This is a genomic window from Micromonospora sp. NPDC047187, assembly GCF_040643355.1.
Taxonomy (GTDB): domain Bacteria; phylum Actinomycetota; class Actinomycetes; order Mycobacteriales; family Micromonosporaceae; genus Micromonospora; species Micromonospora salmantinae.
The window spans coordinates 225,252-400,832 of the sequence record NZ_JBEYUF010000003.1; the positions used below are offsets into that span (position 1 = coordinate 225,252).

Sequence of the window (175,581 nt, forward strand, 5' to 3'; positions counted from 1 at the left end):
CTGGTCGAGCCGGACGGGCACCGGATGCTGCCGGAGAAGCTGGCCGCGTACGGCATCGTCGGGCCGGCCGTCGGCGAGCTGATCCGAGTCGGGCACCTCGACCTCGACGGACGCCGCGTCACCCGGGCCGAGGTGAGCGTTCCCCGGGCGGGGCAGCGGTTCGCGTTCGTGATGGACACCGGCCTCTGCGACGGGGTGTACGCCCTCGCCGAGCACGCCGACCTGCTGGTCATCGAGTCGACGTTCCTGGAGTCGGAGGCCGCGCTCGCCGCCGAGGTCGGCCACCTGACCGCGGCGCAGGCCGCCCGGGTGGCGACCGAGTCCGGGGTACGCCGACTCGTGCTCACCCACTTCTCCCAGCGCTACCCCGACCCGCGCCGGTTCCACGACGAGGCGCGCGCGCACTTCGACGGCGAACTGGTCATCGCCGAGGATCTGACCACGGTGCAGCTTCCGCCGCGCCGGGTAGCCTCGGCCGGGTGACCGTCACGCTCCGCCCCGCGACCGAAGGCGACCTGATGGCGGTGGGTGCCCTGCACCAGCGCTCCCGGGTCGCCGCGTACTCCGCCTTCCTGCCGGCCGTGGCGCTGGCCGACCCGACACCGGAGGCGATGGGGCGATACTGGGTCGAGCGGTGGATCTGGGAGCGGGACACCCACCGGATGACAGTGGCCGAGCGGGCCGGGGCGATGGTCGGGTTCAGCCACCTGGGCCCGGACGACGAGGACGACCCCGCCACCGGGCTGCTCAACGCGATCCACCTCGACCCTGCCGAGCAGGGCCGGGGCGTCGGCCGCACCCTGATGGTAGACGCCCTGGACGCCATGCGGGCGCAGGGTTGGCGGCGTGCCGTGCTCTGGGTGCTGCGGGACAACGCCCACGCCCGCTCGTTCTACGAGCGCGGCGGCTGGACCCCCACCGGCGACGAACGGGACGAGGCAATCGGGTCGTCCCCGGCCCGACAGCTCCGCTACACCCGCCCCCTCTGAGCGCCCCCACCCCCCCGCCCCCGCGCCTCCCACCTCGCCGATCTTGCACTTTCTGTCGGGACAAAACGCCGCAATAGCGACGTTCAGGCGACAGCAAGTGCAAGATCGGCGGGGGCGGGGGGCGGGGCGGGGACTAGTGGGCGCCTAGGTGGGACAGGAGGTCCTGGCGGGTTAGGACGCCCTTGGGCTTGCCGTCGACCAGCACCAGGGCGGCGTCGGACTTCTCCAGCATGCCCACCGCCTCGCTCACCGGCTGACCACCACCGATCATCGGCAGCGGGTCGCCCATGTGCCGCTCGATCGTGTCGTGCAGGTGGGCCTGGCCGGTGAACAGCGCGTCGAGCAGGTCCCGCTCGGCGATCGAGCCGGCAACCTCACCGGTCACCACTGGCGGCTCGGCCTTGAGCACCGGTAGCTGCGAGACGCCGTACTCGCGCATGTAGTCGATCGCGTCGCGGACGGTCTCGGTGGGGTGCACGTGCACCAGCTCGGGCAGCCCACCCGGCTTGCTGGCCAACGCGTCTGCCACCGTCGGCTCCGCGCCGGAGTTGTCGAGGAAGCCGTACCGGGCCATCCACGAGTCGTTGAAGATCTTGGAGAGGTAGCCCCGACCGCCGTCGGGCAGCAGCACCACCACCACGTCGTCCGGGCCGGCCCGGCGGGCGACCTCCAGGGCGGCGACCACCGCCATTCCGCAGGAACCGCCGACCAGCAGCCCTTCCTCGCGGGCCAGTCGCCGGGTCATCTCGAAGGACGCCTTGTCGGAGACCTCCACGATCTCGTCGGCGACACCCCTGTCGTACGTCTCCGGCCAGAAGTCCTCGCCGACGCCCTCCACCAGGTACGGGCGGCCGGTACCGCCGGAGTAGACCGAGCCCTCCGGGTCGGCCCCGACGATCCGCACCCGACCCTCCGACGCCTCCTTGAGGTACCGGCCGATGCCGGAGATGGTGCCGCCGGTGCCGACGCCGGTCACGAAGTGGGTGAGCTCGCCGTCGGTCTGCTTCCACAGCTCCGGGCCGGTCGTCTCGTAGTGCGAGCGCGGGTTGGCCGGGTTGCTGTACTGGTTGGGCTTCCAGGCGCCGGGGATCTCCCGGGTCAGCCGGTCCGAGACGTTGTAGTACGAGCGCGGGTCCTCCGGCGCGACGGCGGTCGGGCAGACCACCACCTCGGCGCCGTACGCCCGGAGCACGTCCTGCTTGTCCTGGCTGACCTTGTCGGGGCAGACGAACACGCACTTGTAGCCCTTGAGCTGGGCCACCAGGGCCAGCCCGACGCCGGTGTTGCCGCTGGTCGGCTCGACGATGGTGCCGCCGGGCTTGAGCAGACCGGCGGCCTCGGCGTCCTCCACCATCCGCAGCGCGATCCGGTCCTTCACCGAGCCGCCCGGATTGACGTACTCCACCTTGGCGAGCACTGTGGCCTGGATGCCCTCGGTGACGTTACGCAGACGCACCAGCGGGGTGTTTCCGATCATGTCGACGACGTTGTCGTAGTACTGCACGGTGTGCCCTTCGTTGCGGCGCCGGCGGTGGGCGGCCGGGAAGACGTTTGCTCACCGCCAGCGTACGTGTCGTCAGGGCACCAACCCCCCGGGGATGACCGAGCTGCGGCGGGCCTCCCACTCCAGGAACCGGTCGGTCTCGGCGAGCACGCTGCCGGCCAACCAGGTGACCATGACCGCGTCGTCGGCCAGCCCGAAGATCGCCAGTGGGATCTCCGGGAGCAGGTCGATCGGCGAGACGATGTACGCCGTCGCCGCTGTCATCAGGGCCAGCCGAAGGCCGCCGTCGTACTCCCCCTTGGTGGTGGCCCTGATCATCCGGGGCAGCGCGGCCAACCGCGTGCCGATCGACGGCCCGTTGCGCGCCCCGGCCGCCAGGGCCCGCGCCAGGGCCGTGAACGCCGCGCTGCGCTTCAGTGTCTTACCCATCGTCGCGCTCCTCTCCGCCGGATCAGCGTGGCGGGTCGGCGCAAGTCGGCCGGCCTCTGGAACCCAGGTACCCCGTCGCGTCGGTTTCCAGGCACCCGGGTGCCGTCACGACGACAGCGATGTGTCGGGCCAGCGCGATAATGTCGCGGTATGGGGGTGGCACATTCCGTCGTACCCGGTGGTGAGCGCTGGCGGCAGGCCCGGCGGTTCGTCCGGCTGGCCGCCATCGGCACAGGCGCCACCGCGGCGGCCGCGGTGGCGACCGGCGGGGTGCTGGTCGGCCAGGCCCGCCAGGCTCGACGGACCATCCCGATGGCCGAGGCGCCGCCGCCCCGCTGCGATGGGATGTACGGCGCGAAGTTCCCCGGTCCGGCGCTCACCATGGTCGTGCTCGGTGACTCGTCGGCGGCCGGCTACGGGGTGCACCGCCGTCGGGAGACACCCGGGGCGCTGCTCGCCACCGGCCTGTCCCGTCGGCTGCACCGGCCGGTGCAGTTGCACCGCTTCGCGGTGGTCGGCGCCATCTCGGCGGCGCTGCGCCACCAGGTGGAGGCGGCGCTGGAGTGCCGACCCGACATCGCGGTGATCCTCATCGGCGGCAACGACATCACCAACCGCACCCCGCGCGGCCTGGCGGTGCGCTACCTGGTCGAGGCGGTGCACACCCTGCGCGACGCGGGGTGCGAGGTGGTCGTCGGCACCTGCCCCGACCTGGGCGCGATCCGCCCGATCCAGCCGCCTCTGCGCTGGCTGGCGCACCGCTGGAGCCGCCAGCTCGCGACCGCCCAGACGGTGGCCGTGGTCGAGGCGGGCGGGTGGACGGTCTCCCTCGGTGACCTGCTCGGCCCCCGGTTCGCGGCCGAGCCGACCCGGATGTTCGCCTGGGACCGGTTCCATCCCTCCGCCGAGGGGTACGCGATGGCCGCCGCCGCGCTCCTACCGACGATGCTCTCCGCCCTCGGCGCGACCCCGGAGCGACGGGCCACACCGACGCGCGGCGACGGCGTACGGTCGCTGCCGAAGGCCGCGCAGGAGGCGGCTCGACACGCCGGCACGGAGGTCAGCGGCGTCCAGGTCCGGGGCCGCGACCGTGGGCCGGCCGGCCGGTGGGCGCAGCTGCGCCGACGGGCGTTCTTCGGTGTCGGCGCGGTGCCGCAGCACGGGCCCGCCTCGGACACCTCGACAGTGGAGGGACTGGCATGAACGAGCGCAGCGCGCGGAGCGCGACCTCCGGGCTCGCCGGCCGACTGGGTCGGGCGGCGGCGATCTCGCTGTTCGCCGGCACCGTCGGGGGCGCCGCCGTCCTCGCAGGTGAGGCGTTCATCGCCCGGCACCGACGCTACGCCGAACCGGAGCTCGGCCTTGCCCTGCGCGCCACGATCGGCCGGGCGGGCGCTTCGCCGCTGCGACTGGTGTTGCTGGGCGACTCGTCGGCACTGGGCGTCGGTGTCGACCGTCTGGAGGACACCATCGGCGGGCAGTTGGCCAACCTGCTCGCCGAGGGCCCGACCGGCCGCCGGGTGCACCTGTCCAGCGTCGGCGTCTCCGGGTCCCGCTCGACGGACCTCGCCACCCAGGTGGCCCGGGCCCTGCTGGGTGAGCGGCCCGACGTGGCGTTGATCCTGATCGGCGCGAACGACGCCACCGGGCTGCGCCGGCCCTCCGACGCGGCGGCCTATCTCGGCGCCGCGGTGCACCGCCTGCGCGAGGCGCGTGTCGAGGTGGTGGTGGGCACCTGCCCCGACCTGGGGGCGGTGCGCGCCATCGCGCCTCCGCTGCGCCAGGTGGTCGGCTGGTCCGGGCGTCGGGTGGCCCGCGCGCAGACCACTGCCGTGCTGGAGGCGGGCGGCTCGGTGGTCGACCTGGCCACCGAGACCGGGCCGGTGTTCCGGGCCGACGCCGGGACGCTCTGCCAGGACGGCTTCCACCCCTCCGCCGACGGCTACCGGGTGTGGGCGCACGCGCTGCTGCCCGCCATCGTCGCCGCGGCGGCGGCCACGACCCGGCGCTAGATCGTCCCCGGCCAGGGTGACATTTCCCGCCGCACCGGCTTCTTCCGCGCCATGTTACCGGCGGGTTAACGTTGGTCCATGCCGATTGAGTCGTCCCGCGACGCCGTCATCGTCGCCACCGCCCGCTCCCCCATCGGCCGGGCGCACAAGGGGTCCCTGCGCGACGTCCGCTCCGACGACCTCGCCGCGACCATCGTCCAGGCCGCGCTGGACAAGGTCCCCGCGCTCGATCCGACCACTATCGACGACCTCTACCTCGGGTGCGGCCTGCCCGGCGGCGAGCAGGGATTCAACATGGCCCGGGTGGTGTCCACCCTCCTCGGTCTGGACACTGTCCCCGGCGCCACGCTGACCCGCTACTGCGCCTCCTCGTTGCAGACCACCCGGATGGCGATGCACGCGATCCGGGCCGGCGAGGGCGACGTGTTCGTCTCCGCCGGGGTGGAGATGGTCTCCCGCTACGCCCGGGGCAGCTCCGACGGGCTGCCGCCCGAGGCGCAGGCCCTGGTCGGCGGCGGCTGGGAGAACCCCCGCTTCGGGCCGGCCGGTGAGCGCTCGAAGCGCCGCGCGCAGGGCGACGCCGAGGTGTGGACCGACCCGCGTGAGGCCGGCGAGCTGCCCGACATCTACCTGACCATGGGGCAGACCGCGGAGAACCTGGCCCAGGTGTACGACGTCACCCGCGCCGACATGGACGAGTTCGGTGTACGCAGTCAGAACCTCGCCGAGAAGGCCATCACCGACGGTTTCTGGGCCCGGGAGATCACCCCGGTCACCACGCCGGACGGCACCGTGGTGAGCACCGACGACGGGCCCCGGGCCGGCGTCACCCTCGACGCGGTCTCCGGCCTGAAGCCGGTGTTCCGCCCGGACGGTCGAATCACCGCCGGCAACTGCTGCCCGCTCAACGACGGCGCCGCCGCCGTGGTGGTGATGAGCGCCCAGCGGGCCGAGGAACTGGGGCTCACCCCGCTGGCCCGGATCGTCTCGACCGGTGTGACCGCCCTGTCGCCGGAGATCATGGGTCTCGGGCCGGTCGAGGCGTCCCGGCAGGCGCTGCGCCGAGCCGGCATGACCATCGACGACGTCGACCTCGTCGAGATCAACGAGGCGTTCGCCGCGCAGGTCATCCCCTCCTACCGCGAGCTGGGCATCCCGGAGGAGAAGCTGAACGTGATGGGCGGCGCCATCGCGGTCGGCCACCCGTTCGGCATGACCGGCGCCCGGATCACCGGCACCCTGCTCAACGCGCTGGAGTGGCACGACAAGACCATCGGTCTGGAGACCATGTGCGTGGGTGGTGGCCAGGGCATGGCCATGGTGCTGGAACGGCTCAGCTGAGCTGAGCGGCCTCAGAGCGCGCTGCGGGTCGCCGTCACCTCGGCGGCGGCCCGGGCCAGTGCCTCGGCCCCCGGGTCGGCGGCCAGCAGGTCCGCCGTGACCACCCGCAACTGATCGGGTAGGGCCAGGTCGTTGTCGAGCCGGGGCACCACCCGGCGGGGCTCCCCCTCGGCGTCGGCCGCCAGGTTGGCGACCTCCTGCGCCAGGCGGTGCACCAGGTCGGCGCGGGACACGTTGCCGGCCGTCGCGACCGCCGCCCACCTGGGCTGCTGCCAGTGCGCGATCTGACGGACCAGCAACTGCACGGCCTTGTTCAACTCCGCTGCGCTCATCGCCGCCGAGTCTACGGCCGACACCGACCGCGCCGGGTCGGGCCGGTCAGCGGCGCAGGTAACTGAGCAGCCGCAGCAACTGCCAGTAGAGGAAGACCAACCCGGTGAGAAGGCCGAACGCGCTCAGCCACGCGTACCGACGGGCTCGACCGTCCCGCACCGAGCGTTCGACGAGATCGAAGTCGAGGATGAAGCTGAACGCACCGGCGATGATGGCCACCACCGAGAAGGCGTACGGCAGCCAGCCGACCTCACCGCTGACGCTGTAGACCGCCAGGCCCGGCCGCCCGCTGATCAGGTACGACACCAGGTTGACCACGCTGAGCACGGCGATGCCGAGCAGGGTGCCGATCACCAGGCGGGCGAGGCGGGGCGTCGCCCGGATCACCCGGGCCCGGTAGAGCGCGGCCATGCCGAGGAAGACGCCGAAGGTGCCGGCCACCGCCTGCACCACGATGCCCGGATAGACCTGCTCGAAGGTGCGGCTCGCCACTCCCAGCAGCAGCCCCTGGAGGATGGCGTAGCCGACGATCGGCACCGGGTTGGTGATCGCTCGCAACGAGATGACCAGGACCAGCGCGATCGAGGCGAGCGCGCTGCCCGCCAGCGCGGCGCCCAGCCACACCGCGTCGGGGATCACCGCCCAGGACACCGCCGCGGCCGCGCCGGTCACCAGCAGCAACCCGACGGTACGGACCACCACGTCGTCGACGGTCATCGGCTCGACGTCACGGGCGCCGAGCACCCGGGCCTCCACCCGGCCGGTTTCGTCCAGCCGGTTGAGCACCGGGTTGTTGCTGCGCACCGCCGCCTCCTTCGCCCGCGTTTCCCCCGAAATCACTCTGCCCCGGGCGGACCGGCGGCGGCGGGCAAACGGCGCGGACGACGGCGCCCGCCTCCACCGGAGTGGGGACGGGCGCCGGTCGGCAGTGCGGACGAGGTCAGTCGTCGCCCTGGAAGTAGCTCAGCAGGCGCAGGATCTCGATGTAGAGCCAGACCAGGCTGACCAGGATGCCGAACGCGGCCACCCAGGAGTAGCGCTGCGGCAGGCCCATCCGGACGCCGTCCTCGATCTCCTTGAAGCTGAGCACGAAGCTCAGCGAGGCCACCGCGATGCAGACCAGGCTGAACCCGATGGCGAGCGGGCTGCCGTCGCGCAGGCCGGTGTTGACGCCGAACAGCGCCAGCACCAGGTTGATCATCATGACCGCGAAGAGGCCGACCATCACCGCGATCATGCCCTTGACGAAGGCCGGGGTGGCCCGGATGACCTTCGCCCGGTAGAGCATCGCCATCAGGAAGAAGATGCCGAAGCTGGCTGCGGCGGCCTGGAGCACGATGCCGTCGAAGCGCGTCTCGAACGCCTTGCTGACCATGCCGACGAAGACACCCTCGACGACCGCGTACGCGATCACGAGCGCCGGGTTGGCCATCCGGGAGAACGAAATGATCAAGCCGAGGACCAGGCCGACCACCGCCGCGCCGATCCACGCGGTACCGACCAGGGCGTCGGGGACGAGCACCCAGGCGGCCGCGGCGGTGATGCCGAGGATGCCGAGCAGAGTGACGGTCTTGACGACGACGTCGTCGATCGTCATGGGCGCCACGGTCGGCGGCGCGGCCGGGTAATCGGCCTGGGACGGGTACTGCTGGGGAATGCCGGGCTGTCCGTACGGCCCGGCCGGGGCGTACCCGGCGGACCGCTCCCGCTCGGCCGCTTGGCCGAGCCGGGCGAGCACCGGGTTCGAGGTCTTCACTGTCTGGCCTCCCTCAGGGGGTCGTGTGCACGTGAACGTGCCCTCCAAGAGTAAACGGCAGAGCCAAGTCCTGGAGATCACGAATGAGAATGGGTGAGCCGACCGGTGCCCGGGGCGGGGGTCGAACCCGCACGCCTTTCGGCAGCCGCTTTTAAGGCGGCCGTGTCTGCCTTTCCACCACCCGGGCGAGTGGCACCGGCGCGCCGACACGCCTGGTGCAGTGTCACCGTAGCCGGTCTGCGGCGACCCGGCGTACCCCGCCGGCCCGGCCACATTAGGGTCGATGCCGTGAGCAGCGCAGCCCCCACGGCCCCCGACGCCGCCCCTGAACAGGCGTTCCGCCTCGCCGATCAGGTCAACCGCCGACCCCGGGCCACCGGGCTGCTGGCCGCCGTCCGCCGCCACCAGGCGGACCTGCTGGCCGCGTTGATCTTCGCGGTGCTGGCCGGCTGGCTCACCCACGGGCTGTGGCCCGACCCGGGCGGCCGCATCCTGGCGCTCAACCCGGAGGACCAGGCCCTCTACGAGTGGTTCCTGGCGGTGGACGCCCGCGCGTTGCTCGGCGACTTCGACCTGCTCAGCAACCGGCTCAACGCTCCCGACGGCGTGAACCTGATGACCAACACCACGGTGATCGCCCTCGGCGTCCTCTTCGCGCCGGTCACCCTGCTGCTGGGCGCACCGGTCACCTTCGCGCTGCTCGCCGCCGGCAACCTCGCCGGCACCGCACTCGCCTGGTACCTGCTGTTCCACCGCACGTTGCGCGTCCGCCGGGTGGCCGCCGCACTCGGCGGCGGGCTGTGCGGATTCGGACCCGGCATGGTGTCGCAGACCAACAGCCACCTGCACATGACCGCCCAGTGGCTGGTGCCGGTGATCGTCTGGCTGGTGGTCCGGCTGCTGCGGGCGGCCGACCCGGGGCCCGGTACCCCCGACGAGACCGGCCGTAGCCGAGCCTCCGGACCGGACCGTCGTCGGCTGTTCACCTCCGCTGCGGGGCTGGCCGGCGCGATCAGCGCGCAGGTCTTCATCGGCGAGGAGGTGCTCTTCCTCGCCGCGATCACGCTGCTGGTGATGGCGATCAGCTACGCCGTGGCGGACCGGGACCTGGCCCGTCGGGCGCTCCCCGGGTTCGCCGGCGGGTTGGCGATCGCCGCCGGGCTCGCCTTGCTGGTGCTCGGCTATCCGCTGTGGTTCCAGTTCGCCGGGCCGCAGGGAGTCGCCGACGGGATGTTCACCCCTGCCTACTTCTCCGCCGACCTGAGCAGTTGGTGGACGCTCTCCCCGCTGTCGGTGGCCGGCAGCGACGAATCCGCCCGGCTGACCACCGGCCCCGCCGAGTACAACACCTTCCTCGGCTGGCCACTGCTGCTGGTCACCGCGGTCTGCGCGATCTGGGCCGGGCGACGCCGGCTGGTCTTCGCCTGCGTCGTGGCGGGCCTGGTGATGGGGGCGCTCTCGCTCGGCCCGGAGGTGGTGCTCGGCGGCACCAGGACGGCGGTCCCCGGTCCGTACGCCCTGATCGGAGGGCTGCCGGTGGTGGACGGGGCGTTGCCGATGCGGTTCGCGCTGGCGTTGCTGCCGATCGTCGCGACGCTGCTGGTGCTCGCGGTCGACCGGGCCCTGCGCAGCTCCGGTCGGGCGCGGCGGCTGGTGCCGCTGGCCGTCGGCGTGGCGCTGCTGCCGATCTTCCCGGCCCCCCTGCCGACCGCCGGACGACCCGCCGTGCCGGAATTCATCACCGGCGGCCACTGGCGGCAGTGCGTACCGCCGGGCGGGGTGCTGGTCCCGGTGCCGCTGCCCACCCCGAAGGAACCCTGGCCGATGCGCTGGGCGACCGCCGCCGACGCCGGCTTCGGGCTGCCGGAAGGCTTCTTCATCGGCCCGTACGGGAGGGGCGGCACCGCGGCGATGGGCACGTTCAAGCAGCCCACGTCCGCGCTACTGGCGGATGTCGCCCGCCGCGGCGACCAACCGGCCATCGGCGACGAGCAGCGCCGCCAGGCCGTCCGCGACGCCGACTTCTGGGGCGCCTCCTGCGTGGCGCTCACCGACGACGCCCCTCACGCGGAAAGCCTGCGCGCCACCCTGGAGCAGCTCTACGGCCCACCCACCCGCATCGCCGATGCCTGGACGTGGCGGGTCTAGACCACCAAGAACCCCGTCGATCTTGCACTTTTTGCCCGGACAAGATGCACCAAAAGGCGCACTACGGCATCCGGAAGTGCAAGATCGACGGGGTCGGCGTCGCTCTCTGATCAGACGCGGGGCGCGCCGATCGGCTGGGATGCCTCGACGAACTCCTCGCGCGGGTCGTGCAGCTGACCCAGGGCGACCACCTCACGCTTGAGGAAGAACGCCAACGACCAGTCCACCACCACGCGGACCTTCCGGTTGAACGACGGGATCCGGCTCATGTGGTACGTCCGGTGCATCACCCACGCCGGCCAACCGGTCATCTTGATCCCGTACACCTGGGCCACACCCTTGTGCAGGCCGAGGCTCGCCACACTGCCGACGTGCTTGTGCTTGTAGTTCACCGGCTCGCGACCCCGGATCACGGCCGTGATGTTGTCGGCCATCCGGGCGGCCTGGCGCACCGCGTGCTGAGCGCTCGGCGAGCAGAAGTTGCCCGGTTCCTTGGTCAGGTCCGGCACGGCGGCGCAGTCCCCGGCGCTCCAGGCGCCCTCGAGCACCTGGTCACCGTCGACCACCTGGAGGGTGGGCAGGCAGGTGATCCGACGACGGTCGTCGCGCGGGAAGTCGGTCGAGTCCAGCATCGGCGACGGCTTCACGCCGGCCGTCCAGACGATCGTGTCGGAGCGGAAGCTGTCACCGTCGGAGAGCTTGACCACCCCGTCGACGCAGGACTCGAGCCGGGTGTCCAGCCGGATGTCCATGTTGCGCTTCATCAGCTGCTGCACCGTGTAGGCGCCCATGTCCCGGTCGACCTCGGGCAGCACCCGCTGGGTGGCCTCGACCAGCACCCAGCGGACCTCGTCCTGCTTGAGCTCCGGGTAGTAGCGCAGGGCGTCGCGAGCCATGTCCTCCATCTCGGCGAGCGCCTCGATGCCGGCGTACCCACCGCCGACGAAGGTGAAGGTCAGCGCCGAACGGCGGACGTCCGGATCCGGCGTGGCGGCCGCCACGTCGAGCCGATCCAGCACGTGGTTGCGCAGGTAGATCGCCTCACCGATGGTCTTGAACCCGATGCCCTGCTCGTGCAGACCCGGGATCGGCAGGGTGCGGGAGACCGAACCCGGAGCCACGATCACGTGGTCGTAGGTGATCTCGCGGGCCGGGCCGCTGATCGGCTGCACGGTGGCCACCTTGCGGTCGTGCTCGATCCGCGTGACCGTGCCGGCCACCATCTTGCACCGGCGCAACTCCCGCCGCAGCGGCACCACGGAGTGCCGCGGGGAGATGTTGCCCGCCGCCGCCTCCGGCAGGAACGGCTGATAGGTCATGTGGGGTTGGGGGTCAACCACCATGACCTCAGCCTCACGGGAGCTGAGCTTCTTCGACAGGCGCAGGGCCGCGTACAGACCGACGTGCCCGGCACCAACCACAAGGATCCGCTTCGGATTCACGTTGTCTATCTTTCCCCGGCCGGCTCAGGTAATCCCGCTCGCGCCCCCCATCTGTGACGGAGCACAACCCATGTGACCTGCGTAACCCTCAGGCCGCAATGGTCACCGACGCCGCAGCAGCCAGCCCAGCAACACTGCCATCCCCACCGCCACCAGCAGCCCCAGCACTGTCACCCACTGGTATCCGGCGCCCCCACCCGTCCCCGTCGCCCGCAGCAACAGCACACCGAGCACGGCGGAACCCAACAGCACGGCGGCCGACCGCACCAACCACCGGGTGATCAACTCGGGGTCCACCATCGCGTCATAGGGCAACAGCGCGGCCAGCGCGCAGAGGGTGTGCCCCAGGTAGAGCAGCGCCGCGACGGCGAGCAGCCGCCAGAGGGCGACCGGACGGCCGTACCCGTCGGTGGCGAGCAGCCAGCCGCCGACAGTGACCAACGCCGTGAAGGTCGTCCAGACCTTGCGCGGCCCGAACGCGGGCAACATGGCGGCCACCGCAAGGAAGAAGATCGGCCGGCCGGAAAGCACCTCCGCGGGAAACGCCAGGGCGAACCCGGCAAACACGATGACGAAGATCCCGGCCCGGACCAGCAGCGGGGCCACGCTGACGCGAGCGACGGCGTACTGCGCCGCCCGAACCCGCTCCACCAGAACGTTCACCGCACTCGCCTTCCGTTCGCGACTGCGGGGCTCGCAAGCGCACTCCTCGCGCTCACCGGCCACCCACCCTTGGTGCCGTCGCCAAGCGGGCCACGTCCCGCAACACCTGGTCCAGGCTGCCGGCGCCGGCCCAGCGCACCACCGGTACGCCGTGCTCCCGGAGTTGCCCGATCATGATCTCCCGATCCAGGCGCCACAGGCGGTACGCCACCTCGGCCCACCCCCGGTCCTTCGGCGATGTCAGGTCGGTCGGCAACGTGTCGACCGCCACCACGAACCGCCCACCGCGGGCCAACCGGGCGAGCATCTGCGCCGACCGTTCGTCCAGCAGTGGGGTGAGCACCACCACCAACGCGTCCGAGGAGAGCAACTGCGGGCCGAAGACCTGGTCGTACGGTTCGTGTGCGGACGCGTGGACCCGGACGTCGAGCAGCCACTCCAGGACGGTCAGGTACTGCCGCCGTCCGGCGGCCGGCCGGAGCCGGCGGGCGGCCGGTCCGTACTCCAGCAGCGAGACCCGGTCACCGCGGTGCAGGTAGTGCTCGGCGATCGCGGCGGTGGCCCGGACGGTGGTGTCGAGCACCGAGGCGGCGCCGTCCACCCCACCGGAGCGGCCCGCCTCGGCGAGCACGTCGAGCAGCACCACCACCTCCGCGTCCCGGTCGGAGAGGGTGGCGGCCACATGCAGTTGCCGGGCCCGCAACGAGACCCGCCAGTCGATCCGGCGCAGCCGGTCCCCGGGGGCGAAGACGCGTACGCCGGCAAGCTCGCCGCCCTCTCCGGGTCGGCGAGAGTGGTGCGCCCCGACCAGGCCGGCGGCGCGGGGCATCGCCTCGACCGCCTCGAACGGCTCGGTACGGGGGTACACCCGCACCCGTACCGGCTCGGTGATCACCGCCCGGGAGACCAGCAGACCCCCGGCCGTGGCGACCCGGGCACCGGCGGGGCCGACCGGGTGCCGGCCCCAGCGCAGTGCCTTGCCGGCCAGCTCCAAATCCACCGCGGCGCCGATCGGCACCGACGTCACGAACGGCCGGTCCGCGACGGAACGGCGCCCGCCGCTGCCCGGCGCCGTCGCACCGGTTTCCGGGGTGGCGCTCGGCTCCCCGTCGTCGACGGCCTCGGCACGGGCGAAGCCGGCCCGGACGATCCGCAGCCACGGCGACACGCGGGTACGCATCACGACCAGGTCGTAGTCGATCGTGTCCGGGTTGCCGACGCTCACCGCCGCCGCCACGTCACCGCCCTCGACCAGCGGCCCACCGTCACCCTGGGTGATCCACACCTGTGGCAGCGCCGTGGGGCGTCGACGCAGCGCGTACGCGGTGCCCAACGCGAACGGGGCGGCGAGCACGATGAGGTCCACCCGGCCCAGCAGCACCCCGGCCACCAGCAGCAGGCCGGCGAGCAGCACCGCGCGGCCGAGCGCCGGGGTGGGCGCCCAGCCGGCAGCCGGTTCCGCTTCGGTGGCCGTCGGCACTGTCGGTCCGGTCATCAGTGCCGGGGCCCGCCGGCGGCGTAGCTCGGCAGCGCGCCACTGGCCGGGGCGGGAGTCGCCTCCAGCACCTCGCCCACCACGAACGCCGGGTCGACCCGGCGCAACCACATCTCCGGGCGCAGGGTGATCCGGTGGGCCAGGGCGGGCGCCGCCACCGACTTGACGTCCTCCGGCACCACGTAGTCCCGTCCGCCGAACACCGCGCGGACCCGGGCCAGCAGCAGCAGCGCCAGCGAACCGCGAGGTGAGGCGCCGACCAGCACCGACGGGTGCTCCCGGGTGGCCGCGGTGAGCGACACGATGTAGCGGCCGATGGAGTCCTCCACCACCACGTCCTCCAGGGCGGCCTGCATGGCCCGCAGCGTCGCCGCGTCGACCACCGCCTTGATGTCCGCCTCCTCCCGGCGGCGGCTCATCCGACGGCGCAGCACCTCCCACTCCTCTTCGTGCTGCGGGTAACCGAACGAGACCCGCAGCAGGAACCGGTCCAGCTGCGCCTCCGGCAGCGGGTAGGTGCCCTCGTACTCGATGGGGTTGGCGGTGGCCAGCACGTGGAACGGCTCGTCGAGCTTGTAGGTCACGCCCTCGACCGACACCTGCTTCTCCTGCATGGCCTCCAGCAGCGCGGACTGGGTCTTCGGCGGCGTCCGGTTGATCTCGTCGGCGAGGAGCAGGTTGGTGAAGACCGGGCCGGCCCGGAAGGTGAAGTCACCGTTGCGCTGGTCGTACAGGAAGGAGCCGGTGACGTCGGCGGGGAGCAGGTCGGGAGTGAACTGCAACCGACGGAAGTCCAACCCGAGGGCCTGGGCGAACGAGCGGGCGGTGAGTGTCTTACCGAGCCCTGGCAGGTCCTCCAGGAGCACGTGCCCGCCCGCGAGGATGCCGGCGAGGACCAGCTCCAACGCGTCCCGTTTGCCGACCACGACGGTGCCGACCGCGTCCAGGACCGCCCGAGCCAGGTGCCCGACCTCGGCGGGGGCAATGCTCCGGTCCACGTCGTTCATCAAATACTCTCCAGTTCGGCGACGATCACCGCGAGGTCGCGTGGCGACGGGGTGCGGCGAGGCGGGGTCTCCAGGAACGTCCACAGGCGGTCACCCAGCAGGACGCGAGCGCGGGCGGGATCCGACTCACGGGTGACGCCGTGTTTCAGCCGCATCCGCTCGTCGGCCAGTTCACCGATCCGGGGCAGGACCACCTCGGTGAAACGTTCGGTTCGGTTCGAGGACCAGTCCAGGGGCCGTTCCCACTGGTTGATCGCGCCACCCAACGCGTCCCGGGCGCCCCAGTTGTAGCTGCCGTCCTCTTCGCCCGCGCCGGCCTGGCGAGCCGGCGGCTGCGCGGGTGGCGGCGCCAGCAGGGCGGTGACCCGGCGGACCGCCAGCACGGCGAGCACCCCGGCGATCAGTACGGGCAGCGAGACCTGGAGGCCCACCGCGCGGAGGCCGACCAGCAGGACCGCTACCAACGCGGCGGCCCACGCGAGCGAGCGCAGCACCGGACGCCATCGGGACGGGCGCGCCTGCGGACCGGCCGGCGCGGCCTCCTCCTCGAACGCGAGCAGATCGTCGATGCTGGTGCTGCTCATGAGGTCACCGCCGCGGTGAGCTCGCCGCGCAGCCGGCCGAGCGCGGCGCGGGCCTGGTCCCGGGTGCGTTCGCCGACCGGGTGGGTGGCGTACCGGGCCTCCCGGTAGACGTGCGCGAACTCGGCCAGCACGTCGGTGCTGGCGATGGCCGGCACGCCCGCGGCCGGATCACCCTGCAACAGTCGGCTGACCAGGTCGGTGGGGGTGTCTCCGGCAAGCCTCGGCACGCCGGCCGCTGCGGCGGTCTCCTCCAGGCGCACCCAGCAGGCGATCACCGCCACCCGGGGGTCGGTGTCCCGGTCGTCGAGTTCCACCAGGCCGGCGTCGAGGGCGGCGACCACCTCGCGGGCGGTGCCCTCGGCGGTACGGCGGGCCCGCTGCGCTGGTAGTGCCCGGGTGGTACGGCGCAGCGCGCCCCGGATGAACACCCAGCTGAGGTAGCCGAGCGCGGCGAGGATGGCCAGCCCGAGCAGGACCACCGCCACGGTGCCGACCCACTGCGGGATGTGCGCCTGGGTGGCCTGGCCGGCGTCGCGGGGCTCGATCGGGATGGACGGCGACGGCTCGAAGGTGGGGTACTCGGGAACCCAGGGAACGTTGTCCGCGGCCGGCGGGATGCGACTGGCCCCGATCGACGAGTGAGCGGACGCCAGCGCGGCACCGGCGAGCAGGGCGGCGACCGCGCCGACCGGCCACCACCGGCGGAGCAGGCCGAGAACCGGCCGCAGCACACCCGGCTCGGCGGACGGTACCGGTGTGGGCGGGCGTGTTCCGTCTGTCATCGCCACCACCCCACGCGTCGTCTCAGTCCACTCCGGCCAGCTGTTTAGCCTGGCCGAAGACGTCGTCCAACATCCCTGGTGTCAACCGCCCGGTGAAGGTGTTCTGCTGACTGACGTGGTAGCAGCCGAGCAAGTCCGGAGCGTTCGTGCCGGACCAGTGTGCCCCATGACCGAACGCCGGTCGCGGGCTGGGCGGGCGCTGCCCGTACACCGCACGGAGCACCGGCCACCACGCGGCCCAGGCGAACGCGCCCAGCGCGACCACGACCCGCAGCGTGGGCCGGATCAGCGTGACCTCGCGGTGCAGCCAGGGTGCGCAGGTGTCCCGTTCCACTGGGGTCGGCTTGTTGTCCGGAGGCGCACACCGGACGGCCGAGAAGATCCGCAGGTCACGCACTGTGAGCCCGTCGTCGGCGGCGACGCTGGTGGGCTGGTTGGCCAGCCCGGCCCGGTGCAGCGCCGCGAACAGCACGTCACCCGACCGGTCACCGGTGAAGATCCGGCCGGTGCGGTTGCCACCGTGCGCGGCGGGCGCCAGCCCGAGGATGGCGATCCGGGCGTCACCGGTGCCGAGGCCCGGCACCGGCCGACCCCAGTACTCCTCGTCGCGGAAGGCGGCCCGGCGGGTGCGGGCGACCTCCTCCCGCCACTGGACCAGCCGGGGGCAGGCGAAACAGTCGCTCACCGCCGCGTCGAGGTCGGCCAGGTCGGTCGCCCGCGCTGCGCGGGCAACCACCTGTGCGGGGGTACGCGCCTCAGCCAAGCTTGGCCCGGAAGAGTTCCAGGGTGCGGGCCCAGGCGCTGGCGGCGGCGCGCTGGTCGAACGCCTCCGGCCGGTCGTCGTTGAAGAAGGCGTGCGAGGTGCCCGGGTAGTCGTAGAGGTGGCAGTCGCCGCCGGCCTCCTCGATGGCCCGCCGGGCGGTCTGTACGCCGTCGTCGGCCGAGGTGCCGTCCTCTTCGGAGCAGTGGATGACCGCTGCCTTGCCGGCGTAGTCGGCCCAGTCGGGGCGCATCGACTCCCAGGGCAGCACGGGATAGAAGCCGGCGGTCGCGACGATCCGCTCGGAGATGGTGGCCGACCAGAGGGCCAGGCTGCCACCGGCGCAGAAGCCCACGGCACCGACCTTACCGGTGACCTCGGGCCGCCCGGCGAGATAGTCGGCCGCTCCGGCGATGTCCTTCGCCGCCTCGTCCATCCGCATCGCCAGCAGGAGCCGCTGCGCCTCGTCCGGCTCGCTGGTCGTCTCACCGTGGTAGAAGTCCGGGGCGAGGGCGACGAAACCGGCCTCGGCGAACCGGTCCGCCACCGACCGGATGTGCGGGACCAGGCCCCACCATTCCTGAATGACGATGACGGCGGGGCTGGCCGTGCCGCTGGCGGGTATCGCGAGATACCCCTCGCTCGTGCCCCCGTTGCTGCGGTAGCTCACCATTTCGCCCATGGGCCGTCCTCCTAGCGGTCAGTCATCGTTGGCTGGTCGCCCAGTGGTCCTACGTGCCGGTAGCCTGCCACGCCGCGCGGCCGTCGGGAAGACGCCGGAACAGTGGCATTCACCTCCTGTTCGCCCCCCGGTGACTCCGGGTACGCCGACGGCGGCGGGGTCTGCTCCCGCCGCCGTCTTTGCCGAGCTACCGCTGTGGTCAGACCTTCTTGGTCAGGCAGAGCACGTAGCCCGTCTTGCCCGGCTCGATGCTGGAGAAGATGTACCCCTCCTCGCCTTCCTTGAAGAACTGGGTGCAGGTCGTGTCGGCCTTGGCCTGCGCCTCGCTCTGGCCGTCCACCCGACCGACCACGCTGTACGCCGCGTCGGTGGAGGTGCACTCGACGACCTTGGCGCCGTCGACCTCCTCCTGCTCGGTGCCGGTGACCTCGGGCAGCTCGGCGATGCAGTCACCGGTCTTGGCGGCTGCGGTCTCGTCCTTGTTGAAGTAGTTGCCGATCGCCGAGGCGACGCCGAACTTCAGGCCGGCGATGACGACGACGACGAGGATCGCACCGACGATGCCGATGGCCTTCTTCGCACCGGACTTCTCCGCCTTCGGTTCGGCCGCCGGCTGCGTCTCAGTGGCCGACTGCTGCTCGGTGGCCGGCTGCGGCTCGGTGGCCGGCTGCGGCTGCTGCGCGGCAGGCTGCGGCGCGGCCGCTTGCGGCGTCTCGACGGCCGGCTCAGGGGTTGCGGCGTCGGGCGCGGGGGGCGGTGCGACCTGCTCTGGCACGGGGGTTCCTTCCGAGGGGTTGATGAGCAGACGACACCGTAACGATCATTGATTTCCGGTGCCGTCCCGCTCGCCTCGTCCGTTCAGCTATTTCCCAGCTTCATCAGCATGATCCAGTTCACACGACGGTTCAGCCCGTCGGGGTGGGGGTTGGGGTGTCGCTCGGCGTCACGGTCGGGCCCGCCGAGGGCTCGCCGGGCGTTCCACTCGGCGTCGGTGTGCCGGTCGGCCCCGACGTCGGTGCGGCGGTCGACTCCGGCGTCGGCGTGCTGATCGCGGCCGGCGCCGACGGCGGGGACACGCCCGGGCCCCGGGGCCCGAAGGGCGCCCGGCCCACGCAGTACGGGTAGGGCCGCAGCAGCGGGTTGCCGTACTCGTCGACGCGGCCTTCACAGTCCGGGTAGCCGAGCCGGATCGGATTGCCGTTCTGGTCGAAGAGCCGGGCGTTCTCCACCAGCCGGCCCTCGCTGTCGTAGACAAAGACGTCCCGGACCTGGTCATACGGGCCGTTGACCGACGTCGGATCGATGCCGTAGTCGCCGTACCGCATCCGGTCCTCCGCCTGGATCAGCGCGGCGAACGCGAAGACCACCAGCACCACGCTGCCGACCTGCACCGCCGAACGCGGCCAGCGGGTCAACCGCCCGGAGCTGCGGCCGATCCAGATGGAGGCGAGCACGAAGCCGACGAGCATGATCATGCCGGCGAGCAACTCGCCGCCGAACCTCGGCAGCAGCCCGAAGCTGCCGCCGGTGCTGATCACCGTGATCAGCATCGCCGCCAGGTAGCCCCGGAGCACCCACCAGCCGGGGCGCAGCAGTTGGAGGAAGTCGCTGGCCGTCTCGTACCCCAGGGGTGGGCCGAGACGGGTGTCCATGGTGCGCAGCCGGCCACGGACCCGGGCCACCGCGCTCGCCACCCGCTGGTCGAGGTTGCGCCCGCTGCCCGGCGCGGCGCCGGCCGCGGCGCGCAGCTCGGCCGCGTACGTCTCGGGCTCGCCCAACCGCTCGACCAGGGTGCCCTCGGCCTCGGCGGCGACCTCGGTGAGGTGGTCGGCGAGATCCTCGGTCAGCTCGTCGCGTTGCCCGGGCGGTAGGTCGGCCAGAGCGGCCCGGACCCGCGCCACATAGTCGGTGATCTCCTGCTCCGCGACGGTCATGCCGCCATCCCCCGATCGTCGAGCAGACTGTCCATTGTGGTGGCGAACGAGCGCCAGAGCTTGCCGGAGCGGGTCAGCTGGTCACGCCCCGCGGCGTTGAGTGAGTAGTACTTGCGGTGCGGCCCGGATTCGCTCGGCACGACGTAGGTGGTGAGCAGGCCGGCGGCGAAGAGGCGGCGCAGCGTCCCGTAGACCGAGGCGTCACCGACCTCCTCCAGGCCGGCCTCGCGCAGCCGGCGCAGGATGTCGTAACCGTAACCGTCCTCCTCTCGGAGCACGGCCAGGACGGCCAGATCAAGCACGCCCTTCAACAACTGTGTGGTGTCCACGCATTGCACACTAGTGCGTAATGCGAAGTAGCGTCAACGAATCGGCCGCAACACGCCGAGCCGCGCATGGCGTGCGGGTGGTGATCGACGGCGCGCGGTGGCTTACTGGATGCTCCAGGCGATGCCGTCGAGGATGTCGTGCTCCGAGGCGACCACCGACGGCATTCCGGCCCGCTCCATGATCACGCGAAGCACCAGCGCGCCGGCGCCGATCACGTCGGCGCGGCCCGGATGCATCACCGGGTTCGCCAACCGCTGCGCACGGGTCTGACCCAGCAGCTCCGCTGTCACCCGGGCGACCTCCTCGTACGACACCCGGGCGTGATGGATGCGCTCCGGGTCGTACTCCCGCAGGCCCCGCGCGAGCGCGACCACTGTGGTGACCGACCCGGCGAGGCCGACCAGGGTGGCCGCCTCGCGACCGGGCACCACGGCGAGCGCCCGGTCCACCACCGCAGCGATGTCGGCCTGCGCAGCCGCGACCTGCTCGGGCGTCGGCGGGTCACCGGGCAGGTGCCGCTCGGTCATCCGGACGCAGCCGATGTCCACCGAGATCGCCGACCGCACCCCGGCGGCCCGGTCACCGACCACGAACTCGGTGGAACCACCACCGATGTCGACGACCAGGAACGGCTCCTTCGCGTCGGCAGGCAGCCCGCGCACCGCGCCGGTGAACGACAGCCGGGCCTCCTCGTCGCCGCTGACCACCTCGGGCGCGACACCGAGGGTGGCCCGCACCATCTCGGTGAAGTCGGCGGCGTTGGCGGCATCGCGGGAGGCCGAGGTGGCACACATCCGCACCCGCTGCGCGCCCAGCTTCTCGATGTCGGCGGCGTACGACGCCAACGCCACCCTGGTCCGCTCGATCGCCTCCGGCGCCAGTCGGCCGGTGCGGTCCACGCCCTGCCCCAACCGGACGATCTCCATCCGCCGGGTCAGGTCGACCAGCGGCGCCTGCGGCCCGGCCGAGGCGTCGGGCAGGTCGGCGACCAGCAGTCGGATCGAGTTGGTCCCGCAGTCGATGGCCGCCACACGCGTCGTCACGGCAGCAACCTTACGGCAGGACGGGCGGCCACCCGGCGGCTTGGTTGGCCGTGGGCCACGACTCGCCCAGGTCGCCCGACGGGCCCCGCAACAACGCCACCCCGAGCGAGGTCAGGTGGTGTCGCACGGCCCCGCCCTCCCGCTCGCTGGTCACCAGACCGGCGGTCCGCAGCGCGCGGGCATGTTCCGAGGCCGAGGAGAGACTGATCCCGACCGCCCGGGACAACACGGTGGTGGTCAACCCCCCGTCGGTCGCCAGTCGGCGCAGCACCAGCGCCCGGGTGACGCCGAGCAGCCGACCGAGGGCACCGTCGTCGGCGGGAGCCCCGCGCACGGGCGTGACCACCGGGTAGACGAGCAGGATCGGGTAACCCTGCTCGACAAGCACCCGGGGCCGCGGCCCGGCCAACGGGGAGGGCAGCAGAATGATCCCGTGGCCGGTGCCGGGAAGGTCGCCGTCCCACCACGTCCGTACCTCCAGCACCGGCTCCCGCCACCGGATGCCCGGGTGCAGACCGGCGAAGAGGCTGGCCAGGCCGTGCTGCGCCAGCCGCTGGCTGGCAGACGCCACCTGCTGACGGTACGCGGACACCAGCTCGACCCAGTGCGGTTCGAGCACCGCGTCGAACCAGGTCCGCACGGCCCCGCCGAACAGGTCGAGCACCTCCGGGTCGGCCGCCGCGAACCGCCGCCGCAGCGGGCTGGCCGACGTGTCCGAGTACGCCAGGGTGACCTCGGAGCGGACCCGCCGCGCCGGGGTGGCCCGGATCGCCTCAAGCCCGGCCTCCACCGACTCCAGGCCGTCGAAGGGAGTGACGAAGTCCGGCAGACGTCCCCGGTCGGGCAGCAGATGCCGCAGGACCGCGGTGGCAGCCTGGGCGGCAGCCGTGCCCTCGGCCGCCGCCACCCGCTCGGCCAGGGTCGGCGCCATCGCCGCGACAGTGGGATCGCGCAGCCACTGACCGGCCAGCAGCGCGATCCCGACCGGATGCAGCCGATCGGCGAACCGCACCCGGCACAGGTCGGCCGACCCGAGCTGGAGGCGAAGCATGGCAACAGCCTGCCTGCCTTCGCCCAGGACCGAAAGGGTTGCTCCGCGGCTGGATGATCTCCAGTGTGGACCGCGGGGTCGACGAGGGGTGGCCGGCGTGCGGCGAACGGTGGCGGTGTTGACGGGGCTCTGCCTCATGGTCGTTGCGGCAGCTTGTGGTGAGCGGGGGCAACCCTCGTCGGCCCCACCAGCCTCACCGTCCGCGTCGAGCGAACGACCGGCGGCAGGTGACCACCAGCTCACCCTGCACCACAACGGACTCGACCGCACCTACCTGCTGCACGCGCCACCGGGGTACGACCCGGGCAAACCCTCCGCGCTGGTCATCGCGCTGCACTTCTATCCCGGCCTCGGGTCCTCGATGCGGGAGTTGGCGGGCCTGGACGCCAAGGCCGACAAGGACAACGTGCTGGTCGCCTACCCCAACGGGCAGGGGGGCGGCTTCAACGCGCTGATCTGCTGCGGCAGCGAGGACGACGTCGGCTTCCTCAACGCGCTCACCGACCATCTGGTGCAGACCTGGCACGCGGACCCGAACCGGGTGTTCCTCACCGGCATCTCGAACGGCGGCGACATGAGCTTCCGGGCGGCGGTGGAGAGCACTGGCACGTTCGCCGCGATCGGGGTGGTCAGCGGTGGTTACAGCGGAAACTTGACCACCGCCGACAGTTACGTGCCGAAGAGCCCGGTCTCCGTGATCACCTTCATCGGCGGCCAGGACCGCTACGCCTCGACCTTCCAGGCCGGCATGCGGACCTGGCAGCAGCGGCTCAGCTGCCGGCCGAGCCCGAAGGCGTCCGGGGTGCCGGGTGTGACGCACACGGTGGCGGGTTGCGCGGACGGCAGCGAGGTCAGCGTCTACACGATCGCCGACATGGGCCACAGTTGGCCGGGAGCGACAGCGGGCCAACTCGCCGCATCCGACGCGGGGCTGTCCGCCACCGACCTGATGTGGGAGTTCTTCGCCGCCCACCCCCGCACTGCCTGACCTACAGGCGCAGCAGCATCCGGGTGTTGCCCAGCGTGTTCGGCTTGACCCGCTCCAGGTCCAGGAACTCCGCGACACCCTCGTCGTAGGAGCGCAGCAGCTGCTCGTAGACCGGCTGTGGCACCGGAGCGCCGTCGATCTCGCGGAAACCGAACGAGCCGAAGAACCGGGTCTCGAAGGTGAGCACGAAGATCCGCGCCACGCCCAACTCCCGGGCCGCGTCGATCAGCTCACCGACCAGCCGGTGACCGATGCGCCGGCCCCGGCAGGACGGGTCCACCGCCACCGTGCGGATCTCGGCCAGGTCCTCCCACATGACGTGCAGCGCGCCGCAGCCCACCACGACGTCGTCCTCGGCCCGGACCGCGACCCGGAACTCCTGCACGTCCTCGAAGAGGGTGACCGTCGCCTTGCTCAGCAGCCGCCGGTCGTCGGTGTAGGTGTCGACGAGCCGTCGGATGCCCCGCACGTCCCCGGTGCGGGCCCGCCGTACGAGGATCTGACTCTCGGGTGCCTCGGACCCGGCCTGCCTGCTCATTCGGCCGCCGGCACGTCCACGCACGGCCCCGCCGACCACCAGGGCTCGACCAGGCCCAACGTCTCGTCGCCGAACGGGTTCACCCCGGGGCCGGCGCCCAGCGCGTGGCCCAGGTGCACGTGCAGGCACTTCACCCGGCCCGGCATCCCACCCGCCGAGATGCCGGCGATCTCCGGCACCTCGCCGATCGCCTCCCGGCGGGCGAGGTAGTCCTCGTGCGCGGCACGGTAGTGGGCGGCCAACTCCGGGTCCGTCGTCAGCCGGTCCGCCATCTCCTTCATCAGCCCCGCCGACTCCAGTCGGCTGCACGCAGCGGTGGCCCGGGGGCAGGTCAGGTAGTAGAGCGTCGGGAACGGGGTGCCGTCGGCGAGGCGGGGGGTCGTCTCCACCACGTCGGGAAGGCCGCACGGGCACCGGTGGGCCACCGCCCGGGTGCCCCGGGGCGCCCGGCCGAGCTGCGCGGCCACCGCGGCCAGGTCGGCCTCGGCGGCCGGCTCGCGCTGCGGCAGGGGAACGGAATCCGCCGCCGGCTCCGACGGTGGTACGACAGTCACGGTGCCCATCTCTCCTGGTGTGCTGGTCGGTGGATCACTGGCCCGGCTGCTGGCTGTCCGCCGCCCGCACGCTCGACCAGAGCGTGTCGTACCAGGTCACCGGCCCGGCTGGCGGGGCCGAACCGGCCGACTTCCCGGCGTCCCGGGCGGCGCCCTCCGGGTCGTGCAGCACCACCATTATCTTCTCGCCGGGCTCGCCCATGAAGAACCGCTCCCGAGCCTGCGTCTTGATGTACTCGTCGTCTTTCCAGTTGGCGGCCTCGGCGGCGAGCTTGGCGATCTCCCGCTCCTGCACCGCCTGGGCCGCCTCCATCCGCTCGATGTCGGCCTGCTGGTCCAGGTAGACCCGAACCGGATAGGTGTAGGCCAGCGCGAGCGCGATCAGGACCGCGAACAGCACTGTGGCCCGGCCGGTGAAGCGACGGGGGTTGGGCGCGGCGAGCCGCTTCACGGCGCCAGCGGCAGCGGTACGCCGAGCGGCGGCGGGACGATTCGCGGAGCGAACGCCTTCGGCGCCCCGGGCAGCACCCGGAGCGCGACCGGCGGCGCGCGGCTCGGCGCGTACGCCGGCCTCCCGGACCGATCCCCGCGTGGCGCGCCCACCGCCCGGCCGACCGGACTGACCCGGCCGGCGGGCGGGACGCTGACCACCCGGTGTGCGGCGCTGCTGCATCGTCACACCCCTCCCCCGAGGCTTCGTGCGTCTCAGGCCGAACGGTAGCGCGGGAACGCGCCAGCACCGGCGTAGCGCGCCGCGTCGGCCAGCTCCTCCTCGATCCGGAGAAGCTGGTTGTACTTGGCGACACGGTCCGAACGGGCCGGGGCGCCGGTCTTGATCTGGCCGCAGCCGGTGGCCACCGCCAGGTCGGCGATGGTGGTGTCCTCGGTCTCGCCCGAGCGGTGGCTCATCATGCACTTGAAGCCCGCCCGGTGGGCCAGGTCCACCGCGTCCAGGGTCTCGGTCAGCGAGCCGATCTGGTTGACCTTGACGAGAACCGCGTTCGCCGCCTTCTCCGCTATGCCGCGGGCGATGCGCTGCGGGTTGGTCACGAACAGGTCGTCACCGACGATCTGCACCCGGTCGCCGATCGAGGCGGTCAACGTCTGCCAGCCGCTCCAGTCGTCCTCGGCCAGCGGGTCCTCGATCGACACGATCGGGTACTCGTCGGCCAGCTTCGTGTAGTAGGTGCTCATCTCCTCGGCGGACTTCGCGGCACCCTCGAACGTGTAGGTGCCGTTGTCGAAGAACTCCGTGGCCGCCACGTCGAGCGCGAACACGATGTCGGTGCCGAGCCGGTAACCGGCCTTCTCGACCGCCTCGGCGATCAGGTCCAGGGCCGCCGCGTTCGTCGGCAGGTTCGGCGCGAAGCCACCCTCGTCGCCAAGCCCGGTGGAGAGCCCCTTCTTCTTCAACACCGACTTCAGCGCGTGGTAGACCTCCGCGCCCGAGCGCAGCGCCTCACGGAAGGTGGGCGCGCCGATCGGCGCGATCATGAACTCCTGGATGTCGACGTTCGAGTCGGCGTGCGCGCCACCGTTGAGGATGTTCATCATCGGCACGGGCAGGAGGTGCGCGTTCGGGCCGCCCAGGTAGCGGAAGAGGCTCAGCTCGGCGCTGCCGGCAGCGGCCTTCGCCACCGCCAGGGAAACCCCGAGGATGGCGTTCGCGCCCAGCTCCGACTTGGTTTCCGTGCCGTCGATGTCGAGCATCTTCTGGTCGATCAGCCGCTGCTCGCTGGCCTCGTACCCGATGATCTGGTCGACGATCTTGTCTTCGACGTTGGAGACCGCCTTCTCCACGCCCTTGCCCTGGTAGCGGTCGGCGTCACCGTCGCGCAGTTCGATCGCCTCGAAGGCGCCGGTGGAGGCGCCGGACGGCACGGCGGCGCGGGCTACCGTGCCGTCGTCCAGACCGACCTCGACCTCGACCGTCGGGTTGCCCCGCGAGTCGAGAATCTCCCGGGCGACGATTCCCTCGATGGTTGCCACTAAGTCGCTCCTCGTTGTTGTGATCCGGTCCGTGGGTGGGCCGCGACGGTGCGGCTGAGGCAGGTGTTGAACGCAGCGTATCGGGCGGCGCGAACGGGCACGGCGTCGCCCGCGCACCCGGGTCACCCCGCGTTGACGGACATTCCCGGATTTCCGGGCGTCAACCGGCAACGGGTTTGCGCTGCGCGGACCAGATCCACCAGGCTGGTCGCCATGCCCGCCGCCTCGACCACCCTCCGCATGCTCGCCGTGTCGGTCATCGCGTCGCTCACGGTCACCGGCTGTCAGACATTCGAGGACGCCGGAGTCGCCATGGGCCGCTCGGAACTCGTCAACGACCTCGCCGCCCGGCTCGATCGCGCACTGGAATTGACCTACTCGGCCGACTACCAGTTGCCCGGCGGTCAACGCGCCGCGATCGTGCAGGCACAGAAGCCGGCGCGATCCACGTACACCTATCCGGGCGGGCAGCTCACCGTCACCCCGGAGGCCATCACCCGGTGCACGACGACAGGCGCGCGCCCGCAGTGCACGCTGATCACCCCGCCCACCCCGGGCAGCAAGCCCACGGTGACGCTGTTCGGCGAGGCCAACCAGCAGGGCCTCGTCACGCCGCCGGTGGTGGTCGGGCTGCTCACCGCCGCCGCGCTCGACCCACAGGCGGTCATCAAGCAGAGCGACACCACAGTCGCCGGGCACCACGCCGCCTGCGTCGCGGTGCAGAGCTCGTCGTCCGGCGACTTCACCGCCTGCGTGACCACCGAGGGCGTGCTCGGCAGCTTCACCGGGCCGGTCGACGGCAAGCCGATGGAGCTGGCACTGAGCAACTACTCCGCGACCGTCGACGAGGGCGCGTTCGAACCGCCCGCCGACGCCGCTGTCGTCGACCGCCGCCCCGGCGGCTCGTGACCGACCCGCCCGGCGGGTTCCTCCCCGGGGCCGACCGGAGCCCGCCTCCCGGCCCCGGCGACCTGGCCCTGCCGGTGACCGGCGCGAAGCTGCTGACCGGCGTCGACGGCCACCCCCTCCGGGTCGCCGACCTGCCCGCCGACACCGACTGGGTGCCGCTGGGCACGCTCGACGGAGTGCCCGCCTGGGGCGCCGACCTGACCACCACCGCCGACGACCTTCCCGGCCAGGCGCGCGGCTGGGCGTCACTCGCCGCCGAGGTGCCGGAGCCGCACGCCACGCTCGCCGGCCGAGCGCTGGCGGTGCTGACCTGGCGGCGTACGCACCGGTGGTGCGGCGCCTGCCGAGCGGAGCTGACCGACCGACCCGGCGAGACCGCCCGACAGTGCCCCGACTGCGGCCTGTACGTGCCGATGCAGCTCTCCGCCGCCGTACTGGTCGCGATCACCCGGCCCGGCCTGCCCGGGCACGTTGACGACCTGCTGCTGGTCCAGCACGCCACCGGTCCGACCGGGCTGTGGGCGCTGGTGGCCGGCTTCGTCGAGGCCGGCGAGACGCTTGAGGCGGCGGTACACCGGGAGGTCGGTGAGGAGGTCGGGCTGCCCGTCGACCGGCTGACCTACTTCGGCAGCCAACCGTGGGCGATCTCCGGCCCGGGCGTGCTGCTCGCCGGCTTCACCGCCCGTGCCGCCGACCCGCGGGCCGAACCGGTGGTCGACGGGCGGGAGCTGACCAGGGCTCAGTGGTTCGGCCTGGATGCGCTGCCGGCGCAACTGCCGCCCGCGTACTCCATCTCGCGCTGGCTGATCGACGCGACGGTGACCGCCGGGCGGCGCTGAAACCCGCGCGGCCCGGCGGTCCTCCTCAGAGACCGAGCAGGGTGCGCAGGTGGCGCGGGGGCGGGCAGTCGTGGGCGAGCATCGCGTCGTGCCAGTCGCGGACCGACACCCCGGCCGGGCGGGCGGCGGCGATCTCGGCCATCTCGCTGTACCCGACGAAGTAGGTGGAGAGCTGGGTGGAGGTCAGTTGCGCGCGCCGCCACTTGCCGGCCGCCTCGCCCTCCTCCTGGAAGCCGCGCCCGGTCATCAACGCCATCGCCTCGGCCTCGGGCAGGTCCTCGGCGTGCACCAACTGGTCGAGCAGCGCGTTGATCGTCATCCGTAGTTGCATCTTGAGCCGCTGCAACCGCACCGGCAGACCACCGAAGCCGAGCCCAGTCATCACCTCTTCCGCGTAGACCGCCCAGCCCTCGATGAACGGGCCGGACTCGGCCAACGCGCGGACCCGTGTGCCACCGACGTAGCGGCGGGCGTGGGCGAGCTGGAGGAAGTGCCCCGGCATCGCCTCGTGCACGGTCAGGTTGCGGATCATGTGGTCGTTGTACTCGCGGTAGAACGACTCGACCCGCTGCGCCGGCCAGTCCGACGGGGTGGGCGCGATGCAGTAGAAGGTCGGTAGGACGGCGGTCTCCAACGGGCCGGGCGCGTCGCAGTACGCCACCGCGACCCCCCGGGCGAACTCCGGCATCTCCTGGATCACGCACCGGTCGTCGACCACTGTGACCAGGTCGTGTGCGCGGACGAAGTCGGTCGCCTCGTCCAGTGTCACCCCGGCCAGCTCGACGATCGTCGCGTCGTTCGGGTGCTCGGCGGCGAGCAGGTCCAACGCCCGACGTACTGTCGCGTCGTCGGCCGGACCACCGACCAGCTCGACGGCGGCCTCGCGGATCTCCGCGGTGACCCGGTCCAGGTTGGCCCAGGCGCGACGCTGGATCTCGGCGGCGCCCAGCTCGGTGTCGAGGGTGTGCCACAGCCGGGCCTCCCAGCGGCGTCGGCCCAGTCGCGGGTCACGGCCGGGGCCGGCATCGGCGGCCAGGCCGGTGCGCAGCCAGGCCACGAACTCGTCCAGCGCGGCGATCGCGGCGGTGGCCGCCGGCTCGACCCGGTCGAGGTGGCCCGGTGCCTGGGCGAGCAACGCCGGAAGCTCGTCGCGGATCAGCGCGGCCGTGCCGGTGAACTGCCCGACCGCCGTCTCCGCGTGGATTCGCGGCATGTCCCGCAGCGTCGCGCGGGCGGTGGCGAGGGCGTCCGGTACGGCGGCGAGCCGGCCGGTCAGTTGGGTCAGCCGCACGTCCGCGGGGGCGTACGGGCGGGCCAGCAGCGGGTGCAGCAACGGGCCGGGGTTGTGCCGCAGCGGATCCCACTCGTGCGAGCGGATCTCGGTCAGCTCGAACAGCTCCCGGTCCACGAATGAGCTGAGCAGCGCGTGGTCGACCTGCTCGTCGACGTCGAGCGAGTCCGGGTCCAGTTCGGACAGTGCGTTGGCCGCGTCGGAGAGCATCGCCCGATCGGCGGTCACCCCGTCGGCGGAGAGGTCCGGCAGCCTGTCGTCGAACCGGTGGTCCCCGGCTGCGGTGGCAACCCCCGGCCGCGACTCCAGTAAAGCCTCGACAACCCGCTCAGCCAGCACCCCAAACGCTTCCACCGCACCACCCTACCGACCGCTGTGCGCTCCGCCGCCGGTTTCACCCACCCCGTCGATCATGAAGTTATTGCCATCCACCTCGGCGTGTCGGAGCAATAACTTCATGATCACCGCGGGCTGCCGGGTGGGGGTGGGGGTTCGGCTTGGCGGATGGCTTCGGCGTGGGCGAGGGTGGTGCGGCGGAGGGCTGCTTCGGGGTCTATGCCCGCCTCGCGGGCTGCGGCCACCCTTGCCAGCAGGTCGGCGCCCAGTCTTGCCTCGGCATCCGCCTGGGTGTCGGCCGCCGGTGGGAGCGGGACGTCGATGCCTCGGCGGGCGGCGCGGTCCAGGATCTGCGTTGCCAGGGCCAGCGCGGGCTGGCTCAGGGCCACACCGTCCAACGCCGAGTGCCGCGCCTTCTCGGCGCGCTTGATCCGCTCCCAGTTCTCGGTGATCTCCTCCAGGGTGCCCGCCTCGGCGCCGGCGAAGACGTGCGGATTACGTCGGATCATCTTGTCGACCAGGCCACCGGCCACGTCGTCGATGGTCCACCGCTCGTCCTCGGGCAACTCCTCGGCGAGCCGCGCGTGCAGCACCACCTGCAACAACACGTCGCCCAACTCCTCGCGCAGCGCGTCGGTGTCGTCGGCGCTGATGGCGTCGTACGCCTCGTAGCTCTCCTCCAGCAGGTAACCGGCGAGGCTGCGGTGCGTCTGCGCCCGCTTCCACGGGTCGCCGCCCGGCGAGGCCAGTCGATCCAGCACGGCCACCGCGTCGAGCAGCCGGGCACCCGGCGGATCCCACGAGCCGTACATCAGCTCCATCTCGGCCAACCCCGGCTGCCGGGCCAGCCGCAGACCCAACTCCCGGGCCAACGCCTCGTCACCCGCCGGACCGGCCAGCCACACCACAGTGCCGTGCGTCGCCACCGCGTCCAGCAGCGGCTGCGTCGCCGGGCCGTCCACCACTGTGACCTCGGCGCCCGCCTGGCGCACGGCCGTGGTCAACTCGCTGTCCGCGGCCGTCAACACCGGGTGCTGGCGTACGACGTCCCAGGCCGCGGCCGTCAACAGGCCGGCGGGCAACCGGGGTGAGGTGACCAGGAGAACGATCCGTGCGGTCATGCTCAGCTGGCCGTGCCCTCGGCCTCCGGCGCCGCGGTCGGCCCCTCCGGGGTGGAAATGTCGGTGACCGCGTCGGAGCCCGGCTCACCCAACGGCACGCTCACCGCGGGTGCGTCATCGGTGAAGCTGAGCAGCGGGAACTCGAGCGGGCGGTACCGAGGGCTGATGGTGACGTCGTAACGACCGACCGCCTCGGCCAGGATCCGCTTGGTCGCCAGCGCGCCGCGTAGCTGCTCGCCGTCGAGCTGCTGGGCGGCGGCCTCATCGGTCACGTCGGCCGGGATCTTGCCGGCCGCACGCCCGGCGGCGATCACGTCGGCGAACTCCTCCTTGGTCGGCTCGACCGGCTCGGCCGGCAACCCGGACAGGCAGGTGAAGAACTTCGCCACTTCCCGCACGTGCTCGGTCTCCGGGTCGAGGCTGAGCTGCTGGGCAGCCTGCTCGGCCGTCACCTGGCCGCGCGGCTGGTAGTTCTTCTCGGCGGAGAGCTTCTCGCACACCTTGGTCAGCACCAGGGCCCGGACCACGTCGGCCACCTTGGGCAGGGTCGGTTGCTGCGCCGCGGGTTGCCCGCTGGCGGCGGAGGACTCCGGCGCCGGGTTCTTCGTCCGCAGGTCCTTCATCGCGGTGGTGACCTGAACGTCGGTGATGCGCTGGTCACCGACGTAAGCGGCGATACCAGGCTCAGCACGGCAACCGGAGAGGGCGACGAGGCCGAGCGCCACAGTGGCGACGGCGGCAAGACGGCGAGCACGCATAGCCGTCACTCTCTCACGCCGTCACCCGGGGTTGTGACACCCCCCACCTTCGCTCATCCCCCGACCAGGGGCGGCGTCGACGCACGAGCGCCCCTGGTCCAGAGCACACCGCCGGCTCAGTCGCTCGCGGCGACGGCTCAGGCGCTCGCGGCGACGGCGAGTGGGGCGGGGGCACCGAGCACATCGGAGAGCAGTTGCGCGCACCACTGGAGCAGCGCCTGGTCACGCAGCGGCTCGCCACCGATCCGACGAGTGGTCGGTCGGGGCACGCTGACCTGGTCGGTGGCCTGCTTGTAGACGGCATCCGGGTGATAGCGCTTGAGCCGCATCTGCTTCGAATCCGGCAACGGCAGCGGGCCGAACCGTACGTGCTTGCCCTGCACGGACACGTCGGACAGGCCGTAGCGGCGGGCCAGCAGACGGAACCGGGCCACCTCCACCAGGTTCTGCACCGGGGCCGGTGGCTCGCCGTACCGGTCGGTCATCTCGGCGATCACCTCGCCCAGCCGCTCCTCGTCGCGCGCCTCGGCGAGCTTGCGGTACATCTCCAGGCGCAGCCGCTCCACGCTCACGTAGTCGTGCGGCAGGTGCGCGTCGACCGGCAGATCGATCTTGACATCGGTCTCCTCCTCCGGCCGCTCACCCTTGAACGCGGAGACCGCCTCGCCGACCATCCGCACGTACAGGTCGAAGCCGACGCCCTCGATGTGCCCGGACTGCTCGCCACCGAGCAGGTTGCCGGCGCCCCGGATCTCCAGGTCCTTCATCGCCACGTACATGCCGGCGCCCAACTCGGTGTGCTGGGCGATGGTCGCCAACCGCTCGTGGGCGTGCTCGGTGAGCGGCTTCTCCGGCGGGTAGAGGAAGTAGGCGTACGCCCGCTCCCGGCCCCGGCCGACCCGGCCCCGGATCTGGTGCAGCTGGGCCAGGCCCAGCAGGTCGGCCCGCTCCACGATCAGCGTGTTGGCGTTCGGGATGTCGATGCCCGACTCGACGATCGTGGTGCAGACCAGGACGTCGAACTCCTTCTCCCAGAAGCCGACCATGACCTTCTCCAGGGCGTCCTCGCCCATCTGGCCGTGCGCCACCGCGACCCGCGCCTCGGGCACCAGCTCCCGCAGCCGCCGTGCCGCCCGGTCGATCGACTCGACCCGGTTGTGCAGGTAGAAGACCTGCCCGTCGCGGAGCAGCTCACGGTGGATGGACGCAGCCACCTGCCGGTCGTCCTGCGCGCCGACGAAGGTGAGCACCGGGTGCCGCTCCTCCGGTGGGGTGGCGATGGTGGACATCTCCCGGATGCCGGTGATCGCCATCTCCAGGGTGCGCGGGATCGGGGTGGCCGACATGCTGAGCACGTCGACCGACGCGCGCAGCGTCTTCAGGTGCTCCTTGTGCTCGACACCGAAGCGCTGCTCCTCGTCGACGATCACCAGACCCAGCTGCTTGAAGCGGGTGGCCGTCTGCAACAGCCGGTGCGTACCGATGACGATGTCGACGGTGCCGTCGGCGACCATCTCCATCGTCCGCTCGGTCTCCTTCGCCGTCTGGAACCGGGACAGCTGCCGGATCTGGACCGGGAACTGGCTCATCCGCTCGGCGAACGTGTTGTAGTGCTGCTGAACCAGCAGGGTGGTCGGCACCAGCACCGCCACCTGCTTACCGTCCTGCACCGCCTTGAACGCCGCCCGGACCGCGATCTCGGTCTTGCCGTAGCCGACGTCACCGCAGATCAGCCGGTCCATCGGGACGCTTTGCTCCATGTCCCGCTTGACCTCGTCGATCGCGGCGAGCTGGTCCGGCGTCTCCTGCCAGGGGAAGGCATCCTCCAGCTCCCGCTGCCACGGGGTGTCCGGGCCGAACGAGTGCCCCTTGGACGCCTTGCGGGCGGCGTAGAGCTGGATGAGCTGCGCGGCGATCTCCCGGACCGCCTTGCGGGCCCGGGCCTTGGACTTCTGCCAGTCCGAGCCGCCCATCTTATGCAGGGTCGGCTGCTCGCCGCCCACGTAGCGGGAGAGCTGGTCGAGCTGGTCGGTCGGGACGAACAACCGGTCGCCGGGCTGGCCCCGCTTGCTGGCCGCGTACTCGATGACGAGGTATTCCCGGCTGGCGCCGTTGACGGTGCGCTGCACCAGCTCGACGTAGCGGCCGATGCCGTGCTGCTCGTGCACCACGTGGTCGCCGGTCTTCAACTCCAGCGGGTCGATGGTGTTGCGCCGCCGACTCGGCATCTTGCGCATGTCTCGCGTCGAGGTGCCCCGACCGCCTGTCACGTCATTGCCGGTGAGCAGCACGAAGCGGGACGCCTCGTCGACGAACCCGCTGCTCAGCGCGCCACAGGTGACCACCAGCTCGCCGGGGACGGGCGCGGTCGGCACCTCCTCGGTGAACCGGGCACCCAGGCCGGCGTCGCGCAGCACCTCCACCGCCCGCTGGGCGGGGCCGTGCCCCTCGAAGACCAGCGCGATCGACCAGCCCTCGCCGGCCCAGCGCTTGAGGTCCTCGACCACCCGAGAGGTCTCGCCGTGATAGAGCGGCGCCGGTTGGGCGGACAGGGTCACCGCGATGGCGTCGTCCGGAGTGACGGCGGCCTGCTCGGGCGCGTCCTCCCAGGGCTGCCGAGTGTCGGCGGTCTCCCCCTCACCCAATCCGAACGGGGACAGCGTCCACCACGGCTGGCCGAGCTTGCCGGCGGCGGCGCGTACCTCGCCGAGGGTGCGGAAGGCGGCGGCGCCGACGTCCACCGGGGCCTGGCCGCCGACCGCGGCGGCGGCCCAGCTGGCCTGCAGGAACTCCTCCGACGTACGCACCAGGTCGTGCGCCCGCGTGCGGATCCGCTCGGGGTCGCAGAGCAGGACGTGGGTGCCGGCCGGCATGGCGTCCAGCAGCAGCTCCAGTGAGTCGGGGCCGACCAGCACCGGGGCCAGCGACTCCATCCCCTCCACCGGGATGCCCTCGGCCAGCTTGTCGAGGATCTCGGCCAGCTCGGGGTGCTGCTCGGCGAGCGCGGCGGCCCGGTCGCGGACCGCCGGGGTGAGCAGCAGCTCGCGGCAGGGTGGTGCCCAGAGCAGCGGAACCTGCTCGATGGTCCGCTGGTCGGCGACGGCGAAGGTGCGGATCTCCTCCACCTCGTCGCCCCAGAACTCGACCCGCGACGGGTGCTCGTCGGTGGGCGGGAAGACGTCCAGGATCCCGCCGCGCACCGCGAACTCGCCGCGCTTGGTGACCAGGTCGACCCGGGCGTACGCCATGTCGATCAGTCGGCGGGCGACCTCTTCCAGGTCCGCCTCCTCGCCGGCGGCGAGCTGCACCGGCTCCAGATCACCGAGCCCCTTGAGTTGTGGCTGGAGCAGCGAACGGACCGGGGCCACTACCACTCGCAGTGGCCCGGTGCCGCCGTGCGCGTCGGTCGCCTCCGGGTGCGCCAGCCGGCGCAGCACGGCCAGTCGTCGGCCGACCGTGTCGGAGCGGGGGGACAGCCGCTCGTGCGGCAGCGTCTCCCAGGAGGGGAAGACAACTACCTGCTCGGCCGGCAGCAACCCGCCCAGCGCGGCGGCCAGGTCGTCGGCCTCCCGGGTGGTGGCGGTCACCGCCAGCACCGGTCGCCCGGCGCCGTCGTTGTCGGCGGCGACCGCCGCGACGGCGAACGGGCGCAGCGCCGCCGGGGCGGTGATGTCGAGGCCGTCGACCTGGGCGGCACCGGAGCGCGCCAGGTCACGCGCCCGGGTCAGCCCGGGGTCGGACAGGGCGGCGGTGAACAGACCGGTGAGCAAGGGAATCCTTCCCGGGGAGTCGACGCACACGACGGCGGCCCCTCGTCCAGCCGGACGGGGGGGCACGGCAACAAGCCTAGCCCCGTCGACCGACAGCCACCCCCTTCCGCCCAGGTCCGCGCCGCGCGCGTCACCCGCGCCCCACGCCCGGCCAGAGGATCTTGACCGTCGCCGGCTGGCGTGGTCGGGTTTCGGGATGGGTGAGCAGTGGCGGGCACAGTTCGACGCGGAGGTGAGCTTCGCCAACGGTGGCGGGCTGCGTACCGAGGGGTTCCGGCTGGACATTCCCGGTCGGGAGATCACCGACGACGACCTGGCGGCGTTGTTCGTCCGGCACCTCGGGCTGCTGATGGTCGCCCACGTCCGGATCAGCGCCAAGACGATCATCGAGGAGCCGCACAAGGGCGGCCGAGGCGTCACGGTCGACGGATCCGGCGCCGATCGTCGGCTGGTCGAGCTGAGCCACGTGATCAGCGACGGGATGACCACCCTGCCGGGTTGGCCGGGCCCCCGGATCACCGACTGGCTGACCTTCGCGGCATCCCGCGAGCGATACGCCCCGGGCACCGAGTTCCACGTGGCCCGCATCGACATGATCGCCAACACCGGCACGTACCTGGACACGCCCGCCCACCGCTGGGCCGGCCGGGACGACCTGACCGGGGTGTCGCTGGACCGTCTCGCCGACCTACCGGGGGTGGTGGTGCGGGTGCCGGCCGGCATCCGCGCGGTGGACCGGCTGATGCTGGCCCCGTACGAGGTGACCGGCCGGGCGGTGCTGCTGCACACCGGGTGGGACGCGCACTTCGGCACCGAACGGTACGGCGCGCCGGACGCGCCGTACCTGACCGGGGAGGCCGCCCGGGCGCTGGTCGACGCGGGGGCGGCCCTGGTCGGCATCGACTCGATCAACATCGACGACATGAGCCCGGCGGCCGCCGGCGTACGCCCCGCGCACAGCGCGCTGCTCGCCGCCGGCATCCCGATCGTCGAGCACCTGACCGGCCTGGACGCGTTGCCGCCGAGCGGGTTCCGGTTCACCGCTGCCCCGCCGATGGTGGCCGGCATGGGCACCTTTCCGGTCCGCGCCTTCGCCGTCGTCAACCCCTGACGCCACCGGCGACGCCTGCCGCACGGCCAGCGGCTGGTCTCTGCCGGGCCGTGGGGGCGGCGAGCTGGTTCCACAGTGCGGTCCACAAAACGGACCATGGGCTAGCAACGTGGGCGCTGGCGGTAGGCCGGCTGGCCGGCATCCGCCCTCGGGATCTGGACGGTCCTCGGAGGGCTCGGGTTGGTCAGCGCAAGCCTGGTCCGGGGTCGCCGGGTCGCCCCCTCCGGCCCCGGAACGACCCAGTCCGGCCCCTCGCCGGACCGTGACGGTGGTTGAGATCACCCCGGAAAACACCCTTCGGCGGGCAGTGGATCACCAGGGGGCCCTCCAGACACCCCCTGCGCGCGGATACCATCCAGTAAGTCGGACAGCGCTGTCCTTCGTATCCACGTAAGGGAGCGCATCGTGACCGACCAGCACGACCACGACGGCCCGGACGCCGCACTGCGCGCCGACATTCGCCGACTCGGCACCCTGCTCGGCCAGACACTGGCCCGCCAGGAGGGTCGCCCACTGCTCGACCTCGTCGAGGAGATCCGCGCCCAGGTCCGCTCCGACGCCCCGGCGGCCGCCCAGCGCCTCGGCGGGCTCGACGTGACCACCGGCACCAAGCTGGCCCGCGCGTTCTCCACCTACTTCCACCTGGCCAACATCACCGAGCAGGTGCACCGTGCGCGGGACCTGCGCCGCCGCCGCGCGGTGCAGGGCGGCTGGCTGGACCAGGCCGCCAAGATGATCGCCGAGCGCGGGGTGCCGGCCGAGGAGATCGCCAACGCGGCTCGCCGGCTGGCGGTGCGACCGGTCTTCACCGCGCACCCGACCGAGGCGGCCCGTCGCTCGATCCTGTCCAAGCTGCGGGCGATCGCCGACGAGTTGGACGCCGAGACCGCCAACGCGATCCTGTACGGCGCCAGCGACGAGGGCCCGGCCAACCGCCGGCTGGCCGAGTTGTTGGACCTGATGTGGCAGACCGACGAGCTGCGGCTCGACCGGCCGGACCCGACCGACGAGGCCCGCAACGCCATCTACTACCTGCGCGACCTGTACGCCGAGGCCGCCCCGCAGGTGCTCGACGACCTGGCCGACACGTTGCGCACGCTCGGTGTGGAGACCTCACCGACGGCCCGGCCGCTGAGCTTCGGCACCTGGATCGGCGGCGATCGCGACGGCAACCCGTTCGTCACCCCGGCGGTCACCCGCGAGGTGCTGACCATCCAGCACGAGCACGGCATCGCGGCCACCGAGAAGGCGATGGACCACCTGATCAACGAGGTTTCGGTGTCCCGCCGACTGCGCGGGGTGTCCCTGGACCTGTCCGCCAGCCTCGCCGCCGACCTGGACGCGCTGCCCGAGGTGGCACAGCGCTTCCGCCGGGTCAACGCGGAGGAGCCGTACCGGCTCAAGGCACGCTGCGTGAAGGCGAAGCTCGCCAACACCCGGCTGAGGTTGCGCCAGGGCACCGCACACGTACCGGGTCGGGACTACCGGGGCTCGGCCGAGCTGATCGCCGACCTGGACCTGCTGCGCGCCTCGTTGGCCCGCAACTCCGGGCAGCTCACCGCGGTCGGCCGGCTGGCCTCCACCATCCGTACGGTCTCCGCGTTCGGCCTGCATCTGGCGACGATGGACGTCCGGGAACACGCCGAGGCGCACCACGCCGTGCTCGCGCAGCTCTACGAGGCGGTCGGCGAGGTCTCCGACTACCCGGCGCTGACCCGGCTGGAACGCACCAAGCTGCTCGCCGACGAGCTGACCGGTCGCCGTCCGCTGTCGACGGTGGACACGTCGCTGTCCGAGCCGGCCCGCAAGACGTTCGACGTGTTCAGCACCATCCGGGAGGCACAGGACCGGTTCGGCGCCGAGGTGATCGAGTCGTACATCATCTCGATGACCCTGGGTGTCGACGACGTGCTGGCCGCCGTGGTGCTGGCCCGCGAGGCCGGCCTGGTGGACGTGCACAGCGGGCGGGCCCGGGTCGGGTTCGTGCCGCTCCTGGAGACCCCCGCCGAGCTGAACTCCGGCGGCGAACTCCTCGACGAGTTGCTGTCGCTGCCCGCGTACCGGGCGCTGGTGACGGCCCGGGGTGACGTGCAGGAGGTCATGCTCGGCTACTCCGACTCGAACAAGGAAGCCGGGATCACCACCAGCCAGTGGTCGATCCACCGGGCGCAGCGCGCGCTGCGCGACGTGGCCGCCCGGCACGGTGTGCACCTGCGGCTCTTCCACGGCCGGGGCGGCACTGTCGGGCGCGGCGGCGGGCCGACGCACGAGGCGATCCTGGCGCAGCCGTACGGCACCATGGACGGCGCGATCAAGGTGACCGAGCAGGGCGAGGTGATCTCCGACAAGTACACCCTGCCCTCGCTGGCCCGGGAGAACCTGGAGCTGACCCTCGCCGCGGTGCTCCAGGCGACCCTGCTGCACACCGCGCCCCGGCAGCCGGCCGAGATGTTGGAGCGCTGGGACGCGACGATGGACGTGGTCTCCGAGTCGGCGTTCCGGTCCTACCGGTCGCTCGTCGAGGACCCGGACCTGCCCGCGTACTTCTGGGCGTCCACCCCCACCGAGCTGCTCGGCGCGCTGAACATCGGCTCCCGGCCGGCGAAGCGCCCGAACACCGGTGCCGGGCTGTCCGGGCTGCGGGCCATCCCGTGGGTGTTCGGCTGGACGCAGACCCGGCAGATCGTGCCGGGCTGGTTCGGCGTCGGCTCCGGGCTGGCCGCCGCCCGTGAGGCCGGTCTGGCGGACGTGCTGGCCGAGATGCACCGCAACTGGCACTTCTTCCGCACGTTCCTGTCGAACGTCGAGATGATGTTGACCAAGACCGACCTGAGCATCGCCCGCCGGTACGTCGAGACGTTGGTGCCGAAGAAGCTGCACCCGATCTTCGAGCAGATCGAGCAGGAGTACGAGCTGACCAAGCGGGAAGTGCTGGCGGTGACCGCCTCACCGGCCCTGCTGGAGAACTCGCCGGTGCTTCAGCGCACCCTGGCCGTCCGCGACACCTACCTGGAGCCGCTGCACCATCTCCAGGTGGCGCTGCTGCGGCAGTACCGGGAGTCGGGCGCGGCCGGGCGGGCGATCGCCACCGCACCGGGCGGCCGACGCGCACCGAGCGACGGCACCGCCCTGGAACGCGCGCTGCTCACCACCGTGAACGGCATCGCGGCCGGGATGCGCAACACCGGCTGATCGACAGGTACGGAAACGGGCCCCGGTCGCTGCGACCGGGGCCCGTTTCCGTAGGTCTGAACGACTGTCAGAAGTCGCCGCCGCCGAAATCCCCGCCCCCGAAGTCACCGCCGCCGAAGCCGCCACCGCCGAAGTCCCCACCGGCGTAGTCGCCGCCGCCGACGTCCCCACCCTGGTCGCTGCCGCCGAAGTCGCCGCCCTGGTCGCCGCCGTCGCCGCCCTGGTCGACACCGTCACCGAAGCCCTCCTGGTAGCCGGCGTCGTAGCCGTACCCGGGGTCGGCGAAGGCCGGCGAGAAGAGCGCGTCGGCGATCAGGATGCCGCCGAGCACACCGGCGCCGGCACCCAGCGCCGTCTTCCACCAGGGCGTCGAATACCAGCCGGCGGGCACCGGGCGGCCCTGATAACGCCCACCGGGGTAGTAGTAGGGCGTTTCCCGGCCGGGTTGCGGCCCGGCCCGGAAGGTCTGCCCCTGCACATCGACCTCGCGCTCCTTGGTGAGCTGCCCCACGCCACGGGCGGCGGCCACTGGCGGCACCTCGGGGCCCGGATCGATGCCCAGCGCCGTACGCGCCGCCCGGATGTACGCCAAACCCTCCAGCGCGGTCTCCCGGGCCAGCCCGAACTGGTGCGGCGTGGACGCCTGCTCCAGCTGGGAGCCCGCCGCGTTGTACCGCTCACCGGCGTCGGCCAGCGCCTGTCGTACCGCTGGGTCGTCGCCGTGCAGGTTCATCAACTGGCCGCCGAGGCGCTCGTACCACCGCTGCGCCTCCGCGCGGGCGTCGCCGAGCTCGGTGCGCCGACGGGCACCGGCCTGAGCGCGGACGAGCGCGGCGGCGCCCAGCGCGCCGACCAGCACAACGGCGAGGCAGAGCACAAGTTCCATGTCATCGAACGTACCCCCGGGTCGCACGTCGTATCCGTCTGGCAAGCTCCGGTGATGGACGTCTCGACGCTGCTCCTGGTGATCGTGTGCCTCGGCGCCGGCGGGGCGGTGGGCTGGCTCGCGGCCCGGTCCCGCTCGGCGGCCGACATCGCCCGCCTGGATGCCACCCTGGCCGCCACCCGGGAGGGCGAGGGTCGGCTGGAACAGTCCATGCGGGCGTTGAGCTACGAGGCCACCGCACAGTCCCAGGAGGCGGTGGCCCGGGCGGTCGCGCCGCTGCACGACACCCTGCGCCGCTACGAGCAACGGGTGGCCGAGCTGGAGCACGACCGCGTCGACGCGTACGCCGAACTGCGTGAGCAGGTCCGCTCGATGAACGCGGTCTCCGGTGAGCTGCGCACCGAGACCAAGCAGTTGGTGGCGGCGCTGCGCGCACCGCAGGTGCGGGGCCGCTGGGGCGAGCACCAGTTGCGCCGGATCGTCGAGGCTGCCGGCATGCTGGAGCACTGCGACTTCTCCGAGCAGGTCACCGCCGCCACCGACCAGCAGGTCGTCCGACCGGATCTGGTGGTCCGCCTGCACGGTGGTCGCTCGGTGGTGGTGGACGCCAAGGCCCCGTTCGACGCGTACCTGACAGCCATGGAGGCCCGCGACGAGCGCGGCCGGGACACCCACCTCGACGCGCACGCGCGGCACCTGCGGGGGCACGTCGACGCCCTGGCCGCCAAGTCGTACTGGTCGGCGTTCGACAACTCACCCGAGTTCGTGGTGCTGTTCGTCCCGGCCGACCCGTTCCTCGACGTCGCGCTCCAGCGAGACCCGACGCTGCTGGAGCACGCCTTCACCCGCAACGTGGTGCTCGCCACGCCGGCCACGCTGGTCGCCCTGCTCCGCACGGTGGCCTACTCCTGGCGGCAGGAGGCACTGGCCCGCAACGCGCTCGCCGTGCACACCCTCGCCCGGGAGCTGTACGGCCGGCTATCCACCCTGGGCGACCACGTGGGCAAGCTCGGGTCCTCGCTGGCCGGTGCGGTGACCGCCTACAACCGGGCGGTCGGCTCGCTGGAGGCCCGGGTGTTGGTCAGCGCTCGCAAGCTCGCCGAGTTGGGCGTCTCGGACGACGAGTTGGCCACGCCGGCCCAGGTCGAGTTGACGCCCCGGCAGCCGCAGGCTCCCGAGCTGGCCGATCCGGCCGACGAGGTCTCGGCCCGCCAGCCATCTATGTGACAGTGCGTACGCCTGCATATCACGAAGTGGTCACAAGGAACTGGCCACTAGTGACAGTGCTCGCCGATACCCCGAAAGATTCTGCTCACCCGAGCGCCCTTGTCTGAGGGCCCTGTTCTCTGGAGGAAAAGAGAACGTGAGCAGACTCCCAAACCTGAGCCGGCGCACCTCAGCCGCGCTCTTCGCATCGGTCCTGGCGGCGAGCGCCGTGACCGCCATGGGTGGTGCCGCCACCGCGGCCGCCGCTCCAACGACCACAGCGGACACCTCCCCGGCCACCGCCGCCGAGACGCTGGGCGCGCACGACGCCAAACTGCTCAGCGAGGCCCGCGCCAAGAAGGCTCCGACCGTCACGTTGATCGTCGCCACCGAGAAGGGTGAGGCGGGGGACGTCGCCGACAGCCTCACCAAGCTCGGCGGCACTGTCAGCCAGCGGCAGGACCGGGTCGGCTTCGTGCTGGCCAAGGTCCCGACCGACCGGGTTCTCAAGGCGGCCCGGCTGCCCGGCGTGTCGGCGGTCGACCTGGACGAGGTCATCCAACTGCCGGACCCGGCCCCGGAACAGACCCCCACCGGCACCGCTGGTGCGCGACAGGCCGCCGTGGAGGCGCCGGGCGCGGCCACCCCGGCGGACAACCCGTACATGCCGACGAACGAGACCGGCGCGGTGGCGTTCACCGCGGCCCACCCGGAGTGGGACGGCCGGGGCGTCACGATCGGCATCATGGACTCCGGTGTGGACCTGGCCCACCCGGCGTTGCAGCAGACCACCACCGGTGAGCGAAAGATCGTCGACTGGGTCACCGCGACCGACCCGCTGGAGGACAGCTCGTGGCGGCGGATGCAGGCCGAGGTCGCCGGCCCGTCGTTCACCATCGACGGCCTCGGCACCTGGACGGCGCCGGCCGGCACGTACCGGTTCAACCTGTTCAGCGAGTCGGTCACCAACGCGAGCGACGCCCGGGGTGACGTCAACCGCGACGGCGACACGACCGACACCTGGGGTGTGCTCTTCGACCCGGCCACCAACAACATCCGGGTGGACGCCAACCAGAACCTCAACTTCACCGACGACCCGGTCATGCGGCCGTACAAGGAGAAGTACGACATCGGCTACTTCGGCACCGACAACCCGGCCACGCCGGTCGCCGAGCGGCAGCCCTTCGTCGTCGAGTTCCGCAAGAACGTGAACACCACGCCGATCGGGCTGCCGGGCACCTACGACTACGTCAACATCGGCATTGTCGAGAGCACCCACGGCACCCACGTCGCCGGCATCACCGCCGCCAACGACATGCTCGGCAACGGGGCCTTCGACGGTGCCGCGCCCGGCGCCAAGCTGGTCTCCGCCCGCGCCTGCTCCTGGGGCGGCGGCTGCACCGCGGCGGCGCTCACCACCGGCATGATCGACCTGGTGGCCAATCGTGGCGTCGACATCGTCAACATGTCGATCGGTGGCCTACCGGGCCTGAACGACGGCAACAACGCGCGGGCGAACCTCTACAACGAACTGATCGAGACGTACGGCGTGCAGTTGATCATCTCGGCCGGCAACTCCGGCCCGGGTCTCAACACCGTCGGCGACCCGTCGGTGGCCAGCAACGTGATCAGCGTTGCCGCCAACATCAGCAAGGACACCTGGCTGGCCAACTACGGCTCGGTCGTCAAGAAGAAGAACGCCCTGTTCAACTTCTCCTCCCGTGGCCCGCGCGAGGACGGCGGCTTCAAGCCGAACATCGCCGCCCCCGGCTCGGCCATCTCCACCGCACCGACCTGGCAGCTCGGCGCCCCGGTCCCCGAGGCCGGATACGCGCTGCCCCCGGGCTACGCGATGCTGAACGGCACCTCGATGGCGTCTCCGCAGACCGCTGGCGCCGGCGCGTTGCTGCTGTCGGCCGCCAAGGCCACCGACCGGGGCGTCAGCCCGGCGGCGTTGCGGCGGGCGCTGTTCACCTCCGCCAAGCCGATCGCTGACGTGCCGACGTACGCGCAGGGCTACGGCATGGTCAACGTTCCGGGCGCCTGGCAGCTGCTGCGCCAGGGCGTCGAAACCCGGTCGTACGTCTCCGACGCGCCGGTCTGCAGCCCCCTGGCGGAGCAGCTGACCATCTGGAACGGTGTGAAGTTCGTGCCGAACCCCGGTCGGGGCACCGGCGTCTACAACCGCTGCACCTCGTCCGAGGGCGGCCACAAGGTCGGCCAGAGCAAGACGTACCCGGTCAAGCTGACCCGCACCAGCGGCCCGGCCGGCACCATCAAGCACAACGTCACGCTCCAGGGCAACGACGGCACCTTCAAGGCACCGAAGACCGTCGCGTTGCCGCTCAACAAGGCCGTCACCATCAGCGTCACCGCCAAGCCGGCCACCGAGGGCGCGCACGGCGCGATCGTGCGGATCGACGACCCGGCCACCAACGTGGTCGACTTCGAGGTGTCCACGGTGGTGGTGGCCTCGAACGACGTGAAGAAGCCCAACTTCTCGTACGCCAACGAGGGCTCGGTCGACCGCAACGGGTTCACGTCGTACTTCGTCACGGTGCCGGAGGGTGCCAAGGCCCTCCAGGTGAACCTCTCCGGGATCGCCACCGGTTCGCAGACCCGATTCATCGCGATCAACCCGTTGGGTGTGCCGGTGGAGTCCACCACCAGCACCGTCTGCTACACCAACTTCTCCGACGTCAACGTCTGCAAGCCGCAGGAGCGTGACTACCAGAACCCGCTTCCCGGGGTCTGGGAGATCGAGGTGGAGTCGCGGCGGACGTCCCCGGCGCTGAACAACCCGTTCAAGCTCCAGGCGCGGGTGCAGGGCCTGACTGTCGAGCCGGCGCTGGTCGAGCTGCCCAGTGTCGAGGCCGGCGAGCCGACCCCGGTGAGCTGGAAGGTCACCAACGCCTTCGGCCCGGTCTCGGTCAGCGGCCGCAGTGGCGCGCTGACCGGTGTGCGGACCGAGCGTCCGACCATCACCGAGGGCGGTCCCAACCAGGAGTGGACCGTCGAGATCCCGGCGGGCACGTCGACGTTCACCGCCCGGATCGGCAACCCCGCCAACGCGGGCGCCGACCTGGACCTGTTCGTCTACCGGGACACCACCGAGGTCGGCCGGGCCGCGGACGGCGACTCGGAGGAGGCGGTCACGCTGACCAACCCGGCCGCCGGCACCTACCGCGTCGTGGTGGAGCCGTACGGGGTTGACGGGCCGGGCACCAGCACCGCCTACGACTACTACGACGCGTTCGCGTCCGCGTCGCTGGGCACGATCACCGCTCCGGCCGTCGCGGTGCCGCTGATGCACGGCGAGTCGGCCACCATCACCGGCACGGTGACCGCGGTGGCCGTTCCGGCCGACGGGCGTCAGCTCTCCGGTGAACTGGCGATCGTCACCAGCGAGGGTGCGATCGTGGGTCGCGGGAACGTGTCCATCGGTGCCGTGAACTGATCCGCTCGTAACACCGGCAGGAGCCCGTCCCCACGTTGGGGGCGGGCTCCCGCATGTCAGGGGTCAGTGGTCAGGACCGGTGGGCGGCCGTCACGACGAACGGGGTGCCCTGCTGGCAGGTGGTCATCATGCCGGGCTCCACCCGACCGGTGACCTCGACCCGGGCGCCCGGCGTCAGCACCTCACGCGGGCCGCCGAGCAGTAGGTAACCGTCGAGCAGTACGCAGCCAGGCTCCACACCGCCCTGCACGGTGCCGCTCAGTGTGGTGGCCCCGACGCCCGGCGGCGTGCTCGGGCCGCCCGGTTTCGGAGTCTTCAGCCCGGGCGGCACGGACCGGGTGCCGGTCTCTGGCGAGGGCGTCGGGTCGGGCGTGGGCTGGCTGGTCACCGGCTGCGCTCCCGTCGGGGTCGGGGTGGGTGTGCCGCCCCCGACACCCTGGCCGCCGCAGGCGCTCAGCGCCACGCAGACGGCCAGCGCGGGGACGGCGAGCCGAAGAGTCCTCATGCCGAATCTGACGTACGCCGACCCGAGTTCGTTCCCACGCTTCAGCCGCGCGCCGCAGCGGCCTTCATGTCCCGCCTCAGCTCCTGCGGAAGCGAGAACGTGAGCCGCTCGTTGGCGGTGGTGATCTCCTCGACGTCGGCGAAGCCACGGGCGGCGAGGTGGACCAGCACCTCCTGGACCAGGTCGTCCGGGACGCTCGCGCCCGAGGTCAAACCGACCGTGGTGGCCCCCTCCAGCCAGGCGTCGTCGATCTCGTGCGCGAAGTCGACCAGGTGACCGGCGCGGGCACCGGCGTCGAGGGCGACCTCGACCAGGCGGACCGAGTTGGAGGAGTTCGTCGAGCCGACCACGATCACCACGTCACAGTCGGCGGCGATCTCCTTGACCACGTGCTGCCGGTTGGAGGTGGCGTAGCAGATGTCGTCGCTGGGCGGGGACTGCAACAGCGGCAGCCGCTGCTTGAGGCGGGCCACAGTCTCCAGCGTCTCGTCGACCGAGAGCGTGGTCTGGGAGAGCCAGACCACCTTCTCCGGATCACGTACGGTGATCTTGTCGGCGCCGTCCGGGCCGTCCACCAGCTGGATGTGCGCGGGGGCCTCACCGGCGGTGCCGATGACCTCTTCGTGCCCCTCGTGGCCGATGAGCAGGATGTCGTAGTCCTCGGCCGCGAAGCGCCGCGCCTCGTGGTGCACCTTGGTGACCAGCGGACAGGTCGCGTCGATCGCCTTCAACGAACGCGCCTTGGCCTGCTCGTGGATCTCGGGCGCCACACCGTGCGCGGAGAAGACGACTGTGGCGCCCTCCGGCACCTCCTCGTTCTCCTCCACGAAGATGGCGCCCTGGGCCTCCAGGGTCTGCACCACGTGCTTGTTGTGCACGATCTGCTTGCGCACGTAGATCGGGGCGCCGTAGAGCTTCAGCGCCTCCTCCACGGTCTGCACCGCGCGGTCGACACCCGCGCAGTAGCCGCGGGGCTTGGCCAGGAGCACGCGCTTGCCGGTCCGGAGATCAGTCACCGCCCCATCGTACGTGCCACCCCGCAGCGCGGCAGCGGCCCGCAACCACCCTCGGCAACACCGTTGCACTAGAGATCGGTTAGTGGGCGCATGGGCACGGTGAACCCAGGTCCGTCACTCCAGAACGGCCCCGCCCGCGCCGATCTTGCAGTTTTGGTCGCTGATATGCGCGGAATACCCTCTTATGTCGCGACAGTAAACGCAAGATCGCGGACGAGGGGCAGCCCGCCCTCGTCGATCATGGAGTTACGGTGCCTGGTTTGGCTCGATGCGGGCACTTTGCCACCCACCACAACTCCATGATCGACGGACAGCGCGGGGTTGACGAACAGCCACTCCGTCTGACGCAACGGTGTTGCCACCCTCGGCCCCGGGTGATCAAGAGGTTTACGTCAGAAACGCGCCCAGCGCCGACGCAAACCTCTTGATCACCCGGGAGGTCCGTAGGGTGGGCGGGTGAGCGAGGGTGGGCGGGTGGGAAGTGGCGGGGGCGGCGGGGGCGGCGGCGGCGGCAGCAGCGCTGAGGAGCCTTGGCCGGTACGGGTGGTCAGCCAGAAGGTGGGGGCCTGGATCGCCAAGCTGGGCTGGGTGTGGGTGGACGGGCAGGTGGCGCAGATCAGCCGCCGCCCGGGGGCCAGCACGGTCTTCCTCACCCTGCGTGACCCATCGGCCGACCTGAGCCTGACCGTCACCACCAACCGGGACGTCCTGGACTCCGGAGCGCCGGAGCTACGCGAGGGCGCGCGCGTGGTGCTGCACGCCAAGCCGGAGTTCTACGCCGCCCGGGGCACGCTGAGCCTGCGGGCCGACGAGATTCGTCAGGTGGGGCTCGGGGAGCTGCTGGCCCGACTGGAGAAGCTCAAGAAGCTGCTCGCCGCCGAAGGGCTCTTCGACCGCGCCCGCAAGCGTCGACTGCCGTTCCTGCCCGGCCGGATCGGGCTCATCACCGGTCGCGCGTCGGCGGCGGAGCGGGACGTGCTGACAAATGCTCGACGGCGCTGGCCGGCGGTGGAGTTCCGGACGATCAACGTGGCCGTGCAGGGCCCGTCCGCGGTGCCACAGATCGTCGACGCGCTCAAGGTGCTGGACGCCGACCCGAGCATCGACGTGATCATCATCGCGCGGGGCGGCGGCGGTATCGAGGACCTGCTGCCGTTCTCCGACGAGGCGCTGTGCCGCGCGGTGTTCGGCTGTCGTACGCCGGTGGTCAGCGCGATCGGCCACGAGACGGACGCGCCCCTGATCGACTACGTCGCCGACGTCCGTGCCTCCACCCCGACCGACGCGGCGAAGCGGGTCGTTCCCGACCTCACCGAGGAGGTACGCCTCATCGGTCAGGCCCGGCACCGCCTCGAACGGGCGGTACGCAACCTGGTCGACCGGGAGACGCACCGGCTCGACGGGCTGCGTTCACGGCCGGTGCTGGCCCGGCCCCAGGTGATGGTGGAGCATCGGGCGACCGAGCTGACCGCGTTGCGTCGGCGGGCCGGCCGCTGCCTGGAGCACCGGCTCGCGGCCGCCGAGGATGACCTGCGGCACACCCTCGCGCGGCTGCGCGCCCTCTCCCCCGCCGCCACCCTCGACCGGGGGTACGCGATAGTGCAGCGCGCGGACGGCCACGTGGTCCGCGCGGCGGCGGAGGTCGGCAAGGGCGACCCGCTGCGGGTACGACTGGCCGACGGCGAGCTGGCCGCCACCGTCGATGGCTGAGTGGCGACGCGGCGAGGTGGGGAGTGGTGTGCTGAGATGAACGCGATGACTGACGACACGAAGGCCGGGCCGGACGAGCGGCTCAGTTACGAGCAGGCCCGCGCCGAGCTGGCCTCGGTGGTGGAGCGGCTGGAAGCCGGCGGCACGTCCCTGGAGGAGTCGCTGGCGCTCTGGGAGCGCGGCGAGGCGCTGGCGGTGATCTGTCAACGCTGGCTGGACGGTGCGCGGGCGCGGATCGACGCCGCCCGGCAGGAGCCCGCTTCCTGACCGACCGCCGGTGGGGCGGCCGGAGCCGCCCCACCTCGGCACGTCAGTTGAACAGGCTGTACAGCTCGGCCGGCGCCTCGACGACCTGATCCGCCGGCGGCTTCTGCGCGGCCGTGGCGGCTCCGTAGTCGGAGTAGGTCATCTTGATCTCCTGGGCGGCGGTCTGCCCGGCGGCCGGCAACTGGAGCACGAGCTCGCTGAGCCGGCCCTGCGGGTCCACCTTCGCGGTGAACGGGACGGTCTTCGCCTGGGTGCCCAGCGCGGCGATCGTGGCGGCGTTCAACGAGCCCGCCTCGGCGGCCTTCGTGACGTCGATGCTGCCGGCGTACGCGCCGGTGCCGGTGCTGCGGACCTCGGTGATGCCCTGGGTGAGCACCGCGCTACCGGCCGGGTCGACCTTCTCGAAGTCGAAGCCGAGGTTGCGGTTGCCCTTGATCCGGTTCTGGTCCAGGTGCTGGTACTTGCCGAGGTTGAGCTGCTTGATGGCGGGCAGGCTGTCGGCGGTGGGGCCGGTCAGCTCCAGCTTGACCCAGCTGTCCGGCTTGAAGTGGACCACGTCGAGCTTCATCGCCAGGTCGGACGAGGGGCCACCGATCGCGATCTTCATCGCCGCGCTCTGGCTGGGCTGGTGCACCAGCCCCTCCGCCGTCGAGCCGGCGCCGGCCAGGGTGAACCGGAAGTTCCCGTTGCTGATCTCCTTGGTGGAGTCGAGCAGGGCCTGCTTGGCGTCACCCGCCACCGGGGCGCCGGACGCGCTCGCCGTGCCGGACGCGCTCACCGTCGGGGACGGCGTCGATCCGGCGGTGCCGGTTCCGCTGGCGCAGGCGGCCAGTGCGGGCGTGATCAGAGCGGCGGCTACCAGGCCGGCGCCGAGTCGTCGAACAGTCATACGTGTCTCCCAAGGGGGTCACCCGACGACCTGGACGGCGCCGGAAACCGGGCGACGCAGCAGCACCGTCGGCTACGTCGCGCGACCCGGGCCGAGCAGCGCGCCCGGGTCACCCCCTCCTTGTTCCCTGTCGACGGGTCGGACAATCACCCTTCGGGCCTGTTGCCCAGATTCGGCGCCAGTGGGCCACCCCACCGGGTCCGGTCAGCGCAGTGAGCCGGCCAGTTCGCGGAGTTCGTTGTCCCGGGCGTCGCCGACGACGATCACCGTGCGGGTCGGCTCCAGCAGGACCAGCGCCTGCTGGTTCCCCCGGGCCGTGTAGAGCTGCCAGGAGCGCCCGGCCAGCTCGGTGGGGCCCTGCGGCTGACCCTGACTGGTCAGCTCGGCCGGGAGCAGACGGTCCGCCGGGACGCTGCTCTGCAGCAGTTGGACGCCCCGCCCCTCCGGCGTGAGGTAGCCGAGTCGCAGGTTCGCACCGCCCTCGACGGTCTGGTAGCGGGCGCTGACCGTCTTCCAGTCGGCGCCGAGCCCCTGCGGCTGACTCACCGGAAAGACGTTCGCCGAACGTGCCTGCTCGATGGCGGGCGCCGGATCGACCGTGGTGGCCTGGTCGCCGCCGAGGAATCCCCGGTAGAACGCCAGCAGCAGCGCGATCGGGACGAGCAGCACCAGCAGCGAGATCGCCATGTCCTTCGGCGACCGCTCGGACTTGCCGGACACCGCCGGCGGCGGTGGGGTCGGGTCGGTCGCGGCGGGCTCACCGCCACGGCCGGCGGGGACGTCGGCCGGCGGCTGGCCGTCGGGCGGCGTGCGGTCGGCGGGTACGCGGTCGGCTGGCTGTGCGGGTTCCACCCCGTTATCTTCGCAGCCGCCCGACCGGCGGTATCCGGGCCATCACCGCCCCGCGCCGACGCCCGGTCGGCCATCGTGTGAGGATCAGCGACAAAGCCGGCAGTGAGGGCCTCCCCGCCGCCGGTCGTCCCCGCACCGTCGCGAGGAGGAGTAGCCGTCATGACGAACACCAGGACGCGGATCCCACAGGATCTCGACCGAAACCTTGCCCTCGACCTGGTCCGGGTCACCGAGGCCGCGGCGATGGCCGCCGGCCGGTGGGTCGGTCGGGGCGACAAGGAGGGCGGCGACGGGGCCGCTGTCGACGCGATGCGCAAGCTGATCAACTCGATCCAGATGCGCGGTGTGGTGGTGATCGGCGAGGGCGAGAAGGACAACGCCCCGATGCTCTTCAACGGCGAGCACGTCGGCGACGGCACCGGCCCGGAGGTGGACGTCGCCGTCGACCCGGTGGACGGCACCACCCTGATGAGCAAGGGCATGCCGAACGCGGTGGCGGTGCTCGCCGTCTCCGAGCGCGGTGCGATGTTCGACCCGAGCGCCGTGTTCTACATGGAGAAGCTCGCCGTCGGGCCGGCGTACGCCGACGTGATCGACATCAACGCCGGTGTGGCGGAGAACCTGCGCCGGATCGCCAAGGTCAAGGGCACCGACGTCTCCGAGGTGACCGTCTGCGTGCTCGACCGGAGCCGTCACGACGACCTGGTCGCGCAGATCCGCCGAACCGGGGCGGGGATCCGGTTCATCTCCGACGGCGACATCGCGGGCTCCATCGCGGCGGCCCGGGGCGAGTCGGACGTCGACGTCCTGATGGGCATCGGCGGCACCCCGGAGGGCATCATCTCCGCGTGCGCGCTGAAGTGCATGGGTGGTGCGATGCAGGCCAAGCTGTGGCCGCGCGACGAGCAGGAGCGGGAGAAGGCGATCGCCGCCGGGCACGACCTGGACCGGGTGCTGGGCACCGACGATCTGGTCACCGGCGACAACTGCTTCTTCGTGGCGACGGGGGTCACCTCGGGCGACCTGCTGCGCGGGGTGCGTTACCGGGCGGGCGGCGCGTACACCCAGTCGATCGTCATGCGCTCGAAGAGCGGCACCATCCGGGTGATCGACTCGTACCACCGGCTGGAGAAGCTGGCGCTCTACTCCGCTGTCGACTTCGACGGTCGTCCGCTGGCCGAGCAGGAGTGACAGCCGCCGACACGGCGACCCCGCAGACCCTGTCGGCCGCCCGCCGGATAACCGGCGTCGCGCTGGCGTCGGCCTCCGGGGTCGCGGTGGCGGTGCAGTCGCGCATCAACGGCGAGCTGGGGGTACGCCTCGACGACGGTTTCGCCGCCGCTGTCGTCTCGTTCGGCACCGGCCTGCTGGTGCTGCTGGTGCTGGTGCCCGCCACCCCCGGTGGTCGGCGAGGGCTGGCCGCGACGCGGCGGGCCCTGCGGACCGGCACGCTGCGGCCGTGGCAGTGCCTCGGCGGGATGTGCGGAGCCTTCCTGGTGGCCACCCAGGGCCTCACCATCGGCACGTTGGGCGTGGCGGTCTTCACCGTGGCGGTGGTCGCCGGCCAGACCGGCAGCAGCCTCGCCGTGGACCGGGCCGGGATCGGGCCGACCGGCCGGCAGCCGATCACCCGGCAGCGGCTGGCCGGCGCGGTGCTCACAGTGCTCGCGGTCGGCCTGGCGGTCGGCGACCGTCTTGGCGAACCGGGCGCGCTGGCGCTGGCCCTGCTACCGCTGCTCGCCGGGGTGGGTATCGCCTGGCAGCAGGCCGTCAACGGCCGGGTCCGAGCGGCGGCCGACAGTGCGTTGACCGCCACGCTTGTCAACTTCTCCGTCGGCACTGTCACCCTGCTCGTCACGTTCGCGATCGACATCGCCGTACGCGGCTGGCCCGGCGGCCACCTGCCGACCGAGCCGTGGCTCTACCTGGGCGGTCCGATCGGCATCGTGTTCATCGCGATCGCCGCCGCGATCGTCCGCTTCACCGGTGTGCTGCTGCTCGGCCTGGCCACCATCGCCGGGCAGATCGTGGGCGCCGTCCTGCTGGACCTGATCCTCCCCACAGCGGCCTCGCATCCGGGTGTGAACACTCTGCTCGGGGCGGCGCTGACCATGGTGGCGGTGCTGATCGCCGCGCTGGCGCCACCCGCGCGCCGACGTGAGTCCCGAGTGTGACGGCAGAGATCCGACCTCGTCAGTGACCGTCGCTCCGCCATCGACGACGAATGTCAACCGGCGTCGGAGGAGTGCCCGGGGAAGAGGTGTGCGCTCGGGTCGATGGCCACTGCCGCGTTGTTGACCGCCGTCGCCGCCTCACCGAAGCCGGTGGCGATCAGCCGGACCTTGCCCGGGTACTCGGTGATGTCACCCGCCGCGAAGACCCGGGGCAGGTTGGTGGCCATCGCGCTGTCGACCAGGATGTGCCGGCGGTCCAGCCGTAGCCCCCACTCGGCGAGCGGGCCCAGGTCGGCGGTGAAGCCGAGGGCGGCCACCACGGTGTGCACCGGCAGCGTCTCGGTCGCGCCGCCGCGCACCGTCACCTCGGCACCGGTCACCGCGCCGTCCCCGAGCAGCCTGGTGACCTCGGCGTTGACCACCACCCGCACCGGCAGGGACAGCACCCGGGCAACCGTCGACGCGTGGGCCCGGAACTTCTCCCGGCGATGCACCAGAGTCACCGACCGGGCCAGCGGTTGCAGCGCCAGCGCCCAGTCGAACGCGGAGTCGCCGCCACCGACGATCAGCACGTCCCGATCGGTCAGCTCGGTCGGCTCGGTCACGAAGTAGACGATCCCCGAGCCGGGGGCGCCGTCGGCGCACGGCAACGGCCGAGGGCTGAAGCTGCCGAGCCCGCCGGTGACCACTATCGCGCCGCACGCGAGCTGCTCGCCACCGGCCAGGCCGAGCACCGGGCGGCCGTCGGCGTAGGCGAGCTTCTCCGCCCGGGTGCCGAGCAGGTACTCCGGACCGAACGGTGCCGCCTGGGCCACCAGGTTGGCCACCAGGTCGCGGCCCTTGACCGCGGGAAAGCCGGCGACGTCGAGGATCAGCTTCTCCGGGTACATGGCGGTGATCTGACCGCCCGGCTCGGGCAACGCGTCGATCACCGCCACCGACAGCCCTCGGAACCCGGCGTAGTACGCGGCGAAGAGGCCGGCCGGACCGGCCCCGATCACGGCGACATCGACCTCGCGCATGGCGTACCGTCGCTTTCCGCTCACGGATCAACGCGTGCTGATCTCGACCGTAAGCGGGCGGCGACGGCCGGGCAAGCACGTCCCAGAGGCGCGCCGGAGAATCGCCTCAGGGCAGGCTGAGCGTGGAGCCCGAGTAGTCCGGGCCGCCCACGGCGGGTCGTCGGCGGCGGAACAGGATCGCCGCCACCACCCCGCCGAGCAGGCCGAACAGGTGCCCCTGCCAGGAGATCCGCTCGTCGGTGGGGAGGATGCCGACCAATTGCCAGCCGTAGAGCAGACCGACAAGGAGGAAGACCGCGAAGTTCCACCAGCTGCGCTCGACGATGCCCCGGGTGAGCAGGATGCCCAGGTAGCCGAAGATGACACCGCTGGCGCCGACCACCACCGAGTTGGGCGAGCCGGTGAACCACACGCCGAGCCCGCTGACCAGGATGATGACCAGGGTCGACCAGAGGAACCGGCGGGCGCCGGCGGCGAGGACGAAGGTGCCCAGCAGGATCAGCGGGATGCTGTTGCTGTAGAGGTGGTCGAAACCGTGGTGCAGGAACGGGGAGAAGAAGACCCCGTCCAGCCCGTCGATGCGCTGCGGGATGATGCCGGCGGTGGCGTCCAGGCCGAACGCGAGCCCCTGGTCGACGGCCTCGATGAGGAAGAGGAACGGGACCACCGCGCACATGGCGACGAACGCCCGGCCGAGCGCGGCGTAGAACGCCTCGGTGCCGAACTGATAGGGGTCGCCGCTTGACGGGTGCAGGGTCACTCCACAACTGCTATCAGCAAAAGCGGCCGACCGCCACTCACGTCCCGTCCGGAGTACGCGCGAAGGCGGGGCGGTGGAGAGCCACCTGCCCCGCCTTCGACAGCCGTCAGTAGTGGTTGTTGTTCTGGAAGTAGGTCCAGGCACCGCAGGGCGTCTTGTACCTGCCCTTGATGTAGCCCAATCCCCACTTGATCTGCGTGGCGGGGTTGGTCCGCCAGTCGGACGCGACGGAGCCCATCTTGCTGCCCGGCAGAGACTGCGGGATGCCGTACGCACCGGACGAGGAGTTGTTGGCCTTGTGGTTCCAGCCGCTCTCCTTGGTCCAGAGCTTCTCCAGGCACGGGAACTCGGCGATGCCGAAGCCAGCGGCGATCATCAGCGCGCAGCCGGTCTTGCGGTTGCCGCTGTACTCCGCGCAGGACGCCGGGATGGGCCCGTCGTACGGCTTGGCTGGCGCGTTGGCGGCCGCGCGTTCGCGTTTGCGGGACGCCGCGGCGGCCTCGGCCCGGCGGGCCCGCTCGGCGGCCTCCTTGGCGGCCTGCTTCGCCCGCAGCTTGGCCTGGTACTCGGCGGCCCGCTGCTTGGAGAACTGCACCTGGTGGGCGGCCTGCCGCTCGCGCTGGTACGCGAGGTCGGCCCGGTCGACCTCGAGACTGACCTGCTCGGTCAGACCCTGTTGCTGGGTTTCCCGGTCTTCGCCCAGGTAGAAGCCACCGGCAACGCCCACGGAGAGCAGCGCTACAGCAGCCGTACGGGCGCCCAACCGGCTCCACAGCCGACTCACGAAGTGGTCCCTTCGTCGGGAGCAAGGACGTGGCGCGGCGCAGACCACAGGTGGGCCGTCAGCCGTGCCACGAGCGCCCCGACCGGTTGCCGGCCGCGCCGACGCACCGACCTTCGCCGATGTCGTCCGTCTCGGGACGAACGATCGCCAACGATTCCGGTGGCGCGTGGACGCTCGTGGGACACGATTGCGCACAGTGAGGCTGATGGGAAACCAACCAGGCCGTTTGTGACCTGCGCCACACTAAAAATGCGGACAAAGGCCCACATAATACCCGTCAGATCGGGATGTCCTCCAGCAGGTCGGTGACCATCGCGGCGATCGGAGACCGCTCCGAACGGCTGAGGGTGACGTGCGCGAAGAGCGGATGACCCTTGAGCGCCTCGATGACAGCCGTCACCCCGTCGTGCCGGCCGACCCGCAGATTGTCGCGCTGGGCCACGTCGTGAGTGAGCACCACTCGGGAGCCCTGCCCGATCCGGGACAGCACTGTCAGCAGCACCCCGCGCTCCAGCGACTGGGCCTCGTCCACGATCACGTAGGCGTCGTGCAGGCTGCGCCCGCGGATGTGGGTCAGCGGCAGCACCTCCAGGATGCCCCGCGAGGTGACCTCCTCCAGCACGTTCTCGTGCACCACCGCGCCGAGCGTGTCGAAGACCGCCTGGGCCCACGGCGACATCTTCTCCGACTCCGAGCCCGGCAGGTAGCCCAACTCCTGGCCACCGACGGCGTACAGCGGGCGGAACACGATCACCTTCTTGTGGCGGCGGCGCTCCATCACCGCCTCCAGCCCGGCACAGAGCGCCAGCGCCGACTTGCCGGTGCCGGCCCGGCCACCCAGCGAGACGATCCCGATCGACTCGTCCAACAACAGGTCGAGGGCGATCCGCTGCTCGGCCGAGCGGCCGTGCAGCCCGAACGCCTCCCGGTCGCCCCGGACCAGACGCACCGACTTGTCCGGCAGCACCCGACCGAGCGCGGAACCACGCCCCGAGTGCAGCACCAGACCGGTGTGGCAGGGCAGCCCGGCCGCCTCGTCGAGGTCGAGCGTCTCGCCGGCGTACAGCTGGCCGATCTGCTCCTCGCTCAACTCCATCTCCGACATACCGGTCCAGGTCGGGTCGCTGGCCTGGCCGTGGCGGTACTCGTCGGCACGCAGACCCACCGAGGCCGCCTTGACCCGCAACGGCATGTCCTTGCTGACCAGGGTCACCTCCCGCCCCTCTGCGGCGAGGTTGAGCGCGACGGAGAGGATCCGGGCGTCATTGCTCTCGGTGCGGAAACCGGGCGGCAGGACCCCGTCGTCGGTGTGGTTGAGCTCCACCCGCAGGGTGCCGCCGACATCGTTGGCGGGCACCGGGCGGTCGAGTCGGCCGTGCCGAACCCGCAGGTCGTCGAGCATCCGCAGCGACTGCCGGGCGAACCAGCCCAGCTCCGGATGGTGCCGTTTGCCTTCCAACTCGGTGATGACCACCAGAGGTAGCACCACTTCGTGCTCCGCGAACCGGTGGAACGCCGCCGGATCGGAGAGCAGCACCGACGTGTCCAGGACAAAGGCCTGGCCGGCTGGTCGTGGCTCCTTGGGGTCGGCCGGCGCGGCGGCCGCCGAACGGCGGCTCCTGGTGGCTCGGCGGGGCGTGGCAGTCGCGGCCGGGGTCTGGTCGGCACCGGCGGTGGTACGGCGAGTCGTCACAGGCCTGCTCCGACGGATGGGCACCCGCCACCCGTGTTCCGCCTCCTCCGGTGCCCGGGGACACGGGGTCGGATGCGGAACCCCATGCGCGAGGTCGCAGATCCGGGCGGGCCGGCTGGCGCGGGAGAACCCCGTGCCATGCCTAGACGCTAGCCCCGCCGGACCCTCCCGGCTAGGGGCCGAACGTGGATCTCCCAGGACGCGCTCATGAACAGGGCTCCGTCGACGCCCGCACCAGCCGAAAGGCATTGTCGCGAACGCGGCGGAACCGGCCGGGATGCATGCCCCCTGCGCGCATCCCGGCCGGGTGGGGCCACCGTCACCGGTCTGACGTGACCCCGACGGTGCGTGTCCGCCGCGGACGACGCACCGCGCTCGTGGCGCCGGTCGGCGGGGCAGCCCCGCCGACCGACCTCAACCGGTACGTCGGACGAGCGTGCCGGTCGGGTGCCGCCCGGTGATCGGGGCGGCCGGCGCGCTGAACGACGAGCCGGTGTACGTGGTGCCGGGGCGTTCGACAGCGCCGGCGGAGCGGGCCACGCCCGCGGGCGAGACCGACAGGGCCGAGGCGATCGCCGCCTGGGCGTCCCGACGACGCCGGTTCCAGGCGCCCCGGTCACCGTCGAAGTAGCCCTGCCGGTAACCGAAGCGGTAGCCGATGCGGTAGCTGAGCTGCCCGTGCAGCCGGCCGGCCGCGTAACTGGTGGCACCGAGCACCAGGACGAGGAACACCGCGAGAAACGGGCTCATCGGGCAGCTCCAGCCCAGCCGGGACGCCAGGTCATCGCTCCTCCGGCTCGATCGTGGTGGGGTCGGCGACGAGCAGCCGGTCCAGGTCGTCGGTGCTGACCTCCTCGACCAGTTCGACGCTGATCCGGCAGCCGTCCAGCACGACTTCGGCCACCGAGGACCGGCGGATCTCGCCGCCGGCGTCGTAGACCCGGACGCTCAGCTCCGGGCAGCCGAGATGGGTACGCCAGGCGTTCCACTCGGCACGATCACCGACGCTCAGCGACAGGTAGCGGCAGCCTCGGGCCAGGTAGAGGCGCCAGGGGGCGGTCAGCCCTGCGGCGACCCCCTCGGCGATCAGCCCGAAGGCCTGGGCGCGGGTGGCGAGCTCGGTCACCACGACCCCCTGGCACCGGGGGCGTGACGCATGTGAGCACCAATCGTCTCATGCACGTGACACACCGTAGATTGTCCCATGGGCGTGACAGTATCAGCTTTTCGTACGCTTACGTTTGCCACTACGTTCATCTATTCTGCCCGCGTGACACCCCTCAACAGTGGCACTGACTCGTTTACCGGAAATCCGAACTCCTCGTCACGTCTGCGTGACAGTGGCGAGCCGGGGCGCGCACCCTCGGCCGGCTGGCCGTACCGTCACGGAGTGACCGAGACGGCCAATGCGCGGAAGATCGCCTTCGCCACCTTCGTCCGGCGGGCTCTGGACGAGGCACGGGCGACCCGAGCCTGGAGCGGCACCGAGGTGTCCCGGCGCACCGGCGTCTCCCGGCAGACCATCAACCGCTGGGTCCGGGGCGACTGGGCCAGCGACCCGGAGGCCGAGCGGGTGGTCGCCTTCTGCGAGGGCCTGGGGTTGAACCCGGCCGCCGCGTTCGCCGCACTCGGCTGGGACCGCGCTGCGGCCGGCCCTCGCACCGGCCAGGCCGCCCCTCCGATGGACCCCGACGTGGAGGCGCTGCTGCGCCGTCTGGTCGATCCGCAGGTGTCGGACGCGGAGAAGTTCCACATCCGGGAAACCATCAGATACCTCGCATACCGCCCAACGTTGCCGGTCGATGTCCGAAAAAGGGGCAATCAGGCAGGCTAGTTCCTCAGATAGCGAAAGAACGCCTGGTCAGGTTCATTCGTTTGCCTCCGGGGCTGGAACGGGCACGCTAGCGTCCCTATTCGTACTGCTTGGGCTCGTCATCGGCGGGGGGACGGGACAAGGCCGAACCCAGCCCTGCGGGACAGAAGGAGGGGTCTGTCCATGACCCTGAAGTGGTTGGCAGTCGTGGTCGCAACGGTGTCGGTGACACTGTGGGCGACCGGCAACACGGTGACCCTCGCGGTCGACGGCGGGCAGCTGCCGCTGCTCGTCAACCTCTTTGCGCTCATCACCGCCGGCACCGCGGTCGTCCTGGCCGTCGTCGCCGAGCTGCACGAGCGTCTGAACAACCGAATCAGCGCGCTCACCGAATTCCTGGTGGCACGGCTCAACGAGATCGACAACCACACCGGCGATCGCAACACCGGGTTCGTGGAGGGCTACCTGTTGAGCCACGGCCAGGAGGCGGCGGTGGTGCCGTTCGGCCGGCGCGGACGAGGAGCCGCCGAACGCTGATCGCGTACCGCTCAATGGGTCCGCTCGGCCAGGAATGAGCCTGGATCGCCGGGGTACGCTGACGCGCGTGCCGCCGTTGAATCTGGGCAATCAGCAGCCGAGAACCCCGTTGAACGCCGACCAGGCCTGGCGGATAACCGCCAGCCGGGCGGCCGGGACCGTGCTCTTCTTCGACTTCGACGGCACGCTCGCGCCCGTCGACGACGATCCGACCGCGGTACGCCCGGCGCCCAAGGCGTTGGCAGCGATCGAGGCGCTCGCCCCGGTCGTGCAGCGGGTCGCGATCGTCTCCGCCCGACCCGTCGAGTTCCTTCGGGATCAGCTCGGCGGGCTCGTCGGTGTGGACCTCTACGGCCTCTACGGCCTGGAGCACAGCCACTCCGGCGGCGAGACGGTCACCGAACCTGCCGCGCTGCCCTGGGTGCCGACAATGGCGGAGCTGGCCGACCTGGCTCGGGCAGAACTGCCACCCGGCACGCTTGTCGAGTACAAGCGGCTCTCGGTCGCGCTGCACTGGCGTACCGCCCCGCGACTCGGCGCGACCGTGCAGCAGTGGGGGCAGGCGCAGGCCGACCGTCTGGGGTTGCGCTCGCAGGCCGGGCGGATGGTGCTGGAGCTCAAGCCACCTGTCGACCGGGACAAGGGCATGGTGATCGGCGAGGCGATCAAGGGTGCCACCGGCGCCTGGTACTTCGGCGACGACGTCTCCGACATCAAGGCCTTCGCCGCGCTGCGCGCTCGCGCCGCCGCCGACCCGGACTTCCTCGGTGTCTGCGTGGCGGTGGCCAACCCGGAGACCGGGCACGAGGTGGCCAACGCCGCCGACCTGACCATCGAGTCGCCGGCCGCCCTGGGCGACTTCCTCACCCGGGCGCTGACCCACCTGCCCTGAACTGACCTGACTCCGGCGGCGACCGACGGCGTCGCCGCCGGCTCAGGCGCCGTAGCGGCGTTGTCTGGTGGCGTACGAGCGCAGGGCCCGCAGAAAGTCGATGTGCCGGAAATCCGGCCAGTTGAGCTCGCAGAAGTAGAACTCCGAATGCGCGGACTGCCAGAGCATGAAACCGGACAGCCGCTGCTCGCCGCTGGTGCGGATGACCAGGTCCGGGTCGGGCTGGCCCCGGGTGTAGAGGTGCTCGGCGATGTGCTCGACGTCCAGCACCTCGGCCAACTCCTCGATCGTGCCTCCGGTGGCGGCATGCTCCAGCAGCAGCGAACGGACCGCGTCGGTGATCTCCCGGCGGCCGCCGTAGCCCACCGCGATGTTGACCTCCGCGCCGCCGGTGCGCTCGCGGGTGCGCTCCTCGGCGCCCTTGAGCGCCGCCGCCGTCTGCGCCGGCAGCAGGTCGAGCGCCCCGACGATGCGCAGTCGCCAGGGGTTGCCCTCCTCGGAGAGCTCCACCACCAGGTCCTCAATGATCTTGAGGAGCGGGTCCAGTTCGGCGGCCGGACGGCGCAGGTTGTCGGTGGCCAGCAGATAGAGGGTCACGTGCCCGACGCCGGCCTGGTCACACCAGCCGAGGACATGCTTGATCTTCGCCGCGCCGACCCGGTGCCCGTCGTTCGGGTCGACGAAGCCCATCTCCCTCGCCCATCGGCGGTTGCCGTCGCACATCACCCCGACGTGCCGGGGCACCGGCTTACCCGCGAGCTTCGCCGTGAGCCGGCGCTCGTACACGGAGTAGATAAGGTTCCGCAGCGTCATCACCTAGCAGCGTAGCGACCCTTCAGCCAGTTCACTGCCTCGGAGCCCCATCCCCGCCGCCCAGACCGGCGCCGATCAGCGCGAGCGTACGAGCGGTGAGGCGTCCGTCACCCAGTCCCAACTCGACCACGTCGTAGAACACCCGGTCGTCCCGACGGGCGGCCCGGACCGCCGCGTCCACCACCCGGCGTCGCCGGGCCAACCAGGCCGCTACCGAACTGTGCCGCAGGTGGGTGCCGAGGCGGCGACGCAACCCGTCGGCGTAGCGGCCAGCCGCGCCCTCGGGCGACCTGGCCGCCGCCGACCCGGCGAGCGCGCCGGAGAGCAACGCGTAGAAGATCCCCTCCCCGGTGAACGGATTGATCAGTGACAGGGCGTCCCCGGCCAACAGCGTGCGCCCTCGCCCCGGCGACGGCCGGTGGGTGGAGAGCGGCAGGTGATGCGCGCGCAACGCGGTGACGGTCGCCAGATCGGTGCCGGGCAGCAGCGCGGCCAGCCGGTCCAGCAGGTACGCGCGGCTCAGCGGCTCGCCGCGCAGGACCTCCCCGTACCCGACGTTCGCCCGTCCGTCACCGATCGGAAACGACCAGGCGTACGCCGGCCAACGCGCCTTCGAGGTGACGATGAGCTGCTCGGACGGGCCAGGCAGAGCCGGGGCGTACCCCCGGATGGCCAGCGCGAGGTGCCGGTCGGGGTTCTGCGGATGGCCCAGCGCCCGACGTACCACCGAGCCGGCGCCGTCCGCGCCGATCACCACCCGGCCGGACACCTGCCCGTCGAGCACCACCCGGTCCGCGCGCGGCTCGACCTGGCGCACCGTGTGCCGGCGCAGTTGCGCGCCGGCGGCCACCGCGGCCGCCACCAGCCGCGCGTCGAAGACCTCCCGGGGCACCGTGTACGCGGGTCGGGGCAGCGCCCGAGCCACCGCACCGCCGCCCGGCGAGATCATGCGCAGCGCCGGCAGGGGCGCGTAACCCGCCACCGCCTCGGTCACCCCCAGCTCGGCGAGCACGTCCACCGAGTGCGCGGCGATCCCGTCACCACACGCCTTGTCCCGGGGAAAATCGGCCCGGTCCAGCAGCAGCACGCTGGCACCGGCCCGGCGCGCCGTCAGCGCGGCTGCCGCCCCGGCCGGCCCCGCCCCCACCACCACCACGTCGAACTCGTCGTCCACCGCGCGCCTCCCTCCAGTCCGACGCGGCGCGGCCGCTCCCGCCGGGCGACCCGGTCGGCCTTGCGGCCGGCCGCCCGACGATCTCCGCAGCCGCGCCGACCATCTCCGCAGCCGCCCCGACGCCGGCCGCTGTGACCGACGCCACCCGCCATCCTGCCCCCTGCCCGCCCTCGAAGACCGCTCCCGCACCGGGCCAGCCGGTCCCACCCACCCTCCTTTGCTCTGCACCCGCGGACGCGACGGTTACCGTCCGCGACTGTCGCCTATCGGGGTGCAGAGCAAAGGGGGGATGGGCGTGGACTGGGTCGTGGTCGGCCGCCGGGTCGGCACCCAGCGGCGTCGGCGCGGGGCCCACCCCGGTCAGGGTTGGGGTTCAGGCTGGGCCGCGTCGGGGGTGCGGGCGGCGCGGCGCAGGCCGTAGAGCGCCAGCCCGGCGGCGGCGAGCAGAGGGGCGCCGTCGCGGATCAGGCCGTCCACGCCCAACAGCCACCAGCACAGCGGCAGATCCACGGCGAGTACGGCAACCGTGACGACGACCAGCAGGCCACGCGCCCAGTCCTTGCCCCGCATCAGGAACGCGGTGCAGAACAGCACCGCGTAGCTGGCCGTGATGCCCGCACCGAACCAGAACAGCACGGCGGGCACCGCCGTCAGTCGACCATCCAGGATGGAACCCCCGGCCACCAGGGCCGGCACCAACATCAGCGGGCTGTAGGTGAAGGCCGCCACCCGGCTGGTCAACAACCAGGCACTGGACTGTGGTCGGCGTGGAGGGGTCTCCCGCCAGGAGATGCCGTCCCGGTCGATGACGAGGCGTGGACGGTGCCGGACCAGGTGCCCGGCCAACGCCGACGAGCGGTAGAGCAACCAGACCACCGCGACACAGAGCGCCGTGAGAATGGCGAAGCCGAGCAGGCCGGGCACCGGCGGCACCCCCTGCCGGGGCACGATGAGCCGGCCGACCGCGAAGATCGTGGTGACCGCGAGGATCAGCCCGAACGGGCGGGCCACCGTACGACCCCGTCGCACGTGCCCGATCAGCAGCAGGAAGCCGAACGAGCGCAGCATGGCCCAGCCGGTCCGTACGGCCAGCCCGAATCCCTGCTCCGGGGCGTACCACCAGTTGAGCAGCTCGACCACGACGGTGGCCGCCGCCGTCGTCGCCAGCAGGGTGGTGAGTACCCGGACGGCGGACGGCCGCCGGACCTGGGTCTCGGCGGCCGTCCTCATGAAATCCGATGTTGCCCGCGAAGGGCCTCGTTCACACCTACCGCTGCGGCTGCGCGGCGTCCAGGCGGGCGCGCAGCGCGTCCAACTCGGCCCAGAGCACGCCGGGCAGCTTGTCACCGAACTTCTCGAACCACTCGGTGATCATCGGCAGCTCGTTACGCCACTCGTCCGGGTCGACCTTCAGCGCGATCCGAACATCCTCCGGGGTCATGTCCAGGCCCTCGACGTCCAGGGCGGCCGGCGCGGGGACCATGCCGACCGGCGTCTCGACCGCGTCGGCGGTGCCCTCGATCCGCTCGACGACCCACTTGAGCACCCGGGAGTTCTCCCCGAAGCCCGGCCAGAGGAACGAGCCGTCCGGGTCCTTGCGGAACCAGTTGACGTAGTAGATCTTCGGCAGCTTCGCCTCGTCGCCGTCGGCGCCCTTGCCCATCTCGATCCAGTGCCGGAAGTAGTCCCCGGCGTGGTAGCCGATGAACGGCAGCATCGCCATCGGGTCCCGCCGGACCACGCCGACGGCGCCGGACGCGGCGGCGGTGGTCTCCGAGGAGAGCGTGGCACCCATGTAGACGCCGTGCACCCAGTCGCGGGCCTCGGTCACCAGCGGGACGGTGTCCTTGCGGCGTCCGCCGAAGAGGATCGCGTCGATCGGCACGCCGTTCGGGTCGAAGTACTCGTCGGCGAGGATCGGGCACTGGGTGATCGGGGTGCAGAACCGGCTGTTCGCGTGGGAGGACAGGCTGTCGCTCTCCGGCGTCCAGTCGTTGCCCTTCCAGTCGATCAGGTGTGCCGGCGGCTCGCCCATGCCTTCCCACCAGACGTCGCCGTCATCGGTGAGGCCGACGTTGGTGAAGACGGAGTTGCCCCGGTCCAGCGTGCGCATGGCGTTGGCGTTGGTCTTCCAGTCGGTGCCGGGCGCGACGCCGAACAGGCCGTACTCGGGGTTGACGGCGTAGAGGCGACCGTCCGGGCCGAAGCGCATCCAGGCGATGTCGTCGCCGATGGTCTCGACCTTCCAGCCGGGAATCGTCGGCTCCACCATGGCGAGGTTGGTCTTGCCGCAGGCAGACGGGAACGCGCCGGCGATGTGGTAGGTCTTGCCCTCCGGCGAGGTGATCTTGAGGATCAGCATGTGCTCGGCGAGCCAGCCCTCGTCCCGGCCCATCACGCTGGCGATCCGCAGCGAGTAGCACTTCTTGCCCAGCAGCGAGTTGCCGCCGTAACCCGAGCCGTACGACCAGATCTCCCGGCTCTCCGGGAAGTGCGAGATGTACTTGGTCTCGTTGCACGGCCAGGCGACATCCTGCTGGCCGGGGGCGAGCGGGGCGCCGATCGAGTGCAGCGCGTGCACGAAGTCGGCGTCGTCGCCCATGGCCTCGAGGACCCGGGCGCCCATCCGCGTCATGATGCGCATCGAGGCGACCACGTACGGGCTGTCGGTGATCTCGACACCGAACATCGGGGACTCGGCCTCGACCGGCCCCATGACGAACGGGATGACGTACATGGTGCGACCGCGCATGGAGCCCCGGTACAAGTCCGTCATCGTCCGCTTCATCTCGGCCGGCGCCATCCAGTTGTTGGTGGGGCCGGCGTCCGCCTCGTCGACGGAACAGATGTAGGTGCGCTCCTCGACCCGGGCGACGTCCGTCGGGTCGGTGCGCGCGTAGAACGAGTTGGGCTTCTTCTCCGGGTTGAGCCGGATCAGGGTGCCGGCCTCGACCAGCTCATCGGTGAGGCGGCGCCACTCCTCGTCGGACCCGTCCACCCAGACGACACGGTCGGGGGTGGTCAGTTCCGCGACCTCACGGACCCAGGCGAGCAGTTTCGGATGGGACGTCGGGGCCTGATCGATACCCCGCACAACAGCCGGAGCAACCATGACACATCTCCTTGTGGTCGACGCTGACCGATCTATGGGATGCACGAGACTCAGCGGCGCGATGCGTCGCCTTCGTGGAAACCTGGGATTGGCCTCAGCGTAAACCGGGCAGCCTTCCGAGTCAGTGGGACAGGTTGTGAAGAACTGCACAAGCTACGGCCTCGCTGCGGCATCACGAGCTGATACCCGCTTTCCCGCGCAGTTTCACGCAAATCTTGTTGTGCACCCCGGCGGACGCTTGTTGCGGTCGGGCCGTGGACCTGCCCCCGCCGACCGGTGCGGTGATTCCCGTTCCGCGGCGGCTCAGTCCTCCCAATTGGCTACGCTCTGTGCGGTGGTCACGTACGCGGCGCTGGGCCCCTCCGGGAGACCACGCCCGCTTGCCGTTGCTACCCCTCTGACTGGACGGCAGCCGGTAGGCTCCCTCCGTGGCCGCCACGATGACCGGGGAACAACCGGGTCCCCGGCAGACCCGACGGGGTCTCGTCGGCTTACTCCTCGACCGCTTCGGTCACCTCATCCACGAGATGGGCAAGTTCGCCACAGTGGGTGGTTTCGCCTTCCTCGTCGACTTCGCGCTCTTCAACTACCTGACGAGCAAGTACGGCGTCGAAGAGCTGACGGCGAAGACGATCTCCACGGTGATCGCGGCGTCCGTCGCCTTCGTGGGCAACCGGTTCTGGACGTGGCGGCACCGACAGCGCAACAACGCGGCCCGCGAGTACGCGCTCTTCTTCTTCTTCAACGCTGTCGGTCTCGGCATCACTGTGGCCTGCCTCGCGCTCAGCCGCTACGGGCTCGGAGCCATCTGGCCGGCCGTGTTCCAGACGCGCCTGGCGGACAATCTCGCCAGCTACATCGTCGGCACGGGGTTCGCCACGCTGTTTCGATTCTGGTCGTACCGGCGGTTCGTCTTCGTCGAAGCGGGAACCCCGACCCTTCCGCAGGTGAATCCCGACCGAGACCACGGGGCGTGACCTGCCGCCCACCTCGTTCGGCCGGTGATCGCCGGCCGCACCGACTGCCCTAAGGTGTTTCGCATGCGTCTTGTCCGCCTGCTGCCTGAGCGCTGGCAGAAGTTCATCCACGAGGCGCTCAAGTTCGGCATCGTCGGCGGCATCAACACCGTCATCAATTACGCGGTGTTCAATGCCCTTGCACTGACCGTTTTCGTCAATGGTCAGTTGAAGGCGACAGTGATCGCGACGATCGTCGCCACCATCACGTCGTACCTCATGAATCGGCACTGGACGTACAGCGATCGCCCGAAATCGGCGCTTCGCAGGGAATATCTCCTTTTCTTCCTTTTCAACGGCGCTGGCCTGCTCATTGAGCTGGGGGCCGTGGCGGCGGCCAAGTACGGTCTCGGCGTAAACGGGCTGCTGGCGCTGAATCTGGCCAAGACCGTCGGCGTCATGCTGGCCACGCTGTTCCGGTTCTGGTCGTACCGCACCTTCGTCTTCCAACCCGTCGCACCGGCCGAGGACGAGGCCACGAAGCCCGACTCCACCTGGCACGGCATTCCGCGCGACGAGTGGGACACCATGGCGGAGATGGACCCGGTCGCCGAGTTGGCGGAATCGGTGTCCGAACTGGAGGAGGCGGAGTCCGCGCACCGCCTCGACTCCCCGGCCGGCGCACCGACTCAGGGCCGGCTCCCGCGGTTGAGCGTCAGCCCCGCCGTCGACCTGGACGCGGAACTCGCCGCGGAGCTGCACGTCAGCACCCGTCGCGCGCCCCGCCGGTGACGACACCCGACGCCCGCTCCGGCACGGGGCGCCCGGCCGAGCTGTTCTTCGAGGATCTCGTCCCGGGGCTCACCGTCGACCTCGGCGTGGTCACCGTGGACGCCGACGAGATGGTCGCCTTCGCCCGACGCTTCGACCCGCAGTGGTACCACGTCGACCCCGACCTGGCCGCCGCGAGCCGGCACGGTGGTCTGATCGCCAGCGGCTTCTACACGGTCAGCCTGTTCATGCGCGCGTACGTCGACCACCTGCTGTCCCGGGCCGCGGCTGACGCCTCCCCCGGCCTGGAGGAGCTGCGCTGGCTCGCCCCGGTGCGGGCCGGCGACCGGCTCGCCGTCCGAGTCGACGTGATGGGCGCCCGGCCGTCGACCGCCCGCCCCGGGCTCGGCACCGTCAGCCTCACCGGCACCATGCTGCGCCTCGGCCCGGACGACCGGCCCGAGCAGGAGGTGCTGCGGACCCGCTTCCGTGGCTGGTTCGCCGTGCGACCGGTCGAGGCCGACCCCGCCGAGGTCGAGGCCGAGGCCACCGAAGCCGCCCCGACCGACGCTGACCAGCCCGACGCTGACCGGCGCGGGGTTGACCAGCCCGACGGCGGCCCGACCGCAGCGGACCCGTCCACCGTCGGGCCGTCCGACGGCGACCCGACGCAGAGCAGCGGCTCACCCGAGGCCCGACGACCCGACTGACCCGCCCCCGACAGTGCGGCAGGGGCGGGTCCCACCGGCCGGTTCAGGTGGTGGTGTCGCGCAACGGCTTGCCGTCCTGCATGTCGGCGAGCATGTCGCGCATCTCGCCATCGCCCAGCGAGTGCTTGTCGTGCTGTGCCTCGACCAGCTCGTACAGGGTGGTCTGCACCTTCCCGACGTCCGGCACGTCGGCGAGCACCGACTGGCCGCGCTCACCGGCCGACTCGATGGTGAGCGTCCCGCAGCCGAGCAGACGCTCGACGAAACGCTGGTTCATCGAATGGTCGTTGACCCGGGCGAGCGGAAGGTCCCGCCGGTCCCGGGAGAACACACCCTGCTGAAGCAGGACTCGCTCGTTCGTGAACAGGTAGTGGGTGGTGCGCCAGACCAGGAACGGCCACAGGCCGAGCCAGAGCACCGCGACCAGGGCGATCGCCCCGATCACGGCCAGCGCGATCGAACCGCCACCACTCTCGGGCAACAGGAGCACGCCGACCACCACCGCGGCGATGGCCAGCACCAGCACCGCGATCGGCCGGATCAACGCCTTCCAGTGCGGATGCAGGTGCAGCACGACGTGCTCGTCCTCGGTGAGCACGTCTTCAGGAAACGCCACGGGAACCTCCAACGCGATTTTCTAGACGCGCAGACGGTAAACCCCCCAAGCCCCACCACAACATCCGCCGCGCGGGCCCACTCGGCTCTTCGTGATCTTGCCGGTCCTCAGCGGAGGTGCAGGACGTCGCCGGCGGCCAGGGTTCGGGTGCCGGCTGACGTGGTGACCATCAGTTGGCCGTCCGGGTCCACTCCGGTGGCGGTGCCGGTCAGGGATTCACCGTTGGGGAGCAGGACGCGTACCTCGCGGCCGATCGTCGCGCAGGCCGCCAGGTAGGCGTCGCGCAGGCCGCTGGCCACCGCGTCGCCGCCCGCCGACCGCCAACGGTCGTACCAGTCGGCGACCGCCCGCAGCAGCGCCCGCAGCAGCGGATCCCGATCGGTGGCCACAGCGCCGGCCAACTGGAGCGAGGTGGCCGGCAGCCCGGTCGGATTCACCGGCAGCTCGTCGGCGCGCAACGTCACGTTGAGCCCGATGCCCAGCACGATCGCCGGCGGTTGGTCCGGCGCCCGTCCGGGCACCGCCTCGGCCAGCACGCCCGCGCACTTCGCGTCGTCGATCAGCAGGTCGTTCGGCCACTTGAGGGTGGCTTCCAGCTCGGCCAGCCGGGCCACCGCCTCGACCAGCGCCACGCCGGCCAGCAACGGCAGCCACCCGTACCCAGTGGGTGTCGCCGGCAGCCAGCCGCGGTCCGGTACGGCCTCGCCCGGCCGCAGCAGGACGCTCGTCGCGATGCCGGCCCGCGCCGGCGACTGCCAGACCCGACCGCGCCGACCACGCCCTTCGGTCTGCCGCTCGGCGACCACGACCAGGCCCTCAGGCTCGTCGGCCCGGGCGGCCTCGGCCACGTCGGCGTTGGTGGAGCCCGTCTCGGCACGCAGCTCCAGCCGGGCCCACGGCCCGTTCGGCGCTGTCAACGCGCGGCGCAGCCGGGCCGCCGACAGCGGCGGCCGGTCCAGATCGGTGTACGGGGAGCCCGACATTCCGCCAGCCTACGGCGGTGCTCCGGTCGACACTGAGGCGTACTGCACAGCGGCACCCACCTGAACCATCGTTATATTCCCTGGGTGACTACCGAGACCGGGACCAACATGCACAGCACCGCGGGCAAGCTGGCGGACCTGGAGCGCCGGGTCGATGAGGCGGTGCACGCCGGGTCGGCCCGCGCCGTGGAGAAGCAGCACGCGCGCGGCAAGAAGACCGCCCGCGAGCGGATCGAGATGCTGCTCGACGAGGGCTCCTTCGTCGAACTCGACGAGCTGGCCCGGCACCGGTCCACGGCCTTCGGGCTGGAGCGGAACCGCCCGTACGGCGACGGTGTGGTCACCGGCTACGGCACGGTGGACGGCCGGCAGGTGTGCGTCTTCGCGCAGGACTTCACTGTCTTCGGTGGCTCGCTCGGCGAGGTCTTCGGCGAGAAGATCGTCAAGGTGATGGACCTGGCCATGAAGATCGGCTGCCCGGTGGTCGGCATCAACGACTCCGGCGGCGCGCGCATCCAGGAGGGCGTCGTCTCGCTCGGCCTCTACGGCGAGATCTTCTTCCGCAACGTGCGGGCCTCCGGCGTCATCCCGCAGATCTCACTGGTGATGGGCCCGTGCGCCGGCGGCGCGGTCTACTCCCCGGCGGTCACCGACTTCACAGTGATGGTCGACCAGACCTCGCACATGTTCATCACCGGCCCCGACGTGATCAAGACGGTGACGGGCGAGGACGTCGGCATGGAGGAGCTGGGCGGCGCGCGTACGCACAACTCCCGCAGCGGCAACGCGCACTACCTCGCCAGTGACGAGGAGGACGCTGTCGACTACGTCAAGGCGCTGCTGTCGTACCTGCCGTCGAACAACCTCGACGAGCCGGTCGTCGTCGACGCCCCCGCCGAGCTGGCGATCAGCGACGAGGACCGGGAGTTGGACACCCTGATCCCGGACTCGGCGAACCAGCCGTACGACATGCACACAGTCCTCGAGCACGTCCTCGACGACGGGGAGTTCCTGGAGGTCCAGCCGCTCTACGCGCAGAACATCGTGGTCGGCTACGGCCGGGTCGAGGGGCGACCGGTCGGTGTGGTGGCCAACCAGCCGATGCACTTCGCCGGCACCCTGGACATCGCCGCCTCGGAGAAGGCCGCCCGCTTCGTTCGCACCTGCGACGCGTTCAACATCCCGGTGCTGACCTTCGTGGACGTGCCCGGCTTCCTGCCCGGCACCGGTCAGGAGTGGGACGGCATCATCCGCCGGGGCGCGAAGCTCATCTACGCGTACGCCGAGGCGACCGTCCCCAAGGTCACCGTCATCACCCGCAAGGCGTACGGCGGGGCGTACGACGTGATGGGCTCCAAGCACCTCGGCGCGGACCTGAACTTCGCCTGGCCGACCGCGCAGATCGCGGTGATGGGTGCGCAGGGCGCTGTGAACATCCTCTACCGCTCCGAGCTGGCCGGCGCCGAGGACCCCGCGGCGGTCCGGGCCGAGAAGATCGCCGAGTACGAGGACACCCTGGCCAACCCGTACGTGGCCGCCGAGCGCGGGTACATCGACTCGGTGATCGCTCCGCACGAGACGCGCACCCAGATCGTCCGGGCGCTGCGCGTCCTGCGGACCAAGCGGGAGACCCTGCCGCCCAAGAAGCACGGCAACATCCCGCTCTGATCTCGCCGCCGCCTGCTGACCCCGAGCCGGGGGTCAGCAGGCTGGGTTGGCGGCAGCGCACATCCGGGCTGCCGCCGCCACGGCGAGCTGGCGGAGTTTCGCCTCGGTGCCGTCATCTGCGATGCGGAGCAACGAGACAGCGTCGCCGACCCGGACGACGGCCAGGAAGGTCGGCGGCGGTGCATTGCCGAACGTCTGCCCGGTCTGCACGTCCCGAGGGGCCGTGAGCGTGTCCCGCAGGATGGCGGCGTCGTCCCCCGCGAAGCCCCGCTGCACCACCGCCCACCGGTGGATCACCTCCATGGTGTGGGTGCCGTCCACCGTCTGCCACTGCTCGACGCTTCGCCACTCGGCGCACGGCGCGACCAGGTCGTCCAGACTGGTGAAGAGCTGTCGAGCCGTCTCGGGCACCAACCTGAAGAGATCCTGCATGACCAGTGCGTCGCCCGGCACGAGGACGCCTTGAGTGGGCTTCCGCATGAGGGTCTGTGAACGGGACAGGATGGACATTTGCCAGCCGTCCGGCAGTCCCTGGCTGGTCCGGCAGTGGCCGAGCGTGTCCTCCAGCCGGACCGGCTCGCCCAGCCCTGCCTGGCTGAGCTGCACATAAACCGGCTGCGGCAGGTCGGCCGGCTGCAACAGGGCGTCGGTGGTGATCTCGTGCCGGGTCGGCGAGGGGGACGGCGCGGCGGCCGGCTGAACCAATGGCGGGGACGTCCTCGGCGCGGCGACCGCCACGGCGGAGACCCCGGCGAAGGCCAGCACGACGGTCGCCACCACGATCTTGCGCTGGCTGCGGCGACGGCCCCGGGAGCGGATCTCCTCCGGGGCGAGCCAGCGCACGTCCCGCAGGTCCCGCTGGATCTGTTCGACGAATGTCGGGTCGTCACGCATCGGTGGCCTCCTCCAGATCAGAGACGGCGAGCAGACCGGCGAGCGCGGCACGCCCCCGGGAGAGTCGAGCCTTGACCGTGCCCACCGGGGCTGCGGTCTCCCGCGCCACGTCGGCGACCGGCATCCCCATCAGGTAGTACAGGGCGATCGCGACACGTTGCTCCTCGGGCAGGAGACGCAACGCGGCGACCACCTCGACGGTGTCGGTGCCCGGCCCGGGAACCGTCTCGGTCACACCGTGCCGCAGGTACGCGCGGGCCCGGCTCCGCAGGCTGCGCCACCGGCTGACCGCGATCCGGCTGGCCACCACCCGCAGCCACGCCTCCGGGTCGTCGTACCCGCTGACCGTCGACCAGCGCTGCCACGCCCGGATGTACGCCTCCTGCACGGCGTCCTGCGCCTCGCCCCGATCGCCGGTGAGGGCGTAGACGAACCCGAGGAGTCGTTGCCGACTCCCCCGGTAGAACTCGTCGAACCCGTCGACGTCCGGCACCCGCTACCTCCCCGTGTCGGTCGCTGGGAACACGCACCGGCACGGGGCGTTGGTTGCCCGCTCAGGCGATCGACTTTTCCAGTTCGGCGAGCGGGAACGCGCCGGCCCCGATCCGCTCCCGGACCGCCCGGCGTACGGCCCGCTGTACTGCGACGTTGACCGGCGTCGGTACGCCGTGCAACCGGCCGAGCAGCGCGATCTCGCCGTTGAGGTGGTCGACCTCGGTCGAGCCGGTGCCCCGGGCCAGGCTCTGCCAGGTCGAGCCGCCGGAGCGGGCCTCGCCGTCGACCGGGCGTTGCCCGACCAGGTCGCCGCGTTCGGCCTTCTCCTCCTCCGGCGAGGTGTGCGCGATGCCGGCGGCGGCGAGCGCGGCGACGCCCTCGGCGCGTACCCGCTCGATCAGCGCGTCCGGGATGTCCTGGCCGAGCAACGCCTGCAGGCCGTTACCGAGGTTGCTGAGCAGCTTGCCGTACTTCCAGCGCAGCACGTCGGTGCGGACCGGGGCGACGAAGCCGGCGGCGGTCAGGTCGGCGGCGATCGCGCGGTCGGTGTCGTCGGCGCCCCCGGGGTACCGCCCGATGTGGAGCATCCCGGGATGCGGGTACCCGTTGGCGACCACCACGCCCGGGTCCAGGTGGGTGGCCGGCAGCCAGACGCAGACCGGGTGCACGTCCGCGAAGAGGCGCAGCGCGGCCCGCTCGTTGGCCACCCCGTTCTGCGCTGTCACCAGCGGCAGACGTTCGCCCGCCGTGCCGCCGCCGGCCACCGGCGCGTCCACCCAGGCGGCCAACGCGACGGCGGTGTCCTGCGACTTCACGGTGAGGATCAGCACGGTGTCCGCCGGCAGCGGCTGGTCAGTGGGCCGGTCCACCGCCGCGAGCCGGGCGGTGACCTCACCCTCGGGCTGCCGCAGTGTCAGACCCCGCGCGCGGATCGCGTCCAGGTGGGCGCCGCGGGCCACCACTGTCACGTCCCGGTCGGCCTGAGCCAGCCGTACGCCGATCGTCCCGCCGACAGCACCCGCCCCGATGATCACGTATCGCATGGCCTCATTCTGCCCGCCGGTGCGCCTACAGCCCGTGCGGCTTCCGCCCGTCGGTCAGCCGGTCAGGCCGGCGTCGGTGAGGATCGGGCCGGCGAGCAGGAGCGCACCGGCTAGCAGGGCGGCCAGGTTGACGAGGGCGAAAAGGCTCACCCAGAAGAGCGGCGGGAACGGAGTGAGCCCGGCGAGTTGGTCGGCGTCGGAGGCGGGCATCCGACCGCGCGAGCGCAGCCGCTGGAGCTCGACCACCGGCCGCACCCCACCGAGCAGCAGAAACCACACCCCGGCGTACGCGAAAGCGGCCTGGACCTGCGGCGTCGCGTACCACGAGACGGCGAACACCAGCGCGCCGGTGATCAGCAACGACACCACGCCGAAGACGTTGCGGATCATGACGAGCATGGCCAGCAGCAGCGCCACGGCCACCCAGAGCAGCAGGGTGATCCGGTTACCGCCGAGCAGCCAGGCACCGGCCAGTCCGACCAGCGGCGGCGCGACGTATCCGGCGAGCAGAGTGAGGATCATGCCCGGCCCGGTGGGGCGGCCGGCGGAGAGCGTCAGCCCGGACGTGTCCGAGTGCAACCGGATGCCGTGCAGCTTGCGGCCGGTGAGCAGGGCAGCCAGGGCGTGCCCGCCCTCGTGCGCGATGGTGATGGCGTTACGGGCGATCCGCCACGGCAGCCGGGTGGAGACCACCACCAGCGCCACGGCCCCGGTGATCAGCACCAGCAGTGCGGGCGGGTCCGGCTGCGCGCCGAACAGCGTGTCCCACAGGTCGCCCAGCCCGTCGATCGACATCATGGGGCGCGAGCCTACCGGCGGCGTTCCGTGTCGCTCCCGAGGCACCGCCTCGTATCACCTGAGGCGGGTCGGTGGCCAACGAAAGCAGAGGTGATTGCAGATGAGGTTGTTGCCGTTGGAACACCATGTCGGGCTCTGGACCGAGGTCGACTACTTCGCCCTGGGTGAGACCCCGGACCGGATCGAGCTGCTCGACGGAAGCCTGCTTCTGAGCCCGGTTCCGAGTAAGCGCCACCAGTTGGTGTCGCGCCGGCTGGCCGACCATGTCGAGTGCGCGGCAGACGGCCTCGCCGTCTTCGAGGCGGTCAACGTTCGGCTCGGGGTGGATCGGATTGTCATCCCCGATGTAGTTGTCGCGGACACCGACGACGAGGGCACGGCGGTAGAGGCCGCCGAGGTGGTGCTCGTCTGCGAGATCGTCTCGCCCGGCAACGCCGCTGCCGACCGGCTGGTCAAGATGCAGCTCTACGCCATTGCGCGAATCCCCTGGTATCTGCTGGTCGAGCAGGATGGGGATGCTCACTCGTTGCGGCTGTTCCGGTTGGACGGTGAGCACTACGTCGAGGACCAGGTGGCCAAGCCCGGCGAGACGCTGACCGTCGTGGAGCCGTTCCGCTGGCAGCTCGACCCGGCCACACTGCGCTGATCCGTCCCGCCCCGGCCAGCGGATCTCCACGCCCCGCCGATGAAGCTTTTTTCCGGTCACTCTTGTGATCTAGGGCACTTACCTCCAAAGATGGGTGTCGATAGAGCGACGTCCTTGGAGGCACTCATGGCCCGTACCCGATCATCGCTGCGCCGCGCGCTCGCGGCCGGCCTCACCGTCCTCGCCACCGCGGCGGCGGCCCTGGTCGCGACCGCCGGACCGGCGGCCGCCGCCACCACACCCGGTGTCGACGTCTCCCGCTACCAGGGCACCATCAACTGGACCAGCGTCCGCAACGCGGGCATCCAGTTCGCGTTCATCAAGGCGACCGAGGGCACCAGCTACAAGGACCCGAACTTCAACGCCAACTACGTCAACTCGTACAACGCCGGGGTGATCCGCGGGGCGTACCACTTCGCCCGCCCGAACATCTCCGCCGGCTCCACCCAGGCCAACTACCTGGCCTCCAACGGCGGCGCGTGGTCTGCGGACAGCCGCACCCTCCCGGCCGCGCTGGACATCGAGGGCAACCCGTACAGCGGCGGTTACTGCTACGGGCTCAGCACGACCGGGATGCGCAACTGGGTGCAGGACTTCCTGAACACCTACCGCTCCCGCACCGGCCGGTACGCGGTCATCTACACCACCACGAGCTGGTGGAACCAGTGCACCGGCAGCTGGACCGGCCCGTGGGCGAACCACCCGCTCTGGCTGGCCCGCTGGTCGAGCACCCCCGGTGCCCTGCCGGCCGGCGCGTCGGTGTGGAGCTTCTGGCAGTACACCGCCACCGGCCGCGTCTCCGGGATCAGCGGCGACGTGGACCGCAACTACTGGAACGGCGACCGGAGCCGCCTGATCGCGTTGGCAAACAACACCTGACCGGGCCGTTGGCGGCAGCGGGATCGACGGTCACCACACGGTCGACAATCGGTCCGGCTGCCGCCACACCACCGGGTACGGGTCAGGCCCGCCGCCGGCTCAGGGCCGGCACCACAGCATCCTCACGAGCCAGCGCACCCCGGCGAGTCAACCGCCAGGCAGCCACGCCAAAGCCGGCAACGATCACGACGCCGAGCAGTGCGACGAGCACCGAAACCCCCGCGCTGACCAGCAGCAGGATCGCGTCGCCGAGCGCCACGAGCATCCACAGTGCCAGCCGGGGCCGAGTGTCCCTCCGTCGGTAACCCATGTCGTGCCTCCTTCCGTCGTCGAAGGTCAAGTACCCACGACGACGCAAGGTCATGCGAATGAGTTTCAGTCCTGACGGTCGGGCACGAAACCGGCGGCGATCCGGTCGAAGTTCGGCAGGTTGGCCTGCCAGTCCTTGTCCGCGATCTCCCACCGCATCGCGTAGCCCCGGTTGCTGGCCGTCACGAAACCCCGGTTACGGACGTGGATCCGGGTGCCGTCACGAGTTTCCAGCCACTCCCAGTCGCCGCAGACCTTCCAGAAGTCGCATTCCTTGATGCTGATGTACTTGTAGTCGTTGACGAGGTTCTTGCGGTTCGGCTCCTGGTCCCGCCAGTCGTCGACCGCGCTCTTCAGCGGGCTGTCGGTCCACTGCACAAGCAGCTCACCCGGGCCGTTGGACTGGTCGAAGACGACGGTGTTGCGGCCCGCGCTGCGCCGTACCCAACCGTCGGGAATCGGCAGGGCGAAGCCGCCCGGGTCCCGGTGCAGCTTCCAGCCCGCCGGTAGCGCGTTCGGGTCTACCGAGGGGGTGGCCGAGGCGGACGGACTCGGGGCACCGCTGGTGGGCGGCGGAGGCGCCGCAGCGGTGGTCGGTGCGGCGCCCGAGGTCGCGGCACCACCGGTCGGGTTGGCCTGCGGGGTCTTGTCGTTGTCAGTGGTCAGCATCGGCACGACCACCACGAGGCCGATCAGCAGCAGCGCCACCACGGCACCGATCAGCAGGTTACGCCGGGTGTTGTTCGGCTTCGTGCCATCCGACAGCGGCACCGCCGCGCGCCCGGCCGGACTCACCGGCGGCATGAGCGACGTCGGCGTGGTCGGCTTGCGCTGCTCCGGAGCCACCGGCGGACCGTCGACAACCGTCGGCTCGTCGTCGACGTTCGTCGTACCGTCGCCGCTCGTGTCGGGCGCGGCAGTGACCTTCGCGGTCGGCTCGGCATCGGACGGGTCGGCATCGGACGGACGGTCGACCGCAGCGGTCGGGTCGGCCTGCGCCGCAGCGGTCGGGTCGGCCGGCACCACCGCGGTCGGGTCGGCGACCGCACCGGAGGAAACGACGGCCGTCGGCGTGGCATCGGCGGCGGGGGTCGCGGCGGCAGCAGAGGTGGCCGCCGAGGTGCTCGCGGCGGCGGCCGGCGGCGACACCGGCCGGTCGACACTCTCGGCCGGCCGCGGGGCCGGCACCACCGGCAGGCGCGGCTCGCGCGGACCGTTCGGCCCAGGCCGGCGTACGCCATCGAGCAGGGAGATGCCGCGCGACCGCTTGCCGCCGGCGCGGCGCAGCAACCGCTCCGCCACCTCGGCGGTGATCCGCTCGTTCGGGTCCTTGCGCAACAGCCCGTTGAGGACGGCCTTGAGCGGACCGGCGTTCTTCGGCGGCGGAATCGGCTCGGTGGCCAACGCGGCCAGGGTGCCGATCGCCGACGGCCGGGCGTACGGCGACTTGCCCTCGACCGCCGCGTAGAGCGTCGCGCCCAGCGACCACAGGTCGGCCTCCGGCCCGGCAGTGCCGTCCCGAGCGCGCTCCGGCGAGATGTACGCGGGTGAGCCGAGCACCATGCCGGTGCGGGTCACGTTGGGGTCGCCGGGGATCGTGGCGAGACCGAAATCGGTCAGCACCACCCGACCGTCGTCGCCGAGCAACACGTTGCCGGGCTTCACGTCGCGGTGCATGACACCCGCCTTGTGCGCGGCGCTGAGCGCGCCCAGCACGCCCAGGCCGATCTCCACAGTGCGGGCCACCGACACCGGGCCGTCCTCGGCGAGAGTGTCCTGCAGCGACTTCGACGCCACGTACTCCATGACGATCCACGGATCGCCGTCGGTGCGCAGCACGTCGAAGATGCGGACGACGTTGGCGTGGTTGAGCCGGGCGATGGCCCGCGCCTCCCGCAGCGAGCGCTCACGCATCTCGCGGCGCTCCTCATCGGTGAGGCCGGGCGGCGGCACCAACTCCTTGATGGCGACGTCCCGATGCAGCACCTCGTCGCGCGCCTTCCACACCCGGCCCATGCCGCCCTGGCCGAGCGGCGACAGAAGCCGGTATCGGTCAGCGACGAGTTGGGGAAGCGCGTTCGACATCGGTGAGACGGTACCCGGACCCGCCGACGCTCACACCGCCGGCACGCCACTGTGCGCTTCGGGTAACTTCGCGCCGCGTACCCTGGCGGCATGTCTGCCGAAGAGCCGCTGTTCCGGGTCGTCCGCGGCGTGCCCACCGCCGAGGAGTTGGCCGCTCTGGTGGGGGCGATCATCGTCCGAACCCGTCCGGCCGCCGCTCCCACGCCGGCGACGAAATCCGCCTGGGCGCGCAGCGGTCGACCCGGCGGCTCCCGTGGGTGGCGCGCCGCCGGCCTGCCCCGCTGACCCGAGACCTACCGGTACGGGGGCTGTCAGGGTGGCGTTGAGCCGTTAACCTCACTCAGGGAAACGGTGCCGCTACGGGTAGGGAGGATCCATGATCCCCGAAGAGGACCGGCCAGCACCCTGGCTGCGCGGTTACGGCGGCATCGAAGCCGACATCAGCCAGCTCAGAGAGTTCGCCGACCGGCTCGCCGCCGAGGTCGAGAGCAACTACGCGCCGCACCTGTCGTACATCGCCGAAGACATGTCCGCGAAGCTGCCCAACCCCTGCGACGCCTTCATCGAACTGGTCACCTTCCTGCACGCCCACCACGAGACGCAGCAGGCCACCGCCGACATGGTGTACGCCGTCCGAGGCGCCACCGGCCACCTGGCCGCCGCCGCCGATCAGGTCGCCACCCACTACGCCGACAGCGACGCCTTCACCGCCGCCCGAGTGGTCGACGTGCAACGAGCCCTCGCCAACCCGGCCAGCGTCCTGTCCGGCGGCCCGACGCCAACCCTGACCGACCCGACCAGCCCCGACGCCGAAGGGCCGGTGGTGCTGCCGTGATCGAACGGGGCTCCGGCCGCACCTCCGGCCTCACCGACTGGCACCTCATGGACGTCAACAGCATGTGGGCCTGCCTCCAGGACCACGACACCGCAAACCACTGGAAACAGGTCGCCGGCTGGCGCAAGGCCTGCGACCTGGCGCAAACCCACCTCGGCCGCCTCCAGCAGTACCGACGCGGACTCGCCGAGGCATGGCCCCCCGAAACCAGCGCCGCCTCCGGAACGTACCTCGCCGAACTCGACGAACTCATCGACAAGGTGCAGCGCACCCACGACGCCGCCGCCGCGAACTACACCGCGCTCTCCGCCGCGACCCAGGCCATCGGCACCACCCGCGCCGCACTCCGCAAGATCTACGAGGAGTACGCGACCAAGTTCCAGCAGAAGCAGGCGTACGAGTCGATGGTCGCCGACCCGAAAGCGGTGATGGGCAACCGGGCTACCACGCCGCCTGTTGCTGATGGGGACCTGGAACGGCTGAACGTGCAGGCCCGATCCATGATGTTCAACCTGAGCGGCGAACTCCAACAAGCCCAAGCAACCCTACAAAAACCACCCCCGCCACCACGTCGACCAGGCCATCAGCCAAATGATCCTGACGTCTATGACACGAGCGCGCAGAGTCCGGTCATTCCCCCGGTCGTCGCAGTGCCGATGGCACCAGTAGCGCCGCCGTCGCAAACTCCGACAACGACTCCTGCAGGACCTACGCCTCCCCTGACTCCCGCGAGCGTCGGCCCTGTGCTGGGTGGGGTAGGTGCGGCCTTAACACCGAGCACGTCAAGCCCAAGTCCAGTTGGGTTGGCGAGCCCTCCGCCAGCGTCCCCAGGCGCCCCCCTCGGCCCGCCGCCCGGCATGTCAGTGCGACCCGTTGGCGAGTTGGCCCCCCACCCGCCGTCAGGATCAATCGGCAGGCCGCAGGCTGGGGCGGAAAGCTCTACCCATCGATCGACGCCCCCGGTTTCCAACAAAGCCATTCCACCGGGAGGCATCATCGGAGGTCCACCATCAATCGGTTTGGGCCAGCCCGGGTCAGGGCCGAACTCAGCCCGCCGCGTCAACCCGATTGGCGGCGTAATTGGGGGTGGGGCTGCGGGCACAGCACCTAGCGGAGGAGCTGGTTCTCGACCTGGCGCGGGTCGCAGCTTTTCAGCGGCACAGAGCATCCCACCAATCGGCGGTGGCCCCGGCCTGACGAGTCCCGGCTATATGCAGTCAAACCCTGCGCGGCCGAGCACCCGCAGACAGACTGATAACAGCGCACGCCACTGGGACCCCGATAACCCGTGGGAGATTGAAAAGGGGGTGACTCCGGTAGTCCGGCCACCCGACGACGAAGGACCTATTGATCCTGGCCCGGCTATCGGCTTCTCGCGGTAATGCGACTCATTACCCGAGCCATTCTGGTCACACTGGTCCTGCCAATCACGGGCCTCGGGCCAACCACGGAGGATTGGCCGTATTCGACACATGGCATGGTAGGGCCCGACCAAGCCGAGCGCATTCGAGACGACCAGTGGCATCTTCGCTTCCTGAACGTTTCTCGAGCACAGACGGTCAGCCAGGGCGAGGGAGTCATCGTCGCGGTTCCGGATACTGGCGTTGATCCTCACCCCGATCTTAAAAAGAATCTACTCAAGGGCACAGACACCGTAGCGGGTGGCTTGGGAGATGGTCAGCAGGACTCGAACAGTCACGGCACGAGCATGGCGGGGTTAATTGCGGCGCATGGCAGGGGCACGAGTTCAGGCGCACTCGGCATTGCGCCTAAATCTAAAATACTTCCAATAAAGGCGGCTAGCGCAGACAACTTCGGCGAAGCCGATGATCTCGCTGCAGCCGTAGAATATGCGATAGCCAGCAACGCTCAAGTCATTAGCATCTCGAGCGGGGGCGCATCGACACCGCGCCTCGTCCGGGCAATCAAATCCGCCCTCGCGGCAAACATCATAGTTGTGGCATCAGTGGGTAACTCACCCCACAGCCCAACTGCGTATCCGGCCAGCGAGGAGGGTGTTATCGCGGTTGGAGGTGTCGATCGCGCCGGACAGCATGCCGCCATCTCGGTCACCGGACCGAATATCGATGTGGTCGCTCCTGCGGTTGACATCTACAGCACCAGCTACGGCGGGAAATACTCGAAGGGGACTGGCACCTCGAGCGCGACGGCGATCGTTGCGGGCGCGGCTGCGTTGATCAGGTCCAAGTACCCGTATCTGCCGGCCCGGGAGGTGGCGCACCGGCTCACGGCCACCGCCGTCGACAAGGGCCCTCCTGGGCGTGACGACGAGTACGGCTACGGGGTAATCGATCTTGTGGCGGCGCTGACGGCAGACGTACCGCCGCTCGGGTTTGAATCGGTGAGCGCTCCGGCCGGTGCTGGCCCGACCACGACGGCCGGCGCTCAACCGGGTGATGAGAGCGATGGCGCGACCGCGCGTGGCCTGGCCACCCTCGGTGTGCTCGTGGCTGCCGGGGTTGGGTGGGCCGTGATAGCGCGGCGACGCCGGCGTGGTGATGATCCGCCGCCCAGGATCAGTCGCTGATTGATCAGCGAAGCGGTGGTCCACTCGACTTTCAGGAAACCGCGCCCGCTCGACTGCCCGACCACATGGCCGCGCTGGGCGGGGCGTCGGTCTTGGTGGAGGGCTGGGCGGTAACGTCGGGTTGGTGTCTGAGACTTTGCCGCTCCGCCTCGTGCTCGCATCGGCGAGCCCTGCCCGTCGTAAGTTGCTCCAGGCTGCTGGCGTCGAGCCGGAGGTGCTGGTCAGTGGGGTGGATGAGTCCCTGGTGGTGACCGAGCGGGCCGAGGAGTTGTGCCTGGAGTTGGCTCGCCTGAAGGCGCAGGCGGTGTTGACCCGGCTGAACCCGACCGCCGATCAACGGACGTTGGTGATCGGCTGCGACTCGGTGCTCGCCTTCGACGGGGAGATCCTCGGCAAGCCGGCGGATGCGGCTGACGCGACCCGGCGGTGGCTGCGGATGCGGGGACGCAGCGGTGTTCTGCACAGCGGGCACTGCCTGGTCGACGTTGCTGCGGGCCGGCGCGCAGAGGCGGTCGCGTCGACCACTGTCCACTTCGCTGACATCAGTGACGACGAGATCGCCGCGTACGTGGCCACTGGTGAGCCGCTGGCGGTAGCCGGCGCGTTCACGATCGACGGGCTGGGTGGGCCGTTCGTGGAGCGGATCGAGGGTGACCCGGGGACGGTGGTCGGGCTGTCGATGCCGCTGCTGCGCCGGCTCCTCGCCGAGCTGGATCTGCGGATCACCGACCTGTGGACGACTGTCGCGCCGGGCGGCCAAACGGTCGAGCCGCTCGGTAACGTCCGGTCATGACCACCAAGTCGATCCCGCTCACCAACGAGCTGCACGCCTATCTGGTCGCACACGGCTCCCCGCCGGACGAGATCATCCTTGACCTGGCCGAGGAGACCCGGTCGGTGCTGCCGGAGCACGCCACCATGCAGGTGGCACCGGAGCAGGCCGCGTTCCTGACGTTCCTCACCCGGCTGCTCGACGTGCGGCAGGCCGTCGAGGTCGGCACGTTCACCGGGCTCTCGTCGTTGGCGATCGCCCGCGGGTTGCCCGAGGGTGGGCGACTGACCTGCTTCGACATCTCCGAGGAGTTCACCGGCATCGCCCGACGTTATTGGGCGCGGGCCGGCGTGCAGGATCTGATCGACCTGCGCATCGGCCCGGCCGCAGACGGGCTGCGGGAGTTGCCGCACGAGCGGCACCTGGACTTCGCGTTCATCGACGCGGACAAGACCGGCTACCCGATCTACTGGGCGAAGTTGGTGCCCCGGATGCGTCCGGGTGGGGTGATCGCCGTCGACAACGTGTTGCGGGGCGGGCGGGTCATCGCCCCGCAGGACGCCAATGACCGGGCCATCGCCGCGTTCAACGACGAGGTTCTCGCGGACGTGCGGGTGGACCCGGTGATGCTGCCGATCGCGGACGGCCTGACCCTCGCCCGGGTCCGCTGACCGTCGGCAACCACCGAACACGGCTGTTGGGGTGTCCCCACCCAGGGACACCCCAATAGCAAAAGCCAGCGTCAGCGGACGCTGCGGGCGAACTGGCGGGCGGCCCAGTAGACGCCCAGCGCGGCGAGGACCGCGGTGATGCTGAGGCCCTGCCAGACCTTGTCGCTGCCCAGGTCACCGGCGAACAGTGCCCGGGTGCCGTCGACCGCCCAGGAGAACGGGTTCCAGTTGGCGATGCCCTGCAGCCAGCCGGGTGCGAAGGTCAGCGGCAGCAGGATGCCGGAGAGCAGCAGCACCGGCTGCGCCACGGTGTTCATCAGCGGGGCCAGCGCGTCCTCACTCTTGACCTTGAGGGCGACGCCGTAGGAGACGGCCGAGGTCATGAGGGCGATCAGGGCGAGCATCAGGTACGCCAGCAGCAGGTCCCCGATGAACACCCGTAGGTCGAAGATGAGCGCCAAGAGCGTGATGATGACCGCCTGCACCAGGAGCGAGACCACGTCGCGCAGCGAGCGGCCGAGCAGGAGGGCGAGCCGGCTGATCGGGGTGACCCGGGAGCGTTCGATGACGCCGGCTCGCAGCTCGGCGATCAGGCCGAAGCCTTGGAACAGGCCACCGAAGATGGCCAGCAGCACCAGCAGACCCGGTACGAAGATCTTGTAGGCGGCGGCCTGGGTGGGCGCGTTCAGTGCGGGCTTGAGCAGCGGGGCGAAGAGCAGCAGGTACATGACCGGCTGGAACACGCCGACGAAGACCCAGACCGGGTTGCGTAGCAGGAGTTGGATCTGGCGCTGGAAGATCAGCCACGTGTCACGGGCGAATTTCATGAGAGTCGTCTCCGGTGGTCAGGACTCGCGCAGCGAGCGGCCGGTCTTGGTGAGGAAGACGTCGTCCAGGCTGGGTCGGTGCAGCTCGATCGAGCGCAGCTCCAGCCCGGCGTGGTCGAGTCGGCGCAGCACCTGCGGAATGGCGGTGGCCCCCTCGTCGACGTAGAGGCGCAGGCCGCCCTCGTCGACCGTCTCCAGCTTGTTGACGTACGGCTCGCCGTCGAGCGTCTGGGCGGCCTGCGGGGTGGCGGCCAGGTCGAGACCGACCAGCACCACGTCGCCGGAGATCTCCCGCTTGAGCTCGGTTGGTGTGCCCTCGGCCACCACCTCGCCGTTGTCCATGATCGCGATCCGGTCGCAGAGCGCGTCGGCCTCGTCCAGGTAGTGCGTGGTGATGAAGACGGTCATCCCGTCGGCGCGGAGCCGGCGGATCTCGTCCCACATGTGGGCGCGGCTCTGCGGGTCGAGGCCGGTGGTCGGCTCGTCCAGGAAGACGATCTTCGGCTCGTGGATGATGCCGAGGGCGATCTCCACCCGGCGACGCTGGCCGCCGGAGTAGGTCTTGCACTTGCGGTCGGCGTACTCGGTGAGCTGGAAGGCGTCCAGTGCGCGGGCGGCACGCCGCTGCGCGTCGGCCTTGCTGATGCCGTACATCCGGGCGTGCAGCACCAGCTCTTCGCGGGCGGTGGACTCGTCCCAGGTGCTGCCGCCCTGCGGGACGTACCCGATGCGGCGGCGCACCTCGGCCGGGTCCTTGCGCAGGTCGGCGCCCGCAATGGTGGCCTCGCCGCCGTCCGGCTCGATCAGCGTGGCGAGCATCCGCAGCGTGGTGGTCTTGCCGGCGCCGTTCGGGCCGAGGAAGCCGAAGATCTCGCCCTTGGCAACGTCAAGGTCGACGCCCCGCACGGCGTCCACCGTCTTCGTCTCTCGACCCGCGCGGGAGCGGAACGACTTCCGCAGCCCCCTGGTCTCGATCATTTCTGCTCCTGGTCGTTCGGGCCGGTCGGGCCGGCCGTCGAGTGGGACGACGCCGGACGGCGCACTCCCCCGCTGTGCCGCCAGCAGGCTAACGCGATATAGCTTTTTTAGTCAACGTTGATTAATCCGCGTTGGTGTCGGACGGCTCCAGACCGTCCCTCCACCCCGACCAACCCTGCGCTTCATCCAGCTCAGCAGGCAGGTACGACACTCCGGAATCGATCCGCTCCGCGATTCGCTCGCACCAGCTCATCTCCGCCTCCGCCCGCGCCGACCACAACTCGAACATCCAGCCCACGTGCGCCGGCTTGCGGTTGCGCACCCAGTCCGACTCCAGCGAGGCGCGCATGGACTCGACGCCGGCGCGCAGCAGGTTGGCCCGGTTACGCAGGGCGGCGGCCGCCTCGGCGCGTGGCATGGCCGGCAGGAAGGAGAAGGCCGCCACGAACGGGTCGACGGGCTCGCTGATGGTCCACCAGGAGTTGCGCAGCAGCGTCTCGAACTCGTCCTCCCCCTTGACCGTCACCTCGTACGTGGTCCGTGCCGGACGGGCCCCCACCTGCTCGGTCGCGACGGCGCGGAGCAGCCCTTCCTCGGTGAGCTTGCGCAGGGCGTGATAGATCGATCCGGGCTGTACGTTCGCCCACTTGTCGGCGCTCCAGCTCAGCAGCTCACGGCGTACGTCGTAGCCGTGCACGGGCTGCATCCACCGCACCAGACCGAGAATCATCATCCGAGTCGAAGACACCCGACAAGCGTAATAGCCAAGTTTGACTAAACCGTGGCCGGCTCAGTGCGGCATCCCACACTGAGCGATCGTTAGGGCCGCCGTGGGTGGCCGATACACTCCCCGTCAGTAACCTGCCCGGGAGGAGCCACGAAGGTGCGCAAGGTACTCATCGCCAACCGCGGCGAGATCGCCGTCCGGGTGATCCGCGCGTGCCGCGACGCCGGCCTGGGCAGCGTCGCCGTGTACGCGGACTCCGACCGCGACGCCCTGCACGCCACCCTCGCGGACGAGGCGTACGCGCTCGGCGGGGACAGCGCGACCGAGACCTACCTGCGCATCGACAAGCTGCTCGACGTCGCCGCTCGGGCCGGCGCCGACGCCGTACACCCGGGTTACGGCTTCCTCAGTGAGAACGCCGACTTCGCCCAGGCCGTCATCGACGCCGGGCTGACCTGGATCGGCCCCACCCCGCAGGCGATCCGCGACCTGGGCGACAAGGTCACCGCCCGGCACATCGCCCAGCGGGCCGGCGCACCGCTGGTCCCCGGCACCCCGGACCCGGTGGCCAGCCCGGACGAGGTGATGGCCTTCGCCGTCGACCACGGCCTGCCGGTCGCCATCAAGGCCGCCTTCGGTGGCGGCGGGCGCGGCCTCAAGGTCGCCCGCACGATGGAGGAGATCCCCCAGCTGTTCGAGTCGGCCACCCGGGAGGCGGTCGCGGCGTTCGGTCGGGGCGAGTGCTTCGTCGAGCGGTACCTCGACCAGCCCCGGCACGTCGAGGCGCAGGTCCTCGCCGACCAGCACGGCAACGTGATCGTGGTGGGCACCCGGGACTGCTCGTTGCAGCGGCGTCACCAGAAGCTCGTCGAGGAGGCGCCCGCGCCGTTCCTCACCGACGCCCAGCGCGCGCAGATCCACGAGAGCGCCAAGGCGATCTGCCGCGAGGCCGGCTACCACGGCGCCGGCACCGTGGAATACCTGGTCGGCGTCGACGGCACCATCTCCTTCCTGGAGGTCAACACCCGACTTCAGGTCGAGCACCCGGTCACCGAGGAGACCGCCGGCGTCGACCTGGTCCGCGAGCAGTTCCGGATCGCCGACGGCGAGAAACTGCGGATCACGGAGGACCCGACGCCGCGCGGGCACGCGATCGAGTTCCGGATCAACGGCGAGGACCCGGGCCGCAACTTCCTGCCCGCCCCCGGCACTGTCACCGCGCTACGCCTGCCCAGCGGGCCGGGTGTGCGGGTCGACACCGGCATCTCGGCCGGCGACGTGATCGGTGGCAACTTCGACTCACTGCTCGCCAAGGTGATCATCACGGGTGAGACGCGGACCGAGGCGCTGGAGCGCGCCCGCCGCGCGTTGGACGAGATGGTCCTCGACGGGATGGCCACCGCGCTGCCGTTCCACCGGCTCGTCGTGCGGGACGAGGCGTTCACCGCCGAGCCGTTCACAGTGCACACCCGGTGGATCGAGACCGAGTTCCACAACACCGTGCCGCCGTTCACCTCCGCCGTCGGCGCCGCCGACGCGCCGGCCGAACGCGACACCGTCGTGGTCGAGGTGGGCGGCAAGCGCATCGAGGTCAGCCTCCCCGCCGGCTTCGGCGGGAGTACGACCACCGCGGCACCCGCCGCCCGCAAGCCGACCCGGCGCGGCGGCGCCAAGGCCGGTGCCCCGGTCGGCGGCGACGCGCTCGCCTCGCCGATGCAGGGCACCATCGTCAAGATCGCGGTGGCGGACGGCGACACGGTGGCCGAGGGCGACCTGGTCGTGGTGCTGGAGGCGATGAAGATGGAGCAGCCGCTGCACGCGCACAAGGCGGGCACGGTCAGCGGTCTCAGCGCCGAGGTCGGCGCCGTGATCACGGCCGGTGCCCCCATCTGCACCATCGCCTGAGCGCCCGACTCTGCACCATCGCCTGAGCGCCCGGCGGGCGGTCAGCGCAGGGCTTCGGCGGCGACCGCGCGGACGGCGGCGGTCAGGGCGTTCAGCACGTCCGACTCCAGCCGCCAGTGCTGCCAGTACAGCGGAACGTCGAGGTGTCGGCCCGGCGCGAGGTCGACACAGCGACCGGTGGTCAGGTCGGCCTGGGCGATCTGTTCCGGTACCAGACCCCAACCCAACCCGAGACGGATCGCCTCGCTGAACGCCGGCACCGACGGCACGTAGTGCACCGGCGGGTCGAGCGGTCGGCCGACCACCGCCCGGATGAACCGGTGTTGCACCAGGTCCTTCCGGTCGAAGACCGCCAGCGGGGTGCTCGCCAGCGCGGCTGCGGTGAATCCCTCGCCGAAGTAAGACGCCGCGAATTCCGGGGTGGCCAACGCGCGGTAGCGCGTGACCCCGAGCCGCAGCACCCGGCAGCCCTGCACGGCCTCCCGCTGGGCGGTGACCGCCGCCGTCACCGAACCGTCGCGGAGCAGCTCGGCGGTGTGGTCCTGATCGTCCTGCCGCAGGTCGAACGAGAGCCCGGCCCGCTGCGGCAGCCGGGCCAGCGCGGCGGGAAACCAGGTGGCCAGCGAGTCCGCGTTGACCACCACGGCGACCCGGATCCGGCCACCGCCGGCCAGCGGGCCGCGGGCATCGGTCAGCGCCTCCCGTTCGAGCAGCGCGAGCTGGCCGGCCAGGCGCAGCAGCGGGCGGCCGGCGTCGGTGGCCACGCACGGACGGGCGCGGCGGACCAGCACCTGGCCGACAGTTTCCTCCAGCGCCTTGATCCGTTGGCTCACCGCCGACGGCGTGACGTGCAGCAGCCGGGCCGCCGCGTCGAAGCTGCCCTCCGCCACCACCGCCGCGAGTGTCCGTAGCTGCGCCGAGTCGAGACCATCCATCAGCTCAGCTTAAGTTGCGTGAGAATCTTTAGTTGGACTGGTGGCCCTCCACGGTCCTAGCGTCGACTGCGTGCTCATTTCCGCCGTCGCCGGCTTCTCGATCTCCATCGCGCTCATCGTCGCCATCGGCGCCCAGAACGCCTTCGTCCTGCGCCAGGGCCTGCGACGCGAGCACGTCGTACCCGTGGTGCTGACCTGCGCCGCGTCGGACGCGCTGCTGATCATGGCGGGAGTGGCCGGGGTCGGTTCGCTGGTGACCGGCCGACCCGGCCTCATGATGGCGATCCGCTGGGGCGGTGCGGCCTTCCTGCTCTGCTACGCGGCGCTCGCCGCCCGCCGCGCCCTGCGTCAGGGCGCTCTGCTGCCCACCGAGCGGCCGCCGGCCACGTTGGGGGCGACCCTGCTCGCCTGCGCCGCCTTCACCTACCTGAACCCGCACGTCTACCTGGACACCGTGCTGCTCCTGGGCAGCGTGGCCCAACAACACCCGCACCGGTGGGTCTTCGGCGCCGGTGCGGCCCTGGCCAGCGTGGTCTGGTTCAGCGCGCTCGGCGTCGGCGCGCAGCGCCTCGCGCCGCTGCTCGCCCGCGCCGTCGCCTGGCGGGTGCTCGACGCTGTCATCGCCGCCGTGATGGCCGGGCTCGCCGTGGCACTTCTGCTGGGCTGACCGGTCTGCGCCCGGCCGGGCTCGCCGTGGCACTCCTGATGTGAGTGTTTTCCGCGACCACCGGCGGTGGAACCGGCCGCGAGCGGGAATGATTGTCGGGTGCGGTTCCTTCACGGCGCGGCTCCCGCGCACGACCTGACCTATACCGACGTCTTCATGGCGCCGGCCCGCTCCGACCTGGGCTCCCGACTCGACGTCGACCTCTCCACCGGCGACGGCACCGGCACCACCATTCCGTTGGTGGTGTCGAACATGACCGCGGTCGCCGGACGGCGGATGGCGGAGACGGTGGCCCGCCGGGGTGCGATCACGGTGATTCCGCAGGACATCCCGATCGAGGTGGTGGCGAACGTCGTCGCCTGGGTCAAGCAGCGGCACCTCGTCTACGACACCCCCATCACGCTGGGCCCGACCGAGACCGTGGGCGATGCCATCCACCTGCTGCCCAAGCGCTCGCACGGTGCGGTGATCGTGGTCGACGACGCCGGCCGGCCGATGGGTGTGGTCACCGAGGCGGACACCACGGGCGTGGACCGCTTCGCGCAACTGCGTCACGTGATGTCCACCGAGCTGCACACCGTCCCGGCGGACGCGGATCCTCGTACCGGTTTCGATCTGCTCTCGGCGGGCCGTCGCCGACTCGCCCCGGTGGTGGACGCCGAGGGCCGGCTGATCGGGGTGCTGACCCGACAGGGCGCGCTGCGCGCCACCCTCTACACACCGGCCGTGGACGACCGGGGTCGGCTTCGGATCGCGGCGGCCGTCGGGATCAACGGGGACGTGACCGGCAAGGCCGCGGCGCTGCTGGAAGCGGGGGTGGACACGTTGGTGGTGGACACCGCGCACGGCCACCAGGCACGGATGATCTCCGCACTTCAGGCGGTCCGGAAGCTCGACCCGGGGGTGCCGGTGGCGGCCGGCAACGTGGTCACCGCCGAGGGCGTACGCGACCTGGTGGAGGCGGGGGCGGACATCATCAAGGTCGGCGTCGGCCCAGGGGCGATGTGCACCACCCGGATGATGACCGGCGTGGGTCGACCGCAGTTCTCCGCCGTGCTCGACTGCGCGGCCGCCGCCCGCCAACTGGGCCGGCACGTGTGGGCCGACGGCGGGGTGCGACACCCCCGGGACGTGGCGCTCGCGCTCGCCGCCGGCGCGTCGAACGTGATGATCGGCTCCTGGTTCGCCGGCACCTACGAGTCCCCCGGCGACCTCTACACCGACGCGGACGGCCGGCGGTACAAGGAGAGCTTCGGAATGGCCTCGGCTCGGGCGGTCAGCGCCCGAACCGCCGACGACAGCCCGTACGACCGGGCTCGCAAGGCGGTCTTCGAGGAGGGCATCTCCTCGGCCCGGATGCACCTGGACCCGGCCCGCCCCGGTGTCGAGGACCTGATCGACGAGATCATCGCGGGGGTACGCAGCGCCTTCACCTACGCCGGCGCACGGGACCTGACCCAGTTCCACGAGCGGGCCATCGTCGGCGTGCAGAGCGCCGCCGGCTTCACCGAAGGAATGCCCCTCCCCACCAGCTGGTAACCCCACCACCCACCCACCTCGTTGATCATGAAGTTATTGCCTTCCGCTTCGGCGTGTCATGGCAATAACTTCATGATCAACCGGGGTGGCCGGTGGGTGGGGTTAGGTGGAGAGTCGGCGTAGGACGGCGCGGGCTGCCTCGCGGGGGTTGTCGCCCACGCGGTCGGGCAGTGCGCCGGCCAGCCAGAGCGTGGCGAAGCCGTGCGCGATCGACCAGGCCGCGAGCGAGTCCCGGTCGGTGTCGGCGGGTGCGCCGCCGCCGGACAGCGCCGCCACCCCGGAGCGGAGCGCGGTGCCGGCCCGGCCCCGCGCCGCGATCAGCTCGGCGTCGTCGGCCCGGTAGAGCTCCGGCCGGAACATCACCTCGAAGTACGCCCGGCGAGTGACGGCGAAGTCGACGTACGCGACGCCGGCCTCCAACAGGTCGTCATCCGCCTCGGTCAACGTCTGGGCCAACAGGTCGAAGCCCTGCGCGGCGAGCGCGGCGAGCAGGCCCGCCTTGTCGCCGAAGTGGTGCGCGGGCGCGGCGTGCGAGACACCGGCCCGGCGGGCCAGGTCGCGCAGGCTCAGCGCGGCCGGGCCGACCTCCTCGACGGCCTCCAGCGCCGCGGCGAGCAGGGCGCGGCGCAGATCGCCGTGATGGTAGGCGCGGGTGTCGGTCATGCACGAATCCTATCTTGCCATTGACAAGATGAAGCCTCGAAGCGCAATCTTGTCACTGACAAGTTTTACGGAGGAGGATTCCGATGGCACCCCTGATCGCCTTGATCGTCGGCACCGCGCTGGCCCGAATCGCCGGCCTTGCCGGCATCTCCGCACTGGACGGCTGGCATCCCGCGCTGCGCGTCGGGCTGGCCGTGATGTTCGCGCTCACCGCCGTCGCGCACTTCGTCGGCCAGCGCCGCGCCGACCTGATCGCGATGGTCCCGCCCCGACTGCCCCGGCCGGACCTGCTGGTCACCGTGACCGGCGTGCTGGAGCTGGTCGGCGCGGTCGGCCTCCTGGTGCCGGCGACCGCCCGGGTCGCGGCGGCCGGGCTCGGCCTGCTCATGCTCGCCATGTTCCCGGCCAACGTCTCGGCCGCCCGCCGCGAACTGACCCTCGCCGGCCGCCCGGTCACCCCGCTCGCCCAGCGAACCGCCCTGCAGATCGTGTTCGTTGCCACCGCTGCGGCAATTTCGTTTGGCCCCTGACTATCAGGAAGCTAACCTGCTTGTCGTGGAACTCGTGACCCTCCAGGACGTGCCGCTCGGCCGGCTGCTGGTGGTGGCCGGGCACCTGGTCGGGCAGCGGTGGAACCGCTACCTCGCCGAGGAGCACGGCCTCACCCAGGCCGGCATGATCACCCTGATGACGCTCGCCCGACACGGCGAGTTGCCGCATCGGGCGGTCGCCGAGAAGGGGTTCGTCCGCCCGGCGACCCTGACCGGCATCGTCGACACACTCGAGCGCGACGGTCTGGTCGAGCGGCGGCGCGACGACAACGACCGACGCAGCATCCGACTCGCCATCACCCCCACCGGGCGGGAACGGGTGGCCGCACTCGACGCGCTCATGCACTCCGGACGGCCCCTCACCTCGGTCGACGCCGACCCGGCGAAGGCCCAGGTGATCCGAGAGTTCCTGCTTGAGGTCATCGGCAGCGGAGACGACCCGCGGATGACCGGACGCCCCACCGAAACGAAGGACGCGGCGTGCTGATCCGACTCCTGCGCGGCCAACTGCGCACCTATCAGAGACCGTTGCTGGCGGTCGTGCTGCTCCAGTTCGTGGGCACCATGGCCTCGCTCTACCTGCCCAGCCTCAACGCGGACATCATCGACCAGGGGGTGGCCCGGGGCGACACCGACTACATCGTGCGCACCGGCGGCTGGATGCTGCTGGTCAGCCTGATCCAGATCGTCTGCTCGATCGCCGCCGTCTACCTGGGCGCCCGGGTCGCGATGGGCTTCGGCCGCGACGTACGCGCCGAGCTGTTCGGGCACGTCAACCGCTTCTCCGCCCGCGAGGTGGCCCGGTTCGGGGCACCGTCGCTGATCACCCGCAACACCAACGACGTGCAGCAGGTGCAGATGCTCGTGCTGATGAGCTGCACGATGCTCGTCGCCGCACCGATCATGAGCGTCGGCGGCGTGTTCATGGCGCTGCGTGAGGACGTCGGACTCTCCTGGCTGATGCTGGTCAGCGTGCCGGTGCTGGCCATCGCCCTCGGCGCGATCATCCGTCGGATGGTGCCGGGCTTCCGGCTGATGCAGACCCGCATCGACACTGTCAACCGGGTGCTGCGGGAGCAGATCACCGGCATCCGGGTGGTCCGCGCGTTCGTCCGCGAGCCGTATGAGACGGACCGCTTCGGCGTCGCCAACGCCGACCTGACCGCCACCGCGCTGCGTACCGGTCGGTTGCTGGCGTTGATCTTCCCGGTGGTCATGCTGGTGCTGAACGTCTCCAGCGTGGCGGTGCTCTGGTTCGGCGCGCAGCGGGTGGACGCCGGCGCGATCCAGGTCGGCGCGCTCACCGCGTTCCTGCAGTACCTGATGCAGATCCTGATGGCGGTCATGATGGCCACCTTCATGCTGATGATGGTGCCGAGGGCGGCGGTCTGCGCCGAGCGGATCGTCGAGGTGCTGGACACCGACTCCTCGGTGGTCCCGGCCGCCGCGCCGGTCACCGAGCTGCCCACCCGAGCCGAGTTGGAGCTGCGCGGGGTGCGCTTCCAGTACCCGGGCGCGGTGGAGCCGGTGCTGCGTGACATCTCCTTCCGGGCGACCCCGGGCACCACCACGGCGATCATCGGCAGCACCGGCGCGGGCAAGACGACGCTGCTGTCGCTGATCCCCCGCCTGGTCGACGTCACCGACGGCGCGGTGCTGGTCGACGGGGTGGACGTACGGGAGCTGGCGCCGGACGAGCTGTGGCGACGCATCGGCCTGGTGCCGCAGCGGCCGTACCTGTTCACCGGGACGGTCGCCAGCAACCTGCGCTACGGCAACCCGGACGCCACTGACGAGGAACTGTGGACGGCGCTGGAGATCGCCCAGGCCCGGGACTTCGTGGCCCAGATGCCCGGCGGGCTGGACGCCCCGATCGCCCAGGGCGGCACCACCGTCTCCGGTGGGCAGCGGCAGCGCCTGGCCATCGCCCGGGCCCTGGTCCGGCAACCGGAGATCTACCTCTTCGACGACTCGTTCTCCGCGCTCGACCTGGGCACCGACGCGCGGCTGCGAGCGGCCCTGCGGCCGGTCACCGCGCAGGCGGCGGTGGTGATCGTGGCCCAGCGGGTCTCCACGATCATCGACGCCGATCAGATCATCGTCCTGGAAAACGGAGGGGTCGTCGGAGTGGGACGACATGCGGAGTTGTTGGACACCTGCCCGACGTACGCCGAGATCGTGGCCTCGCAGCAGACCTCGGAGGTGGCGGCATGAGCGAGCGTGACGAGCCGCGCACCGCGGCCGTACCCAGTCAGAAGCCGGCCGGCGACGGACGGACGTCGGATGAGCCGGCGCAGCAACCCGGCGGGGAAACCGCGTCCGCGACCGGCAGCGGCGCGGCGACGCCGAAGCGGCTGCCGCCCGGCCGTCAGGGGGGCGGTCCGGGATGGATGAGCGCCGGAATGCCCGCCGAGAAGTCGATGAACTTCGGGCCGTCGGCCCGACGTCTGCTCGGCCGGCTGCGCTCGCACCGACTGCACCTGGCCGCGATCATCACGTTGGCAGTGGTGAGCGTCGGGTTCAGCGTGGCCGGGCCGAAGATCCTCGGCCACGCCACCGACGTGATCTTCAACGGGGTGATCGGCCGGCAACTGCCGGCCGGCAGCACCGCCGAACAGGCCGTCGCGGCGGCCCGGGCCAGCGGCAACGACAGCTTCGCCGACATGCTGGCCCGGATGGACGTGGTGCCCGGGGTGGGCATCGACTTCGGCGCCCTGAGTCGGGTGCTGCTGCTGGCGCTCGGGCTCTACCTGGCGGCGAGCCTGCTGTCCTGGTGGCAGGGTTGGCTGCTCAACGGGGTGGTCCAGCGCACGGTGCTGCGGCTGCGCGCCGAGGTGGAGGAGAAGCTCAACCGGCTGCCGCTGCCCTACTTCGACAGGCAGCCGCGCGGTGAGTTGCTCAGCCGGGTCACCAACGACATCGACAATATCTCCACCAGCCTCCAGCAGACCCTCAGCCAGTTGCTCACCTCGCTGCTGACCGTCGTCGGCGTGCTGGCCGTGATGTTCTGGATCTCGCCGGTGCTGGCCCTGGTGGCCCTGGTCGCGGTGCCGTTGTCGGTGCTGGTCACCCAGCGCATCGCCAAGCGCTCACAGAAGCAGTTCATCGCCCAGTGGACGCACACCGGCGAGTTGAACGGCCAGATCGAGGAGGCGTACACCGGTCATGAGCTGGTGAAGGTCTTCGGCCGGCAGCGTGAGGTGGAGGCCGCGTTCCACGCGAAGAACGAGGAGTTGTTCCGGGCCAGCTTCGGGGCACAGTTCATCTCCGGGATCATCATGCCGTCGATGATGTTCATCGGAAACCTGAGCTACGTGGCGATCGCCGTGGTCGGCGGGCTGCGGGTCGCCTCCGGCACGATGAGCCTCGGCGACGTGCAGGCGTTCATCCAGTACTCCCGCCAGTTCACCCAGCCGCTCACCCAACTCGCCTCGATGGCCAACCTGCTCCAGTCCGGGGTGGCCTCGGCCGAGCGGGTCTTCGCGGTGCTCGACGCGGACGAGCAGACCCCCGACCCGGTCGCGCCGGCCCGGGTCATCGACCCGCACGGTCGGGTCGAGTTCGAGCACGTCTCGTTCCGCTACGAGCCGGACAAGCCGCTGATCGACGACCTGTCGCTGGTCGCCGAGCCCGGACACACGGTAGCCATCGTCGGCCCGACCGGCGCCGGCAAGACCACCCTGGTCAACCTGGTGATGCGGTTCTACGAGCTGGACGCCGGCCGGATCACGCTCGACGGGGTGGACATCACCACGATGCGCCGCGACGACCTGCGCGGCCGGATCGGCATGGTGCTCCAGGACACCTGGCTGTTCGGCGGCACCATCCGGGACAACATCGCCTACGGGCGGCCGGACGCGACCGAGGAGGAGATCCTCGCCGCCGCCCGGGCCACCTTCGTGGACCGGTTCGTGCGCAGCCTGCCCGACGGCTACGACACCGTCATCGACGAGGAGGGCAGCAACGTCAGCGCCGGCGAGAAGCAGCTCATCACCATCGCGCGGGCGTTCCTCGCCGAGCCGTCACTGCTGATCCTCGACGAGGCCACCAGCTCGGTGGACACCCGCACCGAGGTGCTGCTGCAACGGGCGATGGCCGCGCTGCGCTCGGACCGGACCAGCTTCGTGATCGCGCACCGGCTCTCCACCATCCGCGACGCCGATCTGATCCTGATGATGGAGGACGGTCGGATCGTCGAGCAGGGCACCCACGAGCAGTTGCTCGCCGCCCAGGGCGCGTACCACCGGCTCTACCGCTCGCAGTTCACCGGCGCGGTGGTCGACGAGGAACCGGCCGCCCAACCGGCGTCGGTCTGAGGTCGGACGGCCGTGCGCGCGAGACGATCGGTGGGCGTGTCAGTCCGACGGCAGCAGGTCGGCCGCGCGGGCGGCGACCTGCCCGCCGATCAGGGCGAGAGCCGCGCCGGCGGGCATCGGCGCCAGGGCGCGGCCGCCGCGCAGGCGCAGCGCGAGGTGCCCGTCGGCCACCTCCCGGGCACCCAACACCCCGAGGTACGGGACGCGGCGGCGGGCCGCGTCCCGTACCCGGGCGCCCAGCGAGCCGGCGGCGTCGACCTCGACCCGCAGGCCGGCGTCGCCCGCCCGGCGGGCCAGGTCGGCCGCCGCGTCGACCTGGCCGTCGTCGACCGGCAGCAGCACCAACTGGACGGGCGCGTACCAGGCCGGGAACGCCCCCTCGTGCACCTCGATGAGGTACGCGAACAGCCGCTCCATGCTGCCGACCAGGCTGCGGTGCACCATGACCGGCCGACGCCGGCTGCCGTCCGAGTCGGTGTACGACAGGTCGAACCGTTCCGGCTTGTCGAAGTCCAGTTGGATGGTGGAGATGGTCGACTCCCGACCGGCGGCGTCGACGATCTGAATGTCGATCTTCGGGCCGTAGAAGGCAGCCTCCCCCGGTGCCTCGACGTACTCCACCCCGGCCAGCGCCTCCCGGAGCAACTCCTCGGCGCGAGCCCACTGGACGTCGTCGCCGACGTACTTCTCGCCCGGCCCGCGCAGCGACAGCCGGAACCCGGCAGGCCGGACACCGAGCGCGGCGTGCGCGGCACGGATCAGCCCGAGGATCTCGACGACCTCCGCGCCGACCTGCTCGGGGGCGCAGAAGGTGTGCGCGTCGTTGAGCGAGATGGCGCGCACCCGGGACAGCCCGCCGAGCACACCGGAGCGCTCCGAGCGGTACATCCCGCCCAGCTCCGCGATCCGCAACGGCAACTCCCGGTAGGAACGGCCCCGCGCCCGGAAGACCAACGCGTGATGCGGGCAGAGCGCCGGCCGGAGCACGAACTCGTCGTCGGCGCTCAGCCGCATCGGCGGGAACATGTCGTCGGCGAAGTAGCCGAGATGGCCGGAGAGTTCGAAGAGTTCCCGCTTGCCAAGTGGCGGCGAGTAGACGTGCTGGTGGCCGGAGCGGCGCTCCAACTCCCGGACGTACTCCTCGACGGCGTGCCGGGCGGCGGCGCCGGCCGGCAGCCAGATCGGCAGGCCGGCGCCGGCCAGCGGGTCGGAGACGAAGAGGTCCAGCTCGCGGCCGAGCCTACGGTGGTCGATCATGTCGGGCTCCTGGATCGGGTACGACCCGGAGGCGACCTGAGCTCCGTTCGGCGCGCTGCCCTCGGGGGCGGATCGCCCCGGGGCCTGGTCGACGGTGGTTACGTCAGAGCGGCGCGCCGGGGACACCCGGCGTCGTGGTCATCACTACCGCGCTGCGCATACGGCGACCGTACCCGCGCGACGTTCGGGGACGCACCCGGATTTGCGGCGGAGGGGTGGGCCGCCGGCGCGGGACCCGCCGGCGGCCCTGGCGGCCGAATCGTCAGGAACGGGGGACCCGACGGGCATGGCCGCGCCGACAACGGTACGCCGACGAACGTCGTTCCGCCGCCCGCCTCGGACGGGTGGAACAGCCTCCGGACCCGTCACCCGGCAGCGACCGGCCTCGTTGTAGCCGGGTGGCCCAGTCGTGTCGACGGTCACGACGGGCCGGGGCCGTCCACCGTGACGCCGGACACGACGTCAGGCTCAAGACACCCAATCGGCCGCATTCGGCGAGGTGGCAGGCGTGCCCGAACTTCTGACTGACGTCGCGTCGCCGACGTGGGCGTACCTTGTGCTGCTCGCGCTGCTGATCGCGGACGCCTTCGTACCGGTGATCCCCACCCAGATCGTCATGATCACCAGTGGTGCGCTCACCGTCTACGGCGGGCTGAGCCTGCCGGTCACCATCGCCGTCGGCGCGCTCGGCGTATTCGTCGGCGACCTGGCGTGCTACCTGCTCGGGCGCAGCGCACCGGACCGGCGGCCACCCCGGCACGCCGAGCTGAGCCGCGCCCGACGGGTGGCCAGCCGGGTCACCCAGGGGCTGCGACAACCCGGGCCGCTGGTCATCCTGCTCTGCCGGTTCGTGCCCGGTGGCCGGATGGCAGCCTGCTTCTCGGCCGGGCGCAGCCGCTACCCGTACCGCCTGTTCGTGCTCTACGAGGCGGTCGCCGCGCTGGGCTGGGCCACCTACGGCGCGCTGGTCGGGCACCTGGGCGGCACCGCACTGACCGAGTCGGCCTGGCGGCTGGCCATCATCGCCACCGCCGCGGCGGCCGGCTTCGCCGCGGCCGGCTGGGCGATGACAGTGGTGAGCGCCCGCCACGCCCGCGCCGCCGCCGCCGCGGTCGCGGTCGACGTCCCCATCGACTGAGTGTCGTTGAATCTGCGGGTATAAGCTGCACTTATATTGGCAGCATGTGGGACGTCAAACTTCATCCTGAGGTCGAGGAGTGGTTCCTCAACCTCTGCAAGACGGATCCCGCCAGCGCCGACCTCATCAGCGAGGCCATCGACCTCCTCGCCGAACACGGGCCGGCGCTCGGGCGTCCCCTGGTTGACCGCCTCAAAGGCAGCATCTTCCACCACATGAAGGAGTTGCGGCCTGGGTCGACAGGCTCCACGGAGGTCCGCATGATCTTCGCTTTTGATCCCGTTCGAGAAGCTGTTTTTCTGGTCGCTGGCGACAAGTCGGGCCAGTGGCAGACTTGGTACAAGACGGCGGTCCCGTTGGCGGACGACCGGTTTCAGGAGCACCTCTCCAGGCTGAGGGAAACACAGAGATGACCGATGGAGCTGACTGGCAGGACGTCAAGGCGAAGGCCCGTGCGCTCGATCCATCCTGGGCTGATCCGGACCGGGTCTCCCGGCGCGCTCAGCACCGTGAGCAGATGCTGGCAGCGGTCAGTGGGGCGCAGCTGGCGGAGATCCGCAAGCACCTGGGTATGACTCAGGTGCAACTGGCCGAGGCGGCGGGGCTGACGCAGGCGAGGATCAGCCAGATCGAGAATGGCGAGCACACCAGCCTGGAATCACTCCGCGCCTACGTCACCGGCCTGGGTGGTCATCTCGACGTCGTCGCCCGCATTGGGAACATCCAGCTGAACGTCGCCTGACCTGGCGAAAGTCTTCGCAACCATTCGGACGTTCACGGACGCGCGGAAGCACGTGACGGCCAATGGCGGAAGGCCTCTAGGGGTGGTCCCGGGGGGCGATTTCCGTGGGCATCCCGGATTCGGGTGGGGTGTCTGCGGCGACAGGCTGAGGCATGCCTGTTACCCGGAGTACCGGCCTGCTGGCCCTGGGCGGGATCGCCCTGGCGGCGCTGCTCACCGTGATCGGCCACCTCGAAGTCAACGACGACCTCAACCCGTGGGCGTTGACCATCAGCGACTTCGCGGTCTCCGACCGGGGCGGCGTCATCGACGTCGCCATGGTGGTGCTCGCGCTCGCCACCGTGGCGTTGCTGTACGGACTACGCCGCGCCAGCCCACCCCGACCGCGTTCCGGTCGAACGGCCGAGCTGCTGCTCGGCGCGTGGGTGGGTGGGCTGCTGCTGGCCGCCTTGGTGCCGACGAACGAGCCGGGCACCGCCATGACCACCGCGGCCTACCTGCACCGGTACGCGTCGGTGATCGCCTTCCTGGCGTTGCCGGCGGCCGGTTGGCTGCTCGCCCGCCGACCTGACCTGACGCCCGCCGCCCGGACGCTACGCACCCTGGTCCTGCTGAGCCTGGCCCTGGCGGCGGCGATGATCTGGTCCGCCTACCCCGGCGACCGGATGCTCATCGGCCTGGCCGAACGCCTCCTGATCCTCACCGAGGTAGCGGTCCTGGCCACCGTGGCGCTGATCCAAGCCCGGCCCGTCACTCCAGCTCGTGCAGCATGAGCTGACGGGCCGCCTCGGTGATGGAACCGGACAGCGACGGGTAGATGGTGATCGTCTGGGCCAGCTCGTTGACCGTGAGGTTGTTCTCCACCGCCATGGTGATGGGCAGGATCAGCTCGCTGGCCTTCGGAGCGACCACCACACCGCCGATCACCTGACCGCTGGCGGGACGGCAGAACAGCTTCACGAAACCGTCGGAGAGGTCGTCCATCTTGGCCCGGGCGTTGCCGGACAGCGGCAGCATCACCTGCCGGGCCGGCACCTTGCCCGCGTCCACCTCGTCCTGCGAGACACCCACCGTGGCCAGCTCCGGGTCGGTGAAGACGTTCGCCGCGACGGTACGCAGCCGCAGTGGGCGGACCGCCTCGCCGAGGGCGTGCCACATGGCGATCCGGCCCTGCATGGCGGCGACGCTGGCCAGCAGCAGCACGCCGGTGCAGTCGCCGGCGGCGTAGATGCCGGGCACGTTGGTCCGGGAGGCCCGGTCGACCGTCAGGTAGCCGCCCCGGCCCAGCTCCACCCCGTACTCGGTCAGACCCAGGTTGGCGGTGTTCGGGATCGAACCGACGGTGATCAGCGCATGTGAGCCGGTCACCTTGCGGCCGTCGGAGAGCTCGACCTCGACGCCGTCGGCGGTACGCCGGACCGCGTCGGCCCGGGAGTTGTTGAGGATCTCCATGCCCCGGTTGCGGAACACCCGTTCGATGGCGGAGGCGGCGTCGGCGTCCTCGTGCGGCATCACCCGGTCCCGGCTGGAGACCAGCGTCACCTCGACGCCCATCGCCAGGTACGCGCTGGCGAACTCCGCGCCGGTCACGCCGGACCCGACCACGATCAGGTGCTCGGGCAGCTCCGGCAGGTCGTACACCTGTCGCCAGGTCAGGATGCGCTCACCGTCCGGTACGGCGGTGGGCAGCTGGCGGGGCGTCGAGCCGGTGGCCACCAGCACGGTGGACGCGTCGATCGAGTACTCCTCGCCGCCGTCGGCGGGGGTGACGACGACCCGGTGGGTGTGCCCGAGGGAGTCCTCGCCGAGCCGGGCGGTGCCGGCCACGAAGGTGACCCCCGCCTTCAGCAGCTTGGCGTGGATGTCCGCGGACTGCGCCAGGGCCAGCCGCTTGACCCGCCCGTGCACCGCCCGCGCGTCGACGGTGACCGCCTCCAGGCCGTCCGAGTGCACCCCGAACTCCTCGGTGTCCCGGTAGCCGGTGACCACCCCCGAGCTGGCGATGAAGGTCTTCGAAGGTACGCAGTCGGAAAGCACGCAGGCACCGCCGGCACCGTCGGCCTCCACCACTGTGACATCGGCGTCCAGCTGGGCGGCGACCAGTGCCGCCTCGTACCCGGCCGGCCCCCCGCCGATGATCACGATCCGGCTCACAGCGTTCGCCCTTCGTCCATGGTCACAGTGACTTTCTTCTCCCGAGCGCATTCGACACGCACTGTCGTATTCTCCCCCACCCGTCGGCCGGGCTATCGTCATCGCCGTGCGTCATCACGCCGCCTACGGCTCAAATCTCGATCCCGCCCGGATGCGCGCCTACTGTCCGCATTCGCCGATGGTGGGCACCGGCTGGCTGGAGGGCTGGCGGCTGACCTTCGCCGGGGCCGACGTGATCGGCTGGGAGGGTGCGGTGAGCACCCTGGTCGAGTCTCCCGGTGACCGGGTCTTCGTGGCGCTCTACGACATCCACCCGTACGACGCGGGCCAGCTCGACGAGATCGAGGGGGTGACCGCCGGCACGTACCGCAAGCTGCACGTGCGGGTCTCCACCCTCGACGGCGACGTGACCGCGTGGATCTACGTCTTCAACGGGTACGAGGGTGGCCTGCCGACCTCGTGGTATCTGTCGGAGATCGCGAACGCCGCCGAGAAGGCGGGCGCCCCGGACGACTACGTCACCGAGTTGCGGGCCCGCCCCACCGGCACCGCCTCGGCGTAGCAGCGCGTATCGCACCCCTCCAGTGTGCTACCGCTGTCGAGCGGAGCGCCGGGCGGGCCGGGCCGGGGTCGTCAATCACACACCGGCCGCCGGAACGGAAAGCTCGTACATGTCGGCCCACAGGGTTTCCCGCAGGCCCACCGACTCGTACAGCGACAGCGGGGCGGTCGGGTTGGTGAGGTCGACGCCCAGGCCGACCGTCCGCCGCCCCTTCTCGGCGTAGCGGGCGAAGGCGCGGCGCAGCAACGCCGCACCCACACCCCTGCGCCGGTACGCGGACAGCACCGACAAACTCTTCACCCAGCCCTGCTGCTGGTCGACCGCCTGGTCCGAGGACCGCAACGCGCCGACCGGCACCCCGTCCACCTCGGCGACGAACCACTCGTCCCAGGCGGTCAGGTCACCGATCCGGGCCCGCCACCGCTCGTACGACAGCGGCTCGTGATCGGCGGTGTCGGCGAAGGCGGTATCGGTGATCCGGTGGAACTCCCGCAGGTCGGCCTCGTCGTCCGGGCGGACCTGCCGCACCGTCACTGCCGATGGACCGGCCGGCTCGTCGGGCAGGTCGTCCAGCGGCCCGCTCATCCGGACGTACCTCTTTACGAGGGTGAACCCGACCTCGCGCAGGGTTCGTTCCCAGTCGCGTTCCGGCGCGAAGACCGCGCAACGGACGGTGAGCGATGGCAGCCCCCGCTCGGCGGCGCGCTCGGCGACCCGGTCCAGTTGGCGGAGCAGCAACGGCGCGCGGACGACGGCGGCCCGTACCGGATCGACGTAGACCTCCACGAACTCCCGGCCCACAGCGGTCGGGTTGTCCACGGTCGCCCAGCCGACCACCGTGTCGTCCGGGTCGATGGCCAGCCAGGAGTCCCGGGTCGAATCGAAGTGGGGGGCGGTCAGCGACGCCACGACGTCCTCGGCGTCGAAGTCGGGATGGCCGAGGGCGAAGGTGTCGGCGGCGTGCACCACCGCGAGGATCGCCGGCACGTCGTCGAGGGTGGGTCGGCGCGTCATCCAACCAGCGGGAAGGGTCACGGCAGGACATCCTGGCAGCCGATCCGCTCCGGCGCCGCCCATTTTTCCGGCCGACGGGAAGCTCAGCCGAGGTCGGCCCGGGTGCGGTGCAGCAACTCCACCAACTCCGCGCCGTCGGCGGGCCCGAGGGCAGTGAACGCCGGCGCGGCCAGCCGGTTGGTCACCGCCTCCGCCCAGAGTCGGCGGCGCACCAGCGGCCCGATCGGCGGGTACGGCGGCGACCAGCCACAGGCCACCGCCCCGGCCTCGCCCTCCGGCCCGGCCAGCACGGCCTCCAGCGGGGTCATCCCGGCGGCGCGTACCGCCAGCAGGTAGGCACCGGTGAAGTGTTCGCGGAGCAGCCGCAGCCCGGCGGCGCTGCGAGCCCCGGGCGAGAGATCCGGAAGCGGCATGGCCCGCCACGCGGCGAAGAGCGGCATCCCACTGGCCTCCGCCGCCACCACGGCCCGCTCGACGAGCGCCGACAGGCGCTCGGTGCCTGGCAGGGGGCCGAGCTGCTGCGCCCCCCACCGGCAGCATTCGGCGAGGCTCGCGGCGGCCACCTCGAACGGCGGGACGACCCGGGCGGCGGCGTCCCAGCCGTCGGCGACCGCGTCCGGGGCGATGAATCCGAGGGCTGCGGCGGCCGTCTCGGCCCGCACACCGCCGAGCGCGCCGGCCCGGCCGCTGATGTAGAAGGCCCAGCCGGAGATGCCGAGCAGTCGGGCCCGGCGCAACGTGGTCGGGTCCCGGCTGAAGGCGTCGCCCAGGTCGAGCACGACGGGCTTACTGGCGGCCGCGACCTGCTCCGGAGTCACCGCGCCGCCCCGCTCGGGCAACTCGACCGGGCGACCACGACCACGCCCGAACCCGGTGCCACTCGCCGTGTACGGCCCGCACACTCGTCGTCGTCCATCGATGGTCAGTCTGCCGCGCCACCGCCCGCGTCCGCATTCCCCTCTTCGGCCGCCAGTGCCTCGACCGCCGCCTCGACCTCACCGGCGCGCCGCCGGGCCACTGTGACCGCCCGCTCGGCGGCACGCCGGGCCAGCTTGGCCCGGCTGAGGTCCTGTTCGGCGACCGCGCGCCGCCGCTCCAGCTCGGCCAGCTCGGCCTCAAGGCGATCGAGTACGGCCGCACCGTCGCGCTCCAGCCCGGTCGCCTCGGTCAGCTCGGTCTCGGCCCGCTCCTGGTCGGCCTGGGCCTTCGCCAACTCCCGGTCCAGGGCGCGGCGCTGTCGGGCCCGCTCGGCTCGGGCCGCCCGCTGTGCGGCTCGTTCGGCCTGCTCGGCACGCTCGGCCGCCCGGTCCGTACGGGGTGCCGCCTCGGGACGGCCCCGTTGGGGGCCGGGTCGGCGGGCCGGGCGCTCCTCTTCGCGCTCCTCGTCATCGTCGGTGACCAGCCGCAGTTGCGGCCGTGGCACCTCACCGAAGCCGGCGTAGCTGGCCGCCCGCAGCAGGCGGCCCGCCCGCACCTGCTCGGCGACTTCGACGTCGGAGAACGCCGCGTTCAGCGTCGCCTCCACCTCGGCCAGGGGCAGCCGGCTCGCCGGTGGCGCGTCCGGCTCGGCCGCGGCGAGCTTGCGAACCTCGGCGACCAGGGCGCCGACCACCGCCCGGCGCTGCGCGGACAGCTCCCGTAGTCGGGGCCCACGCAACTCCCGCTGGGCGACTCGCAGGGCGTCGGCGAGCTGCACCAGATCGGCGACCAGCTCCGGGCGTCGGATGGCGAGCAGGTTCACCAACCAGGCGGACAGTGTCGGGCGACGCAGCCGGGCCAGTTGCCGGGCGGTGGCCGGGTCGCCGGCCCGGCGGGCCTCGGCCACGGCGGCGTCCCGGGCGGCCACGAAACGGTCCGGTGGGGTGCGGTAGAGCTGCTGCACCAGCTCCGCGGAGAGGCCGGGCATCGGGTCAGACGTCCACCCGGCTACCGGGCTCCAGTCGCTGGTATTCGGTGCCGGACAGCGCTGCGTACTGCCGGTCGAGCATGTCCAGCCCGTTGTCGTTGAGCAACGCGTCGTGCAGGGCGTACGTGCGCCGCGGTGCGACCGCGCGGATGAAGTCGACCACCTGGGAGAACTTCGACCAGGGCGCGTGGATCGGCGCGAAGAGCGTGTCGACGGGTGTCTCGTCGGGCACCACGAGGGAGTCTCCCGGGTGGTAGACCACGTCGTTGATCAGGTAACCGAGGTTGTCGATCACCGGGATGTCCGGGTGGATCACGGCGTGCCGCCCGCCGTACGCGCGCACCGCGACCCCGGCGGCGGTGAACGACTCGCCGACGTCGACCGGGCGCAGCACGTCGGCCGCGTCGCCCAGGGGCTCGCCGAGCGAGGCGGGCCCGTGGATCGGGAACGGCTGTCGGTCGAGTTGGAGGCGCAGCGCTTCCAGATCGAGGTGGTCGGGGTGTTCGTGAGTGATCAGCACCGCGTCCGCACCATCCAGCGCCTCCGCGGCGTCACCGAACACCCCGGGGTCGACGACGAGCACGCCCCCGTCGTGTTCCACCCGGAGGCAGGAGTGGGCGTACTTGGTGAGCCGCATCGTGACTCCTCGATTATCGAATCGTGACGTCCTCAGCGCAGTCTGCCGGAACCAGCCGGTGTGCGCGTCGCGTCCGAGCTATCGCCACACGGTTGACGACGATGGGAGCGGGGATGGACGGACAGGTGGGACGACGCCGCAGTGCGCTGCTGGCGGCGACGACACTGGCGGCGGCCCTGGCGCTGACGGGGTGCGGTGCCGGCGACAGCGGGGCGCAGGACAGCGCGGGCACGGCGGCCGAGGCGCCAGCGGCCAACGGCGGCGAGGCGGGCCGGGACGCCGCCGCGGGCGCGCCGGAGGGGGCCGGTGCGGGCGCACCGGACCTACGGGTCGACCAGCGGGCGATCATCTACACCGGAAGGATGCGGGTGCAGGTGGACGATGTGGACTCCGCCGCCCGCGAGGCCACCGCCGTAGCCAGCCAGGCCGGCGGCTTCGTCGGCGGCGACCAGCGGCGTAGTGCCGACGCCGACGCGGTGGCGGAGTTGGAGCTGCGGGTGCCGGCGGCGAAGTTCACCGGCGTGGTGGAGGAGATTGCGAAGCTCGGTCGGCAGCAGAGCCGGCAGATCGACACTCAGGACGTCACCGAGGAGACAGTCGACCTGGAGGCCCGGATCACCAGTCAGCGGGCCCGGGTGGAGAGCGCCCGCCGATTGCTGTCCCGGGCCACCTCGATCACCGACCTGGTGTCGCTGGAGAACGAGTTGGGTCGCCGGGAGGCCGACCTGGCCTCGCTGGAGGCCAAGAAGCGGCGCCTGGCCGACCTGACCGCCCTCTCCACGATCACCGTGTCGCTGGCCGGGCCGGCGGCGAAGGACACCGAGGAAGAGGCCGAGACCGGCTTCCTGGTCGGGCTCAAGGGCGGCTGGAAGGCGTTCGTCGTCTCGATGACCGTCCTGCTCACGGTGCTGGGCGCGTTGCTGCCGTGGCTGGTGGCGCTGGGCGTACCGCTGGTGGCGCTGCTGGTAGTGCTGCGCCGACGGCGCAAGTCCCCGGCTCTGGTCGCGCCGGTCAGCGCGCCGCCGCCAGTGCCCGCAACGCGGTCTGCACCATGACGCGGACGCCGACCGCGATGGACCGCTCGTCCACGTCGAAGCTCGCCCGGTGCAGGTCGACGTTGGGGCCGGAGCGACCCACGCCGAGCCGGGCGAGGGCGCCGGGGACGTACTCCAGGTACCAGGAGAAGTCCTCGCCGCCCATGCTCTGCGGTGTCTCGGCGATCCCGTCCGGGCCGAGGGCGGCGGCGGTGGCGGCGGTCAGCACCTGGATGGCGCGGGCGTCGTTGCACACCGGCGGCCGGCCGCGCAGGTATTCCAGGTCGACAGTGGCACCGGTCGGCGCGATCACGTCCCGCACCACCTGAGCGACGATCTTGGGAGCCTGCTCCCAGGTGTCGCGGTCCATCACCCGGAGGGTGCCGGACGCGCTCGCCTCGGACGGGATGACGTTGTAGCGGGTGCCGGCCGAGGCGTGGCCGAAGACCAGCAGCAGGCCGCTGTTGGCCGGCACCCGGCGACTGACCAGGGCCGGCACCTCGGTGATCAGCCGACCGAGCGCGTCGACCATGTCGACGGTCAGGTGCGGGCGGGCGGTGTGCCCGCCCGGGCCGGAGAGTCGGACGGTCACGTTGTCGGCGGCTGCGGTGATCGGGCCGACCCGCAGGCCGACCTGGCCCACCGGCAGGTTCGGGTCGCAGTGCAGCGCGAAGATCTGCACCACGTCGTCCAGGCCGCCGGCCTCGATGACCTCCAGCGAACCGCAGGGCAGGATCTCCTCGGCCGGCTGGAAGATGAGCCGGACCCGACCGTCCAGCTCACCGAGGTCGGCGAGTTGGGCCAGCAGCATGCCGACGCCGAGCAGGACCGAGGTGTGCACGTCGTGCCCGCAGGCGTGGCAGACGCCCTCCACCGTCGACCGGTACGGGACGTCCTTGGGATCGTCCAGCGGCAAGGCGTCGATGTCGGCGCGCAGCGCCACGACCGGGCCGTCCGGCCTGCCGTTGACGTCGCAGATCACGCCGTTGCCCTTGGGCAGCAGGCGCGGGTTCAGCCCGGCCAGCGACAGCTCCCGGGCGATCAGCGCGGCCGTCTCGAACTCGTTGCCGGAAAGCTCCGGGTGCGAGTGGAGGTGACGGCGCGTAGCGATCAGCCCCGGTACCCGGAGCGCGAGAAGGTGGTCCAGCTCGCGGGGCAGGGGCTGGGATCCCGGTGGCGTCTCCGGCCAGGACGACGCCAGCTGGCCGCCTGTGGGCAGCGTCAACGCACTCGTCACGTCGAATTCTCGATCACTAGGAATGGATGGATCATCGGGGACAGCAGACAGCCTAGACCTCCGACGGTGACGCTGCGCAACCTCGTTACGGTAATGATCGGACCGCGCAGAGTCACGTATGCCCTGCTGGGGACGCTCGTCAAGGCGGGGGACAGCAGGTAGATCACGGTCAAACGCCGTCATCAGCCCCTCACCTCCTACAACGCGTAACCGATCGCGGCGGTCACGAATCCCGGCGCCAGTCGGAACCCGTTGCCAAATTGTCGCATTAGTCGGGGTGATGAACTGACACTCCGACAATTAGCCGACCACACACCGCAACGAGCCGGATAAGGACGCTCACACGCAGCCACCCACCGTGGGCGCACACGGTGTGCGTCCCGACTCAAGCGACCGGATACCCGCTGAGAGCACCGGACACACCGCGCTCCGAGGCCGCAGTGGCGGCCGGGCGCTCAGCCGCAGTCGCGGCCGGCGCTCAGAATCGGTCGGTGGGTCGGTACAACCCCCACACCTCACGCAACGTCCCACAGACCTCACCCACAGTCGCGTGGGCCCGCAACGCCTCCTTCATCGGGTACAACACGTTCTCCGTACCCTCGGCGGCGGCCCGAAGATCGGCGAGCGCCCGCGTGACCACGTCGGCGTCCCGCTCGGAGCGCAGCCGGGCCAGCCGGTCGGCCTGGGCCGCCTCGATCGTCGGGTCGACCCGCAGCGGCTCGTACGGCTCCTCCTCGTCCACGGTGAACCGGTTGAGCCCGACCACCACCCGTTCCCCCGAGTCGATCTCCTGGGCGATCCGGTACGCGGACTGCTCGATCTCCCGCTTCTGGAACCCGGCCTCGATCGCGTCCACCGCCGAGCCGTGGTCGGCCACCCGCTCCATCAACTCGACGGCGGCGGCCTCGATCTCGGCGGTCATCGCCTCCACCACGTACGACCCCGCGAACGGGTCGACGGTGGCGGTCAGGTCCGTCTCGTAGGCAAGCACCTGCTGGGTACGCAGCGCGAGCCGGGCGGCCTTCTCGGTGGGCAGCGCGATCGCCTCGTCGAAGCTGTTGGTGTGCAGCGACTGGGTGCCGCCGAGCACGGCACCCAGACCCTGCACCGCCACCCGAACCAGGTTCACCTCCGGCTGCTGGGCGGTGAGCTGCACGCCAGCGGTCTGGGTGTGGAACCGCAGCATCATCGACTTCGGATCCTTGGCGCCGAAGTCGTCCCGCATCAGCCGGGCCCAGATCCGCCGGGCGGCACGGAACTTCGCCACCTCCTCCAGCAGCGTGGTGCGGGCCACGAAGAAGAACGACAGCCGGGGCGCGAAGTCGTCGACGGCGAGCCCGGCGGCCAGCGCCGCCCGTACGTACTCCACCCCGTTGGCCAGCGTGAACGCGATCTCCTGCGCGGGCGTCGCGCCGGCCTCCGCCATGTGGTAGCCGGAGATGGAGATGGTGTTCCACTTCGGCACCTCGCTGCGGCAGTACGCGAACGTGTCGGCCACCAGGCGCAGCGACGGCTTCGGCGGGAAGATGTACGTCCCCCGGGCGATGTACTCCTTGAGGATGTCGTTCTGGATGGTGCCGTTGAGCGCCGTGCCCGGCACCCCGTTCTCCTCGGCGACGAGTTGGTAGAGCAACAGCAGCACCGAGCCGGGCGCGTTGATGGTCATCGAGGTGGACACCTTGTCCAGTGGGATGTCGGCGAAGAGCAGCCGCATGTCCTCGATGGAGTCGATGGCGACACCCACCTTGCCGACCTCGCCGTGCGCGATCGGCTCGTCCGAGTCGTAGCCCATCTGCGTCGGCAGGTCGAACGCGACCGAGAGGCCCATCGTGCCGGCCCGCAACAACTGGTGGTACCGCGCGTTGGACTCGGTGGCGGTGCCGAAGCCGGCGTACTGGCGCATGGTCCACGGGCGGGAGGTGTACATGGTGGGGTAGACACCCCGGGTGTACGGGAACTCGCCCGGGCTGCCGAGCCGGGAGTCCAGGTCCTCCGGAAGGTCGGCCTCCGTGTAGACGCCGTTGATCTGGAAACCGGACTCACTTGACCGCCGTTGGTTCATCCCCGGATGGTAGGACGCCTGGCCACGTGGTCGGGTGAGGGATACCGCACAGTGCGTCCCGACCGGTCGACACCACGTGAACGACAGGGCACGTTCTGTCGACTTCGATAAACGTCCGCCGCGTCGGCTTTCGCATCGGGCGTCGGAACCAGCAAGATAGGGGGGTTGTGTCCCAGCCCCCCTCGATTTCCCCCGGTGGCTTTTCTGTGACTCAGATCCCGACGTGGAGCGGCGGACCAGTTAGTCCCGCCAATGGACGAGCGGCGCCCGGCACCACCATTGGTGGCCGGTACTCGCTGCGGTCCTCGGTGGGCAACGGCGGCATGGGCACGGTGTGGCGCGCCACAGACACCCTGCTGCGCCGTGACGTGGCGGTGAAGGAGGTCGTCCTGCCCCCGGGGCTGGCCCCCAGTGACCGCGACGCGATGTACGAACGCACCCTGCGCGAGGCCCGCGCCGCCGCCGCCATCCAGCACCCCGCTGTGGTGCAGGTGTACGACGTGGTCACCGAGGCCGGCCGGCCGTGGATCGTGATGGAGCTGCTGGACGCCCGCAGCCTCGCCGACATGGTGATCGAGGACGGGCCGGTCGCGCCCCGCGCCGTCGCCAAGATCGGCATCGCACTGCTCGGCGCGTTGGAGGTCGCGCACGCGATCGGCGTGCTGCACCGCGACGTCAAGCCCGCAAACGTGCTGATCTGCACCGACGGGCGCTGCGTGCTGACCGACTTCGGGGTCGCCCGGATGCCCACCGACGTGCAGCTCACCACCCCCGGCATGGTGCTCGGGTCGCCGCACTTCATCTCACCCGAGCGGGCCATGGGCCAGGAGTTCGGCCCGCCCAGTGACCTCTTCTCGCTGGGTGTGACGCTCTACACCGCGGTCGAGGGGCGGCCCCCGTTCGACAAGGGCGACCCGATCGAGACCATGCACGCCGTGGTGGAGGACCCGCCCGCCCCACCGCAGCGCAGCGGCCCGCTGACCCGGGTGTTGATGGGTCTGCTCGAGAAGGACCCGGCGCGCCGACTCGACGTGCACACCTCCCGGGCCATGCTGCGCGAGTTGCTCGCCGGCCCGCTGGGCAGCACGGCGACGGCCGTGCACTCGGTCACCGACCCGTACGCCGTGGTGCCGGTGCAGCAGCGCCCCATTCCCGTCCTCCCGCCGGCTCAGCCGCAGCCGAAGCCGGACAGCCAGATCGGTGGCCCGGCGATGCTGGCCCCGGGTGAGTCCCTGACCGACCGGCTGGCCTCGCTGCGCCGGGGCGAGCGCCCGCCGGCAGCTCGCGCGGCCGGCACCACCGGTGGGCTCGACGAGACCAGCGCCGACGCGTTGGCCGGTCCGCTGCACACGCCGACCGGCGCGATGCCGACTCCCGGCCGACCGGCGGCCGGGCGCACCTACGGCGGCAACGCGGACGCCACCCAGCGGGTGGACGCCGGCGGGCACCCCGACGCCACCCAGCGGGTCAGCTACGGCAGCCCGGCCGATGCCACCCAGCAGGTCGGGTACGGCGGCGCGGCACCGGAGGCCACCCAGCGCGTCGGCGGCACCTACGGCGGCGGCAACCAGTGGTCGGTGCCGGGCACCGGCCAGCCCTGGGCCACCACGCCCGCCGCTTCGGGCGGCAGCGCGCTGGACAAGGTCCGGGCCACCGGTGGTCAGCTCGTCACCACTGTCAAGGGCTGGCCGCGCAAGGTGCAGCTCGCCGCGGCCGGCGGGCTGGTCGTCGTGCTGCTGATCACCGCGGTGGCGCTCTCCGGCGGCGAGGACGCCCCGCCGAGCACCCCGGCCGCGCAGCCCACCACGTCCGCCCCGGCGGCCCCCACTGTCGAGATGCAGGAGCACACGGCCCGCGGGATCCAGGTCATGGTGCCGAAGGGCTGGAAGAAGGCCACCGGCGGCTCGTACACCGACTACATCGACCCGGCGGACAGCGGCCGCAAGGTCCGCATCATCACCGAGAAGTGGAGCAGCAGCTCCGTCCGGTGGGCCGAGACGGCCGAGAACGGCCTCAAGACCCGGAGCACCTCCTGCGTCAAGCCGTACAACCAGGTCTCCTCCACCGAGACCGAACTGGCCAGCAAGCCGGCAGCCGAATTCGAGTACACCTGCGGCGCGGGTGACGCGATGCGGCACGGCGTCTGGCGGGGCGTCGCCCAGGACGGCAAGGCGTACTCGTTCTACCTCACCGCCACGGACGCCAAGTTCGCGGAGAGCAAGCCGATCTTCGACGAGATGACACGGACGTTCCAGCTCACCGGGAACGGCTGAGCCGGAGGGAACCCACAGGGATGATCCGTCGCCGTGCTATCAAGGGGCATGGCGGCGGACACCACTGACATCGACGACATTCGCGAGCAAGCCCGGCGTTGGCTGGCCGACGACCCCGACCCGGCCAGCCGGGACGAGCTGACGGCGGTGCTCGACGGGCTTCCGGCGAGCGCCCCGGAGCTGGCCGACCGGTTCGCCGGCCCGTTGACCTTCGGCACGGCGGGCCTACGCGGCCCGCTGCGCGCCGGCCCGAACGGCATGAACCTCGCAGTGGTCACCCAGGCCGCTGCCGGCCTGGTCACCTGGCTCGCGGCCCAGGGTGGCACCGGCCCGCTGGTGATCGGGTACGACGCCCGGCACGGCTCCCGACAGTTCGCCGAGCGCACCGCCCAGGTGGCCACCGGCGCTGGCCGCCCGGCGCTGCTGCTGCCCAGCCCGCTGCCCACCCCGGTGCTGGCGTACGCCGTGCGACACCTCGGCGGTGTCGCCGGAGTGATGGTCACGGCCAGCCACAACCCGCCGCAGGACAACGGCTACAAGGTCTACCTCGGCGCGGAGCTGGGCGGCGAGTTGGGCGCCGGCGCGCAGATCGTGCCGCCCGTCGACGCCGGTATCGAGGCCGCCATCCGATCGGTCGGGCCGCTGGCCCAGGTGCCGTTGGGCGAGCCCGGTCAGGTGCTCGGCGACGACCTGGTCGCCTCATACGTCGAACGGGCCACCGCGGTGATCGACCCGGACGGGCCACGGGACCTGACGGTGGCGTACACCCCGCTGCACGGGGTGGGCGCGGCGGTGCTCACCGCCGCCTTCGCCCGCGCGGGCTTTCCGACCCCCGGGGTGGTGCCCGACCAGGCCGAACCGGACCCGGCGTTCCCCACCGTGTCGTTCCCCAACCCGGAGGAGCCGGGAGCGGTGGACCGGCTGATCGCCCTGGCCGACTCCACCGGCGCGGACCTCGCCATCGCCAACGACCCGGACGCCGACCGTTGTGCCGTGGTCGTCCGCGACGTCAGCGAAGGCTGGCGAATGCTGCGGGGCGACGAGGTGGGTGTCCTGCTCGCCGATCACCTGATGCGCCGGGGGGTGACCGGGCTCTACGCCACCACCATCGTGTCGTCGTCACTGCTACGGGCGATGTGCGCGGCTCGGGGCCTGCCCTACGACGAGACGCTGACCGGCTTCAAGTGGATCGTGCGGGCCGGCGGCGGAAGCGCGCCGCTGGTCTTCGGCTACGAGGAGGCGCTCGGCTACTGCGTCGCCCCGGAACACGTCCGGGACAAGGACGGCATCACCGCCGCGCTGACAGTGGCCGAGTTGGCCGCCGGTCTGAAGGCGCGAGGTCGTACGCTGACCGACCGGCTGGACGAGCTGGCCGCCGAGTTCGGCGTACACCACACCGACCAACTTTCCGCCCGGGTGGACGACCTGCGGGTCATCTCCGACGCGATGGCCCGGATCCGGGCGGCCACCCCGGCCACACTGCTCGGGCAGCCGGTGGACAGCGTCCGGGACCTGCTGCCCGAGTCGGACGTGGTGATCCTGCGGACCGCGGTGGCCCGGGTGGTGATCCGCCCGTCCGGGACCGAGCCGAAGCTCAAGGCGTACCTCGAGGTGGTGGAACCGGTCGTGGAGGGTGACGTCCGGACGGCCCGCAGCAGGGCGGCGTCGGCCGTCGCCGCGCTCCGCGCCGAGGTCAGCGCAGCCCTTGGCATCTGAACCCCGCAGCACCCACCCACGACAGATCCGTCCTTTGCTCTGCACCCGCGGAAGCGCCATCCAGTTGTAGGCCGGTGGCGCCTGGGCGGGTGCAGAGCAAAGGGCACGTCGAGCGGGGTCGACCCGACGGTCAGCGGCGCGGGCCGAGGGCCTGGTCGACGGCCTTGGCCAGGGCGGCGACGACCAGGCCGACCGACGGGCGGACCACCGAGTCGTCGGTGCTCACCTCGCCGGAGAATCCGGCGCCGGTGGCGATCTCCGTCAGCCGGCGGCGGGCGTCGGCGGCGGCCTCGCCGCTCACCCCGAGCGCGGACTCCATCCGGAGCACCACGACCAGGGTGGCCAGCGCGGCGGTCCGCTCGTCCGGGGCTGCCGCGCCGGTCAGCGCCTCGGCCATCCGCTGGCGGGTCTCCGCCTCGACGGAGGTGTCCACGACCGGGTAACGGTGCACGTGGATGAAGCCCAGCTCGGTCTCGTCGATGTCCCGGACGACGCCCTGCCGGCACAGGTCGGCGAGGATCCGGTCGCGCAGGCCGTGCCGCAGACGCTGCACCCAGGACGCGGGGGTGTGCGGGGTGTCGGCGGCGATCCGGCTGAGGACATCGTCGCTGAACGGCTCGCCGGTCGGCGTCGGGTCGATCACCGTCAGGGACCCGTCGGCGTACGCGATCCGGCCGGCCAGAGCCAGCTCGACCAGCACCGCGGCGGCCATGCCCAGGTCCAGGCTGATCCGTGGCATGGTCGCCTTGCCGGTCGTGTCGTCGTAGGCGAGGAGCAGCAACTCCTCGGCGAGCGCAACACCAGTCATGGCCGGAGACGGTAGCGGGTCCACGCACCCCGCGCACGGACCCGCCGGACCCGGCACCGACCGGGTGTCCCCTCAGAAGCGGGGCATGCCACCGAACTGGCGGTCGCCGGCGTCGCCGAGGCCGGGGACGATGAACATGCTGTCGTTGAGCCCCTCGTCGATCGAGGCCGTGACCAGGCGCAACGGCAGGCCGGAGCGCTCCAGCCGCTCGATGCCGACCGGGGCGGCGAGCACACAGAGCACTGTGATGTCGGTGCAGCCCCGATCGGCCAGCAGCCGACAGGAGTGCTCCAGCGAACCACCGGTGGCCAGCATCGGGTCCAGCACCAGCACCGGCAGCCCGGCCAGGTCGCGGGGCAGCGACTCCATGTACGCGCGGGGCTCGTAGGTCTCCTCGTCACGGGCCAGGCCCACGAAACCCATCGAGGACTCGGGCAGCAGGCCCAACGCGGCGTCCGCCATGCCCAGCCCGGCGCGCAGCACCGGGACCAGCAGCGGCGGGTTGGCCAGCCGGGTGCCCTCGGTGCCGGTGACCGGCGTCTGCACCGGGTACCGCTCGACGGGGAAGGTGCGCGCCGCCTCGTACACCAGCATGGTGGTCAGTTCGTGCAGCGCCGCCCGGAACGTCGAGGAATCGGTGCGCGCGTCCCGCATGGCGGTCAGTCGAGACTGGGCCAGCGGGTGGTCAATGACGTGTACGTCCACGATCGCTCAACCTACCGGTCCGTACCGCGCGGCGGTGCGGGTGCGGTCGGACCAGGGACGCCGCTCACGTCGGCACGTCGTCGAGCGGTCGTGAGCAAGATCACTCGGCGGTCTGGTGCGTAGACTTCCCGGCATGACGGCGACAACGACGTCGGCCCGGTCGGAGCTCTCCGAGCTGGGACGATCCGAGACCGCTCTGCGGACCTTCCTGCACGGCCTGCCCGGCGTGGACCAGGTCGGCGCGGAGCAGCGGGCGGCACAGCTCGGCACCCGCTCCATCAAGACCACCGCCAAGGCCCAGGCGATCGACCTGGCGATCCGGATGGTCGACCTGACCACCCTGGAGGGGGCGGACACCCCGGGCAAGGTGCGCGCGCTCGCCGCGAAGGCCCTGCGTCCGGACCCGGCCGACCCGTCCTGCCCGCACGTCGGCGCGGTCTGCGTCTACCCGGCGATGGTCCCCCACGTAGCGGAGGTGCTGCGCGGAAGTGGCGTGCACCTGGCCAGCGTGGCGACGGCGTTCCCGTCGGGCCAGGCGCCGTTGGAGATCAAGCTGGCCGACACCCGGGCCGCCGTCGCGGCCGGCGCCGACGAGATCGACATGGTGATCAACCGGGGTGCGTTCCTGGCCGGGCGCTACAAGGAGGTCTACGACGAGATCGTGGCCACCAAGGAGGCCTCCGGGGACGCCCACCTCAAGGTGATCCTGGAGACCGGCGAACTGGCCACCTACGACAACGTCCGGCGGGCCTCCTGGCTGGCCATGCTGGCCGGCGGCGACTTCATCAAGACCTCCACCGGCAAGGTCCCGATCGCGGCGACGATGCCGGTGAGCCTGGTGATGCTGGAAGCGGTCCGCGACTTCCGCGAAGCGACCGGACGGCAGGTGGGCGTGAAGCCCGCCGGTGGCATCAAGACCACCAAGGACGCGATCAAGTACCTGGTGATGGTCAACGAGACCGTCGGCCCGGACTGGCTCGACCCGGACTGGTTCCGCTTCGGCGCGTCCAGCCTGCTCAACGACCTGCTGATGCAGCGCACCAAGCTGACGACCGGCACCTACTCCGGTCCCGACTACTTCACCCTGGACTGATAGCCGATGTTCGAATACGCCCCCGCCCCCGAGTCCCGCTCGGTGGTGGACCTCAAACCCTCGTACGGGCTGTTCATCGACGGCACGTTCGTCGACCCGACCGACGGTGGCAGCTTCAAGTCGATCAACCCCGCCTCCGAGGAGGTGCTGGCCGAGGTCGCCGAGGCCGGCGCCCAGGACGTGGAACGCGCGGTGCGCGCCGCCCGCAAGGCGTACGACAAGGTCTGGGGCCCGATGCCGGGCCGGGACCGGGCGAAGTACCTGTACCGGATCGCCCGGCTCATCCAGGAGCGCTCCCGCGAGCTGGCCGTCCTGGAATCGCTCGACAACGGTAAGCCGATCCGCGAGTCCCGCGACGTCGACCTGCCGCTGGTCGCCGCGCACTTCTTCTACTACGCGGGCTGGGCCGACAAGCTGGAGCACGCCGGGTTCGGCCAGAGGCCGGCGAGCCAGCACGGCGGGGCGATCCCGCAACCCCTTGGGGTTGCCGCGCAGGTCATCCCGTGGAACTTCCCGCTGCTCATGCTGGCCTGGAAGATCGCCCCGGCGCTCGCCGCGGGCAACACCGTGGTGCTGAAGCCGGCCGAGACCACCCCGCTGACCGCGCTGCTCTTCGCCGAGATCTGCCAGCAGGCCGACCTGCCGGCCGGTGTGGTCAACATCCTCACCGGTGCCGGCGACACCGGCCGCGCGCTGGTCGAGCACCCAGGCGTGGACAAGGTCGCCTTCACCGGCTCCACCGACGTGGGCCGTGCCATCGCCCGGTCGGTCGCCGGCACCAGCAAGAAGCTCACCCTGGAACTGGGCGGCAAGGCCGCCAACATCGTCTTCGACGACGCACCCATCGACCAGGCGGTCGAGGGCATCGTCAACGGCATCTTCTTCAACCAGGGGCACGTCTGCTGCGCCGGCTCCCGACTGCTGGTCCAGGAGAACGTGGCCGACCGGGTGCTGGAGTCGCTGAAGCGACGGATGGCTCAGCTCCGGGTCGGCGACCCGCTGGACAAGAACACCGACGTCGGCGCGATCAACTCGGCCGCCCAGCTGGAGCGGATCCGCGAACTGTCCGACGCCGGCTCGGCCGAGGGCGCCGAGCGCTGGTCAACGCCGTGCGACCTGCCCGACCGGGGCTTCTGGTTCGCGCCGACCATCTTCACCGGCGTCACCCAGGCACACCGGATCGCCCGCGAGGAGATCTTCGGCCCGGTGCTGTCGGTGCTCACCTTCCGCACCCCGGCCGAGGCCGTGGAGAAGGCCAACAACACGCCGTACGGGCTGTCGGCCGGGATCTGGACCGACAAGGGTTCCCGGATCCTGTGGATGGCCGACCGGCTGCGCGCCGGCGTGGTCTGGGCCAACACCTTCAACAAGTTCGACCCCACCTCGCCGTTCGGTGGTTACAAGGAGTCGGGCTACGGTCGCGAGGGCGGCCGGCACGGGCTGGAGGGCTACCTCAATGTCTGAGCGGGTCGCGGTACGCAAGACGTACAAGCTCTTCATCGGCGGGAAGTTCCCGCGCAGCGAGTCGGGACGGTCGTATCTCGTGCAGTCCTCGAATGTGTCACTGGCCTCCCGCAAGGACGCCCGGGACGCGGTGGTCGCCGCCCGCGCCGCCGTCAAGGGCTGGGCCGGCGCGACCGCGTACAACCGAGGTCAGATCCTCTACCGGGCCGCCGAGATGCTGGAGGGCCGCCGCGAACAGTTCGTCGCCCTGGGCATCCCCGGCGACGAGGTGGACGCCGCTGTCGACCGCTGGGTCTGGTATGCCGGCTGGGCCGACAAGCTGGCCCAGGTGTACGGCGGCGCCAACCCGGTCGCCGGCCCGTACTTCAACATCTCCGCGCCCGAGCCGACCGGCGTGGTCGCTGTGGTCGCCCCGGAGCGCCCGGCGCTGCTCGGCCTGGTCAGTGTGATCGCCCCGGCGATCGTCAGCGGCAACACGGTGGTGGTGGCGGCCTCCCCGAGCGAGCCGCTGGCGGCGGTGACGCTGGCCGAGGTGCTGGCCACCTCCGACCTGCCCGGCGGTGTGGTCAACATCCTCACCGGCGCGATCACCGAGACCGCGCCGACGCTGGCAGCGCACATGGACGTCAACGCGATCGACCTGACCGGGGTCAGCGACGCCGCGCTCGCCACCGACCTGGAGGTCAAGGCGGCGGAGAACCTCAAGCGGGTGCTCCGACCGGCCCCGGGGAACCACGACTGGACCGCTGACCCAGGGGTGGCGCCGATGACCGCGCTGTTGGAGACGAAGACGGTGTGGCACCCCAAGGGGGTGTGATCGTTTTTGCTCGGCCTTTTGGGTTTTCGGGGGAGGGGTTCGTCGGTCGGGTCAGCTTGCGGGTTCCGCCTCGGGTCGGGTCACCAGGATCCGGGCGGGCCCGGGTTGGGTGGCGCGGGTGGGTGGGGGGTCTACTACCGGGGGTAGGATTGGCTCGTGACTCGGTTGGGCGATCTTGAGCGTGCGGTGATGGACGTGCTGTGGGACGTGGTTCCCGGCACGTCGGACGGGGTGACCGTGCGCGAGGTGGCCGACGCGCTCGACGGCCGTGAGCTGGCGTACACCACTGTGATGACAGTGCTGGACCGGCTCGCCGGCAAGGGCATGGTGCAGCGGGAGCGGGAGGGTCGGGCCTGGCGGTACCGTCCGGCGGCCAGCCGCGAGGCGCACATCGCTCAACTCATGCTCGACGCCCTCGACCTGGGTGGCAGCCGGGACGCCGCGCTGGTGCGCTTCGCCCGCTCGGTGACCGGCACCGAGGCCGAGGTGCTGCGAGCGGCCCTGGGCAGCGAGGCCGGCCTGACCGGGCCGGGCTCCACCGGCGGCGACGCGGGCGGGGCCGACGCCCTGACCGACCGGGTGGACGGGCCGGCGGGCCGACGACCCGCCGGCGAGGCAGCGGAGCGGTAGGGCGCGCGCCATGGCCTACGCCGTGCACTTCGCCGCCACGATGCTGGCCTGCTATCTGACCGCCCAGGTGTTGGCCCGCTCCACCTGGACGTGGCGCAGCCCTCGGGTGGCGATCATCTGCTGGCAGGCGGTCGGGCTGGCATTGGGCCTCTCGGCGATGGGCCTGCCGATGGCCCTCGGGTTGAGCGCGTACGACCGGCCGACCGGCAGCGCACTGCTCGCCCTGACCAACGACCTCGCCCACGGCACCCTGCCGATCGGGGTGGGCACGTTCCACCTGGCCGGCGTCGGCGTGGGCTTCGGCATCGGGGCGGTGCTGGTCACGACGACAGTGCGCAGCATCCACGGCACCGTACGCGCCCAGCGCCGCCACCGGGACCTGCTCTCCCTCGTCGCCCGGGACGACCCGGCCGCGCCGGGCGCGCTGGTGCTGGATCATCCGAGCGCCGCCGCGTACTGCCTGCCGGGCGTGAAGCCGCAGGTGGTCGTCAGCGCCGGCACCCTGAGCCTGCTGGACCGGGCCGAGCTGGCCGCGGTTCTCAGCCACGAGCGTGCGCACGCCCACGAGCGCCACGACCTGGTGCTGCTGCCGTTCACCGCGCTGTGCCGGGCACTGCCGTGGTTCGGCTGGGTGCGCGACGCGCACGAGCGGGTCGCCCTGCTGGTCGAGATGCGCGCCGACGACAAGGCCCGCGAGCTGCACGCCGAGGCCCCGCTGGCGGGTGCGCTGCGCCGGTTCGCCGCCGCCGGGCACCGGATCACCCCGGCCGGCGCGCTCGGCATGGGCGACCGGGATCTCGACGTACGGGTGCAGCGCCTGCTGGTCAGCGACCGGCCGCCCCGGGTGCTCGGCGCCACCGCCCTCGCGGTCGCCACCACGCTGGTCGCCCTCCCGGTCACCCTCTTCCTGAGCTGACGCCCACAAGGCACCGCTGAGCCCACGCGGCAGAACCGCGCGGAGGGCCGCTGCCCCGCGCCCCCGGCACCCCTCGCAAGATCGCACTCGATCAGATCGAGGGACATCCCGGAGGTCGCGAGACCACTACATCCAGGATCGAGCGCGACCTTCCCCCATTTACTACGTGACGTAGTAGGGTTACCTACGACAGGGCGTAGTAGTTGCTATCAGTAGGCAAACTACGTGTAGGGTGGCTACGACAAGGGAGCCAACGCTATGGAGGGCTGTCATGGACACCCTGCTCCTCGCCCGCCTGCAGTTCGCCACCACCACCTCGATCCACTTTCTGTTCGTGGTGGTCACGCTCGGGCTGGTCACCCTGCTGGTCGGCATGCAGACCGCCTGGGTGCTCACCGGCAACCCGAAGTGGGAGCGGCTGACCCGCTACTGGGGTCAGCTCTACGTGATCAACTACGTGCTCGGCATCGCCACCGGCATCGTGATGGAGTTCCAGTTCGGGCTGAACTGGAGTGGCCTGTCGCGCTACGTCGGCAACGTCTTCGGCGCGCCTCTGGCCATCGAGACGCTCGTGGCGTTCTTCCTGGAGTCCACGTTCCTCGGGATGTGGATCTTCGGCTGGCACCGGCTCGGCAAGGGCGTCCACCTCGCGTTGCTCTGGGGCGTGGCGATCACCGCGTACGCCTCGGCGTTCTGGATCATGGTGGCCAACTCCTGGCTCCAGAACCCGGTCGGCTACGAGGTCCGCGACGGAATCGCCCACCTCACCGACTTCGGCGCGCTGCTCACCAACCCCAGCCTCGGCATGGCCTTCGGGCACGTGGTCTCGGCGGCGCTGCTGGTCGGCGGGATGCTGATGGCGGCGGTCAGCGCCGGGCACCTGATCCGGCGTACCCCGGACTTCGCGCTCTTCCGCACCTCGCTGCGGATCGGCCTGGTCACCGCGGCCCTGGCCATCACGATGGTGCAGGGCTTCGGTTTCGCCCAGTTCGGTCCGGTGGGCTCGGTACAGCCGACCAAGTTCGGCGGCGACGGCCCGGAGAGCCAGGCGCTGATCGCCGAGTGGACCACCCGGTTCGGCCCCGGCGACTACACCCCGCCGGCGCTGGCCAGCGTCGGGTTGGGCTTCATGATCCTGATCGGCTTCACCCTCGGCTGCGTCTGGCTCCTGCTGCCCCTGCTCTTCCGGGACTGGGTCATCCGACTGCGCTTCCCGCTCTGGCTGATCGTGCTCGGCCTGCCGCTGCCGTTCATCGCGGTGATCCTCGGCTGGATCTCCCGGGAGGTCGGCCGTCAACCCTGGGTGGCGTACGGGTTGCTCCCCACCGAGCAGGCCGTCTCCCCGGTCAGCGCACCGCTGATGCTCGCCTCGCTGATCGGGTTCAGCCTGCTGCTGGGCACTCTCGCCGTCACCAACTGGGTGCTGCTCGCCCGGCACGCCAGGCGCGGCGCGGCCGACCCGGCGCTCGGTCGCCCACCGGCACCGCCCACCGAGCCGGCCCACCCCGAACCCGCCCTCCTCTGAGGAGTAGACAGTGGACCTCGCCTGGTACGCCCTGCTCGGCCTCTTCTTCGCCAGTTACCTGGTGCTCGCCGGCTACGACTACGGCGTCGGGCTGCTGCTCGCCCGCGGCGTCGGTCCGGCCGGGCGGCGGGAGGCGCTCACCGCGCTCGGCCCGTTCTTCCTCGGCAACGAGGTCTGGCTGGTGGCCGCCGTGGGCATTCTCTTCGGCGCGTTCCCCCTCCTGGAGGGCGAGTTGCTCGCGGGCTGCTATCCGGCCGTCGCCGGTGCCCTGGTCGGCGTCATCCTGGTCACCGTCGGGGTGCAACTGCGCAGCCGACCCGACGACGAGCGGGTCCGCGCCCGCTGGGACCGCGTCGTGGTGGTCGGCAGCGCACTCGCCGCGCTGGGCTGGGGTGTGCTGCTCGCGGCGCTGCTGCAGGGCGTACCCCTCCAGGCCGACGGGCACGTCGCCGGGGTGACACACCTGGCCACCCCGTTCGCGGCCGCCGCCGGGCTGGCCGTGGTCACACTGGTCGCGGTGCACGGGGCGACCTTCCTCACAGTGCGACTGTCGGCCGAGGCCGCCGCCGTGGTCGGCCGTACGGCCCGCCGGCTGGTGCCGGTGGCGCTCACCGCGGTCGCCCTGGCCACCGTCGTGGGCCTGCTCTCCGCCCGGGTACGCGACGCCGTGCAGCGGCCGGCGGTGGCCGTACTCCTGCCGGTGCTGCTCGTGGCGGCGCTGCTGGCGGCCCGCGCGGCGCTGGCCCGGCGGCGGCCAGGGTGGGCTCTGGTCGCCACCGGTGCGGCCCTGGCGCTGCCGGTGCTGCTGGTCGGAGCCGCTCTCTGGCCCTACGTGCTGGTGTCCACGACCGACCCGGACGCCTCGCTGCGGGTGGCCGACGCCGCCGCCAGCGCGCCGACACTGCGGCTGCTGGGCTGGGTGGCGCTGCCGCTACTTCCGGCCCTACTAGGCTTCCAGGCGATGTGCTGGTGGGTTTTCCGAGGACGGACCGACGGTAGGGCACCGGTGTACTGGTGAGCCGCCGTCCGTTCGACCCGCGTCTGCTGCGCCGGGTCCCTGCGGCCCGGGGCGATCTTGCCGTGCTCGCGCTCCTGGGGGTGCTGGCCGCCGGGTTGATCGTGGCGCAGGCCACCGCGCTCGCGTCGCTGCTGGCCACCGCGATCGACGGTCGGCTGGATCGACCGGCGCTGGCCGGCTTTGTGGTCGCGGTCGCCGCCCGCTCGGCACTGGTCTGGGCGCAGGGCACGGTCTCGGCGCGGGTCGCCGCCACGGTCAAGGCCACGCTGCGGGCCGACCTGCTCGGCGCTGTGGGCCGGCACGGGCCCGGGTGGGTGGCCGGGCAGCGGGCCGGTGAGATCGCCACCCTGGCCGGGCGTGGGTTGGACGCGCTGGACGCGTACTTCACCGGGTATCTGCCGCAGCTGGTGCTCAGCGTGACGGTGCCCCTGGCGGTGCTGGCGCGGGTCGTCTTCGCCGACTGGAGTTCGGCGGTGATCATCGCGCTGACCCTGCCGCTCATCCCGGTCTTCGGAGCGCTGCTCGGCTGGCAGGCGCAGGCCGCCACCGAGCGACAGTGGCGGCGGCTCGCGCTGCTCGGCGGGCACTTCCTCGACATGGTCGCCGGGTTGCCCACGCTGCGCGCCTTCGGGCGGGCCCGGGCGCAGACCGACGTGGTACGCCGGATGGCCGACGGTCACCGCGTCGCCACCATGAAGACGCTGCGGATCGCGTTCCTCTCCGCGCTGGTCCTCGAACTGGTCGCCACCCTCTCGGTGGCGCTGGTCGCGGTGCCGGTCGGAATCCGGTTGCTCGGCGGCGGGCTGGCCCTGCAGACCGCGCTGCTGGTGCTGCTGCTGACCCCGGAGGCGTACCTGCCGCTGCGGACCGCCGGCAGCCGCTTCCACGCCAGCATGGAAGGGCTGGCCGCGCTGGACGAGGCGTTGACAGTCTCCGCCGCACCCACCGCGCCCCGGGCCGCCGAGGGCGCCTCCGTCCCCGACGCACGGGCCGAGATCCGGTTCGAGGGGGTGACAGTGGCGTACGAGCGGACCACGGCGCTGCGCGACGTGACACTGACCATCCGGCCCGGTGAGCGGATCGCCATCATCGGGCCCAGTGGCGCCGGCAAGAGCACGCTGCTCGGCCTGCTGCTGGGTTTCGTGGTGCCGACCAGCGGCCGGATCACGGTGGACGGGGTCGACCTCGCCACCGCCGACCCGGACGCCTGGCGCCGGCAGCTCGCCTGGGTGCCGCAGCGGGCACACCTCTTCGCCGCCTCGCTGGCCGACAACATCCGCCTCGGCGCGCCCGACACCCCGGCCGACGTACTCACCGCCGCGGTGCACGACGCCGCACTGGACGACGTGGTGGCCGGCCTGCCCGACGGCCTGGACACCCTGCTCGGTGAACGCGGTCACGGGCTGTCCAGTGGGCAGCGGCAGCGGGTGGCACTGGCCCGGGCGTTCCTGCGCGCCGCCCCGGTGGTGCTGCTCGACGAACCCACCGCCCGACTCGACACGGCGGCCGAGGCGGTGGTGCTCGACGCCACCCGTCGCCTGGTCGCCGGGCGGACGGCGCTGCTTGTCGCGCACCGGCCGGCGTTGCTGGCCGACGCCGACCGGATCCTGCGCATCGAGGACGGTCGGGTCACCGAGTTGACGCCCGAACCGACCGGGAAGGCCGCCCGATGACCGGAGAACACGGGCCGGCGGTGATGGCCGACGCGGCACCGGCGGGGCGGGCCGCCGCCGAGCGGGCCGTGCTGCGACTGGCCCGGCCGTACCTGGGCCGCCTGGTGGGAGCCGGGCTGCTGGCGGCCGCCACCGAGTTCGCCGGCCTGGCCCTGATGGCCACCGCCACCTGGCTGCTGATGAGCGCCGCCGGTCAGCCTCCACTGGACCGCCTCACCGTGGCGATCGTCGCGGTCCGGGCGTTGGCGATCAGCCGGGGCGTGTTCCGCTACACCGAACGGCTCGCCGGACACGACGCGGTGCTCCGCATGATCACCGACGTCCGGGCCCGGGTCTTTGCCACCCTGGCGGCCCGCCGTGGCACGGCGCACCGCTCGGGGGACGTGCTGAGTCGACTGGTCTCCGACGTGGAGGCCGTCCAGGACCTGTTGCTGCGGGTGCTGGTGCCCGCCTCGGCGGCGGCAGTGGTCGGTGTGCTGGCGGTCGCCGTGGCGGCGCTGATCTCACCACCCGCCGCCGGCGCGCTCGCCCTCGGGCTGCTTGTCGCCGGGGTGGCGCTGCCCGCGTTGGCCACCGCGGTCACCCGCCGCAGCGCGGCCGAGGTGGCCCCCCTGCGGGGCGCGCTGGCCACCGACGCGATCGACCTCACCCACGGCGCGGCCGACCTGGCCGCGTTCGGGGCGACCGACGTCACGCTGCGCGCCGCCGAGCAACGCGCCGACCGGCTGGCCCGGCTGGAACGTCGGCTGGCCGCCACCGGGTTCGCGGTGGACGCGGCCGGCGTGCTGGCCGCCGGCCTGACCGCCGCAGCGGTGGTGCTGGTCGCGCTCGCCGCCGACGTGTCGGGGGTGCTGGTGGGCGTCCTGGCCGTCGGCACACTGGCCGCCGTCGAGGTGACGCTGGCGTTGGTGGCGGCGGCCCGGCAGTGGACGCAGCTGCGCCCCGGCCTGACCCGGGTGGCCGACCTGCTCGACGCCGACCCGCCGCCCGCGCCACCGGCGACCGGTCCAACGGACCTGACCGGCCCGCACGAGCTGCGCTTCGACGACGTGACGGTGCGGTACCGGGCCGGTGCGGCGCCCGCCCTGGACCGGGTCAGCCTGGACCTGCCGGCGGGACGCCGGATCGCTGTCGTCGGCCCGAGCGGCGCCGGCAAGAGCACACTGGCCGCCGTGCTGACCGGCACCGTCCGGCCCGCGTCCGGCCGGGTCACCCTGGACGGTCACGACCTCTCTGCGTACGCCGAGGAGACGCTGCCGCGCGCGGTCGGTGGGCTGCTGGCCGAGGCGTACGTCTTCCATGCCACGGTGCGGGAGAACCTGCTGCTCGGGCGGGCCGGGGCGGGCGAGGAGGAGCTGACCGCGGCCACCGCCGCCGCCGGCCTGCTGGACTGGGTCCGCGCTCAGCCGGCGGGCTGGGACACGCTGGTCGGCGAGGAGGGCGGGCAGCTCTCCGGCGGGCAGCGGCAGCGGCTGGCGCTGGCCCGGGCCCTGCTCGCCGCGCCGCCGGTACTGGTGCTCGACGAGCCCACCGAAGGTCTGGACCCGACCGCCGCGGACGCGGTGCTCGCGTCCGCCCTCGCCGCCACCCCCGCCGGGCACTCGGTGCTGCTGATCAGCCACCGGCTCAGCGGGCTGGCCGAGCTGGACGAGGTCGTGGTCCTGGACGGCGGCCGGGTGATCCAGCGCGGTCGGCACGCCGAGTTGGTCGCGGCCCCGGGCTGGTACCGGGACCAGTGGCTGCTCCAGGCCGCGGCCGAACGGGGTTACCTGGCCCTCGCCCCCTGAGCCGACTCGGGGGCGGACCAGGGTTCTCCCGGACGTCGACCGGCGAAAGTCCGTGGCAGTGTGGTGCCATGGGGCGCGGTGAGGACGTGATGGTCGACGAGCACCTGCGGGAGCTGGCCGCTCGACTGCAGGGGCCGGCGCGACTCAAGTCCGACCTGCTGACCGAGGCCCGGCACGGGTTGCTCGACGCCGTCGAGGCGTACCGCGAGAGCGGGGTGCCACCCACCGAGGCGCAACGCCGGGCGGTGGTGGAGTTCGGCTCACCGGCGCAGGTGCTCCCCTCCTGGCAGGCGGAGCTGGCGGTGGGCGCCCTGCGCGGCCTATCCCTGCGGATGCTGGCGATCGCCGGGGTGGGGGTGGTCGCCGGTGATCTGACCTGGCGGGGGTCGAGCTGGAGCGGCGGCCCACGTCCCCCGGCCGGCTACCTGCTGCTCTCCAACTCGGTCGACTGGATCTGGATGAGCGCGCTGGTGCTCTCGGTGGCCGGTCTGCTGGTGGTCTGGGCGACCGCGCGGGCGCCCCGGCCCGGCCTGGCCCTGGCCCAACGCGCGGTGGGCACCGGTCTGACCGGTGTGCTGGCGCTCGGCATAGTGACCGGCAGCGCCCTCTTCACCTGGTCGCTCAACCTCTGGGACGCGGCGGCGCACTGGCCCCCGATGATCATCGGTGCCGTGTTGGTGGGCGGCGCCTACTTCTCGCTGACCCGCGCGGCGCGCGGCTGGCTGCTGGCCACCGCCCGCTGATCGGCGGCGGATCCGAGCGGGTCAGGCCGGGTTGGGCGGGCTGCCGGGATCGAGGAACCGGCCGACGGTCAGTTGGAACTCACGCCAGCCGGCCCGCTCCCCGGCCAGCGCCCGCCGGCCGGAGTCGGTGAGCTCGTACGTCCGCCGTTCCCGGCCGCTGACAGTGCTCCAGGTGCTCGCCACGTGACCGGCGCGTTCCAGGCGACGGAGTGCCGGATAGATGGTGCCGGTGGGTAGATCCAGACTGCCGTCACTGCGGGCGCGCAGCGCCTCGATGATCGCGTAGCCGTGCAGCGCGCCCTGTTCGAGCACGGCGAGCAGCAGAGCGTCGAGATGGCCGTGCAGTTCCTGGGCCTTCATACGTAGCTACGCTACTTGTCGAACCGCCGCTTCGCCAGCGGTGACGACCAGCAGGTCGGACCAGTGCGCCAACCGGCCACCGGGGTGCGGGCATCGGTCACCCAGGGCTGCCGACTAGGGTATGTGCCCAGAGTCACTCGCCGGTCAGAGACCCCGGTGGGTGGGCAACCCGAAGCACACGGAGGTCAGCGTGGCCCGCCAGTCGCCCCAACGGCCCGACGCCGACGAGCCCGAGCTCGACGACACCACCGGCGCGGCCGAGCCAGACGAGACCGAGACCGACCGCCCGTCGGCGTCGATCGACCGCTCACTCTGGGACGAGCTGCGCATCGACCCAGTGGAGATCGCCCTGCCCGCCGGCACCGGCTTCACGCTCCGGGCGTACCGACCGGCCAGTTCGCTGACTCCGACCGACGTGACCGAGCGCGACCAGGACGACCCGTTCCTCGCCCGCCGCCAGGCGATCGAGGAGGAGGAGGACGACGAGACCGTCGTCATCCTCGACGAGGAGTTGGCCCAGGAGTTCGCCGACGAGGACGACGAGTCGAAGCGCCGCCGGGACGGCGCCGCCACCGACACCGAGACCGACGACGAGTCGGACGAGGCCGTCACGGACGAGGCGGACGACGAGGAGGTGCCGGTCTTCCTCAGCAACCGAGGCAAGCTGCTGCTGTTCAAGACCCCCGAGTCGCTTGTCAGTTTCATCCGATCCGGTGCGCCAAACGATCTGTCCCAACTGGACAGCTGGAATGAATTGTCCGAACGGGTGGAGCCGGCAGACATCGCTCCGCTCGACGAGGACACCTACGAGCTCGACCTGGTCGTGGAGAACCTGCGCGGCGGGCACGACACGTGGGATTCGACCCTGCTGATCGAGGCGGGTGAGGCCGCGCGTGACCTCTCGTACGCATTGCGGCTGCCTGCGGTACTCGACATGCTCTCCGCCGGCTCCAGCCTCGACGACCTGGACGAGGCTCTGCGTGGCACCGCCAACGGTGGGATCGGCGCGTTCATGGCGCGGCGACGGCTGAAGAAGATCGGGGCGCAGACCGCAAGTTTGGGTTGGCGCACCATTGTCGGCAAGATCTCTGCGGTGGTGGACTGGCGCGACTGACCCGTACCGGGGAGCATCAGTTGCTGGCAGAGGAAAGACCTGTCCCGGGAGGAGGACGACGCCGTGGCGCTCGTGCGCGTTTACTGCGGTCTGGCCTCGGCGGATCCGGCTGACCGACCGGCCTCCGCCGGTTCGACGCTGACGTCCGCTGTGGTCGACGACGCAGGCCGTCTGCTGCATGTCTGCGAGATCAGCGATGACGCCGCTGGCTACGCCCAGCTCGTCGCGCTGCTCGTGGAGCGGTCGGGCGGGCCGAGCGGTGCGGCCATCGCCGCCGACAGCGACGACCACACGGTCACCTCGCTGCTGAGCGCCGCGGGGCGACCCCTGGCCATCGCTGACGACGACTCGGTGGACGACTTCGCCGAGCGATTCGCCGATGACGACTCCCTTGAGGAGATGCAGTCGCCTCCGGCCGAACGACGGGCGGTCGGCCTCGCCCGCGCGTTGCAGGCGGGGGCGCTCTCCGCTGTCACCCTGCCGGCACCTCGGGACCTCGCCGGTTACAAGCAGGTGCTCTCCGCGCACGCCGCGCTGGCCAGTGGTCGACACTCCGCCGCCGTGGCGCTGCGCGAGGTTCTGCGTGAGCTCTACCCGGCGGCCCTGCGCGCATACCCGGACCCGGCCGAGCCGGTCTCTCTGGCCGTGCTGGACGCGCTGCCCGAGCCGGGCATGCTCGGCGGCACCGTGGCCCGGGGCCGCGAGGTCTCGGTCGCGGCGGATGCCATCGCCGCGCACCTCGCCGCGGACGGGGTCGCCGATGCCGAGGAGATCAACGAGGCGGTCACCGCGCTGCGGGTCGCCATCTCCGAGACACCCCGACGTGCCGCTGTCAACCGGGCGCTCACGTCCGCGGTGGCCGAGACGGTCCGCCAGGCCGTCGCCTCCGTACGGGCCTGCGACGCCGGTTGTGAGGCGCTGGTCAGCGCGCTCAGCTCACGGGTCACCACTCCTGTCCAGGCACCCGGCCGCCGGGCCGCGGCCCGCCGTGGCGAGTCCGTCGGCGAGTTGACCGGCCTGGCCGGCGCCAACGCCGGGTTGACCGGTCTGGCCGGCACCAACGCCGGGTTGCGGTCGGTTCGACCCACTCCGCCGGCCGCCGACCCGGCACCCGCTGTCGGGCGGCGCAGCCGCCCCGAGCCGGTCCCCGGTAACGCGCCGTTGGCGTCGCCCCGCCCGCTCGGGCCACCGCCGGTCGCCCCCGCGCCGGTCACGCCGCCGCCGGTAGCACCCGCGCCGATGACTCCGGCGGCGATGGCTGGTCCGCCTGCGTCCACGCTGCCCAGTCGCAGCGAGCCGCTCCCCAGCCGGATCGACGGCCCGACCAACCGGCCCGTCTCCTCGCCGCCGCCTCCGCCGCCCGGGATCACCCCGATCGCGCCGGCGCAGCGCGGCATGGTGCCGCCGGCCGAGGCCGGTGAGCCGTTCCGGCCGACGCTGACCACTGCCGCGATCAACAACGCGCGGGCCGAGCGGCAGCGGACCGTCATTCCGCCCCGCCCCAAGACCAACGGCGAGCCCCGGCCGAGCCACCAGCAACGCCCGGTCGACGAGCCACCCACCGGCGGGTTCAGCGCCACCGATCTCAGCATTCCGGTGCCGACCCCCCGGCCGGGTCAGGAGACCGCACCGCCCGGCTCCCGTGCCAACTGGCCGCTGGTCAACAACCCGGAGGACCCGTCCGACAGCTCACCGAACAACCCGGTGGCCTACTCGTACGGCGGCAGCCGCGGTGTCGACGCCCCGACCGACCCGGGTCGGGCCGACGGTCGGGTCACCCCGCCGTGGTTGGCGGACGACCTGCCACCGGAGCCACCGATGCTGCGGCTGGTGGAGCCGCCGCCGCTGGCCGACCGGGCGCTGCGCGAGGGGCTCAACCCTCCCGCGGACCAGCACCTGGAGACGCCACCGCTGCGCCTGGTCGACCGCGAGCAGGCCGCTCGCAACGGTCGGGCGGCCGCCCGTACGGAGCGCGCCCCCGAGCACCGGCCGCCGCCCCCGGTCGAGCACCGGCCACCGCCGATGGAGCACCGGCCGCCGCCGGTCGCCGACGAGGGCGACGGCGATCTGCTGATCTTCGCGCAGGCCAAGTCGGCCTGGTTCGTGGGGCAGCCCGAGGAGTCCGACCTGGACTGGTCGACCACGGCCGACACCGGTTGGCAGGCCGCGGAGCAGGCCGCCCGCCCGGCGGTGGGCGCCGAAACCAACGCCGGGCTGCCGAAGCGCGTGCCGCAGGCCAACCTGGTGCCGGGTTCCCCGCTGCGCGAGGAGCGCCCATTGCGGATAGTGCGTGATGCGGCAAGTCTCGCGGAGAACACGACCGGCTACTTCCGTGGCTGGCGTCGCGGCCAGGAAATCGGCGGTTTCGCTGTGGGTGGTCGGCCCGGTCGCGAGGCGGCCGGCGGTTGGGACTTCAGCCGCGACCACGGTGACCGCGACGACGACCGGGAGTACGAGTACCGCTCGGCGGGCTACCAGTCCTGATCCGTCAGCACACGCGGGAGCGCCCCCAGCCGGCTGGCTGGGGGCGCTCCCGCGTCAGCAGGGCGGTTCCCCGGGTACGCAGAAGCCGCCTCGTGAGGACCGTGGGTGAGCTCGTGCCCCGGACAGGGGCGGACAGCTTCCAGGTCACCAGGAGGCGGCTTGGCGGCGCGCCGGCTCGTCCAGGCGACGAGCCAGCGCGGTGGGACTCACCGGGGCGGCTGGCAGCGCCCGGTGGCGGCCGGAGCCACCACCGGGGCGTGCAGCGCCGCGATCAGGCCGGGGCGACGGCGCGCGTACGGCGCATGGTGAGCACGTACTCGACCAGCGAGATCAGCACGTGCTTCGTCGACTCCCGGTTACGGGCGTCACAGGCCACCACCGGCACGTCGCTCGAGATCGCCAAGGCGTCCCGGACGTCCTGCGGGTCGTGGTACTGCATCCCGTCGAAGCAGTTGATCGCCACCAGGTACGGCAGGCGTCGGTGCTCGAAGAAGTCGATCGCCGCGAAGCAGTCGGCCAGCCGGCGAGTGTCCACCAGCACGACCGCACCGATCGCACCCCGCACCAGTTCGTCCCACATGAACCAGAAACGGGTCTGACCCGGCGTACCGAACAGGTACAGGATCAGGTCACGGTCGATCGAGATCCGGCCGAAGTCCATGGCCACCGTGGTCGTCGTCTTGCCCGGCACCTGCCGGGTGTCGTCGACGCCCACGCCAGCGGAGGTCATGATGGCCTCGGTGGTCAGCGGCGTGATCTCCGAGACCGAGCCGACCAGCGTCGTCTTACCGACGCCGAATCCACCGGCGATAACGATCTTCGCCGACGTCACGCGGCCGCTCGGGTTCGGCGGGCGGTGCGACATGTCAGAGCCTGCGAAGTCCACTCAGCACCCTCTCCAGCAGTTCAGTGCCCACCGCGTCGTCGGAGTCGTCCAAAATGGTCGGCTCGTGGACCGCGACCAGGCCGTCCGTCGCCATGTCGGCGATGAGCACCCGGGCCACACCGAGCGGGAGCTGCATCCGCGCCGCGATCTCCGCGAGCGATTGCACGCGACCGTCACACAGCGCGGCGATGTACTGGTGTTCGCGGCCACCACCGTTGCCATTGGCAGCGGTACGGCCGCGCACCGTCGTCTCGACGAGCGCCTCCAGCGCGATGTCGAGCCGGGGACGGGTGCGACCACGGGTCACGGCGTATGGACGGACCAACGCTCCGGTCGGTTCGTCACGATCGGCCATCTCGCCGCTCACCTCCTTCGCACCCGTTACCGGCTCCCACCGGTGAAACCCGTCGTTGTCGTTGTTGCAGTCGTGCCGACCTCACGATCGGCTAGACGTCAGCCCAGCATGCCCGCAGCCGCGCGCGGCTGCGGGGTCAGTGCGTCGCCCACCCGGTCGACCAGCAGCGCCATCTCGTAGCCAACCTGGCCCACGTCGGAGCTGCGAGCTGCCAGCACGGCGAAGGACGAGCCGTCCGAGATGGACATCAGGAACAGGAAGCCATTGTCCATCTCCACGACGGTCTGCAACACCGCGCCTCCCTCGAAGCAGCGTGCTGCCCCCTGGGTCAGGCTGACCAGACCCGACGAGATCGCGGCGAGCTGGTCTGCCCGGTCGCGCGGCAGATCCCGTGACGACGCGAGGAGTAGGCCGTCCGCCGATACGGCGACCGCATGCGCGACGCCGGGCACCCGGTCGGCGAAGTTGGCCAGCAGCCAACCAAGATCCTGCGTAGTTGTCATCCTTCTTGCTCCTTCTGCCCGCTCCCGGCCACCGGGCCTGAGCCAGACTGCGAGGATTGCCCTCCCGGAGTCGCCTCCGGGCTGGTCGGGTTGTCCGAGGTGCTACGCCCTCGCTGCACGCCCCGGTGGTAGGCGGAGAGCAGGCCACGAACCGCCTCCGGGGAGCGCCGCTGGACCGAGGTGGTGGGCTTCTCTACCGCACCGGGTACCAGCTGCGCCATCGGCTTGCGCTTCGGCAGACCGGTCGTGGTGGTCTCGCTCACCGGCGCCGCGCCGGCCGCCGCGGAGGCAGCACGCCAGCCGTCGTCGGCAGCGGTCTGCCAGCCGTTGCTCTGCGGTTGGGGCCGGCGGTTCGGCAGGCTCTCGGCGAGGCTGGGGCGGGTGCCCTCGTTCGCTGTGGAGCCGTTGTCCCGCGGCGCTCCTCCGACCGTCGGAGTGTCTGCCATCGGTGTGTTACCTGTCGTCCCGGGTGGTGTCTTGTGGACTGCCCGACCGGTGGCCTCGACCGTGGCGAACTGCTGGGTCGCGGAGTCGCCGTTCGTCGCTGGCTGGGCGCCGGCCGCGGTCTCCTCGGAGCCCGGGCGACGGGTACGGAACCAGGCCGACTCGAGCTCCCGGAAGATCGGCAGCTCCATCGTCTCATCCGCGTACCGCTGACGGTTCTGCGCCTGCGGCTGCTGCGGCGTTGGCCGAGTCTGCGGCGTTGGCCGAGTCTGCGGAGCCGGGGTCGGCGCAGGAGCCGGAGGCTGGGCTGCGGCCGGCTGCTCGCCCGGTCGCGGCACCCGCGGCAACTCCGTCGTCATGTCCAGCGCGGCGGCGAGCCGCTCGGGCACCGGCGGGGTGGCCGTGTCCCGGTCGCTACCCGGCACTGGCGGCCAGGCCGGCGGCGCCGGGGCATTGGGTGCCTGCGCGGGCGGGGCGGATCGGGGCGCGAAGCCGCTGAACGACTGGCTGGACGCCGGCGGCGCCGAGTACGGCTGGTTCGAGTACGGCTGCCCGGACGCCGGCGAGGCCGAGACCGGCGCCGCGGACACCGGCGGACCGGCGTACGGCTGCCCGGAGGCCGGAGCGGCGGACACCGGCGCGCCGCCGTACGGCGCACCCGAGTAGGGCTGCCCGGAGTACGGCTGGCCGGATGCCGGCGAGGCGGAGACCGGCGCACCGGAGTAGGGCTGCGCGGAGACCGGCGGCGCCGAGTACGGGTGCGCCTCGGGGCTGCTCGGCAGCTGACGCGGAATGGCCGGCTGCTGGCCGGTGGTCGGGGTCTCGTCCCCGGCCCGGCGCTGCGGCAGCGGGTCGGTGCCCTGGCCGTTGGCCGACCGGGGGGTGAACCCGTCACCGCCGTTCGTCCCGGCCGCGCCGGTCAGGTCGGACCAGGCCGGCATCGACCGGTACGCGCCACCGTTGGCCGGGGCGCCGGCACCGTTGCGCGTGGCGGGGTCGAACGGGCGACCGCCCAGGGTGACCTGGTTTCCGGACTCGCTCGGGCGAGGGCCGTTGCCCAGCGCGGGCAGCGCGCCGAACACCGGTGCGGGCCCACCGGACTGCGGACCACCGAACTGGGGAGCGCCGGCCGCCGGCAGCGCCGGAGGCTGCTGCACCCGACCGGAGAGCGCCCGGGGCACCAACACCGAGGTGGGCAGGGTCACGTCGGCGACCGTGCCGCGATCGTTGCCGGGGCGGAGTTCGACCCGGACACCGTGCCGGGACGCCAGTCGGGCGACCACGACGAGGCCCATCATCCGGGACACGGCCACGTCGACCTGCGGCGGCGTCGCGAGCCGCTCGTTGAGGTCGTGCAGCTGCTCGGCGCTGATGCCGATACCGCGGTCCTCGACGTACAGCGAGGCGCGGTCGCCGACACGCCGGGCCTCGACCATGACCTGCGAGTCGGGCGGGGAGAACGCGGTGGCGTTGTCGAACAGTTCCGCAACGAGGTGCACCAGGTCGTTGACCGCGTGCGCGGCGACCTCGATGTCGCGGTCGATGACACCGAAATCGATCCGGGTGTAGTGCTCGACCTCGGACTGCGCGGCGCGCAGCACGTCGATGAGGGCGGCCGGCTCACGCTGCACGCGGGTGGAGTCGGCACCGGCGAGCACCAGCAGGTTCTCGTCGTTACGGCGCATCCGGGTGGCCAGGTGGTCGAGCTGGAACAGCTCGGCCAGCCGGTCCGGGTCCTCCTCGCCGCGCTCCAGCCGGTCGAGGTGCCCGATGAGGCGGTCGACCAGGATCTGGGAACGACGGGCCAGGTTGACGAACATGGTCGCGACGGAGGCACGCAGTGCCGCCTGCTCGGCGGCCGTGCGGACGGCTTCCAGGTGGACGGCGTTGAACGCCTCGGTCACCTGGCCGAACTCGTCCTTGCTGCGCACCGGCAGTGGTTCGGCGATCTGGTTGGCCAGCTGCACCGGGGAGAGCTGCCCGACGACCTGCGGGTCGCGCAGACGGGCCACCGCCTGTGGCAGGCCGTACTGGGCCACGGAGAGCGCGCCCTGCCGCAGCTCACGGAGTGAGCGGGCCATCGAGCGGGCCACCAGGTAGGCGAAGAGGATGGCCAGCAGCAGCATGCTGAGCAGTAGGCCGGTCTCCAGGAAGACCTGGCGCTGGACGTCCGAGCGGAGGGTGTCGGCCTGGTTGACCACTTCACTGTCGAGCTTCCGCTCGACGGTGCGGATCAGCTTGGCGTTGGCCGTCATGGCGGCTTCCCACTGGTCCGGGCCGAACGGCGCACCGCGCATGTCGCCGGTGGTGTTGCCGTCGATCCAGCCGGTGTAGTTCTGTGCCTGCCGGCGGTCGCCGCCCGCGACCGTCTGGTCGTGGAACTTCGCGTCGTCCGGGGTGGCGACGGCCTTGAAGCTCTGCAGGGCCTGCTGCTGGCCGGTGTCACTGGCGACGTAGTCCCTGCGCAGTGCCGGGGTCAGGCGCTGTCGGCCCTGAACGCCCAGTGCGCGGTGCACGACGACCCGGCGTACGGCCAGGAACTCCTTCTCCCGGGCGACCGCCGCGGCGGCGCGCATCCGGTCGCTCAGTTGGTTGTCACCGGCGAGCTGCGTGGACGAGTCGCGGATGGCGAGCAGGTCACTGATCAGACCCTCGTACGCCTGCACGGTCTCGGTGAGCGCGAGCTTTCCGTTGAACACCTGGCTGCGGACGCCCGCCAGGTCCTGCAGGTTCTGGTCGATGCTGTCGAGCAGACCCTCGAGGCTGCTCGGCAGGTCCTCGATCTCGGCCCGCTGCTGCCGGTAGGGGGCCGCGTCCTGGTCCACCCGGGAGTTCACCCGGTTGTAGGCCTCCTGGTACTGCGCCGTCGGCTGCGTCCCGTTCGCGCCCAGCAGCAGCACGGCGGCGGTCCGCTCGTCCTGCAGGCTGTCGACCAGGTCACCCGAATAGCTCGACAGATTCGCCAGGTCGCCAGCTCGGTTGGCATTGTTGAGCGTCTCCACGTGGTCGATAAGACCACTGGTGCCCACCACGACCGTGGCGATGGTCGGCACGATCATGATGAGACCGAGCTTGGACCAGATCGGCATGTCCCGGAGCCGGCTGGCCGGCCGGCGCAGCCGCGACAGGAAGGAGCCCGCCGTCTTTGGCCGTTTGCTCACGTCACCGCCCTCGCGATTACAGCTTGAACGCGTTGCCCCGGGCAACGCCCAGCGACCGACCCGGCGGGTCGGACCCCCGAGATTCCATCACGCCGGTCGACAAGAAGAAAGCCCAGGTTGTCCCGGACCGAAGGTGTGATGAGATGTTGATGCGATTTGATAGCAGTCTGTCTGGCCGGAGTAACTGAAGGTAATGGAACATCCGCACCGTGTTGTCCTACTAGCCGGCCCATCGGGGTCCGGAAAGTCGTACATAGCGCAGCAAACCGGCTTGCCGGTGCTGTGCTTGGACGACTTCTACAAAGACGGCGATGACCCTACGTTGCCGAGACGAAACGGCCAGGTGGATTGGGAATCGCCGCACTCCTGGGACGCCCCCAGTGCGGTGGAAATCATTGCCCAACTTGCCCGCGAGGGCCGAGCCGATGTGCCGGTTTATGCGATCGGTGCCGATCGACGGGTAGCCACCCGGCCATTTGATGTCGCCGGATCGCCACTTTTCGTGGCCGAAGGGATCTTCGCCGCCGAGATCGTCGAGGAGTGCCGTCGCCGTGGCCTGCTCGCCGGGGCGTACGCGCTGCGCCGCCCGCGCGGGGCCACCTTCCTGCGCCGACTCGCCCGCGACCTGTCCGAGCAGCGCAAGGCGCCTCGGGTGCTGATTCGGCGCGGGGTGACGCTGCTACGGGCCGAGCCCGCGGTGCTGCGTCGGCAGATGGGCCTCGGCGCGGAGGCGGCCCGGGCCCGGGAGGTGCTGCGCCGGGTGGCCGGGCTGCTCGCCGGCCACCCACATGGTTGAGCTCAGGCCATCAACTTCGCGTACGCCGGCTTGATCACGTCGTCGATGATCCGCAGCCGCTCGTCGAACGGGATGAAGGCGCTCTTCATCGCGTTGATGGTGAACCACTGCAACTCTTTCCAGCCGTAGCCGAACGTCTCCACCAGCAGCGACATCTCCCGCGACATCGAGGTGCCGCTCATCAACCGGTTGTCGGTGTTGACGGTGGCCCGGAAACGCAGGTCGCGCAGCAGGCCGATCGGGTGGTCCGCGATCGAGGCCACCGCGCCGGTCTGCACGTTCGACGAGGGGCACAGCTCCAGGGGGATTCGCTTGTCCCGGACGTACGCGGCCAGCCGGCCGAGTGAGCCGTCGGGCGCGATGTCGTCGACGATCCGCACCCCGTGGCCGAGCCGGTCCGCCCCGCACCACTGGATCGCCTGCCAGATCGACGGCAGACCGAACGCCTCGCCGGCGTGGATGGTGAAGTGGAAGTTCTCCCGTTGCAGGTACTCGAAGGCGTCCAGGTGCCGGGTGGGCGGGAAGCCCGCCTCGGCGCCGGCGATGTCGAAGCCGACCACCCCGGCGTCCCGGTGCCGCACGGCCAGCTCGGCGATCTCCTGGGAACGGGCGGCGTGCCGCATGGCGGTGAGCAGGGTGCCCACCCGGATGGTCAGGCCCGCCTCGACCGCCTGGGCGGTGCCCTCGGCGAACCCGGCCAGCACCGCCTCGACCACCTCGTCCAGGCTGAGGTCCCGTTCCAGGTGCTGCTCCGGGGCGAACCGCACCTCGGCGTAGACCACGCCGTCGGCGGCCAGGTCGAGGGCGCACTCGCGGGCCACCCGACGCAGCGCGGGCGCGGTCTGCATGACCGCCACTGTGTGCGCGAACGTCTCGAGGTAGCGCTCCAGCGAACCGGAGTCCGCCGCGTCCGCGAACCAGCGTCCGAGCGCCTCCGGATCCGTGGTGGGCAGTTCGTGGCCCACCTCGGCAGCCAGGTCGACGATCGTCGCCGGCCTCAGCCCGCCGTCGAGGTGGTCGTGCAGCAGCGCCTTCGGGACCTTGACGATGTCCTCGTACCGGATAGTTGCGACCATGCTCAGACCCTAGTCAGCGGCCTGGCCGGACCGGTACGGGACCGGCCGGGGCGTCACGGCCGCCAGCCGTACACCCGGTGCACGTCGAGCCGGATCACGAGCCGCCCGTCGGCGACCATGGCGGCCCGGTAGTCCGCCCAGTCCGGGTGGTCGCCGCGAATCCGGCGGTAGACCTCGACCAGTTCGTCGACCGTCTCGTCGGTGGTGGCCACTGCCGGTTCGCTGAGCGTCACGGTCCCGTCCGCGACCGCGTACGCGCCGCCGTCCGGCGTGGTCACGTGGAAGCTGGCCCGGGGGTCGCGGCGCAGGTTGCGCACCTTTGCCCGGTCCCCGGTGGTGGAGCAGCGGATCAACCCCGGCTCGGCCAGGTAGTCGAGGTTGGACAGCTGGGGCCGCCCGTCCCGGCGCAGGGTGACCAGCACTCCGCGCCCGCGCTGGCCGAACAGCTCCCACAGTCGGTCGCCCGCGGCGGCGGTCGGCGCGCTCCGCCGCTGGAGAGGATTGGTTGACATGTCATCGAATCTAAGACCAAGTCGATGACATGTCAACGACAGCGTTAGACTCGACGGATGGACGTACCCCGGTGGCTGGACGAACGGGAGGACCGCGCCTGGCGCGGCTACCGCCGGATGCGTCGACTGCTCGACCTGGAGCTGGCCCGGGAGCTGACCCAGGACGCCGGCCTCTCCGAGGCCGACTACGACGTGCTGTCCGACCTCTCCGAGACACCGCAGGGGCGGCTGCGCCTGCGGGAGCTGGCAGACCGCATGCTCTGGTCGCGCAGCCGGCTCTCCCACCACCTGACCCGGATGCAGCAGCGCGGCCTGGTGACCCGAGAGGAGTGCGCCGACGACGCCCGGGGCTCGGTCGTCGTCCTCACCCCCGCCGGTCGGCGGGCCATCGAGTCCGCCGCCCCCGGTCACGTGGCCGCCGTCCGCCGGCACCTGATCGACCTGCTGACCCCCGCGGAGGTCGACGCCCTCGGCGCGCTCACCCACCGGGTGGTCGACCACCTCGGCGGGCGGGCGCCCCAGCCACGCCACGATGCGGAGCTCTGACGTGGACCCCCGTATCCTCGACCGGCTGCGCTGCCCGGTCTGCGGCGAGCCGCTGGCCGAGGCCACCGCCGGCACCTCCAACGCGCTGCGCTGCCCGCGCCGGCACAGCTTCGACATCGCCAGGCAGGGGTACGTCAACCTGCTCGCCGGGCGCGCCCCACACGCCGGCGACAGCGCCGAGATGGTCGCCGCCCGGGCGGACTTCCTCACCGCCGGGCACTACGACCTCATCTCGGCCGCCCTCTCCGATGCCGCGACAGAAGCCGCCGGTCGGCCCCGCGCGACGCCCGACCTCGAGGCGTACCCCCTGGTGGTGGATGCCGGCGCCGGCACCGGCCGGTACCTCGGCGCGGTGCTGGCGGCGCTGCCGGACGCCGTGGGTCTGGCCCTGGACGTGTCCAAGCCGGCGCTGCGCCGTGCGGCCCGCGCGCATCCCCGGGCCGCCGCCGCGCTCGCCGACACCTGGCAGCGACTGCCGCTCGCGGACGCCTCGACCGCCGTGCTGCTGAACGTCTTCGCCCCGCGCAACGGCCCGGAGTTCCACCGGGTGCTCGACCCGGCCGGCGTGTTGCTGGTGGTCACGCCCGACACCGACCATCTCGCCGAGCTGGTGGACGTCCTGGACCTGCTGCGGGTGGACCCGGACAAGGCCGACCGGGTGGCCGCCAGCCTGGGCGGGCACTTCACGCCGGTCAGCTCGGCCGTGCACCGGGCCGAGCTGGCGCTGACCCGGCCGGAGGTCGCCACCCTGGTGGGGATGGGCCCCAGCGCCTGGCACACCGACCCGGCCGCGCTCGCCACCCGGCTGGCCGCGCTGCCCGAACCGGCCCGGGTCACAGTGGCGGTCCGGCTCGACGTCCTGCGACCTCGCTGACCTCAGGTGGAGAGGTCGACCTCTTCCCAACCGGGCGGCTCGTCGTGGTACGGCCCGCGCAGAATGACCGCCCACTCCAGCGCCCACCGCCGCTGCCCGATCGCGTTCGCGTCGACCAGGCCGGGCGCCCGCCGGCCGCCGCGCTCGGTCTCCAGGTACGCCCAGTCCAGGCAGTAGTGCAGGTCGAGCAGGGCGGCCGCGTCGGCCGGGTGCTGCGGCGCGGTGAGGATCCGGGAGCGCCAGTGCGGGAAGGTCTCCCCCTCGGCGATGTGCGGCAGCCGCTCGACCAGCCGCTCGTCGACGGCCAACGTCGGGTCGAGCTGTTTGCTCAGCCCGAGTACCCAGGCCAGCGCGAAGAGAGCGTCGTGGTGCAGCACGAACGACCGGTGGTCGCCCTTGCCGCCCATCACGAACTGCCACTCCGGCGGGGTGACCATGTCGACCAGGTGCGAGCCGAGCAGCCAGCTCATCGCCGCCTGTGGGGGCATCCCGAAACAGCGGGCCAGGATCAGGTGCAGCACCGCGATCCGCGCCTCGATCTCCGCGGTCGGGCGCAGGTCGATGTGGTCACCCGGCTCCCACACGAGGGGAAACTGGGCCGGCGGCAACGGCAGGCCGAGCCGGGACAGCTCGTCCAGGCTCGCCTCGCGCACCTCACGTGGGTCGGGGGCAGCAACGGTCACGGCGGATCTTCCTGTCTGCTCGCGCCGGCTCAAGGCCGGTTGTCCCCCCTTGGCCTGCGACAATAGCGCTCCCAGGTGACCGGCACCACGCCAGGGCGACGCCGGTTCGATCAGCCGATGCGTTCGATGACCAACGACGTCGCCGCCGGGGCCGTCGGCGCGATCCGCACCGCGTTTGCGGCCTCGGTCAGCGCGGCCGGAATCCGCGTCGCGTCGTCGGCGCGCAGCTCGTAGAGCGGGTCACCGGCCCGCACCTCGTCCCCCGGCCGCTTGTGCAACACCACACCGGCCGGCACGCTGACCGGGTCCTCCTTGCGCGCCCGACCCGCGCCGAGCCGCCACGCCGCAACCCCCATGGCGTACGCGTCGACGGCCGCGACGTACCCGTCACGCTCGGCGCGGACCACCTCCACCTCGGCAGCCGTTGGCAGCGGCGCGTCCGGGTCACCGCCCTGCGCCCGAATCATCGCCCGCCAGGAGTCCATGGCCCGGCCGTCGCGCAGCGCCGCAGCCGGATCGGCGTCCGGCAGACCGGCGGCGTCGAGCATCTCCCGGGCCAGTGCGAGGGTCAGCTCCACCACGTCGGCCGGTCCACCACCGGCCAACACCTCGACCGACTCGGTCACCTCGACCGCGTTGCCGATCGCCAGACCGAGCGGGGTGGACATGTCGGTGAGCAGGGCTACCGTCCGCACCCCGTGCGCACCGCCCAGCTCGACCATGGTGCGCGCCAACTCGCGGGCCTGGTCGACGGACTTCATGAAGGCGCCCGAGCCGACCTTGACGTCGAGGACCAGCGCCCCGGTGCCCTCGGCGATCTTCTTGCTCATGATCGAGCTGGCGATCAGCGGGATCGCCTCCACGGTGCCGGTCACGTCGCGCAACGCGTACAGCTTGCGGTCGGCGGGGGCGAGCCCGGCACCGGCCGCGCAGATCACCGCACCGACCTCGTCCAGCTGGGCGATGAACTCGTCCTTGCTCACCGTGGCCCGCCAGCCCGGGATGGACTCCAACTTGTCCAGCGTGCCGCCGGTGTGCCCGAGACCCCGGCCGCTCAGCTGCGGCACTGCCGCGCCACACGCCGCCACCAGGGGGGTGAGCGGCAGAGTGATCTTGTCGCCGACGCCGCCGGTGGAGTGCTTGTCGACAGTCGGCCGGCGTACCGCCGACAGGTCCAACCGCTCACCGCTGGCGATCATCGCGGCGGTCCACCGAGCGATCTCCGGCCCGGTCATGCCGTTGAGCAGGATCGCCATGGCCAGCGCGGACATCTGCTCGTCGGCGACAACCCCCCGGGTGTACGCGTCGACCACCCAGTCGATCTGCGCGTCCGACAGCACACCCCCGTCCCGCTTGGCCCGAATAACGTCAACAGCAGTAAAAGCACTCACCGTGTGGTTCCTTCTCACGTCGTTGCGTTCAGGGCTGCGCCGCCGTGCAGTGCCCTCATGGTCGCGCTCGAACCATGAAGTAGTCCCCTGGCGCGTTGAGGTGGGCACTACTTCCAGGACAACGCCGTTGCGTTATGCGTTAGGGCTGCGGCCGGCAGGTCAATCCTCTGCTGGAGAACGGACTCGTGGTAGATCAACGTGAGCCGAGCAAGAGGACCGCGCCGATCTTGCAGTTTCTGTTGTTGATATGGGTGGATGCGCCCCTTGCGTCGGGACAGGAAGTGCAAGATCGCGGAGCAGGCAGGGCAGCCCTCGCAGTGGCTCACGGCCCTGAGATGTGATGGCTGCGGCCTTGGGATCAACCAGCAGCCCAGCGCACCGGGATCTCCGCAGGCGGTTCACCCTCGCCGGCCCAGAAGATGGTGCCGGTCGCGTCGACCACCACCACCCGTGGTGTCCGGGCCAGGCCCCAGGTAATCGCCTCGGCCGGCTCGTCCCAGCTCGGCGCCTCCTCCAGCACCCCGGTCTCGGCGCCGACGTCGTCTCCGGCCGACCGCTCCCAGTACGCGGTCCAGACCTGCTGCCCGGCGGACATGTCCGGGTGCACGAAGACGGTGCCGCGCCCCCGCCAGGCGGCCAGTCGCTCCGGCACGACCGGCACCGGCGTCTCCCCGGTGACGGCTTCCAGGTCCTCCACGCCGAAGGCGTGCGGCAGCAGCTCGGCCATCCGCAGCGGGCGGGTCCTGCTCTCGATCAGGCACTCCGGCCCGCCGTGTTCCCAGAGCAGCTGCCGGCAGCGACCACACGGCATCAGCGGCTCACCAGTGGCGTCGACGCAGGAGAGCGCGACGAGCCGACCGCCGCCGGTGGCGTGCAGGCTGGAAACCACTCCGCACTCGGCGCACAGCGTCACCCCGTACGCGGCGTTCTCCACGTTGCAGCCGACCACGATGCGGCCGTCGTCGACCAGCGCGGCCGCGCCGACCGGAAACGTCGAGTACGGCGCGTACGCGTGCCGCATCGCGTCGGTGGCAGCGGCGCGCAGCCGCGCCCAGTCAATGTCGGTCATGCCACCATTCTGCCCAAGTAGCCCAGGTCAGAAGTGGGCAGGGCCGGATGCACGGGCAGCCTTCGGAAACTCGGCCGCGCCACCGCACCCGCTCCGGTGATTTAGTTCGGGTCCCGGCTCCGAACCGCGCGGTGCCGAGGCGCCGCCGGGAAGCATCTCGACGAGACCGCGCACTTCACACGCTGCTAAGGACCGGACTATCTTCGATACGCACTCACGCTGAATAACTTGCCGCACACTTTCGGTGAGCAGCGCTGGGCAACCCCGAGAAGCATGCCGATGAGATTAAGCAGGGAATGAGGAGCCATGGGCAGCGTGATTGCAGGGCGGGTTCATCCTGGCTACCCAGACTGATGGCTCGGTGGTCGCCCACCTTGACCACCAGGTGCGAGCACAGATAGTCAACAGCGCCGATGCCCTTGCTACCCTCCAGGCGACGTGGGAGGTGGTCAGAGGCGAGGCCCTCTCCCGCCGGCAGTCACTCGATCTGATCAAGGAAGCGGCGCAGACATGGACATGACCGGTGCCAGGTGGCACAAGTCAACTCGCTCCGGCTCCAATGGCGGGTCGTGCGTAGAGGTGGCCGACAACCTGCCGGACGTCGTGCTCGTGCGCGACACCAAGGACCGCGATGGCGGCGTCCTTCTCTTCAACCCGCAGACGTGGCAGTCGTTCGTCGGCCTGGCCAAGCAGATCGGGCCGCTCGGCTGACCCTGCAACAGCCGGGAGGAGGCTCGCCAGCCGACGGTCACTGGTGGTCTTCGTTGTCTGCACAGCTGCGTTCACCGTGCGCCACGTTCAGGCGTACCCCTGGGAAGGGCTGGATGGGCGCGAAGCGTGCCCGGCGGGAGGCCCGCCGGGCACGGCTCAGGCGTCAGCCCTTGATGTACGGCTTGCCGTCGGCGGCCGGTGCCCGGACCCGGCCGACAAGCCCGGCGACCGCCAGGATGGTCGCCAGGTACGGCAGCATGGCCAGGAACTGGCTGGGGATCGAGCTGCTGATCGCGCCCAGGTAGGTGGCGAGCTGGTCGGCGAACCCGAAGAAGAGCGCGGCGAGCAGCGCGCCGGTCGGGTTCCACCGGCCGAAGATCAGCGCGGCCAGGGCGATGAAGCCCTTACCACCGATCATGTTCTTGGTGAACGAGTAGAGCGCCAGCGTGTAGGACGCGCCGCCGATGCCGGCGACCACGCCGGCCAGCAGCACGTTGCGGTAGCGGACCCGCAGCACCTTGACGCCGAGTGTGTCGGCGGCGATCGGGTGTTCGCCGACCGAGCGGGTCCGCAGCCCCCACCGGGTGCGGAACAGCCCGATGTGGATCACGAGCACCAGGAGCAGCCCGAGGTAGAGGAAGATGTTGCCGCGGAACAACGCCGGACCGAGCACCGGGATGTCCTTCAGCAGCGGGATCTCCCAGTTGCTGAAGCGGGGCGCGCTGTTGTACTTCGCGGCGTCGGTCTGCATCAGCCGCTCGTAGAGGAAGCCGGTGACGCCGACGGCCAGCAGGTTCAGCACGATGCCCATGACGACCTGGTCGACCAGGTAGCGGATGGCGAAGACGGCCAGCAGCAGCGAGATGAACGCGCCGCCGATGGCGGCGGCGACCAGACCCACCCACACACTGCCGGAGATGCTGCCGAACAGGGCCCCGCTGAACGCGCCCATCAGCAGTTGGCCCTCGATGGCCACGTTGACCACGCCGGACCGTTCGCAGAGCACCCCGGCGAGCGCGCCGAAGATCAGCGGCAGGGCCAGGATGAACGTGCCCCTGATGATGTTGACCAGCGGCATGAAGTTCTGCCCGGCCGGCGCGGCGGAGACCTGCCAGCAGAGGAACGACAGCACGAAGGCGACCAGCCCGACGCCGAGCACGGGAAGGAACCACCGCTTCGGCACCCCGGCGAGCAGCGCCGCGCCGGCGGCGATCGTGATGATCCCGAACAGGATCGCCCCGATCGTGCCGTTGATCTCCAGTGCGGCGCCGGCCGCGTCGTCGCTGAGCGTGAACCGGGCCTGCTGGTCGGTGGCGAGCGCGCCGAAGAGCACCGCGGACAGCAGGCCGAGCGCCAGCAGCGTGAGACCGACCTTCCGGCTGCGGGTCCAGAAGCCCTCGTCGACCGGGGCGACCGCGATGTCGGGGACAGCCATGGTGGACATGAGTTACCAGCCCTTCGCCAGGCTCGTCTGCAACCGGGCGGCACGCGCGGCCCGGAGCTGGAAGATCGCCTTCACCAGGGCCGGTGCGGCGATGAAGATGACGATCAGCGCCTGGAGCACTGTCACCAGCTCCAGCGAGATCCCGGAGTACGACTGCATCCGGTTACCACCGGCCTGCAGCGCACCGAACAGCAGCGCGGCCAGCAGCACCCCCCAGGGCTTCACCCGCCCGAGCAGCGCCACCAGGATGCCGTCGAAGCCGATCTGCGCGACCACCAGCGGGGTCAACGCGCTGGCTGTGGAGCCGAGCACCATGTTCGAGCCGCCGAGGCCGGCCAGGATTCCGGCGAAGACCATGATCAGGATGTACGTCCGGGTGACGCTGATGCCGGCGGTCCGGGCGGCGTCCGGGTTGGCGCCGACCGCGCGCAGCTCGAAGCCGAGCGTCGAGCGGTTGAGCAGCCAGGCGACCGCCCAGGTGGCCAGCACGGCGAGCAGGATGCCGGCGTGCACCCGCAGGTTGTCGCCGAGCAGTCGGGGCAGCTGGGCGGAGGTGTCCACCGCCTTGCTGATCGCGTCGGTGCGGTTCGGGTCCTGCACGCCGTTCTGCACGATCAACCAGGTGAGGAAGTACGTGGCGACGTAGTTGAGCATGATCGTGTTGATCACCTCGTGCGCGCCGGCACGGGCCTTGAGGATGCCGGGGATGAAACCCCAGATCGCTCCACCCAGCGCGCCGGCCAGCACCGCAACCAGCAGGTGCAGGCCGGGCGGCAGCGGCAGCAGGAAGCCGGCCAGCGCCGCCATGATCACGCCGATGGTGGCCTGGCCCTGGGCGCCGATGTTGAACAGGCCGCCCCGGAAGGCCAGCGCCACCGACAGACCGGTGAAGACCAGCGGCGCCGCGTAGGTCAGCGTCTCCGAGATCGGCGCGAGCACTGCCTGCCAGCCGTTGGCGCCGTCCAACCAGCCGGAGAACGCCTCGGGGTCGAAGATCGAGCCCTTGAACAGGTTCGCGTACGCCTCGCTGACGAGCGTCCAGCTGGAGTTGATCGCGTCGGACGGGCGCGAGGTGATGTACGAGTAGGTGGAGAGGACATCGGGATCAGAGATGATCATCAGCACCGCGCCGACCACTATCGCCAGCACCAACGACAAGAGGGTCACAGTGAAGGTGTTTGCCGCCCAGAGGTTGTCCAGGAAGAACCGGCCCAGACTCGGCTTCGGCTCAGGCTCGGGGCCCGGCTTCGCCGCCGAGCGGTCCGGCTCGGTCGCCACCTCGGCGCGTTCGGTGTTGCCGAGCGCGTTCTGCGCGGCCTGCGCCTCGCTCGCCGGCTCCTTGTCCGGGGAGCCCGACTGCGGGTTGGGGTTGGTCATGCCTCGTCCTCGCTCGCGGGGCCTGCATCGCTCGCCGGGCCCCCGTCGGCCGCTGCGGGCTTGTCGGCGGCGGTCGCCGCACCGGGCTTGTCGGCGGCGGGTGCTGCGACGGCGTCGTGGGCCTCGTCCGGGCTGATGCCGGCCATCAGCAGGCCGATCTCCTCACGCGGGGTGTCCGGGCCGACGATGCCGATGATCCGGCCGCGGTACATCACAGCGATCCGGTCAGCCAACCCGATCACCTCGTCGAGTTCGCTGGAGACCACCAGAACGGCGGTGCCGATGTCCCGTTCGCGGATGACCTGGCTGTGGATGAACTCGATCGACCCGACGTCGACGCCACGGGTCGGCTGGGCGGCGATGAAGAGCTTCAGCGGCCGGGACAGCTCCCGGGCCACGATCACCTTCTGCTGATTGCCGCCGGAGAGGGTGCCCACCGCCGCGTCGGCCGATGAGGTGCGAACGTCGAACTGCTCGATCCGCTCCTTCGCGGAGGCGGCGATCGCGTCCGGCTTCAGCGCGAGCCCGGCACCGAACGGCGGCCGGTCGTAGATGTCCAGCACCAGGTTCTCCGCGACGCTGAACTCCTTGATCAGGCCGTCCACGCTGCGGTCCTCGGGCACGTAACCGACGCCCGCCCGGAGCACCTTCTTGGGCTTCCAGCCGTTGATCCGGTCGCCGGCCAGGCTGATCGTGCCGGCGAGCGCCGGGCGCAGGCCCATGATCGCCTCGATCAGCTCGGTCTGACCGTTGCCCTGTACGCCCGCCACGCCGAGCACCTCGCCCGCGCGTACGGTCAGGTCGACGCCGTCGACAGCGCGGATCTGCCGGTCGTCGTCGACGACCAGCCCGGACACCTCCAGCACCGGGTCGCCCGGCGTGGCCGGGGTCTTGTCCACTGTGAGCCGGACGTTGCGCCCGACCATCAACGCGGCCAACTCGTCCCGGCTGGCCTCCGGCGAGGCGGTGCCGACGGTCTTTCCGCGTCGGATCACGGTGATCCGGTCGGCGATGGCCTTGACCTCGCCGAGCTTGTGGGTGATGAAGACGATCGACTTGCCGGCCGCCTTGAGCGACCGCATGACCGTCAGCAACTCCTCGGTCTCCTGAGGGGTGAGCACGGCGGTCGGCTCGTCCAGGATGAGCAGGTCGACGTCGCGGGTGAGCGCCTTGACGATCTCGACGCGTTGCTGGATGCCGACCGGCAGGTCCTCGATCACCGCGTCCGGGTCGACCCGCAGGTTGTAGCGCTCGGACACCTCGGTGACCTCGCGCCGGGCCCGCCGCCGGTCCAGGAAGCCGGCGATGCCGCCCCTGATCTGTTCGGCGCCGAGCATGATGTTTTCGGTGACGGTGAAGACCGGCACCAGCATGAAGTGCTGGTGCACCATGCCGATCCCGGCCCCGATGGCGTCGGACGGGCCCTTCAGCTTGAGCGGCTTGCCATCGACCAGGATCTCGCCCTCGTCGGGCTGGTAGAGCCCGTAGAGCACGTTCATCAGGGTCGACTTGCCCGCGCCGTTCTCGCCGAGGAGGGCGTGAATCTCTCCAGGCTCCACCGTCAGGTCGATGTGATCGTTGGCGACCAGATCACCGAACCGCTTGGTGATGCCGCGCAGTTCGAGTCTCAGCGCAACCTCCTGGAGTGCGAGCGATGGTGCAGCCTAGCTGCCGTCGTACCGGCCGGACCGGACCGGCCGCCGTGGTGCGCGATCGGCCGCTCCGACCCCGCGGGGTGTCCGCAGAGCCAGAGCGGCCGATCGGTTCGTACCTGTCCCCCGCCGGCCCTCCGATGATCTCACCGGAGCGGCCGGCCGGTTGTCACTTGGTCGGCTGGGCCTTCGAGGTGACGGTGATGGTGCCGGCGGCGATGTCCGCCTTGATCTTGTCGACCTCGGCCTTCAGCTCGGCCGGAACCTTGCTGTCGAAGTCGTGGTACGGGGCGATCGAGACACCGTTGTTGGCCAGGGTGCCGACGAAGCCCGGCTTGGCCTCCAGCTTCTCGCCACCGGCGGCCTTGACCACGGCCTCCTTGACGGCCTCCGGGATGTTCTTGACGACCGTGGTCACGATCGCCGAGCAGTCCGGAGTGCTCTCGCAGCCGTCGACGTCCACCCAGATGGTGCTGTACTTGCCGCCCGAGGCCTTGGCCGCGGCGGTGGTGCCGAGGCCGGAGCCGCCGGCGACCGGCATGATGATGTCCGCGCCCTGGGCGACCAGCGCGTCGGAGACCTTCTTGCCCTCGTCCTGCTTGTCGAAGGCGTTGGAGAAGGAGCCCTTCTGGGTCTCCTTGTTCCAACCCAGCGCCTGGACGTTCTTGCCCTTGGCGGTGTTGTAGTGCTTCACGCCGTCGACGAAGCCGTCCATGAAGATGGTCACCGGCGGGATCGGCACGGCGCCGTAGGTGCCCACCTTGCCGCTCTTGGTCATCCCCGCAGCCAGGTAACCGGCCTGGAAGGCGGCCTGGGCGGTGTCGAACTGCATCGGGTAGACGTTGGCGTCACCCGGGTTGGCGTCGACGATGCCGAACTGCTGGTTCGGGTTCGCCTTGGCGATCTTTGAGGTGGCGTCGCCCATCAGGCCACCGACCGCCAGGATGAAGTCGCACTTCTGGTTGACGAACTGCGTCAGGTTCGGCTCGTAGTCGGCCTCGGCCTTCGACGCGACGTACTTGATGTCGATGTTGTCGTTGGCGGCCTTGGCCTCCTGCAGACCCTTCCAGGCCGAGGCGTTGAACGACTTGTCGTCGATGCCGCCAACGTCGGTCACCATGCAGGCGCTGAACTTCTTGGCGCCACTGCCGGCGTTGTTGTCATCCTTGGGGGCCTCGCCACAAGCGGCGGCGGTGAGCGCGAGCCCACCCACCGCGAAGATCGAGGCGATCCGCATCCCACGCACCGAGCGCAAGACGTCTCCTTCCCATTGCACACCGCGCCTTGTGCGGTGGCAGCCCATCAGCCGACCTGCGGGTGTGCCGCCGGCTGTCCCACGTTACGGACGGGAGCGTACGCCCGCGTCCACCCACCGGCCGACAATCGTGCACGACTGTTGAGCGCCTGTTACCCGGGTGTAACCCTTGCGTGGGGCAAGTCACTCTTCGTGCTGGTAATCAAGCGCCACGGCGTCCGCAACGTCCGTTTTCTGGAGGCGTTTTCCTCCTCGGACGTTACCGCCAAAAGACCGCGACCGCCGCGTTGACCAGGGTCAGACCGACGATCGCGAGGAAATGACCGCGGTTGACCACGTCCCGCTTCCGGGAGAAGAAGACCATGACGAAGATCAGCAGGGCGATCACCAACTTCGTCACAAGTTTTGCCGGTGCCGGCTCGTCGCCGTCGCGCAGCGGCGCGGCGAGGCCGAGCCCGGTCAGCAACTGGATCACCGCGCCCCACAGCATGGCCGGGTTGATCCGCAGCCGACCGCTGGCGTACTGGGCGATCGAGCCACCGAGCAGCAGGGCGAACCCGATCAGATGGACGTAGAGAAGGATGAGTCTGAGAGCTTCCACGCTCGCCATACTTCCCTATGAACGACGGATTGTAGTAGAGGGAACCGCCGACGAGCGCGGATCAGTCGATCAACCGGCCGCTGCAGGTCGGCTCGTCTCAACCCTTGACGGCTCCCGAGGTCAGCCCGGAGACGATGTAGCGCTGGAGGAACTGGAAGACCAGCACCGTCGGGATCGCGGTCAACAGGGTGCCGGCCGCGAAGATGCCGAAGTTGGTGTTCCGCTCGCCGCCCTGCAACATGCCTCGCATGCCGACCGCGAGGGTCTTGGCGTCCGTGTCGGTGAGGAAGACGCTCGCCATCAGGAACTCGTTGATGGTGTTGATGAAGGCGAGCAGCCCGGTCACCGCGAGGATCGGCGCCACCAACGGCAGCATGATCCGGAAGAAGACCTGGGCGTGTGAGGCGCCGTCCACGGTGGCCGACTCGTCCAGCTCCCGGGGCAGGGTGTCGAAGAAGCCCTTCATCAGCCAGGTGTTCACGCCCAGCGCGCCACCCAGGTAGAGCAGCATCAGACCCCACGGGGTGTTGAAGCCGATGGCCGGCCACAGGTCGGTGATCGTGCCGAAGATCAGGAAGATCGCAACGATCGCCAGGAACTGCGGGAACATCTGGATCAACAGCAGTGACAGCAACCCCACCCGTCGCCCCTGAAACCGCATCCGGGAGAAGGCGTACGCCGCGAGCGCGGAGAGGAAGACCGAGGCGAACGCGGCCCCACCGGCGATGAGCAGCGAGTTCAGAAACCAGTCAGCGAACCCGGTGCGCGCGAACAGATTCCCGAAGTTCTCCAACGACACCCCGCCGGTCGGCACCAACTCGGTGGACGACAGGGTGCCGAGCGGATTGAGCGCCGCCGAGACGACGAACACGAGTGGAAAGAGACTGAACAGCACGCCGAGCAGGCCGACCAGGTGCCGCCAGCCGACCTCGGCGAACCATCGCTTCTTCCGCTTGCCCGCGTTGCGGTCGACCGCCGCCGGGCCGTTCGCGCCGCCCGTGACGGCGGCGCCGGTGAACATGGTCATGCGTACACCTCCTCCTGTTGGCGGGTCCGCCGGAAGCTGACCGCCGACACCACCGCGACGATGGCGAAGATGAACAGTGAGATGGCCGCGGCGAAGCCGAACTGTGCGGCCTGCCCACCGAACGCCAGCCGGTAGGTGTAGGTGATCAGCAGGTCGGTGGCGCCGTTGCTGGGGTTGTCCGCCGGGAACGGCGCGCCCTCGGTGGTCAGGTAGACCGCGTTGAAGTTGTTGAAGTTGAACGCGAACGACGAGATCAGCAGCGGCGAGAGCGCGACCAGCAGCAGCGGCAGGGTGACCGCCCGGAACGACTGCCAGCGCGACGCCCCGTCGACCGAGGTGGCCTCTGTCAACTCCCGTGGGATGGCCTGTAGCGCGCCGGTGGCCACCAGGAACATGTACGGGTAGCCGAGCCAGAGCTGCACCAGGATCACCGCGGCGCGGGCCGACCAGTCCTGCCCGAACCAGTCGACGCTGAGCCCGAACAGATTGTTGATCAGCCCGAAGTCGGTGTTGAACATGTCCCGCCAGACCAACAGCATCGCGAAGGACGGCATGGCGTACGGCAGGATCAGCAACATCCGGTAGAGGTTGGTGCCCCGCATTCGGGGCGAGTGCAGCGCCAGGGCGATCAGCATGCCGAGGATGAACGTGCCGCCGGTGGAGCCGATGGCGAAGGCGAAGTTCCAGATCAGCGTGGCGAGGAACGGCCCGGAGATCCGCTCGTCGGTGAGCACCCGGGTGAAGTTGGACAGCCCGACGTTCACCTTCCAGCCCTGGGCCAGCCGCTCGCCGTCGGCGGCGACGAACGCGCCGACCTCGCCGTCCGCGGTCCAGGTCTTGCCACTGTCGCTGTCCTTGACGCAGTCGCAGCCGGCCTCGTACGCCCGGACGGCCTTGCCCTCGTACGCCCGGGACAGGCCGGACGAGCGCAGCGCGCCTCCGGCGGTCGGCACCACCAGGTCCGTGATGTCCTTGCTGCGGGCGCTGGCCTGGCCGAAGTTCAGCACGGTGTAGCCGTCGGCCGCGGTGACCTTTCCGCCGGGGCCGACGGTGGCCGCGCCCGGATCGAGCGGACGCAGGCCCCCGGCGTCGCCGACGGAGACCGTGTCGGTTCCTGGCTTGGTGATCAGGAAGACCAGGGCGCCGGTGGCCGGGTCGCCCTTGGTGGCGACCGACAACGGGTACTGGGTGGACCCCGGGACCTGCTTGACCGACGAACTCTGGATCGCGACGATCGCGTCGTCCTTGCTGCCGCGGTGGCCGTCGCCGAAGTTGGTGAAGGCCGTGCTCGCGGTGTAGAGCACCGGCACGACCTGGAAGGCGATCAGGAAGAGCGTGCCGGGGATGAGGTACTTCGCCGGGACGTGCCGGCGGCCCAGGTACAGATAGAACAGTGCGGCGGTGGTCAGCACCAGCACCGCCAGCCCGACCCACTTCTCGGCCGCCACGAGCGGGAAGGCCGCCCAGATCGCGATCCCGGCCACCAGGCCGAGCAGGATCACCTTCGCGGCGAGGCCGGCCGCGGTGATCGGCGCGTGGTTCCGCGCGGTACGGGAGGTGCGCGGGGACCCGGTGCGGACGGGCCCCCGGCCCGGGGCCTGCTGGGCAGGCCCCGGGCCGGACAGCGGTGTGCTCATTACTTGATCGAACCGGCGATCGTCTTGCCGGCCGCGGTAACCGTGCTGGTCGGGTCGGCGCCGCCGATGACGGCGGCCTCGGCCTTGCCGAACGGGTCCCAGATCGCGGCCATGGCCGGGATGGCCGGGAGCACCTGGCCGTTCTTGCCGGCCTCGATGAACTTGGCCAGGTCCGGGTCGCTGCTCTTGACCTGGTCCAGCGCGGCGGTCAGCGCCGGCGGGCGCGGGTCGGCCTGGTAGAGCGCCACGGCCAGGTCCGGCGTGGTGACGTAGTTGGCGACGAACTCCTGGGCGAGAGCCTTGTTCTTGCCCTTGGCCGCCACGTAGAACGACTGGACGCCCACGAACGGCGCGGCCGTCTTGCCGCCGGCGAAGCCGGGAACGGCGGAGACGTCGTACTTGATGCCGGCCTTCTTCACGTCGGCGGTGGCCCAGGGCCCGGAGACCAGGAAGGCGCACTTCTTGCCGGTGAAGGTGGCGGTCGAGTTGGTGTCGGCGATCGAGCGCTTCAGCACGCCCTCGCCCTTCTCGCCGAGCGCGGCGATCTTCTTGAACGCGGCGATCGACTCCGGCTTGCCCACGCCCAGGTCCTTCGGGTCGTAGTCGCCGTTCGCGGTGGTGCCGAAGAGGTAACCGCCGGCCGAGGTGTACAGCGGGTAGATGTGGTACGCGTCGCCCTTCTGGCCGACCTGGAGGCAGAGCGTCTCGGTGACCTTCTTCTGCGCCTTGAGCTGCTTGCCGGTGGCGACCAGGTCCTCGATTGTCTTCGGTGCCTCGGGGGCCAGTTCGGTGTTGCGGATCAGCGCCAGGTTCTCCTGGGCGTAGGGCACGCCGTAGAGCTGGCCGTTGAACGTGACGGCCTTGACGGCGGTCTCGTTGAAGGCGGCCTTCTGCTCGTCGGACAGCTGCACCGGGTCGATGGCGCCGTTCTGGACCAGGTTGCCGATCCAGTCGTGCGCGCCGATCACCACGTCCGGGCCGCCGCCCTGGCTCGACACGGTCAAGAAGTTGTTCTGGAGGTCCTCGTTCGGGACGGCCTGGACCTCGACGGTGACGCCGTTCTCCTGGCCGAACTTCTCGGTGAACGGCTTGAGGGCGGCGGTCCGCTTGTCGTCCGCCCAGATCACCAGTTTGCCGCCGGCGGCCTTGGGGGTGTCCTTCGCGGCCGGCTCGTCGCTGTCGCCGCCGCAGCCTGAGGCGGCGAGCGCCAGGGCGAAGAGGGCGACCACACCCGCGGTACGGATGCGCATCGGTGCTCCTGTCGTCATGGCGGGTCGCCGGGGGAAGGGCGGGCCCGCCAGTGGAAACCTCTGGAAGTTCTTGCCAACCGGCGCATGGATGCTGCGCCGCTGCTCTCGCATGTTGCGGGGACGTTAGCAAGACGTTGCAAGTTATGGAAGGGCTTGCAGAGCACTCCGCAAGAACTTGCCGGTGGGCTAAAGTGCCGCCATGCGCGCTCGACTGTCCGACATCGCCCAGCAGGCCGAAGTCAGCGAGGCCACGGTGTCGCGGGTGCTCAACGACCGCCCCGGCGTGGCCCCGGAGACCCGGCAGGCCGTCCTCACCGCCCTCGACGTGCTCGGGTACGAGCGCCCGGCCCGGCTGCGTAAGCGCAGCGCAGGCCTGGTCGGCCTGGTGGTGCCGGAGCTGGACAACCCGATCTTCCCCGCCTTCGCCCAGGTCATCGAGTCCACACTGGCGCAGAGCGGTTTCACCCCGGTGCTCTGCACTCAGACCGCCGGCGGCGTGACCGAGGACGAGTACGTGGAGATGCTGCTGGACCGGCAGGTTTCCGGGATCGTCTTCGTCTCCGGCCTGCACGCCGACACGGCCGCCAACCACGACCGCTACCGGGCGCTGCTCGCCCGGCCGTTGCCGGTCGTGATGATCAACGGGTACGTGCCCGGCATCGGCGCGCCCTTCGTCTCCTGCGACGACCGGGAGGCGGCCGAACTGGCCGTCGCCCACCTGGTCGCGCTCGGGCACCGCCGGATCGGCCTGATCACCGGCCCGGACCGGTTCGTCCCGGTGCAGCGCAAGGTGGCTGGCTGGCGCTCCGCGATGACCCGGCTGGCCGGCGTCGCCGAAGCCGACCTGGGCCCGCTGGCCGAGCTGTCACTGTTCGGGGTGGAGGGTGGCGAGGCGGCGGCCGGCCGCCTGTTGGACCGCGGCGTCACCGGCGTGGTCTGCGGCTCCGACCTGATGGCGCTCGGCGCGATCCGGGCCGCCCGTCAACGCGGCCTCGACGTCCCCGACGACCTCTCCGTGGTCGGCTATGACGACTCCCCACTGATGGCCTTCACCGATCCGCCGCTGACCACCATGCGGCAGCCGGTCACCGCGATGGCGGTGGCCGCCGTCCGCGCCCTGGTGGACGAGATCAACGGGCACGGCGCCCCGCACTCGGAGTACCTGTTCCGCCCGGAGCTGGTGGTGCGCGGCTCCACAGCTGTCGCGCCGACCTCCGCACGCCTCTCTTACGCAAGATCTGCTTGACTCTTGCAGCGGCGGGCCGGCATATTGCTCGAATGATCAGCACCGCCACCCCGCCGCACGCCACCGACGACGACTGGTGGCGCTCCGCGGTCGTCTACCAGGTGTACGTCCGCAGCTTCGCCGACAGCGACGGCGACGGCACCGGCGACCTCCAGGGCATCCGGCAGCGCCTGCCGTACCTGCGCGAACTCGGGGTGGACGCGCTGTGGCTCACACCCTTCTACACGTCGCCGATGATCGACGGCGGGTACGACGTGGCCGACTACCGGGACGTCGACCCGATGTTCGGCACCCTCGCCGACTTCGACGCGATGATCACCGACGCGCACGCCCACGGCCTGCGGATCATCGTCGACCTGGTGCCCAACCACACCTCCAGCGCGCACCGCTGGTTCACCGCCGCGCTCGCCGCCGGCCCCGGCTCACCGGAGCGGGCCCGTTACCTCTTCGCCGACGGCAAGGGCACCCACGGCGAGTTGCCCCCGAACGACTGGGAGAGCATCTTCGGCGGCCCCGCCTGGACCCGGATCGCTGACGGTCAGTGGTATTTGCACCTGTTCGACCCGTCGCAGCCGGACCTGAACTGGCGTCACCCGGAGGTCCGCACCGAGTTCGAGGACGTGCTGCGGTTCTGGCTGGACCGGGGCGTCGACGGATTCCGCGTCGACGTGGCGCACGGCATGATCAAGGCGGAAGGGCTGCCGGACGTCGGCTTCAGCACGGCGACCACCGGCCAGCGCCAGGTCGAACTGCTCGGCAAGGGCCGGCTGCCGTACTTCGACCAGGACGAGGTGCACGAGATCTACCGGGCCTGGCGGCCCATCCTGGACAGCTACCCGGGTGGCCGGATGGCGGTCGCCGAAGCGTGGGCCGAGACACCACAGCGCCTGGCCCGCTACATCGGTCCGGACGAGTTGCACCAGGCGTTCAGCTTCGACTTCCTCGACGCCACCTGGTCGGCCGACTCGTTCCGCAAGGTGATCGACACCGCGTTGGCCGAGGCGACAGTGGTCGGGGCGCCGACCACCTGGGTGCTGTCCAACCACGACAAGCAGCGGCACGTCACCCGGTACGGCGACGGCGTCGAAGGGCTGCGCCGAGCCCGGGCCGCCAGCCTGCTGATGCTCGCCCTGCCCGGCTGCGCCTACCTCTACCAGGGCGAGGAACTGGGCCTGCCGGAGGTCCTCGACCTCCCCGACGAGCTGCGCCAGGATCCGGCGTTCCTGCGCACCGGCGAGAGCCGCGACGGCTGCCGGGTGCCCATCCCGTGGAGCGGCGAGCTGGCCCCGTACGGCTTCGGACCGGCCGGCAGTGAGCTGAGCTGGCTACCCGCCCCGGCGCTCTGGCAGGCGCTGTCCGTCGCGGCGCAGACCGGCGTGTCCGGCTCGACCCTGGAGCTGTACCGGACCGCGCTGCGGATCCGCCACGTTCATCCCGCGCTCGCCCTCGACGCCGACGGGTTGACCTGGCGGGAGAGCGAGCCGGGCGTGCTGGCCTTCTCCCGCTCAGCCGGCGCCTCAGTGCTGACCTGCGTGGTCAACTTCAGCGGCGCGCCGGTCCTGATCGACGGGTACGGTCAGCCGCTCGTCGCCAGCGACGAGCTCACCGAACAGGGCTCCGGCCAGCTGCTGCCAATTGACGCGGCAGTCTGGTTGGAACGGCGCTGAACGGGTAACTCGTTCTCGACCTGGTCGTTCGTCGTGCCCCGCGCCGGCGGGCGACTGGGCTACCGGCCCCTTGTGGTGGGGGGTGAGGTGCCACCGGCGCCGCGCGGAGTCCGCTCCGCGTGGCGCCGGTGTCCGTGTGCCGCCGGTGGTTAGACCCGCAGATGTCACGGGTACCGCATTGGGCACCATTACTACGGAGGTGACCCCATGGTGGTACGGATCGCCCAGTGCACGCTCGACGTCGAGGACCTGGACCTGATGGTCTCGTTCTGGTCCGCGGCGCTCGGCTACGAGGTCGAGAAGGGCGACGACGGCAGCGCCAAGCTCTGGCCGCCGGGGCAGCCGTCCGCCGCCGCGCCCACCGTGTGGTTGCAGGGCTCGGGCACCGCCAAGCGGGGCAAGAACCGGCTGCACCTCGACCTGGTCGCGGACACGGACCCCCAGTCCGAGGTACGGCGGCTGGTGGGCCTCGGCGCGCGGCAGGTCGACGTCGGGCAGACCGGAGCCGAACAGTTCACGGTGCTCGCCGATCCCGAGGGCAACGAGTTCTGCGTACTGGACCGCGCGCCGACCCGCTGACGTCTCACTTCGCGGTGAGCAACGCCGCGATCCGGGTGAAGCCGGCGCGTACCTCGGCCTCGTCCGGCGCTTCGGCGGGCTCACCGTGGCCGGCCTCGTCGGCTGCCGCGTCCAACTCCTCGTCGATCACGTCCTCGAAGTCCCCGTACAGGTCGGCCCCCTCCACCTGACGGGCCTCGTCCTCGGCGGCGACCTGCGCGGCGGCGATCTCACTGCGGATCTCGTCGGCGGACAGCGCCGGCAGCAACGGCTCCACCACGGCCATCAGCTGCTCCTCGGCCACCACCGCCTCGGCCAGGGCCAACGCGTGCGGTCGCTCGTACGGCCCGCAGACCACCGGCTCCCACTCGTCGAGATCGCCGAGCGGACCGAAAGTGATGATCCATGGCAGGCCGAGGAGCGGTGAGTCCGCCGGCAGGTCCAGTGTCATGAGTGCGCCCACCGGCTCATCATGGTCCGCGAACGCGAGCGACGACGCCGTTCTGCTCAGTTATCGCCCGTCCGACGGTCGATCGGCGGCCGGTCAGCCGGGGCGGACCGCGTCCAGGGCGGCGCGGACCAGGGCGAGCGCGGTGGCCGGCGGCACGCCGAGCCGGGCGGCCTCCGCCGCGTAGCCGGCCGCCGCCCGCTGCAACCGGTCGACGGCGTCGTTCCGCCCGGGGGCGACGAAGGTGCCGTTGCGCCCCCGGGTCTTCAACAGCCCGGCCGCCTCCAACTCCCGATAGGCGCGGGCCACCGTGTTCGCGGCCAACCGCAGGTCGGCGGCGAGCTGCCGGACGGTGGGCAGTCGGCTGCCCACCGGCAACCGGCCGTCGCCGATCAGCTCGGCAAGCTGCACGCGCACCTGCTCGTACGGGGGCACCGACGAATCCGGGTCGACCGAGATCAGCACCTGCGCGCCTTCCGTCATCAGCCCGCACCGCCCGGCGCACCGGGGTCGATGCCCTCGTCGACATCCTTCGGTGGGGCGGGGGTTTCCGCCAGGTCCACCACTCGGCCGTTGGTGCTGGTCGCCAGGAGCGCCGCGCCGAACAGCACCAACTGGTTGAGCAGGTAGAGGTACAGCAGCAGACCAACGGCGCCGGCCACCACGGTGTACGCCGGGTTCCGCTCGGTCCGCACCACGTAGTATCGCCCGACGGTGTTCAGCAGCGTGATGCCGACAGCCACCAGTACCACCACCGGGCGCAGCCGGGACCGGCTCATCCGCAGCCGGGGCACTGCCAGCAGCAACGCGGTGGCGAGCACTGTGTTGACCAGCACGCTGAGCACCGCGCTGATGGTGGTCAGACCCACCGACCCGGTGCTGCGCAGCAGGAAACGCAGCAGCGACTCCAACGCGTCCACCGCCGCGACCGAGACGCCGAGCAGCACGAAGATGCCGATCATCACGCCCAGGTCGACGAGCCGCCGCACCACCAGATTGCCCGGCTGCTGGTTGAGCTGGTACATCAACCGCTGCGAGGACCGGATGGCCTCGACCCAACCGATCCCGGTGAAGACCAGGATGACCAGGCCGACCACACCGACAGTGCCGCTGGAGTTGGCGATCTGCTCGGCGTCCAGGAACGGCAGATTCTCCTTGAGGAAGTCGGCCGCCGCCGCGCTGACCTCGTCGTTGTCCTCCAGGATCGCCCCGAAGATGGAGAACGCGACAAGGGCGAGGGCGAACACGGCGAAGAAGCCGTAGTAGGCGATGGCGGCGGCCAATCGGCCGGCCAGCACCTCGCCGTACAGCACCCCGGCCCGCCACACGTGATCGAAGAGCCCCGACCGGTGGCGCGCGGCGCTCACCCAGCGGTCGATGCCCGCCTCGATCTGGCCGATCACGTTCACGCGATCATCCTCGCCGATCTCCCACCGCTGTAGTGGCAACCGGCTCCCGATGCTCGCCGGCCGGCGCGTCGCAGATGCTTCAGGTGCTGACGGTTCGGTTGCCGGCGCTTCAGTTGCCGAGGCAGAAGTCCCGACGCGGCTGCCACCTGGCCTGCCCGCTGTGCGAGAAGAGGGTGAACCCGTCGACCTCGAACATCGCGGAGAAGTCGGCCAGATCCTCGTACACCTTGTCCAGGGCCTCCGGTGCGACGTCCTGAGCCACTGTGACGTGCGGATGGTACGGGAACCGGAGTTCGCGGTGCAGGCCCGGCGCCGCGGCGATGGCCGCGGCCAGCAGCTCGCACTCACTGATCCCGGCGGCCACCGCGACGAACACCACCTGGGTGACCGGACGGAACGTGCCGGTGCCCCGCAGGTGCAGCGTGAACGGCAGGTGCGCGGCGGCTACGGCGGCCAGGTGCCGCTCGACCGCCGGCAGGTTGGCCGTCCGGATCTCAGTGGGCCCGAGCAACGTCACGTGCGCGGGCACCGCCAGCGGATCACCGGCCTCGACCCGCCGCCGGGTGAGCAGGGCACCCCACGGCTCGGGGATGTCCACCGCGATGCCGATCTGGATGGTGTCGCCGGCCGGCGGCACCCCGCCACTGCGATCCACGCTTCGCGCCGCCCCTCCGACCACCGAGCCGTCCACCTGTACCGCGGAGCTACTCGCCGCGCACGGGCGGGAAGAACCCGACCCGCTCGTACGCGGACCGCAGGGTCGTCGCGGCCACCGCACGGGCCTTCTCCGCGCCGGCCGCGAGCAGCTTGTCCAGCTGCGCCGGATCGTCGAGGTAGGCGCGGGTGCGCTCCTGGATCGGCCGGACGAAGTCCGTCACCACCTCGGCCAGCTCCTTCTTCAGATCGCCGTAGCCACGGCCCGCGTACGCGGCCACCAGCTCGTCGATGCCGCGGCCGCTGAGCGCCGAGTAGATGGTCAACAGGTTGGACACACCCGGCTTGGTCTCGGCGTCGAAGACGATCTCCCGACCGGTGTCGGTCACCGCCGAACGGATCTTCTTCGCGGACCGGGCCGGATCGTCGAGCAGGTCGATGATGCCGGCCGGCGAGGACGACGACTTCGACATCTTCGCGGTCGGGTCCTGCAGGTCGGTGATCTTCGCAGTGTCCTTGACGATGTGCGGAGCGGGCACCGTGAACGTCGCGCCGAACAGCGAGTTGAATCGCTGCGCCAGATCCCGGGAGAGCTCCAGGTGCTGGCGCTGGTCCTCGCCGACCGGGACCGCGTTGGCCTGGTAGAGCAGGATGTCGGCGGCCTGGAGGACCGGATAGGTGAACAGCCCGACGCTGGCCCGCTCGTTACCCTGCTTCTGCGACTTGTCCTTGAACTGGGTCATCCGGCTGGCCTCGCCGAAGCCCGTGATGCAGCCGAGCACCCAGGCCAGCTGCGGGTGCTCGGGCACCTGCGACTGGACGAACAGGGTGCTGCGTTCCGGGTCGAGCCCGACCGCGAAGAGCTGGGCGGCGGCCACCCGGGTCCGCTGGCGCAGCAGCGCCGGATCGTGCCCCGCGGTGATGGCGTGCAGGTCCACCACGCAGTAGAACGCGTCGTGGGTGTCCTGTAGCGCCACCCAGTGCCGCACCGCGCCGAGATAGTTGCCGAGGTGGAACGAGTCGGCTGTCGGCTGGATGCCGGAGAAGACGCGGGGCCGGGCGGGAACGTCGGACATGGCGATAATTCTGTCAGCAAGCAACCCGGTCCGTCATGACGGGCCGGCGGGTCGGCTCCGGCCCGCCGGTGCCGGGGTGCTGACCTCGCGTGGTTCGCCCGCGCCGACCCGGCGAGTCGGCCCGACCGCGACCCGGCGGTGCTGCCCCGCCACCGCCTCCCGGGCCGGCTCGGGGCCGCCCGCCGGGACCGACCCGGACTCGCGGCGCCGCTCGGTGCTCTGCTCGGTGGTGCGGGCGGCGGAGACGGCGAGTCGGGCCACTCGGCGGCCGTCCAACGTGAGCACCCGCAGCAGCCAGCCGGCCGGCAGCTCGGCCGGATCGGGTGCGCCGACCTCGGCGGGCTCATCCGGCACCGGCACCTCGTCGCCGGTCACCGGGAGCCGGCCCAGCGCGGCCATGACGAACCCGCCCACCGTCTCGTACGGTCCGGCGGGTAGTGCCACCCCGGTCCGCTCGGCGAAGTCAGCGAGGTTGAGGCGGCCGTCCACCACGGCGGGCAGGCCGGCGTGCACCGGGTCCGGGGTGGCGTCGTACTCGTCGTGGATCTCGCCGATCAACTCCTCGATGAGGTCCTCCAGGGTGATGATCCCGGCCGTGCCGCCGTACTCGTCGACCACCACCGCGAGGTGCTGGCCCTCCCGGCGCATCTCGGTCAGCGCGGCGAGCACCCGTTTGCTGCCCGGGAGCCGCTTCACCTCGCGGGCCAACTCGCCGACGGTGACGCACGGGTCGGTGTCCGGGCGCAGCAGTACGTCACGGAGGTGCACGAAGCCGACCACGTCGTCGTGCGTGCCGTCGGTGACCGGATAACGGGTGTGCGTTTCGGCGCGGACCAGTCGGGCGGCTTCGACGATTGTCAGCCGCGCCGGGAGGAAGACCACCTCGGTACGCGGCATCATCACCTCGCGGATCAGACTGGCACCGGCCACCAGGACCTCGTCGATGATCCGCCGCTCGTCCGGGTCGAGCACCGTGTTCGCCGCGACCAGGTCCCGCAGATCGGCCTCGGAGATGTGCTCCCGGCCGGCCGTCGGACCGGTCCCGAGCAGATCGGTGACGAGTCGGGTGGCGCCATCCGCGGCGCGCACCAGCACCCGGGCGACGGCCCGGGCGAGCGGGCCAGGGTCGCGGCGGGGATGTGCCCGCGCGTGTCGCCGGAGCCCGGTACGGGCCGCTTCCCGCATGACAGAGATGGTAGACACCGTGGGCCCACCACGCCGGGGATCACGCGGAGCGGCGGAGAGATGTTCGGCTCTGTTTAATCATGAGAGATTATGATGGAATGGGCTTGACGGTGGCGACGGCGAGAGCGCCGGCCACCGCCCTAGTGTGATCACCGAAGGGCCACGTCCCGGGCGGGCCAGGCAGGAGGCAACGACGTGAAACTGCTCGTCACCGGGGGCGCCGGCTTCATCGGGAGCGTGGTGACCCGGATGCTGCTCGACGCCGGTCACCAGGTGGTCATCCTGGACGACCTGCGCACCGGCCACCGCGAAGCCCTCGCCCCGGACGCCACCCACGTGGAGGCGTCCATCCACGACGCCGCCCAGGTCATCACCGCGGACGCCGGGTTCGACGGGGTGCTGCACTTCGCCGCCCTGATCGCCGCCGGCGAGTCGATGGTCAAGCCGGAGCTGTACTGGCAGAACAACACCATCGGCACGCTCGCCCTGATCGACGCGGTCCGGGCCGCGGGGGTGCCCCGGATGGTCTTCTCCTCCACCGCCGCCGTCTACGGCAACCCCACCGAGCTGCCCATCACCGAGAACGCGGTAAAGGCACCCACCAACACGTACGGCGCCACCAAACTCGCCGTCGACATGGCACTCACCTCCGAGGCGATCGCGCACGGGCTGGCCGCCGTGTCGCTGCGCTATTTCAACGTGGCCGGCGCCCACCTCGACGGCGACATCACGCTCGGCGAGCGGCACGACCCGGAGACGCACCTGATCCCGATCGCGCTGGACGTCGCCGCCGGCCGGCGGGAGAAGCTCCAACTCTTCGGGGACGACTACCCCACTGTGGACGGCACCTGCGTCCGCGACTACATCCACGTCGCCGACCTGGCCCGCGCGCATCTGCTGGCGCTTGACGCGGCCACCGGCGGCCAGCACCGGATCTACAACCTGGGCAACGGCAACGGCTTCACCAACCGGCAGGTCGTCGACGTGGTCCGCGAGGTCACCGGGCACCAGCTGCCCGTCGAGGTCGCGCCGCGCCGCGAGGGCGACCCGGCCGAGTTGGTGGCGTCGTCCGCACTGGCCCGCGACGAGTTGGGCTGGGTGCCGCAGAAGCCGACCCTGCACGACATGGTCGGGGATGCCTGGGCGTTCTACCGCACGCACATCCTGGGCCAGTCATGACCCACCCGAGCAGTGACGTCGCCGGGCGGGCCGCGGCCGGCTTCTCCGCGCAGTTCGGTGCCGAGGCTGCCGGCCGGTGGGCAGCCCCGGGCCGGGTCAACCTGATCGGTGAGCACACCGACTACAACGAAGGCTTCGTGCTGCCGTTCGCCCTGCCGATGCGCACCGTCGTAGCGGCCGACCGGCAGGACGGGGAGCACTGGACGGTCTGGTCCGAGCTGTCCGGCGAGGCGATCACCTTCGGCGCGGACGACGTCGCCGAGGCGGGTCGAGTCACCGGCTGGGGCGCGTACGTCGCGGGTGTGGTCTGGGCGTTGCGCGAGGCCGGTCACCCGGTGCCGGGCGCCCGGCTGGCGATCGCCTCCGACGTGCCGCTGGGCGCCGGGCTCTCCTCCTCGGCCGCGCTGGAGTCGGCAGTGCTGGCTGCCCTGCTCGACCTCGGCGGGCTGAAGCTCGCCCCGGAACTGCAGCCGCGGCTGGCGCAACGGGCGGAGAACGTCTACGTGGGCGCGCCGACCGGCATCATGGACCAGTCGGCCGCGATCCGTTGCCGCGCTGGGCACGCCCTCTTCCTGGACTGCCGCGACGAGTCGGTCGAGCACATCCCGTTCGACCTGGACGCCGACGGGCTGGCTGTGCTGGTCATCGACAGCCGGGCGCCGCACCGCCACGCCGACGGGGAGTACGCGGCCCGCCGTCGCTCCTGCGAGGCCGGGGCCAGCGCGCTCGGCGTTGCCGCCCTGCGCGACGTGGGCGTCGACCAGCTCGACGTCGCACTGGCGCGGCTCGACGACGAGGAGACCCGGCGACGGGTCCGGCACGTGGTGACCGAGGACCAGCGTGTCCTGGACACTGTGGCACTGCTGCGCGCCGCCCGGGTCCGCGACATCGGCCCGCTGCTGACCGCCTCCCACGTCTCGATGCGCGACGACTTCGAGATCACCGTGCCGGAGATCGACACCGCGGTCGAGGCAGCGTTGGCGGCCGGTGCGCTGGGCGCGCGGATGACCGGCGGTGGCTTCGGCGGCTGTGTGCTCGCGCTGATCGAGGCCGGAAGTGCCGACGCGGTAGCGGCCGCCGTGACCGACGCGTACGCGCAACGAGGTTTCACCGCCCCCGGCACCGTGACGGTCCTCCCCTCCCCCGGCGCCACCCGCCTGCTGCCCTAACCCCACCCGAGCCGGTGCGGGGTGAGTTAGGGCTGTTCGGCGGGAGAGGCCCCTGCCGCGCCGATCTTGCAGTTTCCGTTGTCGACATGGGTTGGTGTGCCCCTTATGCCGGGGCAGAAAGTGCAAGATCGCGAGGCAGGGGTTAGGTGGCTTCGACGATCATGGCGGCGCCTACCGTGCGGTTGGTCGCCTCGTCGATGATGACGAAGCCGCCGGTGGTGCGGTTACGGCGGTACTCGTCGGCCAGCAGCGGCACCGTCGTGCGCAGTCGCACCCGGCCGATCTCGTTGAGCCGCAGTTCGTCGGCGGACTCGTCGCGGTGCAGGGAGTTGATGTCCAGCCGGTAGTGCAGCCCGCGCACGATCGCCCGGGCCGACCGGGTGGTGTGCTTGATCGCGTACCGGCCGCCGACCCGCAGCGGCGCCGTCTCGTCCATCCAGCAGACCATCGCCTCGATGTCCTGGGCCACCGCCGGCGCGTTGTTCGGCCGGCAGATCAGGTCACCCCGCGAGATGTCGATCTCGTCGGCCAGTCGTACCGTCACCGACATCGGCGGGAACGCCTCCGGGACCGGCCCGTCGGCGGTCTCCACGGCGGCGATCCGGCTGGTGAAGCCGGAGGGCAGCACCATCACCTCGTCGCCCGGCTTCAGCACGCCGGAGGCGACCTGGCCGGCGTAGCCGCGGTAGTCGGTGACAGTGGTGGACTGCGGACGGATCACGTACTGCACCGGGAACCGGACGTCGACCAGGTTGCGGTCGCTGGCGATGTGCACCCGCTCCAGGTGGTGCAGCAGCGACGGGCCCTCGTACCACTGCATGTTGTCCGACCGGGTGACGATGTTGTCGCCGCGCAACGCGGAGACCGGCACCACTGTCAGGTCCGGTACGTCGAGCTTCGCCGCGAACGCTGTGAACTCGTCGGCGATCCGCTCGTAGACCTCCTGCGACCAGTCGACCAGGTCCATCTTGTTGACACAGAGGACCAGGTGCGGCACCCGCAGCAGGGAGCAGAGGAACGCGTGCCGACGGGACTGCTCGACGAGGCCCTTGCGCGCGTCCACCAGGATCAGCGCCAGGTCCGCTGTCGATGCGCCGGTGACCATGTTGCGGGTGTACTGGGTGTGGCCCGGGGTGTCGGCGATGATGAACTTGCGCCGGGGGGTGGCGAAGTACCGGTACGCCACGTCGATGGTGATGCCCTGCTCCCGCTCGGCCCGCAGACCGTCGGTGAGCAACGCCAGGTTGGTGTATTCGTCACCGCGGGCCGCGCTGACCGCCTCCACGGCGGCCAACTGGTCGGTGAAGAGCGACTTGGTGTCGTAGAGCAGCCGCCCGATCAGGGTCGACTTCCCGTCGTCCACGCTGCCGGCGGTGGCGAACCGCAGCAGGTCCATCGGCCGGGCCTCCGGCCCGGCCCCGGTAACAGCCCGTGCCTCCGCGCTCGCGGCGGCCACGATCTCGGTGCTCATCAGAAGTAGCCCTCCCGCTTGCGGTCCTCCATGGCGGCCTCGCTGACCCGATCGTCACCACGGGTGGCGCCGCGCTCGGTGATCCGGGTGGCCGCCACCTCCTCGATGACCTTCTCCACGGTGTCCGCCTCGGAACGGACCGCGGCGGTGCAGGAGGCGTCGCCGACGGTGCGGTAGCGCACCTGCGCCTTGAACCGCTCCTCACCCGCGCGGGGGCGGAAGAACTCGTTGACGGCGTAGAACATGCCGTCCCGCTCGATCACCTCACGCTCGTGCGCGTAGTAGATCGACGGCAGCGGGATGCGTTCCCGGGCGATGTAGTGCCACACGTCCAGCTCGGTCCAGTTGGACAGCGGGAAGACTCGGATCGACTCGCCCGGGTGGTGCCGGCCGTTGTAGAGCGACCACAGCTCCGGCCGCTGGTTCTTCGGGTCCCACTGACCGAACTCGTCGCGGAAGCTGAACACCCGCTCTTTCGCCCGGGCCTTCTCCTCGTCCCGGCGGGCGCCTCCGAACAGCGCGTCGAAGCGGTGCTTCTCCACCGCGTCCAGCAGGACCGGTGTCTGGATCCGGTTGCGCATGCCGTCACCGGACTCCCGGACCATGCCGCTGGCCAGGGCCTCCGGCACGCTCGCCACCACGAGTTGCAACCCCAGCTCGGCGACCCGTTGGTCGCGGTATTCCAGGACCTCGGGGAAGTTGTGCCCGGTGTCGACGTGCATCACCGGGAAGGGGACGTTGGCCGGGGCGAACGCCTTCTGCGCGAGCCGCAGCATGACGATCGAGTCCTTGCCACCGGAGAAGAGCATCACCGGGCGTTCCATCTCGGCGACCACCTCGCGCATCACGAAGATGCTCTCCGCTTCCAAGGCGTCCAGGTGGGAGACCTGGTACGCCGCGGGGGTGGTCATGACAGCGGCTCGATTCGCTCGCTCATCCGATTTCCAGACCTTTCCGGTCGGGCATGTCAAGAAAGTTCGCTCAGGCTACCCGGAATGTTTCTGCAGCGCTGCAAGCAACCGGGTGGCGAGATCCTTGCGGCAGACCAGGAGGTCGGGCAGCCGCGGATCCGCCTCGTTGTATTTCAGCGCAGAACCGTCGATCCGGGAAGCGTGCAGTCCGGTGGCCGTCGCCACAGCGATCGGGGCCGCCGAGTCCCACTCGTACTGCCCACCTGCGTGGATGTACGCGTCCACCTCGCCGGTGACCACTGCGGCGATTTTCGCTCCGGCCGAGCCCATCGGCACCAGGTGCGCCCCGACGTCCTCGGCCAGATCGGTCAGGAAGACCGGCGGTCGGCTCCGGCTCGCGGCCAGGCGGATCTTCCGCTCGCCGGCCGTCGCCGCCTCCACAGTCATCGGCGGGTACGCCGGCGGGTAGTCAGTGCCCAGCACCCGGTGCTGCGCCGGCAGCCCCACCGCCCCGGCGACGAGGCCGTGCGGGCTCGGCGCGTTGCGCGCCCAGAGCGCCACGTGCACCGCCCAGTCCGAGCGGCCCTCCTCGGAGAACTCCCGGGTGCCGTCCAACGGGTCGACGATCCACACCCGGTCCGCGTTCAGCCGTGACACCGCTCCGGTGTTCACCTCCGCGGCCCAGGCCAACCGCGACCCCTCGTCCTCCTCGGAGAGCACCGCGTCACCCGGACGCCACTTCGCCAACTCCGTGCGGATCAGGTCGTGCGACACCTTGTCCCCGGCCGACTTCAGCGCACCGGCGTCGGCGAAACCCATCTCCGTGCGCAGGTCGAGCAGCGCCTGCCCGGCCCGGGACGCCAACCATCGGGCAAACGCGCCATCGATCATCGGAGGACTGCTCATCTGTCCGCTCCCGTCGCCTCGCCACGCTGCCCGCACGGGCCGATCCGCCGCGACTCGCGTCGCCGGTCGCGGCACGCTGAAAGGCGCAGACTACCGGCCCGCCGTTTCCGATTCGGCTACGCCCCGCCCGGCTCAGCCGCCGTGGTAGAGGTTCTGGGTCGGCTCCACGCCCTTGATGATCACCGACTCCACCACGTCGGCGGCCCGGTCCACCAGGAAATCCAACTCCTTGCGCTCGGCCGCGCCAAAATCCGACAGCACATAGTCCGCCGGATCCTGCCGCCCCGGCGGTCGGCCGACGCCGAACCGCACCCGGGCGTAGTCCTTGGTCCCCAACGACTTCGACATCGAACGCAGGCCGTTGTGCCCGCCCTCGCCGCCGCCGAACTTGACCCGCACCTGGCCGAAGCCGATGTCCAGCTCGTCATGCACCGCGATCACCTGCGTCGTCGGCACCTTGTAGAACTGTGCCAACGCCGCGACCGGCCCGCCGGAGAGGTTCATGTACGTCAGTGGTTTGACCAGCACCAGCTTCGGCCCACCGAACCCCAGCCGCGCCTCGGCCACCTCGGCCACCGCCCGCTTGTGCCGGCCGAAACGCGCACTCACCCGCCCGGCCAGCAGCTCGGCCACCATGAACCCGACGTTGTGCCGGTTGCCGGCGTACTCCCGACCCGGGTTGCCCAGGCCGACCACCAGCCACGGCCCCGTCTCGTCCGTCACGACCCGTCCCTTCCGACGCCCATCCCACCGACTCCCGATATGCCGACAGGCGCCCCCGAACATCCGGGGACGCCTGTCGCACAGTACGAACCGATCAGGCCTCGGTGCGCGCCTCGGTCGTCTCGGCGCCCTCGGCCGGGGCGGCGTCCGCGCCCTCGGAGCCCTCGGTGGTCTCGCCGACCTCGGCCTCGGCCTCGTCGGTGGCAACCTCGACCTCGGGCAGCGTCGCCTCGAGCTGCTCGGCGGTCGGGGCGGCGGTGATCGACGCGACGGTCAGCTCCGAGTCGACGGCCAGCTCGACGCCGGTCGGCAGCTCGACATCGCCGGCGGTCACCAGGGTGCCCGCCTCCAGGCCCTCGATCGACGCCTCGAGGTGGTCCGGAACCTTGGTGGCGTCCGCGGTCACCGAGAGGGTGTCGTGGTCGTGCACGATCAGGGTGTCCCGGGCGGCCTCGCCGGTCAGCTGGACCGGGACCTCGACGGTGACCTTCTCGCCCCGGCGGACCAGGATCAGGTCGACGTGCTCGAAGGTGTCGCGGATCGGGTCACGCTGGATCGCCTTCGGCAGCGCCAGCACCTGGGTGCCGTCGGCGATGTCGATCGCGAAGAGCTGGTTGGCACCGCCCTTGCGGATCGCGGCGGCGAACTCCCGCGACGGCAGCGCGATGTGCTTGGGCTTCTCGCCGTGGCCGTACAGCACGGCGGGCACCTTGCCGGCCCGGCGGGTACGGCGGGCACCACCCTTGCCGAACTCGGTACGGGGCTCGGCGCTGATCTTTACCTCGGACACGGGGAAACTCCTGATGCTTTTCGCTGCGGCGGCTTGTCGTCTAACGGTGCTGGGGCGAGGGGCTCGCTGGGGCTCATGCGTCATGAACGACTGCCCGGAGCACCGCGTCGATGACGGTGCCTCCGTGCGGCGCTTTTCAGCGGCCCGCCGGGCACCCTCGCCGTGGCAACCGCACCAGTCTACCCGAGCTGTTTCCAGGGTTTCCGGCAGTCCCCGATCACGGCTCAAGACCGGCGCGTCGGTGGTGCTCCCACCAGCGTGCCGGCCCCGTTTCCACCAGTTTGCCAGCCCCGCGCCCGCCAGCGTGTCGACTGGCGGAAACGGGGCTCAGGGTCAGCTCAGGCCACCGAAGAGGGTGGTCACCGAGCCGTCGTCGAAGACCTCCCGGATCGCCCGCGCCAGCAGCGGCGCGATCGACAGCACTGTGAGCTTGTCCAACTGCTTCTCCGGCGGGAGCGGCAGGGTGTTCGTCACCACGATCTCGCTGATCGAGCTGTTCTTCAGCCGCTCGGTGGCGGGGTCGGACAGCAGCGCGTGGGTGGACGCGACCACGATCTCCGCCGCGCCCGACTCCTTGAGGATGTCGGCGGCCTTGGCGATGGTGCCACCGGTGTCGATCATGTCGTCGACGATCAGGCAGACCCGGCCCTCCACCTCGCCGACCACCCGGTTGGCCACGACCTGGTTCGGCTTCATCGGGTCACGGGTCTTGTGGATGAACGCCAGGGGGCAGCCGCCCAACCGGTCGGTCCACCGCTCGGCCACCCGCACCCGGCCCGAATCCGGTGCCACCACTGTCATCGGCCGGCCGGCGTACTTGTGCTCCACGTACTCGGCCAGGATGTCCATCGCGAAGAGGTGGTCCACCGGGCCGTCGAAGAAGCCCTGGATCTGCGCGGTGTGCAGGTCGACGGTGAGGATGCGGTTCGCGCCGGCGGTCTTCAACAGGTCGGCGACCAGTCGGGCGGAGATCGGCTCCCGACCACGGTGCTTCTTGTCCTGGCGGGCGTACGGGTAGAACGGCAGCACCACTGTGATCCGCTTGGCCGACCCCCGCTTCAGCGCGTCCACCATGATCAGGGTCTCCATGACCCAGGTGTTCACCCCGTGCGTGACGGACTGCACCACGAAGGCGTCCGAACCACGTACCGAGTCCTTGAACCGTACGAAGATCTCGCCGTTGGCGAACTCGTACGCGTCGGCCGGCGTCGGCGCGACGCCGAGCACCTCGCCGATCTCCTTGGCCAACTCCGGAAAGCCACGTCCGGAAAAGAGCATCAGGCTTTTGCGGTTTTCGGCGACGATGCTGCCCATGGGCCCGTCTGCTCCCGTTATGTCGGCGGTACCCGACCCGGTGTTGGTGGGTCAGGGACTATTCGGTTGCAGTATCTCCCGCGCCGGATGCGCCGCCCACCGTCTCGGTCGCCCCGTGGATTGCCTCACTGTGGCTTGCGGCACCAGTCGTACCGGACGCACCCTTGGCGTCGCCGCCAGGCTGCGCATCCTTCGCGTCGCGGGCCCGCTGCGCCGCCTCCGCCGCGGCAGTGCCGGCGCGCCGCTTGACCACCCAGCCCTCGATGTTGCGCTGGCGCGCCCGGGCGACGCCCATCGCCCCGGCAGGCACGTCGTCGATGATCACCGAACCGGCCGCCGTGTACGCCCCGTCACCCACCTCGACCGGTGCCACGAACATGTTGTCCGCACCGGTCCGCGCGTGGCTGCCGATCACAGTGCGGTGCTTGTTGACCCCGTCGTAGTTCACGAAGACCGACGCGGCGCCGATGTTCGTCTGCTCGCCGATCGTCGCGTCGCCGACGTACGTCAGGTGCGGCACCTTCGCGCCGGCGCCGATCTGCGAGTTCTTCACCTCGACGAACGTGCCGACCTTCGCCTTCTCGGCCAGCTGGGCGGCCGGCCGCAGGTACGCGTAGGGCCCGACGGTCGCGCCCGCGCCCACCTCGGCACCGACGGCGTGGCTGCGGACCACCGACGCGGCGGGGCCGACGATCGTGTCGATCAGGGTGACGTCCGGCCCGATCAGCGCGCCCGAGCCGACCACGGTGCCGCCGCGCAACTGGGTGTTCTGGTCGACCACCGCGTCCCGGTCCAGCGCGACAGTCACGTCGATCCAGGTGGTGGCGGGGTCGAGCAGGCTCACCCCGGTGCGCATCCACGCCTCGTTGATCCGGTCGCGCAGCAGCCGACGCAGCGTGGACAGCTCCACCCGGTCGTTGCAGCCCAACGTCTCGACGTGGTCCACGGCGACGTGCACCGCCACCGGCTCACCGGCGGAACGGAGCAGACCGAACACGTCGGTCAGGTACTCCTCGCCCTGGTCGTTGTCGGTGGAGAGCTTGCCCAGCGCCTCGCGCAGCCGCACCGCGTCGAACGCGTAGATGCCGGCGTTGATCTCCCGGATCGCGCGCTGCGTCGGGTCGGCGTCGCGCTCCTCGACGATCTGCTGCAGGCGGCCGTCGACGTCCCGCACGATCCGCCCGAGGCCGGTCGGGTCGGGCACCTCGGCGGCCAGCACGGTGGCCGCCGCGGCGGCCTCCTCGTGCGCGGTCACCAGCGCGCCCACCGTCTCCGGCCGCAGCAGGGGAACGTCACCGTTGATCACCACGACGGTGCCGGCACCGTCCGGTACGGCCTCCAGCGCGATCCGTACGGCATGCCCGGTGCCGAGCTGCTCGGCCTGGAGCACCGGAGTGGCGTCCGGGGCGACCTCGGACAGGTGCGCCCGCACCTGGTCGGCGCCGTGCCCCACCACGACGACTGTGCGGTCCGCGCCCAACGGGGCGGCGGCGCTCAGCACGTGACCGAGGAGCGTCCGACCGAGCAGGGGGTGCAGCACCTTTGGCAGTGTCGACTTCATCCGCTTGCCCTCACCGGCGGCAAGTACGACGACGGTACGGAGGTGGGGCTGGGGCACGACGTGGCTCCCGTCGGGACGGCGGACACTCTCGCGGCCATGCTAGCCGCGGGGCCCGGCGCGTTCCCCTCTTACCCCCACCAGATCCTAAAACGGACGTAGGTGGGCAGCTCGGCCGCCAGGGTTCGAACCTGAAATACGGGTACCAAAGACCCGGGTGTTGCCAATTACACCACGGCCGATCAGCGACGCGAGGACGTCGCAGGAGGGATGGACATCCCGCCGCTACACCTTAGCGCCCCGGCCGTCGGATGCCAGCGCTCATCCCGTCTCACGGCGGGCGGTCGATGCCGTCGACCTTCTGGGGATGGTCGGCCCGCAGCTCGACCGCCCGGCTTCCCGGGTCGGTCAGGTACCCGCCGCCGGGCCGACTGACCTGCGACTTCGAGCAGTTACGCGAAGGCGATTCGAAACTTCCCCGTGCGATCTACGGTGCCGTAAGTTACGGTGACGTAGGCGTAGCTTCGTGATCGTTACCATCCCCCTGCGAGGTCCCATGTCCACTGCTCTGCTCGATTCCAACACCGCCGGACCCGGCCCCAAACCACTCACCGACGGCAGCCAGTCCCCCGGCATCCTGGCCGCCCTCTGGGCCTTCGTGGTGATCCCCTTCGTCGCCCTGCTGGTCGCCGTACCGGTGGCGTGGGGCGGCTGGCTGGGCTGGACCGACGTGATCATCGGCCTGGTCTGGTACGTCGTCTCCGGGCTCGGCATCACCGTCGGCTTCCACCGCTACTTCACGCACGGCTCGTTCAAGGCCAAGCGGTGGCTGCGGGTGACTCTGGCGGTCGCGGGTTCGCTGGCGGTGCAGGGCGAGATCATTCAGTGGGTCGCCGACCACCGGCGCCACCACGCGTTCTCCGACCTGGAGGGCGACCCGCACTCGCCGTGGCGCTTCGGCACCAGCTTCTGGGCGTTGACCCGGGGCCTGTTCCACGCACACGTGGGCTGGCTCTTCCGCCGGGAGCTGTCCAACCGCGGCCGTTTCGCACCGGACCTCATCGCCGACCGGGACATCAGCCGGGTCGACCGGCTCTTCCCCGCGCTGGTGGCCATCTCGCTGCTCGGCCCGGCGCTGATCGGCGGCCTGGTGACCTGGTCCTGGCAGGGCGCACTGACCGCGTTCTTCTGGGCCGGGCTGGTCCGGATCGGCCTTCTGCACCACGTCACCTGGGCGATCAACTCGGTGTGCCACGTCTACGGTGAGCGTCCGTTCGCGATGCGCCAGGGCGACCGCGCGTCGAACTTCTGGCCGCTGGCGATCCTGTCGTTCGGCGAGAGCTGGCACAACCTGCACCACGCCGACCCGACCAGCGCCCGGCACGGCGTGTTGCGCGGTCAGGTGGACATCTCCGCCCGGGTGATCTGGTTGTTCGAGAAGACCGGCGCGGCAACGCAGGTGCGCTGGCCAAAGCCCGAGCGCCTCGCCGCCAAGCTGGTGAAGCCGGTCGCACCCCACTGAAACCGGGCGGTGCACGACGATGCCGCCTGGCAGGATGGCCGGGTGACCGAGCCATGCGGGGGGACCAGGCGGCTCGGCGGACGGGAAGCCGAGCCCGAGCCGGGTACGGTCGAACGGCGCGTCAGGGCGGTCGGACCGCCCGACAGTGAGGCGACGACGTGAACGGGCACAGCGGAGGAACCATTCCACGGCAGGGCGTCACCGAGCGCCAGCGAGGCGGCGACATGCCCGAGGCCAGCGACGAGGCGGCGGCAGCTGTCGGCGGCCGACGGGCGACGCCGACGGCGGCACCGAAAGCCAAAGCTCCCTCCCGGGTCCGCATGTCGGCGGCCCAACGCCGGGAGCAGTTGATCGCGACCGGCCGGCAACTCTTCGCCGAGCGCGGTTTCGACGCCACCTCCATCGAGGAGGTGGCGGCCCGCGCCAAGGTCTCCAAGCCGGTGGTGTACGAGCACTTCGGTGGCAAGGAAGGGCTCTACGCGGTGGTGGTGGACCGCGAGGTCCGGGCCCTGTTGGACCGGATCACCACGGCGTTGACCGCCGGGCACCCGCGGGAGCTGCTCGAGCAGGCGGCGTTGGCCCTGCTGACCTACATCGAGGAGGAGGCGAGCGGTTTCCGGGTGCTGGTCCGCGAGTCGCCGCTGATGTCCGGCACGGCCACCTTCAGCAGCGTCATGAACGACGTGGCGCACCAGGTCGAGCACATCCTGGGCGCCGAGTACAAGAGCCGCGGGTACGACCCGAAGCTCGCCGAGCTGTACTCGCAGGCGCTGGTCGGCATGGTGGCGTTGACCGGTCGCTGGTGGTTGGAGGTGCGTAAGCCGCGCAAGGAGACGGTGGCGGCGCACCTCGTCAACCTGGCCTGGAACGGGTTGTCGCACCTGGAGGCGAAGCCGACGCTGATCACCGCGCGGCGCAACTGACCCCGATCAGCGGCGGTGCACGTCGGCCACCGGGTGCTTGCGGTGTTCCAACTCCGCCTCGGCGGATTCCGGTGGACCGACCTTGTCGTAGAGGCCGGTGCCGAGCAGGATCAGGCCGAACAGCATCGACACCACCACTGTCGACATCGAGAAGTTGAGAAAGTTCGCTCCGGTCTGCAGCACCGACATCATCAGGATGCTGGTCACCAGGAACACCACGCCCGCGGTGAGGTTCATGTAGTGGCCGAGGTTGGTACGCCGCGAGGCCCCGATGATCAGGACGATCCCGAAGATCACCGAGGCGAGCGAGAAGGCCAGGTTGGTCCGGAGCCCGAGGGCCCAGGTGCTGGTGCGGGCGAAGAGCGGGTCCCCGATCGTCTCGGCGACGCCCCAGACGCCGAAGACCAGGATGTAGACGCCGATCAGCCCGGAGAGGACCCGGTAGAGCGGCCGTGCCGGATGGTTGACCGGAAAATGCGGCATGCCCAGACCCCCTGATGCGACCGTTTCAGGGGAATTGTCGCCCAGGCAAGCACTAACTGTCCGCAGAACCCCAAAGCCGAAGGGGTCCGCCGACAGGCTGGACCGAGTCAGGTTTTCGCCGGAGCCCGAGCTGCGCAGGGATCAAGCCTGACCGCCCGGAGCAGCTCGGGCCGCCGCGGGCGCGGGCAGCGTCCGGGCCAAGACCGGCACCCTGACCGGCGTGCACTCCGTCGCGGGCCT

General features: G+C 71.3%; 163 protein-coding genes, 2 tRNA genes and 3 pseudogenes (1 of these 168 cut by a window edge). 70 read left to right on the forward strand and 98 right to left on the reverse strand.

What is annotated here, in order from left to right:
- Window positions 1-483, forward strand: partial view of a ribonuclease Z gene (locus ABZ794_RS08340; RefSeq protein WP_357514868.1) — the 3' portion only. The gene continues 447 nt to the left of window position 1, outside the view; only the last 483 of its 930 coding nucleotides appear in the window; the start codon falls outside the window, past its left edge; the stop codon is at window positions 481-483.
- Window positions 480-989 (forward strand): GNAT family N-acetyltransferase, encoded by a 510-nt coding sequence (locus ABZ794_RS08345; protein WP_357514870.1) that lies wholly within the window; start codon window positions 480-482, stop codon window positions 987-989. The genes ABZ794_RS08340 and ABZ794_RS08345 overlap by 4 nt, the downstream gene beginning before the upstream one ends.
- A 133-nt stretch (window positions 990-1,122) precedes the next feature.
- On the opposite strand, the gene ABZ794_RS08350 is transcribed toward ABZ794_RS08345, so the two are convergent.
- Together ABZ794_RS08350 and ABZ794_RS08355 are read right to left on the reverse strand one after the other, a co-directional pair.
- Entirely contained in the window at window positions 1,123-2,493 is a 1,371-nt protein-coding gene (locus tag ABZ794_RS08350; RefSeq protein ID WP_210787667.1) for a cystathionine beta-synthase, read from the reverse strand.
- A 72-nt stretch (window positions 2,494-2,565) separates the two neighbouring features.
- Window positions 2,566-2,922 carry a YkvA family protein gene (locus tag ABZ794_RS08355; RefSeq protein ID WP_112582466.1) on the reverse strand — a complete coding sequence of 119 codons (357 nt, stop codon included), beginning with the start codon at window positions 2,920-2,922 and terminating at the stop codon, window positions 2,566-2,568.
- Between the two features lie 150 nt (window positions 2,923-3,072).
- Here ABZ794_RS08355 and ABZ794_RS08360 point away from each other — a divergent pair, with 150 nt between their 5' ends.
- The 3 genes from ABZ794_RS08360 (at window position 3,073) to ABZ794_RS08370 (ending at window position 6,275) form a co-directional block, all read left to right on the forward strand.
- The gene (locus ABZ794_RS08360; RefSeq protein ID WP_238691029.1) at window positions 3,073-4,125 is read left to right on the forward strand and encodes an SGNH/GDSL hydrolase family protein; all 1,053 of its coding nucleotides are present in this window, start codon (window positions 3,073-3,075) and stop codon (window positions 4,123-4,125) included.
- Window positions 4,122-4,934, forward strand: coding sequence for an SGNH/GDSL hydrolase family protein (locus ABZ794_RS08365; protein WP_210785636.1), 813 nt, complete (start codon window positions 4,122-4,124; stop codon window positions 4,932-4,934). Before ABZ794_RS08360 ends, ABZ794_RS08365 begins: the two co-directional genes overlap by 4 nt.
- 78 nt (window positions 4,935-5,012) lie before the next feature.
- Window positions 5,013-6,275 (forward strand): acetyl-CoA C-acetyltransferase, encoded by a 1,263-nt coding sequence (locus ABZ794_RS08370; RefSeq protein WP_210785637.1) that lies wholly within the window; start codon window positions 5,013-5,015, stop codon window positions 6,273-6,275.
- An 11-nt stretch (window positions 6,276-6,286) separates the two neighbouring features.
- On the opposite strand, the gene ABZ794_RS08375 is transcribed toward ABZ794_RS08370, so the two are convergent.
- From ABZ794_RS08375 to ABZ794_RS08390, 4 genes are all read right to left on the reverse strand, one after another.
- The gene (locus ABZ794_RS08375; protein ID WP_210785638.1) at window positions 6,287-6,607 is read right to left on the reverse strand and encodes a hypothetical protein; all 321 of its coding nucleotides are present in this window, start codon (window positions 6,605-6,607) and stop codon (window positions 6,287-6,289) included.
- 46 nt (window positions 6,608-6,653) lie between these two features.
- The gene (locus ABZ794_RS08380; RefSeq protein ID WP_210785639.1) at window positions 6,654-7,412 is read right to left on the reverse strand and encodes a Bax inhibitor-1/YccA family protein; all 759 of its coding nucleotides are present in this window, start codon (window positions 7,410-7,412) and stop codon (window positions 6,654-6,656) included.
- Window positions 7,413-7,548: 136 nt separating this feature from the next.
- Entirely contained in the window at window positions 7,549-8,364 is an 816-nt protein-coding gene (locus ABZ794_RS08385; protein WP_238691025.1) for a Bax inhibitor-1/YccA family protein, read from the reverse strand.
- A 106-nt stretch (window positions 8,365-8,470) separates the two neighbouring features.
- Window positions 8,471-8,551: transfer RNA gene (locus tag ABZ794_RS08390), tRNA-Leu, on the reverse strand.
- A gap of 101 nt (window positions 8,552-8,652) precedes the next feature.
- Here ABZ794_RS08390 and ABZ794_RS08395 point away from each other — a divergent pair.
- Window positions 8,653-10,512, forward strand: coding sequence for a hypothetical protein (locus ABZ794_RS08395; protein ID WP_357514873.1), 1,860 nt, complete (start codon window positions 8,653-8,655; stop codon window positions 10,510-10,512).
- A gap of 110 nt (window positions 10,513-10,622) precedes the next feature.
- On the opposite strand, the gene ABZ794_RS08400 is transcribed toward ABZ794_RS08395, so the two are convergent.
- The 13 genes from ABZ794_RS08400 to ABZ794_RS08460 form a co-directional block, all read right to left on the reverse strand.
- Window positions 10,623-11,954 carry an NAD(P)/FAD-dependent oxidoreductase gene (locus ABZ794_RS08400; RefSeq protein ID WP_210785642.1) on the reverse strand — a complete coding sequence of 444 codons (1,332 nt, stop codon included), beginning with the start codon at window positions 11,952-11,954 and terminating at the stop codon, window positions 10,623-10,625.
- A gap of 102 nt (window positions 11,955-12,056) precedes the next feature.
- Window positions 12,057-12,617, reverse strand: a complete 561-nt coding sequence (locus ABZ794_RS08405) for a hypothetical protein (RefSeq protein ID WP_238691023.1) — start codon at window positions 12,615-12,617, stop codon at window positions 12,057-12,059.
- A gap of 52 nt (window positions 12,618-12,669) precedes the next feature.
- Window positions 12,670-14,112 carry a DUF58 domain-containing protein gene (locus tag ABZ794_RS08410; protein WP_357514876.1) on the reverse strand — a complete coding sequence of 481 codons (1,443 nt, stop codon included), beginning with the start codon at window positions 14,110-14,112 and terminating at the stop codon, window positions 12,670-12,672.
- Window positions 14,112-15,119, reverse strand: coding sequence for a MoxR family ATPase (locus ABZ794_RS08415; protein WP_091394243.1), 1,008 nt, complete (start codon window positions 15,117-15,119; stop codon window positions 14,112-14,114). Before ABZ794_RS08415 ends, ABZ794_RS08410 begins: the two co-directional genes overlap by 1 nt.
- The gene (locus ABZ794_RS08420; RefSeq protein WP_210785645.1) at window positions 15,119-15,703 is read right to left on the reverse strand and encodes a hypothetical protein; all 585 of its coding nucleotides are present in this window, start codon (window positions 15,701-15,703) and stop codon (window positions 15,119-15,121) included. Before ABZ794_RS08420 ends, ABZ794_RS08415 begins: the two co-directional genes overlap by 1 nt.
- On the reverse strand, window positions 15,700-16,485 hold the full coding sequence (locus tag ABZ794_RS08425) for a DUF4129 domain-containing protein (RefSeq protein WP_210785646.1): 786 nt from the start codon (window positions 16,483-16,485) through the stop codon (window positions 15,700-15,702). Before ABZ794_RS08425 ends, ABZ794_RS08420 begins: the two co-directional genes overlap by 4 nt.
- Before the next feature lie 22 nt (window positions 16,486-16,507).
- A complete protein-coding gene (locus tag ABZ794_RS08430; RefSeq protein WP_210785647.1) occupies window positions 16,508-17,221 on the reverse strand; it encodes a uracil-DNA glycosylase in 714 nt (237 codons plus the stop codon).
- Between the two features lie 19 nt (window positions 17,222-17,240).
- Window positions 17,241-17,927, reverse strand: coding sequence for a dienelactone hydrolase family protein (locus tag ABZ794_RS08435; protein WP_210785648.1), 687 nt, complete (start codon window positions 17,925-17,927; stop codon window positions 17,241-17,243).
- Window positions 17,928-18,126: 199 nt separating this feature from the next.
- A complete protein-coding gene (locus tag ABZ794_RS08440; protein ID WP_357514879.1) occupies window positions 18,127-18,702 on the reverse strand; it encodes a hypothetical protein in 576 nt (191 codons plus the stop codon).
- A 130-nt stretch (window positions 18,703-18,832) separates the two neighbouring features.
- Window positions 18,833-19,861, reverse strand: coding sequence for a hypothetical protein (locus ABZ794_RS08445; protein WP_210785649.1), 1,029 nt, complete (start codon window positions 19,859-19,861; stop codon window positions 18,833-18,835).
- Window positions 19,858-20,190 carry a PadR family transcriptional regulator gene (locus ABZ794_RS08450; protein ID WP_074316865.1) on the reverse strand — a complete coding sequence of 111 codons (333 nt, stop codon included), beginning with the start codon at window positions 20,188-20,190 and terminating at the stop codon, window positions 19,858-19,860. Before ABZ794_RS08450 ends, ABZ794_RS08445 begins: the two co-directional genes overlap by 4 nt.
- A gap of 102 nt (window positions 20,191-20,292) precedes the next feature.
- Window positions 20,293-21,222 carry a Ppx/GppA phosphatase family protein gene (locus tag ABZ794_RS08455; RefSeq protein ID WP_238691320.1) on the reverse strand — a complete coding sequence of 310 codons (930 nt, stop codon included), beginning with the start codon at window positions 21,220-21,222 and terminating at the stop codon, window positions 20,293-20,295.
- 22 nt (window positions 21,223-21,244) lie between these two features.
- Window positions 21,245-22,285: a helix-turn-helix domain-containing protein gene (locus ABZ794_RS08460; protein WP_238691019.1), complete on the reverse strand. Its 1,041-nt coding sequence runs from the start codon at window positions 22,283-22,285 to the stop codon at window positions 21,245-21,247.
- Between the two features lie 97 nt (window positions 22,286-22,382).
- Between ABZ794_RS08460 and ABZ794_RS08465 the strand changes: the two genes are divergently transcribed.
- Window positions 22,383-23,273 carry a PHB depolymerase family esterase gene (locus ABZ794_RS08465; protein WP_238691018.1) on the forward strand — a complete coding sequence of 297 codons (891 nt, stop codon included), beginning with the start codon at window positions 22,383-22,385 and terminating at the stop codon, window positions 23,271-23,273.
- A 1-nt stretch (window position 23,274) separates the two neighbouring features.
- Here the strand turns inward: ABZ794_RS08465 and ABZ794_RS08470 are convergent, their stop codons facing one another.
- The 4 genes from ABZ794_RS08470 to eno are packed head-to-tail and all read right to left on the reverse strand — an operon-like array spanning window position 23,275 to window position 26,354.
- Window positions 23,275-23,811 (reverse strand): amino-acid N-acetyltransferase, encoded by a 537-nt coding sequence (locus tag ABZ794_RS08470; protein WP_210785651.1) that lies wholly within the window; start codon window positions 23,809-23,811, stop codon window positions 23,275-23,277.
- Entirely contained in the window at window positions 23,808-24,365 is a 558-nt protein-coding gene (locus tag ABZ794_RS08475) for a DUF501 domain-containing protein (protein WP_210785652.1), read from the reverse strand. The genes ABZ794_RS08470 and ABZ794_RS08475 overlap by 4 nt, the downstream gene beginning before the upstream one ends.
- A gap of 34 nt (window positions 24,366-24,399) precedes the next feature.
- Complete coding sequence (locus tag ABZ794_RS08480) at window positions 24,400-25,038, reverse strand: septum formation initiator family protein (protein WP_210785653.1); 639 nt, start codon at window positions 25,036-25,038, stop codon at window positions 24,400-24,402.
- 32 nt (window positions 25,039-25,070) lie between these two features.
- Window positions 25,071-26,354 (reverse strand): phosphopyruvate hydratase, encoded by a 1,284-nt coding sequence (gene eno, locus ABZ794_RS08485; protein ID WP_210785654.1) that lies wholly within the window; start codon window positions 26,352-26,354, stop codon window positions 25,071-25,073.
- Between the two features lie 213 nt (window positions 26,355-26,567).
- Here eno and ABZ794_RS08490 point away from each other — a divergent pair, with 213 nt between their 5' ends.
- Window positions 26,568-27,263, forward strand: a complete 696-nt coding sequence (locus tag ABZ794_RS08490; RefSeq protein ID WP_210785655.1) for a hypothetical protein — start codon at window positions 26,568-26,570, stop codon at window positions 27,261-27,263.
- Complete coding sequence (gene nudC, locus ABZ794_RS08495; RefSeq protein WP_210785656.1) at window positions 27,260-28,102, forward strand: NAD(+) diphosphatase; 843 nt, start codon at window positions 27,260-27,262, stop codon at window positions 28,100-28,102. Before ABZ794_RS08490 ends, nudC begins: the two co-directional genes overlap by 4 nt.
- A gap of 25 nt (window positions 28,103-28,127) precedes the next feature.
- On the opposite strand, the gene ABZ794_RS08500 is transcribed toward nudC, so the two are convergent.
- The 4 genes from ABZ794_RS08500 to mfd form a co-directional block, all read right to left on the reverse strand.
- Window positions 28,128-29,747: a DUF885 domain-containing protein gene (locus tag ABZ794_RS08500; RefSeq protein WP_210785657.1), complete on the reverse strand. Its 1,620-nt coding sequence runs from the start codon at window positions 29,745-29,747 to the stop codon at window positions 28,128-28,130.
- Between the two features lie 107 nt (window positions 29,748-29,854).
- Entirely contained in the window at window positions 29,855-30,850 is a 996-nt protein-coding gene (locus ABZ794_RS08505; RefSeq protein WP_357514884.1) for a nucleoside triphosphate pyrophosphohydrolase, read from the reverse strand.
- Between the two features lie 2 nt (window positions 30,851-30,852).
- Window positions 30,853-31,608 (reverse strand): hypothetical protein, encoded by a 756-nt coding sequence (locus tag ABZ794_RS08510; protein WP_357514886.1) that lies wholly within the window; start codon window positions 31,606-31,608, stop codon window positions 30,853-30,855.
- 137 nt (window positions 31,609-31,745) lie between these two features.
- Window positions 31,746-35,378: a transcription-repair coupling factor gene (gene mfd, locus ABZ794_RS08515; protein ID WP_357514887.1), complete on the reverse strand. Its 3,633-nt coding sequence runs from the start codon at window positions 35,376-35,378 to the stop codon at window positions 31,746-31,748.
- 196 nt (window positions 35,379-35,574) lie between these two features.
- On the opposite strand from mfd, the gene ABZ794_RS08520 reads away from it, so the two are divergent.
- Window positions 35,575-36,489, forward strand: a complete 915-nt coding sequence (locus tag ABZ794_RS08520) for a cyclase family protein (protein WP_210785661.1) — start codon at window positions 35,575-35,577, stop codon at window positions 36,487-36,489.
- Window positions 36,490-36,894: 405 nt separating this feature from the next.
- Entirely contained in the window at window positions 36,895-39,681 is a 2,787-nt protein-coding gene (gene ppc / locus ABZ794_RS08525) for a phosphoenolpyruvate carboxylase (protein WP_210785662.1), read from the forward strand.
- Between the two features lie 67 nt (window positions 39,682-39,748).
- Here the strand turns inward: ppc and ABZ794_RS08530 are convergent, their stop codons facing one another.
- A complete protein-coding gene (locus ABZ794_RS08530; RefSeq protein ID WP_210785663.1) occupies window positions 39,749-40,567 on the reverse strand; it encodes a hypothetical protein in 819 nt (272 codons plus the stop codon).
- A 54-nt stretch (window positions 40,568-40,621) separates the two neighbouring features.
- Between ABZ794_RS08530 and ABZ794_RS08535 the strand changes: the two genes are divergently transcribed.
- Window positions 40,622-41,794, forward strand: a complete 1,173-nt coding sequence (locus ABZ794_RS08535) for a DNA recombination protein RmuC (RefSeq protein ID WP_210785664.1) — start codon at window positions 40,622-40,624, stop codon at window positions 41,792-41,794.
- 136 nt (window positions 41,795-41,930) lie between these two features.
- The gene (locus ABZ794_RS08540) at window positions 41,931-45,230 is read left to right on the forward strand and encodes a S8 family serine peptidase (protein WP_357514890.1); all 3,300 of its coding nucleotides are present in this window, start codon (window positions 41,931-41,933) and stop codon (window positions 45,228-45,230) included.
- A 70-nt stretch (window positions 45,231-45,300) separates the two neighbouring features.
- On the opposite strand, the gene ABZ794_RS08545 is transcribed toward ABZ794_RS08540, so the two are convergent.
- Both ABZ794_RS08545 and ABZ794_RS08550 read right to left on the reverse strand, forming a co-directional pair.
- Window positions 45,301-45,735 carry a hypothetical protein gene (locus tag ABZ794_RS08545; protein WP_112581935.1) on the reverse strand — a complete coding sequence of 145 codons (435 nt, stop codon included), beginning with the start codon at window positions 45,733-45,735 and terminating at the stop codon, window positions 45,301-45,303.
- A 41-nt stretch (window positions 45,736-45,776) separates the two neighbouring features.
- Window positions 45,777-46,778: a 4-hydroxy-3-methylbut-2-enyl diphosphate reductase gene (locus tag ABZ794_RS08550; RefSeq protein WP_238691319.1), complete on the reverse strand. Its 1,002-nt coding sequence runs from the start codon at window positions 46,776-46,778 to the stop codon at window positions 45,777-45,779.
- A 429-nt stretch (window positions 46,779-47,207) separates the two neighbouring features.
- On the opposite strand from ABZ794_RS08550, the gene xseA reads away from it, so the two are divergent.
- Together xseA and ABZ794_RS08560 are read left to right on the forward strand one after the other, a co-directional pair.
- Window positions 47,208-48,461 (forward strand): exodeoxyribonuclease VII large subunit, encoded by a 1,254-nt coding sequence (gene xseA, locus ABZ794_RS08555; RefSeq protein WP_357514892.1) that lies wholly within the window; start codon window positions 47,208-47,210, stop codon window positions 48,459-48,461.
- Between the two features lie 45 nt (window positions 48,462-48,506).
- The gene (locus ABZ794_RS08560) at window positions 48,507-48,728 is read left to right on the forward strand and encodes an exodeoxyribonuclease VII small subunit (RefSeq protein ID WP_030328827.1); all 222 of its coding nucleotides are present in this window, start codon (window positions 48,507-48,509) and stop codon (window positions 48,726-48,728) included.
- A gap of 43 nt (window positions 48,729-48,771) precedes the next feature.
- Here ABZ794_RS08560 and ABZ794_RS08565 read toward each other — a convergent pair whose 3' ends face one another.
- Window positions 48,772-49,617: a hypothetical protein gene (locus tag ABZ794_RS08565; protein WP_210784408.1), complete on the reverse strand. Its 846-nt coding sequence runs from the start codon at window positions 49,615-49,617 to the stop codon at window positions 48,772-48,774.
- A 204-nt stretch (window positions 49,618-49,821) separates the two neighbouring features.
- Entirely contained in the window at window positions 49,822-50,469 is a 648-nt protein-coding gene (locus ABZ794_RS08570; protein ID WP_210784409.1) for a DUF4245 domain-containing protein, read from the reverse strand.
- A gap of 159 nt (window positions 50,470-50,628) precedes the next feature.
- Between ABZ794_RS08570 and glpX the strand changes: the two genes are divergently transcribed.
- Both glpX and ABZ794_RS08580 read left to right on the forward strand, forming a co-directional pair.
- Complete coding sequence (glpX, locus tag ABZ794_RS08575; RefSeq protein WP_091394313.1) at window positions 50,629-51,660, forward strand: class II fructose-bisphosphatase; 1,032 nt, start codon at window positions 50,629-50,631, stop codon at window positions 51,658-51,660.
- Window positions 51,657-52,643, forward strand: coding sequence for a DMT family transporter (locus ABZ794_RS08580; RefSeq protein WP_357514895.1), 987 nt, complete (start codon window positions 51,657-51,659; stop codon window positions 52,641-52,643). Before glpX ends, ABZ794_RS08580 begins: the two co-directional genes overlap by 4 nt.
- A 53-nt stretch (window positions 52,644-52,696) precedes the next feature.
- Here ABZ794_RS08580 and ABZ794_RS08585 read toward each other — a convergent pair whose 3' ends face one another.
- The 6 genes from ABZ794_RS08585 to ABZ794_RS08610 all read right to left on the reverse strand — a co-directional run bounded on the left by ABZ794_RS08585 (window position 52,697) and on the right by ABZ794_RS08610 (window position 58,028).
- Window positions 52,697-53,665 carry an NAD(P)/FAD-dependent oxidoreductase gene (locus ABZ794_RS08585; protein ID WP_210784469.1) on the reverse strand — a complete coding sequence of 323 codons (969 nt, stop codon included), beginning with the start codon at window positions 53,663-53,665 and terminating at the stop codon, window positions 52,697-52,699.
- A 106-nt stretch (window positions 53,666-53,771) separates the two neighbouring features.
- Entirely contained in the window at window positions 53,772-54,425 is a 654-nt protein-coding gene (locus tag ABZ794_RS08590; protein ID WP_210784410.1) for a rhomboid family intramembrane serine protease, read from the reverse strand.
- Window positions 54,426-54,531: 106 nt separating this feature from the next.
- Window positions 54,532-55,209 carry a lytic transglycosylase domain-containing protein gene (locus ABZ794_RS08595; RefSeq protein ID WP_210784411.1) on the reverse strand — a complete coding sequence of 226 codons (678 nt, stop codon included), beginning with the start codon at window positions 55,207-55,209 and terminating at the stop codon, window positions 54,532-54,534.
- Window positions 55,210-55,486: 277 nt separating this feature from the next.
- Window positions 55,487-56,902 carry a PhoH family protein gene (locus ABZ794_RS08600; protein WP_210784412.1) on the reverse strand — a complete coding sequence of 472 codons (1,416 nt, stop codon included), beginning with the start codon at window positions 56,900-56,902 and terminating at the stop codon, window positions 55,487-55,489.
- 414 nt (window positions 56,903-57,316) lie between these two features.
- Entirely contained in the window at window positions 57,317-57,652 is a 336-nt protein-coding gene (locus tag ABZ794_RS08605; protein ID WP_210784413.1) for a hypothetical protein, read from the reverse strand.
- A gap of 31 nt (window positions 57,653-57,683) precedes the next feature.
- Window positions 57,684-58,028 carry a hypothetical protein gene (locus ABZ794_RS08610; protein WP_030328857.1) on the reverse strand — a complete coding sequence of 115 codons (345 nt, stop codon included), beginning with the start codon at window positions 58,026-58,028 and terminating at the stop codon, window positions 57,684-57,686.
- Window positions 58,029-58,292: 264 nt separating this feature from the next.
- Between ABZ794_RS08610 and ABZ794_RS08615 the strand changes: the two genes are divergently transcribed.
- The 3 genes from ABZ794_RS08615 (at window position 58,293) to otsB (ending at window position 60,144) form a co-directional block, all read left to right on the forward strand.
- A complete protein-coding gene (locus ABZ794_RS08615) occupies window positions 58,293-58,736 on the forward strand; it encodes an XRE family transcriptional regulator (protein ID WP_091394342.1) in 444 nt (147 codons plus the stop codon).
- A gap of 162 nt (window positions 58,737-58,898) precedes the next feature.
- Window positions 58,899-59,252 (forward strand): hypothetical protein, encoded by a 354-nt coding sequence (locus tag ABZ794_RS08620; RefSeq protein ID WP_210784414.1) that lies wholly within the window; start codon window positions 58,899-58,901, stop codon window positions 59,250-59,252.
- Between the two features lie 67 nt (window positions 59,253-59,319).
- Window positions 59,320-60,144 carry a trehalose-phosphatase gene (gene otsB, locus ABZ794_RS08625; protein ID WP_210784415.1) on the forward strand — a complete coding sequence of 275 codons (825 nt, stop codon included), beginning with the start codon at window positions 59,320-59,322 and terminating at the stop codon, window positions 60,142-60,144.
- A gap of 42 nt (window positions 60,145-60,186) precedes the next feature.
- On the opposite strand, the gene ABZ794_RS08630 is transcribed toward otsB, so the two are convergent.
- The 4 genes from ABZ794_RS08630 to ABZ794_RS08645 form a co-directional block, all read right to left on the reverse strand.
- On the reverse strand, window positions 60,187-60,957 hold the full coding sequence (locus ABZ794_RS08630) for an isoprenyl transferase (protein WP_091394347.1): 771 nt from the start codon (window positions 60,955-60,957) through the stop codon (window positions 60,187-60,189).
- Between the two features lie 31 nt (window positions 60,958-60,988).
- Window positions 60,989-62,131, reverse strand: a complete 1,143-nt coding sequence (locus ABZ794_RS08635) for a geranylgeranyl reductase family protein (protein ID WP_210784416.1) — start codon at window positions 62,129-62,131, stop codon at window positions 60,989-60,991.
- 360 nt (window positions 62,132-62,491) lie between these two features.
- On the reverse strand, window positions 62,492-63,361 hold the full coding sequence (locus tag ABZ794_RS08640) for a hypothetical protein (protein ID WP_210784417.1): 870 nt from the start codon (window positions 63,359-63,361) through the stop codon (window positions 62,492-62,494).
- 37 nt (window positions 63,362-63,398) lie between these two features.
- A complete protein-coding gene (locus tag ABZ794_RS08645; protein WP_357514898.1) occupies window positions 63,399-65,243 on the reverse strand; it encodes a phosphoenolpyruvate carboxykinase (GTP) in 1,845 nt (614 codons plus the stop codon).
- A gap of 136 nt (window positions 65,244-65,379) precedes the next feature.
- Here ABZ794_RS08645 and ABZ794_RS08650 point away from each other — a divergent pair.
- The 3 genes and pseudogenes from ABZ794_RS08650 to ABZ794_RS08660 all read left to right on the forward strand — a co-directional run bounded on the left by ABZ794_RS08650 (window position 65,380) and on the right by ABZ794_RS08660 (window position 67,680).
- Window positions 65,380-66,220 (forward strand): annotated as a pseudogene (locus ABZ794_RS08650) (GtrA family protein).
- A gap of 63 nt (window positions 66,221-66,283) precedes the next feature.
- On the forward strand, window positions 66,284-66,991 hold the full coding sequence (locus ABZ794_RS08655; RefSeq protein ID WP_210784471.1) for a GtrA family protein: 708 nt from the start codon (window positions 66,284-66,286) through the stop codon (window positions 66,989-66,991).
- Complete coding sequence (locus ABZ794_RS08660; protein WP_210784419.1) at window positions 66,988-67,680, forward strand: MaoC/PaaZ C-terminal domain-containing protein; 693 nt, start codon at window positions 66,988-66,990, stop codon at window positions 67,678-67,680. The genes ABZ794_RS08655 and ABZ794_RS08660 overlap by 4 nt, the downstream gene beginning before the upstream one ends.
- Before the next feature lie 43 nt (window positions 67,681-67,723).
- On the opposite strand, the gene ABZ794_RS08665 is transcribed toward ABZ794_RS08660, so the two are convergent.
- Together ABZ794_RS08665 and ABZ794_RS08670 are read right to left on the reverse strand one after the other, a co-directional pair.
- Window positions 67,724-68,296, reverse strand: a complete 573-nt coding sequence (locus tag ABZ794_RS08665) for a PH domain-containing protein (protein WP_210784420.1) — start codon at window positions 68,294-68,296, stop codon at window positions 67,724-67,726.
- Window positions 68,297-68,403: 107 nt separating this feature from the next.
- Window positions 68,404-69,279: a biotin--[acetyl-CoA-carboxylase] ligase gene (locus ABZ794_RS08670; protein WP_210784421.1), complete on the reverse strand. Its 876-nt coding sequence runs from the start codon at window positions 69,277-69,279 to the stop codon at window positions 68,404-68,406.
- Between the two features lie 84 nt (window positions 69,280-69,363).
- On the opposite strand from ABZ794_RS08670, the gene ABZ794_RS08675 reads away from it, so the two are divergent.
- Window positions 69,364-70,947, forward strand: a complete 1,584-nt coding sequence (locus tag ABZ794_RS08675; protein WP_210784422.1) for an acyl-CoA carboxylase subunit beta — start codon at window positions 69,364-69,366, stop codon at window positions 70,945-70,947.
- Between the two features lie 33 nt (window positions 70,948-70,980).
- Here the strand turns inward: ABZ794_RS08675 and ABZ794_RS08680 are convergent, their stop codons facing one another.
- The 4 genes from ABZ794_RS08680 to ABZ794_RS08695 all read right to left on the reverse strand — a co-directional run bounded on the left by ABZ794_RS08680 (window position 70,981) and on the right by ABZ794_RS08695 (window position 74,177).
- On the reverse strand, window positions 70,981-71,841 hold the full coding sequence (locus tag ABZ794_RS08680; RefSeq protein WP_210784423.1) for a hypothetical protein: 861 nt from the start codon (window positions 71,839-71,841) through the stop codon (window positions 70,981-70,983).
- A complete protein-coding gene (locus tag ABZ794_RS08685; protein ID WP_210784424.1) occupies window positions 71,834-72,334 on the reverse strand; it encodes a SigE family RNA polymerase sigma factor in 501 nt (166 codons plus the stop codon). The genes ABZ794_RS08680 and ABZ794_RS08685 overlap by 8 nt, the downstream gene beginning before the upstream one ends.
- 61 nt (window positions 72,335-72,395) lie before the next feature.
- Window positions 72,396-73,379 carry a 2-dehydropantoate 2-reductase N-terminal domain-containing protein gene (locus ABZ794_RS08690; RefSeq protein WP_357514902.1) on the reverse strand — a complete coding sequence of 328 codons (984 nt, stop codon included), beginning with the start codon at window positions 73,377-73,379 and terminating at the stop codon, window positions 72,396-72,398.
- Between the two features lie 54 nt (window positions 73,380-73,433).
- Complete coding sequence (locus ABZ794_RS08695; RefSeq protein ID WP_357514904.1) at window positions 73,434-74,177, reverse strand: M50 family metallopeptidase; 744 nt, start codon at window positions 74,175-74,177, stop codon at window positions 73,434-73,436.
- Window positions 74,178-74,277: 100 nt separating this feature from the next.
- Here ABZ794_RS08695 and ABZ794_RS08700 point away from each other — a divergent pair, with 100 nt between their 5' ends.
- Window positions 74,278-74,823: a Uma2 family endonuclease gene (locus tag ABZ794_RS08700; protein WP_357514906.1), complete on the forward strand. Its 546-nt coding sequence runs from the start codon at window positions 74,278-74,280 to the stop codon at window positions 74,821-74,823.
- A gap of 126 nt (window positions 74,824-74,949) precedes the next feature.
- The gene (locus tag ABZ794_RS08705; protein WP_210784428.1) at window positions 74,950-75,702 is read left to right on the forward strand and encodes a GH25 family lysozyme; all 753 of its coding nucleotides are present in this window, start codon (window positions 74,950-74,952) and stop codon (window positions 75,700-75,702) included.
- Between the two features lie 82 nt (window positions 75,703-75,784).
- On the opposite strand, the gene ABZ794_RS08710 is transcribed toward ABZ794_RS08705, so the two are convergent.
- Together ABZ794_RS08710 and ABZ794_RS08715 are read right to left on the reverse strand one after the other, a co-directional pair.
- Entirely contained in the window at window positions 75,785-76,012 is a 228-nt protein-coding gene (locus ABZ794_RS08710) for a hypothetical protein (protein ID WP_210784429.1), read from the reverse strand.
- A 65-nt stretch (window positions 76,013-76,077) separates the two neighbouring features.
- A complete protein-coding gene (locus ABZ794_RS08715) occupies window positions 76,078-78,096 on the reverse strand; it encodes a serine/threonine-protein kinase (RefSeq protein ID WP_210784430.1) in 2,019 nt (672 codons plus the stop codon).
- 90 nt (window positions 78,097-78,186) lie between these two features.
- Here ABZ794_RS08715 and ABZ794_RS08720 point away from each other — a divergent pair, with 90 nt between their 5' ends.
- The 5 genes from ABZ794_RS08720 (at window position 78,187) to ABZ794_RS08740 (ending at window position 82,922) form a co-directional block, all read left to right on the forward strand.
- The gene (locus ABZ794_RS08720; protein WP_210784431.1) at window positions 78,187-78,381 is read left to right on the forward strand and encodes an acyl-CoA carboxylase subunit epsilon; all 195 of its coding nucleotides are present in this window, start codon (window positions 78,187-78,189) and stop codon (window positions 78,379-78,381) included.
- A 91-nt stretch (window positions 78,382-78,472) separates the two neighbouring features.
- Window positions 78,473-78,931: a hypothetical protein gene (locus tag ABZ794_RS08725; RefSeq protein ID WP_210784432.1), complete on the forward strand. Its 459-nt coding sequence runs from the start codon at window positions 78,473-78,475 to the stop codon at window positions 78,929-78,931.
- Window positions 78,932-80,408: 1,477 nt separating this feature from the next.
- The gene (locus tag ABZ794_RS08730; protein WP_357514909.1) at window positions 80,409-81,479 is read left to right on the forward strand and encodes a S8 family serine peptidase; all 1,071 of its coding nucleotides are present in this window, start codon (window positions 80,409-80,411) and stop codon (window positions 81,477-81,479) included.
- Between the two features lie 124 nt (window positions 81,480-81,603).
- The gene (locus ABZ794_RS08735; protein WP_210784434.1) at window positions 81,604-82,272 is read left to right on the forward strand and encodes a Maf family protein; all 669 of its coding nucleotides are present in this window, start codon (window positions 81,604-81,606) and stop codon (window positions 82,270-82,272) included.
- Window positions 82,269-82,922: an O-methyltransferase gene (locus ABZ794_RS08740; RefSeq protein ID WP_357514910.1), complete on the forward strand. Its 654-nt coding sequence runs from the start codon at window positions 82,269-82,271 to the stop codon at window positions 82,920-82,922. The genes ABZ794_RS08735 and ABZ794_RS08740 overlap by 4 nt, the downstream gene beginning before the upstream one ends.
- Before the next feature lie 71 nt (window positions 82,923-82,993).
- Here ABZ794_RS08740 and ABZ794_RS08745 read toward each other — a convergent pair whose 3' ends face one another.
- From ABZ794_RS08745 to ABZ794_RS08755, 3 genes are all read right to left on the reverse strand, one after another.
- Window positions 82,994-83,749, reverse strand: a complete 756-nt coding sequence (locus ABZ794_RS08745; RefSeq protein ID WP_124823257.1) for an ABC transporter permease — start codon at window positions 83,747-83,749, stop codon at window positions 82,994-82,996.
- 18 nt (window positions 83,750-83,767) lie between these two features.
- Window positions 83,768-84,727 (reverse strand): ATP-binding cassette domain-containing protein, encoded by a 960-nt coding sequence (locus tag ABZ794_RS08750; RefSeq protein ID WP_112601935.1) that lies wholly within the window; start codon window positions 84,725-84,727, stop codon window positions 83,768-83,770.
- 121 nt (window positions 84,728-84,848) lie between these two features.
- Window positions 84,849-85,460 carry a PadR family transcriptional regulator gene (locus ABZ794_RS08755; RefSeq protein ID WP_357514966.1) on the reverse strand — a complete coding sequence of 204 codons (612 nt, stop codon included), beginning with the start codon at window positions 85,458-85,460 and terminating at the stop codon, window positions 84,849-84,851.
- 150 nt (window positions 85,461-85,610) lie between these two features.
- On the opposite strand from ABZ794_RS08755, the gene ABZ794_RS08760 reads away from it, so the two are divergent.
- Window positions 85,611-87,359 carry a biotin carboxylase N-terminal domain-containing protein gene (locus ABZ794_RS08760; RefSeq protein ID WP_357514911.1) on the forward strand — a complete coding sequence of 583 codons (1,749 nt, stop codon included), beginning with the start codon at window positions 85,611-85,613 and terminating at the stop codon, window positions 87,357-87,359.
- Between the two features lie 41 nt (window positions 87,360-87,400).
- Here the strand turns inward: ABZ794_RS08760 and ABZ794_RS08765 are convergent, their stop codons facing one another.
- Window positions 87,401-88,294: a LysR family transcriptional regulator ArgP gene (locus ABZ794_RS08765; RefSeq protein WP_210784437.1), complete on the reverse strand. Its 894-nt coding sequence runs from the start codon at window positions 88,292-88,294 to the stop codon at window positions 87,401-87,403.
- Between the two features lie 70 nt (window positions 88,295-88,364).
- On the opposite strand from ABZ794_RS08765, the gene ABZ794_RS08770 reads away from it, so the two are divergent.
- Together ABZ794_RS08770 and ABZ794_RS08775 are read left to right on the forward strand one after the other, a co-directional pair.
- Window positions 88,365-88,961, forward strand: coding sequence for a LysE/ArgO family amino acid transporter (locus tag ABZ794_RS08770; RefSeq protein ID WP_357514913.1), 597 nt, complete (start codon window positions 88,365-88,367; stop codon window positions 88,959-88,961).
- 99 nt (window positions 88,962-89,060) lie between these two features.
- Window positions 89,061-90,500 (forward strand): GuaB1 family IMP dehydrogenase-related protein, encoded by a 1,440-nt coding sequence (locus ABZ794_RS08775; RefSeq protein WP_210784439.1) that lies wholly within the window; start codon window positions 89,061-89,063, stop codon window positions 90,498-90,500.
- A 102-nt stretch (window positions 90,501-90,602) separates the two neighbouring features.
- On the opposite strand, the gene ABZ794_RS08780 is transcribed toward ABZ794_RS08775, so the two are convergent.
- On the reverse strand, window positions 90,603-91,163 hold the full coding sequence (locus tag ABZ794_RS08780; RefSeq protein ID WP_357514915.1) for a WHG domain-containing protein: 561 nt from the start codon (window positions 91,161-91,163) through the stop codon (window positions 90,603-90,605).
- Window positions 91,164-91,246: 83 nt separating this feature from the next.
- On the opposite strand from ABZ794_RS08780, the gene ABZ794_RS08785 reads away from it, so the two are divergent.
- The 4 genes from ABZ794_RS08785 (at window position 91,247) to ABZ794_RS08800 (ending at window position 96,030) form a co-directional block, all read left to right on the forward strand.
- Window positions 91,247-91,693: a DoxX family membrane protein gene (locus ABZ794_RS08785; RefSeq protein ID WP_210784441.1), complete on the forward strand. Its 447-nt coding sequence runs from the start codon at window positions 91,247-91,249 to the stop codon at window positions 91,691-91,693.
- A gap of 25 nt (window positions 91,694-91,718) precedes the next feature.
- Window positions 91,719-92,201 (forward strand): MarR family winged helix-turn-helix transcriptional regulator, encoded by a 483-nt coding sequence (locus ABZ794_RS08790; protein WP_210784442.1) that lies wholly within the window; start codon window positions 91,719-91,721, stop codon window positions 92,199-92,201.
- Window positions 92,195-93,928: an ABC transporter ATP-binding protein gene (locus ABZ794_RS08795; protein ID WP_210784443.1), complete on the forward strand. Its 1,734-nt coding sequence runs from the start codon at window positions 92,195-92,197 to the stop codon at window positions 93,926-93,928. Before ABZ794_RS08790 ends, ABZ794_RS08795 begins: the two co-directional genes overlap by 7 nt.
- A 188-nt stretch (window positions 93,929-94,116) precedes the next feature.
- Complete coding sequence (locus ABZ794_RS08800; protein WP_357514968.1) at window positions 94,117-96,030, forward strand: ABC transporter ATP-binding protein; 1,914 nt, start codon at window positions 94,117-94,119, stop codon at window positions 96,028-96,030.
- A gap of 39 nt (window positions 96,031-96,069) precedes the next feature.
- On the opposite strand, the gene thrS is transcribed toward ABZ794_RS08800, so the two are convergent.
- Window positions 96,070-97,287: a threonine--tRNA ligase gene (thrS, locus tag ABZ794_RS08805; RefSeq protein ID WP_210784444.1), complete on the reverse strand. Its 1,218-nt coding sequence runs from the start codon at window positions 97,285-97,287 to the stop codon at window positions 96,070-96,072.
- 508 nt (window positions 97,288-97,795) lie between these two features.
- Here thrS and ABZ794_RS08810 point away from each other — a divergent pair.
- From ABZ794_RS08810 to ABZ794_RS08825, 4 genes are all read left to right on the forward strand, one after another.
- Window positions 97,796-98,425, forward strand: a complete 630-nt coding sequence (locus tag ABZ794_RS08810) for a DedA family protein (protein ID WP_238690997.1) — start codon at window positions 97,796-97,798, stop codon at window positions 98,423-98,425.
- Between the two features lie 44 nt (window positions 98,426-98,469).
- Window positions 98,470-98,838 carry a type II toxin-antitoxin system RelE/ParE family toxin gene (locus ABZ794_RS08815; RefSeq protein WP_210784446.1) on the forward strand — a complete coding sequence of 123 codons (369 nt, stop codon included), beginning with the start codon at window positions 98,470-98,472 and terminating at the stop codon, window positions 98,836-98,838.
- Window positions 98,835-99,167 (forward strand): helix-turn-helix transcriptional regulator, encoded by a 333-nt coding sequence (locus ABZ794_RS08820; RefSeq protein ID WP_124823083.1) that lies wholly within the window; start codon window positions 98,835-98,837, stop codon window positions 99,165-99,167. The genes ABZ794_RS08815 and ABZ794_RS08820 overlap by 4 nt, the downstream gene beginning before the upstream one ends.
- A 152-nt stretch (window positions 99,168-99,319) precedes the next feature.
- On the forward strand, window positions 99,320-99,940 hold the full coding sequence (locus ABZ794_RS08825; RefSeq protein WP_210784447.1) for a DUF998 domain-containing protein: 621 nt from the start codon (window positions 99,320-99,322) through the stop codon (window positions 99,938-99,940).
- Here the strand turns inward: ABZ794_RS08825 and ABZ794_RS08830 are convergent.
- A complete protein-coding gene (locus ABZ794_RS08830) occupies window positions 99,918-101,321 on the reverse strand; it encodes an NAD(P)H-quinone dehydrogenase (protein WP_112588199.1) in 1,404 nt (467 codons plus the stop codon). The two genes, ABZ794_RS08825 and ABZ794_RS08830, sit on opposite strands and share 23 nt — an antisense overlap.
- A 106-nt stretch (window positions 101,322-101,427) precedes the next feature.
- Here ABZ794_RS08830 and ABZ794_RS08835 point away from each other — a divergent pair, with 106 nt between their 5' ends.
- A complete protein-coding gene (locus tag ABZ794_RS08835) occupies window positions 101,428-101,883 on the forward strand; it encodes a gamma-glutamylcyclotransferase (RefSeq protein ID WP_112588201.1) in 456 nt (151 codons plus the stop codon).
- A gap of 75 nt (window positions 101,884-101,958) precedes the next feature.
- On the opposite strand, the gene ABZ794_RS08840 is transcribed toward ABZ794_RS08835, so the two are convergent.
- The 4 genes from ABZ794_RS08840 to ABZ794_RS08855 all read right to left on the reverse strand — a co-directional run bounded on the left by ABZ794_RS08840 (window position 101,959) and on the right by ABZ794_RS08855 (window position 105,440).
- The gene (locus tag ABZ794_RS08840; RefSeq protein WP_357514916.1) at window positions 101,959-102,918 is read right to left on the reverse strand and encodes a GNAT family N-acetyltransferase; all 960 of its coding nucleotides are present in this window, start codon (window positions 102,916-102,918) and stop codon (window positions 101,959-101,961) included.
- Window positions 102,919-102,980: 62 nt separating this feature from the next.
- Window positions 102,981-103,715: a hypothetical protein gene (locus ABZ794_RS08845; RefSeq protein ID WP_210784450.1), complete on the reverse strand. Its 735-nt coding sequence runs from the start codon at window positions 103,713-103,715 to the stop codon at window positions 102,981-102,983.
- 104 nt (window positions 103,716-103,819) lie between these two features.
- Window positions 103,820-104,803 (reverse strand): hypothetical protein, encoded by a 984-nt coding sequence (locus tag ABZ794_RS08850; protein WP_210784451.1) that lies wholly within the window; start codon window positions 104,801-104,803, stop codon window positions 103,820-103,822.
- 4 nt (window positions 104,804-104,807) lie between these two features.
- Entirely contained in the window at window positions 104,808-105,440 is a 633-nt protein-coding gene (locus ABZ794_RS08855; RefSeq protein WP_210784452.1) for an MBL fold metallo-hydrolase, read from the reverse strand.
- 92 nt (window positions 105,441-105,532) lie between these two features.
- Between ABZ794_RS08855 and ABZ794_RS08860 the strand changes: the two genes are divergently transcribed.
- On the forward strand, window positions 105,533-106,495 hold the full coding sequence (locus tag ABZ794_RS08860) for a DUF4349 domain-containing protein (RefSeq protein ID WP_210784453.1): 963 nt from the start codon (window positions 105,533-105,535) through the stop codon (window positions 106,493-106,495).
- On the opposite strand, the gene ABZ794_RS08865 is transcribed toward ABZ794_RS08860, so the two are convergent.
- Together ABZ794_RS08865 and ABZ794_RS08870 are read right to left on the reverse strand one after the other, a co-directional pair.
- On the reverse strand, window positions 106,452-107,711 hold the full coding sequence (locus ABZ794_RS08865; RefSeq protein ID WP_210784454.1) for an amidohydrolase: 1,260 nt from the start codon (window positions 107,709-107,711) through the stop codon (window positions 106,452-106,454). The genes ABZ794_RS08860 and ABZ794_RS08865 overlap by 44 nt on opposite strands.
- A 478-nt stretch (window positions 107,712-108,189) precedes the next feature.
- Window positions 108,190-109,773, reverse strand: a complete 1,584-nt coding sequence (locus tag ABZ794_RS08870) for a methylmalonyl-CoA mutase family protein (RefSeq protein ID WP_210784455.1) — start codon at window positions 109,771-109,773, stop codon at window positions 108,190-108,192.
- A 206-nt stretch (window positions 109,774-109,979) separates the two neighbouring features.
- Here ABZ794_RS08870 and ABZ794_RS08875 point away from each other — a divergent pair, with 206 nt between their 5' ends.
- Both ABZ794_RS08875 and ABZ794_RS08880 read left to right on the forward strand, forming a co-directional pair.
- The gene (locus tag ABZ794_RS08875; protein ID WP_357514918.1) at window positions 109,980-112,046 is read left to right on the forward strand and encodes a protein kinase; all 2,067 of its coding nucleotides are present in this window, start codon (window positions 109,980-109,982) and stop codon (window positions 112,044-112,046) included.
- A gap of 48 nt (window positions 112,047-112,094) precedes the next feature.
- Window positions 112,095-113,762: a phospho-sugar mutase gene (locus ABZ794_RS08880; protein WP_357514920.1), complete on the forward strand. Its 1,668-nt coding sequence runs from the start codon at window positions 112,095-112,097 to the stop codon at window positions 113,760-113,762.
- A 130-nt stretch (window positions 113,763-113,892) separates the two neighbouring features.
- Here ABZ794_RS08880 and ABZ794_RS08885 read toward each other — a convergent pair whose 3' ends face one another.
- Window positions 113,893-114,570, reverse strand: a complete 678-nt coding sequence (locus ABZ794_RS08885) for a GPP34 family phosphoprotein (RefSeq protein WP_357514922.1) — start codon at window positions 114,568-114,570, stop codon at window positions 113,893-113,895.
- A 72-nt stretch (window positions 114,571-114,642) separates the two neighbouring features.
- Window positions 114,643-115,275, reverse strand: coding sequence for a uracil phosphoribosyltransferase (upp, locus tag ABZ794_RS08890; RefSeq protein WP_210784459.1), 633 nt, complete (start codon window positions 115,273-115,275; stop codon window positions 114,643-114,645).
- A gap of 133 nt (window positions 115,276-115,408) precedes the next feature.
- Between upp and deoC the strand changes: the two genes are divergently transcribed.
- The 10 genes from deoC (at window position 115,409) to ABZ794_RS08940 (ending at window position 126,941) form a co-directional block, all read left to right on the forward strand.
- On the forward strand, window positions 115,409-116,368 hold the full coding sequence (deoC, locus tag ABZ794_RS08895) for a deoxyribose-phosphate aldolase (RefSeq protein ID WP_210784460.1): 960 nt from the start codon (window positions 115,409-115,411) through the stop codon (window positions 116,366-116,368).
- 6 nt (window positions 116,369-116,374) lie between these two features.
- Window positions 116,375-117,832 carry an aldehyde dehydrogenase family protein gene (locus ABZ794_RS08900; RefSeq protein WP_357514923.1) on the forward strand — a complete coding sequence of 486 codons (1,458 nt, stop codon included), beginning with the start codon at window positions 116,375-116,377 and terminating at the stop codon, window positions 117,830-117,832.
- Window positions 117,825-118,649, forward strand: coding sequence for an aldehyde dehydrogenase family protein (locus ABZ794_RS08905; RefSeq protein ID WP_238690992.1), 825 nt, complete (start codon window positions 117,825-117,827; stop codon window positions 118,647-118,649). Before ABZ794_RS08900 ends, ABZ794_RS08905 begins: the two co-directional genes overlap by 8 nt.
- A gap of 156 nt (window positions 118,650-118,805) precedes the next feature.
- Window positions 118,806-119,279, forward strand: coding sequence for a BlaI/MecI/CopY family transcriptional regulator (locus tag ABZ794_RS08910; protein ID WP_091394501.1), 474 nt, complete (start codon window positions 118,806-118,808; stop codon window positions 119,277-119,279).
- Between the two features lie 10 nt (window positions 119,280-119,289).
- Entirely contained in the window at window positions 119,290-120,195 is a 906-nt protein-coding gene (locus ABZ794_RS08915) for a M56 family metallopeptidase (RefSeq protein WP_357514925.1), read from the forward strand.
- Between the two features lie 271 nt (window positions 120,196-120,466).
- A complete protein-coding gene (locus ABZ794_RS08920) occupies window positions 120,467-121,720 on the forward strand; it encodes a cytochrome ubiquinol oxidase subunit I (RefSeq protein ID WP_238690990.1) in 1,254 nt (417 codons plus the stop codon).
- A 10-nt stretch (window positions 121,721-121,730) separates the two neighbouring features.
- Window positions 121,731-122,738 (forward strand): cytochrome d ubiquinol oxidase subunit II, encoded by a 1,008-nt coding sequence (locus ABZ794_RS08925; protein ID WP_357514928.1) that lies wholly within the window; start codon window positions 121,731-121,733, stop codon window positions 122,736-122,738.
- Entirely contained in the window at window positions 122,735-124,411 is a 1,677-nt protein-coding gene (gene cydD / locus ABZ794_RS08930; protein WP_357514929.1) for a thiol reductant ABC exporter subunit CydD, read from the forward strand. The genes ABZ794_RS08925 and cydD overlap by 4 nt, the downstream gene beginning before the upstream one ends.
- Window positions 124,412-124,434: 23 nt before the next feature.
- A complete protein-coding gene (gene cydC, locus ABZ794_RS08935) occupies window positions 124,435-126,198 on the forward strand; it encodes a thiol reductant ABC exporter subunit CydC (RefSeq protein ID WP_357514970.1) in 1,764 nt (587 codons plus the stop codon).
- A 68-nt stretch (window positions 126,199-126,266) separates the two neighbouring features.
- Window positions 126,267-126,941 (forward strand): permease prefix domain 1-containing protein, encoded by a 675-nt coding sequence (locus ABZ794_RS08940; protein WP_238690987.1) that lies wholly within the window; start codon window positions 126,267-126,269, stop codon window positions 126,939-126,941.
- Between the two features lie 21 nt (window positions 126,942-126,962).
- Here ABZ794_RS08940 and ABZ794_RS08945 read toward each other — a convergent pair whose 3' ends face one another.
- Entirely contained in the window at window positions 126,963-127,301 is a 339-nt protein-coding gene (locus ABZ794_RS08945) for a helix-turn-helix transcriptional regulator (protein WP_210784748.1), read from the reverse strand.
- Window positions 127,302-127,461: 160 nt separating this feature from the next.
- Between ABZ794_RS08945 and ABZ794_RS08950 the strand changes: the two genes are divergently transcribed.
- Window positions 127,462-128,415, forward strand: coding sequence for a DNA primase (locus tag ABZ794_RS08950; RefSeq protein ID WP_210784749.1), 954 nt, complete (start codon window positions 127,462-127,464; stop codon window positions 128,413-128,415).
- Window positions 128,416-128,454: 39 nt separating this feature from the next.
- Window positions 128,455-130,899 (forward strand): transposase, encoded by a 2,445-nt coding sequence (locus tag ABZ794_RS08955; protein ID WP_238691317.1) that lies wholly within the window; start codon window positions 128,455-128,457, stop codon window positions 130,897-130,899.
- Window positions 130,900-131,170: 271 nt separating this feature from the next.
- Here the strand turns inward: ABZ794_RS08955 and ABZ794_RS08960 are convergent, their stop codons facing one another.
- From ABZ794_RS08960 to ABZ794_RS08975, 4 genes are all read right to left on the reverse strand, one after another.
- Window positions 131,171-131,764 (reverse strand): ATP/GTP-binding protein, encoded by a 594-nt coding sequence (locus ABZ794_RS08960; protein WP_007455465.1) that lies wholly within the window; start codon window positions 131,762-131,764, stop codon window positions 131,171-131,173.
- A 1-nt stretch (window position 131,765) separates the two neighbouring features.
- Window positions 131,766-132,140 (reverse strand): DUF742 domain-containing protein, encoded by a 375-nt coding sequence (locus ABZ794_RS08965; protein WP_124820399.1) that lies wholly within the window; start codon window positions 132,138-132,140, stop codon window positions 131,766-131,768.
- A gap of 98 nt (window positions 132,141-132,238) precedes the next feature.
- A complete protein-coding gene (locus ABZ794_RS08970) occupies window positions 132,239-132,643 on the reverse strand; it encodes a roadblock/LC7 domain-containing protein (protein WP_030329023.1) in 405 nt (134 codons plus the stop codon).
- Window positions 132,640-136,248: a nitrate- and nitrite sensing domain-containing protein gene (locus ABZ794_RS08975; protein WP_210784750.1), complete on the reverse strand. Its 3,609-nt coding sequence runs from the start codon at window positions 136,246-136,248 to the stop codon at window positions 132,640-132,642. The genes ABZ794_RS08970 and ABZ794_RS08975 overlap by 4 nt, the downstream gene beginning before the upstream one ends.
- Window positions 136,249-136,750: 502 nt before the next feature.
- On the opposite strand from ABZ794_RS08975, the gene ABZ794_RS08980 reads away from it, so the two are divergent.
- Window positions 136,751-137,044, forward strand: coding sequence for a hypothetical protein (locus ABZ794_RS08980; RefSeq protein WP_238690831.1), 294 nt, complete (start codon window positions 136,751-136,753; stop codon window positions 137,042-137,044).
- Between the two features lie 2 nt (window positions 137,045-137,046).
- Here the strand turns inward: ABZ794_RS08980 and ABZ794_RS08985 are convergent, their stop codons facing one another.
- Entirely contained in the window at window positions 137,047-138,120 is a 1,074-nt protein-coding gene (locus tag ABZ794_RS08985; RefSeq protein ID WP_357514932.1) for an adenosine deaminase, read from the reverse strand.
- Between the two features lie 53 nt (window positions 138,121-138,173).
- Window positions 138,174-138,632 (reverse strand): PPOX class F420-dependent oxidoreductase, encoded by a 459-nt coding sequence (locus ABZ794_RS08990; protein WP_210784752.1) that lies wholly within the window; start codon window positions 138,630-138,632, stop codon window positions 138,174-138,176.
- A 57-nt stretch (window positions 138,633-138,689) separates the two neighbouring features.
- Here ABZ794_RS08990 and ABZ794_RS08995 point away from each other — a divergent pair, with 57 nt between their 5' ends.
- Window positions 138,690-139,178: a MarR family transcriptional regulator gene (locus ABZ794_RS08995; RefSeq protein WP_210784753.1), complete on the forward strand. Its 489-nt coding sequence runs from the start codon at window positions 138,690-138,692 to the stop codon at window positions 139,176-139,178.
- A gap of 1 nt (window position 139,179) precedes the next feature.
- Window positions 139,180-140,052 carry a putative RNA methyltransferase gene (locus ABZ794_RS09000; RefSeq protein ID WP_357514935.1) on the forward strand — a complete coding sequence of 291 codons (873 nt, stop codon included), beginning with the start codon at window positions 139,180-139,182 and terminating at the stop codon, window positions 140,050-140,052.
- A gap of 2 nt (window positions 140,053-140,054) precedes the next feature.
- Here ABZ794_RS09000 and ABZ794_RS09005 read toward each other — a convergent pair whose 3' ends face one another.
- The 3 genes from ABZ794_RS09005 to ABZ794_RS09015 form a co-directional block, all read right to left on the reverse strand.
- Window positions 140,055-140,735 (reverse strand): DUF4272 domain-containing protein, encoded by a 681-nt coding sequence (locus ABZ794_RS09005; RefSeq protein ID WP_210784754.1) that lies wholly within the window; start codon window positions 140,733-140,735, stop codon window positions 140,055-140,057.
- A gap of 110 nt (window positions 140,736-140,845) precedes the next feature.
- Window positions 140,846-142,126 carry a thymidine phosphorylase gene (locus ABZ794_RS09010; RefSeq protein WP_357514937.1) on the reverse strand — a complete coding sequence of 427 codons (1,281 nt, stop codon included), beginning with the start codon at window positions 142,124-142,126 and terminating at the stop codon, window positions 140,846-140,848.
- A 358-nt stretch (window positions 142,127-142,484) separates the two neighbouring features.
- On the reverse strand, window positions 142,485-143,195 hold the full coding sequence (locus ABZ794_RS09015; RefSeq protein WP_210784756.1) for a cytidine deaminase: 711 nt from the start codon (window positions 143,193-143,195) through the stop codon (window positions 142,485-142,487).
- A 319-nt stretch (window positions 143,196-143,514) separates the two neighbouring features.
- Between ABZ794_RS09015 and ABZ794_RS09020 the strand changes: the two are divergent.
- Together ABZ794_RS09020 and ABZ794_RS09025 are read left to right on the forward strand one after the other, a co-directional pair.
- Window positions 143,515-143,715 (forward strand): annotated as a pseudogene (locus tag ABZ794_RS09020) (Scr1 family TA system antitoxin-like transcriptional regulator); the annotation flags it as partial.
- Complete coding sequence (locus ABZ794_RS09025) at window positions 143,712-143,906, forward strand: DUF397 domain-containing protein (RefSeq protein WP_210784791.1); 195 nt, start codon at window positions 143,712-143,714, stop codon at window positions 143,904-143,906. The pseudogene ABZ794_RS09020 and the gene ABZ794_RS09025, both read left to right, overlap by 4 nt.
- 163 nt (window positions 143,907-144,069) lie before the next feature.
- Here the strand turns inward: ABZ794_RS09025 and ABZ794_RS09030 are convergent, their stop codons facing one another.
- From ABZ794_RS09030 to ABZ794_RS09065, 8 genes are all read right to left on the reverse strand, one after another.
- Complete coding sequence (locus ABZ794_RS09030) at window positions 144,070-145,350, reverse strand: ABC transporter permease (RefSeq protein ID WP_210784757.1); 1,281 nt, start codon at window positions 145,348-145,350, stop codon at window positions 144,070-144,072.
- A gap of 3 nt (window positions 145,351-145,353) precedes the next feature.
- Entirely contained in the window at window positions 145,354-146,727 is a 1,374-nt protein-coding gene (locus ABZ794_RS09035) for an ABC transporter permease (protein WP_210784758.1), read from the reverse strand.
- Entirely contained in the window at window positions 146,724-148,358 is a 1,635-nt protein-coding gene (locus ABZ794_RS09040) for an ABC transporter ATP-binding protein (RefSeq protein WP_210784792.1), read from the reverse strand. Before ABZ794_RS09040 ends, ABZ794_RS09035 begins: the two co-directional genes overlap by 4 nt.
- Before the next feature lie 190 nt (window positions 148,359-148,548).
- Window positions 148,549-149,616 carry a BMP family ABC transporter substrate-binding protein gene (locus tag ABZ794_RS09045; protein ID WP_210784793.1) on the reverse strand — a complete coding sequence of 356 codons (1,068 nt, stop codon included), beginning with the start codon at window positions 149,614-149,616 and terminating at the stop codon, window positions 148,549-148,551.
- Between the two features lie 277 nt (window positions 149,617-149,893).
- A complete protein-coding gene (locus tag ABZ794_RS09050; RefSeq protein ID WP_210784759.1) occupies window positions 149,894-150,235 on the reverse strand; it encodes a hypothetical protein in 342 nt (113 codons plus the stop codon).
- Between the two features lie 97 nt (window positions 150,236-150,332).
- Window positions 150,333-151,262: a sugar ABC transporter permease gene (locus ABZ794_RS09055; protein WP_357514940.1), complete on the reverse strand. Its 930-nt coding sequence runs from the start codon at window positions 151,260-151,262 to the stop codon at window positions 150,333-150,335.
- On the reverse strand, window positions 151,259-152,899 hold the full coding sequence (locus tag ABZ794_RS09060) for an ABC transporter permease subunit (RefSeq protein WP_357514942.1): 1,641 nt from the start codon (window positions 152,897-152,899) through the stop codon (window positions 151,259-151,261). The genes ABZ794_RS09055 and ABZ794_RS09060 overlap by 4 nt, the downstream gene beginning before the upstream one ends.
- Complete coding sequence (locus ABZ794_RS09065; protein WP_357514944.1) at window positions 152,899-154,149, reverse strand: maltose ABC transporter substrate-binding protein; 1,251 nt, start codon at window positions 154,147-154,149, stop codon at window positions 152,899-152,901. Before ABZ794_RS09065 ends, ABZ794_RS09060 begins: the two co-directional genes overlap by 1 nt.
- 199 nt (window positions 154,150-154,348) lie before the next feature.
- Between ABZ794_RS09065 and ABZ794_RS09070 the strand changes: the two genes are divergently transcribed.
- From ABZ794_RS09070 to ABZ794_RS09080, 3 genes are all read left to right on the forward strand, one after another.
- On the forward strand, window positions 154,349-155,395 hold the full coding sequence (locus ABZ794_RS09070) for a LacI family DNA-binding transcriptional regulator (RefSeq protein ID WP_210784763.1): 1,047 nt from the start codon (window positions 154,349-154,351) through the stop codon (window positions 155,393-155,395).
- A gap of 32 nt (window positions 155,396-155,427) precedes the next feature.
- Entirely contained in the window at window positions 155,428-157,062 is a 1,635-nt protein-coding gene (locus tag ABZ794_RS09075; RefSeq protein WP_210784764.1) for a glycoside hydrolase family 13 protein, read from the forward strand.
- Between the two features lie 207 nt (window positions 157,063-157,269).
- Window positions 157,270-157,641 carry a VOC family protein gene (locus ABZ794_RS09080; protein ID WP_210784765.1) on the forward strand — a complete coding sequence of 124 codons (372 nt, stop codon included), beginning with the start codon at window positions 157,270-157,272 and terminating at the stop codon, window positions 157,639-157,641.
- Window positions 157,642-157,645: 4 nt separating this feature from the next.
- On the opposite strand, the gene ABZ794_RS09085 is transcribed toward ABZ794_RS09080, so the two are convergent.
- From ABZ794_RS09085 to ABZ794_RS09110, 6 genes and pseudogenes are all read right to left on the reverse strand, one after another.
- Entirely contained in the window at window positions 157,646-158,083 is a 438-nt protein-coding gene (locus ABZ794_RS09085) for a hypothetical protein (protein ID WP_210784766.1), read from the reverse strand.
- Window positions 158,084-158,164: 81 nt separating this feature from the next.
- Entirely contained in the window at window positions 158,165-158,551 is a 387-nt protein-coding gene (locus ABZ794_RS09090; RefSeq protein ID WP_210784767.1) for a GntR family transcriptional regulator, read from the reverse strand.
- Complete coding sequence (locus tag ABZ794_RS09095) at window positions 158,551-159,477, reverse strand: YhjD/YihY/BrkB family envelope integrity protein (protein ID WP_210784768.1); 927 nt, start codon at window positions 159,475-159,477, stop codon at window positions 158,551-158,553. The genes ABZ794_RS09090 and ABZ794_RS09095 overlap by 1 nt, the downstream gene beginning before the upstream one ends.
- 109 nt (window positions 159,478-159,586) lie before the next feature.
- Window positions 159,587-160,156 (reverse strand): 2'-5' RNA ligase family protein, encoded by a 570-nt coding sequence (locus ABZ794_RS09100; RefSeq protein WP_210784769.1) that lies wholly within the window; start codon window positions 160,154-160,156, stop codon window positions 159,587-159,589.
- A 25-nt stretch (window positions 160,157-160,181) separates the two neighbouring features.
- The gene (trpS, locus tag ABZ794_RS09105; protein ID WP_210784770.1) at window positions 160,182-161,207 is read right to left on the reverse strand and encodes a tryptophan--tRNA ligase; all 1,026 of its coding nucleotides are present in this window, start codon (window positions 161,205-161,207) and stop codon (window positions 160,182-160,184) included.
- A gap of 231 nt (window positions 161,208-161,438) precedes the next feature.
- Window positions 161,439-162,392, reverse strand: a pseudogene (locus ABZ794_RS09110) (hemolysin family protein); the annotation flags it as partial.
- Between the two features lie 195 nt (window positions 162,393-162,587).
- Between ABZ794_RS09110 and galE the strand changes: the two are divergent.
- Both galE and galK read left to right on the forward strand, forming a co-directional pair.
- Window positions 162,588-163,571 carry a UDP-glucose 4-epimerase GalE gene (gene galE, locus ABZ794_RS09115; RefSeq protein ID WP_210784772.1) on the forward strand — a complete coding sequence of 328 codons (984 nt, stop codon included), beginning with the start codon at window positions 162,588-162,590 and terminating at the stop codon, window positions 163,569-163,571.
- On the forward strand, window positions 163,568-164,740 hold the full coding sequence (gene galK, locus ABZ794_RS09120) for a galactokinase (RefSeq protein WP_357514947.1): 1,173 nt from the start codon (window positions 163,568-163,570) through the stop codon (window positions 164,738-164,740). Before galE ends, galK begins: the two co-directional genes overlap by 4 nt.
- Before the next feature lie 142 nt (window positions 164,741-164,882).
- Here galK and ABZ794_RS09125 read toward each other — a convergent pair whose 3' ends face one another.
- The 8 genes from ABZ794_RS09125 to ABZ794_RS09160 form a co-directional block, all read right to left on the reverse strand.
- Window positions 164,883-166,136 (reverse strand): GTP-binding protein, encoded by a 1,254-nt coding sequence (locus tag ABZ794_RS09125; RefSeq protein ID WP_210784794.1) that lies wholly within the window; start codon window positions 166,134-166,136, stop codon window positions 164,883-164,885.
- A gap of 74 nt (window positions 166,137-166,210) precedes the next feature.
- Window positions 166,211-167,122 carry a sulfate adenylyltransferase subunit CysD gene (cysD, locus tag ABZ794_RS09130; RefSeq protein WP_210784774.1) on the reverse strand — a complete coding sequence of 304 codons (912 nt, stop codon included), beginning with the start codon at window positions 167,120-167,122 and terminating at the stop codon, window positions 166,211-166,213.
- A 75-nt stretch (window positions 167,123-167,197) separates the two neighbouring features.
- Window positions 167,198-168,028 carry a 3'(2'),5'-bisphosphate nucleotidase CysQ gene (locus ABZ794_RS09135; protein WP_091394622.1) on the reverse strand — a complete coding sequence of 277 codons (831 nt, stop codon included), beginning with the start codon at window positions 168,026-168,028 and terminating at the stop codon, window positions 167,198-167,200.
- Between the two features lie 132 nt (window positions 168,029-168,160).
- On the reverse strand, window positions 168,161-168,751 hold the full coding sequence (gene pth / locus ABZ794_RS09140; protein ID WP_210784775.1) for an aminoacyl-tRNA hydrolase: 591 nt from the start codon (window positions 168,749-168,751) through the stop codon (window positions 168,161-168,163).
- Window positions 168,752-168,845: 94 nt separating this feature from the next.
- Complete coding sequence (locus ABZ794_RS09145) at window positions 168,846-169,541, reverse strand: 50S ribosomal protein L25/general stress protein Ctc (RefSeq protein WP_238690820.1); 696 nt, start codon at window positions 169,539-169,541, stop codon at window positions 168,846-168,848.
- A gap of 333 nt (window positions 169,542-169,874) precedes the next feature.
- On the reverse strand, window positions 169,875-170,855 hold the full coding sequence (locus tag ABZ794_RS09150; protein WP_030329105.1) for a ribose-phosphate diphosphokinase: 981 nt from the start codon (window positions 170,853-170,855) through the stop codon (window positions 169,875-169,877).
- A 58-nt stretch (window positions 170,856-170,913) separates the two neighbouring features.
- Window positions 170,914-172,473 carry a bifunctional UDP-N-acetylglucosamine diphosphorylase/glucosamine-1-phosphate N-acetyltransferase GlmU gene (gene glmU, locus ABZ794_RS09155; protein ID WP_210784777.1) on the reverse strand — a complete coding sequence of 520 codons (1,560 nt, stop codon included), beginning with the start codon at window positions 172,471-172,473 and terminating at the stop codon, window positions 170,914-170,916.
- A 110-nt stretch (window positions 172,474-172,583) separates the two neighbouring features.
- Window positions 172,584-172,655 (reverse strand) — tRNA-Gln (locus ABZ794_RS09160).
- A gap of 314 nt (window positions 172,656-172,969) precedes the next feature.
- On the opposite strand from ABZ794_RS09160, the gene ABZ794_RS09165 reads away from it, so the two are divergent.
- Both ABZ794_RS09165 and ABZ794_RS09170 read left to right on the forward strand, forming a co-directional pair.
- On the forward strand, window positions 172,970-173,935 hold the full coding sequence (locus ABZ794_RS09165) for an acyl-CoA desaturase (protein ID WP_210784778.1): 966 nt from the start codon (window positions 172,970-172,972) through the stop codon (window positions 173,933-173,935).
- A 224-nt stretch (window positions 173,936-174,159) separates the two neighbouring features.
- On the forward strand, window positions 174,160-174,858 hold the full coding sequence (locus ABZ794_RS09170; RefSeq protein WP_210784779.1) for a TetR/AcrR family transcriptional regulator: 699 nt from the start codon (window positions 174,160-174,162) through the stop codon (window positions 174,856-174,858).
- Window positions 174,859-174,864: 6 nt separating this feature from the next.
- On the opposite strand, the gene ABZ794_RS09175 is transcribed toward ABZ794_RS09170, so the two are convergent.
- Complete coding sequence (locus ABZ794_RS09175; protein WP_210784780.1) at window positions 174,865-175,341, reverse strand: DUF4383 domain-containing protein; 477 nt, start codon at window positions 175,339-175,341, stop codon at window positions 174,865-174,867.
- Window positions 175,342-175,581 lie beyond the last annotated feature (240 nt).

Excerpts from the sequence above, each read along its gene's own strand:
- ABZ794_RS09075 (WP_210784764.1), top strand. The coding sequence starts at position 155,428 with ATGATCAGCACCGCCACCCCGCCGCACGCCACCGACGACGACTGGTGG.
- ABZ794_RS08995 (WP_210784753.1), top strand. The coding sequence starts at position 138,690 with ATGGACGTACCCCGGTGGCTGGACGAACGGGAGGACCGCGCCTGGCGC.
- ABZ794_RS08885 (WP_357514922.1), bottom strand. The coding sequence starts at position 114,570 with ATGACTGGTGTTGCGCTCGCCGAGGAGTTGCTGCTCCTCGCCTACGAC.
- deoC (WP_210784460.1), top strand. The coding sequence starts at position 115,409 with ATGACGGCGACAACGACGTCGGCCCGGTCGGAGCTCTCCGAGCTGGGA.
- ABZ794_RS08820 (WP_124823083.1), top strand. The coding sequence starts at position 98,835 with ATGACCGATGGAGCTGACTGGCAGGACGTCAAGGCGAAGGCCCGTGCG.
- ABZ794_RS08905 (WP_238690992.1), top strand. The coding sequence starts at position 117,825 with ATGTCTGAGCGGGTCGCGGTACGCAAGACGTACAAGCTCTTCATCGGC.
- ABZ794_RS08725 (WP_210784432.1), top strand. The coding sequence starts at position 78,473 with ATGATCCCCGAAGAGGACCGGCCAGCACCCTGGCTGCGCGGTTACGGC.
- ABZ794_RS08780 (WP_357514915.1), bottom strand. The coding sequence starts at position 91,163 with ATGACCGACACCCGCGCCTACCATCACGGCGATCTGCGCCGCGCCCTG.
- ABZ794_RS08700 (WP_357514906.1), top strand. The coding sequence starts at position 74,278 with ATGAGGTTGTTGCCGTTGGAACACCATGTCGGGCTCTGGACCGAGGTC.
- ABZ794_RS09090 (WP_210784767.1), bottom strand. The coding sequence starts at position 158,551 with ATGACGGAAGGCGCGCAGGTGCTGATCTCGGTCGACCCGGATTCGTCG.
- ABZ794_RS08920 (WP_238690990.1), top strand. The coding sequence starts at position 120,467 with ATGGACACCCTGCTCCTCGCCCGCCTGCAGTTCGCCACCACCACCTCG.
- ABZ794_RS08535 (WP_210785664.1), top strand. The coding sequence starts at position 40,622 with ATGGACGTCTCGACGCTGCTCCTGGTGATCGTGTGCCTCGGCGCCGGC.
- ABZ794_RS09135 (WP_091394622.1), bottom strand. The coding sequence starts at position 168,028 with ATGAGCAGTCCTCCGATGATCGATGGCGCGTTTGCCCGATGGTTGGCG.
- ABZ794_RS08560 (WP_030328827.1), top strand. The coding sequence starts at position 48,507 with ATGACTGACGACACGAAGGCCGGGCCGGACGAGCGGCTCAGTTACGAG.
- glpX (WP_091394313.1), top strand. The coding sequence starts at position 50,629 with ATGACGAACACCAGGACGCGGATCCCACAGGATCTCGACCGAAACCTT.
- ABZ794_RS09055 (WP_357514940.1), bottom strand. The coding sequence starts at position 151,262 with ATGACCATGTTCACCGGCGCCGCCGTCACGGGCGGCGCGAACGGCCCG.
- ABZ794_RS08360 (WP_238691029.1), top strand. The coding sequence starts at position 3,073 with ATGGGGGTGGCACATTCCGTCGTACCCGGTGGTGAGCGCTGGCGGCAG.
- cysD (WP_210784774.1), bottom strand. The coding sequence starts at position 167,122 with ATGACCACCCCCGCGGCGTACCAGGTCTCCCACCTGGACGCCTTGGAA.
- ABZ794_RS09175 (WP_210784780.1), bottom strand. The coding sequence starts at position 175,341 with ATGCCGCATTTTCCGGTCAACCATCCGGCACGGCCGCTCTACCGGGTC.
- ABZ794_RS09030 (WP_210784757.1), bottom strand. The coding sequence starts at position 145,350 with ATGTCCACCATGGCTGTCCCCGACATCGCGGTCGCCCCGGTCGACGAG.
- ABZ794_RS08870 (WP_210784455.1), bottom strand. The coding sequence starts at position 109,773 with ATGAACCAACGGCGGTCAAGTGAGTCCGGTTTCCAGATCAACGGCGTC.
- ABZ794_RS08945 (WP_210784748.1), bottom strand. The coding sequence starts at position 127,301 with ATGAAGGCCCAGGAACTGCACGGCCATCTCGACGCTCTGCTGCTCGCC.
- ABZ794_RS08655 (WP_210784471.1), top strand. The coding sequence starts at position 66,284 with ATGCGTCTTGTCCGCCTGCTGCCTGAGCGCTGGCAGAAGTTCATCCAC.
- trpS (WP_210784770.1), bottom strand. The coding sequence starts at position 161,207 with ATGTCCGACGTTCCCGCCCGGCCCCGCGTCTTCTCCGGCATCCAGCCG.
- ABZ794_RS08565 (WP_210784408.1), bottom strand. The coding sequence starts at position 49,617 with ATGACTGTTCGACGACTCGGCGCCGGCCTGGTAGCCGCCGCTCTGATC.
- thrS (WP_210784444.1), bottom strand. The coding sequence starts at position 97,287 with ATGATCGACCACCGTAGGCTCGGCCGCGAGCTGGACCTCTTCGTCTCC.
- ABZ794_RS09080 (WP_210784765.1), top strand. The coding sequence starts at position 157,270 with ATGGTGGTACGGATCGCCCAGTGCACGCTCGACGTCGAGGACCTGGAC.
- ABZ794_RS08815 (WP_210784446.1), top strand. The coding sequence starts at position 98,470 with ATGTGGGACGTCAAACTTCATCCTGAGGTCGAGGAGTGGTTCCTCAAC.
- ABZ794_RS08745 (WP_124823257.1), bottom strand. The coding sequence starts at position 83,749 with ATGAAATTCGCCCGTGACACGTGGCTGATCTTCCAGCGCCAGATCCAA.
- ABZ794_RS08355 (WP_112582466.1), bottom strand. The coding sequence starts at position 2,922 with ATGGGTAAGACACTGAAGCGCAGCGCGGCGTTCACGGCCCTGGCGCGG.
- ABZ794_RS09045 (WP_210784793.1), bottom strand. The coding sequence starts at position 149,616 with ATGCGGATCGCCTCGATCTTCGCGGTGGGTGGGCTCGCGCTCACCGCC.
- ABZ794_RS08705 (WP_210784428.1), top strand. The coding sequence starts at position 74,950 with ATGGCCCGTACCCGATCATCGCTGCGCCGCGCGCTCGCGGCCGGCCTC.
- ABZ794_RS08585 (WP_210784469.1), bottom strand. The coding sequence starts at position 53,665 with ATGCGCGAGGTCGATGTCGCCGTGATCGGGGCCGGTCCGGCCGGCCTC.
- ABZ794_RS08425 (WP_210785646.1), bottom strand. The coding sequence starts at position 16,485 with ATGACAGACGGAACACGCCCGCCCACACCGGTACCGTCCGCCGAGCCG.
- ABZ794_RS08375 (WP_210785638.1), bottom strand. The coding sequence starts at position 6,607 with ATGAGCGCAGCGGAGTTGAACAAGGCCGTGCAGTTGCTGGTCCGTCAG.
- ABZ794_RS08765 (WP_210784437.1), bottom strand. The coding sequence starts at position 88,294 with ATGGATGGTCTCGACTCGGCGCAGCTACGGACACTCGCGGCGGTGGTG.
- ABZ794_RS09065 (WP_357514944.1), bottom strand. The coding sequence starts at position 154,149 with ATGCGCATCCGTACCGCGGGTGTGGTCGCCCTCTTCGCCCTGGCGCTC.
- ABZ794_RS08730 (WP_357514909.1), top strand. The coding sequence starts at position 80,409 with ATGGTAGGGCCCGACCAAGCCGAGCGCATTCGAGACGACCAGTGGCAT.
- ABZ794_RS08630 (WP_091394347.1), bottom strand. The coding sequence starts at position 60,957 with ATGACGCTGCGGAACCTTATCTACTCCGTGTACGAGCGCCGGCTCACG.
- ABZ794_RS08720 (WP_210784431.1), top strand. The coding sequence starts at position 78,187 with ATGTCTGCCGAAGAGCCGCTGTTCCGGGTCGTCCGCGGCGTGCCCACC.
- ABZ794_RS08435 (WP_210785648.1), bottom strand. The coding sequence starts at position 17,927 with ATGGGCGAAATGGTGAGCTACCGCAGCAACGGGGGCACGAGCGAGGGG.
- ABZ794_RS08710 (WP_210784429.1), bottom strand. The coding sequence starts at position 76,012 with ATGGGTTACCGACGGAGGGACACTCGGCCCCGGCTGGCACTGTGGATG.
- ABZ794_RS08410 (WP_357514876.1), bottom strand. The coding sequence starts at position 14,112 with ATGACCGGACCGACAGTGCCGACGGCCACCGAAGCGGAACCGGCTGCC.
- ABZ794_RS09015 (WP_210784756.1), bottom strand. The coding sequence starts at position 143,195 with ATGACCGACATTGACTGGGCGCGGCTGCGCGCCGCTGCCACCGACGCG.
- ABZ794_RS08715 (WP_210784430.1), bottom strand. The coding sequence starts at position 78,096 with ATGTCGAACGCGCTTCCCCAACTCGTCGCTGACCGATACCGGCTTCTG.
- ABZ794_RS08965 (WP_124820399.1), bottom strand. The coding sequence starts at position 132,140 with ATGGCCGATCGTGACGAACCGACCGGAGCGTTGGTCCGTCCATACGCC.
- ABZ794_RS08365 (WP_210785636.1), top strand. The coding sequence starts at position 4,122 with ATGAACGAGCGCAGCGCGCGGAGCGCGACCTCCGGGCTCGCCGGCCGA.
- ABZ794_RS08990 (WP_210784752.1), bottom strand. The coding sequence starts at position 138,632 with ATGTCAACCAATCCTCTCCAGCGGCGGAGCGCGCCGACCGCCGCCGCG.
- ABZ794_RS08855 (WP_210784452.1), bottom strand. The coding sequence starts at position 105,440 with ATGCGGCTCACCAAGTACGCCCACTCCTGCCTCCGGGTGGAACACGAC.
- ABZ794_RS08530 (WP_210785663.1), bottom strand. The coding sequence starts at position 40,567 with ATGGAACTTGTGCTCTGCCTCGCCGTTGTGCTGGTCGGCGCGCTGGGC.
- ABZ794_RS08850 (WP_210784451.1), bottom strand. The coding sequence starts at position 104,803 with ATGCCCGGCCTCTCCGCGGAGCTGGTGCAGCAGCTCTACCGCACCCCA.
- ABZ794_RS08740 (WP_357514910.1), top strand. The coding sequence starts at position 82,269 with ATGACCACCAAGTCGATCCCGCTCACCAACGAGCTGCACGCCTATCTG.
- ABZ794_RS08755 (WP_357514966.1), bottom strand. The coding sequence starts at position 85,460 with ATGATGATTCTCGGTCTGGTGCGGTGGATGCAGCCCGTGCACGGCTAC.
- ABZ794_RS09035 (WP_210784758.1), bottom strand. The coding sequence starts at position 146,727 with ATGACCAACCCCAACCCGCAGTCGGGCTCCCCGGACAAGGAGCCGGCG.
- ABZ794_RS08460 (WP_238691019.1), bottom strand. The coding sequence starts at position 22,285 with ATGCTTCGCCTCCAGCTCGGGTCGGCCGACCTGTGCCGGGTGCGGTTC.
- ABZ794_RS08915 (WP_357514925.1), top strand. The coding sequence starts at position 119,290 with ATGGCCTACGCCGTGCACTTCGCCGCCACGATGCTGGCCTGCTATCTG.
- ABZ794_RS08800 (WP_357514968.1), top strand. The coding sequence starts at position 94,117 with ATGCCCGCCGAGAAGTCGATGAACTTCGGGCCGTCGGCCCGACGTCTG.
- ABZ794_RS08640 (WP_210784417.1), bottom strand. The coding sequence starts at position 63,361 with ATGAGGACGGCCGCCGAGACCCAGGTCCGGCGGCCGTCCGCCGTCCGG.
- ABZ794_RS08645 (WP_357514898.1), bottom strand. The coding sequence starts at position 65,243 with ATGGTTGCTCCGGCTGTTGTGCGGGGTATCGATCAGGCCCCGACGTCC.
- ABZ794_RS08680 (WP_210784423.1), bottom strand. The coding sequence starts at position 71,841 with ATGCGTGACGACCCGACATTCGTCGAACAGATCCAGCGGGACCTGCGG.
- ABZ794_RS08985 (WP_357514932.1), bottom strand. The coding sequence starts at position 138,120 with ATGGTCGCAACTATCCGGTACGAGGACATCGTCAAGGTCCCGAAGGCG.
- ABZ794_RS08960 (WP_007455465.1), bottom strand. The coding sequence starts at position 131,764 with ATGTCGCACCGCCCGCCGAACCCGAGCGGCCGCGTGACGTCGGCGAAG.
- ABZ794_RS08940 (WP_238690987.1), top strand. The coding sequence starts at position 126,267 with ATGGGGCGCGGTGAGGACGTGATGGTCGACGAGCACCTGCGGGAGCTG.
- ABZ794_RS09025 (WP_210784791.1), top strand. The coding sequence starts at position 143,712 with ATGACCGGTGCCAGGTGGCACAAGTCAACTCGCTCCGGCTCCAATGGC.
- ABZ794_RS08620 (WP_210784414.1), top strand. The coding sequence starts at position 58,899 with ATGACCCTGAAGTGGTTGGCAGTCGTGGTCGCAACGGTGTCGGTGACA.
- ABZ794_RS08445 (WP_210785649.1), bottom strand. The coding sequence starts at position 19,861 with ATGACCGTCGCGGAGCAGGAGATCACCGACTATGTGGCGCGGGTCCGG.
- ABZ794_RS08520 (WP_210785661.1), top strand. The coding sequence starts at position 35,575 with ATGGGTGAGCAGTGGCGGGCACAGTTCGACGCGGAGGTGAGCTTCGCC.
- ABZ794_RS08605 (WP_210784413.1), bottom strand. The coding sequence starts at position 57,652 with ATGAGCCCGTTTCTCGCGGTGTTCCTCGTCCTGGTGCTCGGTGCCACC.
- ABZ794_RS08545 (WP_112581935.1), bottom strand. The coding sequence starts at position 45,735 with ATGAGGACTCTTCGGCTCGCCGTCCCCGCGCTGGCCGTCTGCGTGGCG.
- ABZ794_RS09125 (WP_210784794.1), bottom strand. The coding sequence starts at position 166,136 with ATGGACCTGCTGCGGTTCGCCACCGCCGGCAGCGTGGACGACGGGAAG.
- ABZ794_RS08420 (WP_210785645.1), bottom strand. The coding sequence starts at position 15,703 with ATGAGCAGCACCAGCATCGACGATCTGCTCGCGTTCGAGGAGGAGGCC.
- ABZ794_RS09165 (WP_210784778.1), top strand. The coding sequence starts at position 172,970 with ATGTCCACTGCTCTGCTCGATTCCAACACCGCCGGACCCGGCCCCAAA.
- ABZ794_RS09150 (WP_030329105.1), bottom strand. The coding sequence starts at position 170,855 with ATGGGCAGCATCGTCGCCGAAAACCGCAAAAGCCTGATGCTCTTTTCC.
- ABZ794_RS09170 (WP_210784779.1), top strand. The coding sequence starts at position 174,160 with ATGCCCGAGGCCAGCGACGAGGCGGCGGCAGCTGTCGGCGGCCGACGG.
- ABZ794_RS08900 (WP_357514923.1), top strand. The coding sequence starts at position 116,375 with ATGTTCGAATACGCCCCCGCCCCCGAGTCCCGCTCGGTGGTGGACCTC.
- cydC (WP_357514970.1), top strand. The coding sequence starts at position 124,435 with ATGGCCGACGCGGCACCGGCGGGGCGGGCCGCCGCCGAGCGGGCCGTG.
- ABZ794_RS08785 (WP_210784441.1), top strand. The coding sequence starts at position 91,247 with ATGGCACCCCTGATCGCCTTGATCGTCGGCACCGCGCTGGCCCGAATC.
- ABZ794_RS08970 (WP_030329023.1), bottom strand. The coding sequence starts at position 132,643 with ATGACAACTACGCAGGATCTTGGTTGGCTGCTGGCCAACTTCGCCGAC.
- ABZ794_RS08470 (WP_210785651.1), bottom strand. The coding sequence starts at position 23,811 with ATGAGCAGGCAGGCCGGGTCCGAGGCACCCGAGAGTCAGATCCTCGTA.
- galK (WP_357514947.1), top strand. The coding sequence starts at position 163,568 with ATGACCCACCCGAGCAGTGACGTCGCCGGGCGGGCCGCGGCCGGCTTC.
- ABZ794_RS09070 (WP_210784763.1), top strand. The coding sequence starts at position 154,349 with ATGCGCGCTCGACTGTCCGACATCGCCCAGCAGGCCGAAGTCAGCGAG.
- ABZ794_RS08370 (WP_210785637.1), top strand. The coding sequence starts at position 5,013 with ATGCCGATTGAGTCGTCCCGCGACGCCGTCATCGTCGCCACCGCCCGC.
- ABZ794_RS08510 (WP_357514886.1), bottom strand. The coding sequence starts at position 31,608 with ATGCGTGCTCGCCGTCTTGCCGCCGTCGCCACTGTGGCGCTCGGCCTC.
- ABZ794_RS08505 (WP_357514884.1), bottom strand. The coding sequence starts at position 30,850 with ATGACCGCACGGATCGTTCTCCTGGTCACCTCACCCCGGTTGCCCGCC.
- ABZ794_RS08750 (WP_112601935.1), bottom strand. The coding sequence starts at position 84,727 with ATGATCGAGACCAGGGGGCTGCGGAAGTCGTTCCGCTCCCGCGCGGGT.
- ABZ794_RS08670 (WP_210784421.1), bottom strand. The coding sequence starts at position 69,279 with ATGTCGGGCTCCCCGTACACCGATCTGGACCGGCCGCCGCTGTCGGCG.
- ABZ794_RS08690 (WP_357514902.1), bottom strand. The coding sequence starts at position 73,379 with ATGCGATACGTGATCATCGGGGCGGGTGCTGTCGGCGGGACGATCGGC.
- ABZ794_RS09060 (WP_357514942.1), bottom strand. The coding sequence starts at position 152,899 with ATGAGCACACCGCTGTCCGGCCCGGGGCCTGCCCAGCAGGCCCCGGGC.
- ABZ794_RS08480 (WP_210785653.1), bottom strand. The coding sequence starts at position 25,038 with ATGCAGCAGCGCCGCACACCGGGTGGTCAGCGTCCCGCCCGCCGGCCG.
- ABZ794_RS08490 (WP_210785655.1), top strand. The coding sequence starts at position 26,568 with ATGCCCGCCGCCTCGACCACCCTCCGCATGCTCGCCGTGTCGGTCATC.
- ABZ794_RS08880 (WP_357514920.1), top strand. The coding sequence starts at position 112,095 with ATGGCGGCGGACACCACTGACATCGACGACATTCGCGAGCAAGCCCGG.
- ABZ794_RS08695 (WP_357514904.1), bottom strand. The coding sequence starts at position 74,177 with ATGATGTCGATCGACGGGCTGGGCGACCTGTGGGACACGCTGTTCGGC.
- ABZ794_RS08825 (WP_210784447.1), top strand. The coding sequence starts at position 99,320 with ATGCCTGTTACCCGGAGTACCGGCCTGCTGGCCCTGGGCGGGATCGCC.
- ABZ794_RS08415 (WP_091394243.1), bottom strand. The coding sequence starts at position 15,119 with ATGAACGACGTGGACCGGAGCATTGCCCCCGCCGAGGTCGGGCACCTG.